Origin of the sequence: Tsukamurella pseudospumae, assembly GCF_001575205.1 — a bacterium.
GTDB classification, from domain to species: domain Bacteria; phylum Actinomycetota; class Actinomycetes; order Mycobacteriales; family Mycobacteriaceae; genus Tsukamurella; species Tsukamurella pseudospumae.
This window is the reverse complement of sequence record NZ_LSRE01000050.1, coordinates 114,138-336,725: the sequence shown is the minus strand read 5'-3', so window position 1 is coordinate 336,725 and position 222,588 is coordinate 114,138. Positions and strand designations below refer to the sequence as shown.

The 222,588-nt window shown below is 70.8% G+C and carries 231 protein-coding genes, 3 tRNA genes, 2 pseudogenes and 1 riboswitch (2 of these 237 running past the window's edge); of the genes and pseudogenes, 126 read left to right on the top strand and 110 right to left on the bottom strand.

Annotation, left to right across the window (positions count from 1 at the left end):
- Together AXK61_RS22540 and AXK61_RS22535 are read right to left on the bottom strand one after the other, a co-directional pair.
- Positions 1-779 carry the 5' portion of a DUF7373 family lipoprotein gene (locus AXK61_RS22540; protein ID WP_068747043.1) on the bottom strand. It extends 379 nt beyond the left edge of the window, so the window shows 779 of its 1,158 coding nt (coding positions 1-779); its start codon is at positions 777-779; its stop codon lies off the left edge, out of view.
- A 12-nt stretch (positions 780-791) separates the two neighbouring features.
- A complete protein-coding gene (locus AXK61_RS22535) occupies positions 792-1,955 on the bottom strand; it encodes a DUF7373 family lipoprotein (protein WP_068574900.1) in 1,164 nt (387 codons plus the stop codon).
- A gap of 121 nt (positions 1,956-2,076) precedes the next feature.
- Between AXK61_RS22535 and AXK61_RS22530 the strand changes: the two genes are divergently transcribed.
- The 4 genes from AXK61_RS22530 (at position 2,077) to AXK61_RS22515 (ending at position 6,409) form a co-directional block, all read left to right on the top strand.
- Positions 2,077-2,925, top strand: a complete 849-nt coding sequence (locus AXK61_RS22530; protein ID WP_068575312.1) for a TatD family hydrolase — start codon at positions 2,077-2,079, stop codon at positions 2,923-2,925.
- A 117-nt stretch (positions 2,926-3,042) separates the two neighbouring features.
- On the top strand, positions 3,043-4,560 hold the full coding sequence (locus AXK61_RS25940) for a resuscitation-promoting factor (protein WP_156485789.1): 1,518 nt from the start codon (positions 3,043-3,045) through the stop codon (positions 4,558-4,560).
- An 18-nt stretch (positions 4,561-4,578) separates the two neighbouring features.
- Positions 4,579-5,484, top strand: a complete 906-nt coding sequence (rsmA, locus tag AXK61_RS22520; protein WP_068574901.1) for a 16S rRNA (adenine(1518)-N(6)/adenine(1519)-N(6))-dimethyltransferase RsmA — start codon at positions 4,579-4,581, stop codon at positions 5,482-5,484.
- Between the two features lie 10 nt (positions 5,485-5,494).
- Positions 5,495-6,409, top strand: coding sequence for a 4-(cytidine 5'-diphospho)-2-C-methyl-D-erythritol kinase (locus AXK61_RS22515; protein WP_068747042.1), 915 nt, complete (start codon positions 5,495-5,497; stop codon positions 6,407-6,409).
- Positions 6,410-6,440: 31 nt separating this feature from the next.
- Here AXK61_RS22515 and AXK61_RS25530 read toward each other — a convergent pair whose 3' ends face one another.
- Entirely contained in the window at positions 6,441-6,887 is a 447-nt protein-coding gene (locus AXK61_RS25530; protein WP_068574903.1) for a hypothetical protein, read from the bottom strand.
- Between the two features lie 431 nt (positions 6,888-7,318).
- Here AXK61_RS25530 and AXK61_RS22505 point away from each other — a divergent pair, with 431 nt between their 5' ends.
- Together AXK61_RS22505 and AXK61_RS22500 are read left to right on the top strand one after the other, a co-directional pair.
- The gene (locus tag AXK61_RS22505) at positions 7,319-8,269 is read left to right on the top strand and encodes a heavy metal-binding domain-containing protein (RefSeq protein WP_068747193.1); all 951 of its coding nucleotides are present in this window, start codon (positions 7,319-7,321) and stop codon (positions 8,267-8,269) included.
- Between the two features lie 29 nt (positions 8,270-8,298).
- On the top strand, positions 8,299-10,866 hold the full coding sequence (locus AXK61_RS22500) for a heavy metal translocating P-type ATPase (RefSeq protein WP_082778209.1): 2,568 nt from the start codon (positions 8,299-8,301) through the stop codon (positions 10,864-10,866).
- Positions 10,867-11,006: 140 nt separating this feature from the next.
- Here the strand turns inward: AXK61_RS22500 and AXK61_RS22495 are convergent, their stop codons facing one another.
- Positions 11,007-12,815 (bottom strand): ABC-F family ATP-binding cassette domain-containing protein, encoded by a 1,809-nt coding sequence (locus AXK61_RS22495; RefSeq protein ID WP_068574904.1) that lies wholly within the window; start codon positions 12,813-12,815, stop codon positions 11,007-11,009.
- Between the two features lie 73 nt (positions 12,816-12,888).
- Here AXK61_RS22495 and AXK61_RS22490 point away from each other — a divergent pair, with 73 nt between their 5' ends.
- On the top strand, positions 12,889-13,890 hold the full coding sequence (locus tag AXK61_RS22490; protein ID WP_068747041.1) for an enoyl-CoA hydratase/isomerase family protein: 1,002 nt from the start codon (positions 12,889-12,891) through the stop codon (positions 13,888-13,890).
- On the opposite strand, the gene AXK61_RS22485 is transcribed toward AXK61_RS22490, so the two are convergent.
- Entirely contained in the window at positions 13,891-14,328 is a 438-nt protein-coding gene (locus AXK61_RS22485) for a MarR family winged helix-turn-helix transcriptional regulator (RefSeq protein ID WP_068574906.1), read from the bottom strand.
- Positions 14,329-14,385: 57 nt separating this feature from the next.
- Here AXK61_RS22485 and AXK61_RS22480 point away from each other — a divergent pair, with 57 nt between their 5' ends.
- Both AXK61_RS22480 and AXK61_RS22475 read left to right on the top strand, forming a co-directional pair.
- Positions 14,386-14,928, top strand: coding sequence for a DUF6790 family protein (locus AXK61_RS22480; RefSeq protein ID WP_068747040.1), 543 nt, complete (start codon positions 14,386-14,388; stop codon positions 14,926-14,928).
- 175 nt (positions 14,929-15,103) lie between these two features.
- Positions 15,104-15,748: a LysE family translocator gene (locus tag AXK61_RS22475; RefSeq protein WP_197466906.1), complete on the top strand. Its 645-nt coding sequence runs from the start codon at positions 15,104-15,106 to the stop codon at positions 15,746-15,748.
- A gap of 64 nt (positions 15,749-15,812) precedes the next feature.
- Here AXK61_RS22475 and AXK61_RS22470 read toward each other — a convergent pair whose 3' ends face one another.
- A complete protein-coding gene (locus AXK61_RS22470; RefSeq protein ID WP_068574908.1) occupies positions 15,813-16,256 on the bottom strand; it encodes a PaaI family thioesterase in 444 nt (147 codons plus the stop codon).
- Positions 16,257-16,306: 50 nt separating this feature from the next.
- Here AXK61_RS22470 and AXK61_RS22465 point away from each other — a divergent pair, with 50 nt between their 5' ends.
- Positions 16,307-16,981, top strand: coding sequence for a TetR/AcrR family transcriptional regulator (locus AXK61_RS22465; protein WP_068747039.1), 675 nt, complete (start codon positions 16,307-16,309; stop codon positions 16,979-16,981).
- A gap of 124 nt (positions 16,982-17,105) precedes the next feature.
- The gene (locus AXK61_RS25220) at positions 17,106-17,720 is read left to right on the top strand and encodes a hypothetical protein (RefSeq protein ID WP_139058105.1); all 615 of its coding nucleotides are present in this window, start codon (positions 17,106-17,108) and stop codon (positions 17,718-17,720) included.
- A 22-nt stretch (positions 17,721-17,742) separates the two neighbouring features.
- On the opposite strand, the gene AXK61_RS22455 is transcribed toward AXK61_RS25220, so the two are convergent.
- Positions 17,743-19,347, bottom strand: a complete 1,605-nt coding sequence (locus tag AXK61_RS22455) for a peptide chain release factor 3 (protein WP_068574910.1) — start codon at positions 19,345-19,347, stop codon at positions 17,743-17,745.
- Between the two features lie 425 nt (positions 19,348-19,772).
- On the opposite strand from AXK61_RS22455, the gene AXK61_RS22445 reads away from it, so the two are divergent.
- A complete protein-coding gene (locus AXK61_RS22445; RefSeq protein WP_139058107.1) occupies positions 19,773-20,171 on the top strand; it encodes a type II toxin-antitoxin system HicB family antitoxin in 399 nt (132 codons plus the stop codon).
- On the opposite strand, the gene AXK61_RS22440 is transcribed toward AXK61_RS22445, so the two are convergent.
- The 3 genes from AXK61_RS22440 to AXK61_RS22430 are packed head-to-tail and all read right to left on the bottom strand — an operon-like array spanning position 20,126 to position 21,919.
- Positions 20,126-20,749, bottom strand: a complete 624-nt coding sequence (locus tag AXK61_RS22440; protein WP_068747037.1) for a GNAT family N-acetyltransferase — start codon at positions 20,747-20,749, stop codon at positions 20,126-20,128. The two genes, AXK61_RS22445 and AXK61_RS22440, sit on opposite strands and share 46 nt — an antisense overlap.
- A complete protein-coding gene (pth, locus tag AXK61_RS22435; protein WP_068574914.1) occupies positions 20,746-21,324 on the bottom strand; it encodes an aminoacyl-tRNA hydrolase in 579 nt (192 codons plus the stop codon). The genes AXK61_RS22440 and pth overlap by 4 nt, the downstream gene beginning before the upstream one ends.
- A gap of 4 nt (positions 21,325-21,328) precedes the next feature.
- Entirely contained in the window at positions 21,329-21,919 is a 591-nt protein-coding gene (locus AXK61_RS22430; protein WP_068574915.1) for a 50S ribosomal protein L25/general stress protein Ctc, read from the bottom strand.
- A gap of 237 nt (positions 21,920-22,156) precedes the next feature.
- Between AXK61_RS22430 and AXK61_RS22425 the strand changes: the two genes are divergently transcribed.
- The 3 genes from AXK61_RS22425 to AXK61_RS22415 are packed head-to-tail and all read left to right on the top strand — an operon-like array spanning position 22,157 to position 24,335.
- Positions 22,157-22,600 carry a limonene-1,2-epoxide hydrolase family protein gene (locus tag AXK61_RS22425; RefSeq protein WP_197466899.1) on the top strand — a complete coding sequence of 148 codons (444 nt, stop codon included), beginning with the start codon at positions 22,157-22,159 and terminating at the stop codon, positions 22,598-22,600.
- A gap of 38 nt (positions 22,601-22,638) precedes the next feature.
- Positions 22,639-23,457, top strand: a complete 819-nt coding sequence (locus tag AXK61_RS22420; RefSeq protein ID WP_068747036.1) for an LLM class F420-dependent oxidoreductase — start codon at positions 22,639-22,641, stop codon at positions 23,455-23,457.
- A gap of 38 nt (positions 23,458-23,495) precedes the next feature.
- Positions 23,496-24,335, top strand: a complete 840-nt coding sequence (locus AXK61_RS22415) for a dienelactone hydrolase family protein (protein WP_068575315.1) — start codon at positions 23,496-23,498, stop codon at positions 24,333-24,335.
- 49 nt (positions 24,336-24,384) lie between these two features.
- Here AXK61_RS22415 and AXK61_RS22410 read toward each other — a convergent pair whose 3' ends face one another.
- From AXK61_RS22410 to AXK61_RS22390, 6 genes are all read right to left on the bottom strand, one after another.
- The gene (locus tag AXK61_RS22410) at positions 24,385-25,689 is read right to left on the bottom strand and encodes a serine/threonine-protein kinase (protein ID WP_068747035.1); all 1,305 of its coding nucleotides are present in this window, start codon (positions 25,687-25,689) and stop codon (positions 24,385-24,387) included.
- Positions 25,690-26,004: 315 nt separating this feature from the next.
- The gene (locus tag AXK61_RS22405) at positions 26,005-26,748 is read right to left on the bottom strand and encodes a hypothetical protein (protein ID WP_068747034.1); all 744 of its coding nucleotides are present in this window, start codon (positions 26,746-26,748) and stop codon (positions 26,005-26,007) included.
- A gap of 42 nt (positions 26,749-26,790) precedes the next feature.
- Positions 26,791-26,946, bottom strand: coding sequence for a hypothetical protein (locus AXK61_RS25215; RefSeq protein WP_156485788.1), 156 nt, complete (start codon positions 26,944-26,946; stop codon positions 26,791-26,793).
- A gap of 97 nt (positions 26,947-27,043) precedes the next feature.
- Positions 27,044-27,292, bottom strand: coding sequence for a hypothetical protein (locus AXK61_RS24600; protein WP_231855656.1), 249 nt, complete (start codon positions 27,290-27,292; stop codon positions 27,044-27,046).
- Positions 27,293-27,357: 65 nt separating this feature from the next.
- A complete protein-coding gene (locus AXK61_RS22395) occupies positions 27,358-28,155 on the bottom strand; it encodes a family 1 encapsulin nanocompartment shell protein (protein WP_068574921.1) in 798 nt (265 codons plus the stop codon).
- The gene (locus tag AXK61_RS22390) at positions 28,152-29,159 is read right to left on the bottom strand and encodes a Dyp-type peroxidase (RefSeq protein WP_414930020.1); all 1,008 of its coding nucleotides are present in this window, start codon (positions 29,157-29,159) and stop codon (positions 28,152-28,154) included. The genes AXK61_RS22395 and AXK61_RS22390 overlap by 4 nt, the downstream gene beginning before the upstream one ends.
- Before the next feature lie 176 nt (positions 29,160-29,335).
- Between AXK61_RS22390 and AXK61_RS22385 the strand changes: the two genes are divergently transcribed.
- On the top strand, positions 29,336-29,527 hold the full coding sequence (locus AXK61_RS22385) for a hypothetical protein (RefSeq protein WP_068574922.1): 192 nt from the start codon (positions 29,336-29,338) through the stop codon (positions 29,525-29,527).
- A gap of 74 nt (positions 29,528-29,601) precedes the next feature.
- On the opposite strand, the gene arsC is transcribed toward AXK61_RS22385, so the two are convergent.
- The 3 genes from arsC to glmU all read right to left on the bottom strand — a co-directional run bounded on the left by arsC (position 29,602) and on the right by glmU (position 32,447).
- Complete coding sequence (arsC, locus tag AXK61_RS22380) at positions 29,602-29,943, bottom strand: arsenate reductase (glutaredoxin) (protein WP_068747032.1); 342 nt, start codon at positions 29,941-29,943, stop codon at positions 29,602-29,604.
- Between the two features lie 78 nt (positions 29,944-30,021).
- The gene (locus AXK61_RS22375) at positions 30,022-30,999 is read right to left on the bottom strand and encodes a ribose-phosphate diphosphokinase (protein WP_068574924.1); all 978 of its coding nucleotides are present in this window, start codon (positions 30,997-30,999) and stop codon (positions 30,022-30,024) included.
- Positions 30,996-32,447, bottom strand: coding sequence for a bifunctional UDP-N-acetylglucosamine diphosphorylase/glucosamine-1-phosphate N-acetyltransferase GlmU (gene glmU / locus AXK61_RS22370; RefSeq protein ID WP_068574925.1), 1,452 nt, complete (start codon positions 32,445-32,447; stop codon positions 30,996-30,998). Before glmU ends, AXK61_RS22375 begins: the two co-directional genes overlap by 4 nt.
- Before the next feature lie 131 nt (positions 32,448-32,578).
- On the opposite strand from glmU, the gene AXK61_RS22365 reads away from it, so the two are divergent.
- Positions 32,579-32,650, top strand: a tRNA-Gln gene (locus AXK61_RS22365).
- Positions 32,651-32,656: 6 nt separating this feature from the next.
- Here the strand turns inward: AXK61_RS22365 and AXK61_RS22360 are convergent.
- A complete protein-coding gene (locus tag AXK61_RS22360) occupies positions 32,657-33,103 on the bottom strand; it encodes a pyrimidine dimer DNA glycosylase/endonuclease V (RefSeq protein ID WP_068747031.1) in 447 nt (148 codons plus the stop codon).
- 197 nt (positions 33,104-33,300) lie between these two features.
- On the opposite strand from AXK61_RS22360, the gene AXK61_RS22355 reads away from it, so the two are divergent.
- Positions 33,301-33,678 (top strand): hypothetical protein, encoded by a 378-nt coding sequence (locus tag AXK61_RS22355; RefSeq protein WP_068747030.1) that lies wholly within the window; start codon positions 33,301-33,303, stop codon positions 33,676-33,678.
- 59 nt (positions 33,679-33,737) lie between these two features.
- Here AXK61_RS22355 and AXK61_RS22350 read toward each other — a convergent pair whose 3' ends face one another.
- On the bottom strand, positions 33,738-33,956 hold the full coding sequence (locus tag AXK61_RS22350; protein ID WP_068574928.1) for a hypothetical protein: 219 nt from the start codon (positions 33,954-33,956) through the stop codon (positions 33,738-33,740).
- A 220-nt stretch (positions 33,957-34,176) separates the two neighbouring features.
- On the opposite strand from AXK61_RS22350, the gene AXK61_RS25210 reads away from it, so the two are divergent.
- The 5 genes from AXK61_RS25210 to AXK61_RS22330 all read left to right on the top strand — a co-directional run bounded on the left by AXK61_RS25210 (position 34,177) and on the right by AXK61_RS22330 (position 36,280).
- Positions 34,177-34,347 carry a hypothetical protein gene (locus AXK61_RS25210; RefSeq protein WP_156485786.1) on the top strand — a complete coding sequence of 57 codons (171 nt, stop codon included), beginning with the start codon at positions 34,177-34,179 and terminating at the stop codon, positions 34,345-34,347.
- Positions 34,348-34,392: 45 nt separating this feature from the next.
- Positions 34,393-34,602, top strand: coding sequence for a CsbD family protein (locus AXK61_RS22345; protein WP_068574929.1), 210 nt, complete (start codon positions 34,393-34,395; stop codon positions 34,600-34,602).
- Positions 34,603-34,639: 37 nt separating this feature from the next.
- Positions 34,640-35,437 carry a DoxX family membrane protein gene (locus AXK61_RS22340; RefSeq protein ID WP_068574930.1) on the top strand — a complete coding sequence of 266 codons (798 nt, stop codon included), beginning with the start codon at positions 34,640-34,642 and terminating at the stop codon, positions 35,435-35,437.
- 55 nt (positions 35,438-35,492) lie between these two features.
- The gene (locus AXK61_RS22335; RefSeq protein WP_068574931.1) at positions 35,493-35,834 is read left to right on the top strand and encodes a hypothetical protein; all 342 of its coding nucleotides are present in this window, start codon (positions 35,493-35,495) and stop codon (positions 35,832-35,834) included.
- 143 nt (positions 35,835-35,977) lie between these two features.
- The gene (locus tag AXK61_RS22330) at positions 35,978-36,280 is read left to right on the top strand and encodes a MerR family transcriptional regulator (protein ID WP_068574932.1); all 303 of its coding nucleotides are present in this window, start codon (positions 35,978-35,980) and stop codon (positions 36,278-36,280) included.
- 4 nt (positions 36,281-36,284) lie between these two features.
- Here AXK61_RS22330 and AXK61_RS22325 read toward each other — a convergent pair whose 3' ends face one another.
- The 3 genes from AXK61_RS22325 to mfd are packed head-to-tail and all read right to left on the bottom strand — an operon-like array spanning position 36,285 to position 41,615.
- The gene (locus tag AXK61_RS22325; protein WP_068574933.1) at positions 36,285-37,013 is read right to left on the bottom strand and encodes a lytic transglycosylase domain-containing protein; all 729 of its coding nucleotides are present in this window, start codon (positions 37,011-37,013) and stop codon (positions 36,285-36,287) included.
- Positions 37,014-37,059: 46 nt separating this feature from the next.
- Positions 37,060-38,034, bottom strand: a complete 975-nt coding sequence (locus tag AXK61_RS22320; protein WP_068747029.1) for a nucleoside triphosphate pyrophosphohydrolase — start codon at positions 38,032-38,034, stop codon at positions 37,060-37,062.
- A complete protein-coding gene (gene mfd, locus AXK61_RS22315; RefSeq protein ID WP_231855654.1) occupies positions 38,031-41,615 on the bottom strand; it encodes a transcription-repair coupling factor in 3,585 nt (1,194 codons plus the stop codon). The genes AXK61_RS22320 and mfd overlap by 4 nt, the downstream gene beginning before the upstream one ends.
- 179 nt (positions 41,616-41,794) lie before the next feature.
- On the opposite strand from mfd, the gene AXK61_RS22310 reads away from it, so the two are divergent.
- Positions 41,795-43,198, top strand: a complete 1,404-nt coding sequence (locus tag AXK61_RS22310) for a lipase family protein (RefSeq protein ID WP_068574935.1) — start codon at positions 41,795-41,797, stop codon at positions 43,196-43,198.
- 63 nt (positions 43,199-43,261) lie between these two features.
- On the opposite strand, the gene AXK61_RS22305 is transcribed toward AXK61_RS22310, so the two are convergent.
- The 18 genes from AXK61_RS22305 to AXK61_RS22220 form a co-directional block, all read right to left on the bottom strand.
- Positions 43,262-43,876 (bottom strand): TetR/AcrR family transcriptional regulator, encoded by a 615-nt coding sequence (locus AXK61_RS22305; RefSeq protein ID WP_068575320.1) that lies wholly within the window; start codon positions 43,874-43,876, stop codon positions 43,262-43,264.
- Between the two features lie 26 nt (positions 43,877-43,902).
- A complete protein-coding gene (locus AXK61_RS22300; RefSeq protein ID WP_068574936.1) occupies positions 43,903-44,232 on the bottom strand; it encodes a hypothetical protein in 330 nt (109 codons plus the stop codon).
- A gap of 15 nt (positions 44,233-44,247) precedes the next feature.
- Positions 44,248-45,693 (bottom strand): NADH-quinone oxidoreductase subunit NuoN, encoded by a 1,446-nt coding sequence (gene nuoN / locus AXK61_RS22295; protein ID WP_068574937.1) that lies wholly within the window; start codon positions 45,691-45,693, stop codon positions 44,248-44,250.
- Entirely contained in the window at positions 45,690-47,168 is a 1,479-nt protein-coding gene (locus AXK61_RS22290) for an NADH-quinone oxidoreductase subunit M (protein ID WP_068574938.1), read from the bottom strand. Before AXK61_RS22290 ends, nuoN begins: the two co-directional genes overlap by 4 nt.
- Positions 47,165-49,042: an NADH-quinone oxidoreductase subunit L gene (nuoL, locus tag AXK61_RS22285; RefSeq protein WP_068574939.1), complete on the bottom strand. Its 1,878-nt coding sequence runs from the start codon at positions 49,040-49,042 to the stop codon at positions 47,165-47,167. Before nuoL ends, AXK61_RS22290 begins: the two co-directional genes overlap by 4 nt.
- A gap of 3 nt (positions 49,043-49,045) precedes the next feature.
- Complete coding sequence (gene nuoK / locus AXK61_RS22280; protein ID WP_068574940.1) at positions 49,046-49,345, bottom strand: NADH-quinone oxidoreductase subunit NuoK; 300 nt, start codon at positions 49,343-49,345, stop codon at positions 49,046-49,048.
- The gene (locus AXK61_RS22275) at positions 49,342-50,142 is read right to left on the bottom strand and encodes an NADH-quinone oxidoreductase subunit J (protein WP_068574941.1); all 801 of its coding nucleotides are present in this window, start codon (positions 50,140-50,142) and stop codon (positions 49,342-49,344) included. The genes nuoK and AXK61_RS22275 overlap by 4 nt, the downstream gene beginning before the upstream one ends.
- Positions 50,139-50,642: an NADH-quinone oxidoreductase subunit NuoI gene (gene nuoI, locus AXK61_RS22270; protein WP_068574942.1), complete on the bottom strand. Its 504-nt coding sequence runs from the start codon at positions 50,640-50,642 to the stop codon at positions 50,139-50,141. Before nuoI ends, AXK61_RS22275 begins: the two co-directional genes overlap by 4 nt.
- The gene (gene nuoH, locus AXK61_RS22265; protein ID WP_068574943.1) at positions 50,635-51,957 is read right to left on the bottom strand and encodes an NADH-quinone oxidoreductase subunit NuoH; all 1,323 of its coding nucleotides are present in this window, start codon (positions 51,955-51,957) and stop codon (positions 50,635-50,637) included. Before nuoH ends, nuoI begins: the two co-directional genes overlap by 8 nt.
- Positions 51,954-54,299, bottom strand: coding sequence for an NADH-quinone oxidoreductase subunit G (locus AXK61_RS22260; protein WP_068574944.1), 2,346 nt, complete (start codon positions 54,297-54,299; stop codon positions 51,954-51,956). The genes nuoH and AXK61_RS22260 overlap by 4 nt, the downstream gene beginning before the upstream one ends.
- A complete protein-coding gene (nuoF, locus tag AXK61_RS22255; protein WP_068574945.1) occupies positions 54,296-55,636 on the bottom strand; it encodes an NADH-quinone oxidoreductase subunit NuoF in 1,341 nt (446 codons plus the stop codon). Before nuoF ends, AXK61_RS22260 begins: the two co-directional genes overlap by 4 nt.
- Positions 55,633-56,367, bottom strand: a complete 735-nt coding sequence (gene nuoE / locus AXK61_RS22250; protein ID WP_068574946.1) for an NADH-quinone oxidoreductase subunit NuoE — start codon at positions 56,365-56,367, stop codon at positions 55,633-55,635. The genes nuoF and nuoE overlap by 4 nt, the downstream gene beginning before the upstream one ends.
- Complete coding sequence (locus tag AXK61_RS22245; protein WP_068575322.1) at positions 56,364-57,623, bottom strand: NADH-quinone oxidoreductase subunit D; 1,260 nt, start codon at positions 57,621-57,623, stop codon at positions 56,364-56,366. The genes nuoE and AXK61_RS22245 overlap by 4 nt, the downstream gene beginning before the upstream one ends.
- Before the next feature lie 26 nt (positions 57,624-57,649).
- Positions 57,650-58,372 (bottom strand): NADH-quinone oxidoreductase subunit C, encoded by a 723-nt coding sequence (locus AXK61_RS22240; protein ID WP_068574947.1) that lies wholly within the window; start codon positions 58,370-58,372, stop codon positions 57,650-57,652.
- Positions 58,369-58,923: a NuoB/complex I 20 kDa subunit family protein gene (locus tag AXK61_RS22235; RefSeq protein WP_068575321.1), complete on the bottom strand. Its 555-nt coding sequence runs from the start codon at positions 58,921-58,923 to the stop codon at positions 58,369-58,371. Before AXK61_RS22235 ends, AXK61_RS22240 begins: the two co-directional genes overlap by 4 nt.
- Before the next feature lie 118 nt (positions 58,924-59,041).
- Positions 59,042-59,404: an NADH-quinone oxidoreductase subunit A gene (locus tag AXK61_RS22230; protein WP_068574948.1), complete on the bottom strand. Its 363-nt coding sequence runs from the start codon at positions 59,402-59,404 to the stop codon at positions 59,042-59,044.
- 138 nt (positions 59,405-59,542) lie between these two features.
- On the bottom strand, positions 59,543-59,938 hold the full coding sequence (locus tag AXK61_RS22225; protein WP_068574949.1) for a DNA-binding transcriptional response regulator: 396 nt from the start codon (positions 59,936-59,938) through the stop codon (positions 59,543-59,545).
- A gap of 28 nt (positions 59,939-59,966) precedes the next feature.
- On the bottom strand, positions 59,967-61,013 hold the full coding sequence (locus AXK61_RS22220) for an isopenicillin N synthase family dioxygenase (protein ID WP_068575323.1): 1,047 nt from the start codon (positions 61,011-61,013) through the stop codon (positions 59,967-59,969).
- A 151-nt stretch (positions 61,014-61,164) separates the two neighbouring features.
- On the opposite strand from AXK61_RS22220, the gene eno reads away from it, so the two are divergent.
- The 5 genes from eno (at position 61,165) to AXK61_RS22195 (ending at position 64,772) form a co-directional block, all read left to right on the top strand.
- Positions 61,165-62,448 carry a phosphopyruvate hydratase gene (gene eno, locus AXK61_RS22215; RefSeq protein WP_068574950.1) on the top strand — a complete coding sequence of 428 codons (1,284 nt, stop codon included), beginning with the start codon at positions 61,165-61,167 and terminating at the stop codon, positions 62,446-62,448.
- Positions 62,449-62,483: 35 nt separating this feature from the next.
- Positions 62,484-62,903, top strand: coding sequence for an FtsB family cell division protein (locus AXK61_RS22210; RefSeq protein WP_082778214.1), 420 nt, complete (start codon positions 62,484-62,486; stop codon positions 62,901-62,903).
- On the top strand, positions 62,903-63,430 hold the full coding sequence (locus AXK61_RS22205) for a DUF501 domain-containing protein (protein WP_068574952.1): 528 nt from the start codon (positions 62,903-62,905) through the stop codon (positions 63,428-63,430). Before AXK61_RS22210 ends, AXK61_RS22205 begins: the two co-directional genes overlap by 1 nt.
- Positions 63,427-64,401, top strand: coding sequence for a Ppx/GppA phosphatase family protein (locus AXK61_RS22200; protein WP_068574953.1), 975 nt, complete (start codon positions 63,427-63,429; stop codon positions 64,399-64,401). The genes AXK61_RS22205 and AXK61_RS22200 overlap by 4 nt, the downstream gene beginning before the upstream one ends.
- 89 nt (positions 64,402-64,490) lie before the next feature.
- On the top strand, positions 64,491-64,772 hold the full coding sequence (locus AXK61_RS22195; RefSeq protein WP_068574954.1) for a hypothetical protein: 282 nt from the start codon (positions 64,491-64,493) through the stop codon (positions 64,770-64,772).
- Positions 64,773-64,805: 33 nt separating this feature from the next.
- On the opposite strand, the gene AXK61_RS22190 is transcribed toward AXK61_RS22195, so the two are convergent.
- The gene (locus AXK61_RS22190; RefSeq protein ID WP_068574955.1) at positions 64,806-65,120 is read right to left on the bottom strand and encodes a DMT family transporter; all 315 of its coding nucleotides are present in this window, start codon (positions 65,118-65,120) and stop codon (positions 64,806-64,808) included.
- An 18-nt stretch (positions 65,121-65,138) separates the two neighbouring features.
- A riboswitch (guanidine-III (ykkC-III) riboswitch) is annotated at positions 65,139-65,200 on the bottom strand.
- Positions 65,201-65,272: 72 nt separating this feature from the next.
- Between AXK61_RS22190 and AXK61_RS22185 the strand changes: the two genes are divergently transcribed.
- Together AXK61_RS22185 and AXK61_RS22180 are read left to right on the top strand one after the other, a co-directional pair.
- Positions 65,273-65,854: a dihydrofolate reductase family protein gene (locus AXK61_RS22185; RefSeq protein WP_068747189.1), complete on the top strand. Its 582-nt coding sequence runs from the start codon at positions 65,273-65,275 to the stop codon at positions 65,852-65,854.
- A gap of 60 nt (positions 65,855-65,914) precedes the next feature.
- Positions 65,915-66,883 (top strand): mechanosensitive ion channel family protein, encoded by a 969-nt coding sequence (locus tag AXK61_RS22180; protein WP_068574956.1) that lies wholly within the window; start codon positions 65,915-65,917, stop codon positions 66,881-66,883.
- A gap of 19 nt (positions 66,884-66,902) precedes the next feature.
- On the opposite strand, the gene AXK61_RS22175 is transcribed toward AXK61_RS22180, so the two are convergent.
- Complete coding sequence (locus tag AXK61_RS22175) at positions 66,903-67,283, bottom strand: hypothetical protein (RefSeq protein WP_068574957.1); 381 nt, start codon at positions 67,281-67,283, stop codon at positions 66,903-66,905.
- Positions 67,284-67,401: 118 nt separating this feature from the next.
- Between AXK61_RS22175 and AXK61_RS22170 the strand changes: the two genes are divergently transcribed.
- Positions 67,402-67,968: a dihydrofolate reductase family protein gene (locus AXK61_RS22170; protein WP_068574958.1), complete on the top strand. Its 567-nt coding sequence runs from the start codon at positions 67,402-67,404 to the stop codon at positions 67,966-67,968.
- Between the two features lie 66 nt (positions 67,969-68,034).
- Here AXK61_RS22170 and AXK61_RS24595 read toward each other — a convergent pair whose 3' ends face one another.
- On the bottom strand, positions 68,035-68,424 hold the full coding sequence (locus AXK61_RS24595; protein ID WP_082778215.1) for a TIGR03618 family F420-dependent PPOX class oxidoreductase: 390 nt from the start codon (positions 68,422-68,424) through the stop codon (positions 68,035-68,037).
- A 57-nt stretch (positions 68,425-68,481) separates the two neighbouring features.
- Positions 68,482-68,555: transfer RNA gene (locus AXK61_RS22165), tRNA-Leu, on the bottom strand.
- Positions 68,556-68,640: 85 nt separating this feature from the next.
- Between AXK61_RS22165 and AXK61_RS22160 the strand changes: the two genes are divergently transcribed.
- The 3 genes from AXK61_RS22160 (at position 68,641) to AXK61_RS22150 (ending at position 70,441) form a co-directional block, all read left to right on the top strand.
- Positions 68,641-68,847: an RNA polymerase subunit sigma-70 gene (locus tag AXK61_RS22160; RefSeq protein WP_068574959.1), complete on the top strand. Its 207-nt coding sequence runs from the start codon at positions 68,641-68,643 to the stop codon at positions 68,845-68,847.
- An 18-nt stretch (positions 68,848-68,865) separates the two neighbouring features.
- The gene (locus AXK61_RS22155) at positions 68,866-69,405 is read left to right on the top strand and encodes a Clp protease N-terminal domain-containing protein (RefSeq protein ID WP_068574960.1); all 540 of its coding nucleotides are present in this window, start codon (positions 68,866-68,868) and stop codon (positions 69,403-69,405) included.
- 124 nt (positions 69,406-69,529) lie between these two features.
- Positions 69,530-70,441 carry a Bax inhibitor-1/YccA family protein gene (locus AXK61_RS22150; protein ID WP_068575325.1) on the top strand — a complete coding sequence of 304 codons (912 nt, stop codon included), beginning with the start codon at positions 69,530-69,532 and terminating at the stop codon, positions 70,439-70,441.
- A gap of 62 nt (positions 70,442-70,503) precedes the next feature.
- Here the strand turns inward: AXK61_RS22150 and AXK61_RS22145 are convergent, their stop codons facing one another.
- Positions 70,504-71,421, bottom strand: a complete 918-nt coding sequence (locus tag AXK61_RS22145) for an SGNH/GDSL hydrolase family protein (protein ID WP_068574961.1) — start codon at positions 71,419-71,421, stop codon at positions 70,504-70,506.
- A gap of 71 nt (positions 71,422-71,492) precedes the next feature.
- Here AXK61_RS22145 and AXK61_RS22140 point away from each other — a divergent pair, with 71 nt between their 5' ends.
- Together AXK61_RS22140 and AXK61_RS22135 are read left to right on the top strand one after the other, a co-directional pair.
- Positions 71,493-72,875 carry a cystathionine beta-synthase gene (locus AXK61_RS22140; protein ID WP_068574962.1) on the top strand — a complete coding sequence of 461 codons (1,383 nt, stop codon included), beginning with the start codon at positions 71,493-71,495 and terminating at the stop codon, positions 72,873-72,875.
- 14 nt (positions 72,876-72,889) lie between these two features.
- Positions 72,890-74,062 (top strand): cystathionine gamma-synthase, encoded by a 1,173-nt coding sequence (locus AXK61_RS22135; RefSeq protein ID WP_068574963.1) that lies wholly within the window; start codon positions 72,890-72,892, stop codon positions 74,060-74,062.
- Here AXK61_RS22135 and AXK61_RS22130 read toward each other — a convergent pair.
- Entirely contained in the window at positions 74,055-74,516 is a 462-nt protein-coding gene (locus AXK61_RS22130) for a hypothetical protein (RefSeq protein ID WP_139058110.1), read from the bottom strand. The two genes, AXK61_RS22135 and AXK61_RS22130, sit on opposite strands and share 8 nt — an antisense overlap.
- A gap of 16 nt (positions 74,517-74,532) precedes the next feature.
- Positions 74,533-76,158 carry an alpha/beta hydrolase family protein gene (locus AXK61_RS22125; RefSeq protein WP_068747028.1) on the bottom strand — a complete coding sequence of 542 codons (1,626 nt, stop codon included), beginning with the start codon at positions 76,156-76,158 and terminating at the stop codon, positions 74,533-74,535.
- A 175-nt stretch (positions 76,159-76,333) separates the two neighbouring features.
- Here AXK61_RS22125 and AXK61_RS22120 point away from each other — a divergent pair, with 175 nt between their 5' ends.
- Positions 76,334-77,398: a polysaccharide deacetylase family protein gene (locus AXK61_RS22120; protein WP_068747027.1), complete on the top strand. Its 1,065-nt coding sequence runs from the start codon at positions 76,334-76,336 to the stop codon at positions 77,396-77,398.
- 86 nt (positions 77,399-77,484) lie between these two features.
- Here the strand turns inward: AXK61_RS22120 and greA are convergent, their stop codons facing one another.
- From greA to AXK61_RS22105, 3 genes are all read right to left on the bottom strand, one after another.
- On the bottom strand, positions 77,485-77,979 hold the full coding sequence (gene greA, locus AXK61_RS22115; protein ID WP_068574968.1) for a transcription elongation factor GreA: 495 nt from the start codon (positions 77,977-77,979) through the stop codon (positions 77,485-77,487).
- A gap of 168 nt (positions 77,980-78,147) precedes the next feature.
- Entirely contained in the window at positions 78,148-78,906 is a 759-nt protein-coding gene (locus AXK61_RS22110) for a queuosine precursor transporter (RefSeq protein WP_068574969.1), read from the bottom strand.
- Positions 78,903-79,331 (bottom strand): DUF4307 domain-containing protein, encoded by a 429-nt coding sequence (locus AXK61_RS22105; protein ID WP_068747026.1) that lies wholly within the window; start codon positions 79,329-79,331, stop codon positions 78,903-78,905. Before AXK61_RS22105 ends, AXK61_RS22110 begins: the two co-directional genes overlap by 4 nt.
- A gap of 160 nt (positions 79,332-79,491) precedes the next feature.
- On the opposite strand from AXK61_RS22105, the gene mca reads away from it, so the two are divergent.
- From mca to AXK61_RS22090, 3 genes are all read left to right on the top strand, one after another.
- A complete protein-coding gene (gene mca / locus AXK61_RS22100) occupies positions 79,492-80,358 on the top strand; it encodes a mycothiol conjugate amidase Mca (protein WP_068575326.1) in 867 nt (288 codons plus the stop codon).
- The gene (locus tag AXK61_RS22095) at positions 80,358-80,684 is read left to right on the top strand and encodes a hypothetical protein (protein ID WP_068747025.1); all 327 of its coding nucleotides are present in this window, start codon (positions 80,358-80,360) and stop codon (positions 80,682-80,684) included. Before mca ends, AXK61_RS22095 begins: the two co-directional genes overlap by 1 nt.
- A gap of 75 nt (positions 80,685-80,759) precedes the next feature.
- Positions 80,760-82,706, top strand: a complete 1,947-nt coding sequence (locus AXK61_RS22090; protein ID WP_068575327.1) for an ArnT family glycosyltransferase — start codon at positions 80,760-80,762, stop codon at positions 82,704-82,706.
- A gap of 38 nt (positions 82,707-82,744) precedes the next feature.
- Here AXK61_RS22090 and AXK61_RS22085 read toward each other — a convergent pair whose 3' ends face one another.
- Positions 82,745-83,302, bottom strand: coding sequence for a dihydrofolate reductase family protein (locus tag AXK61_RS22085; protein WP_068574971.1), 558 nt, complete (start codon positions 83,300-83,302; stop codon positions 82,745-82,747).
- Positions 83,303-83,368: 66 nt separating this feature from the next.
- Between AXK61_RS22085 and AXK61_RS22080 the strand changes: the two genes are divergently transcribed.
- The 3 genes from AXK61_RS22080 to AXK61_RS22070 all read left to right on the top strand — a co-directional run bounded on the left by AXK61_RS22080 (position 83,369) and on the right by AXK61_RS22070 (position 87,267).
- Positions 83,369-85,339: a thioredoxin domain-containing protein gene (locus tag AXK61_RS22080; protein WP_139058112.1), complete on the top strand. Its 1,971-nt coding sequence runs from the start codon at positions 83,369-83,371 to the stop codon at positions 85,337-85,339.
- Between the two features lie 193 nt (positions 85,340-85,532).
- Complete coding sequence (locus tag AXK61_RS22075; RefSeq protein ID WP_068574973.1) at positions 85,533-86,591, top strand: 3-deoxy-7-phosphoheptulonate synthase; 1,059 nt, start codon at positions 85,533-85,535, stop codon at positions 86,589-86,591.
- Between the two features lie 124 nt (positions 86,592-86,715).
- A complete protein-coding gene (locus AXK61_RS22070; RefSeq protein ID WP_068574974.1) occupies positions 86,716-87,267 on the top strand; it encodes a DinB family protein in 552 nt (183 codons plus the stop codon).
- Here AXK61_RS22070 and AXK61_RS22065 read toward each other — a convergent pair.
- A complete protein-coding gene (locus tag AXK61_RS22065; protein WP_068574975.1) occupies positions 87,179-88,114 on the bottom strand; it encodes a DMT family transporter in 936 nt (311 codons plus the stop codon). The two genes, AXK61_RS22070 and AXK61_RS22065, sit on opposite strands and share 89 nt — an antisense overlap.
- Before the next feature lie 134 nt (positions 88,115-88,248).
- On the opposite strand from AXK61_RS22065, the gene AXK61_RS22060 reads away from it, so the two are divergent.
- From AXK61_RS22060 to AXK61_RS24590, 3 genes and pseudogenes are all read left to right on the top strand, one after another.
- Entirely contained in the window at positions 88,249-89,001 is a 753-nt protein-coding gene (locus AXK61_RS22060) for an SDR family NAD(P)-dependent oxidoreductase (RefSeq protein WP_068574976.1), read from the top strand.
- Between the two features lie 90 nt (positions 89,002-89,091).
- Positions 89,092-89,952, top strand: coding sequence for an ABC transporter permease (locus tag AXK61_RS22055; protein ID WP_068574977.1), 861 nt, complete (start codon positions 89,092-89,094; stop codon positions 89,950-89,952).
- A pseudogene (locus AXK61_RS24590) lies at positions 89,949-90,692 on the top strand (ABC transporter substrate-binding protein); the annotation flags it as partial. The gene AXK61_RS22055 and the pseudogene AXK61_RS24590, both read left to right, overlap by 4 nt.
- Here the strand turns inward: AXK61_RS24590 and AXK61_RS25805 are convergent.
- Complete coding sequence (locus AXK61_RS25805; protein ID WP_068747023.1) at positions 90,647-90,958, bottom strand: hypothetical protein; 312 nt, start codon at positions 90,956-90,958, stop codon at positions 90,647-90,649. The pseudogene AXK61_RS24590 and the gene AXK61_RS25805 sit on opposite strands and share 46 nt — an antisense overlap.
- Before the next feature lie 41 nt (positions 90,959-90,999).
- On the opposite strand from AXK61_RS25805, the gene AXK61_RS22040 reads away from it, so the two are divergent.
- Together AXK61_RS22040 and AXK61_RS22035 are read left to right on the top strand one after the other, a co-directional pair.
- The gene (locus AXK61_RS22040) at positions 91,000-91,785 is read left to right on the top strand and encodes an ABC transporter ATP-binding protein (RefSeq protein WP_068574979.1); all 786 of its coding nucleotides are present in this window, start codon (positions 91,000-91,002) and stop codon (positions 91,783-91,785) included.
- Positions 91,786-91,881: 96 nt separating this feature from the next.
- Entirely contained in the window at positions 91,882-92,658 is a 777-nt protein-coding gene (locus AXK61_RS22035) for an isoprenyl transferase (protein WP_231855653.1), read from the top strand.
- A 9-nt stretch (positions 92,659-92,667) separates the two neighbouring features.
- Here AXK61_RS22035 and coaA read toward each other — a convergent pair whose 3' ends face one another.
- The gene (gene coaA / locus AXK61_RS22030; RefSeq protein WP_269451185.1) at positions 92,668-93,609 is read right to left on the bottom strand and encodes a type I pantothenate kinase; all 942 of its coding nucleotides are present in this window, start codon (positions 93,607-93,609) and stop codon (positions 92,668-92,670) included.
- Positions 93,610-93,641: 32 nt separating this feature from the next.
- Between coaA and AXK61_RS22025 the strand changes: the two genes are divergently transcribed.
- From AXK61_RS22025 to AXK61_RS22000, 6 genes are all read left to right on the top strand, one after another.
- Positions 93,642-94,871, top strand: a complete 1,230-nt coding sequence (locus AXK61_RS22025; RefSeq protein WP_068574981.1) for a hypothetical protein — start codon at positions 93,642-93,644, stop codon at positions 94,869-94,871.
- A 30-nt stretch (positions 94,872-94,901) separates the two neighbouring features.
- Complete coding sequence (gene glyA, locus AXK61_RS22020; RefSeq protein ID WP_068574982.1) at positions 94,902-96,200, top strand: serine hydroxymethyltransferase; 1,299 nt, start codon at positions 94,902-94,904, stop codon at positions 96,198-96,200.
- 74 nt (positions 96,201-96,274) lie between these two features.
- Entirely contained in the window at positions 96,275-97,105 is an 831-nt protein-coding gene (locus AXK61_RS22015; RefSeq protein ID WP_068574983.1) for an acyl-ACP desaturase, read from the top strand.
- Between the two features lie 281 nt (positions 97,106-97,386).
- Positions 97,387-98,664, top strand: a complete 1,278-nt coding sequence (locus tag AXK61_RS22010; RefSeq protein ID WP_068574984.1) for a PhoH family protein — start codon at positions 97,387-97,389, stop codon at positions 98,662-98,664.
- 80 nt (positions 98,665-98,744) lie between these two features.
- Positions 98,745-99,095 carry a PadR family transcriptional regulator gene (locus tag AXK61_RS22005; RefSeq protein WP_068575329.1) on the top strand — a complete coding sequence of 117 codons (351 nt, stop codon included), beginning with the start codon at positions 98,745-98,747 and terminating at the stop codon, positions 99,093-99,095.
- Positions 99,092-100,420, top strand: coding sequence for a permease prefix domain 1-containing protein (locus tag AXK61_RS22000; protein ID WP_068574985.1), 1,329 nt, complete (start codon positions 99,092-99,094; stop codon positions 100,418-100,420). The genes AXK61_RS22005 and AXK61_RS22000 overlap by 4 nt, the downstream gene beginning before the upstream one ends.
- Here AXK61_RS22000 and AXK61_RS21995 read toward each other — a convergent pair.
- A complete protein-coding gene (locus tag AXK61_RS21995) occupies positions 100,413-101,339 on the bottom strand; it encodes an AraC family transcriptional regulator (RefSeq protein ID WP_231855638.1) in 927 nt (308 codons plus the stop codon). The two genes, AXK61_RS22000 and AXK61_RS21995, sit on opposite strands and share 8 nt — an antisense overlap.
- Positions 101,340-101,420: 81 nt before the next feature.
- Between AXK61_RS21995 and AXK61_RS21990 the strand changes: the two genes are divergently transcribed.
- Together AXK61_RS21990 and AXK61_RS21985 are read left to right on the top strand one after the other, a co-directional pair.
- Positions 101,421-101,864, top strand: coding sequence for an anthrone oxygenase family protein (locus AXK61_RS21990; protein ID WP_068574986.1), 444 nt, complete (start codon positions 101,421-101,423; stop codon positions 101,862-101,864).
- Positions 101,865-101,943: 79 nt separating this feature from the next.
- Entirely contained in the window at positions 101,944-103,638 is a 1,695-nt protein-coding gene (locus AXK61_RS21985) for a fumarate hydratase (protein ID WP_414930019.1), read from the top strand.
- Positions 103,639-103,650: 12 nt separating this feature from the next.
- On the opposite strand, the gene AXK61_RS21980 is transcribed toward AXK61_RS21985, so the two are convergent.
- On the bottom strand, positions 103,651-104,232 hold the full coding sequence (locus AXK61_RS21980; RefSeq protein WP_068574988.1) for a class I SAM-dependent methyltransferase: 582 nt from the start codon (positions 104,230-104,232) through the stop codon (positions 103,651-103,653).
- 10 nt (positions 104,233-104,242) lie between these two features.
- Positions 104,243-105,736: a serine/threonine-protein kinase gene (locus AXK61_RS21975; protein ID WP_082778220.1), complete on the bottom strand. Its 1,494-nt coding sequence runs from the start codon at positions 105,734-105,736 to the stop codon at positions 104,243-104,245.
- Between the two features lie 189 nt (positions 105,737-105,925).
- On the opposite strand from AXK61_RS21975, the gene AXK61_RS21970 reads away from it, so the two are divergent.
- Positions 105,926-106,237, top strand: coding sequence for a hypothetical protein (locus tag AXK61_RS21970; protein WP_068747022.1), 312 nt, complete (start codon positions 105,926-105,928; stop codon positions 106,235-106,237).
- Positions 106,238-106,276: 39 nt separating this feature from the next.
- Positions 106,277-106,855: an NPCBM/NEW2 domain-containing protein gene (locus tag AXK61_RS21965; RefSeq protein ID WP_082778221.1), complete on the top strand. Its 579-nt coding sequence runs from the start codon at positions 106,277-106,279 to the stop codon at positions 106,853-106,855.
- A 6-nt stretch (positions 106,856-106,861) separates the two neighbouring features.
- Here the strand turns inward: AXK61_RS21965 and AXK61_RS21960 are convergent, their stop codons facing one another.
- Together AXK61_RS21960 and glpX are read right to left on the bottom strand one after the other, a co-directional pair.
- Positions 106,862-108,280, bottom strand: coding sequence for a class II fumarate hydratase (locus AXK61_RS21960; RefSeq protein WP_068747021.1), 1,419 nt, complete (start codon positions 108,278-108,280; stop codon positions 106,862-106,864).
- Between the two features lie 57 nt (positions 108,281-108,337).
- Entirely contained in the window at positions 108,338-109,345 is a 1,008-nt protein-coding gene (gene glpX, locus AXK61_RS21955; protein ID WP_068747020.1) for a class II fructose-bisphosphatase, read from the bottom strand.
- A 136-nt stretch (positions 109,346-109,481) separates the two neighbouring features.
- Here glpX and AXK61_RS21950 point away from each other — a divergent pair, with 136 nt between their 5' ends.
- Positions 109,482-110,108, top strand: a complete 627-nt coding sequence (locus AXK61_RS21950) for a DUF4245 domain-containing protein (RefSeq protein WP_197466898.1) — start codon at positions 109,482-109,484, stop codon at positions 110,106-110,108.
- A gap of 1 nt (position 110,109) precedes the next feature.
- On the opposite strand, the gene AXK61_RS21945 is transcribed toward AXK61_RS21950, so the two are convergent.
- The 3 genes from AXK61_RS21945 to AXK61_RS21935 are packed head-to-tail and all read right to left on the bottom strand — an operon-like array spanning position 110,110 to position 112,305.
- On the bottom strand, positions 110,110-110,322 hold the full coding sequence (locus AXK61_RS21945; protein ID WP_068747018.1) for an exodeoxyribonuclease VII small subunit: 213 nt from the start codon (positions 110,320-110,322) through the stop codon (positions 110,110-110,112).
- Positions 110,315-111,601 (bottom strand): exodeoxyribonuclease VII large subunit, encoded by a 1,287-nt coding sequence (xseA, locus tag AXK61_RS21940; protein ID WP_068747017.1) that lies wholly within the window; start codon positions 111,599-111,601, stop codon positions 110,315-110,317. The genes AXK61_RS21945 and xseA overlap by 8 nt, the downstream gene beginning before the upstream one ends.
- Entirely contained in the window at positions 111,598-112,305 is a 708-nt protein-coding gene (locus AXK61_RS21935; protein WP_068747016.1) for a lipid droplet-associated protein, read from the bottom strand. The genes xseA and AXK61_RS21935 overlap by 4 nt, the downstream gene beginning before the upstream one ends.
- Positions 112,306-112,364: 59 nt before the next feature.
- Between AXK61_RS21935 and AXK61_RS21930 the strand changes: the two genes are divergently transcribed.
- Entirely contained in the window at positions 112,365-113,315 is a 951-nt protein-coding gene (locus AXK61_RS21930; protein WP_068574997.1) for a 4-hydroxy-3-methylbut-2-enyl diphosphate reductase, read from the top strand.
- A gap of 73 nt (positions 113,316-113,388) precedes the next feature.
- Here AXK61_RS21930 and AXK61_RS21925 read toward each other — a convergent pair whose 3' ends face one another.
- The 7 genes from AXK61_RS21925 to AXK61_RS21895 all read right to left on the bottom strand — a co-directional run bounded on the left by AXK61_RS21925 (position 113,389) and on the right by AXK61_RS21895 (position 121,760).
- On the bottom strand, positions 113,389-114,951 hold the full coding sequence (locus AXK61_RS21925; protein WP_068747015.1) for a DUF6542 domain-containing protein: 1,563 nt from the start codon (positions 114,949-114,951) through the stop codon (positions 113,389-113,391).
- Positions 114,952-114,967: 16 nt separating this feature from the next.
- Complete coding sequence (locus AXK61_RS21920; RefSeq protein WP_068747014.1) at positions 114,968-116,053, bottom strand: DNA recombination protein RmuC; 1,086 nt, start codon at positions 116,051-116,053, stop codon at positions 114,968-114,970.
- A 35-nt stretch (positions 116,054-116,088) separates the two neighbouring features.
- On the bottom strand, positions 116,089-117,276 hold the full coding sequence (locus AXK61_RS21915) for an AI-2E family transporter (RefSeq protein WP_068575331.1): 1,188 nt from the start codon (positions 117,274-117,276) through the stop codon (positions 116,089-116,091).
- Between the two features lie 8 nt (positions 117,277-117,284).
- Complete coding sequence (locus tag AXK61_RS21910; RefSeq protein WP_068575000.1) at positions 117,285-117,794, bottom strand: methylated-DNA--[protein]-cysteine S-methyltransferase; 510 nt, start codon at positions 117,792-117,794, stop codon at positions 117,285-117,287.
- On the bottom strand, positions 117,791-119,260 hold the full coding sequence (locus AXK61_RS21905) for an AlkA N-terminal domain-containing protein (protein WP_068575001.1): 1,470 nt from the start codon (positions 119,258-119,260) through the stop codon (positions 117,791-117,793). Before AXK61_RS21905 ends, AXK61_RS21910 begins: the two co-directional genes overlap by 4 nt.
- 68 nt (positions 119,261-119,328) lie before the next feature.
- A complete protein-coding gene (locus AXK61_RS21900; RefSeq protein ID WP_068575002.1) occupies positions 119,329-119,529 on the bottom strand; it encodes a YbdD/YjiX family protein in 201 nt (66 codons plus the stop codon).
- Complete coding sequence (locus tag AXK61_RS21895) at positions 119,490-121,760, bottom strand: carbon starvation CstA family protein (RefSeq protein WP_068575003.1); 2,271 nt, start codon at positions 121,758-121,760, stop codon at positions 119,490-119,492. Before AXK61_RS21895 ends, AXK61_RS21900 begins: the two co-directional genes overlap by 40 nt.
- Positions 121,761-121,875: 115 nt before the next feature.
- Here AXK61_RS21895 and ychF point away from each other — a divergent pair, with 115 nt between their 5' ends.
- Positions 121,876-122,949 (top strand): redox-regulated ATPase YchF, encoded by a 1,074-nt coding sequence (ychF, locus tag AXK61_RS21890; protein WP_068747013.1) that lies wholly within the window; start codon positions 121,876-121,878, stop codon positions 122,947-122,949.
- A complete protein-coding gene (locus AXK61_RS21885) occupies positions 122,942-123,310 on the top strand; it encodes a zinc ribbon domain-containing protein YjdM (RefSeq protein WP_068747012.1) in 369 nt (122 codons plus the stop codon). The genes ychF and AXK61_RS21885 overlap by 8 nt, the downstream gene beginning before the upstream one ends.
- 6 nt (positions 123,311-123,316) lie before the next feature.
- Here the strand turns inward: AXK61_RS21885 and AXK61_RS21880 are convergent, their stop codons facing one another.
- Positions 123,317-123,784 carry a phage tail protein gene (locus AXK61_RS21880; protein WP_068747011.1) on the bottom strand — a complete coding sequence of 156 codons (468 nt, stop codon included), beginning with the start codon at positions 123,782-123,784 and terminating at the stop codon, positions 123,317-123,319.
- A gap of 132 nt (positions 123,785-123,916) precedes the next feature.
- On the opposite strand from AXK61_RS21880, the gene AXK61_RS21875 reads away from it, so the two are divergent.
- From AXK61_RS21875 to AXK61_RS21865, 3 genes are all read left to right on the top strand, one after another.
- Positions 123,917-124,195, top strand: coding sequence for a type II toxin-antitoxin system Phd/YefM family antitoxin (locus AXK61_RS21875; RefSeq protein ID WP_068747010.1), 279 nt, complete (start codon positions 123,917-123,919; stop codon positions 124,193-124,195).
- A 138-nt stretch (positions 124,196-124,333) separates the two neighbouring features.
- Positions 124,334-124,594, top strand: coding sequence for a PIN domain-containing protein (locus tag AXK61_RS21870; RefSeq protein ID WP_197466897.1), 261 nt, complete (start codon positions 124,334-124,336; stop codon positions 124,592-124,594).
- Between the two features lie 68 nt (positions 124,595-124,662).
- Positions 124,663-125,145 (top strand): peroxiredoxin family protein, encoded by a 483-nt coding sequence (locus tag AXK61_RS21865; protein ID WP_068747009.1) that lies wholly within the window; start codon positions 124,663-124,665, stop codon positions 125,143-125,145.
- On the opposite strand, the gene AXK61_RS21860 is transcribed toward AXK61_RS21865, so the two are convergent.
- Entirely contained in the window at positions 125,116-125,757 is a 642-nt protein-coding gene (locus tag AXK61_RS21860; protein ID WP_139058116.1) for a peptide-methionine (S)-S-oxide reductase, read from the bottom strand. The genes AXK61_RS21865 and AXK61_RS21860 overlap by 30 nt on opposite strands.
- A gap of 278 nt (positions 125,758-126,035) precedes the next feature.
- Between AXK61_RS21860 and AXK61_RS21855 the strand changes: the two genes are divergently transcribed.
- Together AXK61_RS21855 and AXK61_RS24585 are read left to right on the top strand one after the other, a co-directional pair.
- Complete coding sequence (locus AXK61_RS21855) at positions 126,036-126,389, top strand: DUF1801 domain-containing protein (RefSeq protein ID WP_068575010.1); 354 nt, start codon at positions 126,036-126,038, stop codon at positions 126,387-126,389.
- Between the two features lie 37 nt (positions 126,390-126,426).
- Positions 126,427-126,915 (top strand): hypothetical protein, encoded by a 489-nt coding sequence (locus AXK61_RS24585; protein WP_068982573.1) that lies wholly within the window; start codon positions 126,427-126,429, stop codon positions 126,913-126,915.
- Here the strand turns inward: AXK61_RS24585 and AXK61_RS21850 are convergent.
- From AXK61_RS21850 to AXK61_RS21835, 4 genes are all read right to left on the bottom strand, one after another.
- Complete coding sequence (locus tag AXK61_RS21850; protein WP_068575011.1) at positions 126,842-127,591, bottom strand: amidohydrolase family protein; 750 nt, start codon at positions 127,589-127,591, stop codon at positions 126,842-126,844. The genes AXK61_RS24585 and AXK61_RS21850 overlap by 74 nt on opposite strands.
- The gene (locus AXK61_RS21845; protein WP_068575012.1) at positions 127,588-128,010 is read right to left on the bottom strand and encodes a thioesterase family protein; all 423 of its coding nucleotides are present in this window, start codon (positions 128,008-128,010) and stop codon (positions 127,588-127,590) included. Before AXK61_RS21845 ends, AXK61_RS21850 begins: the two co-directional genes overlap by 4 nt.
- Entirely contained in the window at positions 128,007-128,600 is a 594-nt protein-coding gene (locus tag AXK61_RS21840; protein WP_068575013.1) for a TetR/AcrR family transcriptional regulator, read from the bottom strand. The genes AXK61_RS21845 and AXK61_RS21840 overlap by 4 nt, the downstream gene beginning before the upstream one ends.
- A 68-nt stretch (positions 128,601-128,668) precedes the next feature.
- Positions 128,669-129,133: a PNPOx family protein gene (locus tag AXK61_RS21835; protein ID WP_231855637.1), complete on the bottom strand. Its 465-nt coding sequence runs from the start codon at positions 129,131-129,133 to the stop codon at positions 128,669-128,671.
- Between the two features lie 242 nt (positions 129,134-129,375).
- On the opposite strand from AXK61_RS21835, the gene AXK61_RS21830 reads away from it, so the two are divergent.
- Complete coding sequence (locus AXK61_RS21830; RefSeq protein ID WP_068747186.1) at positions 129,376-130,839, top strand: MDR family MFS transporter; 1,464 nt, start codon at positions 129,376-129,378, stop codon at positions 130,837-130,839.
- 14 nt (positions 130,840-130,853) lie between these two features.
- Complete coding sequence (locus AXK61_RS21825; RefSeq protein ID WP_068575016.1) at positions 130,854-131,189, top strand: VOC family protein; 336 nt, start codon at positions 130,854-130,856, stop codon at positions 131,187-131,189.
- Positions 131,190-131,208: 19 nt separating this feature from the next.
- Here the strand turns inward: AXK61_RS21825 and AXK61_RS21820 are convergent, their stop codons facing one another.
- Both AXK61_RS21820 and AXK61_RS21815 read right to left on the bottom strand, forming a co-directional pair.
- On the bottom strand, positions 131,209-131,835 hold the full coding sequence (locus AXK61_RS21820; protein WP_068575017.1) for a heme-binding beta-barrel domain-containing protein: 627 nt from the start codon (positions 131,833-131,835) through the stop codon (positions 131,209-131,211).
- A gap of 98 nt (positions 131,836-131,933) precedes the next feature.
- Positions 131,934-132,410: a MarR family winged helix-turn-helix transcriptional regulator gene (locus tag AXK61_RS21815; RefSeq protein ID WP_082778224.1), complete on the bottom strand. Its 477-nt coding sequence runs from the start codon at positions 132,408-132,410 to the stop codon at positions 131,934-131,936.
- A 45-nt stretch (positions 132,411-132,455) separates the two neighbouring features.
- Here AXK61_RS21815 and AXK61_RS21810 point away from each other — a divergent pair, with 45 nt between their 5' ends.
- The 5 genes from AXK61_RS21810 to AXK61_RS21790 all read left to right on the top strand — a co-directional run bounded on the left by AXK61_RS21810 (position 132,456) and on the right by AXK61_RS21790 (position 135,224).
- Entirely contained in the window at positions 132,456-132,887 is a 432-nt protein-coding gene (locus tag AXK61_RS21810) for a YdeI/OmpD-associated family protein (protein ID WP_068575018.1), read from the top strand.
- 37 nt (positions 132,888-132,924) lie between these two features.
- The gene (locus tag AXK61_RS21805; protein WP_068575019.1) at positions 132,925-133,923 is read left to right on the top strand and encodes an acrylyl-CoA reductase family protein; all 999 of its coding nucleotides are present in this window, start codon (positions 132,925-132,927) and stop codon (positions 133,921-133,923) included.
- A gap of 42 nt (positions 133,924-133,965) precedes the next feature.
- The gene (locus AXK61_RS21800) at positions 133,966-134,397 is read left to right on the top strand and encodes a VOC family protein (protein ID WP_068575020.1); all 432 of its coding nucleotides are present in this window, start codon (positions 133,966-133,968) and stop codon (positions 134,395-134,397) included.
- 78 nt (positions 134,398-134,475) lie between these two features.
- Positions 134,476-134,811 (top strand): hypothetical protein, encoded by a 336-nt coding sequence (locus AXK61_RS21795; RefSeq protein ID WP_068575021.1) that lies wholly within the window; start codon positions 134,476-134,478, stop codon positions 134,809-134,811.
- A gap of 62 nt (positions 134,812-134,873) precedes the next feature.
- Positions 134,874-135,224 (top strand): hypothetical protein, encoded by a 351-nt coding sequence (locus tag AXK61_RS21790; RefSeq protein ID WP_068575022.1) that lies wholly within the window; start codon positions 134,874-134,876, stop codon positions 135,222-135,224.
- Positions 135,225-135,238: 14 nt separating this feature from the next.
- Here AXK61_RS21790 and AXK61_RS21785 read toward each other — a convergent pair whose 3' ends face one another.
- On the bottom strand, positions 135,239-135,871 hold the full coding sequence (locus AXK61_RS21785; protein ID WP_068575023.1) for a DUF2461 domain-containing protein: 633 nt from the start codon (positions 135,869-135,871) through the stop codon (positions 135,239-135,241).
- Between the two features lie 23 nt (positions 135,872-135,894).
- On the opposite strand from AXK61_RS21785, the gene AXK61_RS21780 reads away from it, so the two are divergent.
- Positions 135,895-136,353, top strand: a complete 459-nt coding sequence (locus AXK61_RS21780; RefSeq protein WP_068747008.1) for a peroxiredoxin — start codon at positions 135,895-135,897, stop codon at positions 136,351-136,353.
- On the top strand, positions 136,350-136,799 hold the full coding sequence (locus tag AXK61_RS21775) for an acetyltransferase (RefSeq protein WP_068575025.1): 450 nt from the start codon (positions 136,350-136,352) through the stop codon (positions 136,797-136,799). Before AXK61_RS21780 ends, AXK61_RS21775 begins: the two co-directional genes overlap by 4 nt.
- A 14-nt stretch (positions 136,800-136,813) precedes the next feature.
- Here AXK61_RS21775 and AXK61_RS21770 read toward each other — a convergent pair whose 3' ends face one another.
- Positions 136,814-137,257 (bottom strand): MarR family winged helix-turn-helix transcriptional regulator, encoded by a 444-nt coding sequence (locus tag AXK61_RS21770; RefSeq protein ID WP_068747007.1) that lies wholly within the window; start codon positions 137,255-137,257, stop codon positions 136,814-136,816.
- A gap of 97 nt (positions 137,258-137,354) precedes the next feature.
- Between AXK61_RS21770 and AXK61_RS21765 the strand changes: the two genes are divergently transcribed.
- From AXK61_RS21765 to AXK61_RS21750, 4 genes are all read left to right on the top strand, one after another.
- Complete coding sequence (locus tag AXK61_RS21765) at positions 137,355-138,047, top strand: type 1 glutamine amidotransferase domain-containing protein (protein ID WP_068747006.1); 693 nt, start codon at positions 137,355-137,357, stop codon at positions 138,045-138,047.
- Between the two features lie 91 nt (positions 138,048-138,138).
- On the top strand, positions 138,139-138,525 hold the full coding sequence (locus AXK61_RS21760) for a YciI family protein (RefSeq protein ID WP_068575028.1): 387 nt from the start codon (positions 138,139-138,141) through the stop codon (positions 138,523-138,525).
- Positions 138,498-139,718 (top strand): RNA polymerase sigma factor, encoded by a 1,221-nt coding sequence (locus AXK61_RS21755; protein WP_231855636.1) that lies wholly within the window; start codon positions 138,498-138,500, stop codon positions 139,716-139,718. Before AXK61_RS21760 ends, AXK61_RS21755 begins: the two co-directional genes overlap by 28 nt.
- A 36-nt stretch (positions 139,719-139,754) precedes the next feature.
- Positions 139,755-140,378 (top strand): maleylpyruvate isomerase family mycothiol-dependent enzyme, encoded by a 624-nt coding sequence (locus tag AXK61_RS21750; RefSeq protein WP_068747004.1) that lies wholly within the window; start codon positions 139,755-139,757, stop codon positions 140,376-140,378.
- Between the two features lie 4 nt (positions 140,379-140,382).
- Here the strand turns inward: AXK61_RS21750 and AXK61_RS21745 are convergent, their stop codons facing one another.
- Positions 140,383-140,847, bottom strand: a complete 465-nt coding sequence (locus tag AXK61_RS21745; protein WP_082778225.1) for a hypothetical protein — start codon at positions 140,845-140,847, stop codon at positions 140,383-140,385.
- A 27-nt stretch (positions 140,848-140,874) separates the two neighbouring features.
- The gene (locus AXK61_RS21740; protein ID WP_068747003.1) at positions 140,875-141,597 is read right to left on the bottom strand and encodes a Clp protease N-terminal domain-containing protein; all 723 of its coding nucleotides are present in this window, start codon (positions 141,595-141,597) and stop codon (positions 140,875-140,877) included.
- A 95-nt stretch (positions 141,598-141,692) separates the two neighbouring features.
- Here AXK61_RS21740 and AXK61_RS21735 point away from each other — a divergent pair, with 95 nt between their 5' ends.
- Genes AXK61_RS21735 through AXK61_RS21725 form a run of 3 tightly spaced genes read left to right on the top strand, consistent with a single transcriptional unit; the run spans position 141,693 to position 144,307 of the window.
- The gene (locus AXK61_RS21735; protein WP_068747002.1) at positions 141,693-142,886 is read left to right on the top strand and encodes an NAD(P)/FAD-dependent oxidoreductase; all 1,194 of its coding nucleotides are present in this window, start codon (positions 141,693-141,695) and stop codon (positions 142,884-142,886) included.
- A 5-nt stretch (positions 142,887-142,891) separates the two neighbouring features.
- Complete coding sequence (locus AXK61_RS21730) at positions 142,892-143,881, top strand: DUF5995 family protein (protein WP_068747001.1); 990 nt, start codon at positions 142,892-142,894, stop codon at positions 143,879-143,881.
- A gap of 24 nt (positions 143,882-143,905) precedes the next feature.
- Positions 143,906-144,307 (top strand): PaaI family thioesterase, encoded by a 402-nt coding sequence (locus AXK61_RS21725; RefSeq protein WP_068747000.1) that lies wholly within the window; start codon positions 143,906-143,908, stop codon positions 144,305-144,307.
- Between the two features lie 80 nt (positions 144,308-144,387).
- On the opposite strand, the gene AXK61_RS21720 is transcribed toward AXK61_RS21725, so the two are convergent.
- The 4 genes from AXK61_RS21720 to AXK61_RS21705 form a co-directional block, all read right to left on the bottom strand.
- Positions 144,388-145,413 carry a DUF4349 domain-containing protein gene (locus AXK61_RS21720; protein WP_082789498.1) on the bottom strand — a complete coding sequence of 342 codons (1,026 nt, stop codon included), beginning with the start codon at positions 145,411-145,413 and terminating at the stop codon, positions 144,388-144,390.
- Positions 145,410-145,982, bottom strand: coding sequence for an RNA polymerase sigma factor (locus AXK61_RS21715; RefSeq protein WP_068575036.1), 573 nt, complete (start codon positions 145,980-145,982; stop codon positions 145,410-145,412). Before AXK61_RS21715 ends, AXK61_RS21720 begins: the two co-directional genes overlap by 4 nt.
- A gap of 66 nt (positions 145,983-146,048) precedes the next feature.
- The gene (locus AXK61_RS21710; protein ID WP_068575037.1) at positions 146,049-146,687 is read right to left on the bottom strand and encodes an HAD-IA family hydrolase; all 639 of its coding nucleotides are present in this window, start codon (positions 146,685-146,687) and stop codon (positions 146,049-146,051) included.
- A gap of 82 nt (positions 146,688-146,769) precedes the next feature.
- The gene (locus AXK61_RS21705) at positions 146,770-147,777 is read right to left on the bottom strand and encodes an alpha-hydroxy-acid oxidizing protein (RefSeq protein WP_068746999.1); all 1,008 of its coding nucleotides are present in this window, start codon (positions 147,775-147,777) and stop codon (positions 146,770-146,772) included.
- Between the two features lie 193 nt (positions 147,778-147,970).
- Between AXK61_RS21705 and fdnG the strand changes: the two genes are divergently transcribed.
- From fdnG to nrfD, 3 genes are read left to right on the top strand one after another with little or no spacing between them, the layout of a single operon-like run.
- A complete protein-coding gene (gene fdnG / locus AXK61_RS21695; RefSeq protein WP_197466896.1) occupies positions 147,971-151,192 on the top strand; it encodes a formate dehydrogenase-N subunit alpha in 3,222 nt (1,073 codons plus the stop codon).
- A 31-nt stretch (positions 151,193-151,223) separates the two neighbouring features.
- Positions 151,224-152,261, top strand: coding sequence for a 4Fe-4S dicluster domain-containing protein (locus AXK61_RS21690; protein ID WP_068575040.1), 1,038 nt, complete (start codon positions 151,224-151,226; stop codon positions 152,259-152,261).
- Positions 152,262-153,359, top strand: coding sequence for an NrfD/PsrC family molybdoenzyme membrane anchor subunit (gene nrfD, locus AXK61_RS21685; protein ID WP_068575041.1), 1,098 nt, complete (start codon positions 152,262-152,264; stop codon positions 153,357-153,359).
- On the opposite strand, the gene selD is transcribed toward nrfD, so the two are convergent.
- Entirely contained in the window at positions 153,349-154,344 is a 996-nt protein-coding gene (selD, locus tag AXK61_RS21680; RefSeq protein ID WP_068575042.1) for a selenide, water dikinase SelD, read from the bottom strand. The two genes, nrfD and selD, sit on opposite strands and share 11 nt — an antisense overlap.
- Positions 154,345-154,406: 62 nt before the next feature.
- Between selD and AXK61_RS21675 the strand changes: the two genes are divergently transcribed.
- From AXK61_RS21675 to AXK61_RS21660, 4 genes are all read left to right on the top strand, one after another.
- Positions 154,407-154,502, top strand: a tRNA-Sec gene (locus tag AXK61_RS21675).
- Between the two features lie 33 nt (positions 154,503-154,535).
- Positions 154,536-155,831 carry an L-seryl-tRNA(Sec) selenium transferase gene (gene selA, locus AXK61_RS21670; protein WP_068575043.1) on the top strand — a complete coding sequence of 432 codons (1,296 nt, stop codon included), beginning with the start codon at positions 154,536-154,538 and terminating at the stop codon, positions 155,829-155,831.
- Complete coding sequence (gene selB, locus AXK61_RS21665) at positions 155,819-157,600, top strand: selenocysteine-specific translation elongation factor (RefSeq protein WP_197466895.1); 1,782 nt, start codon at positions 155,819-155,821, stop codon at positions 157,598-157,600. The genes selA and selB overlap by 13 nt, the downstream gene beginning before the upstream one ends.
- 130 nt (positions 157,601-157,730) lie before the next feature.
- A complete protein-coding gene (locus tag AXK61_RS21660) occupies positions 157,731-157,937 on the top strand; it encodes a hypothetical protein (RefSeq protein ID WP_068575045.1) in 207 nt (68 codons plus the stop codon).
- Positions 157,938-157,941: 4 nt separating this feature from the next.
- Here AXK61_RS21660 and AXK61_RS21655 read toward each other — a convergent pair whose 3' ends face one another.
- From AXK61_RS21655 to AXK61_RS21645, 3 genes are all read right to left on the bottom strand, one after another.
- Positions 157,942-158,937, bottom strand: coding sequence for an ArsR/SmtB family transcription factor (locus AXK61_RS21655; RefSeq protein ID WP_068575046.1), 996 nt, complete (start codon positions 158,935-158,937; stop codon positions 157,942-157,944).
- Positions 158,938-159,018: 81 nt separating this feature from the next.
- On the bottom strand, positions 159,019-159,501 hold the full coding sequence (locus tag AXK61_RS21650) for a carboxymuconolactone decarboxylase family protein (RefSeq protein WP_068575047.1): 483 nt from the start codon (positions 159,499-159,501) through the stop codon (positions 159,019-159,021).
- 72 nt (positions 159,502-159,573) lie between these two features.
- Positions 159,574-160,740: an FAD-dependent oxidoreductase gene (locus AXK61_RS21645; protein WP_068746997.1), complete on the bottom strand. Its 1,167-nt coding sequence runs from the start codon at positions 160,738-160,740 to the stop codon at positions 159,574-159,576.
- 82 nt (positions 160,741-160,822) lie between these two features.
- Between AXK61_RS21645 and AXK61_RS25525 the strand changes: the two genes are divergently transcribed.
- On the top strand, positions 160,823-161,383 hold the full coding sequence (locus AXK61_RS25525) for a TetR/AcrR family transcriptional regulator (RefSeq protein WP_068575049.1): 561 nt from the start codon (positions 160,823-160,825) through the stop codon (positions 161,381-161,383).
- Between the two features lie 55 nt (positions 161,384-161,438).
- On the opposite strand, the gene AXK61_RS21635 is transcribed toward AXK61_RS25525, so the two are convergent.
- Positions 161,439-163,112: an AMP-binding protein gene (locus AXK61_RS21635; protein ID WP_414930025.1), complete on the bottom strand. Its 1,674-nt coding sequence runs from the start codon at positions 163,110-163,112 to the stop codon at positions 161,439-161,441.
- A gap of 98 nt (positions 163,113-163,210) precedes the next feature.
- Here AXK61_RS21635 and AXK61_RS21630 point away from each other — a divergent pair, with 98 nt between their 5' ends.
- Genes AXK61_RS21630 through AXK61_RS21615 form a run of 4 tightly spaced genes read left to right on the top strand, consistent with a single transcriptional unit; the run spans position 163,211 to position 167,309 of the window.
- Positions 163,211-164,734, top strand: coding sequence for a CoA-acylating methylmalonate-semialdehyde dehydrogenase (locus tag AXK61_RS21630; RefSeq protein ID WP_068746995.1), 1,524 nt, complete (start codon positions 163,211-163,213; stop codon positions 164,732-164,734).
- 9 nt (positions 164,735-164,743) lie between these two features.
- Positions 164,744-165,907 (top strand): acyl-CoA dehydrogenase family protein, encoded by a 1,164-nt coding sequence (locus AXK61_RS21625; protein ID WP_269451184.1) that lies wholly within the window; start codon positions 164,744-164,746, stop codon positions 165,905-165,907.
- An 11-nt stretch (positions 165,908-165,918) separates the two neighbouring features.
- On the top strand, positions 165,919-166,788 hold the full coding sequence (gene mmsB, locus AXK61_RS21620; RefSeq protein WP_068746994.1) for a 3-hydroxyisobutyrate dehydrogenase: 870 nt from the start codon (positions 165,919-165,921) through the stop codon (positions 166,786-166,788).
- 20 nt (positions 166,789-166,808) lie between these two features.
- Positions 166,809-167,309 carry a MarR family winged helix-turn-helix transcriptional regulator gene (locus AXK61_RS21615; protein WP_068746993.1) on the top strand — a complete coding sequence of 167 codons (501 nt, stop codon included), beginning with the start codon at positions 166,809-166,811 and terminating at the stop codon, positions 167,307-167,309.
- On the opposite strand, the gene AXK61_RS21610 is transcribed toward AXK61_RS21615, so the two are convergent.
- Positions 167,293-168,744, bottom strand: coding sequence for an MFS transporter (locus AXK61_RS21610; protein ID WP_068746992.1), 1,452 nt, complete (start codon positions 168,742-168,744; stop codon positions 167,293-167,295). The genes AXK61_RS21615 and AXK61_RS21610 overlap by 17 nt on opposite strands.
- A gap of 111 nt (positions 168,745-168,855) precedes the next feature.
- On the opposite strand from AXK61_RS21610, the gene AXK61_RS21605 reads away from it, so the two are divergent.
- Both AXK61_RS21605 and AXK61_RS21600 read left to right on the top strand, forming a co-directional pair.
- The gene (locus tag AXK61_RS21605; protein ID WP_068746991.1) at positions 168,856-169,689 is read left to right on the top strand and encodes a helix-turn-helix transcriptional regulator; all 834 of its coding nucleotides are present in this window, start codon (positions 168,856-168,858) and stop codon (positions 169,687-169,689) included.
- Between the two features lie 59 nt (positions 169,690-169,748).
- Positions 169,749-170,024: pseudogene (locus AXK61_RS21600) on the top strand (hypothetical protein); the annotation flags it as partial.
- A 4-nt stretch (positions 170,025-170,028) separates the two neighbouring features.
- Here AXK61_RS21600 and AXK61_RS21595 read toward each other — a convergent pair.
- Positions 170,029-170,706 carry a FadR/GntR family transcriptional regulator gene (locus AXK61_RS21595; RefSeq protein ID WP_068575057.1) on the bottom strand — a complete coding sequence of 226 codons (678 nt, stop codon included), beginning with the start codon at positions 170,704-170,706 and terminating at the stop codon, positions 170,029-170,031.
- 167 nt (positions 170,707-170,873) lie between these two features.
- Here AXK61_RS21595 and AXK61_RS21590 point away from each other — a divergent pair, with 167 nt between their 5' ends.
- Genes AXK61_RS21590 through AXK61_RS21575 form a run of 4 tightly spaced genes read left to right on the top strand, consistent with a single transcriptional unit; the run spans position 170,874 to position 177,371 of the window.
- On the top strand, positions 170,874-172,625 hold the full coding sequence (locus AXK61_RS21590; RefSeq protein WP_068746990.1) for a 2-isopropylmalate synthase: 1,752 nt from the start codon (positions 170,874-170,876) through the stop codon (positions 172,623-172,625).
- 50 nt (positions 172,626-172,675) lie between these two features.
- The gene (glgP, locus tag AXK61_RS21585) at positions 172,676-175,141 is read left to right on the top strand and encodes an alpha-glucan family phosphorylase (RefSeq protein ID WP_068746989.1); all 2,466 of its coding nucleotides are present in this window, start codon (positions 172,676-172,678) and stop codon (positions 175,139-175,141) included.
- Positions 175,138-176,043 carry an ROK family protein gene (locus tag AXK61_RS21580; RefSeq protein ID WP_068746988.1) on the top strand — a complete coding sequence of 302 codons (906 nt, stop codon included), beginning with the start codon at positions 175,138-175,140 and terminating at the stop codon, positions 176,041-176,043. The genes glgP and AXK61_RS21580 overlap by 4 nt, the downstream gene beginning before the upstream one ends.
- A gap of 53 nt (positions 176,044-176,096) precedes the next feature.
- Complete coding sequence (locus tag AXK61_RS21575) at positions 176,097-177,371, top strand: WS/DGAT domain-containing protein (RefSeq protein ID WP_082789496.1); 1,275 nt, start codon at positions 176,097-176,099, stop codon at positions 177,369-177,371.
- On the opposite strand, the gene AXK61_RS21570 is transcribed toward AXK61_RS21575, so the two are convergent.
- On the bottom strand, positions 177,356-178,345 hold the full coding sequence (locus AXK61_RS21570) for a LacI family DNA-binding transcriptional regulator (protein ID WP_068575062.1): 990 nt from the start codon (positions 178,343-178,345) through the stop codon (positions 177,356-177,358). The two genes, AXK61_RS21575 and AXK61_RS21570, sit on opposite strands and share 16 nt — an antisense overlap.
- A 50-nt stretch (positions 178,346-178,395) precedes the next feature.
- Here AXK61_RS21570 and AXK61_RS21565 point away from each other — a divergent pair, with 50 nt between their 5' ends.
- Positions 178,396-179,607: an MFS transporter gene (locus AXK61_RS21565; RefSeq protein WP_068746986.1), complete on the top strand. Its 1,212-nt coding sequence runs from the start codon at positions 178,396-178,398 to the stop codon at positions 179,605-179,607.
- Positions 179,608-180,386: 779 nt separating this feature from the next.
- On the opposite strand, the gene AXK61_RS21560 is transcribed toward AXK61_RS21565, so the two are convergent.
- Complete coding sequence (locus AXK61_RS21560; protein ID WP_082778230.1) at positions 180,387-181,151, bottom strand: CPBP family intramembrane glutamic endopeptidase; 765 nt, start codon at positions 181,149-181,151, stop codon at positions 180,387-180,389.
- A gap of 57 nt (positions 181,152-181,208) precedes the next feature.
- Between AXK61_RS21560 and AXK61_RS21555 the strand changes: the two genes are divergently transcribed.
- From AXK61_RS21555 to AXK61_RS21535, 5 genes are read left to right on the top strand one after another with little or no spacing between them, the layout of a single operon-like run.
- Positions 181,209-182,516 carry a glycosyltransferase 87 family protein gene (locus AXK61_RS21555; protein ID WP_068746985.1) on the top strand — a complete coding sequence of 436 codons (1,308 nt, stop codon included), beginning with the start codon at positions 181,209-181,211 and terminating at the stop codon, positions 182,514-182,516.
- Positions 182,517-182,520: 4 nt separating this feature from the next.
- On the top strand, positions 182,521-183,585 hold the full coding sequence (locus tag AXK61_RS21550) for a thiamine ABC transporter substrate-binding protein (protein ID WP_068746984.1): 1,065 nt from the start codon (positions 182,521-182,523) through the stop codon (positions 183,583-183,585).
- A complete protein-coding gene (locus AXK61_RS21545) occupies positions 183,561-185,219 on the top strand; it encodes an ABC transporter permease (RefSeq protein WP_231855635.1) in 1,659 nt (552 codons plus the stop codon). The genes AXK61_RS21550 and AXK61_RS21545 overlap by 25 nt, the downstream gene beginning before the upstream one ends.
- Positions 185,220-185,265: 46 nt before the next feature.
- Entirely contained in the window at positions 185,266-186,318 is a 1,053-nt protein-coding gene (locus tag AXK61_RS21540) for an ABC transporter ATP-binding protein (RefSeq protein ID WP_068746982.1), read from the top strand.
- A 4-nt stretch (positions 186,319-186,322) separates the two neighbouring features.
- A complete protein-coding gene (locus tag AXK61_RS21535; RefSeq protein WP_082789495.1) occupies positions 186,323-188,269 on the top strand; it encodes a GMC family oxidoreductase N-terminal domain-containing protein in 1,947 nt (648 codons plus the stop codon).
- Positions 188,270-188,307: 38 nt separating this feature from the next.
- Here AXK61_RS21535 and AXK61_RS21530 read toward each other — a convergent pair whose 3' ends face one another.
- Complete coding sequence (locus AXK61_RS21530; RefSeq protein WP_231855652.1) at positions 188,308-188,733, bottom strand: VOC family protein; 426 nt, start codon at positions 188,731-188,733, stop codon at positions 188,308-188,310.
- A 377-nt stretch (positions 188,734-189,110) separates the two neighbouring features.
- Positions 189,111-190,127 (bottom strand): cation diffusion facilitator family transporter, encoded by a 1,017-nt coding sequence (locus AXK61_RS21525; protein WP_068746981.1) that lies wholly within the window; start codon positions 190,125-190,127, stop codon positions 189,111-189,113.
- Positions 190,128-190,177: 50 nt separating this feature from the next.
- On the opposite strand from AXK61_RS21525, the gene mgrA reads away from it, so the two are divergent.
- From mgrA to AXK61_RS21510, 3 genes are all read left to right on the top strand, one after another.
- Positions 190,178-191,254 carry an L-glyceraldehyde 3-phosphate reductase gene (gene mgrA / locus AXK61_RS21520; RefSeq protein ID WP_068747182.1) on the top strand — a complete coding sequence of 359 codons (1,077 nt, stop codon included), beginning with the start codon at positions 190,178-190,180 and terminating at the stop codon, positions 191,252-191,254.
- Positions 191,251-191,919 (top strand): TetR/AcrR family transcriptional regulator, encoded by a 669-nt coding sequence (locus AXK61_RS21515; RefSeq protein WP_175400101.1) that lies wholly within the window; start codon positions 191,251-191,253, stop codon positions 191,917-191,919. Before mgrA ends, AXK61_RS21515 begins: the two co-directional genes overlap by 4 nt.
- 112 nt (positions 191,920-192,031) lie before the next feature.
- The gene (locus AXK61_RS21510; protein WP_068575097.1) at positions 192,032-193,447 is read left to right on the top strand and encodes an NAD(P)/FAD-dependent oxidoreductase; all 1,416 of its coding nucleotides are present in this window, start codon (positions 192,032-192,034) and stop codon (positions 193,445-193,447) included.
- On the opposite strand, the gene AXK61_RS21505 is transcribed toward AXK61_RS21510, so the two are convergent.
- Positions 193,448-193,645: a hypothetical protein gene (locus AXK61_RS21505; RefSeq protein WP_068575098.1), complete on the bottom strand. Its 198-nt coding sequence runs from the start codon at positions 193,643-193,645 to the stop codon at positions 193,448-193,450.
- Between the two features lie 196 nt (positions 193,646-193,841).
- Between AXK61_RS21505 and typA the strand changes: the two genes are divergently transcribed.
- The 7 genes from typA to AXK61_RS25795 all read left to right on the top strand — a co-directional run bounded on the left by typA (position 193,842) and on the right by AXK61_RS25795 (position 202,611).
- Complete coding sequence (typA, locus tag AXK61_RS21500) at positions 193,842-195,749, top strand: translational GTPase TypA (RefSeq protein ID WP_068575099.1); 1,908 nt, start codon at positions 193,842-193,844, stop codon at positions 195,747-195,749.
- Positions 195,750-195,851: 102 nt separating this feature from the next.
- Positions 195,852-197,705, top strand: coding sequence for an ABC transporter family substrate-binding protein (locus AXK61_RS21495; protein WP_068575100.1), 1,854 nt, complete (start codon positions 195,852-195,854; stop codon positions 197,703-197,705).
- The gene (gene mshB, locus AXK61_RS21490; protein ID WP_156485784.1) at positions 197,702-198,619 is read left to right on the top strand and encodes an N-acetyl-1-D-myo-inositol-2-amino-2-deoxy-alpha-D-glucopyranoside deacetylase; all 918 of its coding nucleotides are present in this window, start codon (positions 197,702-197,704) and stop codon (positions 198,617-198,619) included. Before AXK61_RS21495 ends, mshB begins: the two co-directional genes overlap by 4 nt.
- Positions 198,619-198,969 carry a hypothetical protein gene (locus AXK61_RS21485; protein WP_068575102.1) on the top strand — a complete coding sequence of 117 codons (351 nt, stop codon included), beginning with the start codon at positions 198,619-198,621 and terminating at the stop codon, positions 198,967-198,969. The genes mshB and AXK61_RS21485 overlap by 1 nt, the downstream gene beginning before the upstream one ends.
- Complete coding sequence (locus AXK61_RS21480) at positions 198,966-201,557, top strand: bifunctional FO biosynthesis protein CofGH (protein WP_068746979.1); 2,592 nt, start codon at positions 198,966-198,968, stop codon at positions 201,555-201,557. Before AXK61_RS21485 ends, AXK61_RS21480 begins: the two co-directional genes overlap by 4 nt.
- Complete coding sequence (locus AXK61_RS25800) at positions 201,554-202,318, top strand: hypothetical protein (RefSeq protein ID WP_068746978.1); 765 nt, start codon at positions 201,554-201,556, stop codon at positions 202,316-202,318. Before AXK61_RS21480 ends, AXK61_RS25800 begins: the two co-directional genes overlap by 4 nt.
- A gap of 17 nt (positions 202,319-202,335) precedes the next feature.
- Positions 202,336-202,611: a Uma2 family endonuclease gene (locus AXK61_RS25795; RefSeq protein ID WP_082789493.1), complete on the top strand. Its 276-nt coding sequence runs from the start codon at positions 202,336-202,338 to the stop codon at positions 202,609-202,611.
- Positions 202,612-202,796: 185 nt separating this feature from the next.
- On the opposite strand, the gene AXK61_RS21470 is transcribed toward AXK61_RS25795, so the two are convergent.
- Complete coding sequence (locus AXK61_RS21470) at positions 202,797-204,011, bottom strand: NupC/NupG family nucleoside CNT transporter (protein ID WP_068746977.1); 1,215 nt, start codon at positions 204,009-204,011, stop codon at positions 202,797-202,799.
- Positions 204,012-204,119: 108 nt separating this feature from the next.
- Between AXK61_RS21470 and fdxA the strand changes: the two genes are divergently transcribed.
- Together fdxA and dapC are read left to right on the top strand one after the other, a co-directional pair.
- On the top strand, positions 204,120-204,446 hold the full coding sequence (fdxA, locus tag AXK61_RS21465; RefSeq protein ID WP_068575106.1) for a ferredoxin: 327 nt from the start codon (positions 204,120-204,122) through the stop codon (positions 204,444-204,446).
- 13 nt (positions 204,447-204,459) lie between these two features.
- A complete protein-coding gene (gene dapC, locus AXK61_RS21460) occupies positions 204,460-205,560 on the top strand; it encodes a succinyldiaminopimelate transaminase (RefSeq protein WP_068746976.1) in 1,101 nt (366 codons plus the stop codon).
- A gap of 6 nt (positions 205,561-205,566) precedes the next feature.
- Here dapC and AXK61_RS21455 read toward each other — a convergent pair whose 3' ends face one another.
- The 5 genes from AXK61_RS21455 to AXK61_RS21435 form a co-directional block, all read right to left on the bottom strand.
- Positions 205,567-206,373, bottom strand: coding sequence for an alpha/beta fold hydrolase (locus tag AXK61_RS21455; RefSeq protein ID WP_068746975.1), 807 nt, complete (start codon positions 206,371-206,373; stop codon positions 205,567-205,569).
- Positions 206,366-206,656, bottom strand: a complete 291-nt coding sequence (gene catC / locus AXK61_RS21450; protein ID WP_068575109.1) for a muconolactone Delta-isomerase — start codon at positions 206,654-206,656, stop codon at positions 206,366-206,368. Before catC ends, AXK61_RS21455 begins: the two co-directional genes overlap by 8 nt.
- Positions 206,656-207,516, bottom strand: coding sequence for a catechol 1,2-dioxygenase (catA, locus tag AXK61_RS21445; RefSeq protein ID WP_068575110.1), 861 nt, complete (start codon positions 207,514-207,516; stop codon positions 206,656-206,658). The genes catC and catA overlap by 1 nt, the downstream gene beginning before the upstream one ends.
- A gap of 67 nt (positions 207,517-207,583) precedes the next feature.
- On the bottom strand, positions 207,584-208,687 hold the full coding sequence (locus tag AXK61_RS21440; RefSeq protein WP_068575345.1) for a mandelate racemase/muconate lactonizing enzyme family protein: 1,104 nt from the start codon (positions 208,685-208,687) through the stop codon (positions 207,584-207,586).
- A gap of 5 nt (positions 208,688-208,692) precedes the next feature.
- Positions 208,693-209,598 carry a LysR family transcriptional regulator gene (locus AXK61_RS21435; protein ID WP_068575111.1) on the bottom strand — a complete coding sequence of 302 codons (906 nt, stop codon included), beginning with the start codon at positions 209,596-209,598 and terminating at the stop codon, positions 208,693-208,695.
- Positions 209,599-209,805: 207 nt separating this feature from the next.
- Here AXK61_RS21435 and benA point away from each other — a divergent pair, with 207 nt between their 5' ends.
- Genes benA through AXK61_RS21415 form a run of 4 tightly spaced genes read left to right on the top strand, consistent with a single transcriptional unit; the run spans position 209,806 to position 216,859 of the window.
- Positions 209,806-211,182, top strand: coding sequence for a benzoate 1,2-dioxygenase large subunit (benA, locus tag AXK61_RS21430; protein ID WP_068746974.1), 1,377 nt, complete (start codon positions 209,806-209,808; stop codon positions 211,180-211,182).
- On the top strand, positions 211,179-211,736 hold the full coding sequence (gene benB, locus AXK61_RS21425; protein ID WP_082778233.1) for a benzoate 1,2-dioxygenase small subunit: 558 nt from the start codon (positions 211,179-211,181) through the stop codon (positions 211,734-211,736). Before benA ends, benB begins: the two co-directional genes overlap by 4 nt.
- Before the next feature lie 21 nt (positions 211,737-211,757).
- Complete coding sequence (gene benC / locus AXK61_RS21420; protein ID WP_068746973.1) at positions 211,758-214,313, top strand: benzoate 1,2-dioxygenase electron transfer component BenC; 2,556 nt, start codon at positions 211,758-211,760, stop codon at positions 214,311-214,313.
- Positions 214,314-214,354: 41 nt separating this feature from the next.
- The gene (locus AXK61_RS21415; protein ID WP_068746972.1) at positions 214,355-216,859 is read left to right on the top strand and encodes a LuxR C-terminal-related transcriptional regulator; all 2,505 of its coding nucleotides are present in this window, start codon (positions 214,355-214,357) and stop codon (positions 216,857-216,859) included.
- On the opposite strand, the gene AXK61_RS21410 is transcribed toward AXK61_RS21415, so the two are convergent.
- Both AXK61_RS21410 and AXK61_RS21405 read right to left on the bottom strand, forming a co-directional pair.
- Entirely contained in the window at positions 216,850-218,307 is a 1,458-nt protein-coding gene (locus tag AXK61_RS21410) for an aldehyde dehydrogenase (protein WP_068747180.1), read from the bottom strand. The two genes, AXK61_RS21415 and AXK61_RS21410, sit on opposite strands and share 10 nt — an antisense overlap.
- Positions 218,308-218,431: 124 nt before the next feature.
- Complete coding sequence (locus tag AXK61_RS21405; protein ID WP_156485783.1) at positions 218,432-219,979, bottom strand: sigma-54-dependent Fis family transcriptional regulator; 1,548 nt, start codon at positions 219,977-219,979, stop codon at positions 218,432-218,434.
- A gap of 122 nt (positions 219,980-220,101) precedes the next feature.
- Between AXK61_RS21405 and AXK61_RS21400 the strand changes: the two genes are divergently transcribed.
- Positions 220,102-220,356: a hypothetical protein gene (locus tag AXK61_RS21400; protein ID WP_156485782.1), complete on the top strand. Its 255-nt coding sequence runs from the start codon at positions 220,102-220,104 to the stop codon at positions 220,354-220,356.
- Positions 220,357-220,422: 66 nt separating this feature from the next.
- Here the strand turns inward: AXK61_RS21400 and dapD are convergent, their stop codons facing one another.
- Positions 220,423-221,373, bottom strand: coding sequence for a 2,3,4,5-tetrahydropyridine-2,6-dicarboxylate N-succinyltransferase (gene dapD / locus AXK61_RS21395; protein WP_068575117.1), 951 nt, complete (start codon positions 221,371-221,373; stop codon positions 220,423-220,425).
- A complete protein-coding gene (locus AXK61_RS21390) occupies positions 221,370-221,861 on the bottom strand; it encodes a DUF4383 domain-containing protein (RefSeq protein WP_068575118.1) in 492 nt (163 codons plus the stop codon). Before AXK61_RS21390 ends, dapD begins: the two co-directional genes overlap by 4 nt.
- 92 nt (positions 221,862-221,953) lie before the next feature.
- Between AXK61_RS21390 and AXK61_RS21385 the strand changes: the two genes are divergently transcribed.
- Positions 221,954-222,544 (top strand): TetR/AcrR family transcriptional regulator, encoded by a 591-nt coding sequence (locus AXK61_RS21385; protein ID WP_068575119.1) that lies wholly within the window; start codon positions 221,954-221,956, stop codon positions 222,542-222,544.
- 17 nt (positions 222,545-222,561) lie between these two features.
- Here AXK61_RS21385 and AXK61_RS21380 read toward each other — a convergent pair whose 3' ends face one another.
- Positions 222,562-222,588, bottom strand: the end of a protein-coding gene (locus tag AXK61_RS21380; protein ID WP_068575120.1) for a TIGR03943 family putative permease subunit. It continues 741 nt past the right edge of the window; the window shows 27 of its 768 coding nt (coding positions 742-768); its start codon lies off the right edge, out of view — the gene reads right to left on this strand; it ends in the stop codon at positions 222,562-222,564.

Here is a 222,588-nt window from a genome sequence, read left to right as displayed (position 1 = left end):
GCATAGATCGGCGGGTTCGCCTCGTAGACCGTGCGGGCGAGGATGCCGCCGTCGTCGCTGGGCAGCGTCTGCACCGACGAGACCGGGGTCGGCTGGAACCGCTGGACCTTCGGCACCTGCAGCGCGTAGGCCTTGGAGACGAATCCGGTCGCCTCGCCTGTGGTCGGGGCGGTGCCGCTGACGTTGATCACGAACGGGCCCTCGGCACGGTACGAGTCGACGGTGCCGGGCTTGAACTCCGTCGCGAACACCCCGTCGATCCCGACGATCCGCCGCTGCGATCCGGCGCCCGCCTCGACCGCGTCGAGCGCCTTCGCGGCGGTCGCGGCGTCGTCGAACCGGTACAGCCCGACGCGCAGCGCGACCGTCGGCTTCTCGAGCTTGTCGCCGCGGGTCGTGGTCATGCCGACGTGCATCTTGTTGCGGCTGAATGCCGATGCGGTCGCGTCGGGCACCCGGTCGGAGAGGTTCAGCCCGTCGAGGACGGGGTAGGAGCGCAGCGCGACCCCGCCGATCTTCAGGCGCGGGTCGACGTCGCTGACCTGGATCAGCGCGTCACCCATGCGGTTTCCCTCGACTATCCAGCCGCCGTCCGTCGACGACGGTGGGATGTCTCGCAGCGTGGTCGGGTTCTGCCCGACGTCCAGTCCCGTCGGGATGACGGGGCCGGGCGAGTTCCCGGCGCTGTCACTGGCGATGCCGGGCACCGTCGTGCTGCAGGCCGTGAGGGTCGCAGCGGCGAGTGCGAGGGCGAGTGCTGGAACGACGCTGCGCTTCACGGCCTTCGATCCCTACGGGTTCTTCGCGAGGATCGTGAACTGGGCCGAGATCGCTTGTTGCGACTCCGCGAGGCTCTCGCCGCCGGCGGTCGCCGCCCACCGGCCGACCGCGACGGCGCAGTTGAAGGTCTGCGTCTCCCGGCGCTCGGTGCACTGCGCCTGCGGCAGAGCCGTGGGGGAGGCGGCGGCCACGTGGTTCTTGTCCGCGCGGGTCGTGGACACCAGCGCTGCGGCCATGTCGGTCGCGGCCGCGGCGTCCCGCGTGCGGTAGACGATCGCAGCGCCCTCACCGACCAGGTCCACGCCGGCCTTGCGGTAGATGTCCGCGTCCGAGATGTCGCGGATGCGGTGCAGCATCGCGTCGAGGCCGTAGTAGGCGTTGGAAAGGCTGCTCAGCGCGCTGGATTGCTGCATGAGGGTGCGCGAGAGGATCCCGTCCTTGTCGCCCGGCAGCGACTGGATCGAGGCCACGGGCGTAGGGCTGAAGCTCTTGACCTTGGGGATCTCGAGTGTGTACGCCTTGGCGACGAACTTCGCCGCGTCGTCCGTGGCGGGGGCGGTCCCACTGACGTTGATGACGAACGGGCCCTCGACGCGGTAGCTGTCCACGGTGCCGGGCTTGAACTCCGTGGCGCTGACGCCGTCGGTGCCCGTGATCGGGATCTGCCGCTGCCCGGCCGTCGCGGCCTTGATCGCCGCGAGCGCCTTGGCCGCGGCGTCGGGGGTGTCGAAGCGGTACAACCCGATGCGGGTGGCCACGGTCGGGTTGTCGAAGGAGTCGCCGCGCGTGGTCGTCATACCGACGCGCATCTTGTTGTCGTAGAAGGCGTTGTAGGTCGCGTCGGGAACCCGCTGCTTGAGCTGGATGCCGGTGAGTACCGGGTAGGACCGCAGCCCGGCACCGCCGATCTTCATCCGCGGGTCGACCTCGTTGACCTGGATGAGCGCGTCGGCCATCCGGTTGCCCTCGATGATCCAGGCGTTCTCGTTCGACGGTGACGGGACCTCCCGGATCGTGGTGGGGAACCGTCCGACGTCGAGTCCGGCGGGAACCGCGACCGTGCTGGGTGCGGCGCTGCTGTCGGACACGGTCGGGGTGCCGCCGGTGGTCGTGCTGCAGGCCGCGACCAGGGCGGCGCAGCCGACGACGAGACCGGTCACGAACTTCGAGCTCATCTGTTCTCCTCTTCGAAGGGGCTGATGCGATCAGATCAGCCGCCGCTTCGTCTCCGCTTAACACCGGATTAAACATGGTCTGAAGAGACGCGGTGCGGGGACTACCGGAACAATGGGCGGCATGGGGAAGAAGAAGCCGCCGCCTCCGCTGCCCGATCCGCTCCCGGGCCTCGTCGACGCGCACACGCACCTCGACGGCTGCCGCGCCCGCACGCCCGAGGCCGTGCGGGAGCTGGTCGATCGGTCGGCGTCCGTCGGCGTGGGCCGGGTCGTCACCGTCGCCTGCGATCTCGAGCAGGCCCGGTACGTCATCGACGCGACCCGCTGGGACGATCGGGTCTTCGCCGCGGTGGCCCTGCATCCCACGGATGCGCACCAGCTCGAGGTCGACGGTGCACCGGAGGAGCTCGAGCGGCTCGCGGCCGATCCGCGGTGCGTGGCGATCGGGGAGACCGGGCTGGACTGGTACTGGCTGGGCAAGCGCGAGGACGTGGCCACGCCGGCGCAGCAGCACGCGGCGTTCGAGTGGCACATCGACCTGGCCAAGCGCCTGGGCAAGCCGCTGATGATCCACAACCGCGAGGCCGACGCCGACATCCTGACGGACCTGGAGCGCTTCGGCGCCCCGGAGACCGTGATCTTCCACTGCTTCTCCGGCGACGCTGCCATGGCCCGTGAGTGCGTGGACCGCGGCTACGTGCTCAGCTTCTCCGGCACCGTCACCTTCACCAACGCGACGGCGCTGCAGGAGGCGGCGCGCCTGGTTCCCGACGATCAACTACTCGTCGAGACCGATGCGCCGTATCTCACACCCCACCCGTACCGGGGTGCCCCCAATGAGTCGTACTGCATCCCCTACACCGCCCGATTCCTCGCTGACCTGCGCGGAGTCGCTCCCGAGGAGGTCGCGGCGGCCACCACGGCGACTGCGGAGCGTGTGTTCGGCGCCACATTCGCGGCGTCGAAATGAACAGAAGCTGGCACGCCACCCACTTCTCCGTTACCGTACTGTGATGTAACGGCGACCGAAACGTCGCCGACCGCCGTACCCGGCAGCCCATCCGCAGTACCCGTAGGGAAGTCACCAGTGCCTGAGTTCGACGCAGACGACAACTCCACCATGGTGGATCAGCCGACCGCCCACTCCCGCCGAGGTGCCTTCGCCCCCACCGGGGAGCGCACCGCGGAGTTCGACGTCACCCGGGTCTTCGCCCGGTTCAGCGACCTGCACGAGAAGACGGTCGACCTCGAGGTCGACCGCGAGATCATCGACCTCGAGGCCGAGGTCTACGGCGATGAGGCGGCGGAGGAGGCCGAGAACCTCACCCACCTGGCCGACGAGGTCGAGCCCCTTCCGTCCCTCGAGGTCTACGACGAGGACGACGAGGTCGAGCCGGCTCCGTCCCTCGAGATCCTCGACGAGGACGACGAGGTCGAGGCTCCTGAGGTCGCAGCCGACGACGCCAAGGGCGGCGTGCTCGGCGGGATCAGCACCCGCCTGGAGAACACGCCGGTCCGCGCCGTCACCGGCGCCATGCTCGTGGCCCTGATGGCCGCCGGCGGCACCGCCGCGGCGCTGTACCAGGACGTCACCGTCACCGTCGACGGGCAGGCCCGCGAGGTCTCGACGATGAGCCGTTCGGTGAAGTCCATCCTGGAGTCCGCGGGCATCGACGCCGGCGCCGCCGACAAGGTGACGCCGGGCCTGAACGAGTCGGTGGCCTCGGGCCAGCCGATCTCCGTGCAGCACGCCCGTGACATCGCGGTCAACGTCAACGGCGCTGTCCGCACGGTCAAGACGACCGACCTCACGATGGGCGCAGCCCTCGCCGACGCCGGCCTCGGCGACGCCAAGAACTTCGTCTCGCTGCCGCTCGACGCGCAGGTCCCGCTCGCGGGCGCCGCGGTGTCCGTGACCACCCCGGTCGCGGCCACCGTCATCGACGCCGGGAAGACGGTCCGCGCGGACGCGGCCGGGCGCACCGTCGGCGAGTACCTGGCGAAGATGGGCGTCCCGCTGATCCAGCAGGACACCGTCACCCCGAGCGCGAACTCGCGGGTCACGCCGGACATGACCATCAAGGTCAGCCGCAACCGGGTCTCGGACGTCACGGTCACCGAGCCGTACACCGCGCCGCCGAAGAAGGTCGACGATCCTAAGCTGACCAACGGCAAGACCCAGATCACGAACCCGGGCAAGCCGGGCACGCAGAGCGTGCAGTACCGCGAGAAGATCGTGGACGGCAAGGTCGTCTCCCGCGAGAAGATCGCCTCGAAGATCCTCGACGCGGGCGTCGCCGGCGTCACCGCCGTCGGCACCGCGCCGGGCGCGCCGTACGTGGCGCCGGGCTCCGTGTGGGACCGCCTCGTGCAGTGCGAGTCCACCGGCAACTGGGCCATCAACACGGGCAACGGTTTCTACGGCGGCGTCCAGTTCGATTACGGCACCTGGCTGCGCCACGGCGGCGGCAAGTACGCGCCCCGCGCCGACCTCGCCACCCGCGAGGAGCAGATCGACATCGCCCGCAAGACCCTCTCCGCGCAGGGCTGGGGCGCCTGGCCCGCCTGCTCGTCGCGCCTCGGCCTGTCCGGCAACTCGGAGTAGCTCGGTAGAGTCACACCGGTGACCGGCGCCGACTTCAAGAACAAGGCACGACTGCTCGGCCCCGCGGAGATCCGCGCGCTGGCCGGGCAGTTGTCCGTTCGCCCCACCAAGACCTTGGGGCAGAACTTCGTGCACGACCCGAACACGGTCCGCAAGATCGTCGCCGCGGCGGACGTCCGGCCCGACGACATCGCCCTCGAGGTGGGCCCGGGTCTGGGATCGCTGACGCTGGCGCTGCTCGACGCCGCCGCCGCCGTGACCGCGATCGAGATCGATCCGGTTCTCGCGGAACAACTCCCGAAGACGGTGGCCGACCGCGCGCCCGAGCTGGCGGGGAACCTCACCGTGATCGGCGAGGACGCGCTCAAGGTCTCGGGTTCGCAGGTCTCCGTCGCGGGATCCCCGACGGTGCTCGTCGCGAACCTCCCGTACAACGTCTCCGTCCCGGTGCTGCTGCACCTGCTGGCCGAGGTCCCGACGCTGCGCACCGTGCTGGTCATGGTGCAGCTGGAGGTGGCGGACCGCCTCGCCGCCGCGCCGGGCTCGCGGGTGTACGGCGTCCCGTCGGTCAAAGCGGCGTACTACGGGCGCGTACGCAAGGCCGGCACCGTCGGGCGGGCGGTGTTCTGGCCCGAGCCCAATGTCGAGTCGGGGCTGGTACGGATCGACCTGCACGGGCCGGACGGTCGCGCCGATGTGGACCGCGCGCAGCTCTGGGCCGCCGTGGACGCCGCCTTCGCGCAGCGTCGGAAGACGCTGCGCGCCGCCCTCGCGGGCTGGGCCGGATCTCCCGCCGCGGCGGAGGAGATCCTGGTCGCCGCGGGCATCGATCCGCGGGAACGCGGCGAGAAGCTGGGTGTGGAGCAGTTCGCCGCGCTCGCCGCCGCGAAGTCCGCGGCCGGACCACGGTCGCCGGCACCGTAGTCTGGAACGCGTGCTCTCCGTGGTCCCGACGCCCCTGACCGTGCGTGCGCCCGCCAAGGTGAACCTCCACCTCGGGGTGGGTGACGTGCGGCCCGATGGTTTTCACGAGCTCGTGACGGTGTTCCAGGCGCTGTCGCTGCACGACGACGTGACCCTGACCCCGGCGGACGAGCTCTCGTTGCACGTCACCGGCGAGGGCGTGCGCGACGTGCCGACCGACCCGACGAACCTGGCCGCCAGGGCCGTGGTAGCCCTCGCCGAGCGGTACGACCGCGACCCCGCGATGCGCATCGACATCGTCAAGGGCATCCCCGTCGCCGGCGGTATGGCGGGCGGGTCCGCGGATGCCGCGGCGGCGCTGCTCGGCGCCGCGACGCTGTGGGGGCTCGAGGTCACCCGGGACGACCTCGACGAGGTCGCCGCGACGCTGGGCTCCGACGTCCCCTTCTCGCTGCACGGGCACACCGCGCTGGGCACGGGCCGCGGGGAGCGGCTGATCCCCGCGCTCGCGCGCGGCGAGTTCCACTGGACCCTGGCGCTGGCCCGCGAGGGCCTGAGCACGCCGGCGGTGTACCGCGAGCTCGACCGGCTGCGGGAGGCGGGGGCCCCGCCGCGCGCCGGCAGTCCCGACGAGCTGCTCGCCGCCGTCGCGTCGGGCGACCCGCACCGGCTGGCGCCGCTGCTCGCCAATGATCTGCAGGCGGCCGCGCTGTCCCTGCAGCCGGGCCTGCGCCGCACGCTGCGCGCGGGCATGGAGGCGGGCGCGCTGGCCGGCATCGTCTCCGGCAGCGGCCCCACCTGCGCCTTCCTCTGCGCGAGCGCGGACGATGCCGTCGACGTGGGCACCGAGCTCGCCGGCGCGGGGGTGTGCCGGACGGTGCGCGTCGCCTCCGGTCCGGTGCCCGGCGCCACCGTCGTCCCGTAGTCCGTGCGGACCCGGGCCCGACGGTGCCGGGCTACTTCGCGGCGCCCGCGCAGGCGGTCAGCACCGCGGTGATCTGCTGGTCGATCGGGGCGCGGAAGGCGGTGTAGGCGTCGGCGGCGCCGGGTGCGATCTGCCGGGCGCCGGCGACGAGCTCCTTCTCGGCGGTACCCACGGTCTGGAGTGTGGACTGCACGGTCTGCAAGCCGCCCGGGATGAACTGGATCACGGTGCACACGAATCCGGTCAGCGGATCCGCGGGCGCGGCTGCTGCGGGCTTCGCCGCCGGTTTCGGGGCGGCCGGCTTCGCTGCGGCGGCGGGCTTCGCCGTGGGCTTCGGCGCCGCCTTCGCTGCGGGCGCGGGCGCGGGATGCGGCGCGGGGGCGGTGCCGTGCGGGGCGGCGAACGCGGTTCCGGGGAGCAGGAGGGCGGTGCCCGCTGCGAGCGCAGCGGCGGCGGAGGCGACACGGAGGCGGATCATCGAATCTCGGTTCCCATCTTGTGGTGGCGGTGCGAATGGCACTCGGGGTGAAGGTATCCGACTGTGCTCGATGTTTCGGTCGCCGTCGACATTTGTGGTCGGGGTGCTCGAAAACACCGGCCGTTCGGCCAGGTTCCCTCGGAAAATGCTGTATCGCAATCGCTTTCACGCAAGACCGCAAACCGGTATGGAGCTGCGGATTCAGACGGAATCCGCCCGAATGTCTGTCCGGTTCCGCGATCGGATTGTGCGGCGCGAACAGAATTCGCCGGCGGTGTTGGCGGTGGCCGACGAGGACGCCGGGATTCGTGCGGAACCGGCTCTTGTCATATACCCCCTAGGGGTATAACGTTCGGTGTGTCAGATACCCAGCAGGGGTATCAGCTACCGAGGAGGATCCGATGGACGGCGGCCGGCGGAAGCGGCGCTCGATGAACCCGGCGGCACGGCTGGCGGTCTACGGCGCCGGGCTGGTCGTGGCCTTCGGCGGTGCCTACGGCCTGGCCGGCGCTGTGGTGCCGGACAGCGTGGTGGCGCAGTGGAATCAGGAGAGCGGACAGATGAACGAGCATGCGGGACACGGCGGGGCTACCGGCGAGACCGGGACGGCGGTGCCGAGCCTCAAGGGCGTCGCGCTGAGCGCCGAGGGACTGACGCTGTCGCCGGTCGCCGCGCCGCGGGGCGTCGGGGAGGCGGGCGTGCTGAGCTTCCGGATCGAGGACGCTGCGGGCGCCCCTGTCGCCGCGTACACCACCACCCACGAGAAGGACCTGCACCTGATCGTCGTGCGGTCCGACGGGCGGGACTTCCGGCACGTCCACCCGACGCTCGACCGGGAAACGGGCACGTGGTCCGTGCCGTGGAGCTGGGCCGAGGCCGGCTCGTACCGCGTCTACGCCGATTTCGCCCCGGCCGTCGGCAACGCGGTCACTCTCTCGCGCACGGTGGACGTCGCGGGCACCGTCGAGCCCGCGGATCCCGCGCCTACGCGGACCGCGCAGGTCGACGGGTTCACCGTCACCCTCGACGGCGACCTCGTCGCCGGTGCGTCGAGCCCGGTCGAGTTGCGCGTGACCCGCGACGGTGCGCCGGTCACGACGCTGCAGCCCTACCTCGGCGCCTTCGGGCACCTCGTGGCGCTGCGCCAGGGCGATCTGGCCTTCCTTCACGTACACCCCGAGGGGGACGCGCCGAAGCCGGGCGAGACCGGCGGACCGTCGATCTCCTTCCAAGTGCAGGCGCCCACGGCGGGTCGCTACCTGCTGTACCTGGACTTCCAGGTCGACGGTGCCGTCCGCACCGCGAGCTTCGTGGTCGATGCCGCGGGAGCGGGATCGGCGCCGATCGCCACCCCGCCGGCCGCCGATCACAGCGGCCACTGACCCGAGAACGCGACGAGGAGGAATCGACCATGAGCAGCACCGAGGCCGCTACCGGCGGATCACACGTCGAACTGGACATCGGCGGCATGACCTGCGCATCGTGCGCGAACCGGATCGAGCGCCGGCTCAACAAGATCGAGGGTGTGAGCGCCACGGTCAACTACGCCACGGAGAAGGCGAAGGTCACCGCGCCCGACGGCGTGGACGTGCAGCGGATCATCGACGAGGTCGCCGAGACCGGCTACAGCGCAACGCCGTCCGGGCCCGCGGCGCCGTCGGCCTCGGGCGGCGAGAAGCTCTCCCCGGCCGACCGAGAACTGGAGTCCCTGCGCACCCGGCTGATCGGCGCCGTCGTGCTCGCCGTGCCCGTGATCGCCACGGCGATGGTCCCCGCCCTGCAGTTCACCTACTGGCAGTGGGCATCGCTGGCGCTCGCCGCGCCCGTGATCCTCTGGGGCGCATGGCCCTTCCACAAGGCGGCCTGGACCAACCTCAAGCACGGCACGGCCACGATGGACACGCTCATCTCGATGGGCACGCTGTCCGCGTTCCTGTGGTCGCTGTACGCGCTGTTCCTGGGGACCGCGGGGGAGCCGGGGATGGTGCACCCCTTCAGCTTCACGCTCGCGCCGTCCGCCGGTGCCGCCAACATCTACCTCGAGGTGGCCGCGGGTGTGACGATGTTCATCCTCGCCGGGCGGTACTTCGAGAAGCGCTCCAAGCGCCGGGCGGGCGCGGCGCTGCGCGCGCTGCTGGAGCTCGGCGCGAAGGAGGTCTCGGTCCTGCGTGACGGGGCCGAGGTGAAGGTCCCCGTCGACCTGCTCGCGGTGGGCGACGAGTTCGTCGTGCGCCCCGGCGAGAAGATCGCCACCGACGGCGTGGTCGTCGCCGGTAGCTCGGCCGTCGACGCGTCGATGCTGACGGGGGAGTCCGTGCCGGTCGAGGTCGGTGCGGGAGACGCCGTCACCGGCGCCACCGTGAACGCCGGTGGGCGCCTGGTGGTCCGGGCCGTGCGCGTCGGATCGGACACGCAGCTCGCGCAGATGGCGCGACTCGTCGAGGACGCGCAGACCGGGAAGGCCGAGGTGCAGCGCCTCGCCGACCGGATCTCCGGGTTCTTCGTACCGATCGTCATCGCGATCGCCGCGATCACGTTGGGCGGCTGGCTGGGCGCGGGTTTCCCCGTCGCGGCGGCCTTCACCGCCGCGGTCGCGGTCCTGGTGATCGCCTGCCCGTGCGCGCTCGGCCTCGCCACCCCGACGGCGCTGCTCGTCGGCACCGGCCGCGGCGCCCAGCTGGGCGTCCTCATCAAAGGGCCGGAGGTCCTCGAATCGACCCGGCGCGTGGACACCGTCGTACTCGACAAGACCGGCACCGTGACCACCGGGCGGATGACCCTCGTCGACGTCGTGGCCGAGCCGGGCGTCGAGGCGCAGGACGTGCTGCGGTTCGCCGGCGCGCTCGAGGACGCTTCCGAGCATCCGATCGCGCAGGCCATCGCGGCGGGCGCTCGGGAGAAGGTCGGAACGCTCTCGCCCGTTGAGGGATTCGCGAACGTCGAGGGACAGGGCGTGCAGGGCGTCGTCGACGGCCACGGCGTGATCGTGGGCCGCGAATCGCTGCTCGCCGACTGGGCGCTGACGCTGAGCGACGGTCTCGCGGCGACCAAGGCCGCGGCCGAGGCCCGCGGCGCGACCGTCGTAGCAGTCGGCTGGGACGGCGCGGCGCGGGGGATCCTCGTGGTCTCCGACACCGTGAAACCGACCAGTGCGCAGGCGATCCGGGAATTGCGAGCTCTCGGCCTGACTCCGGTGCTGCTCACCGGCGACAACGTGGCCGCCGCCCGGCACATCGCCGCGCAGGTGGGTATCGACGAGGTGATCGCGGAGGTCATGCCGCAGGACAAGGTCGATGTGGTGACCCGACTGCAGGCGCAGGGCCGCGTGGTCGCGATGGTGGGCGACGGCGTCAACGACGCCCCCGCGCTCGCCGCCGCCGACCTCGGCCTGGCGATGGGCACCGGCACCGACGTGGCGATCGAGGCCTCGGACATCACCCTCGTCCGCGGCGACCTGCGGGCAGCGGTGGACGCGATCCGCCTGTCGCGCAGCACCCTCCGCACCATCAAGACCAATCTGTTCTGGGCCTTCGCCTACAACGTCGCCGCGATCCCGGTGGCCGCCCTGGGCATGCTCAACCCGATGCTCGCCGGTGCGGCGATGGCCTTCTCCAGCGTCTTCGTGGTGGGGAACAGCCTGCGGCTGCGCGGGTTCCGCAGTACGGCGGAGAGCGGCGCAACCGAGAACCCGAATCCTTCCACCACTTCCACTGATCGAGAGGACACCGCCGACATGAGCTGCTGCAGCACGAACTCCAGCGGGCCCGAGGACATCCGGCTGGGCGCCGCACCCACCACCGCGTCCGCGGACGACTCCACCACCTGCCCCGTGATGGTGGGGAACCCCGTGGTCAAGTCCACCGCCGAGGCGCGCGGCCTGTTCCGCGACTACGACGGCGAGCGGTACTTCTTCTGCTGCCCCTCGTGCGCCCCGAAGTTCGACGCCGATCCCGCGAAGTACGCGGCGAACGTCGCCTGACGCGCGGCAGAAGTCGCCGCTCCCCTCAGAAATCGCCCCGCCCCGCGTGTATCCGCGGGGCGAGCGAAGATACCTGCGGGGAGCGGCGATTTCTGCGGGAAGGGGAGAAATCGGCGGCGGCCGGATGACCGCCGCGACTCTCAGCCCTCCAGCGACTCCGACAGCTCCAGCCAGCGCAGTTCCTGCTCGGCCAGCTCGTCCTCGAGGGCGGAGATCTTCTTCATCTCGTCGGCGAGGCCGGCGTAGTCGCCCTGGTCGTGATCGGCCAGGGCGTTCTTCGCCTTCTGGATCTGCTCGCTGAGCTTGGCCATCCGCCGCTCGACGGCGGTGACCTCCTTCTGCGCCGCCCGCAGCTCCGCGCCGCTCAGCCCCGACTCGGGCGCGGTCACCGTCGAACCGGAGGAACCGGACACGGAGGCCGAGCCGGCGCCGCGCTCGGCACGCCGCAGCGCCAGGTACTCGTCGACGCCGCCGGGCAGGTGCCGCAGGCGCCGCTCGAGGATGGCGTACTGCTGGTCGGTGACGCGCTCGAGGAAGTAGCGGTCGTGGCTGACCACGATCAGTGTGCCCGGCCACGAGTCGAGGAGGTCCTCCATCGCGGCGAGCATGTCGGTGTCGAGGTCGTTGGTGGGCTCGTCGAGGATCAGCACGTTCGGCGAGTCCAGGAGGATGAGGAGCAGTTGCAGGCGCCGTTTCTGCCCGCCGGAGAGGTCCTTGACCGGCGTCGAGAGCTGGGCCGACGCGAAGCCCAGCCGCTCGAGCAGCTGCGACGGGGTGAGGTCCTGCGCCTTGGAGCCGCTGCCCACGGTGAAGCTGGTGGCGAGGTTCGCCAGGACCACGCGGACGGGGTCGTTCCAGTGCTCTTCGAGCTCGTCGAGGCGCTGCGTGAGTGTCTGGACCTTGACGGTCTTGCCGCGCTTGACGGTGCCGGACGTGGGCTCGGTGGCACCGTCGATCAGCCCGAGCAGGGTCGACTTGCCGGCCCCGTTGACGCCGAGGACGCCGGTGCGCTCGCCGGGGGCGATGCGCCATTCGACGTCGCTGAGCACCTGCTTCTCGCCGTACGAGACCGAGACATCGAGGATGTCGACCACGTCCTTGCCGAGCCGCGAGACGGCGAGCGACTGCAGCTCCGTCTTGTCGCGGATCTCGGGGACGTCGGAGATGAGGGCGTTCGCCGCGTCGATCCGGAACTTCGGCTTGGAGGTGCGGGCCGGAGCGCCGCGACGCAGCCAGGCCAGCTCCTTGCGCGCGAGGTTCTGCCGCTTCTGCTCGATCGACGCGGCCTGCCGGTCCCGCTCGACGCGCTGCAGGATGTACGCGGCGTACCCGCCCTCGAAGGGTTCGACGATGCGGTCGTGCACCTCCCAGGTGGCGGTGCACACCTCGTCGAGGATCCACCGGTCGTGCGTCACCATGAGCAGGCCGCCCTGGTTCGCGGGCCAGCGGGTCTTGAGGTGGCCGGCGAGCCATTCGATGGCCTCGACGTCGAGATGGTTCGTCGGCTCGTCCAGGATCAGCACGTCGTGCTCGCCCGCGAGGAGCTGCGCGAGCTGCACGCGGCGGCGCTGCCCGCCGGACAGCTCCCCGAGCCGCGCGTCCCACGGTAGGTCCAGGAGCAGGCCGGAGAGGATGTCGCGCACCTTCGGGTCGCCCGCCCACACGTGCTCGGGGGTGTCGCCGACGACCGTGTGCCCGACGGTGTCGCCGTCGTCGAAGAGGTCCGTCTGGGTCAACACGCCCACGCGGACGCCGCCCCGTCGGGTCACGCGTCCGGAGTCGGGCTCGCGCGTACCGGCCAGCATGCCGAGCAGGCTCGACTTGCCGTCGCCGTTGCGGCCGACGATGCCGACCCGGTCGCCCTCGTTGACGCCGAGGGACACCGAATCGAAGACCGTCTTGGTCGGGTACTCGAGGTGCAGCGCATCCGCGCCGAGAAGATTCGCCATCGCCGGTCCAGATTACGCGGGCACCTGGCATACTGATTTAGTTGGATATGCGACCAATCGCGAGGAGTGAGCTGTGAGCGACGCCGAGATCGTCACCACCGTGGTCGGGGGCACCGGCCACATCGAGCTGAACCGTCCGAAGGCGCTCAACGCGCTCACGAGCGACATGGTGCATGCGATCGACGAGGCCCTGCAGGCCTGGGAGTCCGACGATGCCGTCGCGCGCGTCCTCATCACCTCCGCCTCGCCCAAGGCCTTCTGCGCCGGCGGCGACATCCGTGCCATCCGCGATCAGGTCGTGGCGGGGGAGGACTTCACGCCCTTCTTCCGCGACGAGTACGACATGAACCTGCGCCTCGCCGAGTTCCCCAAGCCGGTGGTCGCGCTGATCGACGGCGTGAACATGGGTGGCGGCGTGGGTGTCTCGATCCACGGTTCGCACCGGGTGGTCTCCGAGAAGGCGCTCATCGCGATGCCCGAGGTGGCCATCGGCTTCCTGCCCGACGTGGGTGCCACCCACATCCTGGGCCGGCTGCCGAAGGGTGTCGGCGAGCTCATGGGCATGACCGCCGCGCGGATCGGAGCCGGAGACGCGCTCGCCGTCGGGCTCGCGACGCACTTCGTGCCCTCGGCCGCGATGGCCGACGTGAAGACGGCCCTGCTCGCCGGCCGCGACCTCGACGTGGTCCTCGCCGAGTTCGCCGGCCCGGCCCCCGTGCCGACGCTGCCGCTCGACGCCATCGCCGAGGTCTTCGGCCTGGGCGCGGTGCCGGAGATCCTCTCCGCGCTGGCGACCACCGAGGGGGCGTGGGCGGACACCGCGCGCGAGCAGCTGTCCACAGCGTGCCCGACCTCGGTGTTCGTCACCTTCGGCCTGATCCAGGAGTCCCCGAACCGCACGCTGGCGCAGTGCCTGGCGGAGGAGGCCGTGGTCGGCGCGCGCCTCGTGCGTCGCCCCGACTTCGTTGAGGGCATCCGCGCCGTCCTCATCGACAAGACCCGCGACCCGAAGTTCTCGCCCGCGTCCGTGAACGATGTCGACGAGTCCGAGATCGAGACGATCCTCGGCAGTTGATCAGCCGCGGCCCGCTGCGGCCGCGAGGAAGTCGCGCAGCGCGATGCTGTCGCGGAGGTAGCGATCGTAGGGGAAGTCCCTCTCGGTGAGGGCCTTCTTCAGTTGTGCCGCATAGTCGTTGCTCGACGCGTGGAACAGCTCGGCGCCGTCGTCCGTGAGGCGCACGAGGCGCCGCCGGGCGTGTGCGGGATCGGGTTCGACGGTGACCAGTCCCTCCGGCACCAGCGCGGTCAACATGCGGCTCACGGCCGCATCCGAGACGAGCATGGCCTGTGCGAGTTCGTGCTGCGTGGCCGGCTGGATCTCCTCCAGGGTGCCGAGCAGTCGCATCCGGCTGTAGCTCGGCGCCCCGCGCTCGCCGTGCTCGCGGGTCACGATGCCCAGCAGCATCGTGATGTGGCTCAAGACGTCGCCCAGGCCCTCGGTGGGTTCGCTCATGATTGGAATCCTACCTGAGTCTTGACGACTTAATATTAACTTGTTAAGACTGATGTCATGAACACATCGACGCAATACCTCATCCACTCCGCAACGCCCGTGCTGTTCCCGGTCATCGCCGTGATCGGGGCGTCGATCCGTTCGGCGCGCCGCCCCGGCCGCCGGCTGGAGACCTGGCAGCGCTGGTGGCTCACCTGGGCCGGTGTCGGCGCCGCCTGGGTCGGCATCAGCTTCCTCGTCGCGCCGGACATGATGGCGCACGAGATCGGCTTCCCCATTGGCAACCCCTTCCAGTTCGAGATCGCCTTCACCAATCTCGGCTTCGCGGCCATGGCTCTCGTCCTGGCGTTCCGGTACCCGGAGTTCCGGCTGATGTACGGCGTCGGGTACGCGATCTTCCTGTGGGGCGCGGCCTTCGGGCATCTCTTCCAGTGGTTCGCGCACGGAGATCATCAGCCGGGCAACACCGGCGGGATCCTCGTCGTCGACATCATGGTCCCGGCGGTGATCATCGTCCTGGCGCTGCTGGACCGACGACGCGGCGCACCGTCGAAGACGGTGGCGGCGCATCCGCCGACGGGCGCGACCTCGATCGCATGAGGACGTCGGTTCGGCGACTATGAAAACGTGACCGCCAGCGCCATATCGGACACATGACCGATATGGCACTGGCGGTCACGATTGCACAGTCGGCTGTGGCCGCCCGGACGTCAGGCCAGTCACAGTCAACTGGCTATGTACGGCGAGGCCAGTTCTCGTGAGGATGGATCCCATGATCGTTTCGTGGACCGCGATGGCGGGAATGGTGGTGACGGCGTTGGCCATGGTGCTCACGCCCGGGCCGAACATGATCTACCTCGTCTCCCGCAGTATCAGCCAGGGGCGCACGGCGGGCCTGATCTCGCTGTCCGGCACCGCCGTCGGCTTCGTCGTCTACCTCACGCTGGCCAATGTCGGGCTGGCCGTGGTGTTCGTGGCCGTGCCCTGGCTGTTCATGGGGTTCAAGGCCGCGGGAGCGCTGTACCTCGGCTACCTCGCCTGGCAGGCGCTGCGGCCCGGCGGGCGCGGGCTGTTCGAGACCACCGACCTACCGCGGGACTCGAACGCCAAGCTGTTCCGCATGGGGCTGGTCACGAACCTGCTCAACCCCAAGGCGGCGATCATGTACCTCGCGCTGATCCCGCAGTTCATCGACCCGAGCCGTGGACACACCACCGCGCAGGGCTTCCTCCTCGGCGGCGTGCAGATCACCGTGTCGATGCTGGTCAACGCTGCCATCGTAATCGCGGCCGGCGCGGTGGCCGCTCTGATCGCCCGCCGTCCCGAGTGGGCCGTCTGGCAGCGCCGGATCACGGGCACGCTGCTCGGCGCCGTCGCCCTGCTGTTGGCGCGCGAGGTCCCGCAGCGGGCTCGAGTCTGACCGCCGCGAAATGTGCGGTCGTTCGTACTCATGATCGTCGAGACGAACGACCGCACATTTCGCGTCAGCCCATCTGGTACGTGCCCGTGGCGCTCGCGACCAGCACGTCGCCCGACTCGGAGTACATGTCGCACCGCACGTGGCTCGTCTTCCGTCCCGTCGACAGACGGTGGGCGCGTACCCGCAGCCCGTCCTCGATGAGCGGCGCGATGAAGTTCAGCGACAGCGACGCGGTCACCCCGCGCAGCTTGTCCGGCACCGGGCGTCCGGCCCAGGCGGCCACCATCACGCCGATGTCCGCGGCCGCGGCGATGAGCCCGCCGTGCATCATCGTGCCGACCGTCGTCAGGTCCGGTCGGTACGGCACAAGGAGGGTGGCGGCACCGTCGGAGATGTCCTCCAACTGCACGCCGAGCAGCGCGACGAAGGGTGAGGCCGGCACGAACTGCTTCATGATCTCGGAGCCGTCGGCGGCGCCGGCGTCGAGCTGGTCGGGGGACACGGTCATCTTGATCTCCTAGGCTGACTATGAAAACGAAATATGACTAGGATAGTGTCATGGAATCGCTCCTGGCGGAACCCGTTGACAAGCGTCGCCGGCGCACCCGCTCGGCGCTGCTCGATGCGGCGCGCGTGCTGTTCGCGCGTCCCGGTGGCTACCGCGGAACGTCGGTCGACGAGCTCGCCGCGCAGGCGGATATCGCCCTGACCAGCATCTACTCGAACTTCCCCGGCGGAAAGGCCGACCTTTACGCGGTGCTCGCGTGTCGGGTGGGTAGTGAGCACGTCGATGCGATGGCCGCTGCGGTCGCCGGCGCAAGAGGCGAGGAGGCCGCGCGCCTGGCCTTCGACGAGTACCTCGACTTCCATCGTCGCGAACCGATCGCCTTCCGACTGCTCGGCCTCACCGACGTGCACGGTGAGGACTCGGAGACTGTGCGCGCCGCACGCGCCGAGGTCCGCGGCTACCTGGCCCGCGCTCTCGACGTCGTGATTAACGCGGTCGGCGAGCCCGCAGACACCGCGCGGGCGGAGGTGGTCCAGTGCTGGGCCGGCATCAACGGGCTGCTCGCCCTTGCCGTTCGCGGCCTGATCGACTCCGCCGAGGCCGACGATCTCATCGATGAGGTGCGGCGGCGGTGCGCCGCGAATCTGGGGACGGCGCTCAAGGCTTCGGTCGCGAACCCGCGTACAGCACGAGTTCGTGACCGCAGTGTCGCGAGCTACGAGTAGTCGTAGAAGCCCTTGCCTGCAGCGACCCCGGTGCAGTCCGTGTCGATGTAATTCTCCTTGAGTAACGCAGCGAGCGCCCGGCTGGTCAGTGACGAAATCGCCCCATCGGGTGTACGTTAACCGCATGCGGGCATCCATAGTGATAACTTCACTTCTGGTGCTGTCAGGGTGTGGAAGCCGTGATGTCGAGCCCATCACGTGTGCGGTCGGATCGCAGGTTGCCGGGGCGCACTGTGTCGCAGACATTCGCGAATCCACGGGCTACGACAAAACGGGCCGCAGCGCGCCCGACCTGATCCGATTCGAGTGCCCGGGAAAGCCGTTCTCTGAATGGACGATCTCGCTGTCGCGGTCGGTCGACAGCGCCGAGATCGTCGACGGACGAACTACGAGCGCTTCAGGCCTGACGCCATGGGCGGCGGATACGATTCCGGTCGCCAATACGCCACTGCCGAAAGAACTCTTCTTCGTGCAGCAAGCCGTCAAGGAGTGGAAAGCCGTGATGGCCCGCGAGGATCCGACGACGCGCTGGACGGTCAAGTCCACGGACTCGGGCTTCACGGGCACTCAGTTCCGACGCCATGGCATGGGGCGCGCGTATCGGCTGATCGAATACTCCGTCGCGCGGAGTGTGGCTGGTCCCGCTGCGAAGATCCAGGTCCGCGTGTGGCAGGCCACCGTGTCGCCTCTGGTTCCCGTTTCCATGACCGACGAGGAACGTCGCACGCACTGCGGCTGACCCCGCCACAGGCTGTTGCAGGCTAATCCGCCGCGGCGACCAGCGGCTGGAGCGTAAGAGTGGGGTGCTCCTTCTCGATGTACTGCAGCCGCCACTTGTCGGAGAACAGGGCGAGGAGGGCACCGTCGTTGCGCTCGAAGACCTCCACGCCGCGCTGCAGGTTCAGCTCGTCCGCGCTCGGCGAATCCGTCCGCCGCGCAACGGAGTAGCCGAGGTTCTCGACCTGCACGTCGACATTGAACTCCGTCTTCATCCGGGCGACCACGACCTCGAACTGCATGGGGCCGACCGCGGCCATCACAGGGGAGGCGTCGCCGCGGACGTCGTTGCGCAGCAACTGGACCACGCCCTCCGTGCCGAGCTGCTCGATGCCCTTGCGGAACTGCTTGTACTTGCCGGCCGAGTCGGCGCGGACCACGGCGAAGTGCTCGGGCGCGAACGAGGGGATCGGCGGGAACTGGACCTTGGCACCGTCGTACAGGGTGTCGCCGGGGGCGAGGGCGTTCGCGTTGACCAGGCCCACGACATCGCCGGGGTACGCGGTCTCGACGGTCTCACGGTCACGGCCGACGACCGTCATCGCGTACTTGGTGGCGAAGGGCTTGCCGGTCTGCGCGTGCTGCACGACCATGCCCCGCTCGAACTCTCCGGAGACGATCCGCATGAACGCCAAGCGATCCCGGTGCGCCGAGTCCATGCCGGCCTGCACCTTGAAGACGACGGCGCTGAACGGATCGGTGACCTCGCGCTCCTCGCCGGCGATGCTCTCGCGCGCTGCGGGCGGCGGCGCGAGCTCGACGAGCGACTCGAGAAGCTGGCGCACACCGAAGTTCAGGATCGCCGAGGTGAAGATCACCGGCGAGGTCTGGCCGGCCAGGAACATCTCCTGGTCGTGGCTCTGCCCCATCTCGGTCATGAGCTCGGTCTCCTCGACCGCCTCGGCCCACACATCGCCCTCGCGGTCCAGGGCGGCATCGGTCGAAAGGTGTTCCTCCGGTGCGATCTTCGCGCCGCCGGCGGTGCGGGTGAAGTGGACGTACTCGTCCTTGCGCACGTCGCGGAGGCCACGGAAGTCGCCTGCGATGCCGACGGGCCAGAACAGGGGAGTTGGCGTCAGGCCGATGCGCTCGGAGATCTCGTCGAGCAGCTCCAGTGGGGTGCGACCCGGGCGGTCCCACTTGTTGATCACGGTGATGACCGGGATGCCGCGGTGCCGGCACACCTGGAACAGCTTGAGCGTCTGCGGCTCCAGGCCCTTCGCGGCGTCGATGAGCATCACCGCCGCGTCGACAGCCGTGAGTACGCGGTAGGTGTCCTCGGAGAAGTCGGCGTGGCCGGGGGTGTCGACGAGGTTGATCACCGACGGCTCGGAATCCGCGGCCGCGCTGGAGGAGGTGTAGTTGAACTGCAGCGCCGTCGAGCTCACCGAGATGCCGCGGGCCTTCTCCATCTCCATCCAGTCGGAGACCGTCGACTTGCGGCCGGACTTGCCATGGATCGCGCCCGCCTCGTTGATCACCCGGGCGTGCAGCGCCAGGGCCTCTGTCATCGTGGACTTACCCGCGTCGGGGTGGCTGATGATGGCGAAGGTGCGGCGGCGGGAGACCTCGTCGGCAATGGAACTCACGAGCAGCCAGTCTACCCGTCCGCGCAGGTAGACCCCGCCACGCCCGTCGCCCGAATTCTGTCAGTGGGTCGCTCTACTCTCGGTGTCATGACGAGTCGGGGGACGAGTCGCCGGAGGGGGAAATCTCATGTCGAGAGCCGAAGACGCGCCGATCAGGCAGTTGTCAAGTGCCACTAGACGTAGTTGTCTAGTGTGGGCTGGACGCGTACCGTGACAACGCGAGACGACATGGTGAGAAAGATCCGAAAGGCGACGCGAGAAGCGGGGTTGACGTGGGATCTCGAACGCGAGGGCGGCCGGCATTCGATCTACTCGCTCGATGGGCTGCGGATCCCGATCGGTCGGCACCCCGGCGAGGTCGGAAACCGCTACGCGGAGATGGTCTATCGGCAGTGTGAGCCCAAGCTCGGAAAGGGGTGGTGGCGGTGAAGATCACGGCCACGATGAGTCGCGACGGCCGTTTCTGGCTGGTCCACGTTCCCGAGATCGACCAGTACACGCAGGGGCGGAACCTCAAGGAGGCCGCCGAGATGGCGCGCGACCTCACGGCGACCTGGCTCGACATTCCTCTTGATCAGGTCGACCTGGTGGGGACGACGATCGAGCTACCGGCACCGGTTCGCGTTCACCTGGACAACGCTGAGGAGCAACGCCGCGTCGCCGAGCAGGCGAATCGCGTGGCCGCGCGGGAGAGCCGCGCCGCGGTCGCCGATCTGCGGGCAGCGGGCCTCACCGTTCGTGACATCGGCGCGGCCATCGGACTGTCGCACCAGCGGGTTCAGCAGTTGCTCACGTCCGAGATCGGCGGGGCATCGAGCAGGTAGACCACGTGGTCCGGCGGGTCGACGGGGTTGTCGGGCGGGATGTCGACGTGTCCCACGAGGGTGAAGCCGGCCCGTTCGAGGGCCCGCCAGGAACGGCGGTTGCCGGCCGCGACGGCCACGACCACCCTGTCGCCGCCCAGCTCACCGAAGATGGTCGAGCACATCGCCGCGATCATCGCCGTGCCCAGGCCGCGTCCCGTGGCAGCGGGGGAGCCGATGAGGTAGTCGATGCCCCAGTCGCGGGGGCCGAGGTCGACGATGGTGCCGACCGCGACGGTCTCGGGCTCGTCCGGGTAGTCGATCCAGCGTTGCCGCTGGATCAGCCCGAACGGGGCCCCGGCACCGTCGGCCTCGGTTCCCGCGCCGCCGTCGACCCGATCGGGCCCGCTCGCTCCGCTCCCGGCGCCCAATGCCAGGAAGTCCAGCGAGGGCTCGGCACCGTCGACGGACGGCCCGAAGTCGCGCTCGACGGCCTCGAGGGAGGTCTCGTGGTTCCACCACCGCCGATTGTGCGACTCGCCGAGCCACGCCGCGAGGAGACCGAAGTCCTCGCGGGTGACCCGGCGGAAGGTGATCACCAGGCGTGCACCGTGTTCTGCGCGGCCTCGAGGCCGTCGCGGATGAGCAGCTCGACCGCGTCGGCGGCGTTGGTGACCAGGAGCGGCACCTCGGGCTTCTCGGTCTTGGCGAAGGGCTTGAGCACGTAGTCCGCGGGATCCTGCCGGCCCGGCGGCCGGCCGATCCCGGCCCGCACGCGCAGGTAGTCCTTCGTGCCCAGGTGCTGGGTCAGCGAGCGCAGGCCGTTGTGCCCGCCCTCGCCGCCGCCGCGCTTGAGCCGGACCAGACCGAAGTCGATGTCCAGCTCGTCGTGCACGGCGATGACGTCGGTCGGCTCGACCGAGTAGAACCGGGCCAGCGCGCCCACCGGCTCGCCGGAGAGGTTCATGTAGGACTGCGGCTTCGCCAGGTACACCTGGCGGCCGACGAGCCGCGCGCCCGCGACCTCCGCCCCCGACTTCTTGTGCCGGGAGAAGGAGGTGCGGGCGCGCGATGCGAGCTCGTCGACCACGTCGAAGCCGATGTTGTGCCGGGTCCCGGCGTACTTCTCGCCGGGGTTGCCCAGCCCCACGACGATGAGTGGCCGGTCGGTCATCGAACTACTCGGCAGCCTCGGCGGCGGCCTCGTCGGCCTCGTCGGCGGCGGCCGCGATCTCGGTGACGTTGACGACCAGGGCGTCGGCGTCGGTGAGCACGGAGACGCCCGCGGGCACCTCGAGCTGACCGGCGGTGATCTGCGTGCCGGCCTCGAGCTTGTGCACGTTGACCACGATGTTCTCGGGGATGCTCAGCGCGTCGGCCTCGATCTCGACCTCGTTGAGCTCCTGCGCGACCTGGGTGCCGCCGGCGGGCTCGCCCTCGACGACGACGCCGACGGACACGGTGACCTTCTCGCCCTTCTTGATCACCAGGAGGTCGGTGTGCTCGATGTAGTTGCGCAGCGGGTGCACGACGACCTGCTTGGTCAGCGCGAGCTGCTCCTTGCCGTCGATGTCCAGGTTCAGCACGGCGTTGACGCCGTCCTTGCGGAGGATGGCCGAGAACTCGCGGGCGACGACGGTGAAGTGCTGCGGGTCGGTGCCGTGGCCGTAGAGCACGACGGGCACGAGGCCGTCGCGGCGGGCGCGGCGCGCGGCGCCCTTGCCGAACTCGGTACGGACGGTGGCGACGAGCTTGTTGGTGTCAGACATGATGCTCCTGTTGCGGTGTATCGGCCTCGACGATGTCGAGGCGGCCCGCACTGCATCGCTCGCGGGATCCGCGGGGAGAAGTGCCGCTCGCGTCGATCACGGCGGCCGGGGCCGCCCTCGCCGAGAAGGTCGCAGGAGAGTCTACCGAACGCCCCGCTCAGGAGTGAAATCGAAGTTTCGCCGTTCCGTCATGTCCAGTTCGTGCGGCGTCCACGCCACATCGGCACCATCGACCCCGTGAACAACTTCCCGCTGTGGTCGCCGCAGGACGTCGCCGAGCGTTTCGTCGATGCCCTGGGCAGCGGCGACTACGAGATCGCCGAGCAGCTCCTGGCGAAGAACGTGGTCTACCGGCGTACCGGCGGCAGGCCGCTGCGGGGCCGCGCGGCGATCGCGCGGCACTTCCGCTGGCACGCGCGCACGCGGGTCGCCATGCAGGCGGTCCTGCTCGCCTCCGAGCAGTCCGACGATGCCGCGCTCACCGAGCGCGTGACCGCCCTCGTCTACGGACCGTTGTGCTTCCAGTTCCGGGTGCACGGCACGTTCGAGGTCGACGGGGGCCGCATCGTCGCGTGGCGCGACGAGGCCGACGTGCGCGACGTGGCCAAAGCGGTCGCCCGGGCCGTCGCCGGCGCCGTCTACGCCCCGGCGCGGCCGACCCTTCCGCGCGCCGCGGTGTGACGGGAAGCATCCGACCCCGGCCCGGCGTTGCACCCAGCATGACGACTCTGGGCAGGTTGGGAATCTGGCGCGGCGCCACGCAGGTCGACGGTGCCTTCGCCGATCGGGCGGAACGATTGGGCTACGGCACGGTGTGGCTGGGCGGGTCGCCGGGCGGCGACCTGGCGGTGGTGGATGCCCTGCTGGAGGCCACCGAGAACCTGGTGGTCGCGACGGGCATCCTCAACATCTGGCAGGACGACGCCCGCTCGGCGGCCGCCGCCTTCCACCGGATCGACAAGCTGCACCCGGGCCGGTTCGTGCTCGGTATCGGCGCGGGCCACCGCGAGGCCACCGCCGATTACCGCACCCCCTACCAGGCGCTCGTCGATTACCTGGACGTGCTCGCCGCGGAGGGCGTGCCGAAGGAGCAGACGGTGCTCGCGGCCCTCGGACCCAAGGTGCTGCGGCTCGCCGCCGACCGCACCGCCGGGGCGCATCCGTACCTGTCCACGCCCGAACACACGCGGCAGGCCCGCGAGATCCTCGGCGTCGGGGTGCTGCTCGCGCCGGAGCAGAAGATCGTCCTCGACGAGGACGACGCTCGCGGTCGGGCGACCGGGCGGCGCACCGTCGAGTTCTACCTGGGCCTGCGCAACTACGTCGCCAACCTGCGCCGTCTCGGCTTCGACGATGCCGACCTCGCGAAACCGGGCAGCGACCGCCTCGTGGACGTGCTGGCCGTGCACGGCGACGGCGACGCCGTTGCGGCGGGCGTTCGAGCCCATCTCGACGCCGGTGCCGACCACGTGGCGGTGCAGGCGCTGGGCGACGATCCGTGGCCGGCGCTCGAGGCCGTGGCGCACCGTCTGGCCTGAGTTCCGCCGCCCGGACTCCGCGTGGATGGGGCACGATGATGCTCGTGGATCTCAAAGCCGAAGCTGCCGCTCATCTCATCGACTTCACGAAGGAGTCCTTCACGTCGGACGGCGTGACGCACGACCTGTACCGAAAGGGAACGGGACCTGCGGTGATCGTGATCGCCGAGATCCCCGGCATCACCCCGAAGGTGCTGGACTTCGCGCGCAAGGTCGTGGACGCGGGGTTCACTGCGGTGCTGCCGCACCTGTTCGGCACGCCCGGCCTGGACGCCGCGAACCCCAAGGCGATCGGCTATGCCGGGACGGCGAAGAGCATGGCCAAGCTCGCCGGCTCGCTGTGCGTGAGCCGCGAGTTCACCATCCTCGCGACCGGCAAGTCCTCGCCCGTGGTGACGTGGCTGCGCGCGCTCGCCCGGAAGGAGCACGAGCGCTGCGGAGGGAAGGGCGTCGGCGCCGTGGGCATGTGTTTCACCGGCGGCTTCGCGCTCGGCATGGCCGTCGACGACGTGATGCTCGCGCCCGTGCTCAGCCAGCCCTCGCTGCCCTTCCGGCCCATCCCCGGCACCGGCCGCACCATCGACATCTCGCCCCAGGACCTCGACACGGTGAAGGTGCGGTGCGCCAAGCAGGGGCTTAAGGTCATGGGCCTGCGGTTCAAGAGCGACTTCATGGTGCCCGGCGAGCGTTTCGACTTCCTGCGCGAACAGCTCGGCGACGGCTTCATCGCCGTCGAACTCGACGACGCCGACGCCAACCCCGACGCCCTGACCCCGCCGCACTCGGTGTTGACGGAGCACCTCATCGACGAGCCCGGGCAGCCCACGCGTCGGGCCCTGGACGATGTGATCCAGCTGTTCCACGACACGCTGGTGTGAGGGCGCAACTCGCCGAAGCGGGTCGCCTGGGCTGGATAGCGGGAGATACCTAACCCGATGTCCACCACGTGGGGGCGACCTCTGCTGGAGGCAACTGGGAGATGTCACTGTCGTCGAGCCGCACGGTTACGCCGTGGGCGGGGCTCGCGTCGATCGTCAGCGTGTTCCATCTCGCACCGGTATCGCTGCCGCCGCGATACCGGTGCCTTGTCAGCAGTTGCTGAACTCGGGCCGTGACCGGAACTCGGAAGGTTCCGGAGGAGGTTGCCATTGTGACCGATGCCGATTGGTGGCGTTCGCCCACAGATTGAAACTCTCCGTGGAGCGATTGCCAGTACTGCGATCCCTGTGCGACGAGTAGCTCCACGATCTGCCGGATCGTTGCGTCATCCACCGTGCGGTCGTCAGTAGGAGCGGGATCCACCCTCGTTGCGCCCAGAGGGATTGGGGGCGTTGAGGAAGCTGGCGCCCGCATCATTGTGGGGACGTCGCGTGGGTCTGGCTGCTCGGACGGTGACAGTGTGGCATGTGACATGCGCGCGACCGCTGCGGTCAATTCTTCCGAGAACTTGCGAGAGGTGCGGAACCGCTGCAGCGGCTCCTTGGCCAGCGCACGGGCTATGACGTCGTTGAGTGGCGTGAGTGCGGGGTCGGCATCTCCGACGTGGGGGGTGGGGCCGGTGATGTGGGCCATCATCAACGCGCCTGGATTTTGGCCGGCGAAAGGTGGCCTGCCGGTGAGTAATTGATACGCGGTGGCGGCGAGGGAGTACTGGTCGGATTGGGGGACGACGCCGCCGCCGGTCAGCGACTCGGGTGGGGCGTAGGTGAGGGTGCCGATGAACGCATTGGTGGCCGTGAGATGGGTGCCGTCCATGAGTTTGGCGATGCCGAAGTCGAGAACAGTCACTCTGACGATCAGGCCGGTGAGGTCCCGCCGGACGATGATGTTGGCGGGCTTGATGTCTCGGTGGATGACGCCGCGGGAGTTGGCGTAGTCGACGGCGTCGGCGACGCGTTCGACGATGGTGGCCACTTCGGCGGGTGGGAGCGCACCGGCGCGGACGAGATCCTCGCCCTCGAGGTGGCTCATGGTGAACCACGCGGCATCGCTCTCGATGCCGTACGCGTAGACGGTCACGATGTTCGGGTGGTCGAGCCCGGCGGCGGTCTGGGCTTCGGTGGTGAACCGGCGGGCGAAGTCGTCGCCCGCGCCGGATGTGGATACGACCTTCATCGCTTCCAGCCGGCGCAGGTTCGGGTTCTCCACGAGCCAGACCTGGCCCATGCCGCCCGCGCCGAGCTTGCGCACGACCCGATACCCGGCGAACTCGCCACCCTCACGCAGATCCATCGCGCCGTTCCCCCGTCCCTCGGCGAGCACGCTACTCGCCCTGCGCGACGGTCCGCCCGATCGCCCGGCGATCGTCGCCGTCGGAGACGGTATCGACTCGACCTTGCGGTGCGGTTGTTCGCAGCTTGCGCCGCAAGGTTATGCACCCGGCGTATGACCTCCGGGTGTTCGTGCAGGTCAGAGGATATGCGCCGCGCGCATCGCCGACAGGACTGACACACCCCCGATCGTTCGCGCGTCAGTCCGCGTCCCCATCCCACGTCCCGCCCGCGCCCCGGGCCTGCGGTGCGGTCGCCCCGCGGCACCGTCGGCGCCCTAGCCGTTCGTCGGCCGCCCTCCGATGACGTCGTCCCAGCGCTTCCGGACCGGTCCCCACCGCCTGTCGAAATCCTTGGCCCGCGTCGCCGCGCAGGCCATCTTCGCAGGGGAGTAGAACCAGCGGGCCCAAGGGGAAGTGGGGCGGGCGAGGCGCACGGCCGCGACCCAGGTGACGGGCCACGCGAACAGCCCGACGAGCGCCGTCGGGTACTTGCCCTTGAGCGCGGTGACGGCCACAAGCAGCAGGTGCACCACGAGCAGCGTGGCGACGCCGCCGCGTACCCACCGCTCGGTGTCGCCGAGCCCCGCAACGTTCGCGGGCGACACCCCGACCACCGCGAGCCCGACGCACGCCGCCGCCAGCGTCACCATGTTCACGGACAGCTGGCCCTCCTGCGACCAGTAGACGTCCTTGAGATGGAAGATCATCGCGAACTCGTCGAGCATCAGCGATGCGCCGACGCCGACGAGCAGCGCGGCCAGATAGGCCCACGGCGGGCGGCCCACCGCGCCGACGGCAGTGAACGCGCCGGCCACCAGCAGGATCAACCCCGGCGTCGAGTGGTGCAGATGCACTCCGCCGGCGCTGACGTTGTGGAAGGGGCCGCGGCCCGCCCGGATCATCCGGGTGATGGTCCGGGTGGCCGTGAAGGTCACGACGAACGCGACGAAACTCAGCAGCAGGGGCCCCTTCTGCGCACCGATCACCTCGAGTCGCCACCACTCGTCGAACCAGCCCACGTCACCTCCTCGAACACGCCGGAACCAGGGCTCGGGTGCCCCTTAGGAGATGCCCTCCTCCTCGGCGATCTCGGCCTCGCCGTCGTCGTCGAGGTCCTGGCCCACCGCCTCCCGGGCGTCCAGTTCCGTCTCCCGCTCCTCGGCCGCGGCCTGCGCCGGGGTCTCGTCGAGGCCGGACGGATCGTTCGAATCGCTCATTGCAGTCGCGCCTCCTCTTCACGCCCGAGGCGGTCGCGCTCCTCCTGCTTGCGCTTCTCCTCGTGCTCGTTCTCTTCCTCGCGGGCGTTCGTGTCGCTCATGCCTTCTCCTTCTCCTCGTCCGTCTTCTCCTCCGCGGGCAGTGAGCCCTCGGAGACCGAGCCGTCGGCGTGCTTCTCCACGACCGAGAGCACCAGGCCGTCGTCGTCCACGTCCACCCGGACGGTGTCGCCCCCGCGGACGTCGCCTCGCAGCAACATCGACGACAGGCGGTTGTCGAGCTCCTTCTGCACCGTCCGGCGCAGGGGGCGGGCTCCGAACTGGGGCTGGAAGCCCTCGTCCGGCAGCCAGTCCTCCGCGGTGGAGCTGACGTCCGGGACTCGGGTTCGAACGGGAGGTTCTGTCGCAGAAGTCAGTTGGTGAGCGGCACGGAGGCTTCGGCGGTGTACGCGAGGAAGGTGAAGGTCTCCTGCAGGTACAGCTGCACCGACTCGGCGTCGTGGCTGAGGTAGCCGATCTCGACGTCCGTGCCCAACCGCAGCTCGTAATCGCCGCCGCGGGTGGTCAGCGCGAACGCTCCGTCGATCGCGGGCGCCCAGATGATCTCACCGTCCACGAGCCGGTTGAGCTGCTCGCGGACGGGGTAGCCGTGATCGGAGGTCTCGCTGATGCTGGTGTACACGTCGGCGGACAACACCACGGAGTACGGGCCGTTGACGCCCGCGAGACGCAGGTCCTCCAGCGCCTTCGCCACAGCGTCCGGTGTCTCGAGCGGATCCGAGGGGAGTGCGATGGCGGCGTTCGACGACGACGCGCGCATCCCGCCGATCGACGCCGCGGGGTAGCCCTCGAAGACGGCGCGGTCCTCGGCGTAGGCGAGCTGCTTCGCCGCCGCCTTGACCGGATCCCAGTCGGCGTCCTGCGCGCCCCGCTCGACCGAATCGATCGCGGAGCGGCTCAGCGTGAAGGGCACGCGGAGGCGGACGAGTGGCACGCTCTCGCGCAGGTCCGCCTGAACGCCGTCCGCAGGACCGTCGACCGAACGCACGTGGCCGGTGCCGACGGCGGCGGCGGTCGGGCCGTCCGGCCCCGTCACGTCGACGACGCGGCGGCCGGCGATGTTGCGCTTGAAGGTCCGTGCCGCCTCGTCCTCGATCTGCTCCCAAGCCTCGGGGGTGACGGGCGCCAGTTCCCGGTACAGGTTGTTCATGCTTGACTTCCTTTCAAACTGCCGATCTCGAGCGAGCCGCCGGTTGCGGCGGGCGTGGTGGTCGCGGTCTCCTCCGACGACGGTGCGCCGTCGGCGGGGAGGTCCGGTGGGGCGTCGAGCCAGTCTCCGGTGGGGGTGAAGAAGAGGCATCCGGTGTGTGCGGTCGAGAAGTCGAGGATGCGGTCGGTGTTGCCGGGCGGGTCGCCCAGGAACATGTTGCGCAGCATGCGTTCCGTGACCTCCGGGTCACGGGAGTAGCCGATGAAGTAGGTGCCGAACTCCGCACTGCCGAGTTCGCCGAAGGGCATGTTCTGCCGGACGATCTGCAGCTGGTTGCCGTCCTCGTCGTTGATCACGTTCAGGGCGATGTGTGCGTTCTTCGGCTTCACGTCGTCGGCCATCTCGATGTCCTCGAGCTTGCTGCGCCCGATGACCTTCTCCTGGTCGTCGACCGACAGTGCCCGCCACGCCGTCATGTCGTGCAGGTACTTCTGGATGTGCACGTAGCTGCCGCCCGCGAAGTCGGGATCCTCGGATCCGACCGCGGTCGCGTTCACGGCGGCAGCGCCCTCGGGGTTCTCCGTCCCGTCGACGAAGCCCAGCAGGTCGCGGGCGTCGAAGAAGCGGAAGCCGTGCACCTCGTCGACCACGGTGACCGCGTCCCCGAACGAGTCGAGGATCCGCCAGGTCAGCTCGAAGCACATGTCGAGGGTGCTCGCCTTGACGTGCAGCAGCACGTCGCCCGGCGTCGACGGGGCGCGGTGCCGCGGACCGTCGAGCGCGATGAACGGGTGCAGCCCCGTGGGCTTGGGGCCGGCGAAGAGTCGATCCCAGACGTCCGAGCCGAAAGAGGTGGTGAGCGAGAGGTGCTTGTCCGGGTACCGGAATCCGACCGAGCGGGTGAGGCCGGACAGGTTGTCCAACGCGTCGTGAACCCGCTCCTCCTGCCCGTCCGAAACGGTGAGCACGACGAACATCGCGGCCTCGGTCAACGGTGATGTCACAACTTGATTCGGAACCACGAAAATCACCCTAGCCCTTCCCCGGACGGTGCGGAGGTCGAAGCAGATCGGTACGCCGCGCTGCGAAAAGCCGCGCGTGCGATGATGGTCGGCGAACCCGATGCCGGCTCTGCACCGGCGGATGCGGGTGGAATCCGTACGACCGGAGGGAGCCGGACATGACGTGGATCGCAGTGGTGGTACTGGGGATCGCTTCGCTCGCCGGGCTCGGATTCGCGTGTGCGGTGTCCACGCCCCGTCGCCCGGCGTCCGACGCGACGTACACGACGAGCGCGCTCGTGGCCGCCGGAGCGGTCGTGGGGTCGGCCCTGTTCGCGGTGATCGCCGCGATCCTTGTCGCGACCGGATAGCGCTCGCGAGCGGCCGGTCCGGGTCGGGCGTCGGCCGCGCACCCGTCGGACCGATCGGAACCTTTGCGCCGGGTCTACAGGATCTCGTCGACGGCTTCGGTGGGGCGGGCCATCCGGGTTCCTTTGGGCGTCACCACGAAGGGCCGCTCGATGAGGCGCGGATGCGCGACCATCGCGTCGAGCAGGGCGTCGTCGGTGGCGTCCGCGAGTCCGAGCTCCTTGTACTCCGCCTCGCGCGTGCGGACCGCCTGCCGGACGGTGAGCCCGGCATCGTCGATCAGTTTCGTCAGCTCCGCCTTCGTCGGGACCTGATCGAGGTACTTGACCACCGTCACCGTCGCCCCCGCCTCCTGGAGGCGGGTGAGTGCCTGGCGGGACTTGCTGCACTTGGGGTTGTGGTAGATCGTCGCGTCCATGCCGGCCAATCTAGTCCGCGACGTAAGAGGGCGGCGGCTACGGGATCATCCTGTAGCCGCCGCCCTGGTGCGTGAGCTCTAGGCGTTGCCGTTGAACAGGCTCGTGACGGAGCCGTTCTCGAAGACCTCGCGGATGGTGCGGGCCAGCAGCGGTGCGATCGGGAGCACGGTGAGGTTCTCGAAGTGCTTCTCCGGCGGGATCGGCAGCGTGTTGGTGGCGATCACCTCGCGCGCACCGCAGTTGGCGAGCCGCTCGGTGGCGGGCTCGGAGAAGACGCCGTGCGTAGTCGCGATGATCACGTCCTTCGCGCCGGCCTCCTTGAGCACGCCCACGGCGCCGGCGATGGTGCCGCCGGTGTCGATCATGTCGTCGATGAGGACGCAGGTGCGGCCGGCCACGTCACCGACGACGCGGTTGCTCTTGACCTGGTTCGCGACGTTCGGGTCGCGGGTCTTGTGCACGAAGGCCAGGGGCGCACCGTCGAGGGCGTCGGCCCACTTCTCGCCCACCTTGACGCGGCCGGCGTCGGGGGAGACGACGACCATGTTCTCGGTACCGTAGTGCTCACGCACGTAATCGGCGAGCATCGTCTGCGCGTGCATGTGGTCGACGGGGCCGTCGAAGAAGCCCTGGATCTGGTCGGTGTGCAGGTCGACCGTGATGATCCGGTCGGCGCCCGCCGTCTTGAAGAGGTCCGCGACCAGGCGGGCCGAGATCGGCTCGCGGCCGCGGTGCTTCTTGTCCTGGCGGGCGTAGGGGTAGAAGGGGAGCACCGCGGTGATCCGCTTCGCCGAGCCGCGCTTGAGCGCGTCGATCATGATCAGCGTCTCCATGATCCACTGATTGACCGGGTACGGAGCGCTCTGCAGGACGAACGCGTCGCTGCCGCGCACGGACTCCTCGAAACGCACGAAGATCTCGCCGTTGGCGAAATCGCGTGCCGTCTGCGGTGTGACCTCGATACCGAGCTCGTCGGCGACCTGCTGCGCCAGCTCGGGGTGGGCACGACCCGCGAACAGCATCAGGTTCTTCTGGTTATCGATCCAGTTGCTCACTGCTCGTCAATCCTCGCGATAGCCTGCTGGGCCGCGTCCGCCGAGCTCGTGCCCGGGCGTTTGTGCAGTACCCAATCCTCGATGTTGCGCTGATCCGCGGCGGACACCGCAAGGGCTCCCGGTGGCACGTCGCGCTTGATCACGGTACCCGCTCCCGTGTACGCGCCGTCGCCGACCTCCACCGGGGCGATGAGCATCGTGTCGGATCCGATGCGCGCGTGGTCGCCGATCACCGTTCGGTGTTTGTTCACCCCGTCGTAATTCACCGTCACCGTGGCGCAGCCGATGTTGCTGCCCTCGCCGACGGTGGCGTCGCCGATGTAGCTCAGGTGCGGGATCTTGCTCCCGGCGCCGATCTGCGCGTTCTTGGTCTCGGCGAACGCGCCGATCTTGCCCCTCGGCCCCAGGTCGGTGTTCGGTCGCAGGTAGCTGAACGGGCCGACCGTCGCGTTCTCGCGGATCGCCGACAGGTGCACTTCGCTGCGGAGCACGGTCGCGCCGGCGCCGACCTCGGTGTCGACCAGGGTGGTGTCGGGCCCGATCACGGCGTCCTCCGCGATGACGGTCGCCCCGCGCAGGTGCGAGCCGGGTTCGATGGTGACGTCCTGGGCGATCTCGACGTCGACGTCGATGTAGGTGCTCTCCGGGTCGATGACGGTGACGCCGGCCAGCTGATGCCCCTCGACGATCCTCCGGTTCATCTCGCGGCCGAGCTGGGAGAGCTGGATCCGGTCGTTGCAGCCGGCCACCAGCATCTCGTCGTCGACGTGGTCGCCGCGGACGAGCTGGCCCGCGGCGCGCGCGATGCCGATCACGTCCGTGAGGTACAGCTCGCCCTGCGAGTTGTCCGGCCGTAGCTGCGCGAGCGCGGAGACGAGGTGGACGTGGTCGAAGGCGTACACGCCGGAGTTGATCTCCGTGATCGCGAGCTGCTCCGGGGTCGCGTCCTTCTGCTCGACGATCTGCGTGACCTGCCCGTCCTGCGTGCGCAGGACCCGGCCGTAACCGGTGGGATCCGCGACGGCGGTGGTCAGCACGGTGACCGCGGCGCCGGCACCGTCGGTGTGGGTGTCCAAGAGCTCCTGCAGTGTCGTGGTGTCGAGAAGCGGTACGTCCGCGGCCGTCACGACGACGGTGCCCGCGAAATCGTCCGGCAGCGCGCCGAGGCCGGCCTGCACGGCGTCGCCGGTGCCGCGCTGTTCCGCCTGGACCGCGACGAGGATCGCGTGATCGAGTTCGTCCGCGGTGCCGAGCGCGGCCGCCGACACGCGGTCGCGATCGTGGCCCACGACCACGACGAGGTGGTCCGGCCGCGTCCCGGCGGCCGCGTGCAGGGCGTGTCCCAACAGGGTGCGCCCGGCGATCGTGTGCAGCACCTTCGGGGTCTTCGACCGCATCCGCGTTCCCGCGCCCGCGGCGAGGATCACCACCGCTGTACCGTTCGCCATCGCTGCTCCTGAGGTCTCGTGCCGTGTCGTGCGTTCGCGTCGAGCGTCGGGTGCGATCCTACGAGAGTCCGCGCCGGTCACGGTCCGTGGCACAATGCTTGGCGACGGTTCCGAATCGCATTCGGTCCCGGTCTCCCGTGGTGTAATCGGCAACACTTCTGATTTTGGTTCAGACATTTCAGGTTCGAGTCCTGGCGGGAGAGCAGTTTTCACGTTCCAGCAGGTCGCGCCCGTTCCCAGCTCTCGACCTCGCCGGGCACGGCCCGGAAGCTCGGGTGCGGGTCCGGCCGTTCGACGCCGCGCCACCGCGCCGCGATGTCCGGGTTGCGGACGTCGAGCTTCGCCATCAGGTGGGCCCACTCCAGGTCGAGCTGTCCGATGGTGACATCGATCGGCGACACGGTCGCGGCGGGTTCGTCGATCCGGGAGCGGTCGAAGTTGTAGCCGCGGGCATCGGCCTCGTCGGCGATCGCGGCCAGGTAGGAGCCGACCGTGACGAGCGGCTCCGGCGTCGCCCGGAATCGCTGCAGCTGCGGGTGCTGCGTGTAGCCCTTCGTCCGGCCGGCCAGCACGGCCTGCGCGAGCAGCGTCTCGCGCCAGCAGGCGACGAGCGCCTGCCGGTCGAGGTAGCGCGGGTGCACCGACCAGATCCTCATCGCTACAACCTATGCCCGCTGAGATGTCGCGCCCGGCGGCGCCGGCACCGCGACACGCCGTATCGGCGCCGCCTGGGGTGACATTTCAGCGCCCGCTCCGGTCGTCCCGCGCGGCGGCGCGGGTGAATCGTCCGGAATGTCCACGGGCCCAACCCCGCTGCAAGCCCCGCGTAAGAGCGCGGTGGCGCAATGGCGTCATGAATCCGGAGCAGTCGTACCAGCAGCAGCCGTACCCCCAGAACGGCCATCCCCAGCAGCCGTACCCGAATCAGCAGTACGCGCAGCAGCCGTACCAGCCGCAGCAGTACCCGCATCCCGCGCAGGGCCCCGTGTTCCAGGCGAAGTTCCGCAAGCACACCGGGCTGATCATCCTGGCGCAGTGGCAGGACTCCTATGTCACCGGTTCGTACGCGGACGTGCGCGCCGCGTACCGGGCCGCGCAAACGCATAATCTGCTCGCGGGCTGGTGGGGTCTGATCTCGTTGCTGGTCTACAACTGGATCGCGCTCATCGGCAACACGTCCGAGATGGGCCGGATCAAGCAGCAGGCGCGGGCCGCCGGACTCGAGGTCTAGCGGCCCGCGCCTCGGCGGGACGACGACGCGGAAGGGGGAACCGCGTCACCGTCGAGTCGTCAGTTGGGCGCTTCCCAGTCGTATCCCGTGCCCGTGTCCACCTCGACGCACTCGAGCACGTCGCCGTTCGCGGTGGTGATGCGCTGGCCCTCCTGGGTCGAGCTGCAGGAGTCGTACATCGAGGGGGTGTCGGCGGCCGCGATGGCCGGGGTGAAGGCGAAGGTGGCGGTGGCCGCGAGGAATCCGGCCGTGGCGAGGGTCTTTCGGCTGATGTTCATGATTCGACGATGCGCCGCGAACCTGTCAGTCGGTTGTCAGGGGCATGGGTCTGCGCTGGCAGTGTTCCCCGAATTCTCAGGAACCGTTTCCGCGCAGGTCGGTCCGGTGCTCGGCGATCGCGATCGCGCCATTTCCTGTCGCAGCGGTTGACAACAATGAGCTTCGGCCATAACGTGAAATCTGCTCGACACGACATAGATTGTCGGACGGGAGCGAGAGATGAACAAGCATCGCACCACGGCAGCGGGCTCGGCCGAGCCGGCTCCGGCGGCTCCACCCCTCGTTCTTCATCCGCGCAGCGGAGTCGTGATCGTCGTCCTGCTCGTGCTCACTCTGGGGCTGATGATCGTGCCCCTGATCGTGAGCATGCTGGGCGCGCCGGTCGGCTGACCGTCGAGCAGTACCCAACGGACCCTCTTCTCGAAGGAGACAACCATGAGCTTCAGCGACGACGCCAAGAACAAGGCACAGGACATCAAGGGCCGCGCCAAGGAGGCGGCGGGCTCCGCACTCGACGATCAGGACCTCAAGAACGAGGGCCGCGGCGACCAGGCGGAGGCCTCGGTGAAGGACAAGATCGCAGGCGTCGCGGACAAGGTCAAGGAGGGAGTCGACGAGGTGAAGGACAAGCTCTCCGGCAAGTGAGCGCCACCCGCCGACCCCACGACGATGGGAGCTGGACATGATTCGACGGATCGCACGACCCCTGCTCGGATCGTTCTTCGTCTACACCGGGTACACCGGTCTGACGAGCGATCCGGGGCACAAGGCGGATACCGTCGCGCCGCTCGTCGAGAAGGCCACTGAGTCCCTGCCGGACTCGACGGTGATCCCGACGAGTGCCCGGACCTGGCTGCGGATCAACTCGGGTGTTCAGCTCGGCGGCGGGCTGCTGCTCGCCACCGGCCGGCTGCCTCGGGCCTCGTCGTTGACCCTCGCGGGGACCCTGGTCCCCGCGACGGCCGTCGACCACCCGTTCTGGCGGGAGTCCGACCCCGAGATCCGGCGTGAACAGCAGCTGCACTTCGTGAAGAACCTGTCGCTGTTGGGCGGACTGCTCATCGCGGGGTTCGACACGGAGGGCAGGCCCGGTGCCACCTGGCGAGCCCGCCGCGCGGCGCAGCGTGCGTCGGAACGGGTCTCGGACACCGTCTCCGCGATCGCGCCGCACGGCGAGCACCACGGAGACGAGAGTGTCTGGCGCGAACGGGCACATGCCGCACAGGAATACGGTGCGCACGCGATCGAGCGTGCCAAGCCGGCGATCACGGACGCGGTGGGCAGGGCCAAGCCCGTGGTCACCGACGCGGTCGACAAGGCCAAGCCGGTGCTGACCGACGCCGCGGAGCGGGCACGGCCCGTGCTCGCAGACGCCGCCGACACGGCGTCGGATCTGCTCAGCGCGGCGAGCGAGCGGCTCCATACGTTGCGAGACGAGGCGTTCGAGGTGGTGGCGGATCGACGGCGTGCGATCGCGTAATGTGGGGCGCCCGGCCTGATTCGGTCGGGGTAGGGCTACACGAATCGAGGTGCCCGTGCCCCGCAGGCCAGAGTTCACCGGGCGCTACACGGACGCCCTGCACGCCCTCGAGGTCTCGACCGAGCGCGACGCCCGAGTGGAGAACATCGACGGTCAGTACGCCCTGCGCGTCGATTTCGAGCTCGGCCGCTACCTGCTCGCCACCAACAACGACGAGCTGGTCGGGCTCGCGGACGAGGACGCGGGCAGGCCCTGGCGGGTCCGGTTCTTCGACGGTGCGTTGGCCGACGGGCCGTCGACCCTGGTGGCGGACAGGTCCGCCGCGTGGCTGATCGACGCCTACGACGCCGCGGTCGCGGACCTGCCGCCCCTGGTGGAGCTCCCGCCGCACAGCTGATCCGGCCCGCGCGTCGGGCCGGATCGGCGGGTGGTCCACCACGGGTCGGTCCTGAAGATCTACAGTGTCGGGAGCAGGTTTTCGCTTCCTCGCGGCGTATCGCATCGACGATGCGGCGCGGAGGGACCCGAAGGAGGAGTGCGATGACGGACTCGCATCGCGTGCGCTCCGATCTCGGTGTGTACAGCATCTCGGTGGCGTCGGAGTTGTCGGAGGTCGGCCTGCAGACGCTCCGGCTCTACGAACGGCGCAACCTCATCCGGCCGCACCGCACCGCGGGCGGCACGCGCCGCTACAGCGAGAACGACATCGCACGGATCCGGCGGATCACCGAGCTCGTCGCGACGGGCGTCAATCTGCCCGGCGTCGACCGGATCCTCAGTCTCGAGGACGAGTGCGCGGACCTGCGGGCGCAGCTCGACACCTGCCGCGCGGGAGCCGAATAGCCCTCTAGGGCTGGACGTTCACCGAGTACGCCGCCGCGGCATCGCGCACGTCCAGCACGTACTTGCGGGACTGGTTGTAGACCATCACGGCCTTCTCCCACCCCGCCGCGGTGGTGAGGTCCTTCCCGGACACGCACAGGTACCGCGCGGCGGTCATCGCGGCGTCGTCGATGTTGTCGGGGTCGGCCTTCCCGTCGCCGTTGGCGTCCACGCCGAAGCGCTTCCACGTCTCGGGGATGAATTGGAACGGTCCCATCGCCGCGTCGTACTTCGCGTTCGGGCGGTGCGGATCGGTGCCCGTGGCCAGGATCTCCTGGTTGCCGTTCGTCCCGTCCAGCGGAACGCCGCGGATGGGCGGGGAGACCTGACCGTTCGCCGCGACGGTGGCCCCGTGGTAGGTGCCGTGCTTGCTCTCGATGAACGCGATCCCGGCGAGCGTGGTCCAGGTGATGCCGCACTCGGGCGTGCGCTGACGCAATGCCTCGGCGGCGTTGCCGTAGGCCTCGAGGGAGATCACGGGGATCCCGGTGGCCACGCTGATCGGGGTGGCCCAGTCGCGCAGGAGCTCGGCGGTGCGGCCGGGCCCGTTCACGTTGATCAGCGGCACCGGCGCGCCGGCCCCGGGCGGGATGCCCTGCGGGATCTCGGGGCGCGGGGAGATCACGCCGCAGGCGGCGAGCGCCGTCGACGCGACGCCGACGACGAGCGCCGCACGCATGCGGGAACTGATCATGGGAAGGCCGTGAACTCTCTTCGACTGCGGAAAACCGAACGCGAGGTCAACGTCCGGTTCGCGCCTCGGGGTTCCCGACGTGATCGTCGTCCCAGGCGGCGACCCATGATTCTACCCCGCCCGCGGCCATCACAGTCTCGGCTGCGCGCACCCGGTCCATGAACGCGAGCACGCGCCGACGGTAGTCCAGTTCGAAAGCCGCGTCCTGCTGCTCGGGGTCGACGGTGACCGTGCGCACATCCTCGGGGACCAGCTCGGCGGGGAATTCGACGGTGCGCAGCCGCTCGAAGACCTTCGCGACCAGGGCCAACGCGGGCTGGCTCAGCGAGATCGAGTCCAGAACGGAGTCCCGCTCGCCGCGCTCCAGACGCTTCTGGCGCTCCCAGTTCTCGGCCTGCGTCGCGACGTCGACCGCGGCACCGTCGGCGAGGTGCGGCGTGCGCCTGCGCACCTTGGCGGCCAGGGTGCGGGCAACGTCGTCGATGCCGAACGGATGCGCACCTTCTTCGGCGATCCGGGCGTGGAAGACGACCTGCAACAGCAGGTCGCCGAGCTCGCTGCGCAGCTCCGCCGCCGCCCGCGACCCGGCCTCCTCGTCGGTCTCGGGATCGTCGAGCGCGGCGACGGCATCGGCGACCTCGTAGGTCTCCTCCACGAGGTAGCGCAACAGACTGGAATGGGTCTGCTCGGACTCCCAGGGCCCCTCGCGCCGCAGCCGATCGATCAGCGCGACGGTGTCGAGCACGGCGAGCCCGGCGGGCGCGGGCGCCGCGATCACGTCGGCGCCCGCCTCGCGGAGCGCGATCGCGGCCGGGTGCCCGGCGTCGGAGGTGAGCATCGTGGCCCCCGGCGGAACGTCCGCGCCGAGGACCGGGCGCCCCGCGGGCAAATGCCACACGAGCCCCACGGGCAATTCCTCCGTGTAGTGCACGGGTCCGCCCAGGTGCCTCAGGGCCGCCACGGGCAGCAGGGTGGGCACCGCGGGGTTCACCAGGACGACGGTGCCGCCCCCGCCGGTCACGCCGGCGCCCCGGACGTCGCCTCGACGCGCGGCGGCTGGTCGAGCCGCCAATAGCCGGCTCCCTTGCCCGCCATCGCGGCGAGGAAGTCGGCGACGGCCTGGAGGACCTCGATGTCGCGCACCCGATCGCTGCCCACGCCGCCACCGCCGACGCGCGGCAGCGGGAAGGTGACGGTGCGCGTCGCGGCGCGGTAGGACCCGCCGGGGTAGAGCCGCTTGAGACGCATCTGCTGCGAATCGAGCAGCTCCATCGGGGAGACGCGCAGGTTGGTGCCGGTCACGATGATCTCGGTGACGCCGGCGGCACGCGCCAGCGATCGCAGGCGTGCGATCGCGGCCAGTCGTTCCACTTCGACGGGCGGCGGACCGTAGCGGTCAGTGAGCTCGGTGAGCACCTCGGCGACGGCCGCATCGTCGTGCGCCGCAGCCAGTTTGCGATACGCCTCCAAGCGCAATCGGTCGCTGGTGACGTAGTCGGGCGGGATGTGCGCGTCCACCGGGAGGTCGATGCGCACCTCCTTCTGCTCCTCCTCGATGACGATGGGCTTGCCGTCCGCCGCGGCGCGGTAGGCCTCCACCGCCTCGCCGACGAGCCGCACGTACAGGTCGAACCCGACCCCGGCCACGTGGCCCGACTGCTCCGCACCCAACACGTTGCCGGCGCCGCGGATCTCGAGGTCCTTCATCGCCACGGCCATGCCCGCACCGAGGTCGTTGTTCTGGGCGATGGTCGCAAGGCGGTCGTACGCGGTCTCGGTGAGCGGCTTCTCCGAGGGGTAGAGGAAGTAGGCGTAGCCGCGCTCGCGGGAGCGGCCCACGCGCCCACGGAGCTGATGCAGCTGGGACAGGCCCAGGTTCTCCGCCCGCTCGACGATGAGCGTGTTCGCGTTCGAGATGTCCAGGCCCGTCTCGACGATCGTGGTGCACACGAGTACGTCGAACTCGCGGTTCCAGAAGCCCTGCACGGTGCTCTCGAGGGCCTCCTCGCCCATCTGGCCGTGCGCGACCACGACGCGCGCCTCGGGGACCATGTCGCGGATGTGTTTGGCGGCGCGGTCGATCGAGCTGACCCGGTTGTGCACGTAGAACACCTGGCCGTCGCGCAGCAACTCGCGCCGGATCGCCGCGGCCACCTGCTTGTCGTCGTACGCGCCCACGTAGGTCAGCACCGGATGGCGCTCCTCCGGCGGGGTGAGGATCGTCGACATCTCGCGGATGCCGGCCATGCTCATCTCCAGTGTGCGGGGGATCGGCGTGGCGCTCATGGTGAGCACGTCGACGTTGGTACGCAGCGCCTTGATGTGCTCCTTGTGCTCGACGCCGAAGCGCTGTTCCTCGTCGACCACCACGAGCCCCAGGTCCTTCCACCGCACGCCCGTCTGCAACAGTCGGTGCGTGCCGACCACCACGTCGACGCTGCCGTCGGCCAGGCCCTCGAGGACCTGCCGGGTCTCGAGCTTGTCGGTGAACCGGGACAGACCCTTCACGGTGACGGGGAAGCCCTGCATCCGCTCCTCGAAGGTCTTCAGGTGCTGTTGTGCGAGAAGGGTGGTCGGCACCAGAACCGCGACCTGCTTGCCGTCCTGGACGGCCTTGAAGGCGGCGCGCACGGCGATCTCGGTCTTGCCGTAGCCGACGTCGCCGATGACCACGCGGTCCATCGGGACCGCCTTCTCCATGTCGCCCTTGACGTCGCCGATCACGGTCATCTGGTCGACGGTCTCGGTGAACGGGAAGGCGTCCTCCATCTCGCGCTGCCACGGCGTGTCCGGGGCGAAGGCGTGGCCGGGCGCGGCGTTGCGGGCGGCGTACAGCTGCACCAGCTCGCCGGCGATTTCACGGACGGCCTTGCGCGCCTTGCGCTTGGTGTTCTGCCAGTCGCTGCCGCCCATCTTCGACAGGGCGGGCATCTCGCCGCCGACATACCGCGAGAGCTGGTCGAGCGACTCCATCGGCACGAAGAGCTTGTCGCCCGGCTGGCCGCGCTTGCCGGGCGCGTACTCGATGACGAGGTACTCGCGCCGCGCGCCCGCGACGGTGCGCTCGATCATCTCGACGAACTTGCCGATGCCGTGCTCGTCGTGCACCACGAGGTCGCCCGCCGTGAGGGCCAGCGGGTCGACCTGGTTGCGGCGCTTGGCAGGCAGCCGCCGGCCGTCGCCGACGCCCGCCACCCGGTTACCCGTGAGGTCGGGCTCGGCGAGCAGGACGAGCTTCTCCGACGGGACGGTCAGGCCCGTCTGCAGGCTGCCGCGCAGGACGCCGACGGTGCCCGCCTTCGGGGCGGCGCCCGCGTCGAGCTCGGCGGCGGGGACCTCGGCGTCGCGCAGCCGCTCCAGGATGCGGGCGCGGGTGCCCTGGCCCGCCACGACGATGACGCCGGTGCCGCCGGACGCGGCGTGCGCACGCAGCGTGGCGAACAGCTTCTCCGCCTCCGCCTCGGATCCCCGTGGCGCGGGCGCGTGTTCGGCGCGGATGATCAGGTGGTCGTCGTCGGCCTCGGGGCCGGAGGCCAGCGGGGAAACCGTCCACCAGGGCACACCCCGTGCGGCGGCCGACTTCCGCACCTCGTCGAGGTCGCGGTAGGCGCTGGCGCCCAGGTTCATTCCGCTCGGGTCGAGCGGCGCGGCCGAGCCGAGCGCGGCCGCGGTCCAGGACGCCTCCAGGAACTCCTGCCCGGTGCGGCCGAGATCCGCTGCGCGGGTGCGGATCTTCTCCGGATCGAGCAGCAGGGCGTGCGCGGCCGCGGGCAGCACGTCGGTGAGCAGTTGCAACTCCCCGGGGACGAGTGCGGGGATCAGTGCCTCCATGCCCTCGACGGGGATGCCCTGGGAGAGTTTCTCGAGCATCTCCACGAGCGCCGCGTCGGCGGCGTGCTCCGCCTTGAGCTCCGCCGCCCGGTCGCGGACCGCGGCGGTGAGCAGCAGCTCGCGGCACGGGTAGACGTGCACGGTGCCGACCTCGACCTCGGGCTGCGAACGCTGATCCGCCACGGAGAAGGCGCGCAGGTCGGTGATCTCGTCGCCCCAGAACTCCACGCGCACGGGCAGATCGGTGGTCGTGGGAAAGACGTCCAGGATGCCGCCGCGCACGGCGAACTCGCCGCGCTTGCCCACCATGTCGACCCGCGTGTACGCCAGCTCGACCAATGTCTCGATGAGCTCGTCGAAGTCGTGCTCGACGCCCTCCCGCAACGTGATCGAAGGTGCGTCGCCCAGCCCCGGCGCCATCGGCTGCACCAGCGAGCGGACCGTCGCCACGACGGCGCGCAGCGGCTCGCCGTACTGCGCGTCGTCGGGATGCGCCAGGCGGCGCAGCACCTGCAGCCGCCGCCCGACGGTGTCTGCGCCGGGGGAGAGCCGCTCGTGCGGGAGCGTCTCCCAGCTGGGGAACTGGGCCACGGCACCGTCGCCCAGCATCTCGCGGAGCTCGGACGTCAGGTCGTCCGCCTCGCGCCCGGTGGCGGTGACGACGAGGACGGGTGAGCGGTCGGCGAGGGCGGAGACGAGGAAGGGCCGCGCACCGTCGACCGCGGTGACGGTGAGGTTCCGCCGGCCCGCGGCGGCGGCGAAGGCGGCGATGTCGGGATCGGCGGCGACCGCCCTGGTCAGTCCGGAGAGGGCTGGAACGTGCGTGGGGGCGGCGTTGGACACCCGACCAGTCTATGGGCGGGGTCCGACATCTCGACCCGGGCCTTGACAGGTGATGTGGGTCACCTTTAAGTTCCCTGAGTATGGAGAATGAAACATCAGCGTTCCGGATGGGTGTGCGAAGTATCGCGGCGCTGATCAGCGCGATCGTCGTGGTCGCGACCGGCTTCGTCGCGACCCCCGCCGCCCAGGCGGTCCCGGCCATCGTCGAGCCCGCCCCGCCCGCGGACTCCTTCTACGACCGACCGGCCGACCTGGCATCGATGAAGCCGGGCGAGATCGTGCGGACTCGCACCACGTCGATCCGGTCGCTGCAGGTCATGCCGGTCAACGTGGACGCCTGGCAGCTCGCCTACCGGACCACGGGCATGGACGGTGCGCCGGACATGACGGTGACCACGGTGATGGTGCCGCGAGGGAAGAAGCCGACCAAGCTGCTGTCCTACCAGGCGGCCGCCGACTCGACCCTGCGGATCTGCCAGTCGTCGTACGCCGCGACCAAGGGCGGTCCGGTCGACCTCGCGGCGAAGGAGGGGCCGCTCACCTTCGGCATGCCCGCCGCCGAGCTGCTGTTCGCGAATCTCGGCCTGCAGGAGGGCTGGGCGGTGTCGATGCCCGATCACGGCGGCGGTGACAACAGGTTCCTCACGCCCCGTCAGCCCGGGTGGGCGGTCCTCGACGGCATCCGCGCCGTCGAGAACTTCACTCGCCTCGGCATGAACGCCAAGACGCCCGTCACACTGTGGGGCTACTCGGGCGGCGCGATCGCCAGCAGCTGGACCATCGAGGAGCAGCCGACCTACGCGCCGGAGCTCAACATCCGCGGTGCGGCCTTCGGTGCGCCGGAGCGCGACCTGGAGGCCTCGCTGCGGTCGGTGAACACGTCGTTGCTCGCGGGCCTGATCCCGCTCGCCCTCTCCTCGCTCGGTAAGGACTCCGAGGAGTTCCGGGCGGCGCTGGACAAGGTGCTCACGCCGGAGGGCCGGGCGCGGGTCAATGCGACCCGCAGCCACTGCATGCCGCAGAACGTGGTCGCGAACCTGTGGTTCGACTACAACCGGATGCTGACCAAGCCGGTGGACGAGGTGTTGCGGATCCCCATCATCGCCAAGACCATTCGTGAGCGTGGTGTCAGCGGCCGCGTCCCGACGGTGCCGGCCTACGTCTACAACGGCATCACCGAGGAGGTCGCGCCGATCACCGGGACCGACAAGCTGGTGAACTCCTACTGCAAGGGCGGTGCCTCGGTGACCTACCGCCGGGAGGAGTTCCCGCCGAACCCGGTCAAGCAGCTCATGACGACCCATGGCACCGTCGTGGTGACCGGCGCGGGCGGCGCCTTCAATTGGCTCAAGGACCGGATGAACTCGACCGGGCCGGCACCGTCGGGCTGCGACATCCGCAATGTCTTCAGCAGTGGCCTCGAGCCCGCGGCGATCGGCACCTTCGGGCAGGCGATCGGCACGATCCTCGCCTCGCTGGTCGGTGCGCCGATCGGGACGGGACCCCGGTAGTCGGCCAGGCGGAGGCGGGGTGACGTCACCGTCGCCCCGCCCCGTCCGGCAGGTCCGGTTCTTCTAGGCCTCGGGCTCGCTCCGCTGGCTGGGCTCGATGGCGACGGGGTTCTCCTTGAGGCCGATGAGCCCGTACCAGGACAGGTTCACGATGTGGGCCGCCACCGCCTCCTTGGGCGGATTGCGCACCTCCAGCCACCACTGAGCCGTCATCGCGACCATCCCGACCAGGGCCTGCGCGTACAGCGGCGCGAGCTCGGGGTCGAGGTTCTTGTTCTCGAACTCGCTCTCGAGGTGGATCTCCACCTGGCCGACCAGGTCGTTGAGCAGCGTCGAATAGCCGCCGGTGTGCTCGACGGAGCTGTTGCGGGTGAGGATGCGGAAACCGTCGGAGCGCTCCTCGACGTAGGTGAGCAGCGCGAGGGTGATCTGCTCGATCCGCGTCTTGGAGCGGTCCTCGAGCAGCGCCCTGGAGAACACCTCGAGCACCATCTCCATCTCGCGGTCCACGACCACGGCGTAGAGGCCCTCCTTGCCGCCGAAGTGCTCGTAGACCACCGGCTTCGAGACCCCCGCCTTCGCCGCGACCTCCTCGATCGTCGCGGCCGCGTACCCGCGGTCGGCGAACACCGACCGCGCGGTGTCGACGAGCTGATTGCGGCGTTCCGCCGCGGTCATCCGCTTGCGGGGCTTGGCGGTCGAGGTCACGGTGTGTCCGCGTCGGGTGCCCCGGCACCGGTGTCCGGGCCCGACGGTGCCGCACCGTCGGCCTCCGAACGCTTCGCCTGCGTCGCGACCTGCGCCCGGTAGGCCGCCTCCGCCTTGTCGTGCTGGCGCTTGATGTAGCGGCTGGCGAACAGCAGGCCCACGAAGAAGAGCAGCTCGAAGACGATCGCGACCCCGTACAGCACCCGCTGCGTCGTGTTCTGCGCGTCGGACAGGCGCCAGATCAGCACCGCCAGCACCAGCAGCAGGACTGCACCCATGGCCTTCAGGTTGAGGCCGTTGCTGAACGGAAGCGGCTTGTCACTCATGGGTGACGATTCTACTTACCGGCCCGAGAACACCGTGATGTCGGCGAACAGGTCCAGCAGCGGCTGGGGGAACAGGCCCAGCGCGACCACCGCCACGATGCCGAGCGCGATCGCGAAACCGGTCATCGGGTCCACTCGGGGCACGTCCGGCGCGAACTCGTGCGGGGGCGCGAAGTACATGGTCATGAGCACTCGGATGTAGAACACGGCGGCCAGCGCGCTCGCCAGCACGCCCACCACCACGAGCCACCCGCCGCCGCGCTGCGCCGCCGCGGTGAACACGGCGAACTTGCCGGCGAACCCGCCGGTCAGCGGGATGCCGGCGAAGGACAGCAGGAACAGGGCCATCGCGCCCGCCAGCCACGGGCGGGTGCGGCCCAGCCCGGCCCACCGGTCCAGATCGCCCACCTCGACGGTGCCGCCGTCCGGCCTGCTCTCGCGGACCGCGCCGGCTACCGCGAACGCGCCGACGGTGCTCAGGCCGTACACCGCCAGGTAGAAGCACACCGCGCCGGTGCCGCGGACCGTCCCCGCGTACACGCCGATGAGGAGGAAGCCCGTGTGCGCGATGGCCGAGTACGCCAGGAGTCGCTTGACGTCCGACTGGGTGACGGCGATGACCGAGCCCACGATCACGGTGACCACTGCGACCACCGCGATCACCGGGCGCCAGGGCACGTCGCGGAAGGCGATCGGGGTGAGCCGCAGAATCACGCCGAACGCGGCGATCTTGGTCGCCGCCGCCATGAAGGCGGTCACCGGTGTGGGGGCGCCCTGGTAGACATCGGGCACCCACGAGTGGAACGGGACCGCGCCCACCTTGAACAGCAGCCCGACGCCGATCAGCGCCGCGCCGAGGGTTCCGAGGACGGCGTCCTGCGGCACCGCCGCGAGCGAGGTCGAACCCGTGGCGGCGAACCGCAGCGCGACGCCGAACAGCAGGATCGCCGAGCTGAACGCGCCCAGCAGGAAGTACTTCAGCGCCGCCTCGAGCGGGAGCAGCCCGCGCCGTTTAGCGAGCGCGCACAGCAGGTACAGCGGTAGCGAGAAGACCTCGAGCGCGACGAACAGCGTCAGCAGGTCCTGAGCGGAGACGAAGGCGAGCATGCCGCCGAGCGCGAAGAGGGTGAGCGGCACCGCCTCTGTGTGCGTCAGCGAGTCGTACCGTCCGACCATCAGCGCCAGGGCGGGCAGCGTCGACACCAGCAGTAGTCCCTGCAGGGCGAGGGAGAGCCCGTCGTCCGCGACGGAACCGGCGAGGACCGCGCGGGGCCGCGCCCCGGCGTCGGCGAGCAGCGCGACGGCGATCAGGGCGGCGAACACTGCGCCCCCACCGAGCACCGCGTGCATCTTCGCGCGGAGCCCGGCCGGCGCGAAGGCCTCCACGAGCACGCCGAGGATCGCCGCACCGAACACGATCAGCGCGGGCGCGATCTCCGCGTACTCGACGGACGGGTTCATCGCGCGACCTCCGCGACCGTGGGCGAGACGGACGGGTTGATCGCGTCCAGCGCCGGGGCGGGGAACAGGCCCAGCGCGAACAGCGCGACCACGAGTGGGACCAGCACGATCAGCTCGCGCGGCCGGGCATCGTCGACGGTCCGCGTCACGGCTTCAGGGGCCGGGCCGGTGAACATGCGCTGGTAGGTCCACAGGACGTACATCGCGGACAGCACCAGCGCGATCACGGACACGATCGCGGCGATCGCCCACCGCGGATAGGTCCCCACCACCACGAGGAGTTCGGAGACGAACGGGCCGAGGCCGGGGAGCGAGAGCGTCGCCAGGCCGGCGATGAGGAACACCGCGCCCAGTTTCGGGGCGCGCGACCACACGCCGCCGAAGTCGGCGATCTCGCGGCTGCCGCGCCGCGCGACCAGGATCCCGGCGGTGAGGAACAGCGCGGCGGTGGCCACGCCGTGGTTGACCATGTAGAGCACGGAGCCCGCCTGGGAGTCGCCGGTGCGGGCGAAGACGCCCAGGATGATGAAGCCGAAGTGGCTGATCGAGGTGTACGCGATGAGCGACATCACATCGCTCTGGCCGATCGCCAGGATCGCGCCGTAGACGATGCCCACCACGGCCAGGGCGGCGATCCACGGCGCGAACCGGGCGGCGGCGTCGGGGAACAGGGTCAGGCAGTAGCGCAGCATCGCAAAGGTGCCCACCTTGTCGACGATCGCCATCATCAGTACGGCCGTCGGCGGATTGGTCTGCACCGCGGCGCCGGGCAGCCAGGTGTGCAGCGGCCACAGGGGCGCCTTCACGGCGAAGGCGAACAGGAAGGCCAGGAACATCAGGTCCTGGCCGATGCCGGGGCCGGGTCGGGCACCGTCGATCAAGGCGCGCAGGTCGAAGGTGCCGGACGCGGCGTACAGGCCGACCACCGCGGCCAGCATGATCAGCCCGCCGGCGAGGTTGTACAGCAGGAACTTCACGGCGGCGTGCGCCCGGACCGTCGGATCGCTTCCGGTACCACCGAATCCGGCGAGGAGGAAGTACAGCGGGATCAGCATGGCCTCGAACAGCAGGTAGAACAGCAGCACGTCGGTGGTGACGAAGCTGACCAGCACCATCGCCTCGACCGCGAGCGTCAGCGCGACATAGGTTCCCGCCCTGGAACTCCCGGGGTCGGTCTCCTTCCACGCGGCCAGCAGCAGGATCGGCAGCAGCGCCGCCGTGAGCAGGACGAGGACCAGCCCGGTGCCGTCGAGCCCCAGCCGGTAGCCCGCGCCGAAGGACGGTATCCACGAGTGTGATTCGACGAACTGGAAGCCGCCCGCGGGATCGAAGGCGCAGGCCAGTCCGATGCCGATCGCCAGCGCGAGCAGGGACGCCGCCAACCCGATCCACCGCGCCGCACGGGGCACGGCCGCCGCGGCGATCGCGCCGACCGCCGGCGCCGCCCACAGCAGCGTCAGCCACGGCGCGCTCATGAGAGCCACACCGCCGCGGCGCCGATGAGCACCGCCGTCCCGGCCAGCATGGTCAGCGCGTAGCTGCGGGCGTACCCGGTCTGCGAGCGGCGCAGCAGTAGCGAACCCACGTGCACGCCCGCGGGGATCGCGTCCACCGCACCGTCGATCCCCTTGCGCTCCACCGTGACCAGCGCCGCCGTCGCCGCCTGCCCGGGCCGCATGAACAGGGTCTCGTTGACCGTGTCGCCGTACAGGTCCTGCCGGGCGGCCCGGGTCACGGCGCTCACGTCCGACGGTGCCTCGACCGGCACCGTGCGCGTCGCCCGGACCGCGACGGCCACGCCGATCGCGACGGAGCCGAGGACGAGCGCGGTGACCGCCCACGCGGGGATCGCGTGGTGCGCCTCGGGAGCGGAACCGACGGCGGGCGCAAGGAAGTCGGTGATCCTGCTGCCGATCACCAGGAAGGCACCGGCACCGATGCTCCCGAGGGCCAGCACGACCATCGGCGCGGTCATCACGCTCGGCGACTCGTGCGGGTGGGTGCCCTCGTGCCAGCGGGGCGATCCGAAGAAGGTCAGCACCATCACCCTCGTCATGTAGAAGCCGGTGATCCCCGCGCCGAGGATCGCGATGCCGCCCAGCACGATTCCCCAGAACCCGCCGCGGCCGAGCGCCGCCTCGATGATCCCGTCCTTGGTGTAGAAGCCGGACAGCGGTGGAACGCCGATGATCGCGAGGTAGCCGAGGCCGAAGGTGACCGCGGTGACCGGCATGAGCCGGCCCAGCCCGCCGTACCGGCGCATGTCGGTCTCGTCGTCCATGCCGTGCATGACCGATCCGGCGCCGAGGAAGAGTCCCGCCTTGAAGCAGCCGTGCGCCAGCAGGTGCGCGATCGCCAGGGCGTATCCGGCGGGGCCGAGTCCCGCGGCCAGCACCATGTAGCCGATCTGGCTCATCGTGGACGCGGCCAGGGCCTTCTTGACGTCGTCCTTCGCGCAGCCGATGATCGCGCCGAACAGCAGCGTGATCGCGCCGACCGCGAGGACGAAGCCCTGCGCCACCGGAGCCGCTTCGAAGACCGGTCCGCAGCGCACGATGAGGTAGACACCGGCCGTGACCATCGTGGCGGCGTGGATGAGGGCGGACACGGGAGTGGGGCCCTCCATCGCGTCGCCCAGCCAGCTCTGCAGGGGTACCTGCGCCGACTTCGCGCACGCCGCGAGGAGGAGCAGCAGGCCCAGCCACGTGATCGTGCCCTCGCCCGCCTCGCCGGCGCGGGGCAGGAACTCGCCGAAGGTGGTGGTGCCGAAGGTCATGAGCGTGACGGCGACGGCCAGCGCCAGTCCCATGTCGCCGACGCGGTTGACGATGAACGCCTTCCGCGCCGCGGTGGCCGCCGAGGGCTTGTGCTGCCAGAACCCGATGAGCAGGTACGAGGCCAGGCCCACGCCCTCCCAGCCGAGGTACAGCACCACCAGGCCGTCCGCGAGGACCAGCACCAGCATCGCGCCGAGGAACAGGTTGAGGTAGCCGAAGAACCGGCGCCGCCCGGCGTCGTGCGCCATGTAGCCGATCGAGTACACGTGGATCAGCGTGCCCACGCCCGTGATCAGCAGCGCGAAGCACACGGACAGCTGATCGAGCCGCAGCGCCAGGTCCACCGACAGGTCGCCACCCGAGAACCAGTGGTAGAGCACGGTGCTCACCGACCGATCGGTGGCCGCGCGGCCGAGCAGCAGCACGAAGGCGATCACCGCTACCACGAAGGACGCCGCCGCGATCGCGGTCCCGAACAGGTGCCCCCACGCATTCGTACGGCGCCCGCCGAGCAGCAGCACCGCCGCTCCGGCGAGGGGGATCAGCGGCAGAGCCGCGAGGAGTCCGCTCATGTCTCACCGCCTCAGCAGGTGCGGCTCGTCGACGGACACGGACCGCCGGACCCGGAAGATCGCGATGATGATCGCCAGCCCCACGACCACCTCGGCGGCGGCCACGACCATGGTGAAGAAGGCCAGCACCTGTCCCTGCGGCACGGCGTGGATCCGGCCGGCCGTCACGAGCGCGAGGTTGGCGGCGTTGAGCATGAGCTCGACGCACATGAACACGACGATGGCGTTGCGGCGCAGCAGCACCCCGGCGGAGCCGATCGCGAACAACAGCGCCGCGAGGTACAGGTACAGGTGTGGATTCACGACGACACCTCGCTCCCGTCCGGGGTCCGGGCGTCGTCCCGCAGGGTCGACGGTGTCTCGTCGTCCAGCGTGTTCGCGCGTCCGGGCAGGGCCCGCCGCTGTTCGGGGGAGCGCGGGACGAGCGTGTGGTTGACGGAGTCGGGAGCGGGCGTACCGTCGGGCAGCAGGGCGGGGAGGTCGACGGCGTTGCCGAGCGCGTACACCCCGGGATTCGGCAGCGGGGTGGCCCGGCGGCCCTCGCGGAATCGGCGGATCGACTGCTCGCGTTGGGAGAGCGCGGTGGAGAGCTTCTCGCGGTGGGCGAGGATCATCGCGCCGAGCGTCGCGGTGATGAGCAGTGCTGCGGTGAGCTCGAACGCCCAGAGGAAGCGCACGAAGACGGTGTCGGCGAGGGCCTCGACGGAGTTCGGCGGGTACGGCGACCTCGCGCGGCCGGGGTCCGGGGCGGGCAGCACGGCGCGGGCCACGAGACTGATCAGCAGGATGCCGAAGCCGAGTCCGGCGACGGCGGCCGCCACGCGGTGCCCGCGCAGAGTCTCCACCAGGGAGTCCGAGGAGTCGACGCCCACGAGCATCACCACGAAGAGGAACAGCATCATCACGGCGCCGGTGTAGACCACGATCTGTACGACGCCGAGGAACAGGGCGCCCTGCGCGATGTACGCCACCGCGAGCAGGATCATGGTGGCGGCCAGGCAGAGTGCCGAGTACACGGCCTTGGACGCGAGGACCACGCCCAGCGCGAACAGCACCGCCGGCACGGCCACGATCCAGAAGGCCCATTCCTCTCCGGTCACTCGTCCACCTCGCCCCGGTAGTAGTCGGCGGCGGTGAGGCCCTCGCGCAGGGCGTGCGGCGGGGGCTGCTCGCCCTCGTGCAGCGGGGCGAGCAGGTCTTCCTTGTCGTAGATGAGCGCGCCGCGGTCGCGGTCGGCCATCTCGTAGTCGTCGGTCATGGTCAGCGCGCGGGTGGGGCACGCCTCCACGCACAGCCCGCAGCCGATGCACCGCAGGTAATTGATCTGGTACGTACGCCCGTACCGTTCACCGGGGGAGTAGCGCTCCTCCTCGGTGTTGTCGGCGCCCTCCACGTAGATCGCGTCGGCGGGGCAGCTCCACGCGCACAGCTCGCAGCCGATGCACTTCTCCAGGCCGTCGGCGTACCGGTTGAGCTGGTGCCGGCCGTGGTACCGGCCGGCCACGGGCGCCTTCTGCTCCGGGTAGTTCTCGGTGACCGGCTTGCTGAACATCGTGCGCAGGGTCACGCCGAACCCGGCGAGTCCGAGGGGATCAGCCATGGGACGCCTCCTTCGCGTGGGCCTCGCTCGGCAGGGCTCGTCGGGCGGGTTCGGGCAGGTACTGGCCGGGCATCGGCGGCACCGGGAAGCCGCCGGCCAGGGGATCGAAGGGCAGGGAGAAGGTCTCGGGGTCCGGACGGGGCTCCGGTTCCGTCTGGCGACGGTGCCGCAGCACGAGGATCGCGAGCACGGCGAGGGTGAAGACCAGCGAGACCGCGGGGGCGAGCACCGACGCGTCGTGCCCCGCCAGTGCCCACGCCTGGACCGCCCCGGCGACGAGCACCCACACCAGCGCGGTGGGGATGAGCAGTTGCCAGCCGAACCGCATGAACTGGTCGTAGCGCAGGCGCGGGAGGGTGGTGCGCAGCCAGATGAAGCCGAACAGGAAGCACCACACCTTGCCCACGAACCAGATCACCGGCCACCAGCCGGAGTTCGCGCCGTCCCACATGTTCAGCGGCCACGGCGCGTGCCAGCCGCCGAGGAACAGTGTGGTCGCCAGCGCCGAGACGGTGGTCATGTTCACGTACTCGGCGAGCATGAACATCGCGAACTTCAGCGAGCTGTACTCGGTGTGGAAGCCGCCCACCAGCTCGCCCTCCGCCTCGGGGAGGTCGAAGGGCGCGCGGTTGGTCTCGCCGACCATCGACACCACGTAGACGGCGAACGAGGGCAGCAGGAGGAAGACGTACCAGGTGCCGTTCTGGGCGGCCACGATGCCGGACGTGGCCATCGTGCCGGCGTACAGGAACACCGCGGCGAAGCTCAGGCCCATCGCCACCTCGTAGCTGATCACCTGGGCCGTGGAGCGCAGGCCGCCGAGCAGCGGGTAGGTCGAGCCGGACGACCAGCCCGCCAGCACGATGCCGTACACGCCGATGCTGGTGATCGCGAGGATGTAGAGCACCGCGACCGGAAGGTCGGTGAGTTGCAACGGCGTCCGCGTACCGAAGACCGACACCTCGGGGCCGAACGGGATCACCGCGAACGCCATGAACGCGGGGATGGTCGCGATGATCGGCGCGAGCAGGTACACGGGCTTGTCCACACCGGCGGGGGTGATGCCCTCCTTGAGCGCCAGCTTGATGCCGTCGGCCAGGGACTGCAGGATGCCGAAGGGGCCCACCCGGTTCGGCCCGTAGCGGTGCTGCATCCGCGCCATGACCTTGCGCTCGATGAGGATCGCGGCGAGCACCGTCAGGACGAGGAACGCGAAGACCGCCACCGCCTTCGCGAGGACCAGCCACCACGGGTCGCGGCCGAACGCGGACAGGTCGACGGGGGCGTGCGGCCCGAGTGTGAGCGTGCGGGTCATCGCGGGTACCCCCACTGATTGATCGACACGACCGAACCGGAGGTGGCCCGGAGCGTCTCGAACACCGCGCTGCCCGGCGAGTTCTGCGGCACCCACACCACGCGGTCGGGCATCTCCGTGATCATCAGTGGCAGCGTGATCGAGCCGTGCCGGGTGGAGACGACGACGAGGGAACCGTCGGGCACCTGGATCTCGCGGGCGGTGTCCGCCGACAGTCGTGCGACCGGACGCCGAGCCGTCGCCGCGAGGTCCGGCTCACCGTCCTGCCCGCGCCCCAGGTCGAGGAGTTGCCGCCACGACGCGAGCAGCGCCTCGCCCGGCCCGGGAGTGCCGACGGTGGCGGCCCTGGCGGGCACGGGCCGCCGGGGCGGCCGGACGGTGCCCAACTCGCGCAGGGCGGCGGCGGCACCGTCGACGTCCGTGAAGCCGAGGTCGGCGCGCAGGGCGCGGGCGAGGACGGCGAGCACCCGCGCGTCGGCGAGCGCGCCCGGTGCGGGCAGGGCGGCGCCGAAGGCCCGCGCGCGCCCCTCCCAGTTTCGGAAGGTGCCGGAGCGCTGGGTCACCGTCGCCACGGGGAGCACCACGTCGGCGCGGGCGGTGACCTCGGACTCGCGCTGCTCCAGACTCACCACGAACGCCGCGTCCAGGGCCCGGCGCGCCGCGTCGGGGTCGGGAAGGTCGGTGATGTCGACGGCGCCGCACACCAGAGCGGGAAGATCGCCGGCGGCCGCAGCCGCGAGGATGCCGGCGGTATCGCGGCCCGGACCCTCGGGAAGCGGACCGCCCCAGAAGGTCTCGAGCTCGGTCCGGTGCGCCTGGTTGGCCGTGAGCCGACCGCCGGGGAGCATCCCGGCGAGGGCGCCCGCGTCGACCGCACCGGGCTCCCCGGCGCGGCGCGGGATCCACGCGAGCCGCGCTCCTGAGGTCTCCGCCAGAGCGGCGGCGGCGGCGAGCGCACCGGGCGACTGCGTGAGCCGCTCGCCCACGAGGACGACCGATCCCTCACCGTGGAGGCGCTCCGCCAGCGACGGATCGGTGAGCGCGGCGGGCTCCCCGCCGGGCGCGCAACTGATCAACTCGCCGTCCAGGCGGGACAGGCCACGGGAGGCGAACGGCGCGATCGACAGCACCCGGGTGCCGCCCGCCCGCACCGACTTCCGCAGCCGCAGATGCACGATGGGCGATTCCTCCTCGGGCTCGAGGCCCGCGAGCAGCACCACCGGCGCACGTTCGAGGTCGGCGTAGGTCACCCCGCCCGCGGTGCCCGAGGCGAGGAAGGCCGCCTCCTCCGCGCTGTGCGGCCGGATCCGGAAGTCGATGTCGTTCGTGTGCAGCGCGATCCGCGCGAAGGTGGAGTACGCGTAGAGGTCCTCGACGGTGCCGCGGCCTCCGGCCAGGACTCCCGCGGCGCGGCCGGCCAGGCCCTTCGCGGCTGCGGCGATCGCCTCGGGCCACGAGGCCGGGGCCAGCGCACCGTCGGCGCCGCGCACCAGCGGCGTGGTCAGCCGGTCCGGTTGCGTGGCGTAGGCGAAGGCCCAGCGGCCCTTGTCGCAGCTCCACTCCTCGTTGACCTCGGGGTCGTCGCCGGCCAGGCGGCGCAGCACCTCGCCGCGCCGGTGATCGGTGCGCAGGCCGCAGCCGCTGGCGCAGTGCTCGCAGGCCGATGGCGTGGACGTCAGGTCGAAGGGCCGGGCGCGGAACCGGTACGTGGTGTTGGTGAGCGCGCCCACGGGGCAGATCTGCACCGTGTTGCCGGAGAAGTACGAGTCGAGCGGCTGATCGCCGGCGACGCCCACCTGTTGCAGCGCACCGCGATCCATGAGCTCGATGAAGTCGTCGCCCGCGATCTCCTCGGAGAAGCGGGTGCAGCGCGCGCACAGCACGCACCGCTCGCGGTCGAGCACGATCTCGGCGGACAGCGGGATCGGCTTGGGGTAGGTGCGTTTGTCGGCGGCCGGGAAGCGGGAGACGGCGCGACCGGCGGACATGGCCTGGTTCTGCAGCGGGCACTCGCCGCCCTTGTCGCACACCGGGCAGTCGAGCGGGTGGTTCACCAGCAGCAGTTCCATGACGCTGCGCTGCGCGCCGGCCGCGGCCGCGGACGTGGCCTGTGTGCGCACCACCATGCCCTCGGTCACCGTCGTGGTGCAGGAGGCGAGCGGCTTGCGCTGACCCTCCACGTCGACCAGGCACTGCCGGCACGCGCCCGCGGGCGCGAGGAGCGGGTGGTCGCAGAACCGGGGGATCGCGATGCCCAGCTGCTCCGCGGCGCGGATCACGAGAGTCCCTGCGGGGACCTCGATCTCGACGCCGTCGATATTGGCCCGGACCGTCTCGCTCATAGCGCACCTCCCGGAACGGGCGCCTCGCGCAGGGATGCCGCGGGGTCGAAGGGGCACCCGCCCTCCGCGACGTGGCGCTCGTACTCCTCACGGAAGTACCTCAGCGAGGACATGATCGGGCTCGCGGCGCCGTCGCCGAGAGCGCAGAAGGCCTTGCCGAGCACCCCGTCCGCGACGTCCGCCAGGGTCTGAAGATCCTCCGTGCGGCCCTCGCCCTCCTCGAGCCGGCGCAGCAGCCGCACCAGCCAGTAGGTGCCCTCGCGGCACGGCGTGCACTTCCCGCACGACTCGTGCGCGTAGAACTCGAGCCAGCGCAGCACCGCCCGCACCACGCACACGGTGTCGTCGAAGACCTGCAGCGCCTTCGTGCCCAGCATCGAGCCGACGCCGGCGACGCCCTCGTAGTCCAGGGGCACGTCGAGATGCTCGGCCGTCAGCAGCGGGGTCGACGAACCGCCGGGCGTCCAGAACTTGAGTTCGTGCCCGGGACGGACTCCGCCGGCCAGCTCGAGCATCTCCCGCAGCGTCACGCCCAACGCCGCCTCGTACTGGCCGGGGCGGACCACATGGCCCGACACCGAGTACAGCGTGAATCCGGGCGACTTCTCGCTGCCCATTGTGCGGAACCAGTCCGCGCCGTTGGCCAGGATCGCCGGAACACTCGCGATCGACTCGACGTTGTTGACGCACGTCGGCGAGGCGTACAGGCCCGCGACGGCGGGAAAGGGCGGACGCAGCCGCGGCTGGCCGCGACGGCCTTCCAACGAGTCCAGCAGCGCCGTCTCCTCGCCGCAGATGTACGCGCCGGCGCCGCCGTGCACCACCAGGTCGACGCTGAACCCGCTCGGGCCGATGGGCTTTCCCAGGTAGCCGGCGGCGTACGCCTCGGCGACCGCCGCGCGCAGGCGTCGCTGCACGCCGAGCACCTCGCCGCGCACGTAGATGAACGCCTGCCGCGCGCGGATGGCGTACGACGCGATGATCACGCCCTCCACCAGGGTGTGCGGCGTCGCGAACATGAGCGGCATGTCCTTGCACGTTCCGGGTTCCGACTCGTCGGCGTTCACCACCAGATAGTGCGGCTTGTCGGCGCCGGGCTTCGGGGGTTCACCCTCGCGCAGCTGCGGGATGAAGCTCCACTTCAGGCCGGTCGGGAAGCCCGCGCCGCCGCGGCCCCGCAGGCCGGACTCCTTCACCAGCTCGATGACCTCGTCGGGCGACAGGGCCAGCGCGCGGTCCAGACCGGCGTACCCGCCCGCTGCGCGGTAGGCGTCGAGGGTCCACGGTTCGGGGTCGCCCCAGTGCGCGGAGAGGACCGGGGTCAGGTGCGCGGTCATGACGGGGCACCTCCCTCTGCCTCCCGTGCCGCCCGCAGGCCGGCCATCGTCGGGGCGCCGCCGGCGCCGGACGCCGAGACCGCTCCGGGCCGGGTGTCATCGAAACCCGCCAGCAGCCGGGCGGTCTCACGGAAGGTGCCCAGCGGAGCGCCGCGGGTGGGCGACGGTGCCCGGCCCGCTCGGAGCGCGTCGACCAGCTCGCGGGCGCCGGCGGTCGTCTGGTCGTCGAAGAACTCCCAGTTGACCATCACGACCGGTGCGTAGTCGCAGGCCGCGTTGCACTCGATCCGCTCGACGGTGACCGAGCCGTCCTCGGTGGTGCCGCCGGGGGCGATGCCGAGGTGGTCGCAGAGCGAGGCGAGGATCGCGTCGCCCCCGAGGACCGCGCACAGCGTGGTGGTGCACACGCCGACCAGGTACTCGCCGGTGGGCCCGCGCCGGTACATCGAGTAGAAGGTGGCCACGGAGACCACCTCGGCCGCAGTCAGTCCCAGTGTGCGGGCGCAGAACTCGATGCCCGCCGGGGTGATGTACCCGTCCTCGGACTGCACGAGGTGCAGCAGCGGCAGCAGGGCCGATCGGGATTCGGGGTAGCGTGCGACCAACTCCGCCGCGTCGGCGGTCAGTCGCTCGGCCACGTCGGCCGGGTACTCGGTGGGCGCGCCGGGGCGGTACAGCTGCACCGACTCCTGCGGCCGCGCACCGAATTCGAGGAAGACGGGTTCGCTCATCGGTCCACCCCTCCCATCACGGGATCGATGCTGGCGACGGCCGCGATCACGTCGGAGACCATGCCGCCCTCGCACATCGCCGCCACCGCCTGCAGATTCGTGAACGACGGATCGCGGAAGTGCACCCGGTACGGGCGGGTACCGCCGTCGCTCACCGCGTGCACCAACAGCTCCCCGCGCGGCGCCTCCACTGACACCGCCACCTGCCCGGGCGGCACCGCGAAGCCCTCGGTGACCAGCTTGAAGTGGTGGATCAGGGATTCCATGGACTCGCCCATGATCTCCGCGATGTGGGCCCGCGAATTGCCCAGCCCGTCAGGCCCCACCGCGAGGTCCGCCGGCCAGCCGAGCCCCGCATCGTCGATCATGACCGGCCCGGGAGCGAGCCGGTCGAGGCACTGTTCGACGATGCGCAGCGACTCGGTCATCTCCAGTACCCGGATCAGGTAGCGGCCGTAGCAATCGCAGCCGGTATCGGTGATCACGTCGAACTCGTAGTCCTCGTAGCCGCAGTAGGGCTCGCTGCGCCGGAGGTCGTGCGGCAGGCCGGCGGAGCGCAGCACCGGCCCGGTGATGCCCAGCGCCATGCACCCGGTGAGGTCGAGGTACCCGATGTCCTTGGTGCGGGCGATCCAGATCGGGTTCTCGGTGAGCATCGCCGACATCGCGGCGAGCTGCTTCGGCAGTGTCTTCAGCAGGTTCCGGATCTGCGGGACGGCCTCCTCGGGCAGGTCGGCAGCCACGCCGCCGGGCCGGATGTACGCGTGGTTCATCCGCAGCCCGGTGATGGTCTCGAAGACGTCGAGGATCTGCTCGCGGATCTCGAACCCCTTGAGCATGGGGGAGACCGCGCCCAGTTCCATGCCGCCGGTGGCCAGCGCCACGAGATGGCTGGTGATCCGGTTGAGCTCCATCAGCATCACGCGAATCACGGTGGCGCGCTCCGGGATCTGCTCGGTGACGCCGAGCAGCTTCTCGACGGCGAGGCAGTACGCCGTTTCGTTGAACAGCGGGGCCAGATAGTCCATGCGGGTGACGAAGGTGGTGCCCTGGGTCCAGGTGCGGAACTCCAGGTTCTTCTCGATACCCGTGTGCAGGAAGCCGATCCCGCACCGCGCCTCGGTCACCGTCTCGCCGTCGAGTTCGAGGATGAGTCGCAGGACCCCGTGCGTGGACGGGTGCTGCGGGCCCATGTTGACGACGATCCGCTCCTGGCCGATGGCCTCGGCCGCGATGTCGTCCCAGTCGGAACCCATCGCGGTGAACTCGCTCTGGTCCGTGGTCACGAGTACGACCTCCGGGTGTCGGGCGCCGCGACCTCGGCGCCGTGGAACTGAACGCCGATGCCGCCCAGCGGGTAGTCCTTGCGCTGCGGGTGGCCCTCCCAGTCGTCCGGCATCTCGATCCTGGTCAGCGACGGATGCCCGTCGAAGACGATGCCGAAGAAGTCGAAGGTCTCGCGCTCGTGCCAGTCCGTCGTGGGGTACACCGCGAACAACGACGGGACGTGCGGATCGGTGTCGGGACAGGAGGTTTCGAGGCGCAGCCGCCGGCCGTGCGTGATGGACTGCAGGTGGGTGACCGCGCGCAGCTCGGCGCCCGCGTCCTCCGGGAAGTGCACACCCGAGGTGCCGAGGCACATCTCGAACCGCAGATCCGGCCGATCACGCAGGAGTCGCGCCACCGTCACGACGTGCTCCCGCGGCACGCGCAGCGTCACCTCGCCCCGATGCACGACGACCGCGCCGAGAGCCTCGGCGAGCCCGGGCGCACCGTCGGCCTCCGCGAGTGCGTCCCGCAGACCCGCTAGTACCCCCTCGTAGCCGTCGGGCAGGGGCTCGGAGCCCGGCCCGGGCATGGCGACCGGACGGGTGATCCGGCCGTACCCCGAGGTGTCGCCGGTGCCGCCGCTGAACATGCCGGTGCGGGTGCGCACCACGTCCGGCTGCGGTCCGGCGGGCTCGACGGTGCCGCCCGCCTCGGGGCCCTCGGAGGAGTCGGTCATCGCAGCAGGCCCTTGAGCTCGATCGTGGGTCGTGCGGCCATCGCGGCTTCCTCCGCGGCCCGCCGGGCGGACTCGCGGTTCACGCCCATCGGCGTCTCGGCCACCTTCTCGTGCAGGGCCAGGAGCGCGTTGAGCAGCATCTCGGGACGCGGCGGGCAGCCGGGGAGGTAGATGTCCACGGGCACCACGTGATCCACACCCTGCACCACCGCGTAGTTGTTGAACATGCCGCCCGAACTGGCGCAGACCCCCATGGCCAGCACCCATTTCGGCTCCGCCATCTGGTCGTACACCTGCCGCAGCACCGGCGCCATCTTCTGGCTGACGCGGCCCGCGACGATCATCAGGTCCGCCTGCCGCGGCGACGCGCGGAAGGCCTCCATGCCGAAGCGGGCGATGTCGAATCGCGGGCCGGTGGTGGCCATCATCTCGATCGCGCAGCACGCCAGCCCGAACGTGGCCGGCCACAGCGATCCCTTCCGCGCGTACCCCGCCACCACCTCCAGCGTGGACAGCAGGAAACCGCCTGGAACCTTGTCCTCTATGCCCACGACCACACCCCGCTCCCGACGGGTCCGTCAGCGTGGCGCACCTCGGGTGCCACGTCCACTCCACGGCCTGATTCGCTCCCGACGGGTCCGTCAACGTGGCGCACCTCGGGTGCCTCCCTCAATCCCACGTGAGTCCTCCCCGTCGCCACTCGTACGCGTAGGCCACCGTGACGTTGACCAGGAAGAGGCCCATGGCGAGCAGGCCGTAGGTGCCCAGCACGTCGAAATGCACGGCCCACGGATAGAGGAAGACGATCTCGATGTCGAAGATGATGAACAACATCGCCGTCAGATAGAACTTCACCGGAAACCGGCCACCCCCCGACGCGGGTTCGGGGGACGGGTCGATGCCGCACTCGTAGGCCTCGAGCTTCGCGCGATTGATCCGGCGGGGCCCCACGAAGCGGGCGACGCCCACGGAGAACACGGCGAAGGCGGCCGCGATCGCCCCCAGTACGAGGATGGGCACGTACAGGTTCACGGCGATGCTCCTTCCGCGGTGTCAGCGAAATCCCCGTCAGCAGAACCGGTTAGGTTCCCCTGAGTGAAGTTGTGAGCTACATCACAACTATAGGTCCAACGTTTGATCGGGGTGGGGTTTTGGGGCGAGCGTGTCGACTCAGAGCGTGGCCGTCGCGAGCAGGCGGCCCGCCGCCTCCGCGAGCTCGAACGGGTCGAGGGGGTGGCTCACCCAGTCGTCGGCCTGGGACCAACGTGCCAACCAGCCGTCCGCGCGCCGCGCGGTGATCACGAGCAGCGGCGGGCACGGTTCGATCTCGTCGCGCACTTGCCGGGCGAGGCCCATCCCGCCCGTCGGGGATGATTCACCGTCGAGCACCACCAGGGCGACCCCGCCCTCGTCGAGCCGCGCGATGACGGCCTGCGCGGTGGCCGCCTCGAGCACCGTGATCGGAGGTCTGTCCGGCGCGGGCCGGGCGCCCAGGGCGGCGGTGATCTCCGCGCGGTGCCGCGCGTTGGAACTGTAGACGAGGACGAGCGGGGCTGCGCCGGTCATGGTCCCCACGATAGGGACGCAGGTCGGGTTACGAAGCGGTTTGCGGGTAGTGCCGCGCCGCGACATCCGGGTGCGCGCGCAGGCGGCTCTTCCAGGCGTTCTCGCCGTAGGTGTCGAAGATCGGGTTGTCGGGGTCGACGGTGACCCCCGTCCGCAGGTCCGCCGGGAGAGGTAGGTGCGGCATCCGCGCCGTCACGGCGGGATTGAAGAAGTACGGCACCGAGATCCGGTCCCCGCCCGCGCGGCGGTTCACCACCCGGTGTTCCGTGGCATGCAGGTAGCCGTCCGTGCCGACCTCGAGCATCTCGCCGATGTTGACGATGAACGCGCCCGGCATCGGTGGCACGTCGACCCACTCCCGGGCGCCCGGCGGCAGGACCTGGAGCCCCTCCGAGTCGGGATCGACGAGCAGCAGAGTCAGGACGCCCGAATCCTTGTGCGCGCCGACGCCCTGATCCGAGTCCGTGCCCGCGGGGTACCGGACGATCTTGATGAGCGTCGCCGGCTCGACGGCGAAGGCGGCGTCGAAGACCTGCGGGTCGGCGCCCAGTGATCGGGCCCACGCCCGCAGCAGCGCGCGGGAGACGCGTGCGAGGTCGGCGTCCCAGCGCTCCATCACCGTCCGCAGAGCGGGGAGCGCGGCGGGCCACTGGTTCGGGCCGATCAGGTTCAGGTAGTCCGGTCCCGCGGGGACGGAGGCCGACGGTGCCGCGCTCTCCTGTCCGTGCTCGTCCGGGGCCACCGTGGTGCTCGGGGGACGCGCCGGGCTCACGCCCTCCTGTCCGAGGTCGATCTGCTCCCGCCAGTCCACCGCCCCGCGGGTGAGCTCTCCGCCGAGCCGCGTGTAGCCGCGGAAGTGGGGTGAGTTCGTCATCGCGATCGCGTCCTTGTCGGCCTGCGGGAGCGCGAAGAATTCGCGCGCCAGTGCGAGCACCTCGTCGATCCGCTCGTGCGCGACGCCGTGCCTCGTCAGGTAGAAGAAGCCGACGTCGTGCGCGGCGGCACGGACGGCACCGTCGAACCGCTCGGGTTCCGTATCGAGCAGAGACAGGTCGAGGACGGGGACGGCGCTCATGGCCGCAGGGTAGCGCCGGACGCGCGCGGTATGAACGGATTCGATCGGTGTGATCGCACTATCGTGCGCGCCGGGCTTCGTGTCACGACCGCCGGGCACTAGGCTTGCCGGTGAGTTGCCCCCGAGCTCGGCCAGTGCATAAGGAGAGACCGTGTCCGAAATCATCCAGGTAGGCGCCCGCGAGATCCTCGACTCCCGTGGCAACCCCACGGTCGAGGTGGAGATCGTTCTGGCCGACGGCAGCTTCGCCCGCGCGGCGGTGCCGTCCGGCGCGTCCACCGGTGAGCACGAGGCCGTGGAGCTGCGTGACGGCGGCGACCGCTACCTGGGTAAGGGCGTGACGAAGGCCGTCGAGGGCGTGCTCGAGGTCATCGCGCCCGAGGTGATCGGCATCCCCGCCGACGAGCAGCGGATCATCGATCAGACCCTGCTCGACCTGGACGGCACCCCGGACAAGAGCCGCCTCGGCGCGAACGCGCTGCTCGGTGTCTCGCTGGCCGCCGCGAAGGCAGCCGCCGAGTCCGCCGCGCTGCCGCTGTTCCGCTACCTGGGCGGCCCGAACGCGCACATCCTGCCCGTGCCGATGATGAACATCCTCAACGGCGGCGCGCACGCGGACAGCGGCGTGGACGTGCAGGAGTTCATGGTCGCGCCGATCGGCGCGGAGACCTTCAAGGAGTCGCTGCGCTGGGGCGCCGAGGTCTACCACTCGCTCAAGTCGGTGCTCAAGAGCAAGGGCCTGAACACCGGCCTCGGCGACGAGGGCGGCTTCGCCCCGTCGGTCGCCGGCACCCGTGAGGCGCTCGACCTGATCTCCGAGGCCATCGGCAAGACCGGCCTGAAGCTGGGCTCCGACGTGGCGCTCGCGCTGGACGTCGCGGCCACCGAGTTCTACACCCCCGAGGGCTACAAGTTCGAGGGCAAGGTGCTCAGCGCCGCCGAGATGGGCGAGTTCTACCGCGGCCTGGTCGGGGAGTTCCCGCTGGTCTCGATCGAGGATCCGCTGTCCGAGGACGACTGGGAGGGCTGGGTCGACCTCACCGACGCCATCGGCGACAAGGTGCAGCTCGTCGGCGACGACCTGTTCGTCACCAACCCGGAGCGCCTCGAGGACGGCATCGCCCGCGGCGCCGCGAACGCGCTGCTGGTGAAGGTCAACCAGATCGGCACCCTGACGGAGACCCTGGACGCCGTCGCGCTCGCGCACAACAACGGCTACAAGTCGATGATGAGCCACCGTTCGGGCGAGACCGAGGACACCACCATCGCCGACCTCGCGGTCGCGGTGGGCAGCGGTCAGATCAAGACCGGAGCCCCGGCCCGCAGCGAGCGCGTCGCCAAGTACAACCAGCTGCTGCGCATCGAGGAGGAGCTGGGCGACGCGGCGCGGTACGCCGGCGACACCGCGTTCCCGCGCTTCGAGTTCAACAGCTGACCGATCGATAGCCAGAGCAGAAGGAGCACAGCACCGTGAGCAGCAGGTCCCGCCTCGTGCGAACCCCGTCCGGCGGCGAAGGCCGTTCGGATGGACGGAGTGCGGGGCGCACCGTCGTGCTGTTCCTGGTGCTGTGCGTCCTGGCGCTCACCCTCGCGGTGCCCGTGCGGACGTACCTGTCCGAGCAGGCGCGCGAGGACAAGGTGGCCGCCGAGCACGCGCAGCTGCTCTCGGACATCGCGCGGCTCGAGGAGCAGAAGCGGTTGCAGGACGATCCCGAGTACATCAAGGCGCAGGCCAGGATCCGGCTCCAGTACGTGATGCCGGGGGAGACGCCGTACCGCGTGCAGGTGCCCGGGGCGCCTGCGCCTTCGATCGAACAGGTCGAGGCGGAACAGGCCAAGCAGAACCCGTGGTACACCAATGTCTGGCGCACGATCGCGGTGCCGCACTGATGAATGGATCCGTTGTCGCCCAGGCGGACCTGGACCGGGTCGCCGAGCAGTTGGGCCGCGCCCCGCGCGGCGTCCTCGCCGTCGCGTACCGCACGCCCGACGGCGAGCCCGCCGTCGTCAAGACCGCGCCGCGGCTGCCCGACGGTACGCCCTTCCCGACGCTGTACTACCTGACGGATCCGCGGCTCACGGCCGAGGCGAGCCGGCAGGAGAGCGCGGGCATCATGCGCGAAATGGAGGCGCTGCTCGCCGCCGACGAGTCGATCGCCGAGAACTACCGCGCCGCCCACCGACACTATTTGGAGTCGCGGAACGCGTTGGAGGACCTGGGAACCGACTTCACCGGCGGCGGCATGCCGGACCGGGTGAAGTGCCTGCACGTCCTCATCGCGTACGCGCTCGCCGAGGGGCCCGGCGTCGTCCGCCTGGGCGACGAAGCCGTGGCCCTCGCCGCCGCAGCCGGCCTGTGCGGCACCGCTGTCCCCGCCGACTGGCCCGAGCCGCAGTTCCCCTGGGGCGGCCGGTGAGCTCGTCCTTCGCGGGCGTCGTCGCGGCGATCGACTGCGGCACCAACAGTATTCGCCTCTACGTGGCGCGCTCGGAGCCGGGCGCCGCCGGGCTCGTGGAGCTGCACCGGGAGATGCGGATCGTCCGCCTCGGCCAGGGCGTGGACGCGACCGGCGAATTCGCCGCCGAGGCGCTCGAGCGGGTCCGTGTCGCGCTGGACGAGTACGTCACCACGGCCGTGGATCTCGGCGCCGAGCGGGTGCGCATGGTCGCGACCTCCGCCGCCCGCGACGTATCGAACCGGGAGGTCTTCCTCGAGCTCACCGCCGCCGCCCTGGGGCGGATCACGCCCGGTGCACGGGCCGAGGTGATTCCCGGGAACGAGGAGGCCGAACTGTCGTACCGCGGGGCCACGGTAGGGCTCGCGTCCGTGGATCCTGCGCTCGTCGTGGATCTCGGCGGCGGATCGACGGAACTGGTGGTCGGGTCCGGTGGCGCCGTGGCACATGCGTTCTCGGCCGACATCGGCTGCGTGCGGATCACCGAGCGCGCGCTGCACACCGATCCGCCGCCTCCCGCCGAGGTCGCCGAGGCGACCCTGCACATCGACGCCGCGCTCGACGGGGCGACCGCCGTCGTGCCGCTCGAGGGCGTGCGCACCTGGATCGGCGTCGCCGGCACCTTCACCACGCTGGCCGCGCTCGCGCTCGGCCTCGACGAGTACGACCCCGTCCGGATCCACGGCGCACGAGTTCCGCTCAGCGACCTCGGCGTCCTCTGCCGGCGCCTGGTGCGGATGACCGCCGCTGAGCGACTCGCGCTGGGCCCCATGCACCCCGGCCGCGCCGACGTGATCGGCGGCGGTGCGCTGGTCGCGCTGCGCCTCGCCGAGCGGCTCGCCGCGGTCGGCGTCACCGAGCTGGTCGTGTCGGAGCACGACATCCTGGACGGCGTCGCCATGGGGCTCGCCGACGCCGCCCCCGCGAATTAACGCACTGTTGACGAACTCACAGCCTCGCGGCAGCGCGCGGGGAGGTTTCGTCGCCTAACGTCATCTGCGTACGGCGAAGGGAGTCGGAGATGAAGAACGTTGCTGCGGAGGGCGTGATCGTGGTGCTGGACGGCACCGATGCGACAGCCCGCCTGGTGAGTGACCTGTGCTGTTCCGGGACCCGAGTCACGGCCGTCGGATCGAACTTCCGCGACGTGGTCTCCGTGCTGTCGGGCGATGTCTACGCCCTGGTCGCCGATCTCGGCGACCCGGAGCAGTGGGAGACCGCGGTGCGCCGCGCCGAGGCGCGGCACGGCACCGTCGACCGCGTGCTGGATCCCGGCAACCGGCTGGCCGTCCGCGCGGCCTGAGCGCCGGTGGGCGCCGGCACGGGTCCGGCGGCGTCAGTGGGCGAGCTTGAGCCCGATGACGCCGCCCACGATGGCCATGATGCAGACGACCTTGACCAGCGACGCGGATTCCGCGCCGGTGACCATCGCGTAGACGACGGTGAGGGTGGCGCCGATGCCGACCCACACGGCGTACGAGGTGCCGACCGGCAACTCTCGCATCGCGTACGCGAGCCCGCCCATGCTGGCGATGAGAGCGACGCCGAACACGATCGACGGTGTGAGGCGGGAGAATCCCTCGGACTTGCCGAGCGCGGTGGCCCAGACGGCCTCGAGAACACCGGATACAACGAGAACGATCCATGCCATGATGCGAACCTCCTCAGGTTCGCACCGTCTTTTCGCTGGCCGGGTACGGTGCGCCTCGTCCGGATGTCCTTCGACGTCCCTGAGGGTACCCGAGCCCGCGCGGTTGGCAACTCGGGTGATCGCGGCGCGGATCGGCGATTAGGGTGATCGGCATGGCACGCGAACTGGTCTACACCGGCTTCATCACCCTCGACGAGGTTGCGGACTCGCCCGGCGGGACCGTCGAGGGCCACCGCAGCGGCGGCTGGGTCGCGCGGCACGAGTTCCTGCCGGATGCCTTCTCGCTCAAGGGCGAAGAGCTGGGGGAGACCACCGCGCTGCTGTTCGGGCGGCGCAGCTACGAGGCGTTCGGCGCGGTGTGGCCGCGGTCCGGGGACCACGCTGCCTACCGCGACCTGCCGAAGTACGTCGCCTCCACGACGATCGGCGAGGGCGACCTCGTGGACGGCTGGGGCGAGACGACGATCCTGCGCTCCGCCGCCGATGTCGCCGCGCTGAAGGAGTCCGAGGGCGGCTCGATCTTCATCCACGGCAGCCCCGAGCTCGCCCGGAACCTCGCGGACGCCGGTCTCATCGACCGGTACAACCTCCTCGTCTTCCCGTACCTCCTCGGTGCGGGCAAGAGCATCTTCGGGCGCGCGGACCGCGACGCCACCGCGCTGCGCCTGCGGGAATCGGAGGCGTACCCGAACGGCGTGCTCAACGTGGTCTACGACGTGGTTCACCAACACTGATCCGCCCAGCCGCCGTTGGCGGAACTTGCGTGTCACGCGAGCGTCCGTACCGTCGGGGGCATGTCCGACCTGGCTCTGCAACTCAGTGAGAACGGACGACAGTGGTTGATCCACAGGCCCCTGGAGATCGGCCTGTACGTCGTCCTCGCCATCGTGGTGCGCTTCATGCTGCATCGGGGGATCGACCGGCTCGTCCGCGGCAACCGCCGCGGAGAGGACACCGCCCCACGACGATTCGGCTTGGGCAGACTCGGCGGCGGGAAGATCCCTGCGGTGCGGCGGCGCACCGTCGACGATCCCGGTAAGGCGCAACGGGATCGGGAGAACCGCGCCCGGCGGGCACAGCGGGCCGAGACCATCGGCTCGGTGCTGAAGTCCGCGGTGTCCTTCCTCGTGCTGATCTGGGTCGTCATCCAGTCGCTGGCGATCCTCGGGGTGAACGTGGCGCCGCTCATCGCGTCGGCCGGCGTCGTGGGTGTCGCCCTCGGCTTCGGTGCACAGAACCTGGTGCGAGACTTCATCTCCGGCATCTTCATGTTGGTCGAGGATCAGTACGGCGTCGGTGACGTCGTGGACGTCGGTGAGGTGACTGGCACCGTCGAGACCGTGGGCCTGCGGATCACGACGGTGCGCGACGTCCAGGGAACGCTCTGGTACGTGCGCAACGGAGAGATCATGCGCGTGGCCAACTTCAGTCAGGACTACGCGGTCGCCTTCCTGCAGTTGCCCATCTCGTACTCCGCCGACGTGGACCTCGCCTGCCGCGTCGCGCTCGAGGCCGCTCTGGAGGCTGTGGGTGAGGAGCCGCTGTCGGAGGACGTGCTCGGCGCCCCCGACATGCTGGGTGTCGACGGTGCCACCGCCGACCGTGTGAGCATCCGGTTGACGGTGCGGGTGCGGGCGAACCGTCAATGGGCGGTCGAGCGCGAGCTGCGGCGCCGGATCCTGCGCGCCTTCGACGAGAACGACGTCGCGCCGCCGTACCGCACCGGGCTCCCCGTCTCGATCGGAGCCGAACGATCCGAGTGACGGTCGCGGCGCGTGTCGGTCAGGCCGGGCGGACCTTCCGGTGTTCGTCGCAGCGCCAGCAATCGTAGGAGGTATGAGCCTCGGGGATGTCGTTCGCAGCGCCGCAACGGGGGCACGTGAAACGCCGCCGGCCCTCCATGACCGGACGGACGTCGACGGTGCCCGGGCGCGGCGCGACGGGGCGTCCCCGGTCCTCGCGGGGTGCGACGAGGGCGAATCCCGGCCCGAGCGGACCGAGGAAGAACAGGGTGGTGAAGAAGAAGCCGAAGCCGCTTCGGCCACGGATCTCCGCGATCACGCCGGCTATCACGGCACTGAAGAACCACGCTGTGGCGACCGCGATCAGGGGGCCGGTCGTGAATGCGGCGAGAGTCGTCCCGATATCGTCGGTGACCTCCATGATTTCCTCCCGGTTCGGCGGCTGTGCAGGAATCTTCACGCGCAGCGCCGCTTTCCGGACCGAAACGGTGGAGAATGCAGGCGACCGAAGACGTTCACGACGAGGTGGTGAATCGCTGATGCGCAGCGTGACCTATTCCCTGAGCACGTCGGCGGACGGGTACATCGTGGGGCCGGACGGCACCTTCGATTGGTCCCAGCCCGACGAGGAGGTGTTCCGGTTCGCCACCGACGAGGTCCGCGGGCTGGATGTGCACCTGATGGGACGGAAGCTGTACGAGACGATGCTGTACTGGGACACCGCCGAGGAGACCCAGCCGCTCGACGCCGACGAGCGCGTCTTCGCCGCGCTGTGGAAGGCGCTCCCCAAGGTCGTCTTCTCGCGCACGCTCACCGAGGTGCACGGCGCCAACACCCGCCTCGCCGACGGCGATCCGGCGGAGGAGATCGCGCGGTTGCGCGCCGAGCCGGGCGAGGGCGGCATCGGCGTCGGTGGTGCAGGCCTCGCCGCGGAGGCCGCCCGGCTGGGACTCATCGACGAGTACCGCGTCCGGGTGTACCCGGTGCTGGTCGGCGGCGGAACTCCCTATTTCCCGCAGCAAGGGCGGATGACCGCGCTCGAGCGGATGGGCTCCCGCACCTTCGACTGCGGCGTCGAGTTCGTGCACTACCGGGTGGCGCGATGACGGTTGCTGTGAAACGTCACGACGAACATCTCCAGTGTCAGGCCGGCGAGGCTCCGTCCCTCGAGGTCACGTAGCGATCCATCCCGTGGTCGGGACCGCTGACAGCCAGCGATGCACGGGAATCTCGATCAGTACCCTGACGCCGTCGACGGATCCATCTTCTGCATCCCACCCGCCGTACTTCCTTCGGAGGAGAGAGGTGGCCTCGGTGCAGTTGCTGAGATCGTCATGAATGCGGGCTCGCCCCTCGGCGACGAGCGGTGTCGCCCCTGAGCCGTCCACTGCGATGGATACTCGCGGATCGCGTCTGATGTTCCCGACCTTGATGTTCGAGCTGGCGCTCGCGATCCAGAACGTGGGGTCGGCGGTGAGTACGAACCAGACCGGAGTCGTATGTGGCGAGCCGTCGGCTCTGATCGTGGTGAGCCACGCGATTCGATCTCGGGTGCTTTCCATCAGCCCAGTTTCGCCCACCCCGTAGTGTTCAAGGCAGTCGTTGGGGTGGAAGTGCGGTGCCCCCAGTCGGACTCGAACCGACACTGCGCAGATTTTAAGTCTGCTGCCTCTGCCAATTGGGCTATGGGGGCGCGGGGAAAAGCGTAGCGCGCGGCGCACCGTCAAACCTGTCAACATGCGTTGACAGCCGGACTGTGTCAACGTAGATTGACGAACGTGAGCTCACCACCCACCCTCGTCGGATCGGCGGCATCACGGGACCCCGCGGAGGGGCTCCGGGCCGTCGTCGCACTGCGGAAGCTGGCCGACCAGCTCGAGGCGGTCCAGGTGTCCAACGCCCGGAACCTCGGATGGTCCTGGCAGGACATCGCGGAACACCTCGCGGTCAGTCGCCAAGCTGTGCACAAGAAGTACGGCAAGTAGCCGGGAAGCGGGAACATCATGTTCGAACGGTTCACCAGGAGCGCCCGCGTCGCGGTCGTGCTCGCACAGGAGGAGGCGCGCGACGCGGGCGCCGACCGGATCACCCCCACGCACCTGCTGCTCGGTGTGCTCGGCACCGTCGACGGGGAACTGCAGAGCGAGCTCGGCGAGGTCGGGCTCACCGTCGACGCCGTGCGCGCGGCGGACGTGGGGCGAGTGCTGACCGATCAGGATGCCGACGCGCTCAAGGGGATCGGCATCGACGTGGCGGCCGTCGCGGACGCGGTGTCGGAGCGCTTCGGTTTCGACGTTCTGCGTCCCATTCGCAAGCGGTTCCGCGCGGGAAACATCCCCTTCGGGCCCGGCGCCAAGAGGTCGCTGCAGCTCGCGCTCCGCGAGGCTGTGAACAGGAAGGATCGCAGCATCGACGGCGCCCATGTCGTGCTCGGTGTGCTGCGCAGCGACGATGCGGAGTCGCTGGCCGCGGTGGAGTCCGTCGTGCCCCGTGACGAGCTGCGCCGGCGCCTGTACGACCTGCTGGATCGTCCCGCGGCGTGAGGATCCTGCGGGAGAGCCGGGAGATGGTTAAGCTGTTCGTAAAGAACGGTCGACAGCGGGAACGCAAGCGTCGGCCCGTTCGTTGAACGACATGTAGGTGCACGACCAGGGAAAGGACCCCACGGTGCGCGAGAGCAGCAACCCGATCTTCCGCGGGCTGACGAAGGACACCCGCCAGGCGGGTGCGCCCGCGGGCTACCCGCAGCAGCAGGGCTATCCCCAACAGGGGTACCCGCAGCAGGGCTACCAGCAGGGCATGAACATGGGCATGGGCGCCGCGGGCGCCGCCCAGGGCATGCAGTACCAGCAGTCGCCGCAGGCCCCGTACCAGCAGGGTGCGGGAACGCGGTCCATGACCATCGACGACGTGGTCACCAAGACCGCGTCCACGCTGGGCGTGCTCATCGTCTTCGCGATCGCCGCGTTCGCGCTGATCTCCCAGAGCCTGAGCCTGGCCATGCCGCTCATGATCGTGGGCGCCCTCGGTGGCCTCGTGCTGGTGCTCGTCGCCAGCTTCGGTCGTAAGCAGGACAACCCGGCCATCGTGCTGGCCTACGCCGCGTTCGAGGGCCTGTTCGTGGGCTCGATCTCGAAGGTGATCACCTTCAACGTCAGTGGGAACATCAGCGCGGGTGCGTTGATCGGCCAGGCCGTGCTCGGCACCGTCGGCGTGTTCATCGGCATGCTGGTGGTCTACAAGACCGGCGCCATCCGCGTCACGCCCCGCTTCACCCGCATGCTGGTCGGCGCCATGATCGGCGTGCTGGTCCTGTCGCTCGGCAACATGGTTCTCTACCTGTTCACCGGAGACAACCCGCTGCGCGGCGGCGGCACCATGGCGATCATCTTCTCGCTGGTGTGCATCGCGATCGCGGCGTTCAGCTTCCTGCTGGACTTCGACCAGGCGGACCAGCTGATCCGCGCCGGCGCACCGTCGAAGGCGGCGTGGGGCGTGGCCCTCGGCCTGACCGTCACCCTGGTCTGGCTGTACGTCGAGATCCTGCGCCTGCTGAGCTACTTCTACGGCCGCGACTAGTAGTATCCCAGTCCGAACGCCCCGCAGCCCCGGCTGTGGGGCGTTCGGCGTCTGCGGGGCCGTCAGGCGCGGTGCAGGACCCGGGTCAAACGTGCCGTCAGACCGTTCGCGTCGGCAGCCTCGGAGACCTCCGGCGGCGACGGCAACGGACCGTGCCACTCGCCGATCGCCGCGAGGACCTCGGGGAGGAGCAGGCGCGCCGCCAGCTCGTAGCCGGCAGCCGACGGGTGGAAGTTGTCCGGCGAGAACATCCGCTCGGGTGCCTCGAGGAACTCGGGGGTCAGGGTGTCGGCGAAGGGCACGGGACGGCCGCCCGCGTCGAGCACGTACGCGCGCTGCCGCGCCGCCAGCTGCAGGCCGTACCTCCGGATCACCGACCGCAGGGGCTGCGGGATCGCCTGCACCACGCCGATGTCCGGGCAGGTGCCCACCACCACCTCGGCGCCCGCGCCGCGCAGCTGCGCCACCGCCGCGCCCAGGCGTCGTGCCGAGGCCTCGAAGCCGTTGAGCGCCGTCACGTCGTTCGCGCCCACGATGATCACCGCCACGTCCGGGATCTGCTTGGCGATGAACGCGGCCTCGATCTGTGCCGCGAGGCCCTTCGACGTCGCTCCGACGATCGCCTTGACCGCGAGCCGCACGGTGCGACCCGTCTCGGCCACCACGCCGCGCGCGAGGAGCACGCCGGGCGTGTGTTCGGCATCGTCGACCCCGAGACCGGCGGCCGTGGAATCCCCGAAGACCATGAGGCTCACGTCCGCGACGTGGTGCGGCCCGGGCCGCTCGACGACGGCGGTGCCGGGGGAGTAGATCCCGTCCTTCGACGGTGCTTTGTCGGTGCGGTGCGGGATGACGGTGCGCGCGGTGCGCGCCTGCTTGGTGAGCAGGGCGTAGGCGCCCCAGGTGGCTCCGGCGCCGCCGACCGCGGCGGCCGAGGTGTACAGCGCGTCGCGCGTCATGCGGCTTCGGGAGTACCCCATGAGTGCCAATCTACTGCCCGACCCGGGCACCGGCCGTGAGGCGGGCCGGGCCGTTCTGGGACGATGGAGGCATGCGTATCGCAGGACACGTCAGCGAGTTGATCGGCGACACCCCACTGGTGCGACTCAACTCCGTGGTGAAGCCCGGATCCGGCCTGGTCGCGGCCAAGATCGAGTACCTCAACCCCGGCGGGTCCAGCAAGGACCGGATCGCGGTGAAGATGATCGACGCCGCGGAGGAGTCGGGGGAGCTGAAGCCCGGCGGCACGATCGTCGAGCCGACCTCCGGCAACACCGGCGTCGGCCTCGCGATCGTCGCGCAGCAGCGCGGCTACAAGTGCGTCTTCGTCTGCCCGGACAAGGTCAGCGAGGATAAGCGCAACGTCCTCAAGGCCTACGGCGCCGAGGTCGTGGTGTGCCCCACCGCCGTGGCGCCCGAGCACCCGGACTCGTACTACAACGTCTCCGACCGGCTCACCCGCGAGATCCCCGGCGCCTGGAAGCCGAACCAGTACTCCAACCCCAACGGCCCCGCCTCGCACTACGAGACCACCGGCCCCGAGATCTGGCGCGACACCGAGGGGAGGATCACCCACTTCGTGGCGGGCGTCGGCACCGGCGGCACCATCACCGGCACCGGCCGCTACCTCAAGGAGGTGTCCGGCGGGAAGGTCAAGGTCGTCGGCGCCGACCCCGAGGGCTCGGTCTACTCCGGCGGCACGGGCCGCCCGTACCTCGTCGAGGGCGTGGGCGAGGACTTCTGGCCCACCGCCTACGACCCCGACATCCCCGACGAGATCATCGCCGTCTCCGACGCCGACTCCTTCGAGATGACCCGTCGCCTCGCCCGCGAGGAGGGGCTGCTCGTCGGCGGCTCGTGCGGCATGGCCGTCGTCGCCGCGCTGCGCGTCGCGGAGCGGGATCCCGAGGCCGTCGTCGTCGTCCTTCTGCCCGACGGTGGCCGCGGCTACCTCTCGAAGATCTTCAACGACAAGTGGATGTCGAGCTACGGCTTCCTGCGCGCGCCGCTGGATCCCAACGAGCAGGAGGCCCTCGTCGGCGACATCCTGCGCGGCAAGAAGGGCGAGCTCCCCGACCTGGTGCACACCCATCCGTCGGAGACCATCCGCGACGCCATCGAGATCCTCGCCGAGTACAACGTCTCGCAGATGCCCGTCGTGGGCGCCGAGCCGCCGATCATGGCGGGCGAGGTCGCGGGCGCGGTCACCGAGCGAGAGCTCCTCTCCGCGGTCTTCGAGGGCCGCGCCGAACTGGCCGATCCGGTGAGCAAGCACATGGGCCCGGCCTTCCCGCTCATCGGTGCGGGAGAGCCGATCTCGGCGGCCAACGCCGCGCTCCGCGAGTCCGACGCGCTGATGGTGATCGACGACGGCAAGCCCGTCGGCGTCATCACCCGGCACGACGTGCTGAACTACCTCTCCCACGGCAAGTAGAAAGGGCCTCGATCATGAGTGAGCAGAAGAGCGCGATCGACAAGCACGCGGCGCAGGGCTTCTCGACCCGGGCGATCCACGCCGGCTACGAGCCCGATCCGCTGACCGGCGCGGTCAACGTACCGATCTACGCCAGCTCCACCTTCGCCCAGGACGGTGTGGGCGGAATGCGCGGCGGCTACGAGTACGCCCGCACCGGGAACCCGACCCGCCGCGCGTACGAGGCGAACCTCGCCGCGATCGAGGAGGGAACCTTCGGCCGCGGCTTCGCATCCGGCATGGCCGCCACCGATTGCATGCTGCGCGCCGCGTTGCGCCCCGGCGATCACCTCGTCATCCCCGACGACGCCTACGGCGGCACCTTCCGTCTCATCGACAAGGTCTTCTCGCAGTGGGGGATCGAGCACACCCCCGCGCCGATCAACGATGTCGACGCGGTGCGCGCGGCGATCCGCCCGAACACCAAGCTGGTGTGGATCGAGACGCCCACCAATCCGCTGCTCAACATCGGCGACATCGAGGCCCTCGCCGGCGTCGCGCACGACGCCGGCGCGAAGCTGGTGGTGGACAACACCTTCGCGAGCCCCTACCTGCAGACGCCGCTCACGCTCGGCGCCGATGTGGTGCTGCACTCGGTGACGAAGTACCTGGGCGGCCACAGCGACACCGTCGGCGGCGCACTGATCACCAACGACGAGCAGCTCGACACCGATTTCGCGTTCCTGCAGAACGGTGCGGGCGCGGTGCCCGGCCCGTTCGACGTGTACCTGGCGCTGCGCGGCATCAAGACTCTCGGCGTGCGCATGGACCGGCACTGCGACAACGCGGAGCGGGTCGTCGAGTTCCTCTCCGGGCGCCCGGAGGTGTCGACGGTGCTCTACCCGGGCCTGGACAGCCACCCGAACCACGCCGTCGCCGCCAAGCAGATGAAGCGCTTCGGCGGCATGATCTCGGTGCGGCTGGCCGGCGGCCGCGAGGCGGCGCAGCGGTTCTGCGCGCGGACCGAGATCTTCACGCTCGCCGAGTCGCTGGGCGGCATCGAGTCGCTCATCGAGCACCCGGCGGCCATGACCCACGCCTCCACCGCGGGTTCGCAGCTCGAGGTGCCCGAGGACCTCGTGCGGCTGTCGGTCGGTATCGAGGACATCGGCGATCTGATCGCGGACCTGGAGAACGCGTTCAGCTGACCCCGCAGTACTGCCAGAGTCCGCCCTCGTAGCGGAAGCGCACGGTCGTCGTCGTCTCCCGATCGGCACCCGCCGTGACGGGGTGTGTCACGGCGACCGTCGCGTCGTCGCCCGCGATGGTGACCGCACCGACGAGCCATCGGCCCGGCGGATACCACCGGTCGCGGGCGTCGAACGACCCCAGGATCCGCCGGCACATGGAGTCGCTCATGTCCTTGCCGGGCGCGCTGTCCCTGCTGAACAGGCTCGCCCGGAATCGCACCGACCCCTCGTCGTGGCGGTCGTGCACGAGAGGGTCGGACAGCGCGTGGGCGAGGAGCAGGAGCATCCCGAACGCGGCGGCCAGTGCGGCGACGGCGACGACGAGCACGAAGGCGATCGCCGAGGTGGCGGCGACGGCGACGAACGCGGCCGGATTCCGCTGTCGCAACGGCGCCTGGTAGGTGTTCACCACCACTCGATCGTCCGGCTCAGACCTTGCCGCCCTCTTGGGCGCCGCTTGCCCGCCCGAGTCGTTCCGGGCCGGCCGGGGCCGGAGCCGGGCGCTCGGCGACACCGAGGTCGCGCATGCACTGCGCGATCGTGACCTGGACCCGCACCGCTGTCGGATCGTCGAAGACCGCGTACGTGCCGGGCCGGGCGAGGGCGGTGATCGCCGTGACGACGCCGGCCAGCGCGAGCCCGCCGACCGCTGCGACGCCACCGGCGGCCCCGCCGGGCCCGAATCCGGCGAGTCCGGTCCGCACGGCTCCGATCCCCGTCGTTCCCGGCGCCCGGCACGCACCGACGCCGAGCGGACCGGCGGCTACCAGGAAGCCGGCCGCCGCGATCAGGGCGAGCCGGGTCCGGGTGCGGAACAGGGGCTTCGGGCCGATCCGGTCGTCGACCCTGCGGACTCCGGCGCGGACCTGCTCGCCGACCGCGTCCGGGAAGCCCAGCCGGCGCAGCATCGTGGGGATCGCGTCGATCGCCGCGTCGGTGACGTCGATGCCGTACGGCGCGACGAGGTCCGAATAGGCCAGCTGCACGACCTGGGTCACGGCGTCGCGCAGGGTCCAGCGAGCGGGGAGCTCCGGCATGTTTCCCGCGACCAGCTCAGCCAGCTCCGGCGGCAACTCGCCGACACGGTGCTCGATCTCCTCGACGTAGCTGCGTCGCAGCATGCTCACGACCCCGTCGAGCTTCTCCCGGGCCGCGCTTCCGGCGACGCTCTCGCTCATCACGCCGAGGTAGGCGAGCGTGAGCAGGGTCCCGGCATCGGCGTCGCTGAGCCGCGGACGCGGTCCCGCGGTGGCGACGGTGCGCTGCAACGCGTCGTCGATGATGGTCGCGAACGCGGGGTGTGAGGTGTACATGCTCGCGAGATGGCCTGCGCTGCCACCGATCCAGAAGTCGTTCGCCTCGGGGAAGACGTCCGACAGCCCTCGGCCCGCGGTCACGGGGTCGAGCGGATCGATGAAGTTCGACCAGTCGCCCACGCGCGAGTAGGGGAAGCGCCGGAGGATCCGGTCGGGTGCCCGGTGCAGTGTCTCGTTGCCGCCGGGGCTGCCGATGGTGACGAAGCGCCGGACATGAACGTCGGGCGGGAGGTGGTCGAGGAGGTCGATGGCGATGATGCTGCCCAGACTGTGGCCGACGAGGACGATGTCGCCGTCGGCGGCGGGGAGCTCGTCGAGGATGTGCTGCAGGACGGTCGCGCGCACGCCCTCGTCGGTCAGGTAGTTCTGCACCTGCTTGAGCGCACCCAGCACGGCGTGATCGAGACCGATCGTCTGCACACGATCGACCAGCCCCTTCGGTACGTCGTTGAACGCCAGGCCGCGCACGCCCTCGAAGCGGCGGATGCGCTCGGCGAGTCGTGCCTGCCGGTCGGCGAACGACCGGCGGGCATCGGCGTCGTCCTGCTCGGCGTAGGTGATGGCGGGATGGCCGACGGCGGGACGCAGGCCGTGGAGGTGGTCGGAGTACCGGGGCGCGAGGACGTCGGCGGCGGTGACCGGGGCGGCTCCGATGTGCTGCAGGCCGAAGTTCAGGCCGGTGAGCCAGTTGCCGCCGGCGTCGCCGCTCCCGACGCCGTGCAGGTACACGAGCTTCACCGACGTCTCCTCGATCCCCGTGGCGGCACGATCCCGATTCTATTCGGCGCCGGGCCCGGGCCCGCTCCGGCGTAACGACTCGGTCACCATCTGAACCTTCGACTTCCCCTTCAGGGTTCATGGGACTAATGTGGCGTTTGTTGTAGAACATGACACAAGTGGCTGGAGTGAGTTCTTGAGGCCGAATCAGAGCCGAAAGGTCCGCAATTACGCGGTCGCGGGCAGTGCCCTCGCGATCGCGGCCGCCGTCGCGGTCGGATGCGGTGTGACCGGCACCGATACCAACCGCGCAGGGTCGAGCCTGACCTTCGATCCGCTGCCCTCGGCACCGTCGGGCGCCTCGGCCGCACCCGGTTCGGGCGTCAACCCCGGCGCCCTGCCGCCCGGGCAGACGGCCCCGGTCCCGTCCCCTCCTGCACCGGCGACGATGACCGTCGTCGTACCGCCGCCCAGCGCGGCGGCCAAGCCCCAGACCACCGTCCCCGGAACGCCGGCGCCCGCTGCGCCGCCCAAGCCCGCCGCCGGCAACGGTGGGGGGAGCGGCGCACCGTCGGGCCAGGGCGACGGTGCCCCGAGCGGCCCTGCCTCGCCCACTCCGGCGGCGCAGGCGCAGGCGCGGTCGGTGACCAAGCCCGTCCTGCTTCCGGACGGCAGCGTGGACTGCGCGAAGAGCAAGTGCGTGGCGCTGACCTTCTCCGGCGGCCCCGGCCCCGTGACCCGGCAGTTCCTGCAGACCCTCGACGCGCACGGCGGCAAGGGCACGTTCTTCGTCACCGGCGCGCAGGTGAACCTGAACCCCGACATCATGACCGCGATCGCGGGCACCGGGAACGAGGTGGCCAACGGCACCTGGACGCAGCCCGACATGACGACCCTGTCGGACGCCGACGAGACGGCTCAGCTGCAGCAGACCAACGACGCGATCCGCACGTCCGTGGGCAGTACGCCCACGCTGTTCCGGCCGATGGGCGGGCACACCTCGCCGTCGGTCGTGGACGCCGGCAAGCGCCTGGGGCTCACGCAGGTCCTGTGGGACCTGGACTCGATGGACTACAACTACCAGGCCGATCCCGACGGCCTCACGCAGGTACTGATGGGGATGAAGCCCGGGCAGATCGTGATGCTGCACGACACCTTCGTCTCGTCCGCGACCGCGCTCGACCGCGCGATGACGGCGCTCTCCGACCAGGGGTACGCCTTCGTCACCGTCAGCCAGCTGCTCCGCACCCGCGCAGGGTAGCCGCTCGCGGATTCCCTCGCCCCGCATGCCGAAAGCGGGCCCGCCCCCGAGGGGACGGGCCCGCTTTTGCGAGGCCGGAGCGGGACCTACGAGTGGTAGGGCTCCGCGCTGACCAGCGTGACCTTGACGGTGGCGCCGCTGGGGATGGTGTACTCGCGGGTGTCGCCGACCTTCGCGTTGATGAGCGCCGCGCCGAGCGGGGAGTTCGGGGAGTAGATCTCCAGCTCGTTCTCCTGCGCGCCCTCCTCGCGGGTGGCGATGAGGAAGGTCTCGACGTCCTTCTCGTCACCGTCGTAGTACACCTTCACGACCGAGCCGGGAAGCGCCACGCCGGACTGGGTGGGCGCCTCGCCGACCTTCGCGTTGTTGAGGAGCTCCTGCAGCTGGCGGATGCGCGCCTCCTGCTGGCCCTGCTCGTCGCGCGCGGCGTGGTAGCCGCCGTTCTCCTTGAGATCGCCCTCTTCGCGGCGCTCATTGATCTCGGCGGCGATGACGGGGCGGTTGGCGATCAACGCGTCCAACTCGTTCTTGAGGCGCTCGTGGGACTCGGGGGTCAACCACGTCACCTGAGTGTCCGTCATTTCTCTGTCCTTCGTCGTAGTCGGCGGGGCCCGGCGCGGGGCGATCGTTCCGCAGCCGAGCCGGCCCTGGAACGGTGCCCGGGGCCCGCAAATGCAGCAATACACGGCTCCATGCGGAACCGTGTATCCGCCCACCCTAGCACGAAAGCGGCAAGCGGGTTGGGCGGATCAGGTCGCCAGCAATGCCTGCTGGTAGGTGGGCTCGCGTCGCTTGAGGAACCCGCAGAGGGCGTAGCTGAACGGCATGATCACGATCTCGACCAGCGTTTTCCACACGAAACCGAGGATCATGTAGTTGAGGAACTGGCCGGGGCTGGTGAACCCGAGGGCCGGGGCGGCGATCGAGCAGAACACCAGGGTGTCGAAGAACTCGCCGACCACCGTCGATCCGAGCAGACGGGACCAGAGGTGCTTCTCGCCCGTCCAGGCCTTCATGCGTACCAGCACCCAGGAGTTCATGAACTCACCCACGAGGTAGCCGGCCAGGCCCGCGACGAGGAACCGCGGGACGACGCCGGCCACGGTCCGGAAGGCCTCGTCGTTGGGCCAGCCGGGGGCGGCGGGGAGGGTGGTGGTGATCCAGAAGCACAGGGCGGCCAGCGCGAGGATCGCGAAACCGGTGAGGATCACCCGGCGCATCGCGCGGAAGCCGTACACCTCCGAGATCACGTCGCCGAGGACGTAGGCGAGGGGGAAGAGGTAGAAGGCGCCGTCGGTGGCGATGCCGTCGATCTTCAGGCCGAGGAACTCGAGGTGCAACGACGGGGCGAACAGCACGGCCTTGGTGCCGGTGATGTTGCTGATGATCATCACGCCGACGAAGAGGCCGACGAGGGCGGGGAAGTAGTGGCTGGAGACGGAGGCGAACGCCGGCCGCGCGCGATTGCGGGCCGGCTGCCCAGACTTGGATGTGTTGTCAGTGCTCACGGACGGTCAAGATACGCGGGCACGTCCGTTCCGCAACCGAAGACATCGCCGACGGCGGGCGGCTCGGTGGTGCGCACCTCACTGCTCACCACGACGACGGTGTCCGGCGACGGGGCGACGTAGAACTCGCGGCGACCGATCTCGTCGCCCGCCTTGTTCTTGACGTAGACGACGCAGCTGACCGCCTTCGACGGGTCCGTCCGCGTGACGGTGACCTGGACCTCCGCGGCCGAATCCGAGAGCACGCTGTACCCCGCGGTCTCGCCCGTCACGGGTTGGCGGGAGAACTTCTGATACCCCAACCACGCGATGAGCACACCGAGGATCACGACCACGACCAGCCCGATGGCGCCGATCCGGCGAGCGCGGGCGGGATCGCGCTCGTCGGGGTAACGATCGGAAGGGCGGACGCGGGCGGTCGACATGGCATCCATCGAATCACACCCGATGGCGGCGGCCCACCGGCCCGCGCGGTGCCCGCGCCCGTCCGCTCGCGCGGGGCGTGCCCGCCCGCTCGCGCAGCGCGTGCCCGGTCGGGTGCACCCGGCGCGCGCGCGGCAGCGCGGATCGTGGACACTGGACGGCATGACCGGATACCGCCTCCTCGCCGTTCACGCGCACCCGGACGACGAGTCGAGCAAGGGCGCCGCAACCATGGCGCGGTACGCGGCCGAGGGGAACGACGTGCTGGTCGCGACGTTCACGGGCGGCGAACGGGGAGACATCCTCAACCCGGCGATGGACGTCGCCGGGATCCAGGACCGGCTCCCGGAGGTCCGGCGCGAGGAAATGGCCAAGGCCGCGGCGATCCTGGGCGTCGAGCACCGCTGGCTCGGCTACGTCGACTCGGGACTGCCCGAGGGCGACCCGCTGCCCCCGCTGCCGGAGGGCTGCTTCGCGCTCGAGCCGGTCGAGGTGCCGACGGAGACGCTGGTGCGATTGATCCGCGAGTTCCGCCCGCACGTGATGATCACGTACGACGAGAACGGCGGCTACCCGCACCCGGACCACATCATGACCCACACGGTCTCCATGGCGGCGTACGAGGCGGCCGCGGATCCCGAGCAGTTCCCGGACGCCGGCGAGCCCTGGCAGATCTCGAAGGTCTACTACAGCCACGGATTCCTGCGCGGCAAGTTCCAGGCCTTCGCCGACGAGTTCGAGAAGAACGGCCTCGAGAACCCCTACACCGAGTGGCTCGCCCGGTGGAAGGACGAGAAGAACGACATGATGGCCCGCGTGACCACGCAGGTCGAGTGCGGCGAGTACTTCCCGGTCCGTGACGACGCGCTCCGCGCCCACGCCACCCAGATCGACCCCAACGGGCCCTTCTTCGTGGTGCCGATGGAGTGGCAGCAGCGCCTGTGGCCCACCGAGGAGTACGAGCTGGCCAAGACCGTGGTGAGCAGCAGGATGCCCGAGAAGGACCTGTTCAGCGGAATCGACCTGTGATGACACCGCTCCTGCAGCTGGCCTCCGACGTGGCGGTCCTCGTCGCCGACCCGCAGAAGCCCAAGGGCCCCGAGTTCGGCAAGTCCGGCCCCCTCGGGCTCGCGGTGATCGTCGCGCTGCTGGCGGTGACCTTCCTGCTCATCCGCTCCATGAACAAGCACGTCAAGAACCTGCCGGAGTCCTTCGACGACGAGGCGCCGGGCGAGGGCGACGAGGCCAGCGGCACGGACCACGCCGGGATCGAGGCCGACGGGGCCGCGCTCGGCAAGGGCGACGGCGCACCGTCGGACCGCGCCGACGGTGCCGGGGGCGACGGGCCCCGGTAGGGCCTCACAGCCACCTCCCAGGCTCAGGCCCGGGGCCGCCCAGTTCCGCCCGCGAGGGTGGCTTCCGTGAAGTACATGACTCCACGGCGCTGTGCCGTGACCGCACTGCTCGCCGCCACTGCGCTGCTGTACTGCTGGAACCTGTCGATCAACGGATACGGCAACGAGTTCTACGCGGCGGCGGCGCAGGCCGGCGGGCTGAGCTGGAAGGCCTGGCTCTTCGGCTCGCTCGATCCGGGCAACGTGATCACCGTCGACAAGCCGCCCGCGGCGCTGTGGGTGACCGGCCTGTTCGTCAGGGTCTTCGGGCTCTCGTCCTGGTCGATCCTGCTGCCGCAGGCGCTGATGGGCGTCGGCACCGTGGGATTGGTGTACCTGACGACGCGACGCCTGCTCGGTTCGGTCCCCGGGCGCATCGCCACGGGCGGCGCACTTCTGGCCGGCGCGGTGTGCGCGCTGACGCCGGCGGCCGTGCTGATCTTCCGGTTCAACAACCCCGACGCCCTGCTGGTGCTGCTCATGACCGCTGCCGCCTACTGCACGGTGCGGGCCTGCCAGGCGGCGTCGTGGCGCTGGCTGATGGCGTGCGGCGCCCTCCTCGGCTTCGCCTTCCTGACGAAGATGCTCCAGGGCCTGCTGGTGCTACCCGGTTTCGGCCTCGCCTACCTGTTGTTCGCGCAGACCTCGTGGCTCCGGCGCGCCCGCGACCTGGCGATCGGCGTCGTGGCGGTCGTCGTCGCGTCCGGCTGGTACGTGCTCCTGACGGTCCTGTGGCCGGCGTCGTCGCGCCCGTACATCGGCGGGTCGACGGACGGCACCTTCATGGACCTCGTGCTCGGCTACAACGGGCTGGCGCGGATCGTCGGGAACAGTGGGGGCTCCGGTTCCGGCGGTTTCGGTGGGGGCGGCGGGCCGGGTGGCAACGGGGCCACGGGCACCTCGTTCGGCGGCACGCCGAGCCTCGCCCGCCTGTTCAGCAACGAGTTCGGCAACGAGATCTCCTGGCTGCTGCCCGCTGCACTGCTCGTGCTCGCGATCGGTCTCGTGCTGGTGGCGCGGCGTCGTCTGGAGCGCGACCTCGCGCTGGGGCTCACCGTCTTCGGCACCTGGCTCGTGGTGACCGGCCTGGTGTTCTCGTACATGAGCGGCACGGTGCACCCGTACTACACGGTGGCACTCGCCCCGGCGATCGCGGTGCTCGTGGGCGGCGGTGCGGCCGTCGCCTGGAGCCGCAGGTCGACGGTGCCGGGCAGCCTCGCGCTGGCCGGGCTGGTGGTCGCGGCGGGTGGCTGGGGCGTGATCCGCGCCTGGCGGACCGGGTACGCGTGGCCCGTGCTCGGGGTGGTCGTCGGGGCGCTGACGGTGCTCGCCGTCGTCGCGCTCGTCGTCACGCGTCGGGGCGGTCGACGGGCCGTCGCCTCCGCGCTGGTGCTCGCGCTCCTCGCCGGCGGCGTCGCGACCGCGGCGTTCTCCGTGTCGACGGCGGGCACCGCGCACAGCGGCGGTATCCCGACGGCCGTGCAGACGGCGAAGTCGGGCAACGGGTTCGGTGGGTTCGGCGGTCGGGACGGGGACCGTGGCGACCGCACGCGACCGTCGGAGGGGGCCGGCGCACCGTCGAGCGTCGCACCGTCGAGCAGTGGACCGTCGGCCGGCGGATCGGTCGGTGAGAAGGGCGGCGCGGGAGGTCCCGGCGGCGGGAGCAGGGCGAACACCGAGCTGGTCACGCTGCTCAAGGGCACGACGACCCAGTGGGCGGCGGCGGTGAGCGGCTCGCAGAGCCAGGGCACGCTGCAGCTGACCTCGGGCCGACCGGTGATCGCCCTCGGCGGCTTCACCGGCTCCGATCCCGCACCCACCCTCGCGCAGTTCCAGCAGTGGGTGAAGGACGGGAAGGTCTCGTACTACATCGCGTCCGGCGGATTCGGCCCCGGCGGCGGGAAGTCCGAGATCGGTACCTGGGTGGCGGCGCATTACACGGCGACCACCGTGGGTGGATCGATCGTCTACAAGCTCGTGTAGCGCGCCCGGTCGGCACGCGTGCTCCGATGCCGTGCTGCTCAGTCGGACCGTCGGTAGTGCAGGGCGACGGCGCCGTTCGACAGCGGAGTCGAGGAGATGAGGTCGAGGCGCCGCGTGCCGGGCAGGCCGCCGCCGAACAGGGTGGGTCCGTGGCCGGTGATCATGGGGTGCACGAGGAACCGGTACTCGTCGATCAGGTCCAACCGGTCGAGCTCCGTGGCGAGGGCGCCGCTGCCGACCAGGACCCCGTCGGGCGTGCGGTCCTTGAGGTCGCGCACCGCGGTGCGCAGGTCCCCCGTGAGGTGATGGCTTCCCGTCCACGGGAAGTCGCTGCGCGTCGTCGAGACGACGTACTTCGGTTTCGCCTCCAGCGCGAGGGCCCACTCGCGCATCGCCGACGGCGCCTCGACCTCGCCGCGCGCGACCAGAGGCCAATAGGACTCCATCATCTCGTAGGTCGTGCGGCCCCAGAGCATGGCGCCGCCGGCGTTCATCAGGTCGGTGAAGAGGGCGTGCGTCTCGTCGTCGGCGATGCCCTCCCGGTGGTCGACGCAGCCGTCCAGCGTGACGTTGAGGCTGAACGTGAGGAGGCCCATCCGGTGATTATGGTCCTGGCGGCGCGACCTGTGCGCCGGTCGAGTGCACTGAGGCAGGATGGGGTCATGAACCGTCTCGGCGCGTCCACCAGCCCCTACCTGCGCCAGCACGCCGACAACCCGGTGCACTGGCAGGAGTGGTCGGAGGCCGCGCTGGCGGAGGCCGCGGAGCGCGACGTGCCGATCCTGCTCTCCATCGGCTACGCCGCCTGCCACTGGTGCCACGTCATGGCGCACGAGTCCTTCGAGAACGAGGCGATCGCGGAGCAGATGAACGCGGGCTTCGTCTGCATCAAGGTCGACCGCGAGGAGCGCCCCGACCTCGACGCGATCTACATGAACGCCACGGTCGCCATGACCGGCCAGGGCGGCTGGCCCATGACCTGCTTCCTCACACCCACCGGCGAGCCCTTCTACTGCGGCACCTACTACCCGCCGGAACCCCGGGGCGGACAGGCGAGCTTCCCGCAGCTCCTCGAGGCCATCTCCGACACCTGGCGCGAGCGCCGCGACGAGGTCGGTCGGGTGTCGGGGCAGGTGGCCGCGCACCTGCGCCAGGCCTCCGCCGGGCTGCCCGACGGTGCCTCCCCCTCCGCCGAGGACCTGGCCGGCGCGGTGCGCGCGATCTGCGCCGATGAGGACCCGTCGGGCGGCTTCGGGCGCGCCCCGAAGTTCCCGCCGTCGGCCACCGTCGAGGCTCTGCTGCGGCACCACGAGCGCACCGGCGATCCCGCGTCCTACGGCGTGGCCGTGCGGTGCGCCGAGGCGATGGCGCGCGGCGGGATCTACGACCAGCTCGGCGGAGGCTTCGCCCGGTACGCCGTGGACGCCGACTGGGTGGTGCCGCACTTCGAGAAGATGTTGTACGACAACGCACTTCTGCTCCGCTTCTACGCGCACCTCGGCCGCCGGACGGGTTCGCCGCTGGCGCTGCGCGTCGCCGACGAGACCGCCGACTTCCTGGTCCGGGATCTCGGGGTCGACGGTGGCGGGCTGGCGTCCTCGCTCGACGCGGACACCGTCGTCGACGGGCACGGTGTGGAGGGCGCGACGTACGTGTGGACGCCCGCCGAGCTCGTCGAGGTGCTCGGCGAGGCCGATGGCGCCTGGGCCGCCGAGGTTTTCGCGGTCACGCCGGACGGCACCTTCGAGCACGGAACGTCGACGCTGCAGCTGCGCGGCGAGCCGGATCCGGTACGACTCGCGGACGTCCGGCGGCGGCTGTTCGAATCGCGTTCGGGGCGGGCGCAACCGGGCCGTGACGATAAGGTCGTCACCGTGTGGAACGGGCTCGCGATCACCGCGTTCGCGGAGGCGGGCAGGGTCGAGCAGGCCGAGGCCGTCGCGCGGTACGTGCTCGGAACCCATTGGGACGGTGAGCGCCTGCGCCGCAGTTCGCTGGGCGGGGTCGTCGGTGACGCCGACGGGATGCTCGAGGACTACGCCGCGCTGGTGACCGGACTGCTGGCGCTGGTGCAGCAGACCGGTGGATCCGACTGGGCCGCAGCGGCGGCCGCTGTCCTGGACGCCGCGATCGTCCGCTTCGCCGACCCGGAGGCGGCCGGCAGCTGGTACGACGCACCGTCGGACGGACAGGCCCTGCTGACCCGCCCGCGGGACCCCGCAGACGGTGCGACACCGGCGGGCGCGAGCCTCATCGCCGAGGCGCTGACCTACGCCGAGGTCCTGTTGGGGGAGCGGTACGCCGCTCTCGCCGCTGCCACGCGGGCCCGGTCCGGGGAGCTCGTCCGCCGGGTTCCGCGGGGAGCGGGCCACCACCTGGCCGTCGCCGAGCAGGCTGCAGCGGGGCTGCAGATCGCGGTGGCCGACGGTGCCGGCGCCGCCGCGCTCGTCGCGGAGGCACGCCGTCTGGCACCGGGCGGTGCGGTCGTCGTCGCCGGCGCGAGGGATTCGCATCCGCTGTTGGAGGGCCGCGGGCCGGTCGACGGCCGGGCCGCGGCCTACGTGTGCCGGGGCACCGTCTGCTCCCTGCCGGTGACCGGGGGTGAGGCGCTCGCAGAGGAGCTCGCGTCGTAGCTGTGCTATGTTCGCTGCGTGGGTATGAACGCGTATTGGCGCTTTACCGAGGCTCCGGGTGGGGCCGTCGGTGAGGCGCGTGTGCGCTAGTACCGAACGTCACGACCCGGAGCCGAAGGCAGCGAGAGCACTCGCTGCCTTTTTCTATGGCACCGGGAGTCCAGCCTGGTGTCGCCTACCAGGAAGACATGAGATGACCATCGAACTCGACACACCGGCGTCCACCTCGAACCGGCGCGTCCGGGCCTTCCATCCGATCCCCTCGCCCGCTCAGCTGCGCGACGAGTTGCCGCTCGCGCCGCGTCTGGCAGCGCAGGTCGAGGCCGACCGCCGCGCCGTCGCCGGCGTCATCGCGGGCCGTGACCAGCGGCTCCTCGTCGTCGTGGGGCCGTGCTCCGTGCACGACCCCGAGGCGGCGCTCGACTACGCCCGGCGGCTCAAGCCGATCGCCGATGAACTGGCCGATCAGCTGCTGATCGTGATGCGGGTCTACTTCGAGAAGCCGCGGACCACCGTCGGCTGGAAGGGCCTGATCAACGACCCCGGGATGGACGAGTCCTACGACGTGCCCCGCGGCCTGCGTACCGCGCGGCGGCTGCTGCTCGACATCCTCGAGATCGGCCTGCCCGTGGGCTGCGAGTTCCTCGAGCCCACCAGCCCGCAGTACATCGCCGACACCGTCGCCTGGGGTGCGATCGGCGCCCGCACCACCGAGTCCCAGGTGCATCGTCAGCTCGCGTCGGGGCTCTCGATGCCGATCGGTTTCAAGAACGCGACCGACGGGAACGTGCAGGTCGCGATCGACGGTGCGCTCTCCGCCGCGGCCCGGCACGTCTTCTTCGGCACCGACGACGAGGGCTCCGCCGCCGTCGTCGAGACCGTCGGCAACGACAACTGCCACATCATCCTGCGCGGCGGACGCGGCGGGCCGAACTTCGACGCCGCGTCGGTGTCCGGTGCCGTCGCCGCGCTCGAGAAGAGCGGGCTCGCGCCGTCGGTGATGGTGGACTGCTCGCACGCCAACTCCGGCAAGGACCACGTGCGCCAGGCCGAGGTGGCTCGGGAGATCGCCGCGCGCATCGCCGCAGGCGAGACCGACATCTCCGGCCTCATGCTCGAGTCCTTCCTGGTCGCGGGTGCGCAGCAGCCCGGGCCCGGGCCGCTCGTCTACGGCCAGTCCGTGACCGACAAGTGCATGGACTTCGCCACCACCGACTCGGTCCTGCACGACCTGGCCGCGGCGCTGCGCTGAGGGCGGACCGCTGAAAATGTGCGGTCATTCGTCTCAAGAATCCTTGAGACGAATGACCGCACATTTCCGCCGGCGCCACCGGCCGCCGTGAGCCCGCGGTGATCGGAGGACGTAGATTGAGTCCGTGGCGATCGAACCGGATGTCAAGGACTGGACGTGGGTCATCGAGCGGGCGTGTCCCGCCTGCGGATTCGACCCGGCGACGGTGCGCCGCGCCGAGGTCTCGGACCGCATCGCGCGTTCGGCGAACGGGTGGGGCGACGCACTGGCCCGGGCGGACGCGAAGGTCCGCCCGGACGAGAACACGTGGTCGGTCCTTGAATACGGCTGTCACCTGCGGGACGTGCACCGGATCATGCGGGAACGACTGGGGCTCATGCTGAGCTACGACGAGGCTGTCGTCGACGGCGCGACCTTCGCGAACTGGGACCAGGACGCGACCGCGGTCGAGGACGCCTACAACGACCAGGAGTCGGCCGTCGTCGCGGACGAACTGGCCCGCGCTGCGGCGGATTTCGCGGAGGCGTACCGCACCGTCGCCGACGACCAGTGGCACCGGAAGGGCCTGCGGTCCAACGGTTCCGCGTTCACCGTCGAATCGTTCGCGACGTACGCGCTGCACGACCTGGAGCACCACCGGGTGGACGTGGGGCTGGCGCCGCGCCCCGGCGACTGAGCACGATCCCCGCGAGCACCACGAGGCCGCCGACCGGCTGGTGCCACGCGGGCCGTTCGTCGAGCACCGTGACACCCAGGAGCACACCGACGACCGGCGTCAGGTAGGTCACGGACGCGCCCGCCGCGGCGCCCCATTCGGCGACGATGTTCGTGTTCCACACGTACGCGAGGCCCGTCCCGAACGCGCCGAGTGCGAGCATGGCCAGCACCACCCGCGGAGACGCCGTTGCGTGATGACGATCGGCGAGGAGCACGCCCGCGTCGATCACGACCGCGCCCATGCCCACTTGGTACAGCGCGACCGAGGCCGCGGGCAGCTGCAACGGGGTGACGAATCGCCGCAGGTAGACGAAGGCGACGCCGTAGCTCGCCGTCGCCGCGAGGCAGGCGAGTTGTCCGGACACCGAACCTGAGCCGCCTAACGCCCACGGTGCGAGCACGACGAGGACGCCCGCGAAGCCGATTCCCAGCCCCAGCAGCTGGTTCCGCGTCGGCCGCTCGGACCTGAGGGCCACGCACGTCACCAGCACCGTCATCAGCGGCGTGGTCGCGTTGAAGATGCTCGCGAGGCTCGAGTCGATCCGCTGCTCCGCCCAGCCGAACAGGGTGAAGGGCAGCACGCACAGCGTGATCGAGACGACGCCGATGTGCGCCACGGCCCGCAGGTCCCGGATCAGCGGCGCCCGCACGACGACCGCGACCACGAACAGCGTGAGTGCCCCGATCGTCATGCGGGCGGTGGTGACCTGGGCGGGGGAGAGGCCGGCGAGCCCCTCCTTGATGAACAGGAAGCTGGATCCCCACGCGAGAGCGAGGGCCGCGAACTGCAACGGGATGGTGCGCATGTACCGATTCCACCGCTCCCCGTCGTCCGGCGCTGGCGGGAATCGGTCGCGTCGTTCCGCCTCGGCCGGGCGGTCCGCAGCGCTCGGCGATACGGTGATGGTTCACCCGTACCGATCGAGATGCAGGAGAACCCATGGCCGAGATCGCCGTCGTCACCGGAGCGAGCAGCGGGATCGGGGCCGCCACGGCGCGGCACCTCGTGCGCGCGGGATTCGACGTCGTGATCGGGGCTCGTCGGCTCGAGCGGCTGGAGCAGCTCAAGGCCGACCTCGAGGCCCAGCATCCCGAGCGGATCGTCACGGCCCTGCCGCTGGACGTCTCGGCCCCCGCCTCCGTGACGGCCTTCGCCGGCGCGATCGAGAAGGTCGACGTGCTGGTCAACAACGCCGGTGGCGCGCTCGGCGTCGACCGCATCGAGACGGCCGACGAGGCCGACTGGTCGCGGATGTACGACATCAACGTGCTCTCGATCCTCCGGGTCACGCAGGCACTGCTGCCGAAGCTGCGGGCGTCCCCGGCGGCCTCCGTCGTGACGATCGGCTCCGTGGCCGCCCTGGAGGCGTACGAGACCGGCGCGGGGTACAACGCCGCCAAGCACGGCGCCCGCGCCGTCACCCGCGTGCTGCGCCTGGAACTCAAGGGCGAGCCGATCCGCGTCATCGAGATCGACCCGGGCCTCGTGGAGACCGAGTTCTCCGTGGTCCGCCTCGGTGGGGATCGGGCGGCGGCCGACAAGATCTACGAGGGCGTCGACAACCTCACCGCCGATGACATCGCCGACGCCGTGACCTGGACCGTTACGCGCCCGCCGCACGTGAACATCGACTCGATCCAGATCATGCCCCGGGACCAGGTAGCCGCTCGGAACGTGCACCGGAGGACCTAACGATCAGCGAGATTCGAACGGTTCCCGTGCGAACCTTCTCCTGACAGGGTCAACTGTTCGTGTGCCCGACAGGGCACCGGAGAGGAATCCATGGCCGGAGAGCCCCCGCTGCTGCGGGTGAAGAACGCCGTCATCGAACCGCTGCCGCAGACGGTCCGCGCGTGGCTCGTCCGCATCGTCGCCCTCGTCGTGTTCGTCGCGGTCTGGTGGCTGATCAGCGCTCTGCACCTGATCGACGAGAAGTTCCTACCCACGCCGAAGTCCGTGTGGGACGCCGCCGTCCGCGCCAGCACGTGGCACCAGGTAGCGCCGGGCGTGCCGCGCGAGGTGCTCGGCGAGCAGAACTACTTCCTCTGGGAGCACCTGGTCGCCAGCCTGCAGAGGATCTTCGCCGGCGTGGGCGCCGCCATTGTCGTGGGCCCGATCCTCGGCTTCGCGATGGGTACCTCGAAGACGATCAACACGATCATCGAGCCCTACCTGAACTTCCTCCGCGCGCTGCCCCCGCTCGGCTACATCGGCCTGCTCATCGTGTGGTTCGGCATCGGCGACACGTCCAAGATCTGGCTGCTCTTCCTCGCCGCGTTCCCCGCCATCGCGATCTCCACGGTCAACGGCGTCCAGGGCGTCAGCGTCGATCAGATCAACGCCGCCCGCGCGCTCGGCGCCAACCGCCTGCAGACCATTCGCGGCGTCATCGTCCCGGCCACGCTGCCCGAGGTCATCAACGGCATCCGCATCGCCGTGGGGTTCGCCTGGACCACCGTCGTCGCGGCCGAGCTCAACAACGGCATCCCCGGCATCGGCGGCCTCGCCTACCTCGCCGGCCAGCAGCTCAACACGCCCCTGACCATCGCCTGCATCATCGTCATCGGCATCACCGCGCTCCTGCTGGACTCGCTCATCAAGTGGATCGGCCTGCTGGCCGTCCCGTGGAAGGGGAAGGCATGAACCGCCTCACGCGCCTGGCGCGCACGGCGCTCGTGGTCGGCACCGTCGGGCTGCTGGCCTCCGGTTGCATCGTGGAGTCCGGCAGGGCCGAACAGTCCCGGTCGATCGGCGGGAGCACCCCGTGCCCCGTCGCCCCGGATCCGACGGTGCGCGGCACCGTCCGGATCGGTTGGCAGGAGATCCCGAACGGTGACCTGATCGTCAAGGACACCAGCCTGCTCAAGACGTGCATGCCCAACGTGAACGTCGTGTGGAGCAAGTTCGCCTCCGGCGGCGATGTCATCCAGGCCTTCGGAGCGAACAGCCTCGACGTCGGACTGCTCGGCAGCGCGCCCGCGGCGAAAGCACTCAGCGCCCCGCTCGATATCGACATGAAGGTGATCTGGATCCAGGATCGGATCGGGGCGGCGGAGTCGCTCGTCGCCCGCGGCGACGGCATCAAGAGCGTCGCCGACCTGCACGGCAAGCGGATCGCGGTGCCCTTCGCCTCCACCGCCCACTACAGCCTGCTGACGGCGCTCGACAAGGCCGGCGTCACCGACGCGCAGGTCATCAACCTGGCCCCCGACGCCATCCGCGGTGCCTGGGGCGGCGGGCAGATCGACGCGACCTACATCTGGGAACCCACTCTCAGTCAGCTCAAGGGCACGGTCCTCACCGACAGCGCGAAGGTCGCCGAACAGGGCGCGCCCACCTACGACCTCGAGGGCGCGCGCAGCGACTTCGTGCGCGACAACCCGGCCTTCCTGAAGATCTGGACCGCGGCGCAGGGCTGGGCGGCGAACCTGCTGAACACCGACCCGAACAAGGCCGCCGAACACATCGCCGGCCAGCTCGGCGTACCACTGGACCAGGTGCTCACGCAGGTCAAGGGTACGCCTACTTCGACGCCAAGACCCAGGCCGGCCCCGATCACCTCGGCGGCCAGCTGGGTGCCGACATCCGCAAGACGGCCGAGTTCCTGCTCCAGCAGGGGCAGGTCCAGGGCGTCGGGCCGGCGCAGCACTACACCGACGGCGTGTCCGCGACCGCGGCACAGGAGGCGAAATGAGCGGCACCGAACGCGTCCAACTCACGGGCGTCGGCAAGACCTACGACACCGCCAGCGGGCAGACCGTCGCGCTGCAGCCCACGGACCTCACCGTCGAGCCGGGGGAGTTCGTCTCCATCGTCGGGCCCTCGGGCTGCGGCAAGACGACTCTGCTGCGCCTGGTCGCGGGCTTCGAGGACCCGACGGCCGGCGTCGTCGAGGTCGGCGGCGAACGGGTCACGGCACCGTCGGCCGACCGGGGTGTGGTCTTCCAGGCCCCGACCCTGTACCCCTGGCTGACGGTGCGCGGCAACGTCGAGTTCGGACCCAAGGTCAGCGGGGTCGGTAAGACGCAGCGCCGCGAGCGGGCGCAGAAGATGCTGGACCTGGTGGGGCTCGGCGATTTCGGCGACAAGCGGCCCTACGAGCTCTCCGGCGGCATGCAGCAGCGCGCGCAGATCGCCCGCGTCCTGGTCAACGACCCGGCGATCGTCCTGATGGACGAGCCCTACGGCGCGCTCGACGCGCTGACGCGCGAGCGGCTGCAGGTGGATCTGCTGCGGATCTGGCGCGAGGCGGGCAAGACGATCGTGTTCATCACCCACTCGGTGGAGGAGGCGGTGTTCCTCAGTACCCGCGTGCTGGTGATGAGCGCCCGCCCGGGCCGCATCGTGATCGACCGGAAGGTCGAGCTGCCCGGCGACGGGCCCGACACCGTCCGCGACCCGTCGGTGACGGCGACGCCCGAGTTCCAGGCGCTGCGCACCGAGCTCGCGGAGGCGATCTACGCCGCCCACGGCTGAACCTCAGCTGTCGCACAGGTCGCGCGGCGTAGTCTTGCACGCGTGGTGAGCGTCCCGAAACTGCCAGTGTCGCTGCCGTCCGGGCCTGCCCGGACGATCGCGTCCCCCGTGTACGCGATCTACGAGCGCAGGCTGGCCACGGAGCTGGCGCACGCGTACCGCGACGGCGCGCAACGTCCCCGGCACGTCGCCGTGCTCTGCGACGGCAACCGACGCTGGGCCCGCGCCGCCGGGTTCTCCGATGTCAGCCACGGCTACCGCATGGGTGCCAAGAAGATCGCCGAGATGCTCGAGTGGTGCGACGAGGCCGGTATCGAGCTCGCGACCATCTACCTGCTCTCCACCGAGAACCTGCAGCGCGACCCCGACGAGCTGTCCGCGTTGCTGGAGATCATCACCGATGTCGTGGAGGAGATCTCCGGCCCCGACAAGAACTGGTCGGTGAAGATCGTCGGCGCGATGGACCTGCTGCCCTCCGACGCCGCGCGCCGGCTCACCGCCGCCGCCGAGGGGACCAAGGGCCGCACCGGCACCCACGTCAACGTGGCGGTCGGGTACGGCGGCCGCAAGGAGATCGTCGACGCCGTCCAGTCGCTGCTCAAGGATCGGCTGGCGGCAGGGATGTCGGCCGAGGAACTGGTGGACGCGGTCACCGTCGAGGGGATCGACCAGCACCTGTACACGAAGGGCCAGCCCGACCCGGACCTCGTGATCCGTACGTCCGGGGAGCAGCGGCTCTCCGGATTCCTGCTGTGGCAGAGCGCCTACAGCGAGATCTGGTTCACCGAGGCCTACTGGCCCGAATTCCGGCGCGTCGACTTCCTGCGCGCGCTGCGCGACTACGCCGCCCGGCACCGTCGCTTCGGGGCCTGAGCCGCATCGTCAGAGCTTGCGCAGGCGCACCCGGTTGATGGAGTGATCGGAGTCCTTGCGCAGCACCAGGGTTGCGCGCGGCCGGGTGGGCAGGATGTTCTGCACGAGGTTGGGGCGGTTGATGCCCGCCCAGATGCCCTCGGCGCGGTCCCGGGCCTCCACGTCGGACAGTCCCGAGTAGTGGTGGAAGTGCGAGGACGGATCGGCGAACGAGGTCGTCCGCATCGACAGGAACCGATCGACGTACCAGCGCTCGATGTCCTCGATCCGCGCGTCCACGTACACCGAGAAGTCGAACAGGTCCGAGACCATCAGCCGCGGCCCGGTCTGCAGCACGTTGAGCCCCTCGACGATGAGGATGTCGGGCCGCCGGACGTGGATGGTCTCGCCGGGCACGATGTCGTAGAGCTGGTGCGAGTACATCGGTGCGGTCGCGTCCTGCGCGCCCGATTTCACCGTGGTCACGAAGCGCAGCAGCGCCCGCCGGTCGTAGGACTCCGGGAAGCCCTTGCGGTGCATGATGCCGCGCCGCTCGAGCTCGGCCGTGGGGTAGAGGAAGCCGTCGGTGGTCACCAGGTCCACCCGCGGGTGCGAGTCCCAGCGCGCCAGCAGCGCCTGCAGCACGCGTGCGGTCGTCGACTTGCCGACCGCCACCGACCCGGCGACGCCGATCACGAAGGGCACCTGCGCGTCGTGCCGCTGCTCCCCGAGGAAGGTCGCGGTGGCCGCGTACAGGCGCTGCCGTGCCGCGACCTGCAGGTGGATCAGACGCGAGACCGGCAGGTAGACCTCGGCGACCTCGGCCAGGTCGACCTGTTCGCCCAGGCCGCGCAGGTGGGACAGGTCGTCCTCGGTGAGCGAGAGCGGGGTGGACTGCCGCAGTTCCCGCCACTGCGCTCGGTCCATCTCGATGTACGGACTCGGCTCGCTCACGCGGCGACTCCGTGACACACCGGGGAAGGCATATCCCTAGTCTGGCATGTATGGACGAGCTCAGTCTCACTGACCGCTACCTGCGGCTCGGCTTGCGGTTCGACCGCATCGAATCAGGATTCGTCGACGCGTACTTCGGTGACCCGGCGCACCGTCGGGCCGTGGAGGCCGACGACGCCCCCGAACCGGCCCGTCTCGCCGACGAGGCCCGCGCGCTCCTGCGCGACCTGGCCACCGACACCTCCCTGAGTCCGGCACGGCGCGAGTTCCTCGTCGGGCACGTCTCCGCGCTCGAATGCTCGGCCCACAAGTTCGACGGTGCGCCGATCGGCTTCGTCGACGAGGTCAAGGCCTACTTCGACGTGGACATCGCGATGGGAGACACCGCCGACTACGAGGCGGCGCACGCGAAGCTCGACGAGCTGCTTCCCGGCACCGGCCCCCTGCAGCCCCGCATGCAGGCGCAGCGCGAGCGGTTCGCGGTCCCGACGGAGCGCGTGCCCGAGGTGGTGGACGCGCTCGCCGGCGCGCTGCGCGATGTCGTGCGCGGGCGGTACCCGCTGCCGGAGGCCGAGACCGTGGCCTTCGAGATCGAGCACGACAAGCCCTGGTCCGGTTTCAACTACTACCTCGGCGACTACCGATCGCGGGTCGCCGTGAACGGTGACCTGCCGCAGTACTTGTCGTCGCTGCCGCACCTCATCGCGCACGAGGCCTACCCCGGCCACCACACCGAGCACTGCCGCAAGGAGCAACTACTGGTCGCGTCCCCCGAGAGCGGAGCGCAGCAGCCGGAGCAGACGATCTTCCTCGTCAACACCCCGCAGTGCCTCATGGCCGAGGGCCTCGCCGACCACGCGCTCGGCGCAGCGATCGGGCCCGGCTGGGGCCGCTGGGCGCAGGAGATCTACGCCGACCTGGGCCTGTCCTTCGACGGGGACCTCGCCGAACGGATCGCGGCGGCATCGTCGGGGCTGCTCCACGTGCGCCAGGATGCGGCCCTGCTGCTGCACGACCGGAACGCGGGGGAGGACGCCGTGGCCGCGTACCTGCAGCGCTGGGGGCTGATGGCGGAGAACAGCGCGCGGCAGGCGCTGCGGTTCGTGGGGTCGCCGCTCTGGCGGGCCTACATCTCGACCTATGTCGAGGGCTACGCGCTGCTCGGCGCGTGGCTCGACGAGGCGGAGCCGGGGGCGGCGCGACTGGATCGGTTCGGCCGTCTGCTCGACGAGCCCCTCACCCCGTCGGCGCTGCGGCGGGAGATGGCGGCCGCCGCGTGAGATCGCCGACCCTCGAACTAGGATGACCGCATGAGCGATTCCAGCGTGAACTCCGCGTCCCTGGCCGAACTCGATCCCGAGGTCGCGGCCGCCATGAACGGCGAGCTCGCGCGCCAGCGGGACACGCTGGAGATGATCGCCTCCGAGAACTTCGTGCCGCGTGCGGTGCTGCAGGCCCAGGGCTCGGTTCTCACCAACAAGTACGCCGAGGGCTACCCGGGTCGCCGCTACTACGGCGGCTGCGAGTACGTCGATGTCGTGGAGGATCTGGCCCGGAACCGGGCCAAGGAGCTGTTCGGCGCCGAGTTCGCGAACGTCCAGCCGCACTCGGGCGCGCAGGCGAACGCCGCGGTCCTGCAGGCGCTCATGGAGCCGGGCGAGACGCTGATGGGCCTCGACCTCGCGCACGGCGGCCATCTCACCCACGGCATGCGCCTGAACTTCTCCGGCAAGCTCTACGAGAACGTCTTCTACGGCGTGTCCAAGGAGGACCACCGGGTCGACATGGACGAGGTGCGCAAGATCGCGCTGGACTCCAAGCCGAAGGTGATCGTCGCCGGCTGGTCCGCGTACCCGCGCCACCTCGACTTCGCCGCCTTCCGTTCCATCGCCGACGAGGTGGGCGCCCACCTCTGGGTCGACATGGCGCACTTCGCCGGCCTCGTCGCCGCGGGCCTGCACCCGAGCCCGGTCCCGCACGCCGATGTCGTGTCCAGCACCGTGCACAAGACCCTCGGCGGCCCGCGCTCCGGCATCATCCTGGCCAAGCAGGAGTGGGCGAAGAAGCTCAACTCCGCGGTCTTCCCCGGCCAGCAGGGCGGCCCGCTGATGCACGTGATCGCCGCCAAGGCCGTCGCGCTCAAGGTCGCGGGCACGGAGGAGTTCCGCGAGAAGCAGCAGCGCACGCTCGACGGTGCGCGGATCCTCGCCGAGCGACTGAACGGCAAGGACGTGGCCGATGCCGGCGTCACCGTGCTCACCGGCGGCACCGACGTGCACCTGGTCCTCGTCGATCTGCGCAACAGCGACCTGGACGGGCAGCAGGCCGAGGACCTCCTGCACGAGGTGGGCATCACCGTCAACCGCAACGCCGTGCCCTTCGACCCGCGCCCGCCGATGGTCACCTCCGGCCTGCGCATCGGCACCGCCGCGCTCGCCAGCCGCGGCTTCGGCGACAAGGAGTTCACCGAGGTCGCCGACATCATCGGCACCGCGCTCGCGCAGGGCAAGGCGGCCGACACGGCCGCGCTGCGCGCCCGCGTCTCGGCGCTCGCACTGGAGGTGCCGCTGTACGAGGGCCTCGAGGACTGGGGCCTGCTCTCGCGCTGAACCCGGGTTCCGGGTTCGTCACCTCTCCCACCTGGGATTTGAAGGCCGGGTGGGGCCTGCTTTAGAGTGGCCGGGTGACTTCCAGCATCTCCGACGACGACCTGACGCTCGCCATCGACAAGGCGCTGCCGGACATCCGCGCGGCCTATGTCGAGGCCGGCGATGCGTGGCAGCCGCACGACTACATCCCGTGGGACGACGGCCGCAACTACGCCTTCCTCGGCGGCGAGGACTTCGTCCCCGCCGACGTCAAGGTCGACGCGGTGGTCAGCAACGGCCTCATCCTGGGCCTGCTGACCAAGGACCACCTGCCGTCCTTCCACCGCCTGCTGGCGCAGCACCACCTCATCGAGTCGGACTGGGGCAAGTTCGTCGGCCACTGGACCGCGGAGGAGAACCGCCACGGCATCGCGCTGCGCGATCACGTCGTGGTCAGCCGCACCTGCGATGTCGAGCAGCTGGAGATGTGGCGCCTCGAGGCCGTGACCCGCGGCTACCGCCAGTACGAGGGCACCCGCGAGGAGATCAAGATCGCGGAGCAGATCGCCATGGTGATCGTGCACGAGGCGCTGTCGGCCGATTACTTCGACCGGCTCGCCGACTACGCGGACACCGTCGAGAGCACGCCCGCCGGCCTCGTCACCACGCTGCGCAAGATCGCGAACGACGACCGCGTGCAGCAGCAGTACTGGACCGAGCTGCTCACCGTCGCGCTGGACGTCAACGAGGGCCACGTCAAGGACGCCCTGCTGGGCCAGGCGCGCGTCGCGTCGCCGATCGGTGCCGAGACCGCCGACGGGCTCGACGAGGCCCGCCGCATCGTCACCGAGGCCGGCATCAGCTCGCCCGAGCGGGACCGCGAGATCCTGAACGGGCTCCTCGCGACGTGGGGTCTCGCACTCTAAGTCGTCACGAACTGTTAACGAACGCGCCGCTCCGGGTCCCGCCCGGGCGGCGCGTTCGGCGTTAGTTTGACGGTGACGGATTGCGGGGAAGCAGTTCGTCCCGTGAGGTTCCAACCGTGACTCGACTGATCGTCGCGAGAGGGCCGGCCCCGGTCCTCGTCGTCGGGGCGTAGACCGCGCACCGAGACGTTTGGACCGGCCGGCCGCAGCTACACGCTTGCGTGGGCGCCGCGCAGGCTAGGAGCGTCACCGTGTCTTTCCGTGAGACCCCCCGCACGTACGTGCTCGACACCTCCGTCCTGCTGTCCGATCCCTGGGCCATCACCCGCTTCGCCGAGCACGACGTCGTGCTCCCGCTCGTGGTGATCAGCGAACTCGAGGGCAAGCGCCACCACGCCGAGCTCGGCTGGTTCGCCCGCGAGTCGCTGCGCATGCTCGACGACATGCGCCTCGAGCACGGCCGCCTCGACCAGCCGATCCCCACGCCGGGCGGCGGCACGGCTCAGGTGGAGCTCAACCACATCGACCCGACCGTGCTGCCGGTCGGATTCCGCACCGAGACCAACGACTCCCGCATCCTCGCCTGCGCGCTGAACCTGCGCGCCGAGGGCCGGGACGTGGTGCTGGTGTCGAAGGACATCCCGCTGCGGGTCAAGGCCGGCGCGGTGGGCCTGCCGGCCGACGAGTACCGGGCGCAGGACGTGGTGACCTCCGGGTGGACGGGCATGGAGGAGCTGGAGGTTCCGCGCGCGGTGATCGACGCGCTGTTCGCGGGCGGCGTGGTCGATCACGACGCCGCACGGGACCTGCCGTGCAACACCGGCGTTCGGCTACTGGGCGGCACGTCCAGCGCGCTGGGCCGGGTGACCGCGGAGAAGCAGCTGCAGCTGGTCCGCGGCGACCGCGAGGCCTTCGGCCTGCACGGCCGCAGTGCGGAGCAGCGCGTCGCGCTGGACCTGCTGCTCGACGAGTCGGTGGGCATCGTCTCCCTCGGCGGCAAGGCCGGTACGGGCAAGTCGGCCCTGGCGCTCTGCGCGGGTCTCGAAGCGGTGCTGGAGAAGCGCACGCAGCGCAAGGTCGTGGTCTTCCGGCCCCTGTACGCCGTCGGCGGCCAGGACCTCGGCTACCTGCCGGGCTCCGAGAACGAGAAGATGGGGCCGTGGGCGCAGGCCGTCTACGACACTCTCGACGGTCTCGCCTCGCCCGAGGTGATGGACGAGGTGATGGACCGCGGGATGTTGGAGGTGCTGCCGCTCACGCACATTCGTGGCCGGTCGCTGCACGACTCCTTCGTCATCGTCGACGAGGCGCAGTCCCTGGAGCGCAACGTGCTGCTGACGGTGCTCTCCCGGCTGGGGAGCGGCTCGCGGGTGGTGCTCACGCACGACGTCGCGCAGCGCGACAACCTGCGGGTCGGGCGCCACGACGGCGTGGCCGCGGTGATCGAGAAGCTCAAGGGGCACCCGCTGTTCGCGCACGTCACGCTCACCCGCTCCGAGCGCTCGCCGATCGCCGCCCTGGTCACCGAGATGCTGGAGGAGTTCGCCCCCGGCGCGTGACCGGGCGCCGCGCCGACCGTTGTCATACCTAGAACCGCAAGGTATACCTGTACCTAGTGGTTCTAGGTATGGAGGTCGGCATGCACATCGATAAGGACCTGGTCGCCGCGTCGGCGACCCCGCTGGTGCTGAGCATCCTCAGCAGCGGGGACAGCTACGGCTACGCCATCCTCACTCGCATCCGCGACCTCTCCGGCGGGCGCCTCGAGTGGTCCGACGGGATGCTCTACCCGCTGCTCCATCGCCTGGAGAGGCTCGGACACGTCGAATCGCGGTGGGAGGTCGCCGAGACCGGTCGCAAGCGCAAGCACTACGCCATCACCCCTGCCGGCCGGGAGGCGCTCGCGGACCGTCGGGACCAGTGGCGGGCCGTCAGTGCCGCCCTCGACGTCCTCTGGTCCGACGGTGCGCCGCACCCGGGGCTCGCATGACCGGCCCCGTCGATGCGCAGATCCGGCAGTGGCGCGGGTACCTGGAGGGCCGGCGGAAGCTGCGGCCCGAGGACGTCGACGAACTCGAATCGCATCTGCGCGACACGATCTCGGACCTCGAGGCCCGCGGTCTCGACGGCGATGAGTCCTTCCTCGTCGCGGTCAAGCGGATGGGCGCCGCGGACGCGGTCGCCCACGAGTTCGCCCGCGAGCACTCCGATCGGCTGTGGAAGCAGTTGGTGCTGGGTGCCGCAGAGGACGCGGCGGCGCGGCGCGGTGAGTTGCCGGTGGTGCTCGCGCTGGGTGCGGGTGCGGGCCTCTCGCTGCTCGCGGTGCTGCAGCTGCTGGGCGACGTGTCGCCGCGGTTCGTCGCCTTCGCGGTCGCGCCCTTCCTGGTGGCCTACTTCGCCTGGAAGCGATCGATGCCCGTCCGCGGGGCCGCGATCGTCCTCGGCGGCTTCGTGGTGACGGCGGCGGTGCTCGCCGCGTACCGATTCGGTTCCGGCACCTCGACCGAGGTCCTGTGCGTCGTGGCCACCCCCGTGGTGCTGTGGTTCGGCGTCGGCGTGGCGTACACCGGCGGCGCGTGGCGCTCGGGGCCGCGCCGGATGGACTTCGTGCGGTTCACCGGCGAGTACGCGATCTACTTCCTGCTCATCGCCCTCGGCGGCGGCGCGATCACCGGCCTGACCATCGGCGCGCTCAGCACCGTCGGACTGCAGGCCGAGACCCCGATCACCACCTGGGTGCTGCCGGTCTGCGTGGGCGGCGCGGTGCTGGTGGCGGCGTGGCTGGTCGAGGCGAAGCAGGAGGTGATCGAGAACATCGCGCCCGTGCTGACCCGGATCTTCACCCCGATCACGCTGCTCATGCTGCTCGTGGTGCTGGTGGCCTTCGCCTCCCGGCCCGGGCTGATCGGCGTGGACCGCGACCTGCTCGTCTTCATGACGGTGGTACTCGTCCTCGTGGTGGGGCTGCTGCTCTACGCGGTCTCCGCCCGCGACCCGCGGCGCCGGCCCGATGTTTTCGATCGGCTGCAGGTGGCCCTCGTCGTCGCGGCGATCGCCGTGGACCTGGTGGTGCTGGTCGCGATGCTCACCCGGACCGCCGAGTTCGGCGCCTCACCGAACAAGGCCGCGGTGGTGGGGCTGAACCTGATCCTGCTGGTGATCCTCGCCGGCGCGGCCGTGCTCGGCGTCGGATTCGTCCGCGGGCGTAGGGATTTCGTCTCGGTCGAGCGCTGGCAGACCGGCACGCTCCCCGCGTACGCGGCGTGGGCGGCGATCGTCGCTCTGGCCTTCCCTCCGCTGTTCGGCTTCAGGTGAGGCGCGCGGTCCTGCGGTACTGCGACGGGCTCACCCCGTGGTGCCGCGTGAACGCGGCACTCAGCGCGTACGGCGATCCGTAGCCCACCCGGCGGGCGATCGCCTCGAGCCCGTCGGCGGTGGACGCCAGCGCGTCCGCGGCCAGGGTGAGGCGCCACAGGGTCAGGTACCGCCCGGGCGGCTCGCCGACCGCATCCCGGAACCGGGCCGCCAGGCCGGCCCGGGAGACGTGCAACTCCGCGGCGAGCGCCGCCACCGTCCACGGCCGCTCCGGCGCGTCGTGGATCAGGTCCAGGGCACCTGCCACGGTGTCGTCCACGCTGCCGGAGAGCCACCCGGTCGGGGCGGTGTGCGCCGCGGCCCGGATCGCGGCGCAGACCACCACATCGAGCAGGCGGTCGATGACGAAGCTGTGCCCGGGGCGCGGGTCCGCGAGCTCGCGGCGCAGCAACCCCAGCAGGGCTTCATCGACCTCGCCCGGCGGGAGGACGGTGAAGACGGGGAGCTGCTCGACGAGGTGCCGGCCGACCTGGGATGCCGAGGCGTACGTGCCGACCAGGAGCTGATCGGCACCGTCGTCGTGGTTGCCCCACGTGAGCAGGCCGCGATGGGTGGTCGACCGCATCGATTCGGTGAGCGGGATGCACGTTCCGCCCGGCCCGATGCGGACCGTCGGGGCGCGGCCCGGATCGTCGGCGACGAGGTAGCGCGGGCCGTGCGCGACGAGGGCGACGGCGCCCGCCTCGAGGCGGATGCGCGCGTCGTCGCCGACCAGCCACGCAGCGCCGCGGTCGACGGCGATCACGCTGAGCGGCGCACCGTCGTCGATGTCGACGGACCACGGCGGCGCCATGGAGATGCGCAGCGAGAACAGGCCCCGAGCGCGAAGGCCGGAGACCATCCGGAACAGGGGGTCCACCCCTGTCAGGTTAGACGAATGCGTATGGAATCAGGGGCCTGAACCATGGATGACGCCACACCGGGGCGTGATCCTGGAACCATGACACTCAAACTCCTCCTCGGATCGGCTGCGCTGCTCAGCGCACTGCTGGCCGGCTTCTACTTCGCCTACGCCACGGTGATCACGGCCCAGCACGGCGTATCCGACGGTGCCGAGGCCATGCGCCGCATGAACGTCGCGGTCGAGCGGCCGCCCTTCCTCGCGATCTTCGTGCTGGGGGCGGTGGTGCCGCTCGTGGCCGCCGTCGCTCTGGTGATCGCGGACGGGTTCGGCGGTCGGACCACCGCGGGCGTGCTGGGGGCGCTGTGCGCGATCGCGGCGTTCGCGCTGACGGTGGCGGTGAACGTACCCCTCAACCAGCGGCTGATGGCGGGCACCGTCGACTGGGCCGAGTTCGCGCGTACGTGGGGAGCGTGGAACCTGGCGCGGCTGTGGCTCAGTGTCGTCGGTGCCCTCGGTCTGGCCCTCCCGGTCCTGCGGTGACGGCACCGTCGGGAACGGACGCCGCAGGTAGGGCAGCCTAAGCCGGACACGGATGTGCAGGGGGAATACCCTCGAAGGCGTGACTTCGAACAGCCCCGAATTCATCTACTCCGATCTACTGCCCATCGGCCCGGACACCACGCCGTACCGATTGCTGACCACCGAAGGCGTGTCGACCTTCGAGGTGGACGGGCAGAAGTTCCTCAAGGTGGAGCCGGAGGCGATCCAGAAGCTGACCGCCGAGGCGATGCACGACATCAGCCACTACCTGCGGCCCGCGCACCTGAAGCAGCTGCGGAAGATCATCGACGACCCCGAGGCGTCGGGCAACGACCGCTTCGTGGCGCTCGACCTGCTCAAGAACGTCAACATCTCCGCCGGCGGCGTGCTGCCGATGTGCCAGGACACGGGCACGGCGATCGTCATGGGCAAGAAGGCCGAGGGTGTGCTGACCGGCGTCGAGGACGGCGAATGGGTCTCGCGCGGCGTGTTCGACGCGTACACCAAGCTGAACCTGCGCTACTCGCAGAACGCGCCGATCACCATGTACGAGGAGAAGAACACAGGCACCAACCTGCCTGCGCAGGTGGAGATCTACGCCACCGAGCAGGGGCCGAAGGGGCCGGAGTACAAGTTCCTGTTCATGGCCAAGGGCGGCGGCTCGGCCAACAAGTCCTTCCTGTTCCAGGAGACGAAGGCGATCCTCAACCCGGACCGGATCCTGAAGTTCCTCGACGAGAAGATCCGCTCACTGGGCACCGCGGCCTGCCCGCCGTACCACCTCGCGATCGTCATCGGCGGCACGTCGGCGGAGTTCGCGCTCAAGACCGCGAAGTACGCCTCGGCGCACTACCTCGACGAGCTGCCGGAGACCGGATCGATTGCCGCGCACGGCTTCCGCGACAAGGAGCTCGAGGAGAAGGTCTTCGAGCTGACGCAGTCCTTCGGGATCGGCGCGCAGTTCGGCGGCAAGTACTTCTGCCACGACGTGCGCGTGGTGCGCCTGCCGCGGCACGGTGCGTCGCTGCCCGTCGCGATCGCCGTATCCTGCTCGGCGGACCGGCAGGCGCTCGGCAAGATCACCGCGGACGGCGTCTTCCTCGAGCAGCTCGAGACCGATCCCGCGCAGTACATGCCGGATGCCGGTGTGGCGGAGGACATCGAGGGCGGCGCGGTCGTCGAGATCGACCTCAACCGACCGATGCCCGAGATCCTCGCCGAGCTGTCGAAGTACCCGGTCAAGACCAGGCTGTCGCTGACCGGGCCGCTGGTCGTGGCACGCGACATCGCACACGCCAAGATCAAGGACCTGCTGGATTCGGGCGCGCCGATGCCGCAGTACCTCAAGGACCACCCCGTCTACTACGCGGGACCCGCGAAGACGCCGGAGGGCATGGCGTCCGGCTCCTTCGGCCCCACCACCGCGGGCCGCATGGACAGCTACGTCGACCAGTTCCAGGCCGCGGGCGGCTCGATGATCATGTTGGCCAAGGGGAACCGGTCCAAACAGGTCACGCAGGCCTGCGATGCGCACGGCGGCTTCTACCTCGGCTCCATCGGCGGGCCCGCGGCGCGTCTGGCGCTGGACTGCATCAAGTCGCAGGAGGTCATCGAGTACCCGGAGCTCGGCATGGAGGCGGTGTGGAAGATCGAGGTCGAGAACTTCCCCGCGTTCATCGTCGTCGACGACAAGGGCAACGACTTCTTCACCGACCCGTCGGGTGAGGTCGCCCTGCCGCTCAGCGGTATTCGGGTGCGCTCCAAGGAGCGGTAGACCCGGTCCCGGTCAGGCCGGGCGCAGGATCGTCACCGCGAAGTCGGCGTCGTCGTGCCACGGCCTGACGTCCCAGGTCGCCAGGCGCAGGTCGGTGCGCAGGCCGGCGTCCTTCGCGTGGGTGTCGAACCGCTCCGGCGTGAGCCCGCGGTTCGTGTGGAAGCCCACCACGGCGAAGCCGTCGTCCGCGAGGTGCGCGCGGAAGTTCCGCAGCACCGTCGTCTCCGTGCCCTCCGCCACGAAGACCATGACGTTCCCCGCGCAGACGATGGCGTCGAAGACGCCGTCGAGGTCCAGCCCTGCCAGGTCCTGGACCAGCCAGCGCGGACCCGGGTGATCCTGCTCGGCCGCGGCGATGAGGACCGGATCGACGTCGACGCCGGTCACGTCGTGGCCCACGGAATGCAGGTAGCCGCCGATGCGCCCCGGTCCGCAACCGGCGTCCAGGATCCGCGACCCGCGGCCCACCATCGCGTCCACCAGCCGCGCCTCGCCGGCCAGGTCCGCGCCCTCGCGCGCCATCGTCCGGAAGCGCTCGACGTACCACTCGCTGTGGCCGTCCTTGGTGTCGGTGAACCAGCGGGGTGTACTCATACCCTCGAACTTACTTGCACGGGTTCGCGGCCTCTCCCGTGCCGGTGCTGTTGCGGAGGACGCGAACGTAGACACCGCGGTGTTGCAGTCCGTTACACGCAGCCACGCTCGACGTGCCGTAGTCGATGTAGGGAGTGTAGAAGGCCTCGCCGTTGTCGTCGGCGGAGCGGATCGAGCCGCAATTCAGGGCCCGGCTGTAGAAGTACTCGGCGCCGGGATTCGATGACAACTGGTCGTTCACGAGGCTCTTGACCGCGGGGTTCGACTGCTCGATCGAACCCAGGATCAGGATGAACCTCCCGTCGCACGGCGGCCGGCTCACCGCTCGGGTGAGGCCGAGGTCGCCGGCGCCGCGCGATGGCGCGGTCGGCGCCGGGGCGACCGTGGGCGCCGGCGCGGTCGCGGGCACGGTCATGGTCGGCGGGGCAACCACGACGGTCGCCGGAACAGTGCTCGATTCGATGGCAGGAGAGGCTCCGGTGGAATCGGAGCGGCCGAGCATCGCGGCTGTGCCCGCTACGAGGGCGCCGACCACGAGGGCAGCTGCGACCGCGGTGGGAAGGACCCACGTGCGCCGGGACTTCCGCTCGGGAGGCCGTGACGGCGCCGGAGTCGGCGCGATCATCGTCGGGACGTCGTGCGCCCCCGCCGCGGGCGGCACGGCGCGGATGACCGTCGGCTCCGCCGGTGCCGCAGCGAGTTCAGCTGCGAATTCTCCGGCGCTCCGAGGGCGATCGGCGGGGGAGCCGGCCATGCCACGGGCGATCGTACTGTCGACGGACGGAGGGATATCGGGGCGCCTGGTGGTCACCGGAACGACGGCGCCGTCGAGTGCTGCCGCGATCACGGCCGCGGGACTACTCCTGTCGAACGGCCGGGAGCCCGTGAGGAGGGCATAGGCGGTCGTAGCGAGTGAGTAGATATCTGCGCGCGAATCGATCTCGTCGCCCCGGAGCTGCTCCGGCGCGGCGTAGGCGACGGAACCGATGGTCGTCCCGGTGGCGGTCAGATCGGACGTGTCGCCCGCCGCCCGAGCGATCCCGAAGTCGGACAGCAACGCACGCGAGCCGTCGAGCATGATGTTCGCGGGCTTGACATCCCGATGGAGGATGCCCCGTTGGTGCGCGAAGTCGAGTGCTGCAGCGGTGTCGCGGACGATCGCGACGACCGCGTCGAACGGCAGGCCGCCCGGAGACTGCGCTATGTGCGCCGCAGCGTCGATCCCGTCGATGTACGGCATCGACAACCACAGCCGACCGCCCTCCTCGCCCCTGTCGAGAACTCCGACGATGTTGGGGTGATTGAGGGTGGCGGCGAGATCGGCCTCGCGGAGGAAGCGTAGCCGGAAGGCCTCATCCGTCGCGAGATGCGGTGGGAGGACTTTGATCGCGTCGTGGCGAGGCAGGCGAGGATGCTGCGCGAGGTACACCTCGCCCATGCCTCCCGCGCCGAGACGACGCACGATCGTGTACCCCGCGAAGACCTCACCCGGCGAAAAGGACATCTCGCACCTCCCGGGAGGAATCTACTACCCGAGCTGAGCGCACCAACGTCGGGCTCAGCGGCGCGGAGGGATCGGTGACCTGTGGAAACGCGGATCGTTCGCCGCCTGGGGCGACGTTCGTGCAGGCATCGCGCGTACTTCGATCGGAACCACAGAACTACTACGCGCGGTAGTGGGTACTGTCGAGGCATGACGAACATCATCGATCGCATCGGAACGGCGCCGATCGCGGCGGCGGGGCTCGTGGGCGGCTACTACGTGGCGCGGGAGACGGGGATCCGTCCGCTGGGTGGCGTCGTGCTGGCGGCGGCGGGCGCCGCGGCCGCGCAGGGCTGGTACGCGAAGGGCGGTGCGACCACCGCCGTCGCTCTCGGTGCGGTCTACCTGGGCGGATTCGGCGCTTCGCATCCGCTGGCGAAGAAGATCGGCGCGTGGCCGTCCGTCCTGGGCGTGGCGGCGGCGGCCGCCGGGGCGTCGTACGTTCTCGTCGATCGCCGCTGAGCGGGACCCGAACATCGCCCTACGGGCTACGCTCGCAGAGTGAGATTGAGAACAAGTTTCACCTTTGTCCTCTGTGCGTCGGGGCTCGCGCTCGCCGCGTGCGGCGGACCGGCGGCGTCGTCGAACGAGGCGCACCCCGGCGGCCTCAGCGTGGATACCAAGGCCGCCGCGGTCGCGCCCGCGGAGCAGTCCAGCGCGACGCCCACCGGCACCCCGCTCTACACGCGGCTGGCCACGTCCAGCGCGGTCGGCGGGACGGGGCAGGCGCTGACGGCAAGCCTCGCCGGCATCACCTACCGCAGTGCGACCGGCGTCTGGATCGGCTGTGAGGGCACGGCCTCGACGGCCGTCTACCGGCTGAACGGCGAGTTCTCGAAGCTCACTGGCGTCCTCGGACTGCAGCCGCACACCCCGAGCGACCTGCAGGTGCGCATCTCCTTCATCGTGGACGGCGACTCCCGCCTCTCGGCCGTGCTCACCCGCAACGGTCAACCGGAGAAGATCTCGGTCTCCGTCGCGGGGGCCCGGTCGGTCACCGTCTCGGCGCTCGCCATCGACGGGGAATGCGCGCCGGCACCGGCGCCCTACGGCGCGATCGGTGCCGCGTCGCTCACCTGAGCGCGATCAGCGCTGGCGGTCGACGTTCGCCATGGCCAGCACGTCGAGCCGCCGGTCCAGTTCCTCGAGCGTGAGCTCGTCGCCGATCAGGCCGCGGTCGATGACCGTCTGGCGGATGGTCTTCTTCTCCTTGAGCGCCTGCTTCGCGACGGCCGCGGCCTGATCGTAACCGATGAGCGAGTTCAGCGGCGTCACGATCGACGGAGACGATTCCGCGAGCGTCCGCAGCCGGTCCTCGTGGGCCACGAGCCCGTCGATGCAGCGGTCCGCGAACAGCCGGGACACGTTCGCCAGCAGCGCGATCGACTCCAGCACGTTGCGGGCCATCATCGGGATGTAGACGTTGAGCTCGAAGGCGCCGTTGCCGCCGCCCCACGCCACCGCGGCGTCGTTGCCGATCACCTGCGCGGCCACCTGCGTCACCGCCTCCGGGAGCACCGGATTCACCTTGCCGGGCATGATCGAGCTGCCGGGCTGCAGGTCGGGCAGGGCGATCTCGCCGAGGCCCGTCAGGGGCCCCGATCCCATCCAGCGGACGTCGTTGGCGATCTTGGTCAGCGAGATCGCGACGGTGCGCAGCGCCCCCGACAGCTCGACGAGCCCGTCGCGGGCGGCCTGCGCCTCGAAGTTGTCCTTGGCCAGCCGGATCTCGTCGACGCCCGTCAGCTTGACCAGCTTTGCCACTACCAGCGAGCCGAAGCGCTCCGGCGCGTTGAGCCCGGTGCCGACGGCGGTGCCGCCGATGGGGACCTCGCCGACGCGGGGGAGCGTGGCGCGTACGCGCTCGACGCCCGCCTCGACCTGCCGGGCGTAACCGCCGAACTCCTGGCCCAGCGTTACGGGCACTGCGTCCATGAGGTGCGTGCGGCCGGACTTGACCACCGATCGCCACGCCGCGGACTTCGTGGCGAGCGCCGCCTGCAGATGCTCGAGCGCGGGGACCAGGGAGGTCACGGCCGCTTCGGTCGCGGCCACATGGGTGGCTGTCGGGAAGGTGTCGTTGGAGGACTGCGACATGTTCACGTCGTCGTTCGGGTGCACCTGAACGCCGGCGCGGCCGGCCAGCGACGCGATCACCTCGTTGGCGTTCATGTTCGAGCTGGTGCCCGAGCCGGTTTGGAACACGTCGATGGGGAACTGGTCGTCGTGCAGCCCGTCGGCCACCTCGCGCGCCGCGGCGACGATCGCGGCGGCCTTGTCGGGGGCGAGCAGCCCGAGATCCTGATTGACCTGTGCCGCAGCTGCTTTGAGTAGTCCCATCGCCCGGATCTGCGCCCGCTCCAGCGGGCGGAAGCTGATCGGGAAGTTCTCGACCGCGCGCTGCGTCTGCGCCCGCCACAGCGCCTCCGCAGGCACCCGGACCTCGCCCATGGTGTCGTGCTCGATGCGGTACTCGGTTGCGGGGGTTTCAGCGGTATTAGCCATACCTTAGAAAAGTACTCGGGCCCCGGGATCATTCCCAGGGCCCGAGAAGAAGATCACTCAGTCGAAGATCTGCGCGTAGGTCTTGAGCTTGGTCAGGCGGTGCGTCGCGTCGACGATCCGGACCGTGCCGGACCGGCTGCGCATCACGATCGACTGCGTGGTGGCGCCGTCCGCGCGGTAGCGCACGCCGCGCAGCAGGTCGCCGTCGGTGACGCCGGTGGCGGCGAAATAGACGTGCTCGCCCCGGACGAGGTCGGTGGTGGTGAGGACCTGGGTCGGGTCGATGCCCAGGTCCGCGAGTCGCTGGTGCTCGGCGTCGTTCGACGGTGCCAGGGTCGCCTGGATCTCGCCGCCCATGCAGCGCAGTGCGGCGGCGGCGATGATGCCCTCGGGGGTGCCGCCGATGCCGACGAGGATGTCGGTCTTGGCCTCGGGGCGGGCGGCGGCGATGGCGCCGGCGACGTCGCCGTCGGAGATGAGGCGGACGATGGCGCCGGTGGCGCGGATGTCGGCGATGAGTTGGTCGTGGCGGGGGCGGTCGAGCACGGTGAGGGTGACGTCGGTGACTTTGATGCCCTTGGCTTTGGCGACCTTGGCGATGTTGTCGGCGATGGGGGCGTTGATGTCGATGACGCCGGCGGCTTCGGGGCCGACGGCGATCTTGTTCATGTAGAACACGGCCGACGGGTCGTACATCGCGCCGCGCTCGGACACCGCGAGCACCGCGATCGAGCCGGGCATGCCCTTCGCCATCAGCGTCGTGCCGTCGACGGGGTCGACGGCCACGTCGGTCGACGGCCCGAAGCCGTTCCCGACCTCCTCGCCGTTGTAGAGCATGGGCGCCTCGTCCTTCTCGCCCTCGCCGATCACGACCACGCCGCTCATCGAGACGGTGGAGACGAGCTGGCGCATGGCGTCGACCGCTGCGCCGTCGCCGGATTCCTTCTGGCCGCGGCCGACCCAGCGGCCGGCCGCGAGAGCGCCGGCCTCGGTGACGCGCACCAGCTCCATGGCGAGGTTCCGGTCCGGGGCGATGGGATTCGCGTCGGTGTTGCTGTCGGACATGGGTGATCCTCCATTGATCTCGATGCGCGCGGCGGGCGCGGCGGGGCCTCGACGCAGATTCTTCCATGCCGGGCCCGGTCCGGGTTCGGCTATGCCGCCTCCGACGGTGCCCGACGCTTTCGGGATACTGGACGGCGTGGCTGAGAAACCCCGCATCCTGCAGAGCCGTCGCGACCTCGTCTTCACGATGGTCCCGTTGCTGATGCTGTGCCTGATCGCGTTGATCGCGTCCGGCAACTTCAAGCTCGGTTTCGGCGCGGACCCGAAGGACGAGACGGTCCCGGCCATCAACCCGCAGGGCGTCTTCGAGGTCTCGGCGCAGACGCTCGGTTTCCCCGTCCGGATGCCGGGCGGTGCGGGTGTGGACCGCGGGGTTCCCGACGGCTGGAAGGCGACCGCGACCCGCGACGACGACGTGACCGGCGGCAAGGTCTTCTCCGTCAATTACGTGACGCCCGAGAAGAACTCGCTGCAGCTCTCGCAGTCCAGCGCGCCCGTCGGGAAGGTCGTGGAATCGGTCTACGGTTCGTCGGCGAAGCCCTCGGGGACCATCCCCGTCGGGGATCGGACCTGGGACGTCTACGGCCCGAACGACAAGAATCGCAGCGCCTGGGTGCTCCAGCTCGACGGTGCTGTGATCGTCGTCTTCGGCAGTGGCACGGTGCCGCGATTCACCGAGCTCGCGTCCGCGGTCCAGTCGCAGGCGCCGCTGCCCCGCACCGGGGAGCAGGCCCCCGCGGCACCGTCGGACGCGCCGAAGTAGGTCACTGCTCGCCGTCGGCGATGGCCTTCTCGATCCGGGCCCGCGCGCCCGCGAGGTGCTCCTCGCAGCGCTTGGCCAACGCCTCTCCGCGCTCCCACAGCTGCAGCGACTCGTCGAGGTCGATCCCGCCCTGCTCGAGCAGCTTCACCACGACGGTCAGCTCGTCGCGGGCCTGCTCGTAGCCGAGCTCGGCCGCCGGTGTCTCGTCAGTCATCGGTCTTCCCTCCCAGTCGTTCCACACCCATCACCGCCGCCTTGGCCGCACCGTCGGGCACCCGGACCCGCAGCTGCGAGCCGGGCGCGAGGTCGTCGATGCTGCGCACGACGGGATTCTCGCCGTCGGGCGTGATCTTCTGGACCACGGCGTAGCCGCGGGCCATGGTGGCCGCGGGGCCGAGAGTCGTCAGGCGCGCGGCCAGGTGCCGCACCCCGTCGGATTCCCGGTCGACGGTGCGCCGCACGTCCCGCCGGGCGTCGCGCAGCATGCGCTCGATCTCGGTGGCCCGGTCGTCGACGAGCCGCATCGGGTGCGCGAACACCGGCCGCGAGCGCAGCGCCTCGAGGGTGTGCGCCTCGCGCGAGACCCAGCCGCGCAGGGCCGCGGCCGCGCGGGACCGCAGCTCGGCGATCCGCGCGAGCTCGGACACCACATCGGGCACGACGCGCTTCGCGGCGTCGGTGGGGGTCGCGGCGCGCACGTCGGCGGCGAAATCGCAGAGCGGGTTGTCGGGCTCGTGGCCGATCGCGGAGACGATCGGGGTCCGGGCCGCGTGCACGGCCCGGCAGAGGGCCTCGTCGGAGAAGGGCAGCAGGTCCTCCACGCTGCCGCCGCCGCGGGCCATGATGATGACATCGACCTCGGGGTCGGCGTCCAGCGCGCGCAGCGCCGTGACCAGCTGCGGGACCGCGGTCGGACCCTGCACCGTGGCGTACTCGGCGCGGATCCGCACATCCGGCCAGCGGCCCTCGGCGATCGACCGCACGTCGCGCTCGGCCGCGCTGGCCCGTGCGGTGACCAGGCCGACGGTGCGCGGCAGGAAGGGCAGGGGCCGCTTGAGCCGCGGGTCGAACAGGCCCTCGGCGTGCAGCAGTTGCCGCAGCCGCTCGATGCGGGCGAGGAGTTCGCCCACGCCGACGGCACGGATCTCCGTGATCCGCAGTGAGAGGCTGCCACGTCCGGCCCAGTAGGTGAACTTGCCGCGCACGATCACCTGCGTGCCCTCGTTCAGGGGCACGTCGGACCGGTCCAACACGGCCGGCAGGCAGGTGACCTGCACGGACACGTTCGCCGACGGGTCGCGCAGGGTGAGGAACGCGGTGCCGCCGCCGCGGCGGTTGAGCTGCGTGATCTGCCCCTCGACCCAGACCTCGCCGAGCCGGTCGATCCACTGCCCGATCTTCATCGAGACCACGCGGACGGGCCACGGGTGTTCGGCGCTCGACGGCCCGCCGGAGGAGGGACCGGCCGCCGCGCCGGTTCCGGGTGCGGTCACCGAGTGATGCGGTTCTCGAGCATCGTCAGGAAGGGGGCCCGGTCCTTGTGGTCGCGCTCGTATGCGACGAGCGACTCGACCTCGGCCGTGGTGAGCCCGGGCAGGCGGCCGCGCAGCTGCGCGAGCGTCAGCTCGGGGTAGTCGATGCGCAGGGCCGCCGCCGGTAGGTCGTCCGGCGTCTCCGCGACGGTCGCGGTGCCCGACGGTGCCGGGGCGGGCGAGCTGTACAGGGCGTACCGTCCGGCGCCCGACGGTGCCTGCTCGGCCCCGGCGGGCTCCGTGCCCGGGTGCTCGGCGGTGGGCGCCGGAGCTGCGGCGGGCGTACCGGCGGGCTCCGTGGCGGCGGGCTGCTCCGCGGCGGTGGGCTGCTCCGCGGCGGGGGCCGCGGGCTCGGAGGCGGGGCGGACCTCGCCGTACGCGGCCCGGGCCGGTGCGGGCAGGTCCACGTCGACGTCCTCGTCGTCGTCGAACGTGGCCCAGGCGGCCTGCTCCTCCTCCTTGGCGGGGAAGACGGTCTCGATCGCGCGGTCGCCACGGACGGCCAGGTCGGCGAGGTCCTGCTGCACGGCGATGAAGGCCTGCGCGGACTTGCTGCCCAGCGTGAGCGGCGCGCTGACGGCGCCCGTCACGATCTCCTGGCCCTTCTCGGCGGCCAGCGACACGGCCCCGAGGGCGACGCGGACCACGAACGGTAAACGGCTCATGCGTCCAGGGTGCCTCATCGCGGCCGCGGAGTCTCCGTCAGGTGCCGTAGCCTGGGGGCATGAGTTCTGGCAAGCGAGTCCTGCTGGCCGAGCCGCGCGGCTACTGCGCGGGCGTCGACCGTGCGGTGGAGACCGTCGAGAAGGCCCTCGAGAAGCACGGCGCGCCCGTGTACGTCCGCAAGGAGATCGTGCACAACCGGCACGTCGTCGAGACGCTGCAGGACAAGGGCGTGATCTTCGTGGACGAGACCGACGAGGTGCCCGAGGGCTCCCTCCTGGTGTTCTCCGCGCACGGCGTCTCACCCGCGGTGCACGAGGGCGCGGCGCAGCGCAGTCTGCGCACCATCGACGCGACGTGCCCGCTGGTCACCAAGGTGCACCAGGAGGCCAAGCGCTTCGCGCGCGACGATTACGACATCCTGTTGATCGGCCACGAGGGTCATGAGGAGGTCGAGGGAACGGCCGGTGAGGCGCCGCAGCACGTGCAGCTGGTCGACGGCCCGGATGCCGTCGAGAAGGTCGTCGTCCGGGACGAGGAGAAGCTCGTCTGGCTCTCGCAGACCACGCTCTCGGTCGACGAGACGATGGAGACGGTGCGTCGCCTACGGGAGAAGTTCCCCAAGCTGCAGGACCCGCCGAGCGACGACATCTGCTACGCGACGCAGAACCGTCAGGTCGCGGTGAAGGCGATGGCGCCCGAGTGCGATCTGGTGATCGTCGTGGGCTCGCGGAACTCGTCGAACTCGGTGCGCCTGGTGGAGGTCGCGCTGCAGGCCGGTGCCCGCGCCGCGCACCTCATCGACTTCGCCCGCGAGATCGACCCGGCGTGGCTCGACGGCGTGAGCACCGTCGGCATCACCTCCGGCGCGTCGGTGCCGGAGATCCTCGTCAAGGGAGTCGTCGAGTACCTCGACGGCGAGGGCTTCGAGGACGTCCAGTCCGTCACCACCGCGAACGAGACGCTGGTCTTCGCTCTCCCGCGCGAGCTGCGGCCCCGCGCCAAGGCCTGAGGGCCGACACCCGTTCCACGAAGAAACCCGCGGCCGATGGCCGCGGGTTTCTTTCGCCGGTGGTGAGCGCCGATCAATCCTTGTAGCGGTGCCGTCGGATCTGCCGAGGCTCCTCCGCGGGCTCGGCGAAGTCGTCGCGGAAGTTCGTCTCGACGGCCGTGTCCTCGCTCTGGGGTCGGTAGCGGGGCGCCCGGTAGTGCTCGTAGCGACCCGGGCTCGACGGTGCCTCCGCCCGCCGGGAGGGACGCTCGGCGTCCCGGGAGAGGCTCGGCAGATCGGGCTGGGCCGAGCGGTCACCCGAGAGGCGGGGGAGTGAGGCGAAATCGTCGCGGGGGATCCGAGGCCGCTCGCGCTCGGGTCGCGGGGCGGCGGGCTCCGCGACGCCGCGGGCGCGGTCGATGTCGCGCGCCTCACGCCGGTAGTCGCGGGAATCCGCACGTGCGGCGGCGCGGTGCGGGCCCGACGGTGCGTCCGGCCGCGAGGCCGTCTCGGGGGTGCCGCGCCACCGGGGCTGCGGGTCGAGGGACCGCCGCTCGCCGTCGCGGCGCAGCTCCCGGGAGTCGTGCACGCCGGGCCGCGGGCGGTCGCCCTGGGCGACCGCGGGCCGGGGCCGGGCCCCTCGCGGCAGGTCGCGACGATCCCCGTCGACGGGGCGTCGGATCGGCTCGGGCCGACGGATCGGCGCGGAGTCGGGACGCACCACGCGGTTGACCTGGGTGGCCGGGGCGCCGGCGTCGCGGGCGGCGATCTCCTCGCGGCGGGTGCGCTCGCGGCGCGGGTCCTCGCGGCGGGCACCCTCGCGACGGGGCTCCGCGCGCCCGAGGTCGTCGCGCCGGGCGGCGGAGCTGCGGCCACGGGCCGCCGACTCGGTGGCCGCGGTCTCCGAGCGCTCGCGGCGCTCCGCGCGGTCCCGGACGGCACGACTGGACCGGTGCGACGAGCGGCCCTGGTGGCGCTCGGACCGCGCGGCGCCGTCGGCGACGAGGGCGGCAGCACCCGCCGCTGCGGGGGCCGCGGCCGGGTCGGGACGCATGCGGGTGAACGCTGCACGGAGTCGCTTGCCGAGGGGAGGGCCGGAGGACCCGGCCCGCTTCTTCGCGGCCCCGGCCTTCGTGGCGGTGCCGGACTTCGTGGTGGTGCCGGACTTCGCGACGGTGGCGGACTTCGCGCTGGTCGAACCGGCCCGCTGCACGCTGCGCGCGGTCGCGGTGAGCCGCCGGTACAGCATGAACCGGGCACCGCCGATCGCGATGACGACCACCGAGATCCAGAACATCCACGGGAAGAGTGAGATGAGCGGGAAGAGCACGTCCGTGAGGATCTTGCTGGTGCTGCGGGGGCTGGGGAGAGAGAACCACTTGTACACCGGGATCGCGGTGGCGATCACCAGTGGTGGCTGCACGATCGCGGTGAACAGCGCCCGATTGCGCACGGCGAGCACGGCGACGATCGCACCGACCGCCATCGCGAGGACCCCGGCGTTGCTGCCCGTGTACTCGCCCGCCGCGACGGCACCGACTCCGGTGAACACCAGCAGGGTCAGGACGGCACCCCACCAGGGCAGTCCGGGGACGGTCGCGAGCACGGACCGCTCGTCGACCGGCACCTGCGAGCGGGACGGTTGGAACTTCGACACAGGTGAACCGTACCGGTTAAGGCTGTGAGAACCGAGAATCCGACCCGGTGGGGACTGTTCGCGGCGTGAGCGTGAGTTCCAGGGGCTCCTCGCGCGCACCGTCGGGCATGGACGCCAGATCGGACAGCCGCCGCGCCGTGACCCCGACGCGCGCGTTGTACGAGCCGACCGTGGTGTTGAACGCCTCCACCGTTCTACCCAGGGCGGACCCGAGTGTGGCGAAGTGACTGTTCAGGACGTCGAACCGCTCGTTCAGTTCCCGGCCGAGTGCCTGGATCCGGCCCGCGTCCTCGCCGAGGGCGTGCTGCCGCCACGCGAGAGCGACCGCCCGCAGCATCGCGACGAGCGTGGTGGGTGTGGCGAGCACCACATTCCGATCGAGCGCGAACTCCAGGAGATCGGGGTCGGCCTGGAGCGCTGCGTCGAGGAAGGCCTCCGCCGGCACGAACATCACCACGAGCTCCGGGGAGCCCACCGCCTCCCAGTACCGCTTGCCCGCCAACTGCACGACATGGGAGCGGAACCGTCGGGCGTGGTCGGACAGGAGCGCCGCGTGCTCCGACGGCGGGGACTCCAGCAGCTGGAGGTACGCGTCGAGCGGCACTTTCGCGTCCACCGCCAGATTCCGGCTGCCGGCCAGGTGCACGACGAGATCCGGGCGGACGCGAGCCTCGCCGACGGCGGCCCCGTACTGCGTGGAGAAGTCGCAGTGCCTACTGAGCCCCGCCAGCTCGACGACCCGCTCGAGCTGGAGCTCACCCCATCGGCCGCGTACGGTGGACGACTTCATCGCCGAGCGCAGGGTCGCGGTCTCGGCGCGCAGCGCCTCGCTGGTGCGGGCGACGGTGCCGATCTGCTCGCGCAGCCCGGCGAACGCGGCCACCCGGCTGCGCTCGGCGACGGCGAATTCGTGTCCCAGCGCGTCGAGGGTCTGCCGCAGCGGCGCCAGCAGCGCGTTGACCGGACCGGCGACGGCGTCCGGGCCCGGGGCGGCACCGTCGGGCGACGCGGGCCGGGCGGGCACGACCCTGGCGAGGATCACCCCGCCGGCGACGCCGACCACCAGCGCGAGCAGCGCGACGATCAGGTGCGAGAGGTCCATGCCGACAGCATGGACGAACCCCCTGACAAGTTTCGTCAGACGGCGTCGGCGGGTGCCTCGTCGGCGGGCTCGGGTGCGGGCTTGCGACGGAGCCGGTCCCAGAGACTCGGCTTGGACGGCTCGTCGTCGGGGGGAGGCGTCTCGCCCGTCTTCTCGTCGACCAGTTCGCCGAGATAGCGGAACAGCACTGCGATGGCGGCCGCGACGGGGACCGCCAGGAACGCGCCGATGATGCCGAACTGCGTGCTGCCGAACGCGATGGCGAGCAGCACGATCGCGGGGTGCAGCTGCATCGAGCGGGACTGCAGGATCGGCGAGAGCACGTTGCCCTCGAGCTGCTGTACGGCGATGACCACGACCAGCACGGCCAGCGCGGTGCCGAAGCCGTTGGTGACCAGGGCGACGATGACGGCGAGCGCGCCCGCGACGAACGCACCGACGATCGGAACGAAGCCACCGAGGAAGGTGATCACCGCGAGCGCGCCGGCGAGCGGCACTTGCAGGATCACGAGGCCGAGGCCGATGAACAGCGCGTCGATCAGGCTGACTAGAGCCTGCGTGCGGATGAACCCGCCCAGTGTGCCCCAGACCCGGGTGAGCAGCTCCGCGAAGTGCTCGGCGACGGGCGTGCCCGAGTGCCGCCGCAGCCACGGCATGAACTTGTCGCCGTCCTTGAGGAAGAAGAAGGTGAGCATCGCCACCATGACGAGCGCGATGACGAACGACCCCGCGGCGCTCACGCCGGTGAACACGCCCGAGGCGATGGTCTCAGCGCTCTCCTGCAGCTTCTTGGTGATCGACGTGACGAACTTGCTGATCTGCTCGTCCTGCAGGTTCAGGGGCGGGCCCTGAGCCCACTTCTGGACCTTGCCCACGCCCTCGACGGCCTTGTCGGCGATCTGCTTGGACTGCCCGCCGATCGACGGGGCGATGAGCCCGATCACGCCGCCCAGCAGGCCGAGCGACAGCAGCAGCGTCACGGCCGTGGCGAGTGCCGGCGGTAGCCCCTTGCCGCGGAGCCAGCGCACGGGTGGCCACAGCACGGTGCACAGCAGGATCGCCAGGAGGACGGGCAGCAGGATCGACCAGAACTCGGCGATCACCCAAGTCAGCACGTAGAACATCGCCGCGATGGCGATGATCCGGAGGCTCCACAGCGCCAGCCAGGTGCCCGCGGCGCCGTACACCTCGCTGCGGGTCCGCGTGCCCGGCGGGTTCGTCATCTCATCGCTCACGCCGCGATCGTATGTGCCTCGTGCGTCAACAGCCACTCCTTGACGGCGAGTCCCCACCGGAATCCGCCGAGGGAGCCGTCCAGTCGCAGGACCCGGTGGCAGGGCACGAACAGCGCGGCGGCGTTGCGGGCGCAGGCCATCGCCGCGGCCCGCACGGCCGCGGGCCGCCCGGACAGGTCGGCGTACTCCGTGTAGGTCACGGGCCTTCCGGGTTCGACGGTGCGCAGCACGTCCCAGGCGTGCTCGACGAACGCGCCGGAACGCTGGCGGACGACGATGTCGTCGATCGCGGTCACCTCGCCGGCGTGGAAGGCCGCGACGGCGCGGGTCACCGCACCGAGGTCGGTGCGTTCGTCGACGGCGGTGGGCCGCAACGCGGAGTGGATCACGGGGAGCAAGGTGGAGAGGTCGGCGGTCCAGCCGGAGGCGAGGACGGCACCGTCGGTGTCGACGACGGCGGTGAACGGGCCGATGGGGGTCTCGGTGGTCGAGCTGTACGCGGTCACGGGGTGATCCTCCGGTCGGTGGTGAGGGCGTGGTTCCACAGGTGCAGCGAGACGTAGCTGCCCCACGGGCTCCAGCGGTTCGTGGTGATGTCGAGGTCGAGGTGCTTCGCGCCCTTCGCGACCACGAGGTCGGATGAGAGCAGTGTGTCGGGGTCGGCGAGCAGGCGCATCGCGACGTAGTCGGCGGTCCACGGGCCGATTCCCTTGAGCCGGAGCAGTTCCGCGCGGGTCTCGGCGCGGGTCATGCCGGAGTGCAGCTCGAGCCGCCCGTCGGCGAGTTCCGCTGCCACCCCGAGGATCGCGGCGATCCGCGCTCGCGGGCCGGTGAGCACGTCGCCCCCGCGTTCGGCCACCGCGGCCGGGGTGGGGAAGGCCCGCGTGACCCGCCCCCCGGGGTCGTCGACCTCCGCGCCCAGCGCGTCGACGAGCCGTGCCTGATGGGTCGCCGCCGCCGCGATGGATATCTGCTGCCCGATCATGGTGCGCAGCAGCAGCTCCGCCGGGTCCACGCAGCCGAACAAGCGGATGCCCGGCGTGGCCTCGACGAGGGGCGCGAGTCGTGCATCGGCGGCCAGCGCCTCGTCCACGGCCAGTGGATCCGCGTCCAGGTCGAGCAGGTGTCGCAGCCGGGCGACCGCCGCGCCGAGGTCGCTCATCGCGGTCAGCGACAGGGTGGCACGGACGTACCTGTCCGTCGCGGTACTCAGGTCGACGGTGACGATCCCGTTCCCGCCCGGCAGGTTCAGGACGCGCGTGTAGCGGTCACCGTCGGCGTGCTCGAGGCCCGGGACGGCGTGCGCGGTGAGGAACCACCGCACCCACCCGGTGGCGTAGGGCCCGCGCAGCGCGAGGCGGAGGGTGATCTCCCCGGTGGCGCCGGTGCGGTCGGGGCTCCGCTGTGCCCGTAGTTCCGACGGTGTGCGGGCGAAGACCTCGCGGACGGTGTCGTTGAACTGCCGGATGGAGGTGAAGCCCGCGGCGTAGGCGATGTCCGAGAAGGGCATCGGGGTGCTCGTGATGAGGATCCGTGCCGTGGTGGCGCGGTGGGCGCGGGCCAGGGCGAGCGGGCCGGCGCCGAGCTCCGCGGTGAGGACGCGGGTGAGCTGCCGCGGGCTGTACCCGAGTCGCTCGGCGAGGCCGGACACCCCGTCGCGGTCGACGACGCCGTCGGCGATGAGGCGCATGGCCCGCGCCGCGAGGTCGGATTCGAGGTTCCACCGGGGCGAGCCGGGCACGGCGTCGGGGAGGCACCGTCGGCACGCCCGGTACCCGGCGGCCTGGGCGGCGGCGGCCGTGATGTGGAAGCTCACGTTCTGCGGCTTCGGGGTCGTGGCGGGGCATGACGGCCGGCAGTAGATGCCGGTGGTCGCGACGGCCGTGTAGAACTGCCCGTCGAACCGCGCGTCCCGGCCGGCGATCGCCCGGTAGCACCGGTCGAAGTCGAGGAGTGCTGATCCGTTGGTCACGTCCTCGACTCTCGCACCGCCGGAGCGATCGCGCTAGCGGGTTTCGGACACCGTCGTCGGTGCGCCGTTCAGCAGCAGCGGACCTGGACGGTCGCGCCGTCGTGGCGCGCCTTCCAGTACTCCCGCTCGGTCATGACCGGCTCGTCCGGGTGGGTGGCCCGACGGTGCTCGACGTACCGCTGGTAGTGGTTGTCGCCCATCACCGATCCCACGTACCAGCGGACCGCCTTCAGTGCCCGGATGATCGGGTCACTCCCGTTGCGTCCCATTGCTCCTGCACCTTCCTCTCCGCCGCTGTGGGGATGAGTCCCTTCGGGGCGAACAGCGTGCTGGGCACCGGCTCCTCCTCGGTGAGCGGGCGGCCGTTGCCGGACACGGTGCGGTAGATCGTCCAGACGCCCATGATCACCACGATCAGGACCATGACGGCGAACACGATCGACAGCGTGCCCTGGATGAAGGTGTTGCGCACCACCGCGTCGATCGCCTCGGGCGTCTTCGCGGATCCGTACTTCTGCAGGCCTGCCTCGGCTGCGGCCTTGAAGTTGCTGTGCTGCTTCCAGTATCCCACGGCGGGGTCGGCGCTGAAGATCTTCTGCCACGACGCCACCATGGTGATGATCAGGTCCCAGACGAGCGGGATCGCCGGTATCCAGACCCACTTGTAGTAGCCTTTCTTGACCACCACCACGACCACCACGGTCAGCGCCATCGCGGCGAGGAGCTGGTTGGCGATGCCGAAGAGCGGGAACAGCGTGTTGATGCCGCCGAGCGGATCGGTGACGCCCATCAGCAGGATGCTGCCCCAGGCCGCGACGACGAGCAGCGAAGCGCCCCAGGCGCCGACGCGCCAGCTGGGGTCCTTGAGCCGCTGGAACGGGCCGCCCAGATTGCTCAGGGCGTCGGAGACGAGGAAGCGGGCGACGCGCGTGCCGGCGTCGACGGTGGTGAGGATGAACAGCGCCTCGAACATGATCGCGAAGTGGTACCAGAAGGACTTCATCGACGATCCGCCGAACACCTGGTGCAGCACCTCCGACATGCCGAGCGCCAGCGTCGGGGCGCCACCGGTGCGGGAGACGATGCTCTCCTCGCCGACGTCCTTGGCGGCCTGCGCGATCTCCTGCCCGGTGATCGGATCACCGCTCAGACCCAGGGAATTGACGTAGGTGGCCGCGGTCTCGGCGGTGCCGCCGGTCTTCGCGAGCGGTGCGTTCATCGCGAAGTAGAAGTGCTGGTTGATGATCGACGCGGTGATCAGCGCCATGATCGCCACGAACGACTCGGTGAGCATTCCGCCGTAGCCGATCAGCCGCATCTGCCCCTCCTTCTCCAGCAGCTTCGGCGTGGTGCCGGAGCTCACCAGGGCGTGGAAGCCCGAGAGCGCGCCGCAGGCGATGGTGATGAAGAGGAAGGGGAACAGGGAGCCGGCGAAGACGGGGCCGTCGCCGCGGGTGGCGAAGTCGGAGACCGCCGGGGCCTCCATGAGCGGGCGGGCGATGATGATGCCCACGGCCAGCAGCACGATGGTGCCGACTTTCATGAAGGTCGAGAGGTAGTCGCGGGGCGCCAGCAGCAGCCACACCGGCAGCACCGACGCCGCGAAGCCGTAGATGATGATCGCCCAGCTCAGCTGGACCGGTGTCAGGGTGAACAGCTCCTTGCCCCAGCCGCTCTCGCCGACGTAGCGGCCGCCGATCACCGCCGCCAGCAGCAGCACGCAGCCGATCAGCGAGACCTCGGACACCCGGCCCGGTCGCAGGTAGCGCAGGTACACACCCATGAACAGGGCGATGGGAATGGTCGCCGCGATGGAGAACACGCCCCACGGGCTGTGGCCCAGCGCCTGCACGACGACCAGCGCGAGCACCGCGATGAGGATCGTCATGATCGCGGCGATGCCGATGATCGCCGCGGCGCCGCCGACGGCGCCGAGCTCGTCGCGGATCATCTGGCCCAGCGAGCGGCCGCGGCGCCGGGTAGCGATCCACAGCACGAGGTAATCCTGGACGCAGCCCGCGACCAGGGCGCCGACGATGATCCAGATCGTGCCGGGCAGGTAACCCATCTGCGCGGCGAGGACGGGGCCGACGAGCGGCCCGGCGCCGGCGATCGCCGCGAAGTGGTGGCCGAACAGGACCCTGCGGTCCGTCGGCATGTAGTCCGTGCCGTTGTCGAGGATCTCCGCCGGAGTGGCGTGGTCGTCGCGCGGGCGCACGACCTTGAGCTCGATGAGCCGTGCGTAGAAGCGGTAGCCCACGACGTAGGTGCACACGGCCGCCAGCACGAACCACACCGCGTTGACGGTCTCGCCGCGGGCGAGGGCGATCATCGCCCAGGCCACGGCGCCGATGATCGCGATGACGCCGAAGATCACCTTGTGCTTCGTCGTGATCGGCGAACGGTCGATGATCGCCACGGGTGGCAGGGACGGGTCGGTGCGGACGTAGGTGATGTCGCCGTCCGTCTCCGTGTTCGACGGTGCGGTGGGAGCTGACACGCTGCCTCCTCGAAGGTCGGGAATCACGGTGGTGATTCGCAAGGGTCATCGTGTCACCCGCGGGGCTCGGGCGCGGGGGATTCGCGCCGGATCCGGGCACGTAGAATGAGGCCCCGTGAGCCTTACCCTCGGAATCGTCGGACTGCCCAACGTCGGCAAGTCCACCCTGTTCAACGCCCTCACCAACAGTGAGGTGGAGGCGGCGAACTACCCGTTCGCCACCATCGAGCCGAATGTCGGCGTGGTCAACCTGCCCGACCCGCGGTTGAACCGTCTCGCGGAGATCTTCGGGTCCGAGCGGATCCTCCCCGCGACGGTGTCCTTCGTCGACATCGCCGGCATCGTCAAGGGCGCGTCCGAGGGCGAGGGCATGGGCAACCAGTTCCTCTCCAACATCCGCGAGGCCGACGCGATCTGCCAGGTGGTGCGCGTCTTCTCCGACGAGGACGTCGTGCACGTGGCCGGCAAGGTCGACCCGCTCGCCGACATCGACACCGTCGCCACCGAGCTGATCCTCGCGGATCTGCAGACCATCGAGAAGGCACTGCCGCGCCTCGAGAAGGATGCGCGCAAGAACAAGGACCTCGCCGAGACCGTGGAATCGGTCAAGGCCGCCGAGGCGGTCCTCACCGACGGGAAGACGCTGTTCGCCGCCGGCTTCGACACCGCGCCGATCCGCGAGCTGCACCTCATGACCGCCAAGCCCTTCCTCTACGTCTTCAACGCCGACGAGGGCGTGCTCACCGACGCGGACAAGCGGGCCGAGCTCGCTGCCGCTGTGGCCCCGGCGGACTCCGTCTTCCTGGACGCGAAGATCGAGTCCGAGCTGCTGGAGCTCGACCCCGAGGACCAGGCGGAGATGCTCGAGTCCATCGGCCAGGACGAGCCGGGTCTCGACTCGCTCGCCCGCGCCGGCTTCCACACCCTGGGCCTGCAGACCTACCTCACCGCGGGCCCGAAGGAGTCGCGCGCCTGGACGATCCGCAAGGGCGACACCGCGCCCAAGGCCGCCGGCGTGATCCACACCGATTTCGAGAAGGGCTTCATCAAGGCCGAGATCGTCTCCTTCGCCGACCTCGACGCCAACGGCACGATGGCTGCGGCGAAGGCCGCGGGCAAGGTCCGCATGGAGGGCAAGGACTACGTCATGAACGACGGTGACGTGGTCGAGTTCCGCTTCAATGTCTGACGCACTGCCGGCGTGCCCGGAGTGCGGTGAGGCCTACACGTACGAGCAGGGCGCTCTCCTGGTCTGTCCGATGTGCGGCCACGAGTGGACCGGGGCCGACGGCGCACCGTCGGACTCCCCGGGCGCGACGGACGGCATCAAGGACTCAGTCGGGAACCTGCTCGCGGACGGCGACACCGTGTCCGTCACCAAGACCGTGAAGGTCAAGGGCGGCGGCGGTGGCGTCATCAAGGTGGGGACCAAGGTACGGGGCATCAGGCTCATCGCCGACGGTGTCGGTGACCACGACATCGATGCGAACGTCCCGGGTTTCGGCCGGATGCAGCTCAAGTCGAGCGTCGTCAAGAAGGTCGCTCCCTGACTCCCATCAGGGCAGGGGATGCTCGCCCTTGATGACGAAGTAGCTGCCTCGGATCTCCCCGGCGAGCTTGGAGCGCTGACGGACCCACTTGAACGCGGCGAGCTCCTCCGGCGGGTTCATCCCCACGCTGAGCTTGAAGCCGACGGCCCGCTTGCCGCCGTCGGCCTTCGTCCACAGCACGTTGACGGCGACACCGTCCTGGAAGTACAGGGTGGGCCAGTAGAGCTCGTCGTCCTCGTAGACGAAGACCTCGAGGATGGGGGAGGCGAACTCGATGTCGCGTTCGGTGCGCAGGATCTCCTCGACCCACGCCACCACGTCGGCCCGATCCGACGGTGCGGCGGTGTTGTAGTCGGACTTGTACTTGGTGGCGAAGTAGCGCGCCTCGTGCGCACGCAACCCGGCCAACGCCGGCGCCACCGGTGAGGACTCCAGTCCGGCCTGGTCGATCTCGGTGTAGCTGACGATGGTCACGGGCTCGCTCCTCTGCCTGTCGATCTGCGTTGATCCGAGCCTACGCACACCGGTGGTGGCGGCACTTCTCGATTCCTGACCGATGGTCGCCAGACCAGCCGTGTTGTCTGACATGCGTAATACCTTGGGGTCGTGTCGACGGTGACGAAGCGAGAACTCCGCCAGCGCACCTCGGAGGTGCTCGCACAGGCCACCGAGGCGGGCGAGGTGATCGTGACGGAGCGGGGGAAGCCCCGATGGCGGATCAGTTCCTATCGGGGCCAGGATGATGCCCTCGCCCGAGCCGAAAGGCAGGGGCGCTACACGGCTCCGGCTGTGAAGCCCGTTGCGTGGCCCGAGGTCGTGGGCGGTCCCCGCTACGAGCCCGGGGATCTTGATGCGCTGCTCGACGAGATGAAGGGCGAGCACTGACTCGTGGGCATCGTCTATCGTGATTCCTCTGTCGCGTTGCGGACGATTCTCGATGTCCCCGAGCGGCTTAGGCTCCATGCGTGGATGGAATCGCCTGGCACCGATTTCGTATCGTGACGGCTGCTGCGCACCGAGGTCGTGCGCGTGCTGCGCCGAGACGAGCGACCCCTGTTGGACGCGGAGCCGCTGCTCAGCCGAGTCGGCTTGTTCGACATCTCCCGTGAAGTTCACACGGTGGCCGAGTCGATCGAGCGTCACGTCAAGACGCTCGATGCTCTGCACCTCGCGACCGCGCTGCTGATCGGGGAGTCGGTCACGGTCGCCACCCACGATGCGAACATGAGGTCGGTAGCGGAGCACTTGGGGCTCGACACGATTGATCCGGTGCTCTCGATCTGATCGGGTGGAGACCAGGCGTCGCTCGTCGGTGGCAGGACGGGGACCGAACCACACGAAATGAGGCATCGATGGGTACCGATCAGGAGCGTCGGCGGGCACCTGAACTCCGGGTGGACGAATGGATCGGGCCGGACGGGCAGCCGCTCGACCGGCCGGTGCGGCTGGGCGACCTCGGCAGCGGATTCAGGATCATCTTCTGCTTCCAGCACTGGTGCCCGGGGTGCCACGCACACGGTTTCCCCACGCTGCGCTACCTGTACGACCGACTCGCGGACTCGGACATCGGCATCGCGGTCATTCAGACGGTCTTCGAGGGCGCTGAGGAGAACACGTCCGACAAGCTGCGGATCGATCAGGAGAAGTACGGCCTGGCAGTGCCGTTCGGCCAGGATGTGCCGCCGGAGGGGCGCGACCTGCCCACCTTCATGGAGGACTACCGAACCGGTGGCACCCCGTGGTTCACGATCATCGACCCGGAGGGGGCGATCGTCTATGCGGGATTCCAGCTCGATCCTGACGCCCTACTCGAGGTCCTCGGCGTCGGTCGGTAGCGCCGATGTTCGGAGCTGTCGGGGGCTCAGGTAGGGCGCCGGGTCTCGGCCGTAGGCCACGGCGAGGTTGACCGCGGTACGTTGCGCCCCGGTCATCGGGACGGCCCGCCACGGACTCTTCTCGAGATAGAACTGCGGCTGTCTGTCCAACCGGAAGGGTCCCTTGTCGGTGCGCGCGAAGATCTCCTCGCGGGCTAGGCGGTCGAATTCATCGAGGCTGATGCTGGCGGGGTCGACGTGGACCTCGACGACCTCGTCGCCGTCGATCCACCCGGCGTTCGTGGTGATCACACCCGGGAACTGCGCGAGGCTGGTCTCGCCGGACCAGAAGCACGGCGTCTCGACGTGTACGCGCGTCGCCAGTCCGGCCTCGATGAGCAGATCACCGCGCACCACGGCGAACCATTCCGGGACCGCCGATCCCGACGTCTCGAGTGCAGTAGTGACCCTGTCGTGCAAGGCGATCGGGGCGACCACGTCCGAGGACTTCGACGCAGCGCGGGCATCACGAACCGCACTCGCGAGATCGCGCGATTCGATCATCTCGGCGAGCAGGGAATGCGCCTGGGCGGCGTGGTCGGAATGTGTGGTGAAGTCAGGAACTCGTCGCACTATTCGCCTCCGATTCTCACCTTCCCCACGCAGAACCGCGCAGGCCCGGCGCGTATTCCGACCTCAGCCCGTCGCCCGACCGACGGAGCCGGCCGGGCCGGCAATCGTCTATGGTGGAGGCAGGTGGCACGGCCACCGACTGCGCTTCCACGTGATCGTCACGTGAATCATCGCGGAGAGGCCTGATCCACTCAGGACATGTCCAGATGGGGTGCGGCGCCCACGCGCGCCGACTTCACCGCGCCGATGCTCGGCATCGGCCGACGAGAGGACATGACATGGCATCGAAGGACGAGAAGAACCTCGCGCAGGTCGTCGAGAAGATCGCGAAGATGGACGAGCCGCGGCGCTCGATCATGCAGCGCGTCCACGAGATCATCGTGGCTGCGGCCCCCGAATTGAAGCCGCGGATCTGGTACGGCATGCCCGCCTACGCGGCATCGGCGAGCACGCCCGCGCTCGTCACGCTGCGCAACGACGACCGGATGAACCTCGCCATCACGGAGAAGGCAGGCTTCCGGCCGGCCGGCGGCATCGACGGTGCGCTGATGCCCGCAGCCTGGTTCTTCGAGACCGTGGACGCGGACACGGAGCAGCGCATCGCGCAGATCGTCCGCTCGGTGCTCGACTGAGCGCGGGTTGCGCCCGCCGGCAGCATAAGGTTCCGTCATGGCGATCCCCGATTCCGAGACGCTGCTGAGCCGCCTCGTCGGCGTCCGGATGTACGCGGTGACCTTCGTCAACGACTACATCCAGCTGCAGTTCGACGGGGAACCCACTGGGTCGCCCGTGCTGTTCAACGTGGAGGTCTGGCCGTCCATCGAGTACGGCGGGCGGGTCTGGCGCGAGCCCGACCTCGGGTACGCGGATGCCCTGCGCCGACTGACGCCCGGCATCGTCCGGTCGATCGTCGAGCGCGCCGGCGTCGGGATCCGCGTCGAGCTGGATACGGGTGCGTTCGTGATCGATCCGAAGATCGAGGAGGTGCACGTCGAGATCGGATACCTCCGTGGATTTCCGGACGGCGCGTGGGAGGTCTGGACACCGGGCACAGGAAGCTTCGCGCACGTCGTGAGCGCGCGGCCTACGCGTAGAACGCCGCCGCGTTGTTCCAGAGCACGGCGTCGACCTCGGCCGGGTCGAGGGCGTCCTCGATGAGCCGCAGGTCGTCGTCGTGGAACGGCCGGCGGGCGCGGGTAGATGGGAGGTCGGTGCCCACCATGAGTGCGGTCGGATCGACATCCACGATCGCGCGGATCACCGCCGACGGATCCAGCTCCACTCGCCCGAATCCCGTGGCCTTCACCTTGACTCCGCGCTCCACGAGCCGCAGGAGATTCGGCAGGCCGTCGGAGTGCATGCCGAGGTGGTCGATGCTCACGGCGGGCAGTGCCGCGAGCCGCGCGGACAGCGCACCGTCGATCGTGCGGGCGTCGATGTACAGCTCGCTGTGCCATCCGGCGACGTCGTGTACCCGTCGCGCGAGGCGGTCCAGGTCGTCGAGATCGGCGGAACCGCCGCGCGCGACGTTGAACCGCACCGCTCGCACACCGGCGTCGTGCAGCTCGCGGATCCGGGTGTCCGGCGTGTCGACGGGAATCTGCGTGACGCCCGCATAGGTGGGCCCGAGGGCACGGAGTGCATCGATCAGATACCCCTGGTCGAAGGCCTGGAAAGATCCGGACACCACTGCGCCACCGGCGATTCCGAGGCCCTCGATGCGGCTCCGGTAGTCGGCGGCGGTGAACGCTTCGGGGAGGTATCCGTTGTTCTCCACCAGCGGATGCGCGGGATCGATGATGTGCAGGTGCGCGTCGAAGATCCGCCGGGTCATCGCGCGGCCCCGTCCCGCTGTGCCAGTCGCGCCTCGAAGCGGTCCCGCACGATCACGCCCCGACGGTGCCGGCCCGTGCTTATCACGGCGTGCTCGTCGCGCGCCTCGATCTCGAAGGTGACCGATCGTCCCTCGACGGAGACCACCGTTGCGGCGACGGCCACCGTCGAACCCGGAACGGTGGGGGAGTCGTGTGAGACGTCCACGTGCGTGCCGAGGGTGAGCTCGCCGTCGTCGAGGTGTCCGTGCAGGGTCTCGATGCACGCCCACTCGATGATGCCGACCAGGTAGCCCGTCGCGAGAACCTCCGGCATGGAGGCGAAGTCGGGGGATTCGGGCAGCAGGTTCGGCACCGTCCGGTTCTCGGGCACGGCGTAGTGCATCGTGTGCGTGATGCCGGGGATCAGCGTGTCCTTCATGAATCCTCCTGTGTCGTGCAGCTGTTGGTAGTCAGAGCCGCGATCATCGCCGCGGCGGTGCGTCGAGCGTCGGTGATGGCCGTGGTGTCTCCGGTGGTGATGATGCGGGCGTTCGCGCCGTCGATGAGAAGCATCAGCGCCGAGCCCCACCACTGCGGGTCGGGGAGGCCGTCGGACGCGGCGAGGTCGGCGAGCATCCCGCGCATCCAGGTCTTGTACGCCGCGATCACCGCGCGGGCGGGGTGCGCGGGGTCGGGGAGCTCCGCGGCGGCGTTCGTGAACGGGCACCCGCGGAAGCCTGGTTTCGCGTGGCCGATCGCGAGGTGGTCGAACAGGGCGAGCACGCGACTCCCGGTGGTCGCGGGCAGCGCGTCGACGTACTCCGTCGTCGCCCGGACCCGTCCCTCGCGGCGTCGTTCCAGGACAGCCGCGACCAGGCCGGCCTTGGACCCGAACTGCGCGTACAGCGTCGGTTTGGAGACGCCCGACTCGTCGACGACGCGGTCGACACCGATGGCACCGACGCCCTCCGCGTAGAAGAGGGCCGCCGCGGCGTCGAGGATGCGTTCGCCGCCGGCGGAGTAGGTCATGATGTTAACTTACAGGTCTGTAAACACGTCGGTCAACGCTGATCGTGCGCGGCGACCTGCGTGGCTCCTCAGCGCGGGGTGAGGACGAACACGCGTGCGCCCCCGTCGAAGGCCCGCTGGAGGTCGTCGGGAGCGGGGGAGCCGTCGGCGGTGAAGCCGATGTGGTTGAACGAGGCGAAGTTCTTGTTGTCCGCCGCGATCACGCCGTAGAGCGTGATGACCCCGGCCTCGTCGGACACCACCCGGACGTCCGCGGTCCGACGACGCCCAGCGAGTTGGACATCGATCGGCTCGCCGGTGCGCAGGTTCTTGCCCCACGCGAACGGTGAGCCGACCAGCAGGTCCCCGTCGTGTTTCGTGTAGGCGACGGGCACCTCGAAGACCTTTCCCGATGTGCGACCTACGACGTACAGCGTGAGCAGTCGCTCGCCGAGGAACTTCGACACTCCGGGAGCGCGCAGCAGCGTGCGCATCACCGCGTTCATGACGCCTTGCAGTGGCATGGTGCTGGCGGTTCCCGCTTGGCGGCTCATATCTCGACGGTAGACCCGCCCGCTCACCGCGGCCAGCGCCCCGGCGGTCGTGAAATCAGCGGAATCCGGGCACACGAGGCCATATCCGGCTTCCTGCGCCCGCGGAACGCCGGATTCACGAACGAACCCGCCCGACGGCGTCGAAAAACCTGTCAGCGGTTCGTCGTATAGATGACGGCGACGAACGGCTGTCGTCGGAAAACGACTATGAGGAAGCCACTATGGCCACGCACACTGAACAGATGGACCACCCACCGACCGACCTGACGACGCCCGCGAACGAGCGGACGGAGAAGGCCGGCCGCACGCCGCTGGTGATCAAACTGCTGGTCGCGGCGACCTTCGTCGTGATCCTCAACGAGACGATCATGATCAACGCCATCCCGCGCCTCATGACCGACTTCCACGTCGACGCCCGCGCCGCGCAATGGCTGTCCACGGTCTTCATGCTCACCATGGCCGCGGTGATCCCGGTGACCGGTTGGTTCCTGCAGCGCGTGAGCACCCGCACGGCGTACGCCGTCGCCATGATCACCTTCAGCGTCGGCACCGCGATCGCGGCAGCGGCACCGTCGTTCGAGATCCTGCTGGCCGGTCGGGTCGTCCAGGCGGGCGGCACAGCGGTGATGATGCCGCTGCTCATGACCACCCTCATGACCGTCGTGCCGGAGAGCGACCGCGGTCGCGTGATGGGGCAGGTCACCCTCGCCATGTCGTGCGCCCCCGCGCTCGGCCCGGCGGTGTCCGGTGTGATCCTGCACCTCGGCTCGTGGCGCCTGATCTTCGTCTTCGTCCTCCCGATCGCGGTACTCGTGGGCGTGGCGGGGATGCGGCAGCTCGAGAACGTCGGCGAGACCGAGAGCACGCCGGTCAGCTGGCTCAGCGTGCTGCTCGCAGCCGGCGGTTTCGGCAGCCTGGTCTACGGGCTCAGTGAGATCGGCACCGGCGACTGGACCGGCCCCGTCCTCACCGTGATCGCGGGCGTTCTGCTCATCGCCGCGTTCGCCGCCTACCAGGTACGCCTCCAGCAACGCGAGATGCCGCTGCTGGACCTGCGCACCCTCCGCCATCGCACGTTCGCCGTGTCACTGCTCCTCATGACCGCCGCGTTCATGGCCTTCCTCGGCTCGATGATCCTGCTCCCGCTGTACCTGCAGGATCTCCGCGGCCTGTCCGAGCTGCAGACCGGCCTGCTCGTGATGCCCGGCGGTCTGGCGATGGGCCTGCTCGGTCCGCAGGTCGGCAGGCTCTACGACCGCGTGGGCGCGCGGCCGCTGGTCGTTCCGGGCTCGATCGGCATCGTCATCGCCCTCGCGGCGCTGAGTCGAATCGGTGCGAGCACCCCGTACCCGCTCATCGTCGCGATCCATGTCGCGCTCATGGTGTGCCTCGCCGCCGTCTTCACGCCGATCTTCACCGTCGGTCTCGGCGATCTGCCCGAGCACCTCTACTCGCACGGCTCGTCGCTGCTCGGCACGTTGCAGCAGGTCGCCGGCGCGATCGGAACCGCGGCGCTCATCGTCGTCATGTCGAACCGCTCGGCGCACCTCGCCGAGGCCGGTGCATCGCAGCCGCAGTCCTTCGTCGGCGGGCTGCAGTGGGCGTTCGCCGCCGCCGCGCTCATGGGAGTCGTGGTCGTCGCCGCATCCCTGCTCCTGCCCTCGAAGGCCGACGGTGCGCCCTCGTCCGGCCCGGCGCACCACTGACCGGCGGCGCGACGATGGATTTGTTCGCGCGCCTCGCCGTGACCGATCTACCGCGGGCCATCGCCTGGGGCGAGAAGCTCTTCGGGGCAGTGGAGTCGTTCGCGCCCAACGACACTGAGCACGTGTGGACGTTGGGGGAGCACGTCCACCTCTACGCCGAGCTGCTCCCACAGCACGCGGGGCATTGCGCGGTCACCCTGTTCCTCGACGACCTCGAGGGCTTCCTCGCCGCCGCGGCGGACCGTGGCCTGCGGCCGGATTCGCAGGAGGTCTACGAGAACGGCGTCCGCAAGGTGATCTTCCTCGATCCCGACGGGAACGAGGTCGGGATCGGCGGCGCGCCCGCGTGAGCCGCCGTCGCGGTGGTCGCTACGCGCCCGTGCCGGGATGGAACCGCTTCACGCGGCGCAGCGTGTTCTGATCCGTGTGGTGCATCTCGGCACCGGTGGCGGCCAGGCGGAGGAGCAGATCCGAGGTGTAGCTGATCGTCTCGTCGTCGATGACCGTGAACGTGCTGGTGAAGTCGCGGATCTCGGCGCGCTGCATGAGGTACTTGTTCTGCAGGATGCCGTACGACGGGTCGCCCGGCTTCGCGTCGAAGTGCAGCTCGGTGTCGTTCTCGCCGGCGCTGCTGCCGGCCAGGATGGCGATGCCGCGGCCGAAGACCACGTTGCGGATGATCTGCCCGTTCGCCTTGTCCCACAGCAGGAATCCGATCTCGTCGTGGAACGGGTCCATCGCCTCCTCGCCGTGCCGCCACGCGGTCATGGAGTAGTTCAGGCCCCACAGCGTCTGCTGCCCGTTCTCCTGGATCGGGATCGGCGTGAAGGTGGCCTTCTCGAAGTACGAGGTGTGGCCGGTGATGTCGTCGGTGTTGTGGTACGAGAGGTCGATCCCGACATCGCCCTCCCAATCACCCACGAGCGGCGTGAGCGGGCCCAGTTTGCGCGGGCCACGAATCTCGCTGATGGCGGGGGTCTCGACCGGTGTGCTCATGACGTCTCCATTCCACGGTGTTGCTTCACGCAAGTCTTGCATAAAGCAAGTCCGATACGTGTGGATTCGAGTGGAACGGTTCCAAACAACACTGCCGGCTACATCGGCAGGTGGCGTCGCGCGTCCGCGGACGCGGCGGAGCCGAGAGTCCGGTGAAGAGCCTCCAATGCCTCCGTCGCCGCCATGCGCAGGGCCGGGTCCAGGTGGCCCAGGGCCTCCCGGAGCTCCCGACGACGGTGCTCGGTCACCCGCCGGACCACCTCGCGACCGGCGTCGGTGAGCTCGAGCTCCACCATGCTCCGGTTGGTCGGATCGTCGCGCCTGATCAGGTGTCCCGAGCGGTGCAGCCGATCGGCGAGGCGGGTCACCGTCGACGCCACGACCCCGAGCATTCCCGCGCAGCGGGAGGGGCTCGACGGCCCGAGCTCGTCGAGGACCTGGAGGAGCCGGAACTGCGGCAGGGAGACGTCGATCCGCTCCACACTGCGCAGTGCGAGCCCCACGAGGTCCCGCGTCGCCGCTTCGAACGCGAGCACGTCGCCGGTGGACACCGTCGATCCGCTGCGTTCGGTCATTCCCGCAGTCTTCCACGCGCGCCGCGGATCGGGGACGATGGAGCCATGTCCCTCCGTGTTCGCAGCACCCTCGAGCCGACCGGTCCCGCCACCGCGATCGAACTGACCGACGCGCAGGTCGAGGAACTCGGCGGAGGGAAGCGCGCCGCGGTGCGGGTCACCATCGGCGAACGATCCGCGCGGTTGCGGCTCGCGGGCATGGGCGGCCGCAACCTCATCGGCTTGTCGAAGGCCGCGCGCGCGGAGTTGGGGGTCGAGATCGGGGACGTCGTCGACGCCCTCATCGAGCTCGACGGTGCCGAGCGCACCGTCGACCTGCCCGACGATCTGGCCGCGGCGCTAGCAGAGCACGGCCTGCGGGCCGCCTTCGACGCGCTCAGCTACACGCACCGCAAGGAGGCCGCGCGCGGTGTCGCGGACGCCAAGCGCGCTGACACCCGCGAGCGCCGCATCGCCGCGGTGATCGCCTCCCTCTAGGATCGCGAGAGACCGCCGAGATCCTAGGAGACGCACGATGACCCAGTACCGGGCGCTGATCGCCGAGACCGCCGACGATGCGGTGACCTCCCGCGCGGAGACCCGCGACCCCGCGGCGCTGGAGCCCGGGCAGCTGCGCATCGCCGTCGAGTACTCCGGCGTGAACTTCAAGGACGCGTTGGCGTTCACGCCCGGCGGCGGCGTGGTGCGTCAATACCCGATCGTCCCCGGCATCGACATCGCCGGCACCGTCGTCGAGACCTCGTCCGACGACTTCGCCGTGGAGGACCGGATCATCGCGCACGGCTACGAGATCGGCACCGCCCGCGACGGCGGGTACGCCGAACAGGCCGTCGTGCCCGCCGAGTGGGCGGTCCGCCTGAACGCGCTCACCACCCGCGAGGCCGCCGCCATCGGCACCGCCGGATTCACCGCTGCCATGAGCGTCGCCGCGATCGTCGACGCCGGGATCGCCCCCGGCGACGGCCCCGTCGTCGTCACCGGCGCGACCGGCGGAGTCGGGTCCACGAGCATCGACCTGCTCGCGGGTCTCGGTTACGAGGTCGTCGCCTCGTCGGGCAAGCCCGCCGCCGCCGACCACCTGCGCGAGCTCGGCGCGGCCGAGGTCATCGGGCGGCTCCCGCTCGACCCCGACGCCAAGCCTCGCCCCTTGGGCAGGAGCCGTTGGGCCGCAGCCGTCGACTGCGTGGGCGGTGCCGCGCTCGCCGACGTCATCAGCACCCTGAACTACGGCGGCGTCGTCGCCGCGAGCGGCCTGACCGGCGGGGCCGGGCTGAAGACGACGGTCCTGCCGTTCATCCTGCGCGGCGTCACCCTCGCCGGCATCGACTCGGTGCTCATGCCGATCGCGCCGCGCCGGGCCCTGTGGTCCCGCATCGAGTCGGACCTGCGCCCGCGGCACCTCGAGCGGGTCGCCAACGAGATCGGGATCGACGGTGTCGGCGCCGTCGTCGACGCCCTCCGCGCGGGCGAGTACACGGGCCGCGCCGTCGTGGACGTGCGGCGCGGCTGGTGAATCAGGTCGCGAACTGACCGCAGCGCTGGCTACGGTGACCCCATGACTGTCCGGCAGATCCAGGTCACCTTCGATTGCGCCGACCCCCAGCGCGTCGCCCTCTTCTGGTGCGAGGTATTGGGATACGTCGTGCCGCCGCCCCCACCGGGCTTCGCGGACTGGGACGCCTTCGAGCAGTCCCTCCCGCCCGAGGCCCACGGCTCGGCGTTCGCCTGTGTCGACCCGAACGGCGTCGGGCCGCGCTTGTTCTTCCAGCGGGTGCCCGAGGGGAAGACCGTCAAGAACCGGGTGCACCTCGACGTCCGCGTCGGACTCGGCATGGTCGGCGCGGAACGGCTCGCGGCGCTGGAGGCGGAGTGCGCACGGCTCGAGAAGTTGGGCGGCACGCGGCTGTACCTGCAGGAGGCCGACGGCGCGAACGAGTCGTGCCTCACCATGGCCGATGTCGAGGGCAACGAGTTCTGTCTGGACTGATCGTGTTACCTCGCAGGTAATCGCCACGTGTACCCCTGCCCTCCTACGGTCGAAAGACATCGGAGGAAGGGAGTCGACATGTTCGAGCAGACACGGGGTGGCCGGTGCCGGGCGCTGTGGTTCGCGGTTCACGCCGACAAGGTGCTGACCAATGCCTACATCGTCTACGCACTCACCGTCGCGCCCATCGTCCTGGTGTTCACCGACGACCCGCAGGTGCACCGCCTGATGTGGTGGTCGCTGATCCTGGGCGCGATCGCGCTCGCACTCCTCGGGATCGTCATGGCCGTCGGGATGTCGCTTCTCGTCAGTCGCGGTGACTCGCTGGAGTTCGACTGGTTCCTCAGCCAGTTCGACCCCACGGTGCGGGTCCCCGGTGGATCCCGTCCCGATCGGTATCGCAACGGGGGATGACAGCACCGTCGACCGCGTGGACACTGGAGACAGGTGGGTACCGACGGCCCGAGGAGTCGACGATGGCAGGTAACGAGAATCCGTTCGGATTCGGTCCGGGTGAGTTCGACGATCTCGCGCGCGAGGCGAGGGACATGCTCGGCAAGCTCGTCGGTGGCGCCGCCGGGCGCGATGCGTTCTCCCGGGTCTTCGACGATGCCGGCCGCCGCCCGAAGCGCGAGCCCGAGACGGCCGGCGAGAGCGGCGACGGGGTGTGGGCGGTCATCGCCACCACCGACGACGGCAGCGCCCACGTCGAGCAGGTCTTCGCCACGGAGATCGACGCGCTCCGTGCCAACCAGCACAACGTCGACGCCACCCGGAAGGTGCGTTTCCTCCCGTACGGCATCGCCGTGAGCGCTCTCGACGACTGACGCAGCTGCGGCGCTCAGGCGTCGCCGTGCTCGACCAGCCAGTCCAGCAGCGCGGACGTCTCGCGCCAGTGCTTGCGGATCTGCGGGACGAGCTTCGGCGTGTGGATGATCTCCTCGAAGCCGTAGTCCCGCATCACCGTGAGCGACTTGTGCCGCAGCAGGTCGATGCGCGGGTGGTCGGGGTCCCAGCCACGCGGCGAGGTCTTGAGCGTTTCGCCGCCGATCTCCCAGCCCCGACGCCGCAGCTTCGCGATCACCTGCTCCAGCGCCGGTCCGTACAGGTCGTTGTCGATGGCCTTCCGGAACGCCGCGAGGCGGGTGGAGCTCGCTTCGTAGAACCCGGCGCCGACCCGGACGCCGGGCGCCCCGATCTGCAGGTAGTAGCCCGTCGCCGGACCCACGCCGACGAACGCTCCCTGGTGGGTCTTGTAGGGCGTCTTGTCCTTGGAGAAGCGCACGTCCCGGTACGGGCGGAAGATCTTCGCGGTGCCGAACTCGTCGGCCAGCTCGTCGGTGAGTGCGGCCATCGGGGCGGCGACGGAGGTCTTGTAGACCTCCTTGTGCGCCTCCCAGAAGACCTTCGAGTTGTCGGCCTCGAGGTCGTCGTAGAAGTCCAGTGCGGCCTCGGGGAATCCGGTGAAGCTCATGCGGCCAGGCTAACCTGGACCGCATGAAACCCGGTGACATCGCGCCCGACTTCGAACTCCCCGACCAGGACGGCGCCCCGCGGAAGCTCAGTGACCTGCTCGCGAACGGCCCCGTCGCCCTGTTCTTCTACCCGGCCGCGTTCACGCCGGGCTGTACCAAGGAGGCCTGCCACTTCCGCGACCTCGCCGCCGAGTTCTCGGACGCGGGCGTCCAGCGCGTGGGCATCAGCCGCGACGCGGTCGCCAAGCAGCAGGACTGGACGGCCAAGCACGGTCTCGACTACCCCCTGCTCTCGGACGTCGACGGGGCCGTGGCCACGGCGTACGGCGTCAAGCGTGACGGCCTGCTCAAGCTGGCCGGCATGCCCACCAAACGCACCACGTTCGCGATCCGCACCGACGGCACCGTCGCCGACGTGATCGCCTCCGAGGTCAACATGCAGGCGCACGCCGACCGGGCGCTCGCCGCCCTGCGCGCATGACCGGCCCGGTGCTGCGCGACTGCCGGGGCCCGGAGGAGTTCGCCGACCTGGTCACCGTCTGGCGCAGCTCGGTCGATGCGACGCACGACTTCCTCGCCGACGCCGACCGCGACGCCATCGAGGGCAGGCTCGCGAGCGACTACTTCCCGCAGGTCCGGCTCACCGTCGCGGAGGTCGACGGTGCGCCCGTCGGATTCGCGGGGACGGCGGGGGAGGACCTCGCGATGCTGTTCGTGCACGCCGACGCCCGAGGGCGGGGCATCGGTCGCGCGCTCCTCGACCACGTGGTCCGCGAGCAGGGCGTCCGCACCGTCGACGTCAACGAGCAGAACGGGCAGGCCGTCGGCTTCTACGCGCACAGCGGTTTCGTGGTGACGGGCCGCAGCGAGACCGACGGCGACGGACTGCCGTACCCGCTGCTGCACCTCGCTCTGCCGCAGGGCTGAGCCGGAGTGGAGGGCTAGCCCGCGCAGCCGTCGCGCGAGGTCCGGGCGACGATCGCGACGGCGCGCCGCAGGACCGCGGCGTCGTCGGGGGAGAGCGGCTCCAGCAGCTCCGCTTCCGCGACCGCGACCGCATCGCGCACCTTGCGGAGCGTTGTCAGGCCCGCGTCGGTGGGCACGACCCTCCGCGCCCGGCGATCCGTCGGCGACGGTTCGCGGCGAACCAGCCCACCGTCGACGAGGTCGTCGACCACGTAGGGCATCACCGACTTGTCGATGAGCAGGTACTCGGCGAGGGCGAGCTGCGTCGGCAGGTCGTAGGTGGCGGCCGCGTACAGCGTCTGATAGCCGCGGATCCCGCGGGGGATCCGGTCGAGGATCGGCGCGACCGCCTCGGCGTAGGCCTTGTTCAGGACCCCCACGGACCAACCGAAGTCGCAGGTCTCCTCATGTACTGCCATGTCTCCAGCCTAACAGGTCTCACATATCAGTTGATAGATATATCAGTTGTGATACGGTTCAGTTGTTGAGCAAATCAATTCTGATCGGAGAGTCACGATGAGCACCATCCTGGTCGTCACCACCAGCGTTCCGTCCTACGAGGTCAGCGGTCGTCGCACCGGCCTGTGGCTGGGCGAGCTGACGCATTTCGTGGACGTCGTCGAGGCGGCGGGCCACGCCACTGTCATCGCGAGCATCGACGGCGGCTTCGTCCCGATCGATCCCGAGTCGCTCAGCCACGAGGTGCTCGCCCAGGGCGGCACCCGCGCCCGCTACGACGATCCCGCCTTCATGGATCGCGTGCGGAACACGGTGTCCCTCAAGGACGTCGACGTCGCGGACTTCGACGCGATCTACCTGACCGGTGGGCACGGCGTGATGTTCGACTTCCCGACCGACGAGCGTCTCGCCGTGCTGCTGCGCGAGTTCGATGGGGCCGGGAAGATCGTCTCCGCCGTCTGCCACGGCACCGCGGGCCTGCTCGGCGCGACCAGGGCCGACGGTGCGCCGCTCATCGCGGACCGCCGCATCGCGGGGTTCTCGTGGAACGAGGAGGTCCTCGCAGGACTCGACGCCATCGTTCCGTTCAACCTCGAGGAGCGCATCGCCGCGCTCGGAGCGACGTATGTGCAGGCCGACGAGGCCTGGGCCCCATTCGCTGTTACCGACGGCACCGTCGTGACCGGCCAGAATCCGGCCAGCGCGCACCCCGTCGCCGAGGGCGTCGTGGCGCTGCTCGCGGCCCGGTAGGAGACTTCTCGGAGCAACTGTCGATTTCGGTCCGCCTCGATCGTCATCACTGTGCCCCGCCCCTGGGGCACAGTGGACATCAGGAGGAATCATGCATTACGCACTGCTGCTCAACAACGCCGAGCCCGCCGAGGGCGACGTTCCGATGGAGGCCATGCTGCAGATGCAGCGGGCGATGGCGGACTACACCGCCGCGCTGCAGGCCGCGGGCGTGCTGATCGGCGCGGAGATCCTGGAACCGCAGGCGCAGACGGTCACCGTCACGCGTCGCGACGGTGACCTCCGGGTCCAGGACGGCCCGTTCGCCGACACGCGTGAGGCGCTCGCCGGCGTCTTCCTCCTGGACGTGCCGGATCAGGACGCCGCGATCGCCTGGGCGGAGAAGCATCCGGCCACCCAGTACGCCGTCATCGAGGTCCGGAGGGTGGCCGCGGCCTGCGACGAGGGCATTTGGAACGCCAACGCCTGCACGGACTGATGAACGTCGACGCCGGGGTGCGGGCGGAGACCGCCGCCCGCACCTCGTACGGCAGGTTGCTGGCGCTGCTCGCAGCCCGTACGCACGACCTGGCCGCCGCCGAGGACGCGCTCGCCGACGCCTTCGAGCGGGCCCTGACCCGGTGGCCCGTCGACGGCGTCCCCGACGACCCGGATGCCTGGCTGCTGACGGTGGCGCGGAACCGTCAGCGGGATCGGTGGCGCTCGGCGGCCGAGCGCACGTCCGTCCCGTTCGACGATGCCGCGCACGACCTTCCGGAGCTCGGCGCCGCGGCGGACCGTCGCCTCGAGCTCCTGCTGGTCTGCGCGCACCCCGACCTCGGCGCGGCGGGCGTGCCCCTGATGCTCAACACGGTCCTCGGGTTCACCGCCGCGCAGATCGGTGCGGCCTTCCTGGTGCCCACGGCGACCATGGCCGCCCGGCTCACCCGGGCGAAGAAGCGCATCGCGCAGGACCGGATCCCGTTCGCGGTTCCCGACGACGCGTCGCTCGCGGCCCGGCTCGACCCCGTTCTCGAAGCGATCTACGCCTCGTACGCCATCGAGTGGCCCACCCCGCCCCGTGAGCGGCACGCCCTGCTCCTCGGGCTCGTGGGCACCGTCGTCGAGGCGGCGCCGTCGGTCGCGGAGGCGCACGGACTGGCCGCGCTCATGTACCTCTCGAGCGCGCGGCTGCCCGCCCGCGTCGACGAGGATGGACGGTACGTCCCTCTGGCCCAGCAGGATCCGGGCCGCTGGGATCGCGACCTCATCGCCGCCGGACACCGCCGGCTGCGCGCCGCGCACGCGCTCGGCACCGTCGGACGGTTCCAGCTGGAGGCGTCGATCGGGGCGGTGCACTGCGCCCGCCCGCCCGGCGAACCACCGGACTGGCCCGTCCTGCTGCGCCTCTACGACGCCCTCGCCGTCATCGCACCGACCCGCGGGGCGAGCGTCGCGCGCGCCGCCGTCGTCGCCGAGACCGACGGTGCGCGTGCCGGTCTCGCAGCACTCGACGCCGTCGACGGTGCCGAGCGCCTGCAATCGGTCTGGGCGCTGCGCGCACACCTGCTGGACCGGGTCGGCGACCACGCGGCGGAATCCGCGTACGCCAAGGCGGTGTCCCTGACGACCGACCCGGCCGAGCGCGAGTACCTCGCGGGCCGCGCCCGTCGAATCCGGCCTCACCGGTGACGCGGCGCGCTACGGTGAGCGGGACGAAGGAGTTTCATGTCCGATGTCTGGCAGCTGGTCCACGCGGAGCGCCGCGCTCTGATCGCCTTCCTGGAGGGCGTCGACGACGCGCGCTGGGACACCCCGTCGCTGTGCCCGGGGTGGCGCGTGCGGGACGTCGTGGCGCATCAGATCTCCACGGCGGACACCACACGTCTCGGCTTCGTCAGGGGAATGATCCTCGCGCGCTTCGACTTCGACCGTGACAATCAGAACGGCATCGACCGCGAGATCGGGCCCGCACCGCGAATGCTCGACCGTTTCCGCGCACTCGTCGATCGCACGTCGGGTCCGCCGGCGCCGCTGGACACGCGACTCGTCGAGGTCGTGGTGCACGGCGAGGACATCCGTCGCCCGCTCGGTTCGGTGGGGGATTACCCCGTCGAGGCCGTCGAACGCGCGCTGCGGCTGCAGGCGCGGACCGGAAAGGGCATGGGCGGCGCCAAGGAGCACGTCGTCGGCCTGCGGTTGCGTGCCACCGACGCGGACGTCACCATCGGCGATGGCCCGGAGGTCGCCGGACCGTTGTTGGCCCTGCTCCTGGCGGTGAGCGGCCGCACCGTCGCCCTGCCCGAACTGGCCGGCGCAGGCCTCGCGACCCTGAGTGAGCGGCTCGGCTGAACGGTCAGCGGGGCGCCGTGATCGTGATCCGCGCGTCGATGCGGGTGATCAGGCACGTACTGCGGGGGATGCGGAAGTCCTCGTCGGTGGGCGCGTCGACGATGCGCTGCCCGGCGATGCGCACGGGCACGATGAACCGGTAGTGGAGCAGGTCCGCGTCGCCGCCTGGCGCGACGGTACGCGCGGTGACCTTCGGCGCATCCATGATCGAGTACTGCAGGTGGCGGTCCAGATCACCACGCAGCTGCTCGCCGGAGAAGCCGGTCTGCAGGCCGTTCTCGAACCGGACGGCGTTGGGGGCGAAGGGCACCGCGCCCGCCTTCGTGCGATCGCCGAGCGCCGCGATGTACGCGTCGGCGGCGGCCAGTTGGCGTGCGGGGGTGCAGGCCGCGGCCGTGGCGGGCGCGGCGATCGTGGTGGCGACGACGGCGGTGATCACGGCGGGAACGACACGGGCGAGGGCGGCCATGCACTCACGGTAGCGGCGGGACCCGCGTCATTCCGCTGTGTACGTCGAAAGGATCTCGCGCACGGCGACGTCGATCTGCGCGTGGTCCACGCCGAGCTCGGCGAGGATCGTGGCACCCGGACCGGTTCCCTCGGCGAGGACGCCGAGCAGGACGTGCTCCGTGCCGACGTAGTTGTGGCCCAGGCGCAGAGCTTCCCGGAGGATCATCTCGATCGTCTTCTTGCCCGCAGTGGAGAACGGGACGAGCTCCGGCACGTCGGTGTCGTCCGCGACGGGAATCCGCATCCGCACGGCGGCCTCGGTCACGCCGCGTCCGACGAGCAGCCGCGCCGCGATGCCCTCGGGCTCGCGGAAGAGCCCCAGCAGGACGTGGTCCGTGTCGATCACCGGGCTCCCCGCGGCGCGCGCCTCCTCCTGCGCCGCGACCACCACGCTGCGGGCTCGGGGTGTGAAGCGCGAGTACGGCGAACCCGACGCCTCGATCAGGGCGGCCGGGTCGATGCTGGGGGGAGCGGAGCGCTGCTGCGCGGCCTGCTTCGTCATCCCCATGGACTCGCCGATCGACGTCCAGGTGGCGCCGCTGCGCCGCGCCTGGTCGACGAAGTGGCCGACGAGGTGGTCGGCCGTCTCGCCGAGGTGGGAGGCGATGGCGACGGCGTCGCCGAGGTGCTCGAGCGCGCTGCCCTCGGGGTGCAGCGCGTGCACGGTGCGGATGAGTTGGTCGAGGCTGACGGGGTTGTTCTCGGGCATGCGTCAAGAATGAATTGACGTCCCAGTTTTGTCAACTGTTGATTGACGAGCTGCAGGGGTTCCCCTCGCCGGTGGACGGGGTTACGGTCGAAGACATGGGTGCGATCGTCATCGTCGGAGCGGGACTGGCGGCCGCGAAAGCGGCCGAGGCGCTGCGGGATCTGGGCCACGACGGCTCGATCACGCTGATCGGCGCGGAACCGCACCCCCCGTACGAGCGACCTCCACTGTCCAAGGACTACCTGCAGGGGAAGGCCGATCGAGACAGCGTCTTCACCTTCGACGATGCCTGGTACGCGGGCCACGACGTCACCGTGCGTGTCGGCGTCCGGGCCGCCTCGCTCGACCGCGCCGCGCGCACCGTCGGGCTGGACACCGGTGAGTCCGTGCCCTACGACGAACTGCTCCTGGCCACGGGCTCCCGTGCGCGCCCGCTCCCGGGCGCCGACGGTGTCTACTACCTGCGCACGCTCGACGACAGCGACGCGCTGCGCGCGGTCTTCGACAAGGGCGGCCGGCTCGGCGTGGTCGGTGGAGGATGGATCGGGCTGGAAGCCGCGGCGGCCGCGCGCGGGGCAGGGCTGGAGGTCACGGTCGTCGAGCCCGCCGAGCAACCGCTGCTCGGGGCGCTCGGACCCGAATTGGGGAAGGTCTTCGCCGACCTGCACCGTTCGCACGGCGTGGATCTGCGGACCGGTGTCGGCGTGCGGGCCGTCGAGCCCGGCGGTCGGGGACTTGTCCTCGAAGACGGCACGACCGTCGAGACGGACGCGGTTCTCGTGGGGATCGGCGCGATGCCGAACATCGAGCTCGCCGAGGCGGCGGGCCTGGCGATGGCGGAGGGTGGGGTGGCCGTCGACGCGGGCATGCGCACCTCCGACGCGCACGTCTACGCCGTGGGCGACATCGCCGCCGCCGAGAACCCGACGGTGGGCGGTCGCGTGCGAGTGGAACACTGGGCCAACGCCCTGAACCAGCCGCGCGTCGCCGCTGCGAACATGCTCGGCGGATCCGAGGTCTACGACCGACTTCCGTACTTCTTCACCGACCAGTACCAGCTGGGCATGGAGTATCTCGGGCTGTCCACCGGGTACGACGACGTGGTGATCCGCGGCGACCTGGAGTCGCTGGAGTTCGTGGCCTTCTGGCGCGCGGACGGGCGTGTCCTCGCGGGGATGAACGTGAACGTGTGGGACGTGGGCGATGATGTGCGTGCGCTGATCACGTCCCGCCGGGTGGTCGACGCGGCTCGGCTCGCAGATCCCGGCGTACCGCTCGCGGAGGTCTAGTACGCATGATGTTCCGGTGGTCGGCGAGGGTCGCCGGCACGGTCGCCGCTGCGGTGATAGCGGTCTCGCTCGTGTCCGTTCCGTCGGGTGCGGCACCGTCGGCCTATTGCGGCACTGCGCTGACGCCCGCGGAGAACAAGCGCATCGTCGAACTGTCCGACCCGGCGGCCCTGCCGACGGCCCCGACCTTCGCGAGCCTCGACGACCTCACCGTCCGGCAGCGGGGCATCGCCGACATCCTTGCCGCGCACAGGGACCGGCGGGGGCTGTTCGGTGTGGGGATGGACGGCGTGATTCGCGACGCCGTGACGCCGACGCAGCGCAACGAGGCCGGTCTCGACGATCCGCGGTACGCGAAGTCGCTGTCCATCGGTCTGGTCAGTCGGTACCTGCGCGCGATGCACGCGCAGTGGACCGGCGGACCCGTACCGCAGTGGTGGGGCAACTACTTCCGGCTGGCCTCGCGCTGCGAGCTACCGCCGGGCCGCGTCGCGATGGCCGGCTACAACGCGCACATCACCGTCGACCTGGCCTACACCGTCGAGCAGGCGCACAGCACGCCGGCGAACGCGCTCGACTTCTACCGCATCGTCGACTCGATCGCGAAGAACGGCAACGTGATCCCCGAGCGCAGCAAGCGGATCTACAACGCCGACCTGTGGGGCCTGTGGACCTTCTACTTCTTCGGGCAGGGCCTCGACCGGATCGTCGGTGCGGGCGTCGCGTCCAACCTCATGCTGCGCGCCGCCGACGACGGCTACAACACCCTCACCTTCGCCAACGGTCTCGCCCTGCAGAACCCCGGTGTCCGGCCCGCCACCGAGGGCGCGATCCTCGCCCTGTGGCAGACGGGCGAGATCGCCTTCGACGTGCTCTCCGGACTGGGTGGCCTCGGCACCCCCGTCGCCCCGGCCCCCGCGCCGAGACCGACTCCGGCACCGGCGCCCACGCCACGCCCGACCCCTGCCCCGGTCCTCGCCGCCGCCGGTCGCTGATCAGTCGGGTGCGATAGTGCACGAGTGACTTTTCAGGAACTCGTCGACTACAACGCCTCGCTGCCCTTCAACAGGTGGGCGGGGATCGAGGTGCTCAGTGCGGACCGTGAGGAGGTCGTGCTCCGCCTCGAGCGCCGAGACGATCTCTGCCAGAACGTCGGCGGCCTGCACGCCGCGCTCATCGCCGGCGTCCTGGAGAACGCCTGCGGTTACGCGCTCGCCATGCACCCCGGCGCGGGTGGCCTCGTCACCCAGATGGACACGCAGTTCCTGCGCCCCGCCCAGGGCGAGGCCTTCCTGGCCGTCGGTCGGGTGGTCAAGCCCGGCAGCAAGCAGAGTTTCTCGGAGGCCGACTTCTTCGTGGAGGTCGACGGTGCGCGCGGGCCGCGGTTCGCCACGGCCCGCGCGCTCATCGTCCCGTCCTAGCCGCCGCAAGGGCTGAATCAACGCCCAGTCGCCCCGAGTATCGGCAGCGCGCTGCCGAAACCGTTGGCCGGGACGGACCGTCAGGACCGGCGCCGGAAGTGGCGCACCCCTCGGTAGACCCCGTAGAGCACCAGGAGCACCGCTGCCCACGGCAGCACCGCGCCGGTGATCACGAGCAGCCACCGTCCGGCCCCGAGCAGCGCGTCCCAGCCGTCCTGCAGCCCCCCGGTGAATCCGGACCGGTCCACGGTCACCGTCGGCTTCGTGACGGTCACCGTCACCGTCGAGAGCGACACCTGGTCGCCGATCGACGCGCGCCGCGACTGGAGAGTCTCGAGCTCCTGCTGACGGGTGGTGAGAGCGGACTCGGCCGCGATCACCTCGGCGGTGGTGTCGGCGCGCGCGAGGATCGCGGTGAGTCGGTCGACGGAGACCTGGGTCGCGCGGATCCGCGCGTCGAGGTCGACGACGGTGCCGGTCACGTCCTCGTGCTCCAGTCGAACGGTGCCGACCTCGCCGAGTCCGCCGACCTTCTCGACCAGCTCGTTCACCTTGTCGTTGGGAACGCGCAGGGTCAGGCTCGCACGGGCGTCGTCGCCGCCGGACTCGGTACGGGCGTCGACCCGTCCCCCGAGGCGTTCGGCGGCGGCAGCGAGCTCGCGGGCCACGGCGGCCGGGTCCGCGTTCGTCACGGAGACCGATCCGGTGGTGATCACCTGACGGTTGTTCTGGATCGGGGCCGGGGTCGACGGTGCCGTCGGCGTCCCGTTCGGTGCCGTGGTCGGGGCCGCCGCGGCCGCCGGCCCCGCGCGGGTGGGTGTGGGTTCCGCAGTGCGCGTGGGCGTGCCGGCGTACTGGGTTGGCGCCGCGCCTCGCGCGGCCTCGGGCGCCGACGAGGAGGTCTGCGATCCCTGGGTACCGACGAGGACGCCGCCGCCCACGGCGACGACCGCCACCGCGGCGGCGGCCGAGATGCCGATCGTCCGGTGCCTACGGCTGCGGCGCACCCGGTCCAGGTCGGCGCCGACCTCGGCCATCACCGCGCCGCGCATCCGCGCGATCCGGTCGTCGGTGAGGATGTCGTCGAGTCGGTTGGGCGTGGTCATGACTGCTCCCTCAGGGTGCTCAGGTCGGCGCGCAGGCGACCGCGCAGCCGGGAGACGCGGTTGCGCACGGCGGCGTGGGTGACACCCAGCTCGGCCGCGGCCCGCTCGTAGGTCTGCTCGCCCTCCACGCAGAGGCGGTACAGGCGCTGGTCGGTGGGGGACAGGTCGTGCACGGCGTCCGCGATCAGATCGCGGATCTCGCCGGCGAGGACCTCGTCCTCGGGGGACGGCGCGGCGCCGGGCGGGTCCTCTCCGGCCCCGTCGAGCGGTGCCGATCTGTCCCGGACCGCGGTGAGCCTGCGCCCCGCGTTGAGCGCGGTGAACCGCGCCGTCGTGAGCAGCCACGGCAGCACCGACTCGTCGACGATGCGCACCGAATCGATGCGCCGCCAGAGCGTGAGGAAGGTGTCCTGGGCGGTCTCCTGCGCGGCGTCGGCGTCGCGCAGCACGGCGTAGGCCTGCCAGTAGACGGGCCGCACGTGCCGGTCGTAGATCTCCGCGAACGCCGTTCCGTCGCCGCCCGCGGCGCGGGTCAGCAGGGTCCGGTCCGCGGACTCGTCGGTTCTCATCGTGGACGTCACACCCCCTTATGTCGCCGGGGCGCCCGACCGTCTCACCCTTGCCGACGGTGCCGGTCAGGCCGTCAGGTGGATGCCCTCGTCGTCGACGGTGACCGTCACCCCCGTCAGGTCGTCGACCTGGACGTCGGGGGAGAACCGGGCCGCGCCCGGACCGACGCCGACGACGCGCATCCCCGCGGCCCGCGCCGCGGCGATCCCCGCCTCGGAGTCCTCGAAGACGATGCAGTCGGCGGGAGCGACGCCGAGGAGTTCCGCGCCGCGGAGGAAACCCTCGGGGTCGGGCTTGCTGGCGCGCACGTCCTCCGCGGTCACCCGTACGGCCGGCAGCGGCAGCCCCGCAGCGCCCATGCGCGCCGTCGACAGCGCGACGTCCGCGGAGGTGACCAGCGCGTGCGGGGCACCGTCGAGCGCGGACAGGAAGGCGGCGGCCCCACCGATGGGGAGGATGCCGTCGGTGTCGGCCGTCTCCTCCGCGAGGAGGACGCGGTTCTCGGCGAGGTTGACCTCCATCGGCCGGTCGGGGAGCAGGGCGGCCATCGTCGCGTGGCCCTGCCGGCCGTGCGCCACCTCGAGCACCTCGGCGGGGTTCAGCCCATTGCCCAGGGCCCACCGGCTCCAGCACCGTTCGACCACGGCGCGCGAGTCGACGAGCGTGCCGTCCATGTCCAGCAGCAGTGCGCGACCGGTGAGCATGCGATTCCTCCTCGAGTGGACTACCGCCGTCAACCCTACGGTCCGGCGGTGCCAGACAGGCCGTGTCCGCGGCCCCGGCCGGTCAGCGTTCGACGACCAGGTCCCGGGTCAGCTCCGCGATCCGCGTCGCCCCGGCGAGCCCCATGGCGTGCCGCAGTTCCTCCCAGAGCCCCGACAGCATCGCGCCGACGCCGTCCGCTCCGCCGTCGGCGAGGGCCCACAGCGCCGGCCGGCCCACGAACACCGCGTCCGCGCCCAGGGCGAGCGCAGCAAGGGCGTCGAGGCCGCACCGGACGTCGCCGTCGACCAGAACGGGCACGGCGCCACGGACAGCGCCGGCGACCTCCGGGAGGGCGTGCGCCGGCGGCACCGTCCGGCCCAGCTGCCGGCCGCCGTGATCGCTCACCCAGATCCCCGCCGCGCCCGCATCGATGCAGTGCAGGGCCTCGTCGGGCCGCAGCACGCCCTTGACGATCACCGGCAGTCCGGTGAGGTCGCCGAGCCGGCGGATGTCGCCGAGCACGGCGCCGGCGTCCTGCTCGATCTCCGCCCACGGATCCGACCAGGGCCGCACGTGCTGGGCGACGTTGACCAGCGCCAGCCGATCATCGAGCGGCGGCAGCCCGCGTCCCCCGGAGCGGCCCACGTACGGGGTGTCGCCGGTGAGGACGAGGGCCGTGGCGCCCGCCGCTGCGGCCCGCTGGACCAGGGCGTCGGTGATGCCGCGGTCGCGCATCAGGTACACCTGCTGCCACCAGGGTCCGGCGGCCGTCGCGCCGACCTCCTCGATCCGGGTGGTCGCGCGCATCGACAGGACGAAGGGCGAACCGCAGGCCGCCGCGGCGCGGGCGACCGCGGTCTCGCCGTCCGGGTGGACGAGGCGGTGGAAGGCCGTCGGCGCGATGCCGATGGGGGAGCGCCACTCGCCGAAGAGGGGCGTCGTCGTGTCGACGGTCCGCACGTCGCGGAGCACCCGGGGCGCGAACCGCCAGCGCTCCCAGGCCGACTCGCCGATGCTTGCCCCGCGCATCAGGTAGGCCCACACGTCGGGGGGAAGCAGCCGCTCCGCGCGCTGTGCGAGCTCGATCATGTGCGGTGGACTCCCTGACTCGTGGCGCGTTCCCCGTGCGGGACCTTCACGATCTCACAGGTCGTCGGGGAGGGACTCTGTGAATCCACGGCTGAGGTCGACTGGAGGCCGGATCCGACCTCCCGTGCGCCTCGGGCGTGGATTCACGGAGGAAGGTCCGCGCCACCCCCGCGGCAGGACTAGGCTCGTGGGCATGACGAGGTTCAGCCCCCTCGAATGGCCCGTGGTGCGGCAGCTCCGCTCAGGGGACGTGTTCGGCCGCGGCCCGGCCGTCGAGTCCCCGCGTACCCGAGCGCTCGAGCCGCGCACGAAGACCGCCGATCGGGTGGTGCAGAGCGTGTGCCCGTTCTGTGCCGTCGGTTGTGGCCAGAAGGTCTACGTCAAAGACGAGAAGGTCATCCAGATCGAGGGCGATCCGGATTCGCCGATCTCGCGCGGGCGGCTCTGCCCCAAGGGTTCGTCCAGCGAGCAGCTGGTCAACAACCCGTTGCGGCAGACCAAGATCCGCTACCGCGCACCCCACGCCACCGAATGGCAGGACCTCGACCGGGACACGGCTATCGACATGATCGCCGACCGGTTCGTCGAGGCGCGGCGGCACGGCTGGCAGGACTTCGACGAGCACGGTCGCCCGCTGCGGCGCACCATGGGCATCGCCTCGCTCGGCGGCGCGACGCTCGACAATGAGGAGAACTACCTCATCAAGAAGCTGTTCACCGCTGCGGGCGCCATCCAGATCGAGAACCAGGCCCGCATATGACACTCCGCCACGGTTCCCGGTCTGGGAGCCTCGTTCGGGCGCGGCGGCGCCACCCAGTCCCTGCAGGACATGGCCAACGCGGATTGCATCGTGCTCATGGGCGGAAACATGGCCGAGGCGCACCCCGTCGGATTCCAGTGGGTCTCTGAGGCGAAGGCGCGCGGCGCGCGGGTGATCCACGTCGATCCCCGCTTCACGCGGACCTCCGCCGTTGCGGACCGGCACGTGCCGATCCGTGCGGGCTCGGACATCGTGCTGCTCGGCGGGCTCATCAACCACGTGCTGAGCACCGAGAAGTACTTCCACGACTACGTGGTCGCGTACACGAACGCGTCCGAGATGGTCGGCGAGGACTTCCGCGACACGGAGGATCTCCACGGCCTGTTCTCCGGGTTCGACCCGGAGACGGGCACCTACGACCCGTCCACGTGGCGGTTCGTGGCGGGTCGCGATGAGACGCTGCAGGATCCGCGCACCGTCTTCCAGGTGTTGCGCCGGCACTACTCCCGGTACACCCCGGAGGTGGTGGCCGACATGTGCGGCGTCTCGGAGGCCGAGTTCCGCTACCTCGCGGACGCGATCACGAGCAACTCCGGTCGTGAGCGCACGACCTGCTTCGGCTACGCCACGGGCTGGACGCAGCACACGATGGGCGCGCAGTTCATCCGCACCGCGGCCATCCTGCAGCTGCTGCTGGGCAATGTCGGGCGCCCGGGCAGCGGCATCATGGCGCTGCGCGGACACGCCAGCATCCAGGGCTCCACCGACATCCCGACGCTGTTCAACCTGCTGCCGGGCTACCTGCCGATGCCCTCGGTCGGCAAGCACGACACTCTGGCCGACTACATCGCATCGGTCCGGCCGGAGACGGGCAAGGGGTACTGGCAGTACGCCGACACCTACATGATCAGTCTGCTCAAGGCCTGGTGGGGCGATGCGGCCACGGCCGAGAACGACTGGGCCTACGGCTATCTGCCGATGCTCAACGGGCCGGCGGGCACGTACCAGACCGCCGTCGACATGCTCGACGGGAAGGTCGACGGGTATTTCGTGCTCGGCCAGAACCCCGCCGTGGGCTCCGCGAACGGCCGGCAGCAGCGCATGGGCATGGCGAAGCTCAAGTGGATGGTGGTCCGCGATCTGAACATGATCGAGACCGCGACGTGGTGGAAGGACGGGCCGGAGATCGAGTCCGGCGAACTCCGTACCGAGGACATCGGCACCGAGGTCTTCTTCATGCCCGCGGCCACGCACGTCGAGAAGGCGGGCTCGTTCACGCAGACCCAGCGGATGGTGCAGTGGCGGCACCAGGCCGTGCAGCCGCCCGGGCAGGCGCAGAGCGAGCTCGACTTCTTCTACGAGCTCGGCGTCCGGATCCGCGAGCGGCTCGCCGGTTCGACCGACGACCGTGACCGCCCGTTGCTGGACCTCACCTGGGACTACCCGATGGACGAGCACGGCAATCCGGATCCCGAGGCGGTGCTCTCGGAGATCAACGGCCGCTTCGTCTCCGGACCCGACGCGGGGCGCAACCTCACGTCGTACTCCCAGCTGAAGGCCGACGGTTCGACCATCGCGGGCTGTTGGATCTACACGGGCGTCTACGCGGAGGGCAGCAACCACGCAGCCCGGCGCGTGCCCCAGGGCGGAAGTGGGATCACCCAGTCCGAGTGGGGCTGGGTGTGGCCCGCGGACCGTCGGATGCTCTACAACCGGGCCTCGGCCGACCCGCAGGGCCGGCCCTGGAGCGAGCGCAAGAGGTACATGTGGTGGGACGAGGCAGCGGGCCGCTGGACCGGGCCCGACGTGCCCGACTTCCCCCCGACCCTCGCGCCCGGCACGGTGCCCGAGCCCGGGGCCACGGGGGCCGACGCCCTCGCGGGCGACGACCCGTTCATCATGCAGGCGGACGGCAAGGGCTGGTTGTTCGCGCCGACGGGGCTGGTCGACGGTCCGCTGCCGACGCACTACGAGGCGCAGGAATCGCCGGTGCGCAACGCGATCTACCCGCAGCAGCAGGCGCCTGCGCGCGTGATGTTCCCGCGCGAGGACAACCTCGACGCGCCGAGTGCGGGCGACCCCGGAGCGGACGTGTACCCGTACGTGTTCACCACCTACCGGCTCACGGAACACCACACCGCCGGCGGCATGAGCCGGTGGTCGCCCTACCTGGCGGAGCTGCAGCCCGAGATGTTCTGCGAGGTCTCGCCGGGGCTGGCCGCGGAGTGCGGACTGGAGAACGAGGGTTGGGCCACGATCGTCTCGCCGCGTGCCGCGATCGAGTGCCGGGTGCTGGTCACCGAGCGGATGCGCCCGCTCGTCGTGGGCGGCCGGACGGTGCATCAAGTGGGACTTCCGTACCACTGGGGCGTGGGCTCCGACGCCGTGGTGACGGGCGACGCCGCGAACGACCTGATCGGCGTCACGTTGGACCCGAACACCCAGATCCAGGAGTCGAAGGTGGGTTCCTGCACCGTGATCGCGGGCCGCCGGCCACGCGGCGCGGCGCTCGAGGATCTGGTGCAGCGCTACCGGGACCGGGCGGGGGTCACCGTCGACACCGACAACGTGCGCCTGACCGACCCACGGCCCGAGGACATCTTCCCCGACCCGGAGCGAGACGATCCCGAGCAGGAGGGGTTCACTCGATGGTGACGAGCACACGACGACGAGGAGGTGGCAGGCGATGGGACAGCTGACCGGCCCCACCGACCCGAGTGTCGACGCACACTGGCACGTGCACGAGGCCCGGCGTGGCTTCTTCACCGACACGTCGATCTGCATCGGCTGCAAGGCCTGTGAGGTCGCGTGCAAGGAGTGGAACCGCAATCCGCGCGACGGTGACCTCGAGCTCACGGGCATGTCGTACGACAACACCGTCGCGCTCGGAGCCAGCACCTGGCGGCACGTGGCCTTCATCGAGCAGGACCGCGAGAGCATCGAGCGCGCCCGCGAATCCGGCCGGGAGCTGGTCGGTCTGGGCATGCCCGCGATCCGCGACACCGCCCCGGTGAGGGGGGAGGCGTCGGCGGGCGAAGCGATGCCGGCGTGGGGCGAGGCCGACGTGACGCCGCCCGACACCCCCGAGTTCCGCTGGCTCATGTCCTCCGACGTGTGCAAGCACTGCACCCACGCCGGCTGTCTCGACGTGTGCCCCACCGGCGCGATGATGCGCACCGAGTTCGGCACCGTCGTGGTGCAGAACGACATCTGCAACGGCTGCGGCACCTGTGTCGCGGGCTGCCCGTTCGGGGTGGTCGAGCGGCGCAGCGACGGCACCGTCGCCCCGACCACACGGGAGGGTCATCGCAAGGGCGAGCAGCCGCCCGTCGACAACCGTGGGATCGCGCAGAAGTGCACGCTCTGCTACGACCGGCTCCGTGACGACGAGACGCCGGCGTGCGCCAAGACCTGCCCCACCACGTCGATCAAGTTCGGCGAGCGCGAGGCGATGGTGGCCACGGCCCGCGAGCGCGTCGCGCAGCTGCACGCGCAGGGCATGACCGAGGCCCGCCTGTACGGCGCCAACGAGAACGACGGGGTCGGCGGCACCGGCTCGGTGTTCCTGCTGCTCGACGAGCCCGAGGTCTACGGCCTCCCGCCCGACCCGCGGGTCTGCACCGCCGACCTGATGACGATGTACAAGCGCGCCGGCACCGCCGCCGCGGGGATGATCGCGGCCGCCGCGGTCTCGTTCCTGTCGGCGCGGAAGCGGGGCCGGTAGATGACGAGCTCGGAGTTCGACCAGTTCCGTCCGCCCCGGCCCGAGCGGAGGGGTAAGCGCGGCGACGGCTCCCGCAAGCCCGGGAAGTCCAGGCGTCCCGATGATCTCATGGTTCCCGAGGCGGTCATCGAGCACGTCGACGGCTACTACGGCCACCCGATCGTGAAGCCGCCGCCGTGGGAGGCGCCCGTCGGCGCCTACCTCTTCCTCGGTGGCGTGGCAGGCGGCTCGGGGCTGCTCGCCGCGGGCGCGCAGCTGTCCGGCTACCCGGTGCTGCGCCGCAACGCCCGCCTCGCGGGACTCGGTGCCGCCGGCGTGGGCGCGCTCGCGCTGGTCGCGGATCTCGGCCGCCCCGAACGCTTCCTGCACATGATGCGCACCTTCAAGGTGACCTCGCCGATGAGCGTGGGCTCGTGGATCCTCTCCGGGTACAGCGGCCTGATCGGCGTGGCCGCCGTGGCGGAAGTGGACCGGATCCTCGGCGAGCGCCTTCCGCTCGGCCCGCTGCGGAAGGTCCTGCGGTTCGCGGAGGCGCCCGCGGGCCTGGGCGCCGCGGTGTTCGCGACGCCGCTCGCGGCGTACACGGCGGTGCTCCTGGCGGACACGGCGATGCCCACCTGGAACGCGGCGTACAAGGACCTGCCCTTCGTCTTCGTCAGCTCGGCGAGCCTCGCCGCGAGCGGTCTGGCGCTGATCGTCACACCCGCGGAGGAGGCCGCGCCGGCGCGGAACTTCGCCGTGCTCGGCGTGATCGGCGACGTGGCCGCGACCCGGATCATGGAGTCCCGCATGGACCCTGTCGCCGCGGAGCCGCTGCACCACGGCACGCCCGGGAAGCTGATGCGGTGGGCCGAGCGGCTCGCGGTCGCCGGGGGCGTGGGCGCGCTGCTCACGGGCGGTCGCCGAGGAGTGGTTCGACGGTGCCTCGCCGCCCTGTCCGGCGGCGCGCTCCTCGCGGCGTCCGCATGCACCCGCTTCGGTGTCTTCGAGGCGGGCCTGGAGTCCGCGAAGGACCCGCGCTACACGATCGAGCCGCAGAAGCGGCGCCTCGCCGCCCGCCGCGCGGCGGGGGAGACCGGGGACTCGATCACCGGATGACGATGCGCCCCGGCGCATCCGGCGCGGCGACGGTCCGCCCGATCACCGGATAGCCGGGCACCTCGCCCACCACGAGCAGGCCGCCCGAGGTCTGCGCGTCGGCGAGGAAGAGCAGATCGTCCTCGCTCGCGCCGTCCACCTGCAGCTGCGGCGCGACCCAATCGAGGTTGCGCCGGGTGCCGCCGGAGACGAACCCGTCCCGCAGGGCCTCGCGGGCACCGTCGACCAGCGGGACCGCGGCGGCGTCGATCTCGGCCCCGATGCCCGAGGCGCGGCACATCTTGAACAGGTGGCCGAGCAGACCGAACCCGGTGACATCGGTGGCGGCGCGCGCCCCCGCGGCGAGTGCGGCGGCGGCTGCGTCTCGGTTGAGCGTGGTCATGGTCGCGATGGCGGCCTCGAAGACCTCGCCCGTGCGCTTGTGCCGGTTGTTGAGCAGTCCGACACCGATCGGCTTGGTCAGTGTGAGTGGCAGGCCGGCGGCGGCGGAGTCGTTGCGGAGCAGTCGGTCCGGGTGCGCGACACCGGTCACGGCCATGCCGTACTTGGGTTCGGGATCGTCGATGCTGTGTCCGCCGATCACCGGGCACGCGGCCTCCTGCGCCACGGCCAGGCCGCCGCGCAGCACCTCGGTCATGAGCTCCATCGGCAGCTGCTCGCGGGGCCAACCGACGAGATTGATGGCCATCACCGGCCGACCGCCCATCGCGTAGACGTCCGAGAGGGCGTTGGCGGCGGCGATCCGTCCCCAGTCGAAGGCGCTGTCCACCACGGGGGTGAAGAAATCCGCGGTCGAGAGCACGGCCAGATCGTCGGAGAGCCGGACCGCCGCGGCGTCGTCACCGTCGTCCAACCCGACCAGGACGTCGGGCGCGACCTGTCCCGTCAGTCCCCGCACCGCGTCCTCGAGCTCACCCGGCGGAATCTTGCAGGCGCAACCGCCGCCGTGCGCGAAGGACGTGAGCCGGGCGAGGTCTGCGGTCATGTCACCACGCTAGCGCGCCCACCGGACCCCGGAGGTGGGCATCGGGGTCTATGTTGGTCGGCGGAGGTGTCCGGGTTCCTGGTGGGCCCCCCGGTCTTCAAAACCGGTGAGGTCGAGTATCTCGGCCTGGCGGGTTCGATTCCCGTCCACCTCCGCCAACGTCCGACAGACGGACGAGCAGAGGAGGGCGAATGACGGATCCCCGCAGGCGGATTCCCCGCACCGATCGTCTGCTCGCCGAGCCCGTTCTCGTCGCGGCGGCCGCGCGGCTGGGCGAGCGCCGTGTCCGCGCCGCGATCACGCAGGCCCAGGACGCGGCGCGCCGGGGCGACCTGGCGCCCGAGGAGGTCGCCGCCGCCGTCGACCGCGAGCTCGCCGCGACGGCACCGTCGTCGCTGCGCCCGGTGCTCAACGTGACCGGCGTCGTGGTGCACACCAACCTCGGCCGCGCCCCGCTCTCGGCGGCCGCTGTTGCTGCGCTGGTGGACGCCGCCGGCTACGTCGACGTGGAACTCGATCTCGCGACCGGCGCGCGGAGCAAGCGCGGCGTCGCGGCCCGGGGGGCGCTGCTCGCGGCGTGCCCCGCCGCGGAGGAGGCCCTCGTGGTCAACAACGGGGCGGCGGCACTCGTGCTCGCGACCACCGCGCTCGCCGCGGGCCGCGAGGTGGTGATCAGCCGCGGTGAGCTCATCGAGATCGGCGCGGGCTTCCGCCTGCCGGATCTCATCGCCTCCACCGGCGCCCGGCTGCGGGAGGTGGGCACCACGAACCGCACGCACGCCGGCGATTACGCCGACGCGATCGGCCCCGACACCGGATGCGTCCTCAAGGTGCACCCCAGCAACTTCCGCGTCGAGGGCTTCACCGCCGAGGTCGGCCTCTCCGAACTCCGCGAGGTGTGCGGCGACGTCCCGCTCGTCATGGACCTGGGCAGCGGCCTGCTCGCCGCGGATCCCGCGTTGCCGGGCGAGCCCGACGCCGCGTCCGCGCTCGCCGCGGGCGCCGACCTGGTGACCGCGAGCGGCGACAAACTCCTCGGCGGCCCGCAGGCAGGAATCCTCCTAGGCCGTGCCGATCTCGTGCAGCGCCTCGCGCGGCACCCGCTCGCCCGCGCGGTCCGCGCCGACAAACTGGTGCTCGCGGCGCTGGAGGCCACCGTGGGCGGGCCGCAGGCGCCGGTGATCGCGTACCTGCACGCCGATCCCGACGGACTGCGCCGCCGCGCTGAGCGACTCGCCGGACGGGTCGGCGGCACCGTCGTCCCACACGACGGCAGGGTCGGTGGCGGAGGCGCGCCGGGAGTCCCGTTGCCGGGCTGGGCGGTCCGGCTGCCGGAGGCGCTCGCGGCGCCGCTCCGCACCGGTGATCCCGCCGTGCTGCCGCGTGTCACCGACGGGGCCTGCCTGATCGACCTGCGATGCGTGCCGGAGGACTCCGATGCGGCCGTTGCCGATGCCGTTCAGCGGGCGCTGGCGTGTACGTCGTAGCCACCGCGGGGCACGTCGATCACGGCAAGTCCACGCTCGTTCGCGCGCTCACGGGGATCGAACCCGACCGCTGGGCGGAGGAGCAACGGCGCGGACTGACCATCGACCTCGGATTCGCCTGGACCGCACTGCCGTCCGGGCAGGAGACGGCCTTCGTCGACGTGCCCGGGCACGAGCGCTTCCTCGGGAACATGCTCGCCGGACTCGGGCCGGTTCCGGTCGTCTGCTTCGTGGTCGCCGCCGACGAGGGGTGGAGCGCGCAGTCCGACGACCACCGGGACGCCGTGGCGGCCCTGGGCATCCGACACGGACTGGTCGTGATCACCAAGGCCGACCGCGCCCCCGACCGCGTCGACGCGGTGCGTGAGCAGGCGCGGGCGCGGCTCGCCGGCACCGGGCTCGCGGACGCGCCGACCGTCGCGGTCTCGGCGGTCACGGGGGAGGGCCTCGACGTGCTGCGCTCAGCGCTCGACGGTGTCCTCGCGGGCGTTCCCACGCCTGATCCCGCGGCCCGTGTGCGGATCTGGATCGACCGGGCGTTCAGCGTCGTGGGTGCGGGCACCGTCGTCACCGGCACGCTCGCCGCGGGCACGGTGCGGGTGGGAGACGATTTCGAGCTTGCGGGCACGGGTGGGAGCCGCCGCGTCGCGGTGCGTGGCCTGCAGCGCCACGGTGCGACTCGGGACGAGGTCGGCCCGGTCTCGCGCATCGCGGTCAACCTTCGCGGCGTCGCGGTCGAGGACATCAGCCGGGGGGACGCACTGCTCGCGCCGGGTCTGTGGCCGGTGACGGACGTCGTGGACGTGCGGCTCGCGCTCACGGACGCCGAGGCGCGCGTCCCGGAATGGCTCACCGTCCACGCCGGTACCGCCGCCGTCCCCGCCCGGGTACGGCCCTTCGACGGGGAGCACGCGCGCCTGACGCTGGCCCGGCCCCTGCCGCTGGTGCTCGGTGACACGGTGGTCCTCCGCGACCCGGGCGCCAAGCGGATCGTCGGGGGCGCGACGGTGCTCGACGCGGATCCGCCCGCGCTGCTCCGGCGCGGCGACGGTGCGCGCCGCGCGGGTGCCCTCGCCGGCAGGGGCTCCGACGGGGACCTGCTCGCCGAGGTGGCCCGCCGCGGCGCGGTCCGGCGCGACCGCCTCGTCGACCTGGGCTACGGCACGGAGGTCCCGGACGGTGTGCGGGTGGCCGGGGACTGGTGGATCCACGAGGCGGCCCTCGATGCGTGGCAGGCGCGGCTGCGCGGGGCGGTGGCGGACCTGCACGAGCGGGATCCGCTCGCGGCCGGCCTATCGCTCGGTGCGGCGCGGGAGGCGCTCGCGCTGCCGGACCCGTCGCTGCTGCCGACGGTGCTCGACGGTGCCGGGCTGGAGAACGAAGCCGGCCGGCTCGCGTTGCCCGGGCACCGCGCCGACCTGGGCCCCGCCGAGCGGGCCGTCGCGGAGGTCGAGCGCCGGCTCACGGCGTCCCCCTTCGTCGCGCCCGAGGCCGACGACCTGGCGGCCCTGCGGCTCGGAGCTCGGGAGCTCGCCGCGGCTGAGCGCGCGGGCCGCCTGCTCCGGATCGCCGACGGGGTGGTGTTGTCGCCGCGCGCGCCCGCGCTGGCGATGCGGGAGTTGGCGGGGCTGCCGCAGCCCTTCACGACCTCGGAGGCGCGACGGGCGCTCGGTACCAGCCGACGGGTCGCGGTCCCGTTGCTCGAGCACCTCGACGCGAAGGGCTGGACCCGCCGGATCGATGCGGGGCACCGCGAAGTCGCCCGCTGACCGCGCGAACTGGGCTTTCGTCCGCGAACGCCGATTCGAGATGTGTTCCAGCACACAGTGTCCGCGGTCACACTTTAGCTCATCACTTAAAGAATGGCGTCCCTCCCGCGCATCGCGGAGAGTATTGGTCATGACCAACTACCGTGACTTCAAGAGCCTCACCGCCGATCCCACCGCCGGCACCGTCTACGCCCGCCTCGCGGATGTCCACGAGGACGCCGCGCTACCGACCGCCGCGCCCCGCTCCGGATTCTCCGCCGCCGGGATCCGCGCCGCACTGCAGCGTTTCGTGTCGGCCAACCCCGAGTACACCGGCCCCGCCGCACTCCGCTTCTGATCGATCAGGGGCGGTGGCCGCGCGCCAACCGCTCACCGTCGGGTGTCCTGCGATAGAGCACCTCGCGCCCGCTCCGGGCCCGGTCGATGAGGCCGTTCTCGTAGAGCACGCGCAGGCTCTGGGACACCGCCGACGGCGAGATCTCCAGGCGCCGTGCCAGTTCGCTGACCGCCACCGGCTCGACGAGTGCGTGCAGCACATCGGCTTTCGCTCCGCCGATCAGGCGTCGCAGCGCCCCGGGCGGTACTACCCGCGTCGACTCCGTGAGAGTCGCGCTGCCGCGCGCCGGGTAACCGACGTGCGGCGCCGCCGTCTCGGGGGAGTAGGCACTCACCAGGCGGGTGACGAAGACGCTCGGCATCAGCGTCAGACCCCTTCCGGCCGCTGCGAATTCACCCTCCTCGCCGACGTACGCCGTGTCCAGCCGCAGTCGGCCGTCGCGGTCCCACTCGAGTTGAGGGGCGAGTGAGTCGAACAACTGGGTCGGCCCACCCATCGCGAGTTCTCGGCCGCGGAACGTGATGTCCGCCTCGAGGATCCGGTTCACCACCGCCCACACCGGGGCGATCGCCACGCGGTGGTAGCGCTCCATCGCACCCGCGATCCGGGGCCCCGCGCGCTCACCGTCGTCCAGGAGCCGCTTGAGCGGGGGCGACGGCTCACCACCCTCGCGAAGCTGGTCCAGTTGAGCGTGAATCAGCTCGGGATCGGTCGTCGCGATCGCCGTGAGGCCGTCGTCGAGCGAGGGCCGCGTGACGCCCGGCCTGGGAAGCGGGGTCAGGAAGTCCGGGATCGCCGGGCCCGGCGCGATCAGCGCGCTGATCAGCCGGTGGTCGTAGCGATCGCGTTGCGCCTGTGCGTTGTCCTGCCACCGCTGCAGATGCGCCGGCGTGCTGATCGTCCCGTTCAGGTGGAACAGGCTCAGCGCGGTCTCGGTCATCGGAGCGAGCACGAAGCGCACGTCCGACAGATCGCGGACGTCGAGCACGTAGGTCAACATGAGACCGCCAGTGTATTCGTGACCTGCGAAGATCGTGGCCCGATCGGACCGTTCCCTCGGCCGGCCACGAATCGCCGCGCGTCAGTTCGCGGAGCCGTCACCATCCACGAAGTACGGCGTCTGGCCCTGTGCCAGCTTCCATCGAGTCCAGACGTGCATGTTCACGACGACCGCCGCGACATCCTTGATCTGGTCGATCGTGAAGTGCTGTGTCATCGCCTCGTGGAAGTCGTGGAATTCGTCCACGTTCGGCAGGGTCAGGGCGTCGCAGTACCGCAGGGCGGTCTTCTCCGGCTCGGTGAACAGGTCGGAGATCGGGTACGCGGTCAGGTCATCGATCTTGGCCTGCGGGATCTCGCGATCCCGGGCGGACTCGCCGTGCAGGACCGCGCAGAACGCGCAGCGATTCACCTGGGCCACGCGGAGACGCAGCAACTGGGCCAACTGCGGGTCGATCGAGAGATCGGCGGTGTAGCCGACGGCCTGCGCGAGCGGGACCGCGAGTTCGTTGAACGGGTGTCCCTCGGGATCGAAGCGGATGTTCTTGAACGCGACCTCGGGCATCGGATTCTCCTTCGTGTGACGGGAACCCTTCCACGCTATTTGCGATCGCCTCGGCGGGCAACGGACCTGTTCTTACCGTTCCGTGACGCGATGCAGCCCACGCATCAGCAGCCCGCCGACGACCGGAGCCGTCAACGCGCGAATCATCAGGTCCTGCACGTGGACGTGGAACCGACTCGGGGGAGCGAACCTGGCCATGCCCGCGCGAGCCTGCCGCTGCCGGGTACGGACTTCCTCGCGCAGCCCGGTTTCCCACTCCCGCGCAGCGTCGCTGAGCTCGCCGGGGTGGTCGAGGAGGGCGGCGCCCAACCGGTCGGCCCCGGCCAGGGCGAGCCCCGCGCCGTGGCCGGCGAACAGGGAGACGCACCACGCGGCGTCGCCGAGCAGCACGACGCGGCCGCGCGACCACGCGTCCATCACCACCTGGCTGACGGAGTCGACGTACGCGTCGTCGGTGTCGGCGCTCCAGCGCGCCGCCTCGTGCACGGGGCCGGAGAGGTCTCCGAAATGTTCCGCCAGGGCTTCGACGGGGCCGCGTGGCGTTTCGTCGGTCCGGTACGTGAAGAAGGCCGACGGTGCGCCGCCCCGCGGCCGGAACACCGCCGCGGTCCGGCCGACGTCGATGAAGGTGCTCGCTGTCTGCTCCGGGAGCCCCTCGGGCGCCGCCTCCATGGGGAACGCGATTACCGCGTGGCCGAGGTCGCGGACGTACTGGGCCTTGGGTCCGAAGACCAGCTCGCGGACCCCCGAGTGCAGCCCGTCCGCACCGATCAGCAGGTCCGCTTCGTGCTCGCTGCCGTCGCTGAGCGTGACCTGGAGGGGGCCGGCGGCACCGTCGGTCACCGCGGTGACCGACGTGCCGAACCGGACCTCGGCGGCACCGCCGAGCGCCTCGAACAGGACCGCCTCGAGGTCCCCGCGGAACACCGTCAGCGCCCGCGATCCGAGGGACTGTTCGGCGAGCGCGGCGGGCATCGTCGTCTTGGTGGAGCCGTCGGCGCGGACGAGGAGCGAGGTGAAGATCCCCTGGTCGCGCTCGCGCAGTGCGGGGACGAGGCCGAGCGCGTCCGCTGCGTCGAAGCCCGGGCCGAGGAGGTTCACCAGGTAGCCGCCGGTGCGGCGTTCGGCGGCGCGCTCCACGACGAGCACCCGGTGCCCATCGCGCTGCAGCCGCAGTGCCGCAGCGAGTCCGGCGATCCCGGCCCCCGCGATGACGATGCGCAGTTCGTGGTCGGCCATGCGTCCTCCTGGTTTGAGCAAGTGTTCAAACCAGTATGAGCGACTGTTCACCATCGATGCAAGGTGGGCTAGGATCGGTGCCGTGCCCAGGGGAATCGCGATCGACGGTGCCCGGCAGCGCCTGTTCGAGGCCGCCGAAGCGGTGATCCTGCGTGCCGGCGTGGACGGGCTCACGGGTCGCGCGGTCACGGTGCAGGCCGGCGTCGCGACCGGACTCCTGCACGCGCACTTCGGCGACTTCGAGGGCTTCCTCGCCGCCTATGCGGTCGATCGCAGCTTCCTGCTCGGCACGGAGGCGGGGAACGCCGTCGGCGGCACGGGGGATGTCGCGGAGGAAGTGTGTTCGGCGTTGGCGGGGCTGCCGCAGCCCCCGGCCACGGCCCTGGCTCGGCTGCTCGCCGCGCGGCCGGGGCTGCGCGGCGCCGCGGCCGAGGTCCTCGGCGACGATGCCGCCGGGTTCGAGGGGGTCACCGCTGTGGTGGCGAACCTTCTGGTCATGGGCTCGATCCGCCCCGGCGTCGACGCCGGGGCGATGGCCTACGGCATCGTCGGCGCGGCGCTGCGGGCCTGGTGCGCAGGTGATTCCGAGGCTCGATGGCGGTCCGCGGTCGCCGCGATGCTCGCCCCCGCGTCCAGGCGCTGAACGAGTGCGGCGGCGACCCGGAATCCGGATCGCCGCCGCAGCGGGAGTGCTCTCGTCAGGACTCGCGGAACTCCGCGGAGGTCAGGCCCTGCTCCTCGGCCTTGCGCAGCTCCACCCGGCGGATCTTGCCGCTGATCGTCTTCGGGAGATCGGCGAAGGCGATACGGCGCACGCGCTTGTAGGGCGCGAGGTGCTCACGGCTGTAATCGAAGATCGACCGCGCGGTCGTCTCGTCGGGGGAGAAGCCCTCGGCGAGCACGATGTACGCCTTCGGTACCGCGAGGCGCAGCTCGTCGGGCGCGGGGACGACGGCGGCCTCGGCCACCGCGTCATGCTCCAGGAGAACGGATTCCAGCTCGAACGGGCTGATCTTGTAGTCGCTGGACTTGAAGACGTCGTCGGTGCGGCCGACGTAGGTCAGGTAGCCCTCCGCATCTCTCGAGGCCACGTCGCCGGTGTGGTAGACGCCGCCGTCCATCACCTTGGCCGTCTTCTCGGGATCGCCGTGGTAGCCGACCATGAGGCCGAGTGGCCGCGGGTCCAGGCGCAGGCAGATCTCGCCCTCGTCGACCCCCTGCTCGCCGGTCGCGGGGTCGACGAGCACCACGTCGTAGCCCGGGCACGGGCGCCCCATCGAGCCGTCCTTGAGGGGCTGTCCCGGCGTGTTCGCGACCTGCACCGTGGTCTCAGTCTGGCCGAAGCCGTCGCGGATCGTGACGCCCCACGCGTCGCGCACCCGGGAGATCACCTCGGGGTTGAGCGGCTCGCCCGCGCCGACGACGACGCGCGGCGGCGTCGTCAGCGCGCTGAGGTCGGCCTGGATCAGCATGCGCCACACCGTGGGCGGTGCGCAGAAGCTGGTGACGCCCGCCCGCTCCATCTGCCCCATCAGAGCGGCGGCGTCGAACCGGTTGTAGTTGTAGATGAAGACGCAGGCCTGCGCGATCCACGGCGTGAAGACATTGCTCCACGCGTGCTTCGCCCAGCCGGGCGAGCTGACGTTGAGGTGCACGTCGCCGGGGCGCAGCCCGATCCAGTACATCGTCGACAGGTGACCCACGGGGTAGCTCGCGTGGGTGTGCTCGACCAGCTTGGGGGCGCTGGTGGTTCCGGAGGTGAAGTAGAGCAGCAGGGTGTCGTCCGCGTGCGTGACGTGCGAGGGGGTGAAGTCCGACGGTGCCGTGTACGCCGCGGCGAAGGCCTCCCAGTCCGGCACGGGATCGCCGACGGCGATCCGGGTGACCTGCGCCTCCGCGGGGACGCGCTCGGCGAGCTCGCTCCGGACGATGACGTGCTTGGCGCCGCCGCGCGCGATGCGGTCCGCGATGTCGCCCTCGGCGAGCAGCGTGGTCGCGGGGATGACGACGGCGCCGAGCTTGATCGCGGCGAGCATGATGTCCCACAGCTCGACCTGGTTGCTGAGCATCAGCAGGATCCGGTCGCCGGGCTGCACGCCGCGCTCGCACAGCCAGTTGGCGACGCGATTGCTCCGGGCGCTCATCGCGGCGTAGCTGAACTTCGACTCGGAACCGTCCTCCTCGACGATCCAGAGCGCGGGGGAGTCGTTGCCCTCTGCTACCCGGTCGAACCAGTCGAGGGCGAAATTCCAATCGTCGAGCTGCGGCCAACTGAACCGCTCGCGAGCGGCCTCGTAGTCGTCGGCGAGTTCGACCAGCAGGTCGCGCGCGGCGAGGAAGTCTCGATACCCCTGTGTGCTAGCCACTTTCAGATCCTCCGGTTGATTACTTGGATATCCAAGTATATAGTGATGGCCAACACATCGCGCAAGCTTCGCGATGGACCTCGATCGAGAGAGAAGGACACACCATGGCTGATGTGCGCACCATTCCGCATTTCATCGACGGTCGCCGGGTGGAGGGCACCGGCCGCACCGCGGATGTCTTCGACCCGAGCACGGGTCAGGTGCAGGCCACCGTCCCGCTCGCCAGCACCGCCGAGGTGGACGACGTCGTCGCGCGCGCCAAGAAGGCGCAGGTGCAGTGGGCCGCGTTCAACCCGCAGCGCCGTGCCCGCGTGTTCATGAAGTTCATCGACCTGGTCCACCAGAACGTGGACGAGCTGGCCTCGCTGCTCTCCAGCGAGCACGGCAAGACGGTCGCCGATGCCAAGGGCGACATCCAGCGCGGCATCGAGGTCATCGAGTTCTCCATCGGCATCCCGCACCTGCTCAAGGGCGAGTACACCGAGGGAGCCGGCACCGGCATCGACGTCTACTCGATGCGCCAACCGCTCGGCGTCGTCGCCGGCATCACGCCCTTCAACTTCCCGGCCATGATCCCGCTGTGGAAGGCCGGCCCGGCCCTGGCCTGCGGCAACGCCTTCATCCTCAAGCCCTCCGAGCGCGACCCCTCCGTGCCGGTGCGCCTGGCCGAGCTGTTCATCGAGGCCGGACTGCCCGAGGGCGTCTTCCAGGTCGTTCACGGCGACAAGGAGTCCGTCGACGCCCTGCTGAACAACCCCGACGTCAAGGCCGTCGGCTTCGTCGGCAGCTCGGACATCGCGCAGTACATCTACGAGACCTGTGCCCGCAACGGCAAGCGCAGCCAGGCCTTCGGCGGCGCCAAGAACCACATGGTGATCCTCCCGGACGCCGACCTGGACCAGGCCGTCGACGCCTTGATCGGTGCCGGCTACGGCTCCGCCGGCGAGCGCTGCATGGCGATCTCGGTGGCCGTGCCGGTCGGTGAGGAGACGGCGAACCGTCTGCGCGAGCGCCTCGTCGAGCGCGTCACCGCGCTGCGCGTGGGCCACAGCCACGACCCGAAGGCCGACTACGGGCCGCTCATCACGCCGGCCGCGGTGGAGCGGACCAAGAGCTACATCCAGCAGGGCGTGGACGCCGGCGCCGATCTCGTGGTCGACGGTCGCGAGCGCACCAGCGACGAGCTGACCTTCGGCGACGCCGACCTCTCCGGCGGCAACTACCTCGGCCCGACGCTGTTCGACCATGTCACCAAGGACATGTCGATCTACACGGACGAGATCTTCGGCCCGGTGCTGTGCATCGTCCGCGCGAACACCTACGAGGAGGCCCTCGCGCTGCCCACCGAGCACGAGTACGGCAACGGCGTGGCGATCTTCACCCGCGACGGCGACGCCGCTCGCGACTTCGTGGCCCGCGTCGAGGTAGGCATGGTCGGCGTCAACGTCCCGATCCCGGTTCCCGTGGCGTACCACACCTTCGGCGGCTGGAAGCGGTCCGGCTTCGGCGACCTCAACCAGCACGGCCCGCACTCGATCCTCTTCTACACCAAGACCAAGACGGTGACCTCGCGCTGGCCCTCGGGCATCAAGGACGGCGCGGAGTTCTCCATCCCCACGATGCACTAGGAGCGCCACGTGCCCTACCCGAATCTGACGGGCGACGACCTCGCCATCGTCGAGATGGCGCGCGATTTCTCCCGCAAGCGCCTCGCGCCCTACGCGCTCGAATGGGATGCCACCAAGCACTTCCCGGTGGCGGAGATGAAGGAGGCGGGCAGCCTCGGCATGGCCGCCATCTACACCCGCGAGGACGTGGGCGGGTCCGGCCTGCGCCGGCTCGACGGCGTCCGCATCTTCGAGGAGCTCGCCAAGGGCGACCCGGTGACCGCGGCGTTCATCTCCATCCACAACATGTGCACCTGGATGGTCGACACCTACGGCTCCGAGGAGCAGCGGCAGGAGTGGATCCCCAAGCTCGCGCCGATGGACGTCATGGCCAGCTACTGCCTCACCGAGCCGGGAGCCGGTTCGGACGCGGCGTCGCTGACCACCAAGGCCGAGCGTGACGGCGATGACATCGTCCTCAACGGCACGAAGCAGTTCATCTCCGGCGGCGGCGCGTCCGACCTGTACGTGGTCATGGCGCGCAGTGAGGGCGAGGGCGCCCGCGGCATCTCGACCTTCCTGGTGGACAGGGGAACTCCGGGCCTGTCCTTCGGTCCGCCCGAGGTGAAGATGGGCTGGCACAGCCAGCCCACCACGCAGGTGATCTTCGAGAACGTGCGGATCCCCGCGTCGCGCATGCTCGGCGGGACCGACGGTGCCGGCAAGGGCTTCGGCATCGCGATGAACGGACTCAACGGAGGCCGCCTCAACATCGCAGCGTGCTCGCTGGGCGGTGCGCAGGCCGCGTACGACCTCGCGCTGCGCTACATGACCGAGCGGGAGACCTTCGGTCGCAAGCTGATCGACGAGCCGACCATCCGGTTCGCGCTCGCCGACATGGCGACCTCGCTCGAGGCCTCGCGGCTGATCCTGTGGCGGGCCGCGACCGCTCTCGACGAGAACGACCCCGACAAGGTCGAGCTCTGCGCCATGGCAAAGAAGTTCGTCACCGAGACCTGCTTCCAGGTCGCGGACCAGGCGCTCCAGCTGCACGGCGGCTACGGCTACCTGCACGAGACGGGTGTCGAGAAGATCGTTCGCGACCTGCGCGTGAACCGGATCCTCGAGGGCACCAACGAGATCATGCGGATGGTGATCGGCCGCGCCGAGGCCGCCCGCGTCCAGGGCAAGTAGGAGGAACCTTCATGAGCACGATCGCATTCCTCGGCCTCGGCCACATGGGCGGCCCGATGGCCAAGAATCTGGTCGCCGCCGGGCACACCGTCCGCGGCTTCGACCTCGTCCCCGCGGCGCAGGACGCAGCCCGCGCGGCCGGCGTCACCGTGATCGATACGGCCGAGGAGGCCGTGCAGGGTGCGGGCGCCGTGGTCACGATGTTGCCCAGCGGCGCCATCGTGAAAGCGGTGTACGACTCCGTCCTCTCGCACGCCGCGCCGGGCACGCTGTTCATCGACAGCTCCACCATCTCCGTCGACGACGCCCGCGCGGTGCACGCGCAGGCCGAGGCCGCGGGGATGAAGCAGGTCGACGCCCCCGTCTCCGGCGGTGTCAAGGGTGCCGACGCCGGGACGCTGGCGTTCATGGTGGGCGGCGACGATGCGGCCTTCGCTGCGGCGCAGCCCGTGCTGGATCCGATGGCGGGCAAGGTGATCCACTGCGGTGGCTCCGGCAACGGGCAGGCCGCCAAGGTGTGCAACAACATGATCCTCGCAGTCCAGCAGATCGTCGTCGGCGAGGCCTTCGTACTCGCCGAGAAGCTGGGCCTCGCCGATCAGGCGCTGTACGACGTGGTCACCGGCGCCACCGGCAACTGCTGGTCGCTGCACACCAACTGCCCCGTCCCCGGGCCGGTGGCGGGGGCACCGTCGGGCAACGAGTTCAAGCCCGGCTTCGCGACGGCCCTGATGAACAAGGACCTGGGGCTGGCCATGGACGCCGTCGCGTCCACCGGATCGACCGCGCCGCTCGGCACGCACGCCGCCTCGCTGTACGCGGCGTTCGCGCAGGACAACGGGGGCCTAGACTTCAGCGCGATCATCAACACACTGCGATAGACGAGGCGGAGGGCGGCGCGATGACAGAACCGGATGCCCGGGACCCGATCGCCCGCGCCCGCCGCAACTGGGAGGACGCGGGCTGGGGCGGTGAGATCGCCTCGGGCATGGAGGCGGTGACCTCGGTGATGCGTGCGCACCAGATCCTGCTCGCGCGGATCGAGGCGGCGCTCAAGCCCTTCCGCCTGTCCTTCTCCCGATTCGAGCTGCTGCGGCTGCTCGCCTTCACCAAGCGCGGCGAACTGCCGATCTCGAAGGCGAGCACCCGGCTGCAGGTCCATGTCTCGTCGGTGACCCACGCGATCGACCGGCTCGGCGAGGCCGGGCTGGTCGAGCGCAAACCGCACCCCACCGATGGCCGCACGACGCTCGTCGCGATCACCCCGGCGGGCCGGGAACTGGTCGAGAAGGCGACCGTCGTGCTCAACGACGTCTTCTCCGACATCGGTATGCCTGACGACGAGTCCGCGGCGCTGGTGGGGGCCATCCGCTCACTGCGCCGGTTCAACGGCGACTTCTGACCGCGGCGGCTTCCGTGTCCGCCCGCTCCGAGTCGTCCGACGACGTTCGCGCGTGCGGCTGCAGTGATCGCGCGCACAGGGCGAAGACGACGGCGATGCCGGTGTGCACCAACAGGATCAGGGCGAAGGCGTGCCGGGCGGACATCCCGCCTGCCAGGGCCGTGTAGCCCGTCCCGAGCGTCGCGACGCCCAGCGCGAACGCGGCCTGCTGCGCCGTCGAGACCAGACCGCCGGTGAGTCCGGCGATGCGATCCGGCACCGAGCCCATGATCGTGCCGACGAGCGGTCCGAACTGCATCGCCTGGGCCGCGCCCACGAGGATCAGGGCGGGCTGGACCGCCCACGCCCAGACCTGCGGAGCCGCGAGGCCGCTCGCCGCGAGGGCGAGCAGGCCGATCGCGTTGAGCGTCGCACCCACCGGCATCGTCCTCGCTCCGAGGCGGCGGTGGATCGCCGGCTGCCCCAGCGAGACGGCCACGAAGGCTGCGCCGTAGGGGACCAGGGCCACGCCCGATGCGACGGGACTCATGCCGAGGGCGTGCTCGCTCACCAGCGCGTACTCGAAGACCAGGGCGCCGTAGCCCGAGAAGAACAGCAGCGCCATGAGCAGGCCGACCCGGATCGGGCGGTGCGCGAACACCGACGGCGGCAGCATCGGCGCGCCGTCCGCGGCCTCGGCTCGACGCTGCGCCGACCAGAACGCGGCCCCGACCGCGACCGCGATGACGAGCAGCAGCCACGAGACCGGCGGCCAGCCGAGGGTGCCACCCAGCGACAGTCCGACGAGCAGCGCGAGCAGCGCCACCGTCAGGAGCGCGGTGCCGCGGTAGTCGAGCGGCAGCCGGCGCTCCGCGCGGGTGTCGGGCACCGCACCGGCGGCGATCGCGGCGACGAGGGCGATCACGGCCGCCGACCACCACACGGTGCGCCAACCCAGGCCGGCGGGGTCCCAGGCCAGGAGTGCGCCGCCGAGGACCTGCCCGCCGCAGAAGCCCAGCCCCGCCGTCGCCGCGATCACGGCGATCGCGCGACGTCGCGCCTCGCCGGACGTGGTGGCCTGCACCGTCGAGAGCACCTGGGGTGTGAACGCCGCCGCGCCGACGCCCTGCACCGCGCGCAGCACGATGAGGGACGTGACGTCGGGCGCGAACCCCGCGGCGACGGAGGTGACGCCGACCGCGACCAGGCCCGCGGCGAACACCCGGCGCCTTCCATGGTTGTCGCCGAGCCGGCCGAACAGGATGAGCGCCGTCGCGAAGGTCGCCGAGAACGCCGCCAGGATGAGCGTCTGCTCCGCCGGCGATGCCGACAGCCTCCGTGCCACGTCCGGGACGGCCACGTTCGCCGACGCGAACAGGTAGGTCGTGAGGAAGTAGGCGACGCCGAGGACGGCGAGCCCGGGACCGGTCAGGCGGGGGCGGGGATCGGAGGTCATGGCGTCGACGGTGCCGCGTCCGCATCCGGGTATCCAGACCGTGTGGATCCTGGTACTGAGACCACCGGGCTGGCGGCGTGTCCGTGCGCGCGAACGGGGGATACTCCATGTATGGGCACTCGCAACAACGCCGAGCTGGCGCGCTTCCTGCGCACCCGGCGCGAGCAGGTGACGCCACAGCAGGTGGGGCTGGCGGCCGGCGGGCGACGCCGGACACCGGGGCTGCGCCGCGAGGAGGTCGCGGCGCGCGCCAACGTGGGCACCACCTGGTACACGTGGGTCGAGCAGGGCCGCGACGTCAATCCCAGCCCGGAAGTGCTGTGCGCGGTCGCCGATGCGCTCCTGCTGGATCCGGGCGAGCGGGACCACGTCCTCCGCCTGGCCGGACATCAGCCCGGGCCCCAGGCGGGGCACACGGCGGCGGACACCGTCCAGCCCGTCCTCGATGCGCTCCTACCGAATCCCGCTGTGGTGCTCAACCCGCGCAGCGATATGGTCCGCTACAACCGTGCCTTCCGCTTCCTCATCACCGACGTCGAGGAGTTCGCCCCCGAGGACCGGAACTGTCTCTGGCTCGACTTCACCGACCAGCTCTGGCTCGGCGCCTACGTCGCCGACCGGCAGGAGCTGGAGGCCGTCGTGGCGCGGACCCGGGCGATCTACGCCGACAGCCATGCCGACCCCGCGTGGAAGCCGCTGCTCGACCGGCTGCAGGCGGCCTCGCCGCTGTTCGCGCAGCTGTGGCACGCGGGCCTGGTGCTCGACGCCGCCGACTGGGAGAAGACGATCCGCAATCCGCGGGTGGGGGAGCTGCGCCTGCAGGTGAGCACCTTCAACCTGCGCGACCGGCCCTCGCTGCGGATGCTGACCTACCTGCCGCGCGATGAGCAGACGCGGGAGCGGCTCACGCGGATCGTGCCCACGGAGTACGCCAGGGATTTCTGAGCTATGTCCACGTTCGTCCCCGGATCTCGCTGCTCCGCGGACGCGAGAGGGGCTCCGCGGGTGTGATCGTGTGCTGGCTCGTGATCCACTTCGGTTTCGTGGCCACCACCGCTCTCAAGGGCAAGTACCCGACGGCGCTGATCGCACTGTTCGTCGGCCCCGTCGCCTTCGTCGCGGCACTGCGGCTCGCGCGCCCGACCTCGCCCTGGGCGCGGCACCGGTACTCACCGGAGAAGCTCGAGCGCGCTCGCGAGCGCGCCGAGCGGTTCGACGCGCGGTGGGGGCGGTACCGGGCGCGCTGGGACGACGCCGTCGGGGGCACGCCGACAGGATAGTGAGTCAGTCGGTCCCGGAGCCGGAGAGCATGCCGGACAGGTGTTCCCGGCTGAGCGCCGCGGCCGCCGCGGCATCGTGCCGTTCGATCGCCGCGAGCAGATCTGCGTGCGAGTCCTGATCGCCGTCGTCACCGAACCCGCCCGATCGGGACCGCAGCATGTCGATCATCGCCCGACGCAGGTGCGCGGCGATCCCGTCGAACATCTCCAGCAGGACCGGATTGTGCGCGGCGGCGATCACGGCGCGGTGGAAGTCGGTGTCCGTCTCGACGTGCCGGACCAGGTCGCCCCGGTGTGCGGCGCGGATCGCCAGCGCGGCGCGGACCGCGTCCAGGTCCTCCTCGGTCCGCCGCCGGGCCGCCAGTGCGGCGGCCTCCACCTCGATCGCGATCCGCGCCTCGATCACCGCGTCGATCGCGGCCCCGTCGAGCAGGGTGTCCATGCCCGACGGTGCTTCGAGCCGGGTCACGAACACCCCGGCGCCCTGCCGGGTCGCGAGCACTCCGATGCCGGCGAGTCTGCGGATCGCCTCGCGCACCGTCGACCGGCCGACGCCCAGTTGGGGCGCGAGCGTGGTCTCGCCCGGGAGCCTGTCTCCCAGCTCCCACTCGCCGGACCGGATGCGCGCGAGCAGGGCGTCGGCGGCCTGGTCGGCGAGGGAGGCGCGGCGGATCGGGGGCATGTGCCGAGAATACTTCTCTACTTGTCTGAGGAGTTGTGTTAGGGTCGTCGGCATGACGCAGCACGGCCGCCTCCTTCTCCTTCCGCGCCACGGCGGGGCCTGATTCCGGGCCGGCTCCCGCCGTGGGAAGCGCGCCGGCCACCGAGGAATCCCACGAAGGAACCGTCATGACCTTTCCCACGATCGATACGCCCCGCGGCCCCGTCCCCGCCGCCGCTCCCGCCTGGAACCGACAGCGCGCCTCGCAGATGCCGCACCACCGCTATCGCGATGTGCACGCCCGCGTCGAAGTCCCGCTGACCGACCGCACCTGGCCGTCCCGGCGCCTGACCGCGGCGCCGCTGTGGGTCCCCGTCGACCTGCGCGACGGCAACCAGGCCCTGCCCGAGCCCATGGATCCCGCGCGCAAGCGCCGGTTCTTCGAGCTCATGGTGGCCATGGGGTACAAGGAGATCGAGGTCGGCTACCCGTCCGCCTCCCAGACGGACTACGACTTCGTCCGGCTCATCGCGGCGACGGAGATCGCGCCCGAGGACGTCACCGTCGTCGTCTTCACGCCGGCCCGTCGTGACCTGATCGAGCGGACCGTCGAGTCCGTCCGTGGCATCCGCAACGAGGTCGTGATCCACATGTACACCGCCACCGCGCCCACCTGGCGCGACGTGGTGCTCGGCCGCGACCGCACCGAGCTGAAGGAGCTGATCCTGACCGGGGGCCGCGACCTGCTGGCCGCCGCGGGCGACCTGGACGGTGTGCGGTTCGAGTTCTCGCCCGAGGTCTTCAACCTGACCGAGCCCGACTACGTGCTCGAGGTGTGCGACGCGATGACCGATCTGTGGGACGCCACCGCCGCTCGCCCCGTCGTCCTCAACCTGCCCGCCACCGTCGAGGTCGCGACGCCCAATGTCTACGCCGACCAGATCGAGTACATGCACCGGAACCTGGCCCGGCGCGACGCGGTGATCCTCTCCGTCCATCCGCACAACGATCGCAGCACCGGGATCGCATGCGCCGAGCTGGCCGTGCTCGCCGGTGCGCAACGCGTCGAGGGCTGCCTCTTCGGCAACGGCGAGCGGACCGGCAACGTCGACCTGGCGACCTTGGCGCTCAACATGTTCGCGCAGGGGATCGACCCGATGGTCGACTTCTCCGACATCGACGAGGTGCGGCGCACCGTCGAGGCGTGCAACGGGATCGCGGTGCACGAGCGGCATCCGTACGTCGGCGACCTGGTGCACACCGCATTCAGCGGCACCCACCAGGATGCGATCAGGAAGGGCTTCGACGAGCACCGCACGCGCGCCGCCGCCCAGGGGCGGTCCGAGCGGGACATCGAGTGGCGGGTGCCCTACCTGCCCGTCGACCCCGCCGACATCGGCCGCACCTACGACGCCGTCATCCGCGTCAACTCGCAGTCCGGCAAGGGCGGCATGGCCTACCTGCTGGAGCGGGACCTGGGGCTGGAACTGCCACGCCGTCTGCAGATCGAGTTCGCAAGGCACGTGCAGGAGCATGCCGACGAACACGGCGCCGAGATGGACACGGCAGCGCTGTGGGAGGTCTTCGCGGCCGCATTCGGGCCACGGCCCGGACGGTTCGAGCTCGCGGAGTGCGTCGTCGAGGAGGTTGCCGAGGGTAGCCGGGTCACCGTCGGACTCCGGGTCGACGGTGCGCCGTTCCGCACGGTGATCGACGGGACCGGCCCGGTCGAGGCGCTCGTCGCCGCGCTCACCGAGCACGGGGCCGAGGTCGACGTCCTGTCCTTGCACCAGACCTCCCTGGGGCGCGGCGAGGACGCGGAGGCGCTGACACTGCTCGAGCACCGGCGCGCCGGCGAGGTGCGCTGGACCCTGGGGCGGCACCGCTCCGTGCTCGCCGCCACCGTCGCCGCCGTGATCGGCGCGGCGCAGACCACGTGACCCGTCGGTAACGTCGCGGGGCGCGCGGGCAACCAATAGGGTCGGTAGTCGTGCACGCAGAAGGAACCTTCACCGTCGAGCCCGTCTACCCGGAGTCGCTCGCCGCGCTCGCCGACCTCGCGCTCAACCTGCGCTGGGTGTGGCACGGACCCACACAGGACCTGTTCTCCGCCCTCGCCCCCGAGGTGTGGGCGGCCACCCACGACCCGCTCGAGGCGCTCCGCGGCGCCGACCAGGCACGGGTGGCCGAGCTCGCGGCGGAAGAGGAGTTCGTCGCGCGCGTGCGGGCGCTCCACGCCGACCTGAACGACTACCTGACCCGGCCGGCCTGGGCGGACGAGCTCAAGGACGGCGCGAAGGGGATCGCGTACTTCTCGATGGAGTTCGGTGTCAGCCAGACGCTCCCCAACTACTCGGGTGGGCTCGGGGTCCTGGCGGGTGACCACCTCAAGGCCGCCTCGGACCTCGGTCTCCCACTGATCGCCCTGGGCCTGATGTACCGCCACGGCTACTTCCAGCAGTCGCTCTCGGCCGACGGCTGGCAGCTAGAGCAGTACCCCGCGCTGGACCCGGAGCAGTTGCCGCTGCGCCCCGTGACCCTCTCGAGCGGACAGCAGCTCGTCGTCTCCGTGCCACTCGAGGGCCGCGTGCTCAGCGCGGCAGTGTGGCGGGCCGAGGTCGGCCGGATCCCGCTGCTCCTGCTGGACACCGACATCGAGAACAACGACCCGGACCTGCGCGGGATCACGGACCGGCTGTACGGCGGCGACGCGGAACACCGCCTGCGCCAGGAGATCCTGCTGGGCATCGGTGGGGTCCGCGCGGCCCGCGCGTTCTGTGACCTCACCGGCCACCCCGGCGTCGAGGTGTTCCACGCCAACGAGGGGCACGCCGGATTCCTGGGCCTGGAGCGGATCCGCGAGCTCATGGCGACCGAGGACCTGTCCTACGCGGAGGCCAGGACACTCGCCCGCACCGCCACCGTCTTCACCACCCACACCCCGGTGCCCGCCGGCATCGATCGCTTCCCGGTCGATCTCGTGCGGCGGTACTTCGGCGACGGCGGGCAGATGTGCGCGATGCTGCCCACCGTGCCGCTCGACGAGGTCATCGCGCTCGGTGCGGAGGCGGACCCCGGCGTGTTCAACATGGCGCACATGGGATTCCGCCTCGCCCAGCGCGCCAACGGGGTGTCGAAGCTGCACGGCGCCGTGAGCCGGGAGATGTTCGCCGACCTGTGGCCCGGCTTCGAGCCCTCCGAGATCCCGATCGGCTCGGTGACCAACGGCGTCCACCGCGGCACCTGGGCCGACCGCCTGGTCACCGAGCGCGCCACCGACCCGCTCTCGATGCCCGACGAGGCCCTGTGGCGCCTGCGGACCACCCTGCGGCACCGCCTCGTCGGCGAGGTGCGTTCCCGCACCCGCGCCGCCTGGATCGAGCGGGGCGCCGTCGACGCCGAACTCGGCTGGACGGACCGGATGTTCGATCCTGAGGTGCTCACCATCGGCTTCGCGCGGCGCGTGTCCACCTACAAGCGGCTCACCCTCATGCTGCGCGATCCCGAGCGACTGCGCGCCCTCCTGTTGGACCCCGACCGGCCCGTCCAGGTGGTGATCGCCGGCAAGAGCCACCCCCACGACGACGAGGGCAAGAGGCTGCTGCAGCAACTGCTCCACTTCACCGACGACCGCACGCTGCGGCACCGGATCGCCTTCCTGCCCAACTACTCCATCGGCATGGCCGGGTACCTGTACCACGGCTGCGACGTGTGGCTCAACAACCCGCTACGCCCCCTGGAGGCCTGCGGCACCTCGGGCATGAAGAGCGCCATGAACGGCGGCCTGAACCTGTCGGTGCTGGACGGGTGGTGGGACGAGCTGTACGACGGCAACAACGGCTGGGCCATCCCGTCGGCCGTCGGCGTCGACCCGGGACGGCGCGACGACATCGAGGCCGACGCCCTCTACGACCTGCTCGAACACGTTGTGGTGCCGGCCTTCTACGACCGGCGCGACGCCGACGACGCCCCGCCGCGCTGGCTGTCGAAGGTGCGGCACACGCTGTCGGCGACGGCGCCCGAGGTATCCGCCGAGCGCATGGTCCGGGAGTACGCGACCGACTACTACCGGCCCGCGGCGCGGTCCGCCCGGGCGACGCGGCCGGCGATCGAAGAGCTGGTCGAGTACATCGCGAAGGTCCGGGCGGGCTGGGACGCGGTGCGCGTCGGCCCGTCGACGGTGGCGGTGGTCCCCGAGGGCGTCGACCTCGCCGCCGAGATCGACCTGGGACCACTGGAGGACGGCGACGTGCGCGTCGAGGCGGTGATCGGCGGCGTCAGCGAGGGCGGGGACATCGTGGGCGGCAAGCCCGTCCGACTCCACTTCGACGGTGAGCGATACCGCGCCGTGCTGCCCGCGCAGGTGGGCAGGTTCGGATACGCGGTACGCGTCCTGCCGCAGAACCGCCTGCTCGCCGGGCCCGCCGAGCTCGGTCTGGTGCGGTACGCGCGATGACGGTGCTCGCGGTGGACCTCGGCGGCACGAAGGTGGCGGCGGCACTCGTCGAGCCCGACGGCACCGTCGTCGAGGCGTCCAGACACCGGGCGCCGACCGGCGAGCAGGCATCCACCGCGGACCTGGAGGCGGCGATCACGGGGGTCGTGCGCGACGCGCTCGCCGCCGCCGAGGGGCCGGTCACCGGGGTCGGGCTCGCTGCGGCGGGTCCGGTCGACGAGGCCGCCGGAACCACCTCGCCGATCAACCTCGAAGCTCTGCACGGCTTTCCGCTCCGGGACCTGGTCGCCGACGCGGCCGGCGGCCTCCCCGTGGAGTTCCGCCGCGACGGCGTCGCGATCGTGCTGGGCGAGCACTGGCTCGGCGCGGCCCGCGGATACGACGACGCCCTGGGGATGGTCGTGTCCACCGGCGTCGGCGGCGGTCTCGTGGTGGGTGGGAAGGCGTTGGGCGGCAACGCCGGACACATCGGCCAGATCGAACTGTCCGGGTACACCGGCAGCGTTTCGCTGGGCCGGACGACGATGCTCGAATCCGTCGCCTCCGGCCCGCACACCGTGGACTGGGCACGCACGCAGGGCTTCACCGGCGCGACGGGCGAGGACCTGGGTGCCGCGTACCGGTCCGGCGACGAGGTCGCGGTCGCCGCGGTCCGACGGTGCGCCACCGCCGTCGGGCAGGGGATCGGCAGCGCCGTCGCACTGGTGCCGGTGTCGATCGTCGTCCTCGGCGGCGGATTCACCCGCGTCGCAGATGATTTCGTACCGCTCGTGCAGGCCGCTGTCGCCGCGCACCCGCTGCCCTACGTGGCGGCCGCCCGGGTGGTGCCGGCCGGTCTCGGCGGCGATGCCCCGCTCGTGGGCGCCGCCGCGCTGATGTACCGCCGGGACCTGTTGCCGTGACGGGTGGGTTGCTCTCCCCGCGTGACGCCCGTACCCATTGGGCCTCCCTGATCATGCCGAGCGACCAGTTCCTGCTCTACTGCTTCGACCACGGCACCGCCCACGGGCCCTCCGCGGCCGAGGTGGCGGATCTGGTCATGGGCCGCGCACCGTCGATCACGGACCTTCGGCTGCGGATCGCTCCGGTGCCCGGCGATCTCGAGCATCCGGCCTGGGCGCCGAACACCGTCGTCGATGTGCGCGAGGGCATCGCCCGCACATGGGCCGAGGTGCCCGCCGCGGTCGCGCGGCTGTTCGGGCGCCAGGTGGATGCGACGGTGTCGCCCTGGCGCTTGCACGTCTTCCCGCACGTCGTCGGCGCCCCGCGGTGCACGGGGACGGCCACCGTCGTGGCGCTGCAGGTGGCGCACGCCCTCGCGGACGGGCGCCGCGCGTCCGCCATCGCGCGGGCCCTGTTCGACGGTGCGCCGGCCGCTCCGGTGCCGGTGTTCCGCCCCCTGCCGCGCGCGGTGCGGGCCGCGCGCGGCGTCGTCGGGCTGCCCGCCGCACTGGCGCGGACGGTGGCGCTCGGCCTGCTGAGCTCACCCGCCCGGGCGGAGATCGACCGGCGCACCCGCGCCGGGAACCTGCCCGCGCCCGTCCCGGGCTCGCCGCTGACCGTGCTCAACGCACCTCCCGATGCCTCTCGCGACATCCGGATGCTGGTGCGCGACAGTGCGTCCCTGCGTTCCGGCCACACCGTCACGGTGAATGCGCTCGCCGCGGTCTCGCTGGCGACGGAGCGGTATCTCCGTCGGCGCGGTGCCGCGGTCCCTGACTCCCTGGCCGCCGAGGTCATGGTCGCGCGGGAGCGTCGGCACGGGGAGCGCAACGCCTTCGGGAACGTCTCGGTGCCGCTGTATCCGGGCGTGCCGCCCGCGGAGCGCCCTGCGCTCATCGCCGGCGCGCTCGGTCGCGCGCGGGCACGGGCGGGAAGTCCCCTGTGGCGCACCGTCGGCGCGGCGGAGGACGCGGCCCCGTCGGTCCTGGCGAGCATGGGTGTGCGGGCCTTCGATCCCTCCGTGCGGCCCGAGACGATGGCGGGCGCGACAGTCCTGTCGAGCGTTCACCGCGGACCGTCGGACCTGGTGCTGCTGGGTGGGAGATCGGTGTTCACCGCGGGATTTCCGGCGCTCTCGCCCGCGATGGGGCTCACGCACGGCGTGCACGGCCTGGGCGATGCGGTGACCGTGTCGGTGACCAGTAGTCGTACGGCGGTACCGGACCCGGACGACTACGCGGAACTGCTCGAGGCGGCGCTCGACGAGGTCGCTCAGCTCCGCGCCTGAGGCGCGGGCCCGGTCGTATCGCCGACGACGAGCTCGACCTCCATCGCGAGCGTGGGTAGCGGCGCACCGTCGTGCGCGGCGAGGACCGCCTGCGCCGCGAGACGGCCCATCTCGACGATCGGCTGTCGGATCGTGGTGAGGGTGCGGGCGAAACCGTCCACCCGCACACCGTCGAAGCCCACCACTGAGAGGTCCTCGGGAACGCGGAGCCCCCGGGCCTCGGCCGCCCGGATCACGCCCACGGCCAACAGGTCCGACTGCGCGATGATCGCGGTGAGGCCGTGGTCGAGCAGCTCGGCGCCGGCGCGGAAGCCCTCGTCGATGGTGCTGTCGGAGGTGACCGCGACGGGCGCGTCCGGGAACGCCGCGCGGGCGGCGTCGGTGCGTGCGCGCTCCACATCGCCGTGGCGCAGCCGGAGGATGCCGACATCGCGGTGGCCGAGCGCCTGCAGGTGGTGGGTGAGTCGTCGGGTGGCGGAACGGTTCTCGACCCCGACGCTGCCGATCTCGTCGACCTGGTTCCCGGCGGTGACGACGGGGACGGATCGTTTGGCCATCGCGGCCCGGAGCTGGGGGAGCGTGGGGGAGCATCCGGCGGCGACGATCCCGTCGACGGGGAGTGTGCGCAGGCGCTCCTCGGGCACCGAATCGGGGATGAGCAGGACCGACGTGGGGCTCGAGGCGAGCGCGGCGGACACCCCGTCGAGGATCCCGATGATGACCGGATCGCGGAACGCTCGCCCGGCCTCGTCGTCGACCTGGACGCCGATGATGTCGGTGCGGCCGCTGCGCAGGGAGCGCGCCCGTGGGTCCGGGCCCTCGTAGCCGAGCGCGGCCGCGGCGGCGAGGACGCGGGCGCGCGTGGCGTCGCTGATCGGCTTGTCGACGCCGAAGGCGTGCGAGGCCGTCGACAGCGAGACGCCCGCCGTCTCGGCGACGTGCACCAGCGTTATCCGGTTTGACCCGCGTGTCATGGGGACCTAGCCTAGCAAGCAACAATCGAAACGTTTCGAAGGGTTGATCGGTGAGCGTGGACTTCCAGCAGCAGAAGACGGACGCGGTAGGGGGCTCGGTGCTCGCCTGGCGCAATGCCGTCGCGGTGATCTTCGCGCTCAGCGGGCTCACCTTCGCGAGTTACCTGGGCCGTCTGCCGCAGGTCCGCGACGACCTCGGCGCCACGACTTTGCAGGTGAGCCTGCTCACCTTCGGGCTCGCGGTCGGGTCCGTGGTGGGCCTGGTCGGGTCGGGCGCGCTGGCCGCGCGGTACGGGGCGCGGCGGGTTATCGCGGTGACGCTCCCGGCGCTCGGCGTGACGATGATCGCGGCCGCGGCGGGCGCGCAGTCCGGCAACTACGCCCTCACGCTGCTGCCGCTCGTGCTCGTGGGGCTCTCGCACGGCATCACCGACGTGTGCATGAACCTCTCGGGCGCCGAGAACGAGCGGGCGCTGGGACGCACCGTGATGCCCGCCTTCCATGCGGCGTTCTCGATGGGCACCGTGGCCGGCGCGCTCACCGCCGCCGCGGCACAGGCGGCGCACGTGCCGCTGCTGCCGCACCTGCTGGTCGTGAACGGCGTCCTGCTGGTGGTCGGCTGGTTCGCGCTGCGGCACGTGCCCTTCCAGGCGCACGACGCCGACGACCACGCCCCGGTCTCCCGCCGCGAGCGGCTCGCGGTGTGGCGCGAGCCCCGCACGCTGCTCATCGGTCTGATGGTGCTCGGCATGGCACTGACCGAGGGCAGCGCGAACGACTGGCTGGCGCTGGCGATGGTCGACGACCACGGCACGTCGAAGACCGTCGGCACACTGACCTTCGCGGTCTTCGTCACCTTCATGACGATCGGCCGGCTCGCTGGTACTCGCGTCCTGGACTCCTACGGTCGAGTGCGCACGCTGCGCGCCTGCGGCGCGCTCGCCTTCGTCGGCCTCTCGCTCGTCATCTTCGGCCCGACCTGGGCCGCGTACGTGGGTGTCGCGTTGTGGGGCCTCGGCGCCTCGCTCGGCTTTCCCGTCGGGATGTCCGCCGCGGCCGACGAGCCGCGCATGGCGGCGGCGCGGGTCTCCGTCGTGTCGACCATCGGCTACCTCTCGTTCCTCGCCGGGCCGCCGATCATCGGCGCGCTGGGCGAGTACGTGACGCTGCTCTACGCGCTGATCGTGGTGCTCGTCGCGATCGCCGTGGCCGTCGCCGTCGCCCCCGCGGCGCGGGAGCCGGAGAACGTCGCCGGGCGGTAGGTGAGCTGAGGGGCGCGGGGCCGCAGGTACGGCCCGGGTGCAGGAGACTGTCTGTGCGCGCTCGGATGGAGTGGGGTGTTGTTCCGCGAGCCATGCGTGCCGTGCATGGCCGCGGAAGACCAGCTCCGAAGGTGTGTCTGTCGGGTGACATCATGCGGCGTGCATGGATTCACGTGTGCCGGGCGAGCGCGGGGCGCTTCGTGGGTCGCGGCGCCGGGCGCTGAGATGTCGCCTCCAGCGGCGCCGGCCCCGCGACACGCCGTAGCCGCGCCGCTCGGGCGGACATCTCAGCGCCCGCCCCGGCTCGCTAGCTGTACTGGCCAGGGAGATTGTGAACGGCGGGGCGGTCGAGCGAGGGAACGGCGGGCGCGGGAGGTGGCGCAGGGAACGGCGTGTGACGGCGTGGCGCGGCGTGGGGGACGGCGGCGCGGCGTGGGGGACGGCGGCGCGGCGTGGGGGACGGGCGGTCCCTCACCGAACGCCCGGCGTTTCACAGGGGGCGAAACGCCTGAGCCACCTCTCGGTGCGGCGCGGGGGACGACGATTGCCAGAGGTTTCGGCGCCGAAGCCGCAGGGATGTGCGCAGCGCACGGCTGTCGCCGACATCATGCGGGATGACCTTCAGTTCGGCTGCCATGCGTTCGCACATGGGCCGGAGCGAGAAAACGTATATTGACCTGGTGTTTTTCAGTCATGCGTCGGGCGCATGGCTCCGCGAAGCGACCCATGCACTTCGCTGACGAGAGAGCGAGAGTCAGCTCAGGGCGGCCGGCTCGAACTCAGCGCAGGAGCTGCCAGGCGAAGGCGGCGGCCAGCGCGCCCGCGCCGTTGAGGCACCAGTGCAGCGCGATGGGGGCGATGAGGGAGCCGCTGCGGGAGCGGAGCCAGGTGAACACCCACCCGGCGAACGCGGTGGCCAGCACGGCACCGGCGATGCCGAGGAACTGCGCCAGCGCGCCGGCGCCGAGCAGCTTCGTCAGGCCCGCGTTGCCGCTGGTCAGTCCCAGCGACGAGGCGATGTGCCAGAAGCCGAAGAGCAGCGAACCCGTGACCACGACCCAGCGGAAGTGCATCGCGCGCGACAGTGTGCCGTGCAGCGCGCCGCGGAAGGCCAGCTCCTCGGGGATCACGGTCTGCAGCGGGATGATCACCATCGAGGCGATGATCGCCGTCGAGAAGGTGGCGTAGCGGTCGTTGAGGAACAGCCCGCGGGTCACCGGCAGCAGGGCGCCGATCACGATCACCGCCGCTACCACGAACACCGCCGCTGCTGCGTACTTCGCGCCCGACCGCCAGTGCTCGCGCCCCAGCCCCAGTTCGTGCCAGTCCAGCCCGCGGTGCCGGGCGATGCCGATGAGCAGTACCGCGGACAGGGGAACGGCCAGCAGCGCGGCCCAGCTCCCGGTGAAGTGCGCGATGAGATTGGTGGCGACGAGTACCGCCACGACCACGCCCACGTCGACGATCGCGCGCGCCCCGGACACCGCCGAACGGAGGGCGGAGTGATCGGGAACGCTCGTCTGTGCGGTGGTCACTCGCTCCATGGTCCAGAAGTGCGGCGGTTCGCGCAACGGGTGTGAGCATCGCTAAGGTGTCCACCCGTGACCAAGGACCGCATCGCGCAGGCCGACGGCGGTCTCGCCGGCGGGCTGCGCCGGGCGGCGCTCCCGCTCTTCCTCGCGGCGGTCGGGGCCCGCATCGTGTGGATCCTCGCGGGCAGGCACAACTTCAATTTCGTGGACCTGCGGGTCTACTACGAGGCGGCGCGGCGCGTCTCGGAGGGCGGGCTCTACGACTTCGCCCTCCGCGACTACACGCCCGACCAGCCGCTGCCCTTCACGTACCCGCCGTTCGCGGGCCTGTTCTTCTTCCCGCTGCGCTTCCTGCCCTTCCCGGTGGTCGCGGTCGGCTGGGTGGCGCTCACCGCCGGGCTGCTGTTCCTGGTCATCCGCATGTGCCTGGCCATCCTGGCCGCGGGGAGGGGCGCACCGTCGCGTCTGGGCGACGTGCCGCGCGAACTGCCCCTGCTCTGGACGGCCGGCGCGCTCTGGATCGACCCGGTCCGCACCAACCTGGACTACGGCCAGATCAACGTGGTCCTCATGACCTTCGGCGTGTGGGCCGCCTACCTCGTGGCCCGGAACGCCCCCGGGCCGGTGCTCGCGCTCAGGCCGGGGACGGTCGACGGTGCCTCCGGCCTCCTGATCGGCATCGCGGCCGGCATCAAGCTCACCCCCGCGGTGGGCGGGCTGTTCCTGCTCGCCCGTGGCCGGGTGTGGGCCGCCGTCTTCTCCGGTGTGACCTTCGGCGCGACCGTCGGGATCAGCTACCTGCTCCTGCCCAGCGAGACGCGCCGCTACTTCACGGTGCTGCTCGGCGACACCGGGCCGATCGGCGATCCCGCCAAGCCCGACAACCAGGCGCTGCGCGGCGCGGTGTCGCGGTTCGTGGGCCACGACGTGGGGACCGGCGTCGCCTGGCTCGTCGCGGTGGCCGTCGCGGCCGCGCTGCTGTTCGCCGCATGGTGGGTCGTGCGTCGCGGCGATGCCCTCATCGCGCTGGTCCTGGTCCAGCTGCTGGGGCTGCTCGGCTCGCCGATCTCGTGGATCCACCACTTCGTCTGGGTCGTGCCGCTGCTCACCTGGGTGGTGCACGGTCCCCTCGGCCGCGCCGGTGGCGAGGGTTTCACGAGCCCCGGCGCCGCGTACACCCGCTGGTCGACGGTGCTCGCCGTCGCGCTCGCCGCGATGTACTACCTCGGGGTGCACTTCACCGACGACCTGCTCAAGCTAGCGGGGCTGCACGACGGGGTCGTGCGTGCCGTTCTTCTCGCCGAGGGGGTACTCGCCGCCCTCGGCCTGGTCGCGCTGATCCTCGCGCAGCGTGGGCGCCTGCGGGCCGTACTCTGAGCGGATGAACAACCTCGGCCGGTTCGGCCTTGCGATCCTGAGCGCTGCGACTCTGGCGACCAGTGCCTGCGCGACGTCCACGGCCCCGTCGGGCTCGAGCGACGCACCGTCGGCCACCGGAACCGTGACCCTCGTGACCCACTCGAGCTTCCACCTGCCCGAGAACGTGCTCGCCGACTTCACCAAGCAGACCGGCCTGAAGATCAAGACCGTCGAGCTCGGCGACGGCGGCGAGCTGGCCACGAAGCTCTCGCTGACCCCGGGGAACCCGCCCGGCGACGTCGCCTTCGGCGTCGACAACACGTACGCCGCGCGGCCCGTGCGCGCCGGGGTGTTCGACGAGTACGTCTCGCCCGCTGCGGCGAACGGCGCGCAGGAGTACGCGCTCGCCGGCATGCCGCAGCTGACGGCCGTCGACTTCGGCGACGTGTGCGTGAACATCGACACCCGGTACTTCAAGGACAAGAACCTGCCCGAGCCCGTCACCTACCAGGACCTCGCGAAGCCCGAGTACCGCGGGCTCACCGTGGTCGAGAACCCGGAACTCGCATCGCCCGGCATGGCCTTCCTGGCGGGCACCGTCGCGACCCTCGGCGAGGGCTGGCAGGACTACTGGCGCTCGCTGCGCGCGAACGACGTGGCTGTCGCGCCGAACTGGAGTACCGCCTACTCCACCGACTTCTCCGGATCGTCGGGCAAGGGCCCGAAGCCGATCGTCGTCTCGTACGCCAGCTCGCCCGCGGCCGAGGTCGGCAAGGACGGCTCCGCCCCGCCGACCAAGGCGCTGCTCGACACCTGCTTCCGGCAGGTCGAGTACGCGGGCGTGCTGCGCGGCACCAAGAACCCCGACGGTGCCCGCAAGCTGATCGACTTCCTGCTCTCGCCCGCGGCGCAGGCCACGATCCCCGACGAGATGTACGTCTACCCCGTGACCCGCGGCGTCGCGCTGCCGGCGGCGTGGGCCAAGTACGCGCCCGTCCCGCCGAAGGCCGCGACGCTGTCCGCCGAGCGGCTCGCCGACGAGCGCGACGGCTGGGTGCGGCAGTGGCGCCAGCTGATGGGGCGGTGACCTTCCGGGTGCTGCGCGGCGTCGCGCCCTCGGCCTCCCTCGGGCGGCTCGCCCTGCTGGCCGCGCCGCTGCTGTTCGTCGCGGTCTTCTTCGTCTGGCCCGTCGCCGCGATCATCGGGCGCGGGCTCTCGTCCGACGGTGTCTCCCTCTGGGAGGGCTTCACCGGCGCGGGCGGGCTGGGCCTGGTCTGGTTCACCGTCTGGCAGGCCGCGGCGTCGACGTTGCTCACCGTGATCCTCGGGCTACCGCTCGCGTGGCTCACCGCGCGCATGAAGTTCCGCGGGCAGTGGCTGGTCCGGGTACTGGTGACGGTGCCCTTCGTGCTCCCGACCGTCGTCGTCGGCGTCGCCTTCCGGACGATGTTCGCGCCCGGCGGAGGTCTCGGCTTCCTCGGGCTCTCGGAGACGGTGTGGGCGGTGCTGCTCGCGCACGCCTACTTCAACGTCTCGGTGGTGGCGCGGATCGTCGGAGGCGTCTGGTCGGCCGTCGACCCGCGCGCCGAGCAGGCCGCGCGCACGCTCGGCGCCGGGCCGGCGCGTGCCTTCCTCACCGCCACGGCGCCCGCGCTGCTCCCGGCGATCGCGTCCGCGGCGTCGGTGGTCTTCCTGTTCTGCGCCACCAGCTTCGGCATCGTCCTCGTGGTCGGCGGCAGCCGCCTGCGCACGCTCGAGACGGCGATGTACCAGGAGGTCGTCGGGGCCTTCGACCTGCGGACCGCGGCCCTGCTCGCGCTGGTGCAGATCGTGGTCGTGATCCTCGCCGTGACCCTCAGCGGCGCGCTGCGCGTGCGGGCCTCGCGCCCCTCCTCGGCGGCGCGCCCGCAGCCCGCCCGGCCGAGCGGCGCGGCGCGGATCGGCGTGCTCGTCGGCGTGCCGACGGCCGTGGTCGCGCTGCTCTTCCCCCTGGTCGCGCTGCTGCTTCGGTCGCTGCATCCCGACCCGTCGGGGGCACTGAGCCTGGACGCCTACCGCCGCCTGACGGAGGACTTCGGCGGGGTCGTGCCGACGAAGGCGATGGTCATGTCGCTGGTGACCGCCGCGCAGGCGGGCGCGATCGCGCTCGTCGTGGGAACGCTGGCCGCGCTGGCCATCTCGCGCTCGCGCGGTCTGCTGAGCCGGTTCGCCGACGCGGTCGTGATGCTGCCGCTCGGCGTGAGCGCTGTGACGCTGGGCTTCGGCTATCTCCTTGCGCTGCAATCCCTCCCGACGGTGCGCGAATCGCCCGCGGTGCTGCCCTTCGTGCAGGCGCTCGTCGCGCTGCCGCTGGTGGTGCGTGTGCTGGTGCCCGCGCTCGCCGCGGTCGACCCGCGGCAGCGGCAGGTGGCGGCCGTACTCGGCGCGTCCCCGCTGCGCGTGTTCACCACGGTCGACCTGCCGGTCATCGGGCGATCCGTGGCCGTCGCCGCGGGTTTCGCGTACGTGGTTACGCTGGGGGAGTTCGGGGCGGCCAGCTTCCTGGTCCGGCCCGAGCAGATGACACTGCCCGTACTGATCGGCCGCATCTCCGGCCGCCCGGGGTGGGACAACGCCGCGCTGGCGGCGTCCTGCTCCGTGCTGCTCATCGTGGCGACGGTGCTGGTGATCGGGCTCGTCGAAGTGCTCCGCCGGGACGACACCGCGAGGGCCGAGTTCTGACCGGGCGCAGGGGGCGCGGCCGGGGATCTGCGAGAGGGGACTGCACGTGCTGACCATCGACCGCGTGAGCGTGCGGTACGGCGCCGAGACGGCGGTGCGCGAGGTCTCGCTCACCGTCGGGCACGACGCGACGGGAGCCGGGGCGCCGGACGTCCCGTCCGGTGAAGCCTCGTCGGTGACCGCGCTGCTCGGACCGTCGGGCTGCGGCAAGTCCACGCTGCTGCGCGCCGCCGCCGGCCTCGAGCCGCTGGCCTCCGGCCGGATCCTGTGGGACGGCGCCGACCTGGCCAGGGTGCCCACCCACAAGCGCGGCTTCGGCATGGTCTTCCAGGACGGCCAGCTCTTCGGGCACCGCGACGTGGCGGGCAACATCCGCTACGGCTTGCAGCGCCGGCACGTCCCGCGCGCCGAGGCAGACGCCCGGGTCGAGGAGCTGCTGGAGCTCGTCGGGCTGCCGGGCCTGGGGTCGCGCCCCGTCGGGGAGCTGTCCGGCGGCCAGCAGCAGCGCGTCGCCCTGGCCCGTGCGTTGGCCCCGCGCCCGCGCCTCCTGCTGCTGGACGAGCCGCTCTCGGCGCTGGACCGCCGGCTGCGCGACCGCCTCGTCGGCGACCTGCGCCGGATCCTCCGCGAGACCGCCACGCCCGCGCTGGTCGTGACCCACGACCACGACGAGGCGGTGGAGCTCGCCGACACCGTCGCCGTGCTCGACGCCGGCGAGATCGCCCAGATCGATCGGCCCGCCCGGCTGTGGCGGCGCCCCCGCACGCCCGAGGTCGCGCGGTTCCTCGGCTACACGGTGCTGCTCGACGCGCAGGTCGAGCGCCAGCAGGCGACGTGCGCGCTGGGACAGGTCATCGTCGACTGCCCGGACGGGAGGTTCCAGCTGGGCCTGCGACCCGGATCCGTCGTGCTCCAGGCGCACGGGGTCCCGGCCCGGGTGGTCGGCTCGGTCCCCACCGCCGACGGGGTGCGGATCACCGTGGGCGTCGACACCGACGACGGCGAGCTGCTCGTCGAGGCGCTCGGCGACGCCGCGCCCGCGGACGGCGAGATCGTGCGCGTCGCGCTCAACCCGCGGCGGGTCGCCGTGATCGGATGAGGCCGTGACGACCGACGTGTTCAGCCCGCGCCAGGCCCGTGCCCTCATCGCCATCGCCGACACGCTCGTCCCGGGGTGGGACGGTGTGCCGGGCGCGCGCGACATCGACATCGTCGCGTCGGTCTCCCGCACCGCCGCGCACAAGATGCTGCCGCGAGAGCTGCGCGAGCTGAAGATCTTCCTCGACCTGTGGGACACCCGCGGGATGGGCGTGGTCAACAAGATGGGGCCTCGCCGGTTCTCCGCGCAGTCGCAGGCGCGGCGCGAGGAGACGCTGTTCGGTTGGGGCGAGTCACCCGTGCCCGCAGCGCGCTCCGTGTTCCAGGGGCTGCGGTCGCTGCTCATCGGGTCGTACTACATCGCTCCGGGCGCCACCGCAGCCCGCGCCGCGATCGGCTATCTGGAGGCGCCCGGGCCGCTTCCGGACGCCCCGGCACCGTCGTTGCACCCGATCGACCTGCCGGCCGGACGGGCCCTGTCCGCCGACGTCGTGGTCGTCGGCTCGGGTGCCGGGGGTGGGACCGCGGCCGCGGTGCTGGCCGCGGCGGGACTGGACGTGCTGGTGCTGGAGAAGGGCGGCTACCACGACGACCGCGATTTCGGTTCTGGCGAACTCGACGCCCTGACCACCCTGTACGCGGGCGCCCCCGCGATCTCGGCCGAGGGACAGTTCTCCTCGTTCATGGCCGGCGGCACGCTGGGCGGCGGCACGGTGGTCAACTGGTCCACCTCCTTCACCACGCCCGAGCACGTGCGCGCCGAGTGGGCCGCGCACGGCGCGCGCCAGTTCGCGGGCGACGAGTTCACCCGCTCGCTCGACGCGGTGCAGCGCCGCCTGGGTGTGAACACCGATCACGGCCGCGCGTCCTCGCGCGACGCGATCCTCGAGCGGGGCCTGACCACCCTCGGCTGGCACTGCGAGGCCATGCCGCGCAACGTGCTCGGCTGCGACCAGGGCATCGAGTGCGGGCGCTGCGGCTACGGCTGCCGGATCGGCGCCAAGCAGTCCACCGTCAAGACCTGGCTGCAGGACGCCGCCGCCGACGGTGCCCGGATCGCCGTGGGCGTCGAGGTGCGGCGGGTGATCGTCGAGCGGGGGCGTGCGACCGGCGTCGAGGCGATCGGGCCCGACGGTGCCTCGGTCACCGTCGCCGCGAAGGCGGTCGTGGTCGCGGCCGGCTCGCTCCAGACCCCGCCGCTGCTGCGGCGCTCCGGCCTGCGCAACAAGCGGATCGGGGAGAACCTGCGGCTGCACCCCGTGACCGCGGTCGCCGGGGTCTTCGACGAGGACGTCCGCCCCTGGGAGGGCGGCCTGCAGACCCGCTACTCCACCGAGCACGCGGATCTCGACGGCGACGGCTACGGCGTCATCTACGAGACCGGGCCGGCGAGCCCCGGCGCGATCACCCTGTTCCAGCCCTGGCAGTCCGCCGCGCAGCACGCGGCCGACATGCGCGCGCTGCGCAACACGGTGCAGGTGGGCGTGATCGTCCGGGACACCGGAAGTGGGCGGGTCACCGTCGGGCGGGACGGCGAGCCCGTCGTGCGGTACCGCCTCAGCGACCACGACGCCGCGCACATGCACCGCGGCGTGGTGGGTGCGGCCGAGATCCTCGCCGCCGCGGGCGCGCGGTCGGTGCGCAGCTCGCACCAGAACCGGGTCGATGCGCGGCTGCCGGGGTCGCTCGACGGGTTCGCCGCCGCCGCGCAGCGCGAGGGCTACGGTCCTGCGCGATGCATGATGATCGCGCTGCACATCATGGGTTCCGCCGCGATGGGTGGCAGCCGGGAGACCTCGGCGACCGACCCCGACGGCGCGACCTGGGAGGTGCCGAATCTCGTGGTCGCGGACGCCTCGTGCTTCCCGACGCCCAGCGGCGTGAACCCGATGATCTCCATCGAGGCCATCGCCCACATGAACGCCTCGCGGCTGGCAGCCCACCTGGCGTAGGTCACCTCGTCGGGGTGTCCAGGACTACGCCCGGGTGCTCAGTCGATCGGTGAGACGCGGATGAGGTTGCCGTCTGGATCGGCGATCACGAAGGTGCGCCCGAAGACATCGTCATGGATGTCCTCGACGATCCTGTGGCCGTTCGTCGTCCATCTGCCGTAGAGCTCGTCGATCGCCGCGGCTGAACCCGGAACCATGAGTCCCACCTCGGACAGGCGCGGAGTTTCCGGCGTCACCGCCTCTCGGCGGCGACTCCACAGGGCGAAGAGGACGCCCTCCGCGACCTCGAAAGCGACGTAGAACGGCGAACGGAACACCGGTTCGATCTCGAGCAGGTCGGCATAGAAATGCGTCGAACGCTCGGTATCGGTGACGTAGATCAGGAACAGGTTGGGCGCACTCATCGGAAGCCTTCTGGTCGTTGGGATCTGTGCCAGGTCAACGCTGTCAGCGAAAGACGACACCAAGCGTCATGTTTCTTTCGCGGCCGGGCCGCTGCGGCGTCGAATCAGAGATTCGCAATTGCGGATAGCTGGCTACGCTGGTGCCATGTCCAGATTGCGTAAAACCACAAGCCGAAAGGCGTCGTCCACCCGTGCGTGGGCGGTGGTCGTGAAGCTGCGCGACGGATGCACCCTCTACCACTCCGACGGCGAGGGGGATCGGCCGTGGGGACCGTGGGAGAACCGGGCGCGGAGATTCTCTACACGAGAGGAAGCGCAGCGTTACGCGGACCACTGCACCTCGGGTGCGGTCGGCGGCACCAGCTACTTCGTGGTGGATCTACCATCCCTCTGAGCTTCAGCGGGAGTGAGTTCCGAGTCGACGCTCCGGTCGAGGATCAGGGCCGGGGTGCGCTGCCGGGGAGGTACCAGTCGGGCAGGGGACCGGGGCGCAGGGTCGTCGCGTCGCCGGGCCGGGTGAGGGTGAAGAGGGCACGCTGGATGCGCGGGATGCGGTTCATGTCGTCCGAGATCGCCGCCAGCCGGGCCGCGACCTGGGACTCCGGCAGGTCGCCCTCGAGATCGACGGCGGCGACGAGGAACAGGCGATCGGCGCCGACCCACTCCATGTGCAGGAAGCTCACCTGCTTGATGTCCGGGTGCGCGAGCAGCGCCTCGAGCATGCGGTTGCGGGCCAGCGGCGTCGCCTCCTCGCCGGTGAGGAAGTCCATGTTGCGCCGGATCAGGAAGATCGCGACGAAGCCGAGCAGGATCCCGACGGCGATCGACCCGATCGCGTCCCACACCGCGTTCCCGGTGATCTGGTGCAGGGCAAGCGCACTGGCGGCGATCACGATGCCGATCAGCGCGCTGAGGTCCTCCGCGAACACTGAGCGCAGCACCGGGTTGGACGTGATCCGCACGTAGCGCAACGGATGCATCATGCGCTCCTCCGCGCCGGCCCTGGTCTGCCGCAGCGCCTGTAGGAACGACGTGCCCTCGAGGACGAACGCGATGGCGAGCACCGTGTAGGCCCAGCCGTAGTCCGAGGTCTCCTCGGGCGCGGCCATGGCGGAGATGCCGTGCCACACCGACACCGCCGCGCCGACACTGAACAGGCCGAACGCCGCGAACATCGACCACACGTAGCCGGAGCGGCCGTACCCGAACGGGTGGGTCGGGTCCGCCGGCTTCGCGGCGCGCCGCGCGCCGATGAGCAGGAAGACCTCGTTGCCCGTATCGGCCCACGAGTGCGCGGCCTCGGCGACCATCGCCGCCGACCCGGTGACCACCGCCGCGACCGACTTCGCCACCGCGATCAGCACGTTGGCGCCGAACGCGATGAGCACCGTCAGCAGGCTCTCGTCCTGGGACTCGCCCTGCGGAGCCGGCCCGTCCTGCGCGTCGTCACTCATGCTGCCGATCGTAGGCCCGCGGGCGACGCGCGCCGGGCATGATGGTGGTCATGGGTGCATTCGATCCGTACGTCGCCGCCGACCGCCGTTACGAGGGCGTTCCGTACCGTCGCGTGGGGGAGTCCGGGCTCAAGCTCCCGGCGGTCTCGCTCGGCCTGTGGCACAACTTCGGCGACGACAAGCCGCTGCAGACCCAGCGCGACATCCTGCGCCGGGCGTTCGACCTCGGCGTGAACCACTTCGACCTGGCGAACAACTACGGGCCGCCGCCCGGCAGCGCCGAGCGGAACTTCGGCACCCTGCTCGCCGAGGACTTCCGCCCCTACCGCGACGAGCTGATCATCTCGTCGAAGGCGGGCTGGGACATGTGGCCGGGACCGTACGGCTTCGGCGGATCGCGCAAGTACCTACTCGCCTCGCTGGACCAGTCGCTGCAGCGCATGGGGCTCGACTACGTGGACGTCTTCTACAGTCACCGGCCGGATCCCGAGACGCCGCTCGAGGAGACCATGGGCGCACTGCACCACGCCGTGACCTCGGGAAGGGCGCTGTACGTGGGCATCTCGTCGTACGGCGCGTCGCTCACCGCCCGCGCGCAGGAGATCATGCGCGACCTCGGCACACCGCTGCTCATCCACCAGCCGTCCTACTCGATGCTCAATCGCTGGGTCGAGCGCGGCGAGGAGACGCCGCAGGGCACTGCGAGCCGGTCGCTGCTCGAGACCACCGCCGCCGAGGGGATGGGCGTGATCGCCTTCTCCCCGCTCGCGCAGGGCCTCCTCACGAATCGCTACCTCGGTGGCGTGCCGGAGGACTCGCGCGCAGCCGCCGGAAAGAGCCTCTCCGGTGGGATGCTGTCGGAGGAGAACCTCGCGCGGGTGCGCGGCCTCGCCGAGCTCGCGGCCGCGCGTGGGCAGACGCTGGCGCAGATGGCGATCGCGTGGGTGCTGCGCGCGCCGGCCGTGACCTCCGCGCTCATCGGTGCGTCCAGTGTGGCGCAGCTCGAGGACAGCGTCGGTGCGGTGGCGAACCTCGACTTCTCCGATGCGGAGCTCGCCGCGATCGACGAGTTCGCCGTGGACGGTGGCGTGAACATCTGGTGGGGCGCCACCGAATCGACACCGTGACCGGGGCGGCATCGGGCTCGGGAACGGGCACCGTCGGGCGGGTGTACGCGGGTGCCGACGCGCGGACGCGGCACGCCGAGCGGCTCGCGCGCCTGGAGGACGCGGGGCTGGAGCTCTTCGCGACCGCGGGCTATCAGCAGACGACGGTGGCCGCGATCTGCGAGCTCGCCAGGGTCTCGCGCCGGCACTTCTACGAGCAGTTCGGCGATCGGGAGGCGCTGCTGCGACACCTGTACGACGGCGTGCAGGCGCGGGGACGCGCAGCCGTCGCGGCTGCGTTGGTCGACGGTGCCTCCGGCGCCGGCCCCGAGGCCGTGCGGGACCTGGTGTCCCGCGGTCTGGCCGCGTACATCGACGCGGTGCTCGCCGATCCCCGCGGCCTGCGGGTCGCGTTCGTCGAGGTGGTGAGTGTGAGCGCGGAGCTCGAGCGGTTCCGGATGGACAATCGCGCGGGGTGGGCCGCGATGGTGCGGGCCGCAGCCGAGGAGGCCGGCGTGCACGCGGCCGCGCCGTGGGCGTACGCCGCGTTCATCCCGTCGGTCAACGAGTTCCTCATGGCCTGGTGGCAGCACTCCGACGACCATTCCGACCCCGCCGAACTGGTGAACGTCCTGACGTCCGTCCTGACGGACCTGCTGGTGGGCGCACCGTCGGACAGGAATTGACGGCGGTCCTCGCCGGCTGGGCTGCGCACCTGCGCTCGAAAACGCCCTTCTCGGTGCGAACGGGACGGAGGCGGGCTTTACTTGAGGCGCCCGCCCACCATCCGGAGGAACCATGACCGTTGCACCGTGGCCCGCGCAGTCCGGAAACCGCCGACGACAGCACGTCGTCATCGTCGGATCCGGATTCGGAGGCCTGACGGCCGCCCAATCGCTCAAGAACGTCGACGTCGACGTCACCCTGATCGCGAAGACCACGAGCCATCTGTTCCAGCCTCTCCTGTACCAGGTGGCCACCGGCATCCTGTCCGAGGGCGAGATCGCGCCGAGCACGCGCCTCGTCCTGCGTGACCAGGACAACGTCCGGGTGGTGCTGGGCGAGGTCGAGGATGTGAACCTCGCGGCGAAGACCGTGACCTCGAAGCTGATGACGATGGAGACGGTCACTCCGTTCGACAGCGTGATCGTGGCGGCGGGCGCGCAGCAGTCCTACTTCGGGAACGATCATTTCGCGATGTTCGCGCCCGGCATGAAGACCATCGACGACGCACTCGAGCTGCGCGGTCGCATCCTGGGCGCGTTCGAGGCCGCGGAGGTGTCGACGGACGAGGCCGAGCGCCGTCGGCGACTGACCTTCGTGGTCGTCGGTGCCGGACCGACGGGCGTCGAGCTCGCGGGGCAGATCGCCGAGCTGGCGCAGCGCACCCTCGTGGGCGCGTTCCGCACGATCAATCCGTCGGACTGCCGGGTGATCCTGCTCGATGCGGCGCCCGCCGTGCTTCCGCCGATGGGGCCGAAGCTCGGGAAGAAGGTGCAGGCCAGCCTCGAGGAGCTCGGGGTGGAGGTGCAGCTGAACGCCATGGTCTCGGAGGTCGACTACCAGGGGCTGACCGTCAAGGAGAAGGACGGCACCGAGCGGAGGATCGAGAGCGCGTGCAAGGTGTGGTCGGCGGGCGTGCAGGGCAACCCGCTGGGGAAGTTGATCGCGGATCAGGTGGACGGTGTCGAGGTCGATCGCGCGGGCCGTGTCGTCGTCGAGCCCGACCTGACGGTCAAGGGGCACCCGTACGCCTTCGTCATCGGCGACCTGATGTTCGTCAAGGGCGTCCCGGGCATGGCGCAGGGCGCGATCCAGGGCGCCAAGTACGTGACGAAGCTCATCAAGGAGTCACTCGAGGGCCGCGACGACCCCGCGAACCGGAAGCCTTTCAAGTACTTCGACAAGGGCAGCATGGCCACGGTGTCGCGGTTCGACGCCGTGGTCAAGGTCGGGAGGATCGAGTTCGGCGGGTTCATCGCCTGGCTGATGTGGCTCGCGCTGCACCTGGTGTACCTCGTCGGCTTCAAGAACCGGTTCAGCACGCTCCTCACCTGGCTCATCACCTTCTCCAGCCACAGCCGCGGCCAGATGGCGATCACCAGCCAGATGGTCTACGCGCGGTTGGCCATGCACCAGCTCCAGGCGAAGCAGGGAGAGCTGGCCGCCGTCGAGGAGGCGGAGCGGGCCGAGCGCGCCGAGGATTCGGCGTAGCTATGCCGCGCGGGTGCGATTCGGGTTGTCGCGCACGGTCTTCAGGGACTTCTTGAGGTCCTTCTTGGAGGCGCCGTCCGCGGCCAGGCGGTTGAGCTTGTGGATGACCACGGGGCACTTCATGCACCGCGTCTTCTTGCGGCAGCACTTCTTCTTGGGCTTGCTGCCCACGAGTTCGTGCGCCTTGGTCTTACTCACCTCAATAGGTTAGCGCAACCTAATGAGGAGTTGTCAATCGTCACACCGACCGCGCACGATTCGGGCCGGACAGCCTGTTCCCCCTAAACTGGTATCGACCAGGCGTGTCCGCACGTCCCTTTTTCGTGTCCGCGAGACGCGTTCCGTCACGACGGAGCCGCCCGTGTGCGCGGACGCCAACCGCAGGAGAACCCTTGTGAGCCAGCCCAGCTTCCGCAACGTCGCCATCGTCGCGCACGTCGACCACGGGAAGACCACCCTCGTCGATGCCATGCTGCGGCAGTCCGGCGCCTTCGGTGAGCGCGCCGAGCTCGTCGACCGCGTGATGGACTCGGGCGACCTCGAGAAGGAGAAGGGCATCACGATCCTGGCGAAGAACACGGCCGTGCACCGTGTGAACGCCGACGGCACCACCACCGTCATCAACGTGATCGACACCCCCGGCCACGCCGACTTCGGCGGCGAGGTCGAGCGCGGCCTGTCGATGGTCGACGGCGTCGTCCTGCTCGTGGACGCCTCCGAGGGCCCGCTGCCCCAGACCCGCTTCGTGCTGCGCAAGGCGCTCGCCGCCTCGCTGCCCGTGATCCTGGTGGTCAACAAGACCGACCGTCCGGACGCCCGCATTGAGGAGGTCGTCACCGAGGCGCAGGACCTGCTGCTCGACCTCGCGTCCGATCTGTCCGACGAGGCGGCCGAGGCTGCCGAGCTGGCGCTCGGGCTCCCCGTGATCTACGCCTCGGGCCGCGAGGGCAAGGCGTCGACCACCGCGCCCGCCAACGGCGAGGTGCCGGACGCGGAGAACCTCGACGAGCTGTTCGAGATCCTGCACGACCACATCCCCGCCCCCAAGGGCGATGCCGCCGCGCCGCTGCAGGCCCACGTGACCAACCTCGACGCGTCGGCCTTCCTCGGTCGCCTCGCCCTGGTCCGCATCCACAACGGCACCCTGCGCAAGGGCCAGAACGTCGCCTGGATGCGCGAGGTCGACGGCGAGCCCGTCGTCACGACCGCCAAGGTCACCGAGCTGCTGGCCACCGATGGCGTCGAGCGCAAGCCCGCCGAGGAGGCCGTCGCCGGCGACATCGTGGCCGTCGCGGGCTTCCCCGAGATCATGATCGGCGACACCCTCGCCGACCTCGACAACCCCGTCGCGCTGCCGCGCATCACCGTCGACCAGCCGGCCATCTCGGTCACCATCGGCACCAACACGTCGCCGCTGGTCGGCAAGGTCTCCGGCCACAAGCTGACCGCCCGCATGGTCAAGTCGCGCCTCGACTCCGAGCTCATCGGCAACGTCTCGCTCAAGGTCCTCGACATCGGCCGGCCCGACGCGTGGGAGGTGCAGGGCCGTGGCGAGCTGGCGCTGGCGATCCTCGTCGAGCAGATGCGGCGCGAGGGCTTCGAGCTGACCGTCGGCAAGCCGCAGGTGGTCACGCAGAAGATCGACGGCAAGGTCCACGAGCCCTACGAGCACCTCACCGTCGACGTGCCCGAGGAGTACCTCGGCTCGGTCACCCAGCTGCTCGCGAACCGTCGCGGCCGCATGGAGACCATGGCCAACCAGGGCACCGGCTGGGTCCGCATGGAGTTCGTCGTGCCCTCGCGCGGCCTCATCGGCTTCCGCACGGACTTCCTCACCGAGACCCGCGGTACCGGCATCGCCAACGCCGTCTTCCACGAGTACGCGCCGTGGGCCGGCGAGATCCGCGCCCGCCACACCGGCTCGCTCGTCTCGGACCGCCAGGGCAGCGTGACCCCGTTCGCCATGATCCAGCTGGCCGACCGCGGCACCTTCTTCGTCGAGCCCGGCGCCGAGACCTACGAGGGCATGGTCGTGGGCATCAACCCGCGCGCCGAGGACCTCGACATCAACGTCACCAAGGAGAAGAAGCTGACCAACATGCGTCAGTCCTCCGCCGACGTGATGGAGACCCTCGCCAAGCCCATCAAGCTCGAGCTCGAGGCGGCGATGGAGTTCTGCGCCGGCGACGAATGCGTCGAGGTCACGCCCGAGGTCGTCCGGGTGCGTAAGGTGCACCTGAACGCCACCGAGCGCGCCCGCGAGCGGTCGCGCGCCAAGTCGCGGGACCAGTCCGCGGGCTAGGCCCGAGGGCCGACGCCCCGGAGCGGATCCGGGGCGGGTGGCGGTGACACGGCCCGACGGTGACCGGTCGGGCGGGAACGACAGCGAGCGGTAGGAGGCGCGGTGCGGCGGAGGTCCCTGGGGCTGGCGGTGTCGTCGGCCGTCCTGGCGGCGACCCTCACCGCGTGCGTCGCGGACCCGCCGCCGGCGGTCCCCGGTTCGGAGACCTCCGCGCCGCCGCAGGTGCCCACCACGACCGGCGCCACCGTGCAGGTCGCGATCGACGGTCTGGGGGCCGGGTTCAACCCGCATCTGGCGTCGAACTCGTCCGCCGCGGCGCGGGCGCTCGCGGCGATGACGCTGCCCAGCGTGTTCCGCGAGGCCAAGGCCCCGGACGGGCGGGTCGTGCTGGCGCAGAACACCGATCTCATCCCGACCATCGAGCACCCGGCGCCGCTCCAGATCGCCTACACCATCCGGCAGGACGCCCAGTGGTCCGACGGTGCGCCGATCGCGGCCGAGGACTTCGTCTACCTGTGGCAGTCGATGATCACCGCCCCGGACACCGTCGGCTCGGCGCCCTACCGGCAGATCGAATCGGTGGCGTCCGGCGCCGGCGGCAAGCGGGTGATCGTCACGCTCAAGGCGCCCCTGCCGGGGTGGCGCACGCTGTTCCAGAACCTCCTCCCCAGCCACCTCATCAAGGGCTCACCAGGCGGCTTCAACGGCGCGATGCGCGAGAAGATCCCGGCGTCCGGCGCGGGCTATCTGGTCAAGAAGGTCGACGTCGCGCGGGACGAGGTGACCCTCGAGCGGAACGACCGCTACTGGATGAAGCCCGCCCTGGTGGACCGCATCGTGCTGCGCAAGGGCGGCAGCGACACGCAGCTCGCCAACTCGGTGCGCACCGGCGACGTCCAGGTCGTCTCGGTCCACGGCGGACCGTCGCTGCTGGCCCAGCTGACCTCGATCTACCAGGTCCGCGCGGTCGAACAGGTCGACCCGCGCGTGCTGTCCCTGACACTGAACACCCGCTCGAAGTTCCTCACCGATGTCGCGGTGCGGCGCGCCCTGCTCGATGCGGTCAACGTCGACCTGCTCACCACGGTCGGCTCCGGTGGCGACACGGTCCGGCCCGCCCGCGCGCAGGTGCTGGCACCGTCGGACCCGGGATACGCGCCGACGATGCCGACCCGGCCCCCGGCGGCCGAGGCCAAGGCCAAGCTGGAGACGGCGCTCGCGGCGGCGGGCTATTCGCTGCAGACCGCGCCCATCCCGCCGAGCCAGAGCGTGCCGCCCACGCCGCCCCCGCCCGCGAACACCACGGCGCCGTCCACGAGCACGGATCCGTCGGCGTTGCCGGTGCCGCCGTCCCCGTCGCCGGGGGAGAGCGTGCAGCAGTACGTGCGCGACGGGGTGCCGATGTTCCTGCGGATCGGCGTGCCGCAGGGCAATGTCCCCGCGTTCGCGGTGGCCAGCAATGCCACCGATCAGTTGCGCGCGATGGGCGTCTTCGCGTCCGTCGTCGCGCTCGACCCGCAGGTGGTGGCCGGGACGGCACTGCTCGACGGGGCCGTCGACGCGGTCGTCGGCTGGTCGGGGACCGGCCCGACGCCCGTCGAGCGGTTCGCGGCCCGGGTCGCGTGCCCCGCGCCGCCCTCGGAGGATTCCGGGCGGACCGGTACCACGACTCCCGCCGCGCCGAATCCGGAGAACGACCCCGCCGCGACCACTGTCGGCGGCAACCTGGCCGGCCTGTGCGACGCCGAGCTGCAGGGCGAGGCGCAGGTGGGCCTGCGCGGCGGCACCGTCGACCTCGGCGCGATCGACGCCGACCTGTGGTCCCGGGCCACGGTCCTGCCGATCCTGCAGGACGTCACGCTCTCGGCCGTGGGCCCGACGGTGCAGGGGGTCACCCTCGAGGGGCCGCCGCAGGACGGCGTGTTCAGCGGCGTCGAAGGGTGGGCCCGGAAGTGACGGCACCCGACGCGGTACCGCGCCGGCTGCTGCTGGTGCATGCGCATCCCGACGACGAGACCATCACCACCGGCGGCACGATCGCCCGCTACCTGGCGCAAGGAACCGAGGTCACGGTGGTGACCTGCACGTTGGGCGACGAGGGCGAGGTCATGGAGCCCCGGTTCGCGGAGCTGACGTCCGACAACGCCGACCAGCTGGGCGGGTACCGGATCGGTGAGCTGACCGCGGCGCTCGCGGCGCTCAGCGACCCGGCGGAGCCCGTGCTGCGGCCGCTGTTCCTGGGCGGCATGGGGCGCTGGCGCGACTCCGGCATGGCGGGGACCCCGGCGGCGGAGCACCCGCGCGCCTTCGCGACCGCCGTCGCGTCCGGGCGGCCCGACGGTGGGCCGGTGGCGGCGCTCGTGCGGATCCTCCGGGACCGGCGTCCGCAGGTCGTGGTGACCTATGACGAGTTCGGCGGCTACGGCCACCCCGACCACATCGCCGCGCACGCCGTGACGCACGCGGCGATCGAGGCGGCGGCGGCCCCGTCGCTGCCGGGCGAACCGTGGCGGGTCGCGAAGCTGTACTGGACCGTGACGGCGCGCGGCGACCTGGACGCCGGGCTCGATGCTCTGCGCGGCGCGGAGCTACCCGCGGACTGGCGCGTGGCCGCCGCTGATGAGTTGCCCGCCCACGACGACGCCGCGGTCACCGCCCGGATCGACGTGTCCGCCGTCGCGGATCGTAAGGCGGCCGCGCTCCGGGCGCACGAGACGCAACTGGCGGTGGACCCGACGGGGGCCGCGTTCGCCCTCACCAACCGGATCGCGCAGCCCGTGTTCCGCGAGGAGGCCTTCGTGCTCGCCCGCGGCGTCGCGGCGCCGGGGCCGGACGGTGTCGAGCGCGACCTGTTCGCGGGGATCGCCTGATGGCACCGCTGGACCGCGCGCTGCTCGGCGTGGCGGTGCTCGGCGGCGCCGTCTGCGCCGTGGGGGCCACGATGTACCTGTACGCCTACGCGGGGTCCGTGCCGCTGCCCCTGTCGGCGGTGGTGTTCGGTGCGTTCCTGTCGCTGATCTCGGTCGCGGCGCGCCGACTCGGGGGAGAGTCCTTCCACGCTGCGCTTCCCGTGATCGCATTCCTGGTGGTGATCGTCGCGTTCCTGCTGGGTGGGCCCGGGAACAGCACCGTCTTCTACGACTGGCGGCTGCTGCTCGTCGTGGTTTGTGGAATCGGGATGCCGGTCGCTGCGGGATACCTGGCATCATCGAAAGAGTGACGGACGCTTCTGAGCAGACCCCCGCTCTCCTCCCGGTGCCCTCGGTGCCGAAACGAGCGGCGGAGCCGTACGTGCCGACGGCGTCGGCGATGCGCCGCGCCCTGCGCCGGGCACGCGACGGCGCCGTGCTCAACGTCGACGAGGCCCAGGTCCTCCTCGCCGCCCGCGGCGACGACCTGGACGACCTCTGCCGCTCCGCCGCGCGGGTGCGCGATGCGGGTCTGCTCGAGGCCGGGCTGACGGGGGCCGACGGTACGCCCCAGGTCACCTACAGCAAGAAGGTCTTCATCCCGATCACGCGGCTGTGCCGCGACAAGTGCCACTACTGCACCTTCGTGACGGTGCCGGGCAAGCTGGCCGCTGAGGGCCACGGCGCCTACATGGAGCCCGACGAGATCCTCGAGGTGGCGCGCCGCGGTGCCGAGCTCGGCTGCCACGAGGCCCTGTTCACCCTGGGCGACCGGCCGGAGGACCGCTGGGAGGCGGCGCGGACCTGGCTCGACGAACGCGGCTACGACTCGACCCTGGACTACGTGCGCGCCATGGCGATCCGCGTGCTGGAGGAGACGGGCCTGCTCCCGCACCTCAACCCCGGCGTCATGAGCTGGGAGGAGCTCTCGCGGCTCAAGCCCGTCGCACCGTCGATGGGGATGATGCTCGAGACGACCTCCGAGCGGCTGTTCACCGAGAAGGGACAGCCGCACTACGGATCGCCCGACAAGGACCCGGCGGTGCGGCTGCGCACGCTCACGGACGCCGGCCGGCTGTCGGTGCCGTTCACAACCGGGCTGCTCATCGGCATCGGCGAGAACGAGCGCGAGCGTGCCGAGTCGATCATGGCGATCCGCAAGGTGCACAAGGCCTTCGGCCACGTGCAGGAGGTCATCATCCAGAACTTCCGCGCCAAGCCCGATACCGCGATGCGGTCGGCTCTGGATGCGGACCTCGAGGTCTACCGCGCGGCGATCGCCGTGACCCGGATGGTGCTGGGCCCCGCGATGCGCGTGCAGGCGCCGCCGAATCTCGTCTCCGCGGACGAGTGCCGGCTGCTGCTCGAGGCGGGCGTCGACGACTGGGGCGGTGTCTCGCCGGTCACCCCCGACCACGTCAATCCCGAGCGCCCGTGGCCCAATCTCGACGCGCTGGCGCAGATCACCGCCGATGCGGGATTCGAACTGCGGCAGCGGCTCACGGCGCAGCCCAAGTACGTGCGTGCGGGCAATCCGTGGATCGACCCGCGGGTCGCGCCCCACGTCGCCGCGCTCGCGGACCCGGAAACCGGCCTCGCCGACGCGGCCGCGATCCCCGTCGGTCTGCCCTGGCAGGAGCCGGACGAGGAGTGGGCGTCGTCGGGCCGCACCGATCTCAACACCGCGATCGACATCGACGGCCGGAACACCGACACCCGTTCGGACCTCGGTTCGGCGTTCGGCGACTGGGAGTCGGTGCGTGAGCAGGTCCTGTCGCTCTCGGCGCCGGAGAAGGTCGAGTCCGACGTGCTCTCGGCCCTGCGTGCCGCTGAGAAGAACCCGGGCGGCCTGTCGGACGATCAGTACCGCGCGCTCGCGTACGCCGATGATGCCGGACTGGAAGCCCTGGTGGCGCTGGCGGATCAGCTCCGCAAGGACGCCGTCGGCGACGTGGTGACCTACGTGGTCAACCGGAACATCAACTTCACCAACATCTGTTACACCGGCTGCCGGTTCTGCGCCTTCGCTCAGCGTAAGGGCGACGCCGACGCCTTCACGTTGTCCATGAAGGAGGTGGCCGACCGCGCCGAGGAGGCGTGGCAGGTGGGCGCCACCGAGGTCTGCATGCAGGGCGGCATCGACCCGGACCTGCCCGCCACGGGCTACGCAGACCTGGTGCGCGCCGTCAAGGATCGCGTGCCCGGGATGCACGTGCACGCCTTCAGCCCGATGGAGATCGTCAACGGCGCAGCCCACTCGGGGGAGTCGGTGCGGGACTGGCTGATCGGGCTCCGCGAGGCGGGACTGGACACGATCCCCGGCACCGCCGCGGAGATCCTCGACGACGAGGTGCGGTGGGTGCTCACCAAGGGCAAGCTGCCCACCTCGGCCTGGATCGATGTGGTCACCACCGCGCACGAGGTGGGCATCCGGTCCAGCTCGACGATGATGTACGGCCACGTCGACAACCCGTCGCACTGGGTCACGCACCTGAACGTGCTGCGCGACATCCAGGACCGCACTGGCGGTTTCACCGAGTTCGTGCCGCTGCCCTTCGTGCATCAGAGCGCCCCGCTGTACCTGGCGGGAGCGGCGCGGCCAGGGCCCACCAAGCGCGACAACCGCGCCGTGCACGCGCTGGCGCGGGTCATGCTGCACGGCCGCATCGACCACGTCCAGACCTCGTGGGTGAAGCTGGGCACGGCGGGCACGCAGGCGATGCTGCAGGGCGGCGCGAACGACCTGGGTGGCACGCTGATGGAGGAGACGATCTCGCGGATGGCGGGCTCGGCGCACGGATCGGAGAAGACGGTGGCGGAGTTGCACGCGATCGCGAACGGGATCGGGCGTCCGGCGCGGGAACGCACCACCACCCATGCGCAGCGGGGCGCGGCGTGAACGCGCTGGAGCCGCGCGGCGGCGCCGTGACGGGCGAAGTGACCGACCTGGAGCTCGCGCGCACCGTCGGGGTGTTCGTGGCGGTGGCCCGTCCGGCGGTGGCCGGGGCGCGGTTCGTCTCGACGCTCGCCGGCCTGACGCCGATCCCGGTGGTCAACGACTATCTCAAGCGCGATGCGAACGGTCGCTCCCGGTGGTGGGTGATCCCCGTCGGCGCGGTGTCGACGGTGGCGGTGGCCTGGCCGGGGGCGCTCGGCATCGTCGCACGCCTGCTGCCGGTGCAGACCTACCTGGGCTTCGCGAACCAGACCGTCGTGATCGTCGGCGTCGCGGGGGAGCACGGCGTCGATCAGGTGCCGGAGCAGATCGACCTCGTCGCGCGGGTGCTCTCGCGCCGGCAGATCGACTCCCGTGCGCTGCTGGGTGACCGGCCCGGCTTCCAGGATCTCGTTCCCGTGCGCGAGACCGCCGACAAGGCGCGCGGCGGCGTCTTCTCCGCGTTCGGCGCGGTCCGCGACGTGCTGCACACCGTGAAGTCCGCGCGCTCGGCGCTCGAATCCCGCCCGCGTCCCGGCGGTGTCTTCGACACCATGAGCAAGCTGCCCGTCGTCGGTGCGGTGGCGGGTTACCTGGGCGAGTTCGCGACGCTGCGCGTCGTCGAGGCCCGCGCGTCCGACGGTGCCAAGATCCTCGGTCTGGAGGCCGTGTTCGCCGGGACCGCCGTGACCGGCGACAAGCCGGACCCCGACCGGGAGAACTGACCCCAGCGCGTGTCTTGGTGGTAGTGCGGGACCGTCCAGGTGATGAGGTCGCTGCCGACGAGGTGATCATCGTGGTGGAGATCCTCGCGCCCGGCACGCGGCTGCTCGATCGCGTCACCAAGCGGAGCGAGTACGCGACTGCGGGCATCCCGCACTACTGGATCGTCGACCTCGACGCCGGCCCGAGCATCGAGCCCTCACCCTCCGCGACGGGTCCTACGAAGGCTCAATCTACACAAGTGAATTCGAGGCCACGGCGCCGTTCAATCTCACGATGGACCCGACCGCACTGACCTGACGAGGGACGGGCGAGAGCCGACTGACGAGGGACGGGCGAGGGCAACGCCGTCGAGCGCATCGGAGTCCGCGAGCCGCCAGGCGAGTGGACGAGGTCTAAGCGAGCGGCGATGCCCTCGCCCGGCCCGGCGCACCCCGGAGCCCACTCGGCCCACCCGGCCCGGCGCGCACCGTCGGGAAACTACGAGATAAGGCCGACGACGGTGGCGGAGATGAACGAGACCAGGGTCGCGCCGTAGAGCAGCTTGAGGCCGAACTTGGCGATCTGGTCGCCCTGTTCGGGCGCCAGGGATTTCGCGGCACCGGCGATGATGCCGATCGAGCTGAAGTTGGCGAAGGAGACCAGGAAGGTCTGCACGATCGCGGTGGCGCGATCGCTCATCACCACGGCACCGCCGGGGTTCTGCGGGGTGAAGGACAGCATGGCCACGAACTCGTTGCTCACGAGCTTGGTGGCCATGATCTGGCCGGCGGTGGACGCCTCGCTCCAGGGCACGCCGGTGAGCCAGGCCAGGGGCGCGAAGACGTGCCCCAGGACCTCCTGGAAGGTGATGCCGAAGATCCCGTCGAAGATTCCGTTGATGAGGGCCAGGAGCGCGACGAAGCCGATCAGCATGGCGGCCACCGTGAGCGCGACCTTCGCGCCGTCCATGATGTACTCGCCGAGCATCTCGAAGAAGGACTGCTTCTTCTGCTCGGGGGCGGCGAAGACGTCGTCCTCGGGCGCGACCTCGTAGGGGTTGAGGAGCGAGACGACGATGAACGCGCCGAACAGGTTCAGCACGATCGCGGCGACGACGTACTTCGGCTGGATCATCACCATGTACGAGCCGACGATCGACATCGACACCGTCGACATCGCCGAGGCGGACAGCGTGTAGAGCCGGTTCGGCGGCAGCGTCGGCAGGATCTTCTTGATCGCGATGAAGTTCTCGGACTGGCCGATGATCGCGGAGCTCACCGAGTTGAAGGACTCCAGCTTCGGCATGCCCGTGATCTTCGACAGCGCGAGGCCGAGGTACTTGATGATCAGCGGCAGCAGCTTGATGAACTGCAGGATGCCGATGAGCGAGGAGATCACGATGATCGGCAGCAGCACGTTCATGAAGAACGGGCCGGCGCCGTCGGGGTTCGCCTTGAAGTCGACCAGGCCGCCGAAGACGAACGAGGTGCCCTCGTGCGCGTACCCGAGCAGGTTCTTGAAGCCCCGTGAGAGCCAGTCGATCACGGACTTGCCGACGGGCGTCTTCAGCATGATCAGCCCCAGCACGAACTGGATGGCGAGCATGCCCAGGATGTAGGGCACCTTCTTCTTCAGAAGGGCTGTGTTCCGCGTGGGCAGGTACGCGAGGAACAGGAAGACGAGCAATCCGAACACACCGACGATTACGTGCACGAGTGAATGAAATCACACCCCGGCAAGTTAGGCGACACTTCTTTGTGACACGTTCCCGCCGACCGGAATACTGTGCAGTGGAAGCAGTCGGTGCGAAGGAGATGACAGGTGACGTACACCATCGCAGAGCCCTGTGTGGATGTGCTCGACAAGGCATGTATCGAGGAGTGCCCCGTCGACTGTATCTACGAGGGCAACCGGATGCTGTACATCCAGCCCGACGAGTGCGTGGACTGCGGTGCCTGTGAGCCGGTGTGCCCGGTCGAGGCGATCTTCTACGAGGACGACGTGCCGGACGAGTGGGCCGAGTACGTGAGCGCGAACATCGATTTCTTCAACGAGATCGGTTCGCCCGGCGGCGCCGCCAAGCAGGGGAAGATCGATTACGACCACCCCTTCATCAAGGCGCTTCCGCCCATGAACACCGAGCACTGACGGGACTGAGCGCATGAGTCGTCCGTCGCTCGCCTCGCGGCTGCCGGACTTCCCGTGGGACACCCTCGCGGACGCGAAGGCCAAGGCCGCGGCGCATCCGGGGGGCATCGTCGACCTGTCGGTGGGCACGCCCGTCGACCCGGTCGCCGAGCCGATCCGCCGGGCCCTGTACGAAGGTTCCGCGTTCCCCGGCTACCCGGCCACGATCGGCACCGTCGGGCTGCGGGAGGCTGCCGCGGCGGCGCTGAGCCGCAGGTACGGGACCGTCGACCTGCCGGAGAACGCGATCCTGCCCGTGATCGGGACCAAGGAGGCGATCGCGCAGCTGCCGACGCAGCTGGCGCTCGGCGCGGGCGACGTGGTCGTCATCCCGGAGGTCGCCTACCCCACCTACGAGGTGGGTGCCCTGCTGGCCGGGGCGCGGCCGGTGCGGGCCGACGGTACCGCCCAGCTCGGCCCGGAGCGGCCCGCGCTGGTGTTCGTGAACTCGCCGTCGAACCCGACCGGCAAGGTCCTGGGTGTCGACCACCTGCGCAAGGTGGTGCAGTGGGCGCGCGAGCGCGGCGCGATCGTCGCCTCCGACGAGTGCTACCTGGGCCTGGCCTGGGAGGCCGAGCCGGTCTCGATCCTCGATCCGCGGGTGTCCGACGGCGACCTCACCGGGCTCATCGCGATCCACTCGCTGTCGAAGACCTCGAACCTGGCCTCGTACCGCGCGGGATTCCTCGCGGGCGACCCGGCGCTCGTCGCCGACCTCGCGGCCGTGCGCAAGCACGCGGGCGCGATCCTGCCTTTCCCGGTGCAGGCCGCGATGACCTACGCGCTGTCGGTCGACGAGCACGAGGCGGAGCAGCGCGCCCGCTACGCCGCCCGCCGAGCGGTGCTGCTGGACGCGGTCCGCGGCGCGGGATTCACCGTGGACCACTCCGAGGCCGGCCTGTACCTGTGGTCGACCCGCGGCGAGCCGTGCCGCGACACCGTCGACTGGCTCGCCGAGCGCGGCATTCTGGCCGCGCCCGGTGAGTTCTACGGCCCGCAGGGCGCGCAGCACGTCCGCATCGCGATGACCGCGACCGACGAGCGGATCGCCGCCGCCGCCGAGCGCCTGGCCTGACGGGGCTCAGCCGTCCCGGAGGAGGGCGAGCAGGAGCGCGTCGAAGAGGTCGGGCGTCTCCAGCGACGGACTGTGTCCCGTGCTCGGGAGCACGTGCAGGTCGACGGTGCCGAGTGCGGCGGCGAGCCCCGCGCCCAGGACGCCGCCGTCGAAGACGTCCTCCGCACCCACCACGACGCACGCGGCCCCCTCGAACGCACCGGCGACCGCGGTGAGATCACGCCGCCCGGCCCGCCCGCGCAGGGCGGCGGCGGCACCGGAGGGCGGCGCCGCGGCGATCATGGCGCGCGCGGCGTCGCACACCGCGGGCCGCGTCGCGACCGTCGTCGGCCCGAGGACGGCCGGCAGGAACTCCTCCCCGTAGGCGACGGTGCCCTCGGCCTCCAGCCGGTCGGCGAGCGCGAGCCGTCCGACGCGGACGTCAGGGGTGTCGAGGCCGGCGAAGGTGTCGCTGAGCAGGAGGTGCGAGAGCCGCGGGCCGGCGCGGTCGGCGATCTCCAGCGCCACTTGCCCGCCCATCGAGTACCCGAGGGCCGCGAACCGGTCGACGTCGAGCGCGTCGAGCACGTCGAGGGCGGACTCGGCGTGGTGATGCAGCGGGATCTCGCCGCCGGCCCGTGCGGGCGCGCTGTCACCGAACCCGAGGAGGTCGACCGCGACGCCCCGGAATCCGGCGCCCGCGAGCGTCGCGAGCTGGGGCGCCCACATGTCCCGGGAGAGCAGGAAGCCGTGCAGCAGCAGCACCGTCGGGCCGTCGCCCGCCGTCGTGACGCCGACGGGTCCGTGCCGCGTCCCGAGGATCCGCTCAGCCACCGAACGCGACGTCCGACGGGTGGCCGGCGAGAGGAGTGACGTCCACGGTCATCCACTTGAACAGCGGAAGGCCCCAGAGGATCTCGTGCAGCCGCTCGTTGTCGGCGACGTCGAAGACGGAGATGTTGGAGTACTGGCCCACGATGCGCCAGATGTGCACCCACTCGCCGCCGCGTTGCAGCGCCTGGCTGTAGGCCTTCTCGGTCGCGATGGTCTCGGCGCGGACTGCCGGGTCCACGTCGTCGGGGATGGCGACGTCCATGCGCACCGCGTACAGCGCCATCAGCGGGTCTCCGGGTCGAGCACGAAGTCGTAGACCACGGTCTCGCCGTTGCCGTCCGCGGCGGGCTGCGGATCGAGCACCAGCTCGGGCTTGACGGCCGAGGCGATGTCGTCGTCGTTGTGCGCATCGCCGGGGAAGTAGAGCTGAGCGGTCAGCAGGTCCTTCCCGGGGGCGGACACTTTGAGGTGCAGGTGGGCGGGACGCCAGGCGTGCCAGCCGGCCGCGGAGATGAGCTTGCCGCAGGAGCCGTCGGTCGGGATCATGTACGGCGCCGGCCGGACGGTGTTGATCTCGAACCGGCCCTCGTCGTCGGCGATGACGGTGCCGCGCAGGTTCCACTCCGGGAGCCCCGGAGCGTACTGCGAGTAGAAGCCGTGCGCGTCGGCGTGCCAGATCTCGACCGCGGCGCCGGGCAGGGGCGCACCGTCGAGATCGCGGACCTGGCCCGTGAACAGCAGCGGCGTGCCCGCCTCGTCGTCGCGCTGCGGCAGAGTGCCCTTGCCGTTCTCGCTGACCACGGGCGCGTCGGGCACGTAGTACGGGCCCTCGATGGTCCCCTTGTTGCCCTTGTGGTGTGCATTGTTGACGTCCTCGACGACGTGCTCGATCCACACGTCCAGGAACAGTGGCCATTCCCCGTCCTGGCCGACCCCGATCATCCACGACTTGAGGGCGTCGTACTCGGGGTAGGTCACCTTGTGGCGCCGGATCACGTCGTGCACGGCGGTGAGCACCTCGGTCGCGAGCTGCGAGACGCGCTCCGGCGGGGTGCCGGCCGCGCCGCCCTGCTTGTTCATGAACGCGGCGGTGGCTCCGGCTCCGGAATCGGCGGCCTTGGCATCGAATTCGGTGGTGGTCATGATGTTCTCCTCGGGTGGGCTGATACTGCGGTTCGGCTGATCGGGGTGGTGCGGGGCGTGGACGGGGTCATCCGTCGAGCCGGTAGTGCGCGAGCTTGTCGGGGTCGACGGTGACCCCGATGCCCGGTCCGGCCGGGACGGCCAGCTCGCCGTCGACGATGCGCAGCGGCTCGGTGAGCAGGTCGTCGGCCATGTCCAGGAAGTTGGACAGCTCGCCGGCCCGGGCGCTGGTGGCGGCGTGGGCGGCGCCGAACGCAACGGTGCAGGCGGTGCCGAGCTGGCCGTCGATCTGGTTGCCCATCACGACCTCCACGCCGAGGCCGGTGGCGAGGTGCAGGATCTCCTGCGAGCCGGTGAATCCCGTGCGGGCGGTCTTGATGGAGACGGCGGTGGCGCCGCCGCCGAGCAACTCGCGGGTGACCTCCGCGGGGGTGGTGACGGATTCGTCGCCGACGAACGGGATGCGGCAGTTCGCCACCAGCCGCCGCCGGCCGAGCACGTCGTCGGCGGGGCAGAGTTCCTCGGCGAGGGTGAGGCCCGCGTCGGCGAGCATGTCGAGGGCGCGCAGCGACTCCGACGGCGTCCAGCCGCGGTTGCCGTCGATGTACAGCTCGGCCTTGTCGCCCAAGGTGTTCCGTAGGGCGCGGACCACGTCGACGTCGAGGTCGACGGGGCGGCGCCCGACCTTCACCTTGAACGTGGTGATGCCGTAGCGGTCCCGGATGGCGGAGGCCTCCTGTGCCATCGCGGCGGGGGCGTCGAAGCCGAGCATGTGGCACACCCGCATCCGGTCGGTGAAGCCGCCGAGGGCGCGACTGACGGACGTGCCCCACGCCTGCGCGAGCACGTCCCACACCGCCATGTCCACGGCCGCCTTCGCCGCGGGATTGCCGACGGTGCGGTGCATCCGGACGTGCAGGACCGAGCGCCGGTCCGCGTCGAGCCCGACGAGGTGCGGGGCGAAGATCCCGTCGATCACGGCGACGATCCCGGCCTGGGTCTCGCCGTAGGTGAAGGGCCGCGGCGGGGCGTCGGCGTGGCCGACGAGGCCGCCCGCGGTGCGTACTCGGACCAGCACGTGATCGGCGTGGCTGACCTCGCCGGAGGCGAATTTCAGCGGTTTGACGTAGGGGATCCGGTACGGGATCGCCTCGATGGCGGTGATGCGCAGGTCGGTCATGCCGCGGTCTCCCGATCGTCGGTGAGGTCGGTCCCGCCCAGTGCCTCGAGGACGCGGGCGAGCAGAGGCGAGTCGTCGGCGGCGCGCCACGCGAGGGCGAGCTCGACGCTCTCTGTGGCGGGCAGGTCGACGAAGTGCACGCCCGGGAGCTGGATGGAGCTTGCGGTGCGGGGGACCAGGGCGATCCCGAGCCCCGCCGCGACGAGCGCGAGCAGGGTGGAGGTCTGCGACACCTGGTGCGCGCGGCGCGGGGTGAAGCCCGCGGCGGCGCAGGTCCGGACCACGGCACCGTCGACGACGGAACCGGTGTCGGCCGGGTAGGTCACGAAGGCCTCGTCCTGGAGGTCGGCGACGGTGACCTCGGGGTCGCCGTCGAAGCGGTGCCCCTGGGGGAGGGCGAGGATCAGCGGCTCCGCGAAGAGGACGCGGTGCGCGATGCCCTCGACGGCGACGGGGGTGCGCAGGAGCGCCAGGTCGAGCCGGCCGTCGGTGAGGGCGGCGGCCTGCAGCGGCGTGAGCATCTCGGTGTCGATGGTGAGCTCGACGTCCGGGAGTGCCGCCTTCACGCGGCGCACCACCCGGGGGAGTACGCCGTACGAGGCGGAGCCGGTGACGCCGACGCGCAGGACGCCGCTCGCGCCCTGCCCGATCAGGCGGGCGCGGCCGACGGCGCCGTCGAGCTCGGCGAGGATGCGCCGGACCTCGCCGGCGAAGACCCGGCCGGCTTCGGTGAGCTCCACCTGCCGGGTGGTGCGTGCGAAGAGCGGGGTGCCGACGGAGTCCTCGAGCTGCCGGACGGTGCGCGACAGGGCCGGTCCGGCGATGTGCAGCCCGTCCGCGGCGCGGCCGAAGTGCTCGGTCTGCGCGACGGCGAGGAACTGGCGGAGGTGCCGCAGCTCCATGATGTCCTCCTGCCGATGTCGATGTGATCTGCATCTCACGGTAAGGGGATCGATTGGGAAAGACCAGGACCTATTTCAACCTGATTAGTGCCCAGGATGCGAGAAAGACACCCTGGTGGGTTGCTAGCGATATGCCCGGCGCGCGGAAGGCGTGCCGCGCGCGACGGTGATGGGGATCACAGCCAGCCAGCCGACCGGAGGTCCCCGATGACCGTCACCGACCCCTCGCCCACCCCGTCCGCGGACGTGCTCGACCGCGCGATCGACGAGCGCCCCGCGGACGGCGTCTACCGGGTGAACCGCAACATCTTCACCGACGAGGAGACCTTCGAACTGGAGATGAAATACATCTTCGAGGGCAACTGGGTGTACCTCGCGCACGAGAGTCAGGTGCCCGAGCCGGGCGACTACTACACCACGTACATCGGCCGGCAGCCCGTGGTGATCACGCGCGGCGCCGACGGCGAGCTGAACCTCCTCATCAACGCCTGCGCGCATCGCGGCGCCATGCTGTGCCGCAAGAAGACCGACAACCGCAAGACCCTGACCTGCCCGTTCCACGGCTGGACCTTCCGCAACGACGGCAGGCTGCTCAAAGTCAAGGACCCCGACGGTGCCGGCTACCCCGCCCAGTTCGACCAGGAGGGCAGCCACGATCTGACGAAGGTGGCGAAGTTCGGGAACTACCGAGGCTTCCTGTTCGGCTCGCTGAACCCGGACGTGCTCTCGTTGGAGGATCACCTCGGCGACACCACGACGATCATCGACATGCTGGTGGATCAGTCGCCCGACGGGCTCGAGGTGCTCCGCGGCGCGTCCACCTACACCTATGACGGCAACTGGAAGGTGCAGGCGGAGAACGGCGCCGACGGCTACCACGTGACCGCGACCCACTGGAACTACGCGGCCACCACCAGCCGCCGCAACACGGGCGACTCGGGCAACACCACCAAGACCCTGGACGCCGGGCAGTGGGGCAAATCGGGCGGCGGCTACTGGTCGTACCCGAACGGGCATCTGTGCCTGTGGACCTGGGCCGGCAACCCGCAGGACCGCCCGCTCTGGGACCGGATGGACTCCCTCAAGAAGCAGTTCGGGGAGGCCAAGGGCGACTTCATGGTCCGCGGCTCCCGCAACCTGTGCCTGTATCCGAACGTGTACCTGATGGACCAGTTCTCCACGCAGATCCGGCACTTCCGCCCCATCAGCGTGGACAAGACCGAGGTCACCATCTACTGCATCGCCCCGAAGGGGGAGTCGAAGGAGAACCGCTCCTGGCGGATCCGCCAGTACGAGGACTTCTTCAACGCCTCGGGCATGGCGACGCCGGACGACCTCGAGGAGTTCCGCAGCTGCCAGAAGACCTTCCTCGCGACCGCGTCCCAGTGGAACGACATGAGCCGCGGCGCGGAGCACTGGCTCACCGGACCGGACGAGGTGGCGAACGTGCTCGGCATGACCGGGGTCGTCTCCTCGGGCGTGAAGAACGAGGACGAGGGCCTGTATCCCGTGCAGCACAAGTACTGGCAGGAAGCCCTCCAGACCGGCCTCGCCGCCGACGCCGCGAAGGGGATCGTGCGATGAGCGCCCCGACCGTCCCGACCGTCCCGACCGCCCCGTCGACCTCCGCCGCCGTGACCGGATCGCGCGCCGTCGACCAGCACGTCATCGAGCAGTTCCTGTACCGCGAGGCGCGCCACCTCGACGACCGCGAGTTCGAGAAGTGGCTCGACTGTTACGCCGACGACTGCGAGTTCTGGATGCCCGCCTGGGCGGACGACGACAGGCTCACAGAGGACCCGCAGACCGAGATCTCGCTGGTGTACTACCCGGACAAGGGCGGCCTCACGGACCGCGTCTTCCGGATCCGCACCGAGCGCTCCTCCGCCACCTCGCTGCCGGAGCCGCGCACCAGCCACAACATCACCAACGTCGAGGTGATCGAGCGCCGCGGCGACCTGGTGGACGTCCGGTTCAACTGGCACACCATGTACTTCCGGTACGACACCGTCGACCCGTACTACGGCACCACCCTGGCGACGCTCGACTTCTCGGGGGAGCAACCGCTGTTCCGCCGGAAGACGGTGGTGCTCAAGAACGATTACATCCACCACGTCGTCGACATCTACCACGTCTGAACGGGCGGAAGGGATCTCATCATGGCGCATCAGGTGGCACTGGCCTTCGAGGACGGGGTGACCCGGTTCATCTCGGTCGACCCGGGCCAGACGGTGGCGGACGCCTCGTACCGACAGCGGATCAACATCCCGCTCGACTGCCGCGACGGGGCCTGCGGAACGTGCAAGGCCCGCTGCGAATCCGGGAGCTACGACGGCGGGACCTATGTCGAGGACGCGCTCACCGCCGCCGAGGCGGAGCAGGGCTACTGCCTGCCGTGCTCCATGTCGCCGACCTCGGACCTGGTGCTGCAGATCGCCAGCACCTCGGCGGTGGCGAAGACGCAGGTGGGCGAGTTCGCCGCGACGGTGACCGGCCTGGATCGCCTCACCCCGAGCACCGTCGGGCTGCGGCTGCGCGCCGACGAGCGGGACCGCCTGGCCTTTCTACCCGGGCAGTACGTCAACATCGCCGTCCCCGGATCGGGGGTCGACGGTGCGCCCGACGCCGAGCGGTCCTACTCCTTCGCCTCGCACCCCGACGACGAGGGACTGGAGTTCCTGGTCAAGCTCATCCCCGGCGGCGGCGCGATGTCGGACTGGCTCACCGGCCGGGCGGCCGTCGGCGACCGGGTGACCTTCCGGGGGCCGCTCGGCTCGTTCTTCCTCCGCGAGGCCGATCGCCCGGCTCTGTTGGTCGCCGGCGGCACGGGGCTCGCCCCGATGCTGTCGATGCTGCGGTCCATGCGCACCCGCGACCCGGGGCGCACCGTCCAACTGCTCTACGGTGTCTCGCAGGACCGGGATGTCACGCAGCTCGACGTGCTGGCCCAGCTCCGGGAGGACCTGTCCGCCTTCGATTTCGAGCACTGCGTCTCCGCCGCCGACAGCACCGCCGCGCATCGCGGGCACGTGACCGACATCCTCCGTACCGCGCACCTGCACGGCGGTGATGTCGCCGTGTACCTGTGCGGTCCGCCGCCCATGATCGAGGGTTTCCGCGCGGAACTGGACCGCCTCGGCATCACGCCGACGGGGTTCTACTACGAGAAGTTCCTGCCCGCCGTCGCCGCGGCACCCGCACCCGTCGCGGAGGCTCCCGCCGCCGAAGTGCCTGCCCCCGCACCCCCGCCCGCCGCGCCGGTCCGCGAGGAGGTCGTCGTCTCGGCACCGACCTCGGGCGTGCTGTCCTTCGACGGCCTGCTCGTCGACGCCGGGGGCTCCCTCGTGGAGAACCCGGACGCTCGCGGTCTCGCCGGACAACCGCTGCTGGCCGCACGCGACCTGCAGCCGGTCACGGCGCCGCCCGAGCGCGATGTCGCGGACGGCTACGAGATCGGCGAGGAGCACCCCGACATCCGTAAGTCGGACGCCGTGTTCGAGGCCCGCAAGGCGTTGGAGCTGGGCGCGCTGGAACTGATCCTGGGGCGGCTGAGCTCGCCCCAGCTCGCCGGTTACCGTCTGCTCGCGGAGGCGACGGTGCCCTACCTCGACGGCGACCGGCTCACCGACTCCGCCGGCTACACCGAGGCCAACGCCGCCTTCCACGACTACCTGTTCACCCTCACCGGCAACGAGCACCTCCTCGCCGCGTACCAGCGCCTCGGCGTCCGCAACCACATGGACGCGACCCTGCGCAGCGCGACGTGGATCCACCCGCGGTGCGCGCAGGACCACCTCGACATCGTCGAGGCGATCGCCGCCGGCGACAGGGAGACGGCGCGGACCCTGGTCGCCGACCATGCCGAGCGGTCCATGGAGACCACCCGCCGAGCGATGCACGAGCAGGAGGTGGCCCGCACGCCGGCGTTCGTGCATCCCGGCCGGTTCGCCGGGAAGGTCGTCGTGGTGACGGGGGCCGCGCAGGGGATCGGCGAGCGCGTCGCCCGCCGGGTGCACGCGGAGGGCGGTGCGGTGCTGCTCGTCGACCGCTCCGACCTGGTCAGGGAGCTCGCGGACGAGCTCACGCGGCACGGGGCGGAGGCGCTCGCCGCCGTGGCCGACCTCGAATCGCTCACCGGCGCACAGGACGTCGCCGCGCAGGCGCTCGAGCGCTTCGGCCGGATCGACGTGCTGGTCAACAACGTGGGCGGGGCGATGTGGTTCAAGCCCTTCACCGAGTTCACCGAGGCCCAGATCGGCGCGGAGGTCACCCGCTCGTTGCTGACCACGCTGTTCTCCTGCCGCGCCGTGCTGCCGTCGATGCAGCGCCGCGGGCACGGCGTCATCGTCAACGTCTCGTCCGTCGCGACCCGAGGCGTGCACCGCGTGCCCTACTCGGCGGCGAAGGGCGGCGTCAACGCCCTCACCGCCTCACTCGCGATGGAGTACGCCGACAGCGGGATCCGCGTGGTGGCGTCCGCGCCCGGCGGCACGGAGGCGCCGCCGCGGCGCATCCCGCGGGGCGGCGACGTCCCCGAGACCGATGCCGAGCGGGCCTGGTTCCAGGCGCACATCGACCAGACGCTGGAGTCGAGCCTGATGCACCGGTACGGGACGCTCGACGAGCAGGCCGCCGTGATCTGCTTCCTCGCCAGCGACGAGGCCGGCTACCTCACCGGCTCGGTGCTCCCCGTCGGCGGCGGGGATCTCGGCTGAACCGCCGCCTCGCGGCCCCGCCGCCCGCCTATCGTGGGGCGATGGACCCCTGGTCGGTGCGGCGGATCCGCGGAGCCCGGTTGGCCGTGGTCGGCGACCCGTCCGGCCGCGGCGCGCGGGCGCTCGCGACGCTGGCGCACCCGGGCGCACCCATCGTGCAGGCGCTCGGCGGGCTCGGAACGAACGACGGTGCCCGGGTACGGGAGGCGCTCGCCGCCGGCACCGTCGTGGTCGCCGACGCGCAGCGGCTCGCGCCTGCCGATCTCGGCGAGCTCGCCGCCGCGGCGCAGCGCGGGACCCGGGTCGTCCTGGCCCGGGCGACCTCTGAGCGGCCCGTCGCCGACCTCTGGACGGATGACGCCCGCGCTCTCGGCGCCGACGTCCACCTCGCGCTGGACGTCCTCACCGCGGACGAGGTCGGCGTGCTCGCCCGCAGCCTCGGGCTCGAGCTCTCCGGCGCCACCGCGGCGCGCCTGCATCGTCGGACCGGAGGCGCGATCGCGGCGACGCTGGCCGCGCTCGACGAGGCCGCGCGGTCCGGCGGGCACCTTCCGGACGCGGTGCCCGCCGGCGAGCGGCAGCGGGTGGCCGCGGCATTGGCCGAGGTCGGCGAGCCCGCGGCGAGCATCGCGCTCGCGACGGCGGTCCTCGGCGGCGGTGTTCCGGCGGATCTCACCGCCGTGGCCGGCGCCGAGGTGACCGCAGAGGTACTCGACGCGCTCGCGGCCCGTGGTCTGGTGACCGCCCGCCGCGACCGGGACGGGGTGCGGCTCCTGCCGCCGGCCCCGATCGTCGCCCTCGCGATCGAGGAGGCCTCCTCGTGGGCCGATCGGGCACGCCTGCACACCGCGGCGGCCGACGTGGTCGATCCGCATCGCGCCCTCCGTCACCGCGCGGCGGCGGCGCTGGGGACCGACGCCGCGCTCGCGTCGGCCCTGGCGGACGACGGCTCGGCCCTGGCGGCCCGCGGCGAATGGTCCTCGGCCGCCACCGCGTTCGCCGCCGCCACGGGCGTCGCGGCCGACACCGAGACAGCCCGCGGGCTGCGGATCGCGGCCGTCGACGCCTATGTCAGCGCGGGCGACCTCGATGCTGCCCGCGAGCTGGTGCCCGCCATCGAGGCGCTCCCGGCCAGCCCCGAACGGGACTCGGTGCTGGGCTACGTCGCGATCCAATCGGGACGGCCGGCGGAGGCGCAGGATCGGCTGGAGCGGGCCTGGAACGTGGTGAACCCGCGGCTCAGCCCGCTGACCGCCGCGCGGATCGCGCACCGGCGGGGCCTGGACGCGCTGGTGCGCTGGGACGGTCCCGCGCTCATCGCCTGGGCGGACAGGGCGATCGAACTCGGCGGGAATGCACCGCCCGCCATCGAATCCAGGGCGTTCCGCGGGCTCGGAGCCGCCGCAGCAGGCGACCTCGTCGGCGCTGTCCGCGCCGTGGACGCGGGGCTCGCCGAGACGGGGCTACCGGTGGCCGTGTCCCAACGGCTCATGCTCGGCGTGGGTTGGATCCAGTACGGGCTCGGCGATCTCGACCGGGCTCGGACCGCGCTCACCGCCGCCCGCGAGGCCGTCGGGGGCGCTCACCGGGTCTCGCTGTGGGCCCTCGGCTGGCTGGCGCGGGTGCAGTTCGAGATCGGCGACTGGGACGCCGCACTGGAGAGTGCTCGCGAGGCGGTGGAGCTCGGCGACGGCACCGGGATCGTGCTCTGCTCCCCACTCGCGCACTGGACCGCGGCGGAGGTCCTCGCGCTCCGACGCGACTCCGACGGCGCGGATCGGCACGCCGCCGCTGCGCGTGTCGCCCCGACCGGCTATCTCACGCAACGGATCCCGGCCGCGCTGGCGCAGGCCGCAGCGGCGACCGGTGGTCCGCGGGCGGTGCTCGCGGCGGTGCAGCCCCTCCTTGCGGATCCCGCCGCGCGGGCGGTGGGGCCGGACTTCTGGCCGTGGCACTCCGTCGCGGCCCGTGCGCTCGTGGACGCGGGGCGGAGCGACGAAGCGGTCGTCCTGCTCGACGGTGCGCCCGCCCCGCAGAGTGCGCCCGCCCGGATCCGGATGGCCGCCGCTCGGGCGGCCGCGCAGCCGGATGCGGAGGCCGCGGCGAGAACCCTGCGGGCCTGCCTGGAGGACGCCGAGCCCTTTCCCGTGGCGACGGCTCGCCTGCACCTGGACTTGGGGATGCTGTTGCGGCGCAGCGGCCATCGCCGCGACGCCGCGCACCATCTCGGCGAGGCGGCCTCAGCCTTCGAGTCGTTGGGCGCGTTGGCCGCTCTGCGGACGATCGACCGGGAGCGCGGCACCACGGGCGGCCCGACGGACGCGGATGTGGGGGTCCTGACGCCGCACGAACTCAACGTCGCCCGCCTCGTGGTGGCCGGCGGCACCAATCGGCGAGTGGCGGAACAGCTCTACCTGTCACCGAAGACGGTGCAGTTCCACCTCACCCGGATCTTCGCCAAGCTCGGCGTGACGACGCGCGGCGAGCTCGCCGCGCGGTACGGCGGCGAGCTCGCGGCGGAGTCGGACGGGGTGTCTCAGCGGTAGATCGTCTGCAGGTTCGTGTACGCGGCGAGGCCCTCGGGGCCCAGCTCCCGCCCCATGCCGCTCGACTTCACGCCGCCGAACGGCGCGACGGGATCGGGGATGTACCGGTTCACGCCGATCGTGCCGGTCTGCACCCGCCGGGCGACCGCCGCGCCACGGTCCGGGTCGGAGGTCCAGACGGTGCCGCCCAGGCCGTACTCGGACGAGTTGGCGAGCGCGATCGCGTCGTCCACGTCGTCGTAGGCGATGACCGAGAGCACCGGACCGAAGATCTCCTCGTGCGAGGTCACCGCCACGTTCTCGGAGTCCGCGAAGACGGTCGGCTCGACGAACCAGCCGCGGTCGCGTCCGGGGCGCCCGCCCCCGACGGTGAGCCGCGCACCGTCGGCGATGCCCCGCGCGATGTAGCCCTCGACGCGCTCGCGCTGGTTGCGGGTGGCGAGCGGACCGATCTGCGTGCTCTCGTCGGCGGCGTCGCCGACCTGCAGCGACTGCGCGAACGCGGTGAAGGTGTCGACCACCTCGGTGTACCGCGAGCGTGGCGCGAGGACCCGGGTGCCGAGGAAGCAGGTCTGCCCGTTGTTGAGCATGGTCGAGGTGAACAGGCCCTCGCCGATGGTGCCGAGATCGAGTTCGGCGTCGTCGAGCACGATCGCCGCGGACTTGCCGCCCAGTTCCAGCGTGACGGGACGCAGCAGGCGGCCGCAGGTCTCGGCGATCGATCGGCCGGCGGCGGTCGAGCCGGTGAAGGCGACCTTGTCGATGCCGGGATGGGACACCAGGTACGCACCGACCTCCCGGCCGGCGGGCACGATGTTGAGTACGCCCGCGGGCAGTCCGGCGGCGACGGCTGCCTCGGCCAGGAGGAAGGCGTCGAGCACCGTCTCCGGCGAGGGCTTCATCACCATCGTGCAGCCCGCGGCGAGGGCGGGGGCGAGCTTGAACATCGCGAGCGCCTGCGGGAAGTTCCACGGCACGATCGCGGCGACGACGCCGATCGGGGAGCGGCGTACCTCCACGGTCCCGCCGAACACGCCCTCGCGCAGGTCCTGTGCCGCCGGCTGCCGGATCAGGCCGGCGTAGTAGCGCAGCAGGAGCGCCGGGTAGGCGCCCTCGAGCTGGGTGGCGACGGCGATCGGCATGCCGTTCTGCAGGCTCACCCGGGACGCGAACTCCGCGGAGCGGGCCTCGATCTCGTCGGCGAAGCGCTCCATCGCGGCGGCACGACGGTCGGGCTCCCAAGTGGCCCAGCCGTCCGGTGCGGCGAAGGCGGCCCGTGCCGCGGCCACGGCCCGGTCGACGTCGGCCTCCGCGGCCTCGGGGACGGAGCCCAGTGGCTCCTCGGTGCTCGCGTTGATCGGCACGATGGTGCGCGCGGTGCTGGGAATGATCCACTCGCCGCCCACGTACAGGCGGTCGTAGGCGGTGGTGGCGGTGCTGGTGGTCATGGCGATCCCTTCATCGGACGTGATGACCATCACGGTAGGAACCGCCGGGCGGGACGGACTGTTCAAAAGTTGGACACTTCTCGTCGCGGCGGCCCGGCGGCCCGGCGGTTCCGTGGCCCGCTGCTCAGCCGATCCGCAGGCTCCGCAACCGGGAGTAGAGCGTGGTGCGGCTGATGCCGAGCGCGGCGGCGGCTCGCGCCTTGTTCCCGCCCGCCGCATGCAGGGCCGCGACGATGGCGTCGTGCTCGGCGCGCTCGAGCGGGCCCAGATCGCGCCGCTGCGGGCTCACTCGGTAGCGCTCCGGGAGGTCGCTCACGGTCAGATCGCCCGCGGACCGGGACCGCAGCGTCGAGCTGAGCACGGAGCGCAACTCGTGCAGCTCGCCCGGCCAGTCCTGCGCGGCGAGCGCCGCCAGCGCGGACGGGGTCAACCGGACCCGGTCCCCGCCGGGCAGCCGGCGGAGCATGCCGGTCGCGAGATCGGCGAGCTCCGTGCGGCGGTCGGCGAGCGGCAGCAGGTCCACGTGCCGCGCGCACGCCGCGGCGAGCGCCGCCGCGGCGCCCTCCAGGACCGACGCCACGGGCCCGGTCAGCACCAGTCCGGCGGGCCGGTCGACGACGCCGAGCAGTCGGGTCGCGCAGTCGGTGGGCAGTCTGTCGATGTCCTCGACGAGGAGCGGCCGGGCGGGGTCGGCGAGCGCGAGTGCGCGCAGCCACGCCTGCGGGTCGGTCGCCGCGGCGGCACCGTCGAACTCGGTGACCGGCGCGGACAGTGCCGTCCGGGCCGCCGTGGTCCGGCCCGTGCCGGGTCCGCCGCCGATGTACACCGGTCCGGTCCCGGCGGTCCCCTCAGCACGGGACGGCACGTCGATCCGCCGGAACTCGTAGACGGTGCCATCCGCGCCATCGCCGACGCGGCGCGCCAGGACGGACACCTCCGACCCCGACTGCAGGGTGAGGCGAACGGGCCCGGCTCCGGCGGTCAGCTGCGCGAGGAGGTGGTGATCCGCGGGCGCCACGAGGTCGGCCGCGGCGGAGTTCGACAGCACCAGGTCGCCCGCGAGGGCGAGGACCGCACGGTCGTGCCCCGTCGTGGCCAGGGTGAAGGCCTCGAACACCCGCCGACGGCTGCGCGGCGAGTCGGCCAGGGCGCGCTCCTCGATGTCGCGGACCGCGCGCTGCACCAGGGCGGCGAGCAACGGGGAGTCGTCGGCGGTCCGGCAGGTGATGTCGACGACGCCGAGCAGCCTGCGGGTGATCGGGTGGAAGATCGGGTGGCCGTAGCAGCTCAGGTGCTTGAACCGGTCGAGGTAGTGCTCCTCCCCGCGCACCGCGACCCCGCTACGCAGTTCGTGCGCGGTGGCGATCGAATTGGTCCCGGTCGTCTCCTCGAGGAACACCCCACCGAAAACGGCTCCGAGCCCGTCGAACTCGCGGTGCAGGGGCCGTGCGCGCGCCTGGATGTCCACCACGCGCGAGTCGCGGTCGGAGAGGATCACGCCGTACGGGGCGTCGCCGATCCGCTCTGTCAGGTCGGTGAGGACCGGTGCCGCCGCGCGGAGCAGTGCGGACCTGCGGTCGACGGCCTGTTCGTCGACCGGGACGGCGGTGTTCGCCGGCGCGAGTCCTGACATCCGGGACCTGCGCCACGACAGTTCGATCTCCGGGCGCACCTGCTCAGGATAACGACGGCGGCGTGGTCACCGCGCCGTTCTCGCCTCTTCTGCACGTTCCCTGATTCGGTGATACGCTATCGCAAAGCATATCGAGGTTCGGTTGTGGTCGGGAGGTGAAGATGGGATTCACGCGAATACGGTTCACCGTGGTGTCGGCGCTGTGCCTCGCCGTCGTGCTGTGCGGCGTGGGGCTGTGGGTCGTAGAATCGCGCCTGGTCTCGAAGGATTCGGACTGCGGCGGCGCGGGCTCGCCCCGCGCGGTGCCCGGCGTGCTCGTCACGGTCGACGATCGCGCCACGCTCGGTGTCCTCGACACCATGCTGTCGCGACTGGGCTGCGGAGCGCCTGCCCCGGCGCGCGTCTCCGTGAAATAGTATTCACTGAGGACGGGCGAAGAACGGCGGCCGACGAGCGTCGGCCGCCGCTCTCGCTGTCGAGCGTCAGTTCTTGTGCAGGGCGGCGTTGAGTTCCACGCCCTCGCTCTTCCACGGCACGACCTCGACGGCGCCGGTCACGGAATTGCGGCGGAACAGCAGGTTGCTCCGGCCGGCCAGCTCGCGGGCCTTGACCTGGGTGCCGTCGGGGCCGGTGACCTTGGTGCCGGCGGTCAGGTAGAGGCCAGCCTCGAGCACGCAGTCGTCGCCGAGCGGGATGCCCAGCCCCGAGTTCGCGCCCAGCAGGCACCGCTCGCCGAGCGCGATGATCTCTTTGCCGCCGCCCGACAGGGTGCCCATGGTCGACGCGCCGCCGCCCACGTCCGAGTGGTCGCCGATGACGACGCCCGCGGAGATGCGGCCCTCGACCATCGCGGTGCCGAGCGTGCCGGCGTTGAAGTTCACGAAACCCTCGTGCATCACGGTGGTGCCCTCGGCGAGGTGCGCGCCCAGGCGCACGCGGTCCGCGTCGCCGATCCGGACGCCGGTGGGCAGCACGTAGTCGACCATGCGCGGGAACTTGTCCAGGGAGAGCACGGTGACGGTGCCCCGCTTGCGCAGCGCCGCGCGGACCACCTCGAAGCCGGCGGGGGAGCAGGGCCCGAAGTTGGTCCACACCACGTTCGCGAGCAGGCCGAACTGGCCGTCCAGGCTCAGGCCGTGCGGCTGCACCAGGCGGTGGCTCAGCAGATGCAGGCGCAGGTACACGTCGTGCGCGTCGACGGGCGCGGCCGCGAGGTCGGCGATCGTGGTCTCCACGACGACGGTGCGCACCTTGCGGTCCGCGTCCGGGCCCGCGAGGGCGGTCAGCTCGGCGGGCACGCCGGCCGGGTCCTGGACCGACCCGACGGTGCCGCCACCGTCCGTCAGCGCCGGCGCGGGGTACCAGGTGTCGAGCACCGTCCCGTCGTCGGTGAGGGTGGCCAGTCCGTACGCCTTCGCTCCACGATTCGTCACGTCGACAAGGGTACCGTCGGCCGGTTCCGCCGAGTGAACAGGAACAGTGCCAGCAGGAGTGCGCCCTCGATCACGTGCACCCAGCTGCCGAAGACGTCGACGCCGAGCGCGTCCCGAACCTCGTCACCGACCGGGAGCATCGAGACTCCCCAGAACGCGTAGTAGAGACCGCCGAAGATCGCGTAGAGACGTGCATGAGTCGCGTCCATCACCAGGATCAGCCCGACGGCCCCGCTGATGAGGTGCATCAGCGCGTGGACCGCATTGACCGTGACCGGGATGAATCCGAACACCGTGACGGTGCAGGTCTGCAGCGGGGAGAACAGCATCTGTGGGCACAGGAGGTAGGCGCCGGGGCCGTTCGACGTGAGCCAGGCCGCGAGGAGGAAGACGCCGAACTGGAGCGGGGACGCGGTGATCCGGGTGACGTAGTCGATCGCGAGCGCGCGGACCCTCGCGAGGCCGTCATCGTCTGTGTCGTTGCTCATCGCATCTTCCTATGACAGTCGTTATAGAACGGGTCGGACGCTACGCTATGACAAGCGTCATAACAACCCGTGACGAGATCAGGAGGTCGACGATGCCCCGCTCAGGATCGGATGCGCGTGCCAAGCTCGTCATCGGCGCTGCGGACATGCTCCGCCGTCGCGGGTTCGCCGCGGCCTCGGTGCGGGAGGTGGCGAAGCGATCGGGTGCACCGCTCGGCTCGACCTACCACTACTTCCCCGAGGGCAAGGCGGAACTCGCCGCGGAGGCGGTGCGCCTCGCCGACCGGATCACGGTGCAGATGCTCACGGACAGCCTTGCGGAGGGGCCGGTGCGAGGGCTGGCCGCGTTCGTGGATACGTGGCGGATGATCCTGGTGGACAGTGACTTCGAGGCGGGATGTCCGGTCGTCGCGGTGGCCGTCGACGCGTCGCCGGATGCGGCCGCTCCGCGCGCCGCGGCGGCGACGGCGTTCGAAGGGTGGGCAGGCCGGATCGCCGACGCTCTGGCCGACGCGGGTGTGGCGGCGACCGAGGCCCGCACCCTCGCCGCACTCATCGTCACCTCCGTGGAAGGGGCGGTGGTCGTGTGCCGGGCCACACGCTCGACGGCGACGCTCGACGACGTCGGCGTGGCGCTCGACCGGGTGGTGGCGGCCGCGCTCCGCGACAGCCCGAACGAGTGATTCTGGACGGTACTCGACTAGGAGTCGTAGGGCGGGCTCGGTTG

Excerpts from the sequence above, each read along its gene's own strand:
- AXK61_RS21830 (WP_068747186.1), top strand. The coding sequence starts at position 129,376 with ATGGACCACCCACCGACCGACCTGACGACGCCCGCGAACGAGCGGACG.
- nrfD (WP_068575041.1), top strand. The coding sequence starts at position 152,262 with ATGACGAGCTCGGAGTTCGACCAGTTCCGTCCGCCCCGGCCCGAGCGG.
- AXK61_RS21610 (WP_068746992.1), bottom strand. The coding sequence starts at position 168,744 with ATGACCTCCGATCCCCGCCCCCGCCTGACCGGTCCCGGGCTCGCCGTC.
- AXK61_RS21385 (WP_068575119.1), top strand. The coding sequence starts at position 221,954 with ATGCCCCGCTCAGGATCGGATGCGCGTGCCAAGCTCGTCATCGGCGCT.
- AXK61_RS22195 (WP_068574954.1), top strand. The coding sequence starts at position 64,491 with ATGAAGAACGTTGCTGCGGAGGGCGTGATCGTGGTGCTGGACGGCACC.
- glmU (WP_068574925.1), bottom strand. The coding sequence starts at position 32,447 with ATGGCGAACGGTACAGCGGTGGTGATCCTCGCCGCGGGCGCGGGAACG.
- AXK61_RS22415 (WP_068575315.1), top strand. The coding sequence starts at position 23,496 with ATGCTCGTGGATCTCAAAGCCGAAGCTGCCGCTCATCTCATCGACTTC.
- AXK61_RS21970 (WP_068747022.1), top strand. The coding sequence starts at position 105,926 with ATGACGAACATCATCGATCGCATCGGAACGGCGCCGATCGCGGCGGCG.
- selD (WP_068575042.1), bottom strand. The coding sequence starts at position 154,344 with ATGACCGCAGACCTCGCCCGGCTCACGTCCTTCGCGCACGGCGGCGGT.
- AXK61_RS24585 (WP_068982573.1), top strand. The coding sequence starts at position 126,427 with ATGGCGATCCCCGATTCCGAGACGCTGCTGAGCCGCCTCGTCGGCGTC.
- AXK61_RS21815 (WP_082778224.1), bottom strand. The coding sequence starts at position 132,410 with ATGACCGAACGCAGCGGATCGACGGTGTCCACCGGCGACGTGCTCGCG.
- AXK61_RS22090 (WP_068575327.1), top strand. The coding sequence starts at position 80,760 with ATGACTCCACGGCGCTGTGCCGTGACCGCACTGCTCGCCGCCACTGCG.
- AXK61_RS22485 (WP_068574906.1), bottom strand. The coding sequence starts at position 14,328 with ATGAGCGAACCCACCGAGGGCCTGGGCGACGTCTTGAGCCACATCACG.
- AXK61_RS21525 (WP_068746981.1), bottom strand. The coding sequence starts at position 190,127 with ATGAGTGACGACGCGCAGGACGGGCCGGCTCCGCAGGGCGAGTCCCAG.
- benA (WP_068746974.1), top strand. The coding sequence starts at position 209,806 with ATGACCGTCACCGACCCCTCGCCCACCCCGTCCGCGGACGTGCTCGAC.
- AXK61_RS22530 (WP_068575312.1), top strand. The coding sequence starts at position 2,077 with ATGGGGAAGAAGAAGCCGCCGCCTCCGCTGCCCGATCCGCTCCCGGGC.
- AXK61_RS22005 (WP_068575329.1), top strand. The coding sequence starts at position 98,745 with ATGCACATCGATAAGGACCTGGTCGCCGCGTCGGCGACCCCGCTGGTG.
- AXK61_RS22185 (WP_068747189.1), top strand. The coding sequence starts at position 65,273 with ATGGCACGCGAACTGGTCTACACCGGCTTCATCACCCTCGACGAGGTT.
- AXK61_RS21415 (WP_068746972.1), top strand. The coding sequence starts at position 214,355 with ATGGACCCCTGGTCGGTGCGGCGGATCCGCGGAGCCCGGTTGGCCGTG.
- AXK61_RS21765 (WP_068747006.1), top strand. The coding sequence starts at position 137,355 with ATGAGCACCATCCTGGTCGTCACCACCAGCGTTCCGTCCTACGAGGTC.
- AXK61_RS22135 (WP_068574963.1), top strand. The coding sequence starts at position 72,890 with ATGAGTGAGCAGAAGAGCGCGATCGACAAGCACGCGGCGCAGGGCTTC.
- AXK61_RS21410 (WP_068747180.1), bottom strand. The coding sequence starts at position 218,307 with ATGACCACCAGCACCGCCACCACCGCCTACGACCGCCTGTACGTGGGC.
- AXK61_RS22245 (WP_068575322.1), bottom strand. The coding sequence starts at position 57,623 with ATGGGTTCCGACTGGGACGACATCGCGGCCGAGGCCATCGGCCAGGAG.
- AXK61_RS22535 (WP_068574900.1), bottom strand. The coding sequence starts at position 1,955 with ATGAGCTCGAAGTTCGTGACCGGTCTCGTCGTCGGCTGCGCCGCCCTG.
- AXK61_RS21690 (WP_068575040.1), top strand. The coding sequence starts at position 151,224 with ATGGGACAGCTGACCGGCCCCACCGACCCGAGTGTCGACGCACACTGG.
- AXK61_RS21560 (WP_082778230.1), bottom strand. The coding sequence starts at position 181,151 with ATGGAGCGAGTGACCACCGCACAGACGAGCGTTCCCGATCACTCCGCC.
- AXK61_RS22225 (WP_068574949.1), bottom strand. The coding sequence starts at position 59,938 with ATGACCGGCGCAGCCCCGCTCGTCCTCGTCTACAGTTCCAACGCGCGG.
- AXK61_RS21605 (WP_068746991.1), top strand. The coding sequence starts at position 168,856 with ATGGGCACTCGCAACAACGCCGAGCTGGCGCGCTTCCTGCGCACCCGG.
- AXK61_RS21485 (WP_068575102.1), top strand. The coding sequence starts at position 198,619 with ATGGCACCGCTGGACCGCGCGCTGCTCGGCGTGGCGGTGCTCGGCGGC.
- AXK61_RS22155 (WP_068574960.1), top strand. The coding sequence starts at position 68,866 with ATGTTCGAACGGTTCACCAGGAGCGCCCGCGTCGCGGTCGTGCTCGCA.
- AXK61_RS22065 (WP_068574975.1), bottom strand. The coding sequence starts at position 88,114 with ATGCGCACCATCCCGTTGCAGTTCGCGGCCCTCGCTCTCGCGTGGGGA.
- AXK61_RS21770 (WP_068747007.1), bottom strand. The coding sequence starts at position 137,257 with ATGGCAGTACATGAGGAGACCTGCGACTTCGGTTGGTCCGTGGGGGTC.
- AXK61_RS21760 (WP_068575028.1), top strand. The coding sequence starts at position 138,139 with ATGCATTACGCACTGCTGCTCAACAACGCCGAGCCCGCCGAGGGCGAC.
- AXK61_RS22190 (WP_068574955.1), bottom strand. The coding sequence starts at position 65,120 with ATGGCATGGATCGTTCTCGTTGTATCCGGTGTTCTCGAGGCCGTCTGG.
- AXK61_RS21615 (WP_068746993.1), top strand. The coding sequence starts at position 166,809 with ATGACAGAACCGGATGCCCGGGACCCGATCGCCCGCGCCCGCCGCAAC.
- AXK61_RS21780 (WP_068747008.1), top strand. The coding sequence starts at position 135,895 with ATGAAACCCGGTGACATCGCGCCCGACTTCGAACTCCCCGACCAGGAC.
- AXK61_RS22240 (WP_068574947.1), bottom strand. The coding sequence starts at position 58,372 with ATGACCGACTCCTCCGAGGGCCCCGAGGCGGGCGGCACCGTCGAGCCC.
- AXK61_RS21825 (WP_068575016.1), top strand. The coding sequence starts at position 130,854 with ATGGATTTGTTCGCGCGCCTCGCCGTGACCGATCTACCGCGGGCCATC.
- AXK61_RS21735 (WP_068747002.1), top strand. The coding sequence starts at position 141,693 with ATGGGTGCGATCGTCATCGTCGGAGCGGGACTGGCGGCCGCGAAAGCG.
- nuoF (WP_068574945.1), bottom strand. The coding sequence starts at position 55,636 with ATGACCGCGCACCTGACCCCGGTCCTCTCCGCGCACTGGGGCGACCCC.
- AXK61_RS21660 (WP_068575045.1), top strand. The coding sequence starts at position 157,731 with ATGACCAACTACCGTGACTTCAAGAGCCTCACCGCCGATCCCACCGCC.
- AXK61_RS22410 (WP_068747035.1), bottom strand. The coding sequence starts at position 25,689 with ATGGATCTGCGTGAGGGTGGCGAGTTCGCCGGGTATCGGGTCGTGCGC.
- AXK61_RS21795 (WP_068575021.1), top strand. The coding sequence starts at position 134,476 with ATGTTCGAGCAGACACGGGGTGGCCGGTGCCGGGCGCTGTGGTTCGCG.
- catA (WP_068575110.1), bottom strand. The coding sequence starts at position 207,516 with ATGACCACCACCGAATTCGATGCCAAGGCCGCCGATTCCGGAGCCGGA.
- AXK61_RS21900 (WP_068575002.1), bottom strand. The coding sequence starts at position 119,529 with ATGGGACGCAACGGGAGTGACCCGATCATCCGGGCACTGAAGGCGGTC.
- AXK61_RS22145 (WP_068574961.1), bottom strand. The coding sequence starts at position 71,421 with ATGGGGTACTCCCGAAGCCGCATGACGCGCGACGCGCTGTACACCTCG.
- AXK61_RS25210 (WP_156485786.1), top strand. The coding sequence starts at position 34,177 with ATGAACAAGCATCGCACCACGGCAGCGGGCTCGGCCGAGCCGGCTCCG.
- AXK61_RS21810 (WP_068575018.1), top strand. The coding sequence starts at position 132,456 with ATGTCCCTCCGTGTTCGCAGCACCCTCGAGCCGACCGGTCCCGCCACC.
- AXK61_RS22220 (WP_068575323.1), bottom strand. The coding sequence starts at position 61,013 with ATGAGCGCCGTCCCCGTCCTCGACCTGTCTCTGCTCGATACGGAACCC.
- AXK61_RS21820 (WP_068575017.1), bottom strand. The coding sequence starts at position 131,835 with ATGAGCACACCGGTCGAGACCCCCGCCATCAGCGAGATTCGTGGCCCG.
- pth (WP_068574914.1), bottom strand. The coding sequence starts at position 21,324 with ATGACCGACCGGCCACTCATCGTCGTGGGGCTGGGCAACCCCGGCGAG.
- AXK61_RS25215 (WP_156485788.1), bottom strand. The coding sequence starts at position 26,946 with ATGAGCGATTCGAACGATCCGTCCGGCCTCGACGAGACCCCGGCGCAG.
- AXK61_RS22325 (WP_068574933.1), bottom strand. The coding sequence starts at position 37,013 with ATGATCAGTTCCCGCATGCGTGCGGCGCTCGTCGTCGGCGTCGCGTCG.
- benC (WP_068746973.1), top strand. The coding sequence starts at position 211,758 with ATGGCGCATCAGGTGGCACTGGCCTTCGAGGACGGGGTGACCCGGTTC.
- AXK61_RS22080 (WP_139058112.1), top strand. The coding sequence starts at position 83,369 with ATGAACCGTCTCGGCGCGTCCACCAGCCCCTACCTGCGCCAGCACGCC.
- glyA (WP_068574982.1), top strand. The coding sequence starts at position 94,902 with ATGAGCGATTCCAGCGTGAACTCCGCGTCCCTGGCCGAACTCGATCCC.
- AXK61_RS22170 (WP_068574958.1), top strand. The coding sequence starts at position 67,402 with ATGCGCAGCGTGACCTATTCCCTGAGCACGTCGGCGGACGGGTACATC.
- AXK61_RS21845 (WP_068575012.1), bottom strand. The coding sequence starts at position 128,010 with ATGAAGGACACGCTGATCCCCGGCATCACGCACACGATGCACTACGCC.
- arsC (WP_068747032.1), bottom strand. The coding sequence starts at position 29,943 with ATGGACGCGACGATCTACCACAACCCCAAGTGCAGCAAGTCCCGCCAG.
- dapC (WP_068746976.1), top strand. The coding sequence starts at position 204,460 with ATGAGTCGTCCGTCGCTCGCCTCGCGGCTGCCGGACTTCCCGTGGGAC.
- AXK61_RS21915 (WP_068575331.1), bottom strand. The coding sequence starts at position 117,276 with ATGACGAACCCGCCGGGCACGCGGACCCGCAGCGAGGTGTACGGCGCC.
- AXK61_RS22040 (WP_068574979.1), top strand. The coding sequence starts at position 91,000 with ATGAGCGGCACCGAACGCGTCCAACTCACGGGCGTCGGCAAGACCTAC.
- AXK61_RS21855 (WP_068575010.1), top strand. The coding sequence starts at position 126,036 with ATGGCATCGAAGGACGAGAAGAACCTCGCGCAGGTCGTCGAGAAGATC.
- AXK61_RS22305 (WP_068575320.1), bottom strand. The coding sequence starts at position 43,876 with ATGACCGCGGCGGAACGCCGCAATCAGCTCGTCGACACCGCGCGGTCG.
- AXK61_RS21750 (WP_068747004.1), top strand. The coding sequence starts at position 139,755 with ATGTCCGATGTCTGGCAGCTGGTCCACGCGGAGCGCCGCGCTCTGATC.
- AXK61_RS22290 (WP_068574938.1), bottom strand. The coding sequence starts at position 47,168 with ATGAGCGCGCCGTGGCTGACGCTGCTGTGGGCGGCGCCGGCGGTCGGC.
- AXK61_RS21645 (WP_068746997.1), bottom strand. The coding sequence starts at position 160,740 with ATGGCCGACCACGAACTGCGCATCGTCATCGCGGGGGCCGGGATCGCC.
- AXK61_RS22505 (WP_068747193.1), top strand. The coding sequence starts at position 7,319 with ATGAACCCGGCGGCACGGCTGGCGGTCTACGGCGCCGGGCTGGTCGTG.
- glpX (WP_068747020.1), bottom strand. The coding sequence starts at position 109,345 with ATGTCCGACAGCAACACCGACGCGAATCCCATCGCCCCGGACCGGAAC.
- AXK61_RS21740 (WP_068747003.1), bottom strand. The coding sequence starts at position 141,597 with ATGCCCGAGAACAACCCCGTCAGCCTCGACCAACTCATCCGCACCGTG.
- AXK61_RS22260 (WP_068574944.1), bottom strand. The coding sequence starts at position 54,299 with ATGAGCGAGACGGTCCGGGCCAATATCGACGGCGTCGAGATCGAGGTC.
- AXK61_RS22345 (WP_068574929.1), top strand. The coding sequence starts at position 34,393 with ATGAGCTTCAGCGACGACGCCAAGAACAAGGCACAGGACATCAAGGGC.
- benB (WP_082778233.1), top strand. The coding sequence starts at position 211,179 with ATGAGCGCCCCGACCGTCCCGACCGTCCCGACCGCCCCGTCGACCTCC.
- mgrA (WP_068747182.1), top strand. The coding sequence starts at position 190,178 with ATGGGTGCATTCGATCCGTACGTCGCCGCCGACCGCCGTTACGAGGGC.
- AXK61_RS21865 (WP_068747009.1), top strand. The coding sequence starts at position 124,663 with ATGGGTACCGATCAGGAGCGTCGGCGGGCACCTGAACTCCGGGTGGAC.
- AXK61_RS21980 (WP_068574988.1), bottom strand. The coding sequence starts at position 104,232 with ATGAGTACACCCCGCTGGTTCACCGACACCAAGGACGGCCACAGCGAG.
- AXK61_RS21650 (WP_068575047.1), bottom strand. The coding sequence starts at position 159,501 with ATGCCCGAGGTCGCGTTCAAGAACATCCGCTTCGATCCCGAGGGACAC.
- AXK61_RS21800 (WP_068575020.1), top strand. The coding sequence starts at position 133,966 with ATGACTGTCCGGCAGATCCAGGTCACCTTCGATTGCGCCGACCCCCAG.
- AXK61_RS21570 (WP_068575062.1), bottom strand. The coding sequence starts at position 178,345 with ATGACACGCGGGTCAAACCGGATAACGCTGGTGCACGTCGCCGAGACG.
- AXK61_RS21945 (WP_068747018.1), bottom strand. The coding sequence starts at position 110,322 with ATGACTGACGAGACACCGGCGGCCGAGCTCGGCTACGAGCAGGCCCGC.
- AXK61_RS22330 (WP_068574932.1), top strand. The coding sequence starts at position 35,978 with ATGACGGACTCGCATCGCGTGCGCTCCGATCTCGGTGTGTACAGCATC.
- AXK61_RS22340 (WP_068574930.1), top strand. The coding sequence starts at position 34,640 with ATGATTCGACGGATCGCACGACCCCTGCTCGGATCGTTCTTCGTCTAC.
- nuoL (WP_068574939.1), bottom strand. The coding sequence starts at position 49,042 with ATGAGCGGACTCCTCGCGGCTCTGCCGCTGATCCCCCTCGCCGGAGCG.
- selA (WP_068575043.1), top strand. The coding sequence starts at position 154,536 with ATGACGGATCCCCGCAGGCGGATTCCCCGCACCGATCGTCTGCTCGCC.
- AXK61_RS21990 (WP_068574986.1), top strand. The coding sequence starts at position 101,421 with ATGACACTCAAACTCCTCCTCGGATCGGCTGCGCTGCTCAGCGCACTG.
- AXK61_RS21715 (WP_068575036.1), bottom strand. The coding sequence starts at position 145,982 with ATGAGAACCGACGAGTCCGCGGACCGGACCCTGCTGACCCGCGCCGCG.
- AXK61_RS21785 (WP_068575023.1), bottom strand. The coding sequence starts at position 135,871 with ATGAGCTTCACCGGATTCCCCGAGGCCGCACTGGACTTCTACGACGAC.
- AXK61_RS21790 (WP_068575022.1), top strand. The coding sequence starts at position 134,874 with ATGGCAGGTAACGAGAATCCGTTCGGATTCGGTCCGGGTGAGTTCGAC.
- nuoN (WP_068574937.1), bottom strand. The coding sequence starts at position 45,693 with ATGAACCCGTCCGTCGAGTACGCGGAGATCGCGCCCGCGCTGATCGTG.
- nuoE (WP_068574946.1), bottom strand. The coding sequence starts at position 56,367 with ATGAGCGAACCCGTCTTCCTCGAATTCGGTGCGCGGCCGCAGGAGTCG.
- AXK61_RS21850 (WP_068575011.1), bottom strand. The coding sequence starts at position 127,591 with ATGACCCGGCGGATCTTCGACGCGCACCTGCACATCATCGATCCCGCG.
- AXK61_RS21730 (WP_068747001.1), top strand. The coding sequence starts at position 142,892 with ATGATGTTCCGGTGGTCGGCGAGGGTCGCCGGCACGGTCGCCGCTGCG.
- AXK61_RS22350 (WP_068574928.1), bottom strand. The coding sequence starts at position 33,956 with ATGAACATCAGCCGAAAGACCCTCGCCACGGCCGGATTCCTCGCGGCC.
- AXK61_RS21935 (WP_068747016.1), bottom strand. The coding sequence starts at position 112,305 with ATGAGCCGTTTACCGTTCGTGGTCCGCGTCGCCCTCGGGGCCGTGTCG.
- AXK61_RS22055 (WP_068574977.1), top strand. The coding sequence starts at position 89,092 with ATGGCCGGAGAGCCCCCGCTGCTGCGGGTGAAGAACGCCGTCATCGAA.
- AXK61_RS22060 (WP_068574976.1), top strand. The coding sequence starts at position 88,249 with ATGGCCGAGATCGCCGTCGTCACCGGAGCGAGCAGCGGGATCGGGGCC.
- AXK61_RS22000 (WP_068574985.1), top strand. The coding sequence starts at position 99,092 with ATGACCGGCCCCGTCGATGCGCAGATCCGGCAGTGGCGCGGGTACCTG.
- greA (WP_068574968.1), bottom strand. The coding sequence starts at position 77,979 with ATGACGGACACTCAGGTGACGTGGTTGACCCCCGAGTCCCACGAGCGC.
- AXK61_RS22175 (WP_068574957.1), bottom strand. The coding sequence starts at position 67,283 with ATGGAGGTCACCGACGATATCGGGACGACTCTCGCCGCATTCACGACC.
- AXK61_RS22495 (WP_068574904.1), bottom strand. The coding sequence starts at position 12,815 with ATGGCGAATCTTCTCGGCGCGGATGCGCTGCACCTCGAGTACCCGACC.
- AXK61_RS22140 (WP_068574962.1), top strand. The coding sequence starts at position 71,493 with ATGCGTATCGCAGGACACGTCAGCGAGTTGATCGGCGACACCCCACTG.
- AXK61_RS24595 (WP_082778215.1), bottom strand. The coding sequence starts at position 68,424 with ATGGAAAGCACCCGAGATCGAATCGCGTGGCTCACCACGATCAGAGCC.
- AXK61_RS21720 (WP_082789498.1), bottom strand. The coding sequence starts at position 145,413 with ATGACCACGCCCAACCGACTCGACGACATCCTCACCGACGACCGGATC.
- AXK61_RS22480 (WP_068747040.1), top strand. The coding sequence starts at position 14,386 with ATGAACACATCGACGCAATACCTCATCCACTCCGCAACGCCCGTGCTG.
- AXK61_RS21550 (WP_068746984.1), top strand. The coding sequence starts at position 182,521 with ATGAACAACCTCGGCCGGTTCGGCCTTGCGATCCTGAGCGCTGCGACT.
- AXK61_RS21630 (WP_068746995.1), top strand. The coding sequence starts at position 163,211 with ATGGCTGATGTGCGCACCATTCCGCATTTCATCGACGGTCGCCGGGTG.
- AXK61_RS22075 (WP_068574973.1), top strand. The coding sequence starts at position 85,533 with ATGACCATCGAACTCGACACACCGGCGTCCACCTCGAACCGGCGCGTC.
- AXK61_RS22430 (WP_068574915.1), bottom strand. The coding sequence starts at position 21,919 with ATGTCTGACACCAACAAGCTCGTCGCCACCGTCCGTACCGAGTTCGGC.
- AXK61_RS21975 (WP_082778220.1), bottom strand. The coding sequence starts at position 105,736 with ATGTCCTTTTCGCCGGGTGAGGTCTTCGCGGGGTACACGATCGTGCGT.
- AXK61_RS21805 (WP_068575019.1), top strand. The coding sequence starts at position 132,925 with ATGACCCAGTACCGGGCGCTGATCGCCGAGACCGCCGACGATGCGGTG.
- AXK61_RS21510 (WP_068575097.1), top strand. The coding sequence starts at position 192,032 with ATGACCGTTGCACCGTGGCCCGCGCAGTCCGGAAACCGCCGACGACAG.
- AXK61_RS21580 (WP_068746988.1), top strand. The coding sequence starts at position 175,138 with ATGACGGTGCTCGCGGTGGACCTCGGCGGCACGAAGGTGGCGGCGGCA.
- AXK61_RS22025 (WP_068574981.1), top strand. The coding sequence starts at position 93,642 with ATGGACGAGCTCAGTCTCACTGACCGCTACCTGCGGCTCGGCTTGCGG.
- AXK61_RS22500 (WP_082778209.1), top strand. The coding sequence starts at position 8,299 with ATGAGCAGCACCGAGGCCGCTACCGGCGGATCACACGTCGAACTGGAC.
- AXK61_RS21930 (WP_068574997.1), top strand. The coding sequence starts at position 112,365 with ATGAGTTCTGGCAAGCGAGTCCTGCTGGCCGAGCCGCGCGGCTACTGC.
- AXK61_RS22095 (WP_068747025.1), top strand. The coding sequence starts at position 80,358 with ATGACACCGCTCCTGCAGCTGGCCTCCGACGTGGCGGTCCTCGTCGCC.
- AXK61_RS21835 (WP_231855637.1), bottom strand. The coding sequence starts at position 129,133 with ATGAGCCGCCAAGCGGGAACCGCCAGCACCATGCCACTGCAAGGCGTC.
- AXK61_RS21710 (WP_068575037.1), bottom strand. The coding sequence starts at position 146,687 with ATGCTCACCGGTCGCGCACTGCTGCTGGACATGGACGGCACGCTCGTC.
- AXK61_RS21575 (WP_082789496.1), top strand. The coding sequence starts at position 176,097 with ATGCCGAGCGACCAGTTCCTGCTCTACTGCTTCGACCACGGCACCGCC.
- AXK61_RS21655 (WP_068575046.1), bottom strand. The coding sequence starts at position 158,937 with ATGTTGACCTACGTGCTCGACGTCCGCGATCTGTCGGACGTGCGCTTC.
- AXK61_RS22355 (WP_068747030.1), top strand. The coding sequence starts at position 33,301 with ATGAATCCGGAGCAGTCGTACCAGCAGCAGCCGTACCCCCAGAACGGC.
- mmsB (WP_068746994.1), top strand. The coding sequence starts at position 165,919 with ATGAGCACGATCGCATTCCTCGGCCTCGGCCACATGGGCGGCCCGATG.
- AXK61_RS22300 (WP_068574936.1), bottom strand. The coding sequence starts at position 44,232 with ATGAGTGACAAGCCGCTTCCGTTCAGCAACGGCCTCAACCTGAAGGCC.
- AXK61_RS22420 (WP_068747036.1), top strand. The coding sequence starts at position 22,639 with ATGACGACTCTGGGCAGGTTGGGAATCTGGCGCGGCGCCACGCAGGTC.
- AXK61_RS22205 (WP_068574952.1), top strand. The coding sequence starts at position 62,903 with ATGAATGGATCCGTTGTCGCCCAGGCGGACCTGGACCGGGTCGCCGAG.
- AXK61_RS22085 (WP_068574971.1), bottom strand. The coding sequence starts at position 83,302 with ATGGGCCTCCTCACGTTCAGCCTCAACGTCACGCTGGACGGCTGCGTC.
- AXK61_RS21960 (WP_068747021.1), bottom strand. The coding sequence starts at position 108,280 with ATGGCTAATACCGCTGAAACCCCCGCAACCGAGTACCGCATCGAGCAC.
- AXK61_RS25220 (WP_139058105.1), top strand. The coding sequence starts at position 17,106 with ATGCGGGCATCCATAGTGATAACTTCACTTCTGGTGCTGTCAGGGTGT.
- AXK61_RS21840 (WP_068575013.1), bottom strand. The coding sequence starts at position 128,600 with ATGACCTACTCCGCCGGCGGCGAACGCATCCTCGACGCCGCGGCGGCC.
- AXK61_RS21745 (WP_082778225.1), bottom strand. The coding sequence starts at position 140,847 with ATGGCCGCCCTCGCCCGTGTCGTTCCCGCCGTGATCACCGCCGTCGTC.
- AXK61_RS21775 (WP_068575025.1), top strand. The coding sequence starts at position 136,350 with ATGACCGGCCCGGTGCTGCGCGACTGCCGGGGCCCGGAGGAGTTCGCC.
- AXK61_RS22105 (WP_068747026.1), bottom strand. The coding sequence starts at position 79,331 with ATGTCGACCGCCCGCGTCCGCCCTTCCGATCGTTACCCCGACGAGCGC.
- catC (WP_068575109.1), bottom strand. The coding sequence starts at position 206,656 with ATGGCGCTGTACGCGGTGCGCATGGACGTCGCCATCCCCGACGACGTG.
- AXK61_RS22385 (WP_068574922.1), top strand. The coding sequence starts at position 29,336 with ATGACGTGGATCGCAGTGGTGGTACTGGGGATCGCTTCGCTCGCCGGG.
- AXK61_RS21435 (WP_068575111.1), bottom strand. The coding sequence starts at position 209,598 with ATGGAGCTGCGGCACCTCCGCCAGTTCCTCGCCGTCGCGCAGACCGAG.
- AXK61_RS22470 (WP_068574908.1), bottom strand. The coding sequence starts at position 16,256 with ATGACCGTGTCCCCCGACCAGCTCGACGCCGGCGCCGCCGACGGCTCC.
- nuoH (WP_068574943.1), bottom strand. The coding sequence starts at position 51,957 with ATGACCCGCACGCTCACACTCGGGCCGCACGCCCCCGTCGACCTGTCC.
- AXK61_RS25530 (WP_068574903.1), bottom strand. The coding sequence starts at position 6,887 with ATGATCCGCCTCCGTGTCGCCTCCGCCGCCGCTGCGCTCGCAGCGGGC.
- AXK61_RS21400 (WP_156485782.1), top strand. The coding sequence starts at position 220,102 with ATGGGATTCACGCGAATACGGTTCACCGTGGTGTCGGCGCTGTGCCTC.
- AXK61_RS21705 (WP_068746999.1), bottom strand. The coding sequence starts at position 147,777 with ATGATCGAGCTCGCACAGCGCGCGGAGCGGCTGCTTCCCCCCGACGTG.
- AXK61_RS22395 (WP_068574921.1), bottom strand. The coding sequence starts at position 28,155 with ATGAACAACCTGTACCGGGAACTGGCGCCCGTCACCCCCGAGGCTTGG.
- AXK61_RS22310 (WP_068574935.1), top strand. The coding sequence starts at position 41,795 with ATGGGTGTGCGAAGTATCGCGGCGCTGATCAGCGCGATCGTCGTGGTC.
- AXK61_RS21920 (WP_068747014.1), bottom strand. The coding sequence starts at position 116,053 with ATGGACCTCTCGCACCTGATCGTCGCGCTGCTCGCGCTGGTGGTCGGC.
- nuoI (WP_068574942.1), bottom strand. The coding sequence starts at position 50,642 with ATGGCTGATCCCCTCGGACTCGCCGGGTTCGGCGTGACCCTGCGCACG.
- AXK61_RS21590 (WP_068746990.1), top strand. The coding sequence starts at position 170,874 with ATGACCTTTCCCACGATCGATACGCCCCGCGGCCCCGTCCCCGCCGCC.
- AXK61_RS22180 (WP_068574956.1), top strand. The coding sequence starts at position 65,915 with ATGTCCGACCTGGCTCTGCAACTCAGTGAGAACGGACGACAGTGGTTG.
- AXK61_RS21595 (WP_068575057.1), bottom strand. The coding sequence starts at position 170,706 with ATGCCCCCGATCCGCCGCGCCTCCCTCGCCGACCAGGCCGCCGACGCC.
- AXK61_RS22465 (WP_068747039.1), top strand. The coding sequence starts at position 16,307 with ATGGAATCGCTCCTGGCGGAACCCGTTGACAAGCGTCGCCGGCGCACC.
- AXK61_RS22360 (WP_068747031.1), bottom strand. The coding sequence starts at position 33,103 with ATGAGGATCTGGTCGGTGCACCCGCGCTACCTCGACCGGCAGGCGCTC.
- AXK61_RS21885 (WP_068747012.1), top strand. The coding sequence starts at position 122,942 with ATGTCTGACGCACTGCCGGCGTGCCCGGAGTGCGGTGAGGCCTACACG.
- AXK61_RS21390 (WP_068575118.1), bottom strand. The coding sequence starts at position 221,861 with ATGAGCAACGACACAGACGATGACGGCCTCGCGAGGGTCCGCGCGCTC.
- mca (WP_068575326.1), top strand. The coding sequence starts at position 79,492 with ATGACCGGATACCGCCTCCTCGCCGTTCACGCGCACCCGGACGACGAG.